This window comes from Vibrio coralliilyticus ATCC BAA-450 (assembly GCF_000176135.1).
GTDB classification, from domain to species: Bacteria; Pseudomonadota; Gammaproteobacteria; order Enterobacterales; family Vibrionaceae; genus Vibrio; species Vibrio coralliilyticus.
In genome coordinates this window covers 57,672-288,357 of record NZ_ACZN01000013.1, presented here as the reverse complement: position 1 = coordinate 288,357, position 230,686 = coordinate 57,672, and the positions used below count along the sequence as shown (strand labels likewise).

Sequence of the window (230,686 nt, the reverse complement as noted above, 5' to 3'; positions counted from 1 at the left end):
CGAATCAAAGAGAAGTTTCATCGTCCTGTGATTGCCTTCGCGGATGGTGGAGAAGGGAGCATTAAGGGCTCATGCCGTTCGATTCCAGGCCTGCATATGCGTGACACTCTCGATCGTATTGATACTCAAAATCCCGGCCTGATCCTCAAGTTTGGTGGTCACGCCATGGCTGCAGGCCTGACGATCATGGAAAAAGACTTCGAACGATTTGCTCAGTTGTTTGATGAGGCTGTGAAACAAGAGTTGGACGACGCCGCACTCAAAGGTGTGATTTTGTCTGACGGTGAATTGAAGCCAGAAGAGTTTTCAATGCACATCGCAGAGATGCTTCGTGCTGGTGGACCATGGGGGCAAGCGTTTCCAGAACCCTTGTTTGATGGTGAGTTTAAAGTACTGCATCAGAAGCTGGTGGGAGATAAACACCTTAAGCTGATGCTGGAACCTTTACATAAAGGTCACCCGACCAACATCATGATTGATGGGATTGCTTTTAATGTCGATCTGCGTCGCTGGCCAGATGCGTCAGTGAAAACCGTACGTTTGGCTTACAAGCTTGATATCAACGAGTTTCGAGGTAATCAGTCGTTACAATTGATGATTGACCATATCGAAGCGAAATAAAGGCCTGCGCAGCGCTCCGTGAATAACGGGAGCGCTTTGTTGCTGGAAGCGGGAACAGGTTCGTCTTACCGAATGGGAGTTGAGAACGAATTGCGCCCTAATGCATTCTAATTTGAAGGGAATACAGTGCTTTGTCCTTTTAGAGTAAGGTGCCGTAGGTTTATCGTAAGTGGTTGACGGCACTTTTCACTGAGGGGATAGAATAATCCCGCATCCCGCATCCCGCATCCCGCATCCCGCATCCCGCATCCCGCATCCCGCATCCCGCATCCCGCATCCCGCATCCCGCAACTTCCCATCTTTTCACGACATATTCCGTTCATATTTTTTTAAAACTGACCAATTAAAGTGTGATTGCTAGCACGATTTATTCCCATCTGTTTATATTTTGTAATTGGTCAGACCAATTTGATTGCTGTTTTAATCAGCTAATGTTATCAAAGTGTTGACGTATGGCTTGTTCTATGATGTGGGTCAATTTTTGACTGGAACTTGCGTTTTAATTATGTTAATTTCGTCGCCAACTTAAAATTGGTAATACCAATTGACTGCAAAGAGTAGAAGAACAACAACTATGGCTTATCAAAGGATTCGTCAGCCAAAACTCTCTGATGTAATTGAACAAGAGTTAGAACGGCTGATTGTGGAAGGAACATTGTCTCCGGGGCAGCAGTTGCCACCAGAGCGCGAACTGGCAAAGCAGTTTGATGTGTCTCGTCCTTCAATCCGTGAAGCAATTCAACGCCTCGAAGCTAAACGTCTTCTTACTCGTCGCCAGGGTGGTGGCACATTTGTTAGCGAGAATATCTGGACGAGTTTTTCAGATCCTCTGCTAAATTTATTGTCTAGCCATTCGGAAACACAGCTGGATTTACTGGAAACGCGCCATGCGATGGAAGGTATCTCTGCTTATTTTGCAGCAGTTCGTGGCACCGATGAGGACTTTGCCCGTATTCAGGCTTGCCTGAAAAACATCAGCGAAGAGCAAACGAAGAAAAACGTCGAAGCGGAAGCGGCTGCAGTCATGCAGTTTTTGATCGCTTTGACTGAAGCAGCGCACAACGTTGTCCTGCTTCATATCGTTCGTAGTTTGGCCCCTTTGCTGGAGCAAAACGTCCTTCAGAATCTTAAGCTCTTACATCGCCGCGATGAAGTGGTAGAAAAAGTAAGTAAACACCGAGCTAATATCGTTGATGCGATCGTTTCTGGTCAGCCAGAAAAGGCGCGTGAAATGTCGCACTCACACTTAGCTTATATTGAAGAAACATTGTTGGATTTGAGTCGTGAAGAGTCTCGCCGTGAGCGATCTTTGCGTCGAATTCAGCAGGGTAACGACTCGTAAAGAGCGTTACTTAAATAAGTAGATCCAACCAACAGAAGGATAGATCGCCATGTCTGATATGAAGCATGACGTAGACGCACTGGAAACTCAAGAATGGCTACAAGCCCTTGAGTCAGTTGTACGTGAAGAAGGTGTAGAGCGTGCTCAGTTCCTACTAGAGCAAGTTCTGGACAAAGCACGTCTAGACGGTGTTGACATGCCAACTGGAATCACAACCAACTACATCAACACGATTCCTGCAGATCAAGAACCAGCTTACCCAGGTGACACAACACTTGAGCGCCGTATTCGTTCCATCATCCGCTGGAACGCAATCATGATCGTTCTACGTGCATCTAAGAAAGACCTAGAGCTAGGCGGCCACATGGCGTCTTTCCAGTCTTCTGCTGCATTCTACGAAGTATGTTTCAACCACTTCTTCCGCGCTCCAAACGAGACGGACGGTGGCGATCTAGTGTACTACCAAGGTCATATTTCACCAGGTATCTACTCTCGTGCATTCGTTGAAGGCCGTCTAACTGAAGAGCAGCTAGATAACTTCCGTCAAGAAGTAGACGGTAAAGGTATTCCATCATACCCGCACCCTAAACTGATGCCTGAGTTCTGGCAGTTCCCAACGGTATCTATGGGTCTAGGCCCAATCTCTGCGATCTACCAAGCGCGTTTCCTCAAGTACCTTGACGGTCGTGGTCTGAAAGATACGACAGCTCAACGCGTATACGCGTTCCTAGGTGACGGTGAGATGGATGAGCCAGAATCACGTGGTTCACTGTCTTTCGCAGCGCGTGAAAAGCTAGACAACCTATGTTTCCTAGTTAACTGTAACCTACAGCGTCTAGACGGCCCTGTAATGGGTAACGGTAGCATCATCCAAGAGCTAGAAGGCCTATTCAAAGGTGCTGGCTGGAACGTTGTTAAAGTTATCTGGGGTAGCAACTGGGATGCACTACTTGCTAAAGATACGTCTGGCAAGCTTCTACAGCTAATGAACGAAACTGTAGATGGTGACTACCAAACATTTAAATCTAAAGATGGCGCATACGTACGTGAGCACTTCTTTGGTAAATACCCAGAGACAGCTGCACTAGTTGCAGACATGACAGACGACGAAATCTTCGCACTTAAGCGTGGTGGTCACGAGTCTTCTAAACTGTACGCAGCATACAAAAACGCGGCAGAGACTAAAGGTCGTCCAACAGTAATCCTAGCTAAGACTGTTAAAGGTTACGGTATGGGTGAAGCGGCTGAAGGTAAGAACATCGCGCACCAAGTTAAGAAGATGGACATGACTCACGTATTACACCTACGTGATCGTCTAGGTCTTCAAGACATCCTAACTGACGAAGCGGTTAAAGAACTTCCGTACCTGAAACTTGAAGAAGGTACTGCGGAGTATGAATACCTACACGCTCGTCGTAAAGAGCTAAAAGGTTACACGCCACAGCGTCTGCCTAACTTTACTCAAGAATTCAAAGTGCCTGAGCTAGAAGAGTTCGCGCCGCTACTAAGCGAGCAGAAGCGTGATATCTCAACAACTATGGCTTACGTTCGTACTCTTAACATCCTGCTTAAGAACAAGAACATTGGTAAGAACATCGTTCCTATCATCTGTGACGAAGCACGTACGTTCGGTATGGAAGGTCTATTTCGTCAGATCGGTATCTACAACCCGCACGGTCAGGAATACACACCAGAAGATAAAGGCATTGTTTCTTACTACAAAGAAGCAACATCTGGTCAGGTACTACAAGAAGGTATCAACGAGCTAGGCTCTATGGCATCTTGGGTTGCTGCTGCTACTTCTTACAGCACAAACGATCTGCCAATGATCCCATTCTACATCTACTACTCAATGTTTGGTTTCCAACGTGTCGGCGATATGGCATGGATGGCGGGTGACCAACAAGCTCGTGGTTTCCTACTAGGTGCTACTGCTGGTCGTACAACGCTAAACGGTGAAGGTCTACAGCACGAAGACGGTCACTCACACATCATGGCGAACACAGTTCCTAACTGTATCTCTTACGACCCAACATTCGCGTACGAAGTTGCGGTAATCATGCAAGACGGTATTCGTCGCATGTACGGTGAGAACCAAGAGAACGTGTTCTACTACCTAACGGTAATGAACGAAAACTATGCAATGCCAGCAATGCCAGAAGGCGCTGAAGAAGGCATCCGTAAGGGTATCTACAAGCTTGAGTCTTACGCAGGTGACAAGTCTAAAGTTCAGCTAATGGGCTCTGGTACTATCATGAACGAAGTACGTAAAGCAGCGACTATCCTAAGTGAAGAGTACGGCATCGCGTCTGACGTGTTCTCTGTAACGTCATTCAACGAACTGACTCGCGACGGCCAAGCGGTAGAGCGTGACAACATGCTACACCCAGAAGCTGACGCAAAAGTGCCTTACATCGCAGAAGTGATGGGCAGCGAGCCAGCAATCGCAGCGACTGACTACATGAAGAACTACGCAGAACAAGTTCGTGCGTTCATGCCTTCTGAGTCTTACAAAGTACTTGGTACTGATGGCTTTGGTCGTTCAGACAGCCGCGAGAACCTACGTCGTCACTTCGAAGTGAACGCAGGTTACGTTGTTGTAGCTGCGCTAAGTGAACTGGCTAAGCGTGGTGATGTTGAGAAGTCAGTAGTCGTTGAAGCGATTGCTAAATTCGACATCGACACTGAAAAAACTAACCCGCTATACGCTTAATTGAGAAGGTAAATAAGAAATGGCAATCGAAATTAATGTACCAGACATCGGTGCGGATGAGGTTGAAGTTACTGAAATTCTTGTAAGCGTTGGCGACAAGGTTGAAGAAGAGCAGTCTCTGATCACAGTTGAAGGCGATAAAGCTTCTATGGAAGTTCCTGCATCTCAAGCGGGTATCGTTAAAGAAATCAAAGTTGCTGAAGGCGACTCAGTTTCTACTGGTTCTCTAATCATGATTTTCGAAGCCGAGGGTGCAGCTGACGCTGCACCTGCTACGGCAGAGGCTGCACCAGCAGCGGCTCCAGCTCCAGCAGCTGCGGCCCCTTCAGTTGCAAGTGAACTGAAAGAAGTTCACGTACCAGATATCGGCGGCGATGAAGTTGAAGTCACTGAAATCATGGTTGCAGTTGGCGACAGCATCGAAGAAGAGCAATCTCTTCTAACAGTTGAAGGCGACAAAGCTTCTATGGAAGTACCTGCACCATTCGCTGGTACTCTAAAAGAGATCAAAGTCGCTGCAGGCGATAAAGTAACGACTGGCTCATTAATCATGGTATTCGAAGTAGCAGGCTCTGGTGCTCCAGCGGCCCCTGTTGCAGCAGAAACTCCAGTAGCAGCGGCTCCAGCGGCGTCTGCAGCGAAAGAAGTGAACGTTCCAGATATCGGTGGCGACGAAGTTGAAGTGACTGAAATCATGGTTGCAGTTGGCGATACAGTGGAAGAAGAGCAATCTCTAATCACTGTTGAAGGCGACAAAGCTTCAATGGAAGTACCAGCACCATTTGCGGGCACGGTTAAAGAAATCAAGATTGCAGCTGGCGACAAAGTGTCTACTGGCTCTCTAATCATGGTCTTCGAAGTGGCGGGTGCAGCCCCTGTTCCTGCAGCGGCTCCAGCTCAAGCGGCGGCACCTGCAGCAGCTCCTAAAGCAGAAGCTCCAGCGGCAGCAGCTCCAGCAACGACTGGCGATTTCCAAGAGAACAACGAGTACGCACACGCGTCTCCAGTTGTTCGCCGTCTAGCGCGTGAGTTTGGCGTTAACCTGTCTAAAGTTAAAGGTTCTGGCCGTAAGAGTCGTATCCTGAAAGAAGACGTTCAAGCCTACGTGAAAGACGCACTTAAGCGTCTTGAGTCTGGCGCAGGTGCAGCAGCATCTGGTAAAGGCGACGGCGCAGCGCTTGGTCTACTGCCTTGGCCGAAAGTTGACTTCAGCAAGTTTGGTGAAACTGAAGTTCAGAAGCTTTCTAAGATCAAGAAGATCTCAGGTGCAAACCTACACCGTAACTGGGTGATGATTCCTCACGTTACACAGTGGGACAACGCTGATATCACTGAGCTAGAAGCGTTCCGTAAAGAGCAGAACGCTATCGAAGCGAAGAAAGACACTGGAATGAAGATCACACCACTTGTGTTCATTATGAAAGCGGCTGCTAAAGCGCTTGAAGCGTTCCCAGCGTTCAACTCTTCTCTGTCTGAAGATGGCGAAAGCATCATTCTGAAGAAATACGTGAACATCGGTATCGCAGTAGATACGCCAAACGGTCTGGTTGTTCCTGTCTTTAAAGACGTCAACAAGAAAGGCATCTACGAGCTATCTGAAGAGCTAATGGCTGTTTCTAAGAAAGCACGTGCAGGTAAGCTAACTGCGGCTGACATGCAAGGTGGCTGTTTCACTATCTCAAGCCTAGGTGGCATCGGCGGTACTGCGTTCACGCCAATCGTAAACGCACCAGAAGTCGGCATCCTTGGCGTGTCTAAGTCTGAAATGAAACCTGTATGGAACGGTAAAGAGTTCGAACCTCGCCTACAGCTTCCACTATCTCTATCATACGACCACCGTGTGATCGATGGTGCTGAAGGTGCGCGCTTCATTACCTTCCTAAACGGTGCGCTATCAGACATCCGTCGTCTGGTTCTTTAATTGAATTGAGATGATTGAGAGGCGGCCTTTTTAGCCGCCTCTGTTAATAGAAACATCTGACAATTGGGTGAAGGAGAACGTTTTCCTTACTTAATTGTTGGCTAGCTCACAGGCTAAATGGAATTGCTTTTCACACCATTAACATCTCTGTAAACTGTTGGCGGTCTGAAAATAACTGTTTAAAACCAACCACTCTTAAACAAAAGAATCAATACCCACTCAGCCTGTTAGGGATAATGACTACAAGAGGTCAAAATGAGCAAAGAAATTAAAGCCCAAGTTGTTGTACTTGGTTCTGGTCCTGCTGGTTACTCCGCTGCCTTCCGTTGTGCAGACTTAGGTCTTGAAACTGTACTAATCGAGCGCTATAGCACTCTTGGCGGTGTATGTCTAAACGTGGGTTGTATCCCATCTAAAGCACTTCTTCACGTATCTAAAGTAATTGAAGAAGCAAAAGCTATGGCAGATCACGGCGTTGTGTTCGGTGAGCCGCAAACTGACATCAGCAAAATTCGTATCTGGAAAGAGAAAGTTGTTAATCAACTGACTGGCGGTCTTAGCGGTATGGCTAAGATGCGTAATGTGACGGTTGTTAACGGTTACGGCAAATTTACTGGCCCTAACTCTATCCTTGTTGAAGGCGAAGGTGAGACAACAACAGTAAACTTTGATAACGCTATTGTTGCTGCGGGTTCTCGTCCTATCAAACTGCCATTCATTCCACATGAAGACCCACGTATTTGGGACTCTACTGATGCTCTAGAGCTGAAAGAAGTTCCTGGAAAACTACTTATCATGGGCGGTGGTATCATCGGTCTAGAAATGGGTACAGTTTACCAGTCACTAGGTTCTAAAGTTGACGTTGTTGAGATGTTCGACCAGGTTATCCCTGCGGCAGATAAAGATATCGTTAAAGTTTACACTAAGCGCGTGAAGAACAAGTTCAACCTAATGCTAGAAACGAAAGTGACAGCAGTTGAAGCGAAAGAAGACGGTATCTACGTGTCAATGGAAGGCAAGAAAGCACCTGCTGAAGCAGAGCGTTATGATGCAGTTCTAGTAGCTATCGGTCGTGTACCAAATGGTAAACTTATTGATGGTGAGAAAGCAGGTCTAGAAATTGATGAGCGTGGCTTCATCAATGTAGACAAGCAGCTTCGTACAAACGTACCTCATATCTTTGCTATCGGTGATATCGTTGGTCAACCAATGCTTGCGCACAAAGGTGTGCATGAAGGTCACGTTGCCGCTGAAGTTATTGCTGGTAAGAAGCACTACTTCGATCCTAAAGTTATCCCTTCAATTGCTTACACTGAGCCAGAAGTGGCATGGGTTGGTAAGACTGAGAAAGAAGCGAAAGAAGAAGGCATCAAGTACGAAGTAGCGACTTTCCCTTGGGCAGCATCAGGCCGTGCAATCGCATCTGACTGTGCTGACGGTATGACTAAGCTGATCTTCGACAAAGAGACTCACCGTGTAATTGGTGGTGCGATCGTTGGTACGAACGGTGGCGAACTACTAGGTGAAATCGGTCTAGCTATCGAGATGGGTTGTGACGCTGAAGATATCGCGCTGACTATCCACGCTCACCCAACTCTACACGAGTCTGTTGGCCTAGCTGCTGAAGTATTCGAAGGTTCTATCACTGACCTTCCAAACAAAAAAGCAGTTAAAAAGAAAAAATAATTTCTCTGAAGACTGAATAATAAAAGCCGCTGATTACTCAGCGGCTTTTTTCATTTTAGAGTTTTTGTAGACACAAAAAAGCCGGGTGAACCCCGGCTTTACGATGACACTGGTTAATCTACTTGTAGATGCAAAGCATATCTAGGTAGCTTTGTGTCAGGCGGTTTACAGACTCATCATCTTGAGTACGGTTAGCCTGCACAAACAGTGAGTAGCAGATGCCGTGGAATAGTGTCGCTAGGTCTGCTGGGTCGTGATCATCACATACTTCACCGCGCTCGATTGCTTTGATAAACATGTTCTGAACCAGAAGCTGGTTGGTACGGTTTGTCGTAACAAACAGTGGCCATACTTCATCACGTGTCGATGCACTCCACTCGAACCAAACTTTAAGCCAGTGGCAGTCGTTGACAACAAGGTCAACCATTGCCGAAGTTAGGTTGCGTAGGTTTTCTTTTGCATGAATATCAAGATCGATATTATCTGATAGGAAGTTTGAGAACTGACGAACTACGTAGTTAAGTACATCATCAACCAAGTCTTCGCGGGTTGGGAAGTAGTTAAAAACAGTAGCAACAGAAACCTGAGCGATTTCTGCAATGTCAGCATGACCACCGCGACCAATACCACGACGAGCAAACACCTCTAATGCGATTTCCATCAGTTGTTGTTTACGTTTTTGTGGTGAAAGACGCGTACGCGGTCTCTTAGCTATAGAATCCATAGTTATATTTCCTTGCCAATTGAGTTGTATATGTGGGCTTTTGCCCTAATTAGTATTTTATTATTGCTTTCGCAGTAATGAGTGTAATGGTGCATATGAATTAGGTCAACGATTTCAGTTCATTTAATAATCATTTTTATTAATACCGTGCTAATGATCATGTAGTTGCATATGTTTATTGCAGCCTTTAATCAAGCAAACGTTTCTCCTGCTGCATAGTGGTGTTAAACTACGCGCTTAAAATCATCTGGCGGTATATAAACTAGTATTTAGTGAGTATTCGCTAATGCAGAAAATGAGATTGGTATGAAACATACAGTAGAAGTAATGATTTCTGAGCAAGAAGTTCAGGAACGCGTAAGTGAATTAGGTAAAGAGATTACCGCTCACTACCAAGGCAGCGAAGATTTGGTGCTGGTTGGCCTGCTACGTGGCTCATTTGTCTTTATGGCAGACTTGGCTCGAAAGATTGAATTGACTCACCAAGTTGATTTCATGACTGCTTCTAGTTACGGCAATACGATGGAAAGCTCGCGAGATGTGCGCATTCTGAAAGATCTGGATGATGACATCAAAGGCAAAGATGTACTGATCATTGAAGACATCATTGATACGGGCAACACGTTAAATAAAATCAAAGAGATCCTGACTCTGCGTGAACCTAAGTCAATTGCGATTTGTACTCTGCTTGATAAGCCGTCTCGTCGTGAGGTGGAAGTTCCCGTCGATTGGGTTGGCTTTGCTATCCCAGATGAGTTTGTTGTTGGTGTGGGTATTGATTACGCGCAGAAATACCGTCACCTACCTTACATTGGTAAAGTGGTTCCTCAGGAATAAATGGAAGCCATCTAATACGAATGTAAAAAGACCCGCCTTGTGCGGGTCTTTTGTTATCTAACCTAGTACAGGTGAAGATAGGATTTTATCTAAGGCTTCCTGATGACTGCTTTCTAACGTTTCTCTACTTGAGCAGCGTACACCTAAATCTTGCAGCTTGCCATTGCCGATACCGTAAACAACTCCGTGGATTTGAATCTCCTGGCCGCGTTCCCATGCTCCTTGCAAAATCGTTGAGTTGCCAAGGTTGTATACCTGTTCAGCAACGTTAATTTCGCACAGTTTGTCGCCCCACTGCTCACGTGGCAACGACTCGATTTCTGTTTTGTATTTGAGGTAGTTATCACGAATGTGCAGCAGCCAGTTATTGATCAGCCCTAACTGAGGGTTGTCGATTGCTGCGTTCACTCCTCCACAGCCATAGTGGCCGCAAATGATGATGTGTTTCACTTTCAGTACGTCTACTGCATACTGAACAACAGATAAACAGTTCAGATCCGTATGGACAACTTGGTTTGCGACATTCCGGTGAACGAAGAGCTCGCCTGAATACAGGCCGGTGAGGCGCTCAGCAGGCACTCGGCTGTCAGAGCAACCGATCCAAAGGAATCCAGGGTTCTGGCCTTCTTCAAGTTTTGCAAAGTACTCTGGTCGTTCAGCCTTAATGGATTCAGACCACTTTGAGTTGTTTTCAAAAAGCTGTTTTATTTCCGGCATCTTACAATCAATCCTTAACAATTCTTTCGCTACTATACACAATGTTACAATTTCGTTCCTGTCAAAACTGTGTAAAAAGGTACTCATCTGACGTGTTCTATCGTTAAAAACCATAAACTTAGTAGCGAACCTAACAAAGAGTTATAACGTGTGCCTGTTGGAACTAGAATGGCACTAACCTTGACCTAGGGTATTTGCTAGAATTTAATTTTCGATGGTGTTTCTCAGAAGATGGCGTCAATTTTTGCCCAAATTAACCACTTTTGGTGGGGTTATTCGGAAGGCCGTCTATTTTATGAGTAGCTCTCATTACCGAGTATCAAAGTAGCATTAATTAAGCAGTGGGGCTGAATTGTGTTTGGAAGTCGTTTTGAAGATATCAATATAAAAGGGGATGTCTTTGGTGGTGTCACCACCGCGATCATTTCTCTGCCATTGGCATTGGCGTTTGGTGTTGCCTCTGGTGCTGGCGCTGAAGCTGGCTTATGGGGCGCTATCTTGGTCGGATTGTTTGCCTCTTTATTTGGTGGTTCCAATTCGCTGATTTCCGAGCCTACAGGTCCAATGACGGTGATAATGACAGCCGTCCTTACCAGTATGATGGCCAAATATCCTGAGACAGGGATGGCGATGACGTTCACGGTTGTGATGATGGCCGGTGCGTTTCAGATATTACTTGGAACATTGAAGCTCGGAAAGTATGTTACCTTGATGCCGTATAGCGTGATTTCTGGCTTTATGTCAGGAATCGGCGTCATCCTGATTATCCTACAGCTATCGCCACTACTTGGTCATGCTGCTCCTTCAGGTGGTGTATTAGGAACCTTATCCGCTCTCCCTGACACCCTTGCCAACATGAAGTTTAGCGAGCTATTTCTTGGCCTGCTGACCTTAGGGATCTTGTTCTTCTTCCCGAAAAAATACCGTAAATACGTTCCGGCTCAGCTAGTGGCATTAATTACCGTTACTTTGCTATCCGTTATTATCTTTGATACTGAGGCTATCCGCCGCATTGGCGAGATACCTGCAGGTTTGCCGTCACTAGTGATTCCGCATATCGATGCTTCGATGTTTACCGAGATGGTTATTGATGCGCTAGTGTTGGGAACACTTGGGTGTATTGATACTCTGTTGACCGCCGTTATCGGAGATTCACTGACGCGTAAAGAGCATAACTCGGATAAAGAACTGCGTGGTCAAGGCTTGGCGAATATGATCTCTGGCCTTTTTGGTGCACTGCCGGGTGCTGGTGCAACCATGGGGACTGTAACTAACATTCAGGTCGGCGCTCGTTCCCCTCTGTCTGGTGTGATTCGTGCGCTAATGCTGGCGCTGGTGGTGTTGGTCGCTGGTGGCCTAACAGAGCCTATTCCAATGGCAGTTTTGGCTGGTATCGCCGTTTACGTTGGCTTCAACATCCTAGACTGGAGTTTCATCCAGCGCGCGCACAAAGTCAGCTTTGCCGGTATGGCTATTATGTATGGTGTGATGCTGCTGACGGTGTTTGTCGACCTGATTGTGGCGGTTGGACTTGGGGTCTTCATTTCAAACATCATTATCATTGAGCGTTTGAGCCGTGAGCAAGCGCGTCAGGTCAAAGCCATCAGTGATGCTGACGAAGATGACGTCCCTCTTACGGATAGTGAACGAGGCTTACTGGATAGAGCGAATGATAAAGTGCTGTTCTTCTATTTGTCTGGGCCGATGATTTTTAGCGTTTCAAAAGCGATCTCACGCCAGCATAGCAGTATTTCCGATTATGAAGTGATGATACTCGACCTGACGGATGTGCCTATGATTGATGTAACTGTCGGACTAGCGCTGGAAAATGCGATTAAAGATGCTCTTGAAGCGAATTGCCAAGTTTATCTTCTGTGTCCAAATGAAAGCACTCGTCAGCAATTAGAAAAATTCCATGTTATTGATTTAGTCCCTGAAGAAAACACCTACAGGTTCCGCTACGAGGCTCTCAAAGCGGCGTTGAAACACGTCGAGAGCGATGAGCATCAGTTTCAAGCTGTTTAAACTGATGAATACCTACCCACGCCGCTGACTCTCAGCGGCGTTTTTGCAACAAGGTTACAGCACTTCATATTTCCAAATAAATCGAATCGTGTAATTGTATTCATCGTTATTCAACGATAAACTGAATTACATTCGCGGCACTCTAACGGCATACGCACGTTACCCACATCCGCACAAAACCAACAATTACACTGAAAACTATGTACGCATTAGAAATTGAACAACTCCGCAAAACCTATGCGGGGGGATTTGAGGCGCTGAAGGGTATTAGCCTCAGTGTCGCCAAAGGCGACTTTTATGCCTTATTGGGGCCTAATGGTGCCGGTAAGTCGACGACCATTGGGGTGATCTCCTCTCTGGTCAACAAAACGTCTGGTAAGGTCAAAGTGTTTGGTTATGACATTGATCAGAACTTGGAGCTGGCCAAGCAGAATTTAGGTTTAGTACCTCAGGAGTTCAACTTCAATCAGTTTGAAACGGTTGAACAAATCGTGCTACAGCAGGCAGGGTACTATGGCGTATCCCGCACTTTGGCGAAACAAAGAGCCGAAAAGTATTTAACCAAGCTCGATTTATGGGAAAAGCGTAACGAACGTGCACGAAACTTATCTGGTGGAATGAAGCGTCGCCTGATGATCGCTCGTGCTTTGGTCCACGAGCCGAAGTTACTGATTCTGGATGAGCCTACTGCTGGAGTCGACATTGAACTGCGCCGTTCTATGTGGGAGTTTCTTAAGGAAATTAACCAAGAAGGCATCACGATTATTTTGACGACCCATTACCTTGAAGAAGCTGAAATGCTGTGTCGCAACATAGGTATCATCAGTAAAGGTGAGCTGATAGAAAACACCACAATGAAAGCGTTGTTGAACAAACTTCATGTGGAAACTTTCATTCTTGATTTGGAAGATGGGGTGGAAGTGCCTCTTTTGAAAGGCGTGAATAGCCAGAGTGTCGTCAACGGTTCACTAGAAATTGAAATCGAGAAGAGTGAAGGGCTCAATGCCATTTTTAGTCAATTGACAGAGCAGGGCATCAAAGTGCTGTCGATGCGTAATAAGGCCAATCGATTAGAAGAGCTGTTTGTGAATATTGTCCGCGAAGGAGGCCAGTAAAATGTACCGAATTTATTGGACTGCTTTTTGTAGCCTACTGACCAAAGAGGTTAATCGTTTTACTCGAATTTGGGTTCAGACACTAGTGCCACCGGCGATCACTATGACTCTGTACTTCATTATTTTTGGTAGCCTGATAGGTTCTCGAATTGGTGAAATGAACGGCTTTAGCTATATGGAATACATAGTGCCAGGCTTGATCATGATGTCTGTTATCACCAACTCATATTCCAATGTGGCTTCGTCCTTTTTCAGTGCTAAGTTCCAGAAAAATATCGAAGAGCTTTTGGTGGCTCCCGTCCCTAACTATGTGATCATTTGGGGCTTTGTCATGGGCGGAGTAGTACGTGGTTTACTGGTCGGTACCATTGTGACTTTTGTGTCGCTGTTCTTTGTTGATCTTCAAGTAGATCACTGGGGCATTATCATCGCAACCGTATTTATGACGTCAGTGGTGTTCTCATTGGGTGGCTTGATCAATGCGGTTTACGCGAAGACGTTCGATGATATTTCGATCATACCCACTTTTGTGCTGACTCCGCTCACTTATCTCGGTGGTGTCTTCTATTCAATTAGCCTGTTGCCTGAATTCTGGCAAGGCGTGTCGAAAATCAACCCGATTGTCTATATGGTCAATGCGTTCCGTTATGGTTTCTTGGGTGTTTCGGATGTTGGGATTGTGACCTCATTCGGTGTACTTGGTGTATTTGTCGTTGCCTTATATGCAGTAGCCCACTATTTGGTGACCAAAGGGATTGGCCTGAGAAGCTAATTGCCGCTTCGTTTATTGAGCTTAAAAGAAAAGGGTTGACGCTTTAACGTCAACCCTTTTTTGTGTTCGCTTCTCGTTATTCAGCGCTTTCTGATGAAGCTTCGGTGTTTTCTTCTTCCTTCGCCTCAACTGCCATTTCAACCACTTGATTATCGATCAAACGGGCTTGGCCTAAGAAAGCGGACATTAAGATCACCGCTTGAGTCGTTTCTGCTGTGACGGCTTGGAGAGTTCGTGCATCACGGATAAAAATCTCATCCGGCTGTAACCCAGCAGCGCGAAGCTGATCGCTGGCATCTTCAATCACAGAAGCGTAATCATCACGTCCCCCACGTATAGCGCTGCTGATCCAACGCATTGTACGTGCGAGTACCGGCGCACGTTGTCGTTCATCAATCGTCAGCAGGCCGTTGCGTGAGCTCATCGCTAGACCATCCATTTCACGTACCGTAGTGACGCCAACGATATTAATGTCCATTGCCAAATCTTCAGTCATTTTGCGAATGACAGCCAGCTGTTGGAAGTCTTTCTCACCGAAGCAAGCGGCGTCGGGTTGGACAATATTAAATAGCTTGGTTACCACTGTCGCAACACCACGGAAATGACCGGGGCGCGAGGCACCTTCAAGGATATTCGACAACCCAGTGACTTCGATTGAAGTTTGTTTGTCTAGACCCTCTGGATAAATGACTTCTGGGGTTGGTGTGAAAACAATCTCAACGCCTTCACCACTCAGTTTGCTGAGGTCATCTTCCAGGGTGCGTGGGTAGTTGTTAAGGTCATCACTGCGGTCAAACTGCATCGGGTTGACAAAAATGCTTACCACGACGACGTCAGCGTGCTCACGCGCTTTACGAACTAGAGTGAGGTGACCTTCATGCAGGTTCCCCATTGTCGGAACAAAGGCGATTTTGCGGCCGTCACGCTTATACTGTTTGATTTGCTCGCGAAGAGCGGCAATTTCAGCAAAAGTTTGCATCAGTCAAATCCTTACGCAATTGTGTGGGCTTCACCTGGGAATGCGCCACTTTCAACTTCGTCTTTGTACATAGCTACAGCTTTACGCATGTCGCCCGTTTCAGCAAGGAAGTTCTTTGAGAACTTCGGCATGTAATTGGCTGAAATTCCAAACATATCATGCATGACTAAGATCTGGCCGTCGGTGGCATTGCCAGCACCGATACCGATGACAGGTACGTCACATACTTCAGTAATGCGCGCTGCAAGATCACGTGGTACACACTCAAGCAAGATCACCTGCGCACCCGCTTCTTGAAGTGCCAATGCGTCGCGAACCATACGGTCTGCTTTGTCTTGATCACGCCCTTGAACTTTAAAACCACCAAAGATATTGACCGATTGTGGCGTCAGACCTAAGTGAGCACACACAGGTACGGCACGCTCGGTTAGCATTTTGACTGTATCGACTAGCCAATCGCCGCCTTCAATTTTGACCATGTTTGCACCAGCTCGCATGATCTGAGCGGCACTTTCGCACGCTTGCTCAGGTGTCGCGTAGCTCATGAATGGCATATCAGCCATCAGCAGGCAGTTAGGGCTGCCAGCACGCACACAGCGAGTATGGTAAGCAATCTCTTCCACTGTCACTGGGAGTGTGTCACGTGTGCCTTGCAGAACCATGCCCAGTGAATCGCCAACCAGTAGTACTGGCATTTCTTCACTTTCGAACAGTTGAGCGAAGCTCGCGTCATAAGCTGTAGAAGTAGCAAATTTACGACCTTCCTGCTTCCAGTTCATTAGGTCGTTTATGGTGATTTTTTTCATGATTTTTCCTTTTAAGGAGTTGGCTATGATTGCCAAATACGCAGACCGTTTTGCTCAACGACTTTTAATAGGTCTTCCAGTCTGGTCCCACATGGGAGGGTTAAATTTGGTGCGATTTCCGCGAGCGGGTAGAGCACGAATTCGCGCTCCTTCATTCCATAGTGAGGAACAGTCAGACGCTCGGAATCCATCACCTCATTGCCGTAAAGAACAATATCTAAGTCCAGGGTTCTTGGGCCCCATCGCTCATCTTTACGGACACGCCCTTGCTCTTGCTCGATAGCTTGAGTGCAATTGAGCAGTTCAAGTGGCGTTAATTCAGTTGTGATTTCGACCACCGCATTGATGTAATCCGGTTGGTCTTGCGGCCCCATTGGGGTACTGCTATACAAGTTTGAGCTTTGCTTAAACTGGGATTTTGGCAGTTGCTTAAGCGCTTCGATAGCATCATTCGCCTGTGTAACGGGATCAGCAAGATTACTGCCCACCGCAATAAAAACAGTGATCATGATGTTGAAGCCTTGGTTTTTTTCTTGCGAAATGGTTTACGACGACGCTTTTTGCCCTGCTCAGGAGACTCTGCGTCCAAATCTGCCACCATGGACTGACGCATGTTGCGCCCTGCGTTTTGGAAGGTTTCCCACCATTTGGCTAATTGTTCAGTTTCACCACCTTCAATTTCACCGCGCATTTCAAGAAAATCAAAGCCAGCACGGAACTTGTTAAGTTCCATTAAGCGGAAAGCGCGTTTGCCATTACGACGTGGCATACGCAGTTGCAATTGCCAGATTTCGCGAATCGTTGCGGTATGGCGGCGAGGGATTGCAATAGTACGAACCTGTTCATCAAGGATGTAATTACTGGCTTCCATTATCGCATCATAGGCAGAGAGTTTACGCTTCTCCATCAGCAGTTCGGCACGGGCTTGCAGTGGGTACCACAACATAGCCGCGAACATGAAAGCAGGATTAATTCGTTTGCCTTCTTCAATGCGTTGATCAGTAGAATCTAAAACGAGATCCAGCATCTGCTCGGTTTTTGAGGAGTATTCCTCTGTGAAGTCTTCAGAGATAACAGGGAAGAGTTGCTGGAATAGGTTGTACTCACGCATCAGGTGGTAGGTTTCTAAACCATAACCTGATTGCAGCATCTTGAGTGATTCTTCGTACAGGCGTGCCGATGGAATATCACGTAGCAGTGGTGACATTTCTTCAATAGGTGCTGCTGTATCTTCCTCGATATCGAAGTCTAGCTTTACGGCAAAGCGAATGGCACGCAGCATGCGCACTGGATCTTCGCGATAACGCGTTTCAGGATCGCCAATCAGGCGTACTAATCGGTCTTCTAAATCTTCATTACCGCCAGCATAGTCATGAATCGCATAATCACCGATGTTGTAGTACATCGCATTGATAGTGAAGTCACGGCGTTCCGCGTCTTCGTCAATGGTGCCATAGACGTTATCGCGCAACAGCATGCCTTCTTTCGATTGCTGAGAAATATTTTTGCTGGTTTCTTGATGGTGACCACGGAAAGTTGCTACTTCAATAATATCGCGCCAAACATGATATGCGCCAGACGAAAACGGCGGCCAATCAGGCGGCAATTCTTGAACAACTGGCGAATTTGCTCAGGTGTGGCATTGGTTGCGATATCGAAATCTTTTGGGTTCTGTGCAAGTAGCAGATCGCGCACGCCTCCACCGACAAGGAAGGCATCAAAGCCTGCACCATGAAGTCGGTATAGCACCTTCAATGCATTGTCGCTGATTTGCTTGCGAGAGATATTATGCTCTTGGCGAGTAATAATGTTCAGAGATAACTCTGGATAACTGTCTTTTTCGCTTGGTGTATAGTCGTTTTTAGTCATGTGCATCTGTTACTCATTAGCGAGGCATGTCTTGAAATACCTAGTGTTGAGTATGCCTGTATAGGACTTGCTGATGATTCCGTTTATGCCCTTGGGGCGATTTGCGGCTAATAATAGCTTACAGTGAGCGGTTTGAGAATCTTGCTTTGATTTCAGTCGTGTCAGGTAACTGGTTGATATGCCAGTTTTTGACTCCCCACTCTATGATATCTTCTATATCAGCCTGTTCAATTTCCCTATTAATATCAAAACCTAAGAAGCGCATGGCTTCAATCAAAGCGGGTTTTGGGTTGCCATTATCAATCGCTGGCGCATGGTTCTGCTTGGATAACTTATGACCATGTTCATCGAGTGCTAAAGGCAGGTGCAGATAACGAATGGGTGTTTTTCCCAGTATCTGATAGAGACTGAGCTGTCTCCCCGTTGGCTCGATCAAATCGGCGCCACGGACGACTTCAGTCACCCCTTGCTCAATATCATCCAATACTACTGCAAGGTTATACGCAAATAATCCGTCTCGGCGCTTTATAATAAAATCTTCATCTGCCAGTTGCGAGGGAATGTTGAGTCGGCCGTGTTTGCGATCATCAAAATGGTAGACTGGATGCGTCATCTTGAGGCGAATCGCACACTCAGAATGATTCGTCAGTGTGAGCTGACGGCAGGTTCCGTTGTAAAAGCCACCCATTGCTTTCACCTGCTTACGCGTGCATTGGCAGTAATACGCTTGCTGTGCGTCTAGCCATCGCTCTATCTGTTCTTGATACAAATCGTGTCGCTGGCTTTGATAGACCACCTCACCGTCCCAGTGAAGGTGATAGGCGTCGAGCGTGTTGAGGATTAAGTCGGAAGCTCCGGGCATTTCTCTCGGTGGATCAAGGTCTTCGATTCGAACCAACCATTGTCCTTGTTGAGATTTGGCCTGTAAGTAACTGCCTAGCGCGGCAACCAAAGAGCCGAAATGAAGCGGGCCTGAAGGTGACGGGGCAAAGCGTCCTATATAACTCATACACTTTTTGTCGCAATAAAACTAAAAAGGGAGCATACGCTCCCTTGATTCTTTGGTCAAAAGCAGTGGTTTAGCCTTGCATCTGCTTTTCTTTGATCTCGGCCAGAGTCTTACAATCAATACACAGATCTGCAGTTGGGCGAGCTTCCAGACGACGAATACCAATCTCGATACCACAAGAGTCACAGAAGCCAAACTCATCTTCTTCGATTTTGTTCAGCGTTTTCTCGATCTTCTTGATTAGGCGACGTTCGCGGTCACGGTTGCGCAGCTCTAGGCTGAATTCTTCTTCCTGAGACGCACGGTCAACTGGATCTGGGAAATTTGCCGCTTCGTCCTGCATATGGTGAACGGTGCGATCAACTTCTTCCCTGAGCTGGTTGCGCCATGCTGTCAAAATTTTCGTGAAATGAGCCAGTTGCTCTGGTGACATGTACTCTTCACCAGCTTTCTCTGTGTATGGCTCAACCCCTGCAATGGCTAGGATGCCTAGCGCTTTTTTCTTCGATTCTGGCATGCAGCATCTCCTACTAACACCTAGTCAACTGCGCTCGCAGTTAAATTTTAAGGCGGCTATCTATAGCAAAAAGAACAATTCGAGGCAAACTCTAGAGAGTAAACTTGCTGCCTATGTGAAGGCGACATCATTTTTTCTCTCAATAGGTGAAATTGATACGTTCCACCAGCTTCATCTCGGTGTTTGAAAGCTCCGCTTTGTAGCACAAAACTTCCACCCCTTGTTCCTGTGCGCTTTTCAACAATTGTGAATATTTTGCGTCTATATGGTGTGCTGGAGAGACTTTTTCAATCCCTGAATGTAAAACAGTGAACAAAAGTACTGCTCTGCTTCCATTTTGCGCCATTTCTGTGAGCTCTCTCAGGTGCTTTTGACCACGGGTGGTCACAGCATCGGGAAAGTAGCCTTGTCCTTGTTTTTCCTCATCAAGTAGCGTAACGCTTTTCACCTCTATATAGCACGTTGGTAGGTGTTGTGATTTGAGCAAGATATCAATCCGGCTATTTTCACTACCGTATTTGACCTCTGTTTTGAGCTGCTCATAACCTTGTAATTCTTCAATAACACCCGCTTCAATTGCTTCAACCGCCAATTGATTGGCACGTGCAGTGTTGATGCAAATACGATGCCCATTCGAAGTTTGTGTCAGCTCCCAACTATTGGGGTATTTGCGTTTAGGGTTATCGGATGTGGAGTACCAAACGGTGTTGCCGGCAGTCGCACAACCGGTCATTGCCCCTGTGTTGGCACAGTGAATGGTACGTTCGCTGTCATCTGGCAAGGTAATATCAGCCAGAAAGCGCTTGTAGCGCTTAATTAAGATTGCAGATTCGAGTGGGGGATCAAACTTCATTTAGAACTGGATTTATGTACAATATTCACATCATTACACCATAAGGTTTTTCCATTGTCACAGCTGCCTATCGAGAGCGTGATGCATGAGCTACTCTCAAGCGTGCGAACTCGTTCTCAAGTTATCCTCAAAGCTGCGCCCGGTGCCGGTAAATCCACCTACTTTCCTCTGCAATTGCTTCGTGAGAATGTTGTTGAAGGGAAAATCATCATGCTTGAACCCAGACGTCTTGCTGCGCGTAACATCGCTCGTTATTTGGCTCAGCAACTGGGAGAAAATATCGGTCAGCAGGTGGGTTATAGAGTGCGGGGAGAAACCAAAGTAGGCCCAGATACTAAGTTGGAGATTGTGACTGAGGGCATTATGACCCGAATGATCCAGTCAGATCCTGAACTGGATGGTATCTCACTGCTAATTTTTGATGAATTTCATGAACGTAGCATTCATGCCGATACCGCATTGGCATTCAGCCTCGAGATTCAAGAAGCATTTCGTGAGGATCTAAAGCTGGTGGTGATGTCGGCAACACTTGATCAGCGAGCGCTGAGCCAACTGATGCCGGATGCAACATATATTGAATCTCAAGGTCGCAGTTTTCCTGTTGAATATCGCTATCAACCGCTAAAACCAAATGAGCGATTGGAAGAGGTGATGGCTAAGCAAATTGCTTCGCTGCTCAGCAAAGAATCTGGCTCTGTTTTGGCTTTTTTACCTGGTGTTGCGGCAATAAAGCGTGTGGCTGAGAGAATGGGTGACCTGCCAGATAACGTCGAAGTATGCCCTTTGTACGGACAACTTAGTTTTGCTCAGCAGCAAGCGGCAATTCAGTCTGCACCTAACGGTAAACGTAAGGTGGTGCTGGCGACCAATATTGCTGAAACGTCATTAACGATCGAAGGCATTCGTTTGGTTGTGGATGCAGGGTTAGAGCGAGTGGCGAAGTTTGATTTAAAAAGCGGTGTGACAAAACTGGATCAAAGTAGAATTGCGCAATCTTCAGCCGAGCAACGTGCAGGGCGTGCCGGGCGTATTGAGCCGGGGATTTGCCTGCGTCTGTTCAGTGAAAGCCAGTTGAATCAGCAACCAGACGTGCCTCAGGCTGAAATTCTTCACTCAGATTTGGCAGCATTAACATTAGAGTTAGCGCAATGGGGTGCAGCGGATGCCACTGAGCTGAAATGGCTTGATATCCCTCCTCAGATTAGCCTGAATCAATCTCGCCGTTTACTGAACAAACTGGGGCTTTTAGATGACAAACATCAGTTAACCGAACATGGTCGGCTGGCAAGCGAGCTCGGTGTTGAGCCGCGAATCGCTGCGATGTTGATGTACTCTGAGCAACAGTGCTGGAAAAATACCGCCTCAGCGGTGGCTGCTTTAATAGAAGAGCCTGAGCGCAACGTGCTTGATTTCATGCACAGTATTGATTGCTTTAAGCGCGGCCTTCACAGCAAACAGAAAATCGTGCTGCAGCGCGGACAAGCTTTGGCGCGTAAGTTATCTGTGAACTTTTCGCTTGAAGAAGTTGATGAATCTCTAGTCGCAGTGATTTTGGCGACGGCTTTTCCGGACCGTATTGGTCAACTTAGAAAAGGACAGGCGGGTAAATTCTTATTGGCGAACGGTCATGGTGCTGAAATGGCCGATGACGAACGACTCTCGACCGCTGAGTATTTGGTGGTGGCTGATTTGATGCGCAGCCACTCTGATGCTTCTAGAGTTTTTCTCGCAGCAGAACTGGACATAACTGCAATCGAGAAATGGCTTCCTCACTTGATTGAAGAGAAAGAGAGTGTCGATTGGGATGACAACAAAGGGCGATTGATAGCAGAACATCAACGTAACCTTGGGCGATTGGTGATTGAACGTCGTCCACTCCCTGAGCCAGATAAACAAAAAATTACTCAGGCTTTACTCAACTGTGTCCGTCGAAAAGGCTTGGGCGTATTAAACTGGTCAACAAGCAGTCTAGAAACCTTAGAGCGTATTCGCTGCGCAGCTGAATGGTTACCAGAACATCAATGGCCCGGTGTTTCTGATGCAGAATTGTTGGACAATCTAGAACAATGGTTAGAGCCTTATCTAGTTGGAGTAAGTTCACTTAAAGCGCTAGCTAAAGTGGATTTGGAGCCTGCCCTAATGGCTTATATTGCTTGGCCACTCAGTCAGGAAATCGACCAATGGTTACCGACGCACTATATCGTACCTACAGGTTCGAAGAAGAAGATACGTTATCAATTCGGTCAAGAGCCAGTACTTTCGGTGCGAATGCAGGAAATGTTTGGCGAACAGAGGTCGCCTCACATTGCTGAGGGGCGTAAAACCTTAGTGGTGGAATTACTATCCCCAGCACAGCGACCGCTGCAAGTAACGCAGGATTTAGCTAGCTTTTGGGCGGGAGCATACAAAGAAGTGCAAAAAGAAATGAAAGGGCGTTATCCAAAGCACGTTTGGCCAGACGATCCGGCTAACCATATGGCAACGACCAAAACTAAGCGACAACTGAAATAATGACCAAGAAAAAAACACCTGCGAGCAGCAAAGCCAAAACAACTAAGAAGCCAGGTCGCAAAAGGGCGACAGCGAGACGCAAGCCAACAAAAAAAGGCCAACGTAGCTGGTTGAAAATTGTATGGGGAGTAACCTGGAAGCTCGGTTTAGCTGGGTTTGCCTTGCTACTGTTTGTTGGTATTTACTTAGACAGTGTGGTTAAACAACGTTTTGAAGGTCAGTTGTTTGATCTGCCGACCGTGGTTTACGCTCGCATTCTTAACCTCTCTCCGGGTGATTCGATTTCGATTCAGGAAGTTCGCAATGAACTCGATGTGCTCAACTACCGTAAAGTACGTCAGCCCCATTACCCGGGGGAGTATTCGTCGTCGTCAACCAAAATTGAACTGATTCGCCGTCCTTTTGAGTTTACTGATGGGCCTGAGCCTGATCGTCACGTGATGCTGCACTTTGACGGTTCAGGCTTACTTCGCATTCAGTCGCTCGAATCCTCCGGTGATCTTGGCTATTTGCGGATCGAGCCGAAGATGTTGGGGATGTTGGAGAAAAATCATGATGAGCAGCGTCTGTTCTTGAGGCGTGACCAGTTTCCTGAAGTCATGGTTGATGCATTACTGGCTACTGAAGACAGAGACTTTTATCAGCATGATGGAGTTTCACCGTTTGCGATTGCCCGTGCATTAGTTGCCAATGTCAAAGCGGGTCGTACGGTGCAAGGCGGGAGTACCCTGACTCAGCAGCTCGCGAAGAACATCTTTCTCTCCAGTGATCGAACGCTTTGGCGTAAGATCCGTGAAGCCTACATCGCATTGATCATTGATTATCGCTACAGCAAAGATCGTATTCTGGAAGGCTATCTTAATGAAGTGTATTTAGGACAAAGTCGCGGAGAAGCCATTCACGGTTTTGGGTTAGCTTCCCGCTTATACTTTGGGCAGCCGATTCAAGAACTGCGCATTGACCAGCTCGCATTACTGGTGGGTATGGTAAAGGGGCCATCCTACTACAACCCGGTACGCTTTCCTGAGCGAGCCAAAGAGCGTCGAGATTTAGTGCTTCGTCTGATGATGCAGCAGGGGATCTTGAGTGCTAACCAGTACGACATGGCAGCTAGTCGCCCGCTGGACATTCAGGATAACCCTCGTATTGCTAGCCGTCAGCCGGCTTACTTTCAGCAGTTGAAGATTGAGCTGAAAGAGAAAGTTGGTGATGCGTTTCAGTCGGACATTGGTCTCAGGGTGTTTACATCTCTCGATCCGGTTTCTCAACAAGAGCTGGAACAGGCCATTGCCAAGAAAATACCTCAGCTTAGCAAAGTCGCAGGCAAGTCACTCGAAGGGGCAGCGATCGCTGTTGACCGCCATACCGGTGAAATTCGCGCTATGGTCGGGGGTAAACGAACAGGGTACGACGGATTCAATCGTGCGCTTAACGCCAGTCGTCAAATTGGATCGTTAGCCAAACCAGCAGTCTATCTCACCGCTTTGGAGCAGCCTGACAAATACAATCTGGCTACGACTTTGCACGATAAACCGATCAGCCTTAAGGGTTCAAAAGGCAGTGTTTGGTCGCCGCGCAACTATGACCGTAAGTTTCGAGGGGACGTGCCTTTGTATATTGCATTGGCAAAATCTCTCAACGTACCGACAGTGCAGCTAGGTATGCAGCTCGGCATTCGAAATGTTGTCAATACTTTGGAGAAGTTGGGTGTTGACCGAAATGAAATTCGTCCTGTGCCGTCAATGTTCCTTGGTTCCTTCACATTAACGCCATTCCAGGTCGCGCAGATGTATCAGACGTTGACCAATTCGGGTAAGCGGGCGCCCTTGTCTGCGCTGCGTTCGGTGGTCGATTTAGAAGGTAATGCGCTGTATCAGTCACTGCCGCGAATGTCTCAAACTATCGACCAGCAAGCAGCTTGGCTGACGACCTACGCTATGAAACGCGGCGTCTTAGAAGGCACTGGCCGTTATCTCAACAGCCAGTTTGGCTGGGCGGCGTTAGCTGGAAAAACGGGAACCAGTAACGATACGCGTGACAGCTGGTTTGTTGGTGTCGATGGACGCGAAGTAACAACTATCTGGCTTGGTCGAGATGATAATAAGCCAACAAAACTTACGGGTTCCAGCGGTGCGTTACGAGTCTATGCAGAATATCTCAACCACCGCATACCGGAAAAACTGACGTTACCTTGGCCAACGGGAATCAGTACTCTTGGTTTTTCTCATACTGAACAAGGCAGCCTGCAACTGGACTGCGATAATCAGTTTAAGCTGCCAGTTTGGGACACAAACAATGTGCTCAAGCAGCAGTGTGACAGCAAACCCACTCAATGGATTAAGAAAATATTTAGTTGGTAAACAGTTGGTTGTGTCAATAATATAAAGCTATCGGCTTCTGTACGTTTGCGAATGAGACGGGAACTCTAGAGTGAAAAAACTAGTCTGGCTTCTATTTATATCTGCGGTTGTGTTACCACGCATGGCGTTTTCTGATACAGGAGAGCATGTTGCATCAGAACGGCCAAAAATCGCGGTGGTTCTAGCAGGTGGTGGTGCCAAGGGGGCGGCACACATCGGTGTTTTGAAAGCGCTTGAAGAGCTCAGAATTCCTGTCGACTATATAACGGGTACCAGCATGGGGGCCTATGTGGGCGGCTTGTACGCAACAGGCATGAGTGCGGATGAAATTGAAAGCCTGACTGAGACCATAGATTGGAACAGTGGCTACCGTGATCGGGTTGATCGTAGCCAACGTCGTGTACGCGACAAAGAATACGAAGACCGATTCCAGCTGACGACAGATTTAGGTCTCGGCTGGAGCGGAGTGCGTGCCGCGCGCGGTATTGTGCAAGGGCAGGGGATGCTCAGAATTCTGCGTGAGTCGTCAGGCAACCTTCCACCGTTTGAGTCTTTCGATGAACTCGCCATTCCTTATCGCTCAGTCGCAACCGACATTCTGGAGCTCAAACCTGTTGTTATAAAAAACGGCTACCTTGTTGATGCTATGATGGCCAGTATGTCGGTTCCGGGGGCGTTACCGCCTTACGAACTCAATGGTCAGCTTCTGGTGGATGGCGGTGTAACCAACAACATGCCTGTCAATGTTGCACGAGATCTAGGCGCAGATATCGTTATTGCGGTTGATATTAGTACCGATTACAAAGACGAAGAAGACTTCACAACGTTGTTCACCGTAGCGGATCAACTGTCGAATTATTTAGTGCGTAGCACGACTAATCGTCAAGCCAAAACGCTGACGGAAGACGATGTTTTCCTTAAGCCTCAAGTTGGCGATATGGAAACGACAGAGTTTGACAAGATGCCCGAAGCGTTTAAAAAGGGTTATCAAATTGCCATTCAAAACCAAGAATTACTCAAACGCTACAGCGTGTCTTCATCTGAGTATCAGGATTACGTTGATCACAAAGAGGATGTACGCAGAAAACTGAGGTATGGCGATGAAATTAAGGTCGATAAAGTCGTTATCCATAACCACACTCATTACAGTGATGATGTACTGAAAAAGCACTTGGATCTTGATTCGGGTCATCGCTATAAAACGTCCGAAGTCGAGCAGGGTGTTCAGAACCTTTATGCGCTGGATCGTTTTGAATTGATTACTTATCGCTATGACAAAATTGACGATCTAGATGCCTTGATTGTTAACGTCAAAGAAAAGTCTTGGGGGCCGAATTATGTGAACTTCCGTTTCTTCCTTGAAGATGACTTTGACACTGACAGCCAGTACGCGATAGGGATATCGACCAATTTTACTGATCTGAATGAATACGGTGCAGAGTTTACCCTCAATGTTGAAATGGGCACGGATAAACTCTTAGAAGGTGAGCTTTACAGTCCGTTATTTTCCAGTTCAGATCTCTTTACCACTTTGGGTATTACTTTTAGCAATGAGAAGGTCAATGTGCCACCAGATGGGGGCGATGTACCGTCACTAAAAGCGACTCAAGATTTTATCCCGATATCTTTCACTGAATGGGAGTCTGAGTGGGCTATTGGTTACCAAGATACCTTGTGGCGCCGATTTAAAGTCGGTGTCAGATACACTGATGGTTCTGGAGAACTCGCGTCGCTGCCATCACTAGGCGATGTTTCATTTAAGAGATTAGGCGCATTTGCCAATTATCGCATTGACACCTTAGATAACTACAGTTTGCCCAGTCGGGGTTTGTACCTGAATCTGGATTACTTAGTGTCACATGATGAAAGCGTCGGAAGTCCAGGCAGTGTCTTCGATGGTCATGACGAAGATACTGCTTATGAATATGGCGCTAAGATCATCTATGCCAATAGCTTTTCTCGCCATACTTTGGTCGCAAACCTCGACGTTGGAGTGGTAGAAAGTAAAAACTCCTCTCTTATTATCGACCCCAAAGAGCTCGGCGGCTTTCTCAATTTATCAGGTATTCCACGTAACAGCTTGATTGGTCAGAACAAAGCATTTGGTAGCTTGGTGTACCGTTATCGCTGGTTTGACAATGATTTTGGTCTGTTCTCTTCCCCGTTTTATTTGGGGGCATCGTTTGAATACGGCGGTGTGTGGTCAGATCCAAGCGTCAAGCTTGATACCGCACCACTATATGCCGCGGGCTCAGTGTTTGCGGGGGTTGACTCCCCAGTTGGGCCAGTCATGTTTGGTTATGGTCGAACAGAACAAAACTTCGATTCTATATACCTGATTATAGGGACGAGCTTTAAATAGTTATTCAATAATTGATTTCGTCAATCTCCCATTCTCAAAGCAGGGAATTGACGGAATTAAGCAAGGAAAATCATAGAACTTTAGTCTTAAGTTGCTATGTTGGTCAAAATGATGAGATTTTAATTTATCGTTAAATTTGCTATTCTACCGCCCACAGTTTGGCCTCTCTGGCACTGTTTCTCACTCAAAATGAATGAAAAATATGGCAAAAGGAGAGCCAAGTTTCCAAGGATGTTCACTTCGTTACGTTGAATAATAGTAATAATAACGGAGGAACCGCAATGAGAGGAAAAAGTCGTGCTTGAAGCCTACCGTAAACACGTCGCAGAGCGTGCTGCTGAAGGAGTTGTTCCTAAACCACTAGACGCCGAGCAAGTTGCTGGTCTTGTCGAACTTCTGAAAAATCCCCCTCAAGGTGAAGAAGCTGTAATTCTTGACCTACTAGAGAATCGTATCCCACCTGGCGTAGATGAAGCTGCATATGTCAAAGCAGGTTTTCTGACGGCTATTACCAAAGGCGAAGTGGAATCACCACTGGTAAGTCGTGAAAAAGCAGCTGAGCTGTTGGGTACGATGCAGGGCGGCTACAATATTGCTCCGCTAGTTGACCTTCTTGATGATGACGCTTTGGCATCTATTGCTGCAAAAGCACTGTCTCACACTCTACTTATGTTTGATGCTTTCTACGACGTAGAAGAGAAAGCGAAAGCAGGTAACACTTACGCACAGCAAGTACTGCAATCTTGGGCTGATGCTGAGTGGTTTACCTCTAAAGAAAAAGTAGCAGAAAAAATTACCGTTAAAGTATTCAAAGTCACTGGTGAAACTAACACTGATGACTTGTCTCCGGCGCCTGATGCATGGTCACGTCCAGATATCCCAGTGCACGCGAAAGCGATGCTTAAAATGGAGCGTGACGGTATCAACCCAGATCAACCGGGTAGCGTTGGTCCAATCAATCAAATTGAAGAGCTGCAAAAAGATGGTATTCCATTGGCTTACGTCGGTGATGTCGTGGGTACAGGTTCTTCACGTAAGTCGGCTACGAACTCTGTGCTTTGGTTCATGGGTGAAGATATCCCTTACGTTCCAAATAAGCGCACAGGCGGTATCTGTTTAGGCGGTAAGATTGCACCAATCTTCTACAACACGATGGAAGATTCTGGTGCGCTTCCAATCGAACTTAATGTGCAAGACATGAACATGGGTGATGTGATTGAAATTTACCCGTATGAAGGTGTTGTACGTAAAGATGGCGCAGAAATCTCAAACTTTGAGCTGAGCAAGGTACTTCTTGATGAAGTGCGTGCTGGTGGTCGTATCCCGCTGATCATTGGTCGTGGCCTAACAAGTCGTGCTCGTACTTCACTAGGTCTTGAAGAAACTGATCTGTTTGCTAAGCCTGTAGACCCCGTCCTCTTCTAACAAAGGTTACACACTGGCTCAGAAAGATGGTCGGTAAAGCATGTGGCGTTGAAGGTGTTCGTGCAGGTCAATACTGTGAGCCTAAGATGACCACCGTAGGTTCTCAGGATACAACAGGCCCTATGACGCGTGATGAGCTAAAAGACCTTGCGTGTCTTGGCTTCTCGGCTGATCTAGTGATGCAGTCTTTCTGTCATACTTCTGCGTATCCAAAACCAGTCGACGTAAACACGCACCATACTCTGCCTGATTTCATCATGAACCGTGGTGGTGTTTCTCTTCGTCCAGGCGATGGCGTTATCCACTCATGGCTAAACCGTATGCTTCTTCCTGATACTGTTGGTACAGGTGGTGACTCACATACTCGTTTCCCTCTAGGTATTTCATTCCCAGCTGGTTCTGGTCTAGTTGCGTTTGCTGCAGCGACAGGTGTTATGCCTCTGGATATGCCAGAATCAATCTTGGTTCGCTTTAAAGGTGAAATGCAGCCAGGTATCACACTACGTGACTTGGTTCATGCGATTCCTTACTACGCAATTCAGCAAGGTCTATTGACGGTTGAGAAAGCAGGTAAGATCAACGAATTCTCTGGCCGTGTACTTGAAATCGAAGGTGTTGAACACCTAACCGTAGAGCAGGCATTTGAGCTTTCAGATGCTTCTGCAGAGCGTTCAGCGGCAGGTTGTACAGTTAAGCTGTCTCAAGAGTCGATTGAAGAGTACCTAAGCTCGAACATCACCATGCTTAAATGGATGATTTCTGAAGGTTACGGTGACCGTCGTACTATTGAGCGTCGTATCACGGCGATGGAAGAGTGGTTGGCGAATCCTGAGTTGATGGAAGCAGACGCAGATGCGGAATACGCTCACATCATTGAAATTGACCTAGCAGAAATTGATCAGCCAATTCTATGTGCTCCAAACGATCCGGATGATGCCCGTCTACTCTCTGAAGTTCAGGGTACAAACATCGATGAAGTCTTCATCGGTTCTTGTATGACTAACATCGGTCACTTCCGTGCTGCAGGTAAGCTGCTAGAGCAATTCGGTGGTCAGTTAGATACTCGCCTCTGGGTTGCGCCACCAACGAAGATGGACCGCGATCAGCTAACTGAAGAAGGTTACTACGGTATTTACGGCCGTGCTGGCGTGCGTATTGAAACGCCAGGGTGTTCACTATGTATGGGTAACCAGGCACGTGTGGCAGATAAGGCGACAGTAATGTCGACTTCGACACGTAACTTCCCGAACCGTTTAGGTACTGGTGCTAACGTTTATCTAGCTTCTGCTGAGCTTTCGGCAGTTGGTGCGATTCTAGGTAAGATTCCAACCAAGGAAGAGTATCTAGAGTACGCTAAGCAAATCGATGCGACAGCAGCAGACACATACCGTTACTTGAACTTCCATAAGATGGATCAGTACACCAAGAAAGCGGATTCAGTGATTTTCCAAGAGCCTGCATAAGCGCTTAGAAAGGATGATGAAAGCGTCTGCCTCGGCAGGCGCTTTTTTTGTGCTTTTAGGATTGTCTCTATATACTCTGCGCTCCGTTTTCATGAGGCAGCACGATGGAATTTGAATTTATCCGCAATACATTGATGGGCGAATACTACGTTAAGTCGAGTATGGGTCATGAAATTGTTGGTCGCTGGTTGCAGGAAGAGATCGGTAAGGATTGGCAGAAGATAGAGCAGGTCGAGTCTATGCTAGTCGCTGTACACCAGTCTCCACTTCAGGAACACACTATGCTGGGTACTGAGATTTCCATCTCTATTCATGGTGATGAAGTCACCATTCAGGAGAATGTGTTGGCGCATGGAGAAGCGATGGCAGAAGACAGCGAGTTTGATTTTTATGACAGTGAGAGTACGGCCTGTTGTGGCTTAGATGACTTTGAGCTGTTAATTGATCAATGGAAAGAGTTTCTGACCACCAAATAGATCTGCACTGATATAGTGAAGAATGAAATCATTGCCTCATTATTGTGATAAAGGCGCACCATAACGGTGCGCCTTTTTGCGTTTTTGGCTCCCTGCGACTGATAAATCATTATTTATCAGTATCTTAATAAGTTGGCATGTCACTTGGATTATAAAAATAAAAAGGATGACAGCTTCAGAGAGGATGCGATGAAACTTATTAATGCGATTATCAAACCATTCAAATTAGACGATGTTCGAGAAGCACTTGCTGATGTCGGTATCGAAGGTATGACGGTATCAGAAGTGAAAGGGTTTGGGCGTCAGAAAGGCCACACCGAGCTTTATCGTGGTGCAGAGTACCAAGTGGATTTCTTACCCAAGGTAAAACTAGAAATCGCGACACAAGCTGAAAATGTAGACCGCGTGATTGAAGCTGTATCTAAAGCGGCGCACACCGGAAAAATCGGTGACGGAAAAATCTTTGTCTACGACCTGAGCCAAGCAGTACGTATTCGTACTGGCGAAATGGACGCTGAGGCACTTTAAGAATTCAAAGGACTGGAGACATTAAAATGGAATTAACAACTACAGTAACGGAATTACGTTACGCACTGGACACTTTTTTCTTCCTCATTTCAGGTGCGTTAGTAATGTGGATGGCAGCCGGTTTTGCCATGCTTGAAGCGGGCTTAGTTCGTTCAAAGAACACCACTGAGATCTTAACCAAAAACGTTTGTCTATACGCGATCGCATGTACCATGTACTTGGTGGTTGGTTACAACATCATGTATGTCGACAATGGCGAAGGCGGCTGGCTACCTTCATTTGGTGCACTGATTGGAACACAAGGGGAAGGTGCAGACCATTCATTAGAATCTGACTTCTTCTTCCAGGTGGTGTTTGTTGCAACTGCTATGTCTGTTGTGTCTGGTGCAGTCGCAGAGCGGATGAAACTGTGGTCATTCCTTATTTTCTCAATGGTACTTACGGCATTTATCTACCCAATGGAAGGTTACTGGACTTGGGGTGGAGGCTTCCTGTCAGAAGCGGGCTTCAGTGACTTTGCAGGCTCAGGCATTGTACATATGGCGGGTGCAGCCGCTGCATTAGCAGGCGTATTACTACTAGGTGCTCGTAAAGGAAAATACGGTAAAAATGGTGAGATTTACCCAATTCCGGGTTCGAACATGCCTCTTGCAACACTGGGTACCTTTATCCTTTGGTTCGGTTGGTTTGGTTTCAACGGTGGCTCTCAGTTGATGGTTTCTGACTTTGAGAATGCAACGGCAGTAGGTCAAATCTTCCTCAACACAAATGCAGCAGCAGCGGCTGGCGCAATTGCAGCACTTCTTGTGTGTAAAACTACGTGGGGTAAAGCAGACCTGACGATGATCCTCAACGGTGCACTGGCTGGTCTGGTTGCAATTACTGCGGACCCATTGTCTCCATCTCCTATCTATGCAGTAGCTATTGGTGCAGTATCAGGTGCGCTAGTTGTGTTCAGCATCATTGCTCTTGATAAGCTTAAGATTGACGATCCAGTGGGTGCGATTTCGGTACACGGTGTGTGTGGTTTCTTCGGCTTGATGGTTGTGCCACTGAGTAATGGTGATGCAACGTTTGGTGCTCAGCTATTGGGGGCGGCGGTTATATTTGCTTGGGTATTCGGTGCAAGTCTTGCTGTATGGGCTATTCTGAAAGCAACTATTGGTATCCGAGTGTCTGAAGATGAAGAATTGGAAGGCATGGACATGCACGATTGTGGTGTTGGTGCATATCCTGAATTTGTGACTGTGAAGTAAGTCAGAGCAAGACATAAACTGTTACAAATAAAATACTCAAAAACCTGCTCTACTGGGCAGGTTTTTTTGTTTTGTGTCATTGTTTTCTAAATTATCATGAATATAATAACGCAACTGATAAACGTTATCATTACGAAGTTAAAGGACTGAACCAATGAAAAAACTGCTGACTCTTTCTGCTTTAGCATGTGCAACATTAGCACCGACTGCGATGGCTGCTGAAGAAGTGAACGTCTACTCTTACCGTCAACCTTTCCTAGTTGAACCTATGTTCAACGAGTTCACTAAAGAAACAGGCATCAAAGTAAACGTTAAGTTCGCAAAGAAAGGCCTAGCAGAGAAACTAGCTCAAGAAGGTGAGTACAGCCCAGCTGACGTGATTCTTACCGTAGACATCAGCCGCTTGTCTGAGCTAACTAAGCAAGGTTTGGTTCAGTCTGTAGAAAGCGCTGTTCTTGAAGAGAACATTCCAGCTCAGTACCAAGATGCTGACAATGAGTGGTTTGCTCTAACAACTCGTACTCGTAGCGTTTACTCTTCACGTGACCGTGTTGGTAAGCTAGGTGATGATTTCACGTATGCTGATCTAGCTAAGCCTGAGTTCAAAGGCAAAATCTGTACTCGTAGTGGTAAGCACCCTTACAACGTTTCTCTAGTCTCTTCTATGATTGCTCATAAAGGTGAAGCGGAAACTAAAGAGTGGCTAGAAGGTGTTAAAGCTAACCTAGCGCGTAAACCTCAAGGTAACGACCGAGCACAGGTTAAAGCGATCAAAGAAGGTCTATGTGACGTTTCTCTGGGTAACAGCTACTACCTAGGTAAGATGGTTAACGATAAAGAGCAGAAAGCGTGGGCTGATGCTGTTTACATTAACTTCCCTAACCAGAACACAACTGGTACTCACGTAAACATCTCTGGTATGGCAATGGCTAAGTACTCTCCGAACAAAGAGAACGCACTTAAGCTGATGGAATTCCTAGCGGGTGATAAAGCTCAAAGCATGTACGCTGAAGTGAACTACGAGTACCCAGTGAAAGAAGGCGTTAAGCGTTCTGATCTAGTAGCGTCTTGGGGCGACTTCAAAGCTGATACTATTTCTCTAGATGAAATTGCTGATCACCATGCAGCAGCAATCAAGCTTCTTGATGAAGTGAAGTTCGACCTGTAATCGTTCGACGCTTTATATACACAGCCTCAAGTCGCTCTTTTACAAGGGTAACTTGAGGTTGTTTGTTTATAAGGGTATAACAGACCCTTAAGCGTGTTAAAGGTATATGAGATGTATTAGCAAGTGCATTTGATTGATGTATACCTGTGATTGTTAGGCGATGAAAGAAAATAATTATTTATGGAAAACCAGTAGTGGGACGTTAGCCCTGCTACTGGTTTTGCCGATCTTAGCGATATTCCTTACCTCTATCGGCGAGACGGATGACCTGTTCTCGCATCTGATGTCGACGGTAATGCCAACCTATACCTTTAACACGGTAGTCTTGGCCGCAGGTACAATGGCTCTGTCCCTAGTTTTTGGTATTCCTTCTGCTTGGATTATGGCCATGTGCCGGATACCCAGCGAGCGGATTTTACAATGGGCCTTAGTGTTGCCGCTGGCCATGCCGGGCTACATCGTTGGTTACATCTTTACTGATTGGCTCGACTTTGCCGGACCAGTACAAATCTTGCTGCGTGATTTAACAGGTTGGGGTCCCGGAGATTATTGGTTCCCTGATATCAGAACTTTGACTGGCGCTATCATCGTGCTGGCATTGGTGCTTTACCCTTACGTTTATCTACTGTGTCGTGCTGCATTTATGGAGCAAAATGTCTCTTTGCTGCAATCAGCGCGCTTGCTGAAATGTTCTCCTTGGGAAAGTTTCCGTCGTATCTCGCTTCCACTCGTTCGCCCTTCAATCGCCGTTGGCCTCTCGCTAGTCGCAATGGAAACCATTGGTGACTTTGGTACGGTGAGCTATTTTGCCGTCAACACGCTGACTACTGCGGTTTACGATACCTGGCTAGGTTACTCAAGCTTGACTGCGGCCGCTAAGATTTCCGCCATTATGTTGGTGTTTGTGATTCTCCTGCTTAGCGCAGAGCGTTATAGCCGCCGCAAACAAAAACTATTCCAGAATCAGTTCAGTAGCCGAGAAGATTTTCGCTACGAGTTAACTGGCTGGAAGAAGTGGCTGGCGCTGACCTGGTGCTGGGGACTGGTCGCGATTGCATTCTTGTTCCCGTTGATGCAACTGGTGATCTACGCTTATAAGTATTTTGCACAGAGCTGGACACCGGAATTCAGAGAGTATGCGCTGAATAGCCTCTACGTTTCGCTATCGGCGGCCGTCATTGGTGTGATTGTCGCGGTCATTGTGAATTTTTATAATCGCTTAGCAGCTAACCGTCAGGGGCTGGCGTTTATGCGCTTGTCTTCGATGGGGTACGCGGTACCAGGTACTGTTCTGGCGATCGGGGTAATGGTCCCTGTTTTGTTTATGGACCACTTGGTTAATGACATTGCTAAATTTATGCAATGGGGTAGGCCGGGGTTAATTTTTTCTGGCTCAATGTTTGCACTTATTTTTGCCTTGGTCGTCCGATTCTCTGCAGTCGCAATCGGCAGTATTGAAAGCAGCTTAAATAAGGTTTCGCCCTCTCTGGATATGGCTTCTCGCACTATGGGGTGCAATTCCAATCAGATGTTGTGGCGAGTACATTTCCCGCTGATTCGCCGTGGTGCCTTGATTGCCGGTTTGTTGGTTTTTATTGAATCAATGAAAGAGCTGAATGCTGCGCTGCTGCTTAGGCCGTTCAACTTTGAAACATTGGCAACCTATGTCTACAACTTTGCCTCTGACGAACAACTCGAATTGGCAGCCCTACCTGCGGTGCTGCTGGTATTAGTCGGATTGATTCCCTTAGTTATGGTTAACCGTTCACTGGAGCATACACACTGATGAGCTGTGCATTATCAATCAATAACTTAACCTGTAAGTACGACGAACAGACAACGGTGCTGGAATCTCTGTCGCTAGAGGTGGAACACGGTGAGATTGTTTGCTTACTGGGCGCGAGTGGTTGCGGGAAGACCACTTTACTTAAAGCGATTGCGGGCTTATTACCGCTCAGTTCAGGCTCAATGAGTTTGAATTGTATGACGATTGACGACGGTAAACACTGGCTGCCGCCTGAGCAGCGCAATATAGGCATGATCTTTCAGGATTACGCGCTCTTTCCACACTTAACCGTTGAGGAAAATGTGGCGTTTGGTCTCAAGACGCTGGCTAACGGTGACAGAAAAGCCAAAGTCGCGGAAATGCTTGATCTGGTTCATCTGACAGGTTTTGGAGAGCGTTATCCGCATCAGTTGTCCGGTGGGCAGCAGCAGCGTGTTGCTATTGCTCGCTCATTGGCGTACAAGCCAGACTTACTGCTGTTAGACGAACCCTTTTCTAACATTGATACTCAGGTTCGTCACGAGTTGATTGCGGAAATCCGTAAGATCTTCAAGAAGCATGGCGTCACGGCGATCTTTGTCACTCACAGTCGGGAAGAGGCGTTTGCCTTTGCTGATAAGATGGCGGTGATGAACCACGGTGTGATTGAACAATACGGTACGGCGAGTGAGCTTTACTATCAGCCTTCGAGCAAGTTTGTCGCAGATTTTTTAGGTGGTGGCAGCTACCTGATCGCGAAGCGTGTGTCTGAGTCTGAGTTTGAAACTGAGCTAGGTTTGGTTGAAGCACAAGCTCAGCAAGAAATTCAGCTACAAGCGGAATGTGAGCTGTTGCTGCGTCCACAGCATGTTCAGATCAGTGCGACTGAGGAGAGCAGTGTGACGGTCTTGGAGCAACAGTTTATGGGTGACCATTGCCGTTATGTGATTGATGCCAGTGGTAGCCGATTGTTGGCCAGCTCAGCGGAGCCACTGTCGATAGGTCAACCTGTCTCGGTCAAAGTTGAAACGCAAGGCGTATTGGCTTTTTAAATAACAAAACACCCAGCAAATCGCTGGGTGTTTTGATCTCTAGGCTAGTTACAGTTGTAAGAATGATTTGAACTGCTCAACGATGCCTTCTGCGGTCTCCTTGTCAGCCATCTCGGCAAAGATACGCAGAAGAGGCTCGGTACCAGAGAAGCGGGCAATTACCCAACCGCCATTTTTGAAATAGACTTTAGCGCCATCTTCGTAGCTCACGCGTTCAATTTCAAACTCAAACTGTGGTAGTTGCTTCTCGACATATATCTTGTGATGCAGTGCCTGCTTTTGTCCGGCTTTAAAGCTACAGTCTCCTTCAGCCGTATAGGCGTAGCCGTATTTGGTATAGATTTCATCAAGCAGCTCAGAAAGCTTTTTGCCTGTCACTGAAATCATCTCAACCAGCAGACTGGAGGCAAACACGCCATCTTTACCTTTGATATGGCCGCGAATGGTCAAACCGCCCGAGCTTTCACCACCGATCAACGAATCATCGGCTTCCATTTGCGAGCTGATGTGCTTAAAACCGACGGGTACTTCAAAGCTCTTCTCACCGTGGTCTGCTGCTATTTTGTCGAGGATATGAGTGGTCGCAATGTTACGAACTACGGAGCCAGACCAGCCTTTGTACTCAAGCAAATAGTAGTAAAGCAGGATCAGCACTTCATTAGGGTGAATAAAGTGGCCTTTTTCGTCGATGATACCGAGACGATCAGCGTCACCATCAGTACCAATACCAATATCGTAACCTTGCTCTGCAACAAGATGTTTTAGACGATATAAAGTGGCAGCGCTGGGAGACGGCATCAAGCCACCAAAGTCAGGATTTTTGCCATCGTTAATCACATCAACGTCACAGCGGCCATTGATTAATACTGTTTGCAGCGCGTTTTTAGCCACCCCAAACATAGGATCAATCAATACACGTAAATTGGCTTTTTTGATCGCTTCTATGTCGATAAAGTCGATGATCGAGTCGACGAATTCGTTCATTGGGTTAATGATCGTAATCAGTTTATCTTCAACCGCCTGATCAAACTCTACGCTTTGCACTTTATCGCCAGTTAAAGCTGCAATTTGAGCTTCGATCTTTTCAGTGATTATCTCATCCGCATCACGGCCCCCTTCAATAAAGACTTTAATGCCGTTGTAATCTGCTGGGTTGTGGGACGCAGTAATGCATGCCGAGTAGGCACAGCCCATTGCTTTGGCTTTAAACATCACAATTGGAGTCGGTACAAATTTGTCGATGAAACTGACGGGTATATTGTTAGCGGCAAGCACCTCGGCGAACCAGCGACCCGCTTTGTCGGATAAAAAACGACGGTCGTAACCAATAATGAATCCTTTGTCGGCGACTTTCTCATTGTTGATGATGTTTGCCAGCGCTTGAGCAACCAAGCGAACATTGTCTTTGGTAAACTCTTCACCGATAAATGCGCGCCAGCCGCCAGTACCAAACTTAATCATTGCTTTAATCCTTTATTCAACAAAAGAGCCTCTGTGAGAGGCTCATTGGGTAGTTAACCAAGCACAACGACGACGTCGTTTACGCTACCTTTTGGCTGTACGGGTATCGTGGCGCCAGACACTTTTTCTCCATTGACTAGGATCGATTTGACCCCTTTGCTCACTGAATCTGGATTCTCCACTTTGATGTTGTACGTCGCCTCTAGCCACTGACGGGTCACTTCGAAACCCGGCCAGTTGGTTGGGATACAAGGATCAATCGTCAGTCCGTCAAAACCTGTACGTACGCCAAGAATAAAGTTGGTTACTGCGAAGTAAGCCCAACCCGATGTGCCAGTTAGCCATGGGTGATTCGCACGCCCGTGATCTTGGTGGTCACGACCCATAATGAACTGCACGTAAGAGTAAGGTTCTGCAATCCGTTTTTCGATGATGTCGTTTTGGTTGTATGGGTTGAGTGCATCGTAGAATTTCATTGCACGGTCACCACGCCCCAATTTTGCTTCTGCAACCCAAGCCCATGGGTTTGGATGTGAGAAGATAGCGCCGTTTTCTTTCACGCCTTGATAAACTCGAGTTACGAAGCCGATGTCATCGTTAGGTGTGGCGAAAGACGGTGAGTTGAGGTGTAAGCCGTATTCAGAGAATAGGTTCTCATCTACGGCATCCATTGCTTTCTCGCCGCGTTCTTGAGATACCGCGCCAGAGAGTACGGCTAAGGTGTTTGACTCTAGGTGCACACGACCTTCGGCTTGTTGTGCTGTACCGATTTTGTCACCGCTCTTGGTGAGACCTCGGATATACCAACCGCCTTCATCATCCCAAAGGTGTGCTTCACACGCTTCGCGGACATTTGCTGCCATCTCGGAGTATTTCTCAACATCAGCGTCTTTACCTAGGTACTTGGCTAGGTCGATGAACTCTTGTAAAGCCCAGAAATGGAGGAACGACACCATTGAAGATTCGCCACCGCCTAGGTTTAAACAGTCGTTCCAGTCTGCGCGTAAGCCTTTACAGATGCCGGTTTGACCCACGTACTCAGCAGAGAAGTCTAAGGCTGCTTTCATGTGGTCATACACGCTGGCATCGCCACCATCTGCGTAAGGGATCATTTCATCAAAGAAGCTGTGTTCACCGGTTTCCATCACGTATTTACAGATGGTTGGCACTAACCATAGGTGGTCATCAGAACACGTGTCTTCAATGCCGTGGATTTTGTCTTCGTCGGAAGGGGTAGGAACAACCGTTGGTGACTTAGACGGTTTCACGTCTGCTTTCTCCGGATCGAACCAGTCTGGATCGAATAGGTGCAGACCATAACCCGCTTTCACCTGTCCGCGCAGTAGATCAACGATACGCTTGCGTGTCATTGCTGGGTTGGCATGAGGGACTGAAATCGCGTCCTGTGCGGTATCGCGGTAACCAAGGCCCGTACGCCCCCCCACTTCGATAAAGGATGCAAAACGAGACCACACGACACAGGTTTCAGCTTGGTATAGTGTCCATGCATTAATCATGGTATCCAGACCTTCATTTGGCGATTTCACTTGGAACTTGCCACAACGCTCATCCCAGTGGGCTTTGATACCAGCGAAGGCGTTATCGACTTCTGCTAGGTCTTGGTATTTAGCACGTAGGCGCTCACCATTGCCTTTGCCGATACCTAGAATGTAGGCAAAGCGAACTTCTTCACCCGGTTGGATGGAGAATTGCTTGTGCAGAGAGCCACAGTGGTTATAACAAGTCTGAGCCGTGTTGGAGCATTGGCCTTTTTCCACGGCGATTGGGTTAGCTTCGTCGCGGTAAAGACCTAGGAAGCTGTCACGCTGACCATCGTAAGAATCTGGAGAAAACGTCGAAGTAAGGTAGTAGAAACCTTCGAAGTCGTTGGTGTTGTAGTACAGGTCGTATTCAATTACGCCTTCATTGTAAGTCGTACCTGCGGAGTACAGAGACATCTGATGGTTTTGGTTATCAGATTGGATATGGCTGAATGAGAATTCAACAAAAGAGAACGCGCTGATGGTACGTGGTTTGTCAGAGGTGTTCTTGATCACCACATCCCAAATTTCTGCGTCTTCGCCTTTAGGGACGAAGAGTGTTTTCGTCGCGGTAATGCCGCTGTATTCACACTTGAACTTAGAGTATGACAAGCCATGACGGACTTCGTAGTTTGCTTCATCTAGGCTTTTGGCCACTGGTTGCCAAGAGATTGACCAGTAATCCCCTGTTTCATCATCACGCAGATAAACGTAATGTCCTGGGCGATCGAAGGTCGCATTCGGGCGGAATTTAGTAACACGGTTGTATTCTGGCGAGTTGTAGAACGAATAGCCCCCCGCATTGTGCGAGATAACCGTACAGAACTTCTCAGTGCCTAGGTAGTTTGTCCATGGCGCAGGTACGTCAGGGCGAGTGATGACGTATTCACGATTCTCGTTATCGAAATAGCCGTATTTCATGTTTTATTCCTTTTCCTACAGCCACTGAGACAGCGGCCTAATGTATTTGCTAGAGAAAACTGCTAAGGGCTATGGCCGTCAGCAAAAGTTATTTCCAAGGGTTGCGATAATTGATGCCTTGTTTATCGAGTAAAGATAAGTGGCCTTTCAGCCTTGCTTGATAGTCGTGCCAGTCGCGATGTTGTTTCATTGTCCAGCAAGCTTCTGCTATTGCTGTCAGGCGAGGGAACACCATGTAGTCCAGCCTTTGCTGGTGGGAGACAAGTTCGCACCATAGAGCGCACTGAATACCAAGAATACGTTTACGGATTGGGTCTTCTTCTGGAATATCAGCCAGAGGTTCATAGCGATACGCGCTTTCGAGAGGGATGACATTCGCCCAGTCGACGCCAGGTTCTTCCGGGGAATAATCCTGAGCCATATCCAGATAGGTGGATTGGGCCGGTTGTAGGACAACATCGAAACCTTGTTTGGCGCACTTGAGGGCTGCTTCTTCACTCAACCAAGAATAAATCACGGTATCTTTGCTGACTTTATCTCCGTGCTGAGCTTCTTCCCAGCCGACCATGCGCTTGCCCAAAGAGCGTAATTTCTGCTCGGCATATCGCAGCAGGTGCCCCTGAAGTTCTTTGGTATTCTGGTAACCTTCAGATTCCATCAATGCTTGGCAATTCGCGCTCTGAAGCCAAACGCCATCAGGCACTTCATCAGCACCGATATGCACCCAAGGGGCTGGAAATAGACTGGCGACCTCCTCAAGCACTTTATCGAGAAACTCATAAGTCCCCGGTATTGCAGGAGAGAGAACATTGTCGGTGTAATGTTGAATACTACGGTATTCCGATTTGTCGCTCGGGTCGAGAAGCAATTCAGGAAGGGCTTTAATCGCTGCTCGGCAGTGACCCGGAATATCAATTTCAGGAATCACGGTAACGCCTCGCTCTTGAGCATAAGCAATCACTTCTCTTACCTGATGCTGAGAGTAATACCCGCCATATACTGGCGAAAGATGACTAAACTGCGGCTTGAGTGCCGACTCTCTTCCCCGAAATGCCCCCACTTGTGTGAGTTGAGGAAAGGCGTTGATCTCCAGTCTCCAGCCTTCATCGTCGGTTAAATGCCAGTGAAAAGTATTGAACTTGTAGTGGGCGAGCTGGTTAATTAGCCGTTTGATATCGTCGATTGAATGGAAATGGCGAGCACAGTCGAGCATCATGCCTCGGTATTTAAAGCGAGGCTTATCCACTACTTTGACATAAGGCACTGATAATTGGTCATTATCTTGTGTTATGAGTTGCATTAACGTGGCACTGGCATGTACGAAACCTGCTGCTGATGCCGATTCAATCCTGACACCTGTAGCGGATACGATAAGCTGATACTGACTTTCATCCAGCGTTGGATTATTGCGAAACAGGATTTCGCTTTGACCAATGGCCTTGGCCTGATAGCCGAATAGATTGGTCAGCTCTTCCTCCAGCCAAGTCGCGGCTTTTTCGGCTTGCGCAGTTTGTAGAGTAATCTGGCTGGTAGTCGATAAATGAAAGGTTCCACCCTGATAACTGATCTGGTTGGGTGCTGGGATCAGTGAGTGCTCTGCAGCAGGTGTCGGGTCAAGTTGGGTGCGCTCTTGATAGGGGGAGGCGAGAGCAATAGGCGTCAACGTCACAGCTAACTCACTGGCACCATTGTCACTGACAATCAAAGCATCTTTGAGGCCGTCAGTGTAAAAGCGCAATGGCGCTGTATTGATGCTAAATTCGCAGTAATAATGCTGATTTGCGTCGAGTGTGTGGCTATCCGGAGTAACAACGCAAAAGCTGCCTGTTTGTTTGATCGAACCATGACTAAAGCTATCAGGAAGGATGTAGCGGTCAATGATGAACTGCAAATGCCAACTGTTTAGTGCTTGATCCGACAGATTGTGCAGCGTCAGACCAAATCGACAGTATTGCTTATGCTCTGACAGAACGGTGAGGTCAATACGATAACTCATGGTATCCCCTTTAATACAGGTTATGCTCTGGTTTGCCAGCAAACATTAATGCCCCTTCAATGGCATCGAATTGGGGTTCAACAATCCATTGTTGAACGGGAGGCGAAAGCCAGTCATGCATACGCTCTGCTATGCTGCCCATTAGGCAAATTCGGTTGGCGCCTTTTTTATGTAAGGCGAGAATGAACATTTCAATGTCGGCTGCAGTTTGCTGAAGCAACGAGATAGCTAATGCATCGGCTTGGGCCGCATGGCGAAAAATCATTGGCGAAAACTGGCCATAGTCACGGGGTAAGGCGTTTTTCGACCAACTAACAATTTGGTCGACATCGTTGGAGAAGTGGGTCATAACTTCTTGACATAAAGGTGTTTTTTCACCAATACCATCTTCAGCAAGGAGCACTTTTTGAATCAGTGTCAGTCCCATCACGGCGCCACCGCCTTGATCGGAAATAGGAAACTCTCGCCCTCCTACAACATGCTGCTCATTGCCGGACAAATAAATGCCACAAGATCCTGTCCCAGCAATCATGATGGCTCCACTGTCGCCATTGTGTGCGCCTAAGCAAGCCCCATAAGCATCGGTATTGAGTACAATGGAAGCGAAAGGATGAGCTTGAGCCATAAACTCCTGCCAAGCAGATTTTTGTTCTGCACCAGCCAAGGCTAATCCTAAATGCATGTGTTTTAGTTGAGATGAGTCGAGTCCGGCTTCTTGTGCAGCGATTGTGACCGCGTCAACAATCGACTGAAGTGCCACATCGACCCCTAAAAGAATATTGGCGCTGCCACTTTTACCTTCTCCAAGTCGCTTACCGTGTTGATCCCTGATGCGTGCTCGGCAAGATGTACCTCCGCCATCAATTCCGACAAAATACTGAGTCATGTTACTGCTCCTCTACGCGACTGAAATGAGCTTGCTGAGTCATGATGGCAAGCAAGTACCACGCACTATGAGGAGTCCATTGCTCGCCCCAGCGCCAGTTTTGTAGCATGTCGTCCTTTTGTCCGGCTGGGTTAAATGCAATATCCTCTGAATCCTCGAACCCTGCCGTTATGCCGTTACAAATTCCTCCTTTGGCATTAAAAAATCCAAGGTGTGGTAAATAGTCGGGGTTGTTGCGTCCGTGCCCATCTAACATGCACATGTCATACGGGTTGAGGCCGAGAATCCAATTGAGAGCATTTTGGGAAAACTTGTTGAGCTTGTGTTTTTGCTCGGCGTCGCATAGATGTGGCTGAGCGAGGTACGCCATCACGGACAATGACGCTAAACGGGCATTTTCTCCCTGCCACCAATAGCCACTCTCATTATTCTGAGCGATGAAGAAAGCGTCCTGTTTTGCTTGGTTGACGCCTTTTACATACTGCCGCGGATAGCCAAAAGGGTTGGCGACTTTAGTGGAGATAGACAGCTCAAATTGGCACGCATGTGTGATGGTGTCGACTGTTGATTGGCGTCGTTGTGGATCATCTTCAACCTCTAAATACAGGCACAGAGCAATGACAGGTAAGCCGGCTTCCGCTGCATGATAATAAGGGCGTGAGCCGTCCTTATTCGCTGACCAGAAATTCTGGATAAGTTCATCTGATTGTTGTCGCTGCGTTAAACGTGTCGCCCAGTATCGGCTTTCTTCAAGATAGAGATGATTTTGTGTCGTTTTGTACAGTTCAGCGCAGGCCATCAGTGCGCAATACTCATCAATGATGTTTTCTTCGCCATCATTGAGGTAGTGGCAATTGAGTTCTTTCAGGTGGTGGTAACCGGACTCAGCTGCATCAAGGTATTGCTGAGTGGTAAAGTCGCCATGGATATCCAAACGTGCTGCTGCCGCTAATGCTGCGATGGCTATACCACCGCCTTGACGAAAGCCAGCCTGAAAGTCGTCTGATTTGTGACCGTCTTGCGTTGCGTAAGAGCATATCTCACGCTGCTGTGGGTCTTTCGACCACTTATCAAATACTGTGGTATAGAAAAATCCCGACTCGTGCTGCATCCGGACCAGAAAGTCGGTACCGAATAAAGCTTCGTCTTTGAGACGTAACTGCGTAAATGCTGCCAGCTTTGAGCTGGTCTCACATAGCTCAAGACCTTTGAGTATATTCCACACCACCATTGGAATTTGTTGTGGGTTCAAGTAGTTGGCATAAGAGAGGTGACTTAAATATTTGCTGACATCACCCGAGGCATCGTACCATCCGCCACGGACGTCGACAGTTTGACTGCTGTTTAATAGCGGTATGTTTTGATCCTGACGATCGTAGATGCCGCTGCTGCGTTGGGATTTAAAATAGTGCAGTACGTCGGACAGTGTGGAGGTGAAGAGCAGATCTTGATCGATCAAAAAAATAGAGGACTGACAACTATTGTATTTGAGGTAGTAGCGCCCTAGTGTTTTCACGTTGGAAAAATCAATGCGAAAAAAATATCCCTGGTGCCAATTTGCGACTCGAGTGCCAGTCTCGACATCCAGTGACGCAACAGTCTGATGACTATCTGCACACACCAAAAGGGCAGTGGAAGATGGTAGGTTGGGTACATCTGCCATCAGAATAGCCTGCTTTGGTCCCAGGGATTCATAACCAATGTGGTTAGTAAGTAGCAGCATTAAAATCTCCGAGTGAATCTGATGAGCCAGCTTCTTAGGCTGGCTTCAATATGGTTTTAGCTTTGATATAGGTAACAACGCACAAAGTGGTTATCTGACAGTTGAGTGACTTCTGGCAATTGTTCACGGCATTGGTTAGTTGCATGCTGACAACGTCCAGCAAATGGGCAGCCCAAGGAATTAGGTGTCCAAAGAGGGATCTCACCTTTATTGCCTTTTAGCTGCTCATGGATCGATTTGCTTGGATCCGGTACAGCGGAAACCAGTAATTGAGTGTATGGATGTTGAGGGTTGTGAATGATCTCTTCTGTGTCTCCCCACTCAACCATATGACCGACGTACATTACGGCAAGATCTTCAGCGATGTAGCGCGCAGTTGCGATGTCATGAGTGATGTAGAGCAGTGACATCTGCTTTTCAAATTTCATCTCTTCCATCAGGTTGAGAACGCCAGCTCGAATCGAGACATCCAACATGGATGTCGGCTCATCAGCGAGCACGACCTCAGCACCCACGGCAATATTACGCGCTAGGTTAACCCTTTGGCGCTGGCCGCCGGAAAGTTGATGCGGGAATTTTTGCGCGGTTTCCTTAGGAGGAATAAGCCCCACCTGTTCCAGCAAGTCGTAGACACGCTCTTCCAATTCCTTCTTATTTCCCGGTTTGACCTTTTTATGGATCAGTAATGGGCGGGCAATATGATGGAAAATATTATGGGTTGGGTTAAGAGAGCCAAATGGGTCTTGCCAGACCATTTGCACGCCTTCGCGATAGGCCATCAGATCAGAGCGAGAGCCAATAGTCTGGATATCACGCCCTTTGTATTCAATGGTGCCGCTGGTTGGGGCATACATCTTTGCGATCATCTTGGCAGTGGTCGATTTGCCTGAGCCTGATTCACCAACCACTGACAGGCCACGGCTTTTGTACATTTTAAAAGATACGTCGTTTATCGCGCGCATCATGGGTTGCTGCAGCGCATTACTGTTAATCGGGAAGTCTTTAACTAGATTTTTCCCTTCCACCAGTAGTTCACCAAATTCTTTGCTCATCATTGTCTCCAGTAATCGTTATGTTTTTGTCTTCCAGCGCTAGAGTTTGGCTTGGGCTATTGGCTCACCATATAGGTGGCAGTTTGAGAAACGACTTGGCTCTATTTGTTTCAGTTGAGTTGGTATCTTGGTACAGGCTTCGTGGACACGATCGCATCGTGCTTGGAATCGACAACCTTGTGGAATTTCCAGCAGGTTGAGTGGGTTGCCAGGGATACCAGTCAACTTCGTTTTTGGACCAGTGAGTGGAGGGAAAGAGCTTCCCAGCCCTTTGGTGTACGGGTGGTAAGGGCTTTCTAAAATTTGCTTCGATGGCGCGACTTCGATCAGTTCACCTGAGTACATAATGCCGATGCGATCTGAGAATTCGACCATCAGTGAGAGATCGTGAGTAATGAACAAAATAGAGAAACCAAATTCTTCTTTCAGAGCGTAGATCTTCTGAAGAATCTCGCGTTGTACCACAACATCCAAAGCAGTGGTTGGCTCGTCCATAATGATCATTTTAGGGTTCAGTGCGAGGGCAATGGCGATGACCAAGCGCTGGCGCATACCACCGGAAAACTGGTGAGGGTAGTCAGTCAAACGGCTTGGATGAATGTCTACTATCTCCAGTAACCCTTCTGCGCGTTTACGTGCTTGCTCACGCGTTATGTTGGTATGACGCATAATCACGTCGCAAAATTGCTCTTCCATTGGCAACACTGGGTTCAGCGCATTCATCGCACTCTGAAACACCATTGACATCTCACTCCAGCGAAAGGCTTGCATTCTTTCATCGCTGTAATTGAGGATGTTCTCGCCATTGAAGATGACTTCTCCACCGGTAATAAATGCTGGCGGCTTGTGCAGTCGCATTAACGAGAACGCGACCGTTGATTTTCCGCAGCCAGATTCTCCCGCCAAGCCAAAGACTTCACCGGGAGCGATATCAAAGCTGACATTGTTACAGGCGCGAACGTCGCCTGCTGCTGTGATGTAATCAACACATAAGTTACGGATAGAAATGAGTGGTGCTGTCATGATTATTTATCTCCGCTCCAAAGTGCATTTTGTGGTGCCAGTTCTGGCTCACGTTCTTTTTTGTCTTGCTGGGCTAGCTTTTTCCAACGCTTCATCCCTTTGTGCGAGCGCAGCTGCGGGTTAGCAATTTCGTCTACAGCGAAGTTAAGTAATGCCAATCCAGTAACGAGTAGGATAAGGGCCGCACATGGTGCAAACAGTTCCCACCACGCGCCAATTAGCATTGAGGAGGAGGTCTGAACGTTATAGAGCATGATGCCCCAGCTGACGGTGTTAGGGTCACCTAATCCAAGGAAGGAAATCGTTGCTTCCATCATGATGGCGTACATCACTGAACCAATGAAACTTGCGCCCACAATTGGGATTAGGTTAGGTAGGATCTCGACAAAGATGATGCGCCAAGACGATTCTCCGAGTACTTCTGCGGCTTTAACGAACTCTTTCTCACGTAGAGCTAGAGTTTGTGAACGAATTACCCGAGCGCCCCAAGCCCATGCAGTCAGGCCAATGATCAGCGCGATGGTTAATGGCCCAGCTTCACCAATGAAAGCGGCTAGTACGAATAGTAAAGGGTACTGTGGGATGACCAGCATGATATTCATAGCTGCAGTTAAAAAGTCATCGACCCGACCACCGAAGTAACCTGCGGAAATGCCGATCACAGTCGCAAGGAAACACACGGTAATACCAGCACCAAAACCTACGGCAAGTGATACTCGAGCACCGTGGACAAATTGTGACCAGACATCGCGTCCCATACGGGTGGTGCCAAGTGTGTGATCGGCTTTTTTCGACATCAACAGCGTTCGGCGGTCTGTCGCTAGGTTTTCTGCCACCCAACCGTCTGGGTTGGCTTGTGCTGATTTCACGATGAACGCTGGGTACTCGTGTGGGTTACCTGTACGCTTGTCCGGTGCGTGTTTAGTGAGCAGAGGTGCTGCAAGCGCAATAAACAAGAAGATGCCGATGATGATGCTACCAATCAAAGCGATTGGGTTACCTATGATGAGTTTGATGAATCCCTTCATGATTATTTGCCTCCCTTACGTAGGCGAGGGTCAAGCACGACATAAAGCATGTCAGCCAATAAGTTAAAGAACAGCATGAACAGCGTCATGATCAGTAGCTGGCCCTGAAGAACTTGATAGTCACGAGCTTTAATTGCATTGAAAAGTACTGAGCCTAAACCTGGATAGTTGAAGATGATTTCGATGATCAACTGACCACCAATCGCCATACCTAGCGCCATGGATAAGGCGGTTACACTAGGTAGCAAGGCATTTCGTGCTGCGTAATTGAAGACCACACGGTTTTCACTCAAGCCCTTGCCCTTAGCCATTGTGATGTAGTCTTCTGCGAGTAGGTTGATCATGTTGTTACGCATGTTGACAAGGAAACCGCCGATTTGAACTACAGACGCACAGAAAAGAGGTAGGACGGCGTGATAAGCCACATCTTTAATGAATGCCCAGCTCGTCCAATCTGGAGATGTGCCTGCTGTATAAGCGTAGCCAGTCGGGAACCACTTCAAGCCAATCGCGAAAATAAACATCGCAATCATGGCAATGACGACTTGCGGCACGGCTTGGATGATGAGCATGCCCGGTGTGATGAATGCGTCGTATTTGCTACCGCGCTTCCAAGCTGCGTAGATACCCAGAATAGAGCCGATCGAGAAAGATAGGATGACCGCTGTACCCGCAAGGAACAGTGACCAACCAAAGGCACTGCCTAGCAAGTCATTAACAGCGAGTGGGTAAAACTGGATTGAGGTGCCCAGTTCCCAACTGAGTATATTCTTCATGTAGGCGATGTACTGGACAAAGAGTCCACCATCGACAAAGCCCAGTAGTTCTTTCATGGCGGCAATGCGCTCAGGCGTCACCTGGACAGATGCGTTAGCAAACATCATGGTGACCGGATCACCCGGCATTGCACGCGGAATAATAAAATTAAGTGTCGCGGCAACTAAAAGTGCGACAAAGTAAAATGACAAACGTCTTAAAAAATAACCCATAACTTACACCTTACTCACCCAGATTTTCCCTGTTTCTGGTTTCAGGTCGCTCCTAGCGAAAGTCAAAATTGAGAGCGAACAATCCCCTGACGACTGGCGCCACACTTTAATAGGTCAAAGCTTTTGGGGATAAAGCGGCGTACGGAATGTACGCCGCATAGATAGAACGCTTACTTAACTGGTTTTAGGTCCAGAACGTGAAGTAGACGCTCAGGGATACCAGCCCAAATGTTTGGACGGCCCTTCGGATTTTCTTCATTCCACCAACCAGTGAAGCGAGTTGTGTTGTATTGATACATGTAAGCACCAGACATCACAGGTACAGTCACTTGATCTGCGGCAATGATTTGCTGGATGCCGTGAGCAATTTCTAGCTGCTCGTTTTTATCAGCTGTTTTGTAGAAGCTGTTCAGTAGGCCATCTAGCTGGTCATTTTTGTAGAAGTGCATGGCAAAGCGAGGCATGCCATCACCAGATTGCAATGCTGAGTTGTAAGCACTGTTCCAGTAAGTGTATGGATCCGCGCCGTGGAAGTAGTTGGTGTACGAGACATCGTAGCTACCTTCCAGCATTGCTTGGTTATACACAGAGAAATCTGGTGTACGAGCTTTGGCTTTGATGCCGACTTCAGCGAGCTGTTCTACCGCTAGCTGAACAGTATTGTTGAAGTCTGTCCAACCGTTTGGTGATTGAATCAGAAGCTCAAATGATTTACCTGATGGCGTGTCTACAAAGCCATCTTTATTGACATCTTTGAAGCCCGCTTTGTTTAGCAGCTCTTTTGCACCTTCAACATTGTAGGTGTTGTACGCTTTGTATTTGTTGTGAACATCTTCGTCAGACCAAGCTTCAAATGCGTAGCCAAGACCTGAAGCAAAGTCGTTCACTGTACCGCCACCGTAGTAAGCAATATCAATGATGGTTTGACGATCCAGTGCCATAGAGAACGCGCGACGGAAATCAACATTGTTCAACGCTTCATGCTTAGCTGCATCTGGGTTCTTGAAGTTGATGACGAAGGCCTGAGTACCCGCTGGTGGATACCAGTATTGGTGGCTAGGACTTGAAGCTGCATACGTACGGTCGATATCTGGAATGAAAGATGACGTCCAATCCATTTCGCCGTTAACCACTTTACCTAGGAACTGATCGTTGTTCGCGATTTGAGGCACACGAAGACAATCTACTTCTAAGTTGTCTGCATCCCAGTAGTTCGGGTTACGACACTGAATGTACAGTTGCGCTGTAAAGGTATCGATTTCAGTGAACGGGCCGGAACCTACAGGGTTTTCGTTAGTGAAGGTCGCTGGGTTTTTAACATCCTTCCAAATATGCTCAGGAACAACTGGCACCTTAGCAATCTCGTAAGGAACGTTAGAGTTCGCTTCCGTTAGGCGGAATTTGACTTGGTAGTCATTTAGTTTTTCAACACCAGCCACCCAAGAGTTGATACCACTTTGGTCCAGTTCTGGCTTCTCTTTTACTAGGTTAAAAGAGTAAACAACGTCGTTTGCATCAAAGGTTTCGCCATCTGACCATTTCACGCCTTTACGAATATCGAAAGTAACGCTCATTAGGTCATCAGACATTTTGAAGCTTTCAGCCAAACGGAATACAGGAGTATTACCATGCATTTCGTTAAACACAACAAGAGGTTCGTATAAGAAGTCTGTTGTTGTGTGAAGGTTAGTGGCACCTAAATACGGGTTAAAGTTACGTACAAAAGTGGTGAATTCTTTAGGGTGTACTGTTAGTTCACTGCGTTCAGCGGCGGTAGCGACAGAAGTAAATCCTGTTGTCGCTGCAGCAATAATTGCTGTTGCTAGTGTTGTTCTTTTAATGTTGGCAAGCATAGCTGTTCCTTACTATTTGCTTTCATTTCACTTATGGAATTGAATGCCATCAACTGATGGACACTCCCTAAAACCTACCTCAAGTATTATTTCACCATGCCGGAGGAGCAGGAAAATTGAGTGGCCTGTAGGCCTTAGGCAAGTTAAGAAAACACCTTTACGTTAAATTTGGCAATTGCCTATCTCGTCAAAAACGTTAAAAAGTACCTTATTGACGTCAATAACGTTAATTAGCCCCTTTTTTAATCAACAATCGAGCTATTCCTAAATTTGAACTCACTCGCACTACCATAGCTATGACTTATTGTTTGTTAGTGTTTACTTACATTGCTGCTCAGTTATGTTAGTGGTATGTAGAAGCTTCTAGCTATATGAGATCATTATCACTAGTCTTTATCAAGGTTATTTTCTTGCGGAAAATTAATTCTGCCGTCTTGTTGTGATTGTGTTCGCAAACTGAGTTCTTTTCTTCTAGATAGCGCTAAATAGACGGTTTTTAAGTGGCTCTCCCGATGTAATTAGAGTGTCTTAGCGGAGCCTAAATCAGGTTGTTTTCTATTGTGTAAAAACTTTATAAGGCTAAAAAGTGCATCGGGCTATTGATGAGACAGAGCCATTTATAGAAAGGTAGCGAGAGACAAAATAAAACCCGCTTAAAGCGGGTTTATATGGAATATGGGGGCTACTTAGCTGGTTAGGAGGTGTTGCAGCTTATCGCGAAGGCTCTCAATATGAGTACGCTCAGGGCTCATCTCTTTACAGTGTTCAAGGATGTACTCAAGAGAACTCAGTACCGTTCGCCAGCGCGGTGTTTTTGGTAACGTTTCGACTCGCAGGTATTTGTCCAGAGTCCGAGTCTGTAAGGTGCTACGGTCGAGGTACACACGCCATAACCCGCTTTGCTCTGCGAAAGCAAACTTGCTTTGACCAGTAACGCTTTCCCAATAAGTTAGCGCACTTGTCATTGCATCAACTAAAACTTCACGCATGACTTCTTGCTTGGACTTGTTATCAGTGGTGGCTCGATCAGCTAACCGCGTAAACTCTCCACCTAACTCTTTTAACTCTTGCAGTTTGGCCTTATCCCCTTCAAACGCGTAGCTGGAAAGGGCTTCAACCGCGGTTTCTAGGTTATTGATCCGCGCGGCATTGACACTGCCCCCCACGTTAAAGATGTACATGGATTTGAGTCCAGAGCCTTCTGGAAGTTTGAGAATGTCTGCGGACAAGTGCTGGCGGACATCTTCGACATAAACATCAATGACGCCACAGTAGTGCGGTTGCTCTACGTTAAGGAATTTTGGTGCAATCAACTCATCTGCATTGGAACGGCGTAATTGTTCTGTGGTGCGTTTAAATAGGCGAGACGCAGCATCATTGGTGAAGCGGATTTTATTGTCGTCACGTACGCAGATAATCGCTTCTGGTGCGGATTCCAATTGTTCCAATAAACGCCCCTGAGTTTCCAGTAAACTAGCTTCAACCATGGCGCGCTGCTTAAGCTCAGTTTGTAGTTGCTGGTTTTCAATCCGACGCTGTTCAGCTTTGCTCGCGGTCAAATGTGCTGTAATCCGTGCGGCGAGCTCTTGTTTGTTAAAAGGTTTTGATAAGTAGTCATTGGCTCCGGCTTCGAAACCTCGAACTCTGTCATCGGGCTGATTCAATGCTGTGAGCATGATGACGGGGAGCTGAGCATGATCATAGTCTTTACGCAACACTTCACACACCTGATAGCCGCTCATTCCCGGCATCATGATATCGAGTAGCATCAGTTCTGGTTTTTCATGAACAACGGATTCAACGGCTTCTTCGCCATTTTTAGCGGTGCGTACTCGGTAGCCTTCGAGGCGAAGGAAGCTGTCTAAGACACGCAGATTGACCGGTTCATCATCGACCACTAACAGCAATGGCCCGTCAGGATTTTCCGGTAAATTTGAGCCTTCGATTATTTCTAGGTCATTGTTTTCTGGAGCAATGAAATGCGCGCCTTCGATATGGCTTGCGAGGCCTATTTGCTCGGTTGAGGCGATTGGCAAAGTGAAACTAAAGGTCGTACCAACCATAGGTTGGCTGCTTACGTAGAGCGTGCCTTGCATCAAATCAATCAACTGACGGCTGATAGATAGACCAAGGCCGGCCCCTTGGCGATAACGGCTACTATCACTGCCAGCCTGAATCAGGGGTTCAAAAATGTGCTCAAGTTGCTCAGCAGGGATCCCCTGACCAGTATCTACTACTTGAACGCGGATGTTGTCGTCGACCTGAGTGGCGGAAATGACGATTTTACCTTCACTGGTGTATTTGATGGCGTTACCAACGAGATTGTATAGAACTTGCTCTAAGCGTTGAGGGTCGGCGCATACCCATAGCGGATCGTTAGGAACCTGATTAATGATGCGAATGGGTTTGTTGCCCACTAAGTGAGTCGACAGTTCGAGCACCAAGCGCGTTGCTCCGGAGATATCCACAGCTCGGGTTTCAATATCGAGATTACCGTAACGCATTTTGTGGTAATCAAGCAGGTCATCAACCAATGTGGCCAAGCGCTGGCCGCTACTAATGATGATGTCGAGCTGGTACTTGTGATCCGCGGTAATTGGCCCATTAGCGCCGGAGATCAGCGCTTCTGCGATACCTACCATGCCATGGAGTGGAGTTCGCAATTCATGAGAGGTGGTGGCGAGGAACTCATCTTTGAGTTTGTTCGCCAATTGCAGCTCGTCATTTTGCTTTTGGATCAGCTTTAGGTTGCTCTCCAGCTCTTCATTTTGCTGTTTTATGAGCAGTATTTTGTCGCGAATGGAGCGTTGCATGCGCTCAAAGCTGATGGCCAGTCGGCCTATCTCATCTTTTCGCTCTGTATTGATGATGTCTGTATCGAGATCGCCAGCCGAGACTTTTTCTGCCGCCCACGTCAGCTTCAACAAAGGCGCGGTAATAAAATTAGACAAGTAATGGGACGCTGCAACCACCAGTACAATTGCACATAGCATGGCAAATACGAAAAGAGTTTCGAGTTGGTGGACGCGTGCAAAAGCTTCTTTTTCTGGCACTTCTACCACAATGGCCCAGTCGACACCTTTAAACGAAATCGGACTGTAAGCCGCGATGGTCGCCTCTCCTAGCGTGTTTGTGTATGTTCCAACATCGGTTTTTCCTTCCAATGCTAAATCAACAACTTCGCGGCTCTTATCGATGTCTTTTTGCTCATACGCCATGGTTCTTGATTTATGGTCAGCACCTACCAGTAAAGTTTTCATTGCTGAAGCGTTGTTGGTATCAGCTATTAGCTTAGTGATGCCATTGTTTGGTAAACGGAACATGGCGTAGCTGTGGAGATAACCTTGCTGAACGATGGGAGCGCCGAGCCACGCGACAGGTTTACCTCTGTCCATCTCAAAGTCTGAGATGATCACCGGTGTGTAATCTTCATTGGATTTACGCTTTTCAGTAACCTGAGTTTTCAGCTTGTGGAAGGTTCTGCCTAGATTGGTATCACGAAAGCGGCCAGTAAGCAGATTGGTGCCGTAGTTGTCGTGTTTAAAGATGGAGTAGGTGACGTTACCTTCTAAATCAACCAGCAAAGCGTCGTCAAAGTCTGAGCGTTTGAGCAGTTCCAGATAGGCTCTGTGATAGCGCTTATGCAGCAGTCGATAGCGCTCAGTGCCGGTATAAACATTGGACTGAGGAAGTATTGAGGTTTTGATCTGATCGCCTGAGCCAGGAATGTAACGCCGCTGAGCGTACTCGCGTGCCTGAGCCATATCCAGTCCTAAGCTGCGAAATGCATTGACCAAGCCGTAGAAACGCCCGCCACTGGCATAAGCCAGTTCAGAGCGGACAAAGCCCATGACTTCCGATTCTTTGGCATACATGTAGTCAGTGACTTGTTGCTGCTTACTGTCTCGTACGGAGATTAAGTGCGAAGTACTTTGCTCCTGCAAATCTTTGGTATGAGATTGGAGGAAAAAAATCGCGATGATCGTGAGCGGTGTAATACTCAATACAAGAAATGCCAGCATTAAAGTATGTTGCAGGCGCTTAAATCTTTGTTTTCGGTACAACTTAAACATGAGCTAACTAGACTTTCCGTAATGAAGGCAGGCAATAAAATGCCCAGTAAAAAACGTAACTATCCTAGAATGACAAAATTAACGAGTTTTTTTACTTTGACAAGTAAGTCTGAGTTAAAGCGTGGATGAATGCGCAATTTTTGCGAATGGAGAGAAGGTGAGCCCGATATAAAGCGTTATATCGGGCTAAATGTCTATTTTTTTGCGTAATAGATTGTGAACTTATTGGTCTTATTTAGCGTCTCACAATTACCAAATGCTTGCTGAATGATAGGTGGATACTTGAGAAAGCTATTGGCAACGATAAGTAGCTGACCACCCGAGCGTTGGTGTTTTGGTGCTTCGGCTAATAAAGTTTCGGTCGCACTGTAGCTGGTATCTAAACCCGCATGAAAAGGAGGGTTACTAATAATAAATTGATAGTCTTGGCTGGTATCAGAATAAATGTCTGAAGCAAATACTCGTCCTTTTAGACCGTTGGCTTCTAATGTTGCTTTGCTGGATTCGACCGCCAGTGCGCTGATGTCGCACATTTCGAGTTTAATCTCAGCATTGAGCGTCGCCATGACAGAGCCAATCACTCCGGCACCACAGCCAAAATCCAATACTTTCCCTGACAGCGCTGGCAAAGTATCTAACAGCAGTTGACTGCCGATATCGAACTGGCCGTGACTGAATACCCCAGGTAAGCTTTTGATCGTCAGTTCATGCCCTTGGTAGCTGACCCGATACTGCTTAAACCAATCATTAAGATTAAACTCAGCAGGTTGCTCAAGACATTGCCCCCAGTAAAAAGAACAACGTCTTGCGGAGTCGAACTTATTGATTGGCCCGTAGGGTTTAAACATCTTTTCAATGCTTTTTACACCTGAGCGATTTTCACCGACAACGACAACTTCAGTCTCTGGGCCTAGTTTAGCCAACAACATAGCCAGCAAAAACTCGGCTTCGGCTTTTGCTTTTGGCCAGTACAGTAGGATCATGTCGGCTTGAGTCTGGTCAGTAAACTCAGCGCCAAACACAGTTGTTACTTGGGGGGTAGACTCTAATTGACGGTAGTAACCATAGTTGGTGGTAAACACGGTGACAGATTCACAGTGTTTGCTGAGCTCTACTGGGAACAGGTCTTCTGACTCCCCAGCGACAAGAACATGTTTACCTTTAAAGTAGGCGAGTTGTCGTTGTGCAATTTGGCTCGGTGCAATATAGGCAGACATAATGGACTCTGGCTGAAAAAAGACGGGGGATTTTCGCATAATCCCCCGCATTCTTGAAGTTTTCCTGTTTCCTAGATCTTAGTTTTGATCTTGTTCATCGAGGAAATCCTGAAATTCTTCTTCATAAATATTAAACAGCACCATGGTAATGGCGAAGATCAAAGGGCCGTAGATCAATCCAATCAAGCCAAACAAGTGAAGACCGCCTAATAGAGAGAAGAAGATCATTAGAGTGTTCATTCCTGCACTGCCTTGCATTAACAATGGTCTGAGCAGGTTATCAATTGAACCAACGACAGCGACACTCCAAATAGTAAGGAAAATCGCCCACGTTGTATCTCCAGTCAAGAACAGGTAGGCCGCTGCAGGTATCCAAATCAATGCGGTGCCGACTACAGGAATAAAGGAGGCGAAGCCCATCATCGTACCCCAGAACAGCCCTGGGAAACCAGCGAGCCACATACCGATACCGCCAGCAAGACCTTGCGCGATTGCGGTTAGAAATGAGCCCATTACGGCAGATTTGGACACTTGCTCAACTTCATCCAGCAATTTGTCTTCTTGGCTGCGAGACAGTGGCAGGATATGACGAATCGCGGCAATGATTTTGTCGTGATCACGAAGTAAGAAGAACAAAACAAACAACATCAGGAAGAAGTTGAGTAGGAAGTTCGTCGCATCGCCAAGAATTTTTGCACTGATACCGACTAAGTTCGAGCCAAATGAGGTGGCGAACTGAGCCACTTTCTGACCGATTTCCTGAGGTTGAATCTCATCAAAAGGTAAGTAGGTATTAATGATAGACAAGCCTTTTACTACCCATGGATGTTCGAACAGGGCTTGGATGCCACCGTGGGTCACCCACTGGTAGACGTTTTGTGAGAATGCTGAACCTTGTTGAACAATGGCGGCGAAAACAAAAAGAAGAGGCAGCACTATGATGACGGTGAGTAAGGTACAAGACAGCAACGACGCGATGTTTCTATGATTCGGCATTCGGTTTTCGATCCACTCATGGATAGGAAACATCAGCAGAGAAATGATAAACGCCATCACAATTGAGTTTATGTAAGGCTCAACTAATAAAAAGCAGGCAAAGCCAGCAGCAAGTAGCGCAACAATCAATACCCAATGGCTGGAAGTTATTTTGAGTTTTTCTGACACGTTTGTTGTCCAATTATTCATCGTGATAGAAGTATAATGGCTGTAAATTACTGAGTCTTCAACGCAAAATCAAAATGTTATCAGCGGAGGGAAAAACTATGGGATGCTGCAATGATGATAAGTCCTGTTGTGGAAGCGCAAAACCTAAGCGGAAAATTCCTTGGTTTTCCCTGATTCTTGTTCTGCTGGTCGTTTTAGTCGTATTTAACTGGCAATAAAAAAGGCTGCATGCGCAGCCTTTTGTCATTTATTACAACGATGAATTATGCTTCTTTGGCTAGAATTGCAAAGCAGCGGTCAGCCGCTTCTAATGTTGCTTCAATTTCTTTACTGCCGTGTGCTAGCGAAGTGAAACTCGCTTCAAACGCAGAAGGTGCTAAGTACACACCATGTTCTAGCATTAGGTGGAAGAAGCGTTTAAAGCGTTCGATATCGCATTTAGTGACGTCTTCGTAACACGTGATTTCTTCTTGTTCCGTAAAAAAGAAGCCAAACATGCCACCCACTTGATTGACGACCATTGGAATACCGTGTTGCTCAGCAAGAGATTTAAAGCCATCAGCCAATTGTTTGGTTTTTGAAGCGAGGCGTTTTTCGTTACCTTCTTCTTTCAGTAGGCTTAAACAAGCGTAACCTGCAGCCATCGCTACTGGGTTGCCAGACAGCGTACCTGCCTGATAAACCGGACCTGTTGGCGCGATGTATTGCATCACGTCTTTACGACCGCCAAAGGCCCCCACTGGCATACCACCACCGATGACTTTACCTAGTGTCGTGATATCTGGCTTGATATTGTAATGACCTTGAGCACCGCCTAAAGCGACACGGAAACCTGTCATGACTTCATCAAAGATCAGCAGTGCGCCTTCTTCATCACAGATTTGACGTAGGCCTTCGTGGAAACCAGCAACTGGTGGGATACAGTTCATATTACCCGCGACGGGTTCAACGATGATACAAGCGATTTCGCCTTTATTCGCAGCAAACAGCTCGCGAACAGAATCCAAGTCATTAAACGTGGCTGTTAGCGTGTGCTTAGCAAAGTCTGCAGGAACACCTGGAGAGCTCGGCTGACCAAGCGTAAGTGCACCGGAACCTGCTTTTACCAGTAAGCTGTCTGCATGACCGTGGTAGCAGCCTTCAAACTTGATGATTTTGTCTCTGTTGGTAAAACCACGTGCGAGACGAATGGCACTCATAGTAGCTTCTGTACCTGAGCTGACCATTCTGACTTGTTCCATTGATGGCACGAGTTCAGAGACCAGCTCAGCCATTTGGATTTCCATTTCAGTTGGTGCACCAAAGCTTAGACCACGCTGCGCAGCTTCAATCACCGCTTCGCGAATGACTGCGTGGTTATGGCCAAGGATCATCGGGCCCCAAGAGCCAACATAATCAATGTAAGCTTTACCATCAGCATCGAAAATCAACGGGCCATCTGCGCGTTCTACAAAGATAGGTGCACCGCCAACGCCGTTGAAAGCACGTACTGGAGAGTTAACGCCACCAGGAATAGTCTGTTGTGCTTTTTCGTAAAGCTCTGCTGATTTGGTCATGGATATATCCTCTTTTGATTGCTCGGACCAATTTGGCTGGCATTGTACCTGTCGATTCCCGTTCAAGAAAACGCTTTGCGCCACATTATGGGCAGTTTTCCATCAAGAAAGCGGAGTTTTTATGAAAAAAATCCACGAAAGGTGGTGAATACTTGAACGGATAACTCAGGTATTAGATAATGGAGCGATTATAGAAAGATGATTTATCCAACACTGTACACAGTGATTGGATTTACATGAGTGAGAGAGGTCATCGTGAGCGAACTAAATATCCCACTAACATTTTCAGATGCAGCGGCACAACGTGTTGGCGCACTAATCGCTGAAGAAGAAAATCCAAACCTGAAGTTGCGTGTTTACATTACGGGTGGGGGCTGTAGCGGCTTTCAGTATGGCTTCACATTCGATGAGAGTGTCAATGACGGCGATACGACGATTGTAAATAGTGGCGTAACGCTTGTAGTTGACCCAATGAGCCTACAATATCTTGTTGGTGGTCAGGTGGATTACACCGAGGGTTTGGAAGGTTCACGTTTCTTCGTAAATAACCCTAATGCGACAACAACTTGTGGCTGTGGCGCTTCATTTAGTGTCTAAATTAAAAGTCTAATTTGCAGAGCCGCGCTAAGTCGCGGCTTTTTCTTTTCTGCCAAATATCTATGCAACCAGGTCAGAACTGAGACCTCGGCTAAATTACTGTCCAACTGTATTTTATTTTTTATTGGTTAATTTATATCCTGAGCTTATAAAAGTTGGTGCTTTTACTCAGCAAGGGATTGTTATGGGCAAATTTTCACTATTCCGTTTTCTCGCGGTCAGACCCTACATTGTTTCACTCGTTATTATTCTCATTTTATCGATTTGGCTCGGTCTTGGCACACTTAAAGCGGACGATGGTCAGCCTGAGCATCAACAAGAGGTTGTGCCATTGGCTAAAGTGGCCTTTCAGACCTTTACTGCTCAAAGTACCCATAAATCCATCGACTTATACGGCAGAACCGCACCAGAAAAACAGGCCAAGCTCGGCGCAGAGATCGCGGGAAAAATTGTTGAGTTAAAAGTACGTAAGGGATATAGCGTTAAGCAGGGACAAGTTATTGCTTTGATTGATAAAGGGGATTTGGAGATCCAGCTTGAGCGTGCCAAGGCCATGCTTAAAGTGCGTGAGAAAGAATACAAGGCAGCTCAGTCACTTAAAGATAAAGGATTACAAGGTGAGGTGGCTTTCAGTAATGCGCAGGCGGCCTTAGTTGAAGCCAAAGCAATGGTGAGCAATGCCAAGATTGCTCTGAGAAACACCGCGGTTACGGCACCATTTAGCGGTATTGTCGACAGTTTAGATATCGAACTCGGTGATTTTGTTGGCGTTGGTGATCCGGTCGCTAGTTTGATTGACCTCAGTCAGATAGTGATTGAAGCCGATGTGAGCGAGCGGCATATCCAAGACCTCACGCTAAACCAGCCTGCGTCAGTCAGTTTTATTGGTGGCGAAAAAGTCGAGGGTAAGGTTCGTTACATTTCTCGGATTTCTTCAGCTTCAACCAATACTTTTCCGATAGAAATTATTCTGCCTAATCCACAGCAAAAAATTCCTGCAGGGATCAGTGCCGAAGTGGAGCTCAATCTTAAGCAGCAACTGGCGGTGAAAGTGACTCCAGCAATGTTGGCCTTAGACGAATCTGGCAACTTAGGGGTTAAAACGCTTGTCGATGAACGAGTGCACTTTATTCCGATTCAGCTAGTAAAAGCAGAGCAGGACGGCGTGTGGCTGACAGGTTTGGGTGAGCAGGTCAGTATTATCACCACCGGGCAAGGTTTTGTACGAGACGGCGACCAAGTGATCGCTGTCGAGCAGCAATAGTAAGGAGTCATTATGTACGCCTTAATAGATGCGGCCTTATCCCGTACCCGTACCATGCTGGTGCTATTGGTCTTCGTCCTGATAGCTGGTGTTATGACTTATCTGACGGTACCGAAAGAATCCAGCCCGGATATTACCATTCCAATTATCTATGTATCCGTGGGGCATCAGGGGATTTCACCTGCCGATGCTGAACGCCTCTTGGTTCGCCCAATCGAGCAAGAGTTGCGCTCGATTGAAGGGGTTAAGGAAATGACCTCAACCGCTTCTGAAGGACATGCTTCTGTACAGTTGGAATTCAGTGTCGGTGTGGATCTGAATAAAGCCATGGCGGATGTGCGAGAAGCGGTTGACTTAGCGAAGCCCAAATTACCGGAAGAGAGTGATGAACCGACGGTCAATGAGGTAACGTTCGCTTCAGAAGAGCCGGCTTTGACGGTGGTTTTGTATGGTACGGTGCCCGAGCGCACCATAGTGCAAATAGCCCGTCAACTCCGAGATAAGCTGGAGAGTTTTCGTCAGATCTTAGAAGTCGATATCGCTGGAGATAGGGAAGACATTGTCGAGATCATTGTTGACCCTTTATTGATGGAAAGCTACGGATTAGACCAAGCGGATATCTATAATCTGATTGCCCTCAATAACCGAGTCGTGGCTGCAGGCTTTGTTGACACTGGTTATGGCCGCTTCTCGGTAAAAGTCCCATCGGTATTTGATTCGTTGAAAGATGTTCTTGAGTTGCCAGTTAAGGTTGACGGAAAACAAGTGATCACTTTTGGTGATGTGGCAACGGTGCGCAGGGCGTTTCGCGACCCTGAAAGCTATGCACGCCTTGATGGCAAATCTGCGATTGTTTTGGATGTGAAAAAGCGCGCGGGTGAAAACATTATTGAGACTGTCGCTTTGATCAAGCAGGTGATGGAGGAAGGTCAAAAGCGCGCCGACTGGCCGAATAATTTGCAAGTGAAATACACTTGGGATCAGTCTAAAGACGTCAAAATGATGCTCAATGATCTACAAAACAATATTCTGTCAGCGATCATTCTGGTTGTTGTGGTGATCATCGCTATCTTGGGTGTCCGAACGGCATTATTGGTGGGCATTTCCATTCCCGGATCATTCCTCACGGGACTATTGGTTCTTTCTGTGTTCGGCCTGACAGTTAATATCGTGGTGTTGTTCTCGTTGATCATGGCGGTCGGTATGCTGGTGGATGGGGCGATTGTTGTGACGGAATTTGCTGATCGCCGCATGCAAGAAGGAACACCGCGCCGAGACGCATACCGGGATGCCGCTAAACGTATGGCATGGCCGATTACCGCATCTACCGCGACAACCTTAGCGGCATTTGCTCCGTTGTTATTTTGGCCAGATATTACTGGCGAGTTTATGAAATACCTGCCTTTGACTCTGATTGCGACATTGGCAGCGTCACTGGCGATGGCATTGTTGTTTGTCCCTGTACTCGGCGGTTTGATTGGTAAGCCGCAGCATGTCACCAAACAACAACGTGAGAAAATGGTCGCTCTGCACGATGGTGACTTTTCCAAGGCCACCGGGCTGACCAAACTCTATCTTGAAACGCTTAACATCGCTTTACGCCATCCACTAAAAATTCTGTTAAGCGCGATTTTACTTGCTGTGGGAGTCGGCCTCACCTACGCCAAAGCGGGCTTAGGTGCAGAGTTTTTCCCTGAGGTAGATCCGCCATTCTTTACTGTCAAAGTACGTTCTTATGGCGATCTGTCGATAAATGAAAAAGACGTCATCATGCGTGATATCGAGTCTGTCATGCTTGGTCATGATGAGTTTGAAAGCGTTTATACCAAAACGGGTGGGGATGATGAAATCGGACAGATTCAGATCACGCCTGTGGATTGGCAGTATCGGCGTAAAGTAAAAACTATCATTGATGAACTAAAGCAGACGACCGACCAATATGCTGGAGTAGAAATCGAGTACAAGTTCCCAGATGCTGGACCGCCTGTGGAGCATGATCTGGTTATTGAAATGTCGACGCGTATTCCAGGAGAACTAGATCGCGCGGCGAAAATGGTTCGTCACTGGGCAGATGCGTACCCTGCTTTCACCAATATTAGTGATACATCAAGCAAAGAAGGCATCGACTGGCAGATAGACATTCGTCGTGATGATGCCTCACGCTTTCTTGCTGATGCGACATTGGTGGGCAATACGGTTCAATTTGTCACCAATGGCCTCAAACTTGGGGACTATTTACCAGATGATGCCACTGAAGAGGTCGATATTCTGGTGCGTTACCCAGAAGATAAGCGTGATATTGGCCGTTTTGATCAGCTTAAAGTCAAAACCGCCGCGGGTATGGTCCCTATCACCAACTTTGCCAGCATTATTCCCGATCATAAGCAGGACACGATTCGGCGTATAGACGGGCATCGAGTGATCAATATTTTTGCCGACATGAAAGAAGGCTATAACTTAGCGCTGGAGCTGCCTAACGTTGAACAAGCACTTGCCGATCTGAACTTGCCAGATGGGGTCGAGTTTAAGATCCGGGGGCAAAATGAAGAGCAGGAAAACTCCTCCGCTTTCTTACAGAAGGCATTTTTGATCGCTTTAGTGGTGATGGCGTTAATCTTGATCACTCAGTTTAATAGCTTCTATCAGGCGTTTTTGATCCTCAGTGCGGTGTTGTTCTCCACCGTGGGCGTTTTTGTCGGTTTGTTGATTTTCCAAAAGCCATTTGGCGTCATTATGTCAGGTATTGGCGTGATTGCTTTGGCGGGCATTGTGGTGAATAACAACATCGTTTTGATTGATACCTACAATCAGCTTCTCAAGCGCGGTATGGATAAGCGAGATGCGATTTTAAGGACGGGGATGCAGCGTTTACGTCCAGTTCTGTTGACTACTGTGACGACAATCCTAGGTCTGCTGCCTATGGTACTGGAAATGAACATCGACTTAATTAACCAGAAGGTTGAATTCGGCGCTCCAAGTACCCAGTGGTGGTCGCAATTGGCAACCGCTGTTGCTGGGGGGCTAGCGTTTGCAACGGTGTTAACTTTGGTGTTGACACCATGCTTGCTGATGCTGGGTCGACAGCACAAGGTTGAAGAAAACGCGAATATCATAGTAGAAGATTAAAAAAGCCCGCAGTTGCGGGCTTTTTCTTAACACAATTTAGCGAGTCGCGAGCAATTCACCGTAGCGATCGAGTTTTTCGAGCCTTAACTTGGCATTGGCGATAAAGGTAGCCTTATCTTTACCAGTTAATGACTTAGATTGCGGAAGCTTAACGGTTCTTGGGTTCTTGTGAACACCATTGACTAGAAACTCATAATGTAGGTGCGGACCAGTCACTCGTCCTGTTCCGCCCAAAGTACCAATAGTTTGGCCTTGTTTGACACGTTGACCGGTTTTTACCGTTCGCTTGGTTAAGTGCAAGTACTTGGTGATGTAAGTATTGCTGTGTTTGATGAACACGTAATTACCGTTGAACTGGTTGTAGCTGGATTTTTGCACGATACCATCACCAGCGGCCCAAATTGGTGTTCCTACTGGGGCTGCGTAATCTGTTCCTCTGTGTGCACGTACTTTTCCTGTCACTGGGTGGCGACGGCGAGGATTAAAGTTCGAAGAGACACGGCGGAAATCCAGTGGCGAACGCAAGAAGGCTTTCTTCATCGCACGACCATTTTCATCGTAGTAGTTGCCATTCTTGTCATTGATAATCGCTTTGAAGGTATCGCCTTGGTTGGTAAAAATTGCCGCGATAATCTTACCACGTCCAACCACTTCTCCCTCTACCACGCGCTCCTGATACAGGATCTCAAAATGATCGCCTTTACGGATGTCGAGCGCGAAATCTATGTCCCAACCAAAAATACCAGCCAGCTCCATAATCTGATTGGCAGTGAGACCTGCGCCAACCCCCGCGTTCCAGAAATTAGATGTGATGTCTGCTTCTGCGTAGTTGTATTGGTAATGGACTTCTTTTTTATCGAGTTGAGACGTAAAGCCAGTCTCAGAACGAGTAATTAAAAAGGTTTCGTAAGCATTGAGCTGACGTTTTATCTGAACCAGTTGATCATCGGTATCGAAACCGAACTGAAATGAGTCACCAGGGCGGACACGTGTTAGCTGTTGTTTAATTTCTTTGCTGGTCGTGGTCAGATCATAAAGTAGACGGGAGGAGAGACCTGCGCGTTGAAAAAGCAGAGCCATGCTGTCACCAGAACCTATGGTGTGTTTCTCCCAGCGCAGCGACGCCGCCGTGTTTTCTGAGTCTGAAGAGATCAACGCCTCAGCATTGATAGCAATAGGGTAATGTTCACCAACCTCATAAAGCTTCTCATCCGGTCTGAGATCTTGAGGTGATGGCAGAAACAGTGCGATGACAATCAGTGCACTAAATAAGGCGATACAGGCTCGGTGCATCCATGGAAGTCGAGCGAAAATAGACAACATTTATGTTCGTTCTAAAAAATTCAGTAAAAATAGCTAGCTGTTTAGTCTAACTGGTTTCAAAAAGCATCGCTATTCAAGTAAGATGGGAAATTACCAAATTTTTGCCAAATCTGTGGGAGTGAACAAGAATGGCGAGCATTGAAGCTGCACTGGCCGAGATTAAACGCGGCGTTGAAGAGCTAATTCCAGAAGAAGAGCTGATTGAAAAGCTGAAAGAGAATCGTCCTCTACGTATTAAGTTGGGTGCCGATCCAACCGCTCCAGACATTCACCTGGGTCACACGGTTATTTTCAATAAGCTACGCTTGTTCCAAGAGCTTGGCCATGAAGTGACGTTCCTTATCGGTGATTTCACCGCTATGGTCGGTGACCCAACGGGTAAGAACAGTACTCGTCCACCACTGAGCCGTGAAGATGTACTTCGAAATGCTGAAACTTACAAGGAACAGGTGTTTAAGATCCTTGATCCTGCGAAAACTAAGATTCAGTTCAACTCGGAATGGCTATCTGAATTAGGCGCAGAAGGTATGATCCGTCTTGCAGCGAACCAAACCGTTGCTCGCATGCTTGAACGTGATGACTTTAAAAAGCGTTACGCAGGCGGTCAGCCAATCGCTATCCATGAGTTTATGTACCCATTGCTGCAAGGTTGGGACTCTGTCGCGATGGAAACTGACGTTGAGCTAGGTGGTACCGATCAGAAGTTTAACCTACTGATGGGCCGCGAGTTGCAAAAAGCCAATGGTCAGAAGCCACAGGCGGTACTAATGATGCCACTTCTTGTTGGTCTGGACGGCGAGAAGAAAATGTCGAAGTCTGCTAACAACTACATCGGTATCAGTGAAGCGCCAAGTGAAATGTTTGGCAAGATCATGTCAATCTCAGATGATTTGATGTGGAGTTACTACGAGCTGCTGTCGTTCCGTCCTTTGGAAGAAATCGAACAGTTCAAAGCAAGTATTGCTGAAGGTAAGAACCCACGTGACATTAAAGTCTTGCTGGCAAAAGAGATCATTGCTCGCTTCCATAGCGAAGCGGATGCAGATGCTGCAGAGCAAGAGTTCGTTAATCGTTTCGCTAAGAATCAAATTCCAGATGAAATGCCAGAGTTTGAATTTGATGCAGGCCTTCCGGTTAGCAACCTTTTGAAAGAAGCAGGCCTATGTGCGTCGACCTCTGAAGCGATGCGTATGGTCAAGCAAGGTGCTGCGAAGATTGATAGTGAAAAAGTCGCCGATTCTAAGTTTGCGCCACAAGCAGGTAAGTACGTATTCCAAGTTGGTAAACGTAAATTTGCTCGTATTACGATTAAGTAAGCGTCTGCTGAACATCGATAACAAAAAGCGCCTCAATGGCGCTTTTTTAATACGAGAAATTTGGCGAATAATCAGAGATTTTTTCATTAAATTGACTGTAAAAAAGCCTGCGCTTTGTTATCATGCCCGCGCTGCCAAACTGGCAGTTCATTCGGAGATTTTTATGAACAATACCGACCATCCTCCTAGTATGAAGGGAGAAAAATAAACCGCTTCGGTATTGGCGATCTTCGTCTCTGCCTAAGTGGCAGAGTGACTCTTTTCTAAAGTAATCTCAGATTTTTCTCCTTCCTATCTAGTATTCAGTTACAGACTCATACTCAGTATGCGTTCGTTTTGTTGTGCGTGCTGTAGCTGGATGGTCGTTACCTACTGCCAATCGGGAGATTCGCCATGACGGTAATGAGCAATACATACATTGAAAACACCCTAAATTTTTCTTCGGAAGAGATTGGGGCAGCTCGCAATGCATTTCTGCAATACGAGCAACAACATCAGGTTCATCTTTTGACAGTGATGCCTATTGAAGAAGCGGTGGCTATCTTGCACCACTGTTCAGTTGGTTATGTCCAGCAGTTGATTTCTGTGCTGGAAAATGAAGGCCATGACAAACTCGCGCGCCATTACGCGCATCAGTTAGGCCTGATTCATTCAGAGGTGGAAACATCTAACAGTTATCTTAGTACATCAGTATTGGGGCATGTGAAACAGCGCATTGGCTGGATCATTGCCTTGGCGTTGCTGGGTATCGTTTCTGGGCTGATCATTGCCCAGTATGAGGACACCTTGAGTCAGCTAGTATTGTTGGCGGTTTATATGCCCGTCATTGCTGCAGCTGGTGGCAACACTGGGTCTCAAGCTGCGACTTTGGTGATACGAGCCTTAGCGACAGGGGAGCTGAAAAAACGCCAGTGGTTGGCGGTATTCTGGAAAGAAAGTCGTGTTGCACTGTGTTTGGCTTTGGCTATCGCTTTGGTCATCGTTGGCAGAGTCATGTTGTTCAGTGATGGGACATCAACGGGCGGCTTTGATCTGAGCAATATCGCACTGGCGATTGCTGTCGCACTGTTTATTCAGGTGACGATGTCGACAACCTTAGGTGGTTTGCTACCGATACTCGCTCGAGCATTCAAACTGGACCCAGCCGTATTGGTGAGCCCAGTGTTAGCTTCGATTGTCGATATATCCGGTATGTGGATTTATTTCACCGTTGTGAATTATTTCTTAGGTATCGCCTGACTGAACTTTACGATGTCCTGATAGAACAAGGTTTCAAATTGTGTGATAGGAGCGATGGTAGGTTTATCATCGCTCTTTTTCTTTGGCGGCAAATAATCCGCCACGTACTGTACGAACAAGGTGGTAGGCTTCCCTGAGCTATCGAGCCCAAATCCAGCCATATTGTAGCTGCCGTAAAGTGAGCCACTTTTAGCGATGAATGCACCTTTTATCGGTTCTTTACGCATACTTCGGCGATATTTTAGCGTGCCAGATTCACCCGACTTGGGCATCAAATCAATCATCTTCAATGTGCTGTCGTTGAGCCAGATATAGCGCAAGATTTTCGACATCGCCTGGCTGGTAAAACGGTTGTTGCGTGACAAACCGGAACCATCGGCCATTGGAGTGGCTTCTAAGTTTATCCCGGTGTTAGAAAAAATGATCTGCTTAATGGCTTCAGTACCATTGCTGAAGCTACCGGGCTGGATATAAAACTTGGCCCCCAGAGTTTTAGTTAGATTGTCGGCGATCAGGTTATCCGATTTTTTCAGCATGGTCTCAAGTAGCTCTGTGAGTGGTAAGGAGCTGTGAGTGGCTAGAAGGGCCTTGTTGGTTGAATGAGCAGGCTGTCCAATTCGTACCGTTCCTGAGAAAGGCAGATTTAATTGGTTCAACACGCTGTTTAACATTCGTTGAGTGTAAAGCTCAGGATCTTGTACCGCGAATTTGAGTGGCAGTGGTTTGCTGCGCTCGGTTAAACAACCTTGAAGCTGATAATGGTTATCTGGAGAGGAGATAAGTTCTAAATCACACTGAGTACTTTCTTGCTGGTCTTTGCTGACACTTGATGCCTGAGTGGTTACGTAGACAGGGAAGTGCTCCGGTACGTACACGCGTGTGTTGCCATCCTCTTGAGTATAAATAGAAGCTTGGACACAGTTACCATCAAGCGAAATGGCAGTTGCCGGCGCGCTATAGCAAACGCCTAGTATATCCCACGGCCAGCCGACAGCGCGGTCGTATCCAGTAAACGCACTGTTATCTAACCAGATGTCTCCATCAATTCGGCTAAGTCCATTTCTTTTGGCGACGACAAATAGTTGCTTCAAATCCTCAGTTGCCAAAGTCGGGTCGCCAGAAAAATGGATGACAACATCTTTACCGATTTGCTCAAGTTGGGTTTCAAAGCGAAAGTTATCACCGAGCTCGAGCTTTGCAGCCAAGGCAGTGACGAGTTTGAGTGTACTCGCCGGAGGAAAGTACTGATCACTATTGTGAGTATCAAGTAAGGAGTTTTGCTGGTCGAGTGATTCGACAAGTAGGGCAGCTCGACTGCCATCGGGCAGTTGACCCACGGGCGCATAGGCAAAAGCTGATAGAGAAAATAAAGAGATAAAAAACAACAGAAACAGTTTGGAAAGCTGCATAGCAAAGCGCCGTGAGATCTAAAGACAAGAAAGCAGTATAGCCAGTAAAAAAAACGCCCGCTAGAAGCGGGCGTTTAGAGTTCATGACATTAAGTCACAAATTAGAAGTCGTAACGTAGACCTAGAGCTAGCTCGTCTTCTGCATCTGCTTTAGAGATGTAAGATTTGTCGTCGTCTAGCAGGTTAAAGTTGTACGATACGTAGCCACGGAAGTTAGGCTTAAAGTAGTATGTTGCGTCGATAGCGATGTTATCTGCAGCATCTTCTTTAGTTGAACCTGTTTTGTTTTCTAGGTAGTTGTAAGACGTTGTGAATACAGTCTGGCCCATAGTGTAAGCTGCTGCTAGTTCGTAACCTGTCTTATCAGTTGTTGAGCTAGAACCTTTCACTTGGTCTTCGCCGTCAACAAATGTACCAGCGAAGTATAGGTCGTTGATTGCGTAAGAAGCTGCTAGCATGTACTGGTTGCGTTCAACAACATCTGTCGCAGTGAAGCCGTCAACACCTGTTTGGTTTCCATCAGCATAACCCGCGCCTAGCTTAACGCCAGTTTCGCCGATTGCGTAGATTGCAGATAGAGAGTAGCCATCTGCATCGTTGTCTGTGTAACCGTTGTTGCCATCAGCAGAACCATCCGCAAAGCGGTAGCTTGCTTTTACGCCAAGGTCAGCAAATTGGCCTTTGTAAGAGATCATGTTGTCTGAACGGTCAGCAATTGCGATTTTGTATGCTGCAGAGTTACCGTGATAAGCCATGATATCAGTGAAATCAGTGATAACACCTAGCGCACCGTCGTTCTTACCGTAAGTTACTTCACCGAAAGCACCGCCGATACCACCGTATAGGTAACGGTTAGTTAGATCAGATGAGCTGTTGTTGCCATCTGTAGCGCCGCCATTGTCATTAGTAGTGAACTCACCTTCGTAGAAACCCACACCGTATAGGCTGTCAGTGATCTGAGCTGTACCTAGGAAGTTTAGACGTACGCGAGAGTTGTCTTCTGCCTTGCCATCTTTAAGAGCTAGACGTGCTTCCGCGCGACCACCCATTTCGATAGTGTTACCGTCTTGGTTGTAGATTTCCGCCGCGTTTGCGCCAGTTGCCACTGCTGCTGCAGAAACTGCTAGAGCGATCAGAGTTTTGTTCATCTTATAAGTCCTAATTTACTGTCCATAAATAGTTTTTTGAGAAAACGCTCCGCCATGGCTTCGCCTTTCTCTTTCTTCCGTTCTATGGTTTCAAGTGCATAATCAATAAGAAACGTCACACACATTGAGTGTCATAGAGCATTTGGTGAGCATTGTTGTACCGCCAAAGTTCCTCGATGAGTTAGTAAAATGATATAAATTGGACTAATGAACAGTGTTTTATTTAATGTAAAAAATACTCAACTGTTTGTTTTTAAAGGGGGCGTGTTGCGTTTTTATCGTTTGTTTATGTTTCTATTATTTAGATCTTTTTATTCAATGGGTTAACTATAAAAAGACTTGAGAAGGCAATTTAGTTGATTGAACTATCATATATAAGACGCAAAAATATCGAATATTGAATTCAGATGATTTACTCGCTAACTTTGTTTACACTAAAGGAAATTGATTAGTTAACTCACTACCTAATCCACCGGATTGGGTAGTTTTGTTTTGTCCAAAGATAGCTTTGGCAATGAGGTAAACAATGGAAAAAGTCCCAATGACAGTGCGTGGCGAACAAAAGCTGCGTGAAGAATTAGACCGACTACTAAAGCTTCGCCCACAGATTTCTGAAGCTATTGCGGAAGCGCGTGAATTAGGCGATCTGAAAGAAAATGCTGAATATCATGCCGCACGTGAAGAACAGGGTATTTGCGAAGCTCAGATCCGTGATATTGAGTACAAGCTGTCTGTAGCTCAGGTTATTGACGTTACTAAGATGGATAATTCAGGCAAGGTCATCTTTGGTTCAACCGTCACTTTGATTGACTGTGATACTGAAGAAGAGAAAACCTACCAAATCGTCGGTGACGACGAAGCGGACATCAAAGCTGGTCGTATTTCTGTTAGCTCACCAATCGCTCGCGGCTTGGTTGGCAAGATGGAAGGCGATGAAGTGGTGATTTCTACACCAGGTGGCGATCGTGACTTTGAAATTGACAGTGTGGAATACGTTTAATCGTAGATTGGCTGTTTGAGAAACCAAAAAGGTCGCATAGTGCGACCTTTTTTATAGCATTGAAACCGAGGTGTATTTATTTACGTGGCAACTCGATTTTACGCTCTTCAGTCTGACGGTACATAACCAGTGTTTTACCGATCACTTGTACTTTCTCTGCGCCAGTTTCGCGTACGATAGCTTCAATGATCAGGTTTTTCGTTTCGCGATCTTCAGAGGCAACTTTCACTTTAATCAGTTCATGGTGATTAAGAGCGATTTCTATTTCCGCTAGAACAGCCTCAGTTAGTCCATTTGCGCCCATAAGCACAACAGGTTTTAGACTGTGCGCTAGGCCTTTTAGATGCTGCTTTTGTTTGGTGCTTAGGTTCATTACGCGGCCAATTTTCTTTACTATAAGGGTTGAAAAATACCATTTTAACGCCATCTACCCTTGAAGACTATAATTTATTGGGCAAGTTGGTCCCTCTATTAGTTAGGAATCGAATGAGTAAACAAAAACATTCGGCGAGCTCAGGTCGTTGGTTGAAAGAACATTTTGACGACAAGTTCGCCAATGAAGCGCGTAAAAAGGGCTATCGTTCTCGTGCTTACTTCAAGATGGAAGAGATTCAAACCAAAGACAAACTATTGAAACCTGGGATGACTGTCGTCGATTTAGGTGCGGCTCCCGGTGGTTGGTCTCAATATGCTGCTAAGATAGTAGGAGACGAAGGTAAAATCATCGCGTGTGATTTACTTCCGATGGATCCTATTGCTGGCGTGAGCTTTCTACAAGGTGACTTCCGTGAAGACGCTGTACTAGAAGCTTTGCTGGATCGAATTCAACCTTCTATGGTGAATGTGGTGATGTCTGATATGGCGCCTAATATAGCAGGCAACAATTCGGTCGATCAGCCACGTGCAATGTATTTGGTTGAATTAGCTTTAGATATGTGTCGACAAGTTCTTGCGCCCAATGGTAGTTTTGTTGTGAAAGTATTTCAGGGCGAAGGCTTCGATCAATACGTAAAAGACGTTCGTGACATGTTCAAAGTCGTGAAAATCCGTAAACCTGACTCTTCAAGGGCTCGTTCCCGAGAAGTTTTTATTGTAGCCACTGGTTACAAAGGTTAACTATTTGCTCAATCGAGCAGCAGTTAACACTGTAGCTACAGTCAAAAAACTGTAGTACCCTACCTTTAATTACAATTAGTTATCGCGAGGCTGACACCTTGAGTGACATGGCAAAAAATTTAATTCTGTGGCTTGTAATCGCTGTAGTCTTGATGTCGGTTTTCCAGAGCTTCGGCCCTGGAGAAAGTAACGGCAGAGCGGTTGATTACACCACGTTTGTACAGGAAGTTGGCCAAGGCCAGATTCAGGAAGCAACATTTAAGGGCGAGGAAATTACTTTCACTCGTCGTGGCGGTGGCTCGCGTTATGTTACTTACATGCCGGTCTATGACCAGAAATTACTGGATGACATGATCAACCAGAATGTGAAAGTGCAAGGTACTCCGCCAGAAGAGCAGAGCTTACTAGGTACTATCTTCATTTCTTGGTTCCCAATGATCTTACTGATTGGTGTATGGATTTTCTTCATGCGTCAAATGCAAGGCGGCGGCGGTAAAGGCGCTATGTCTTTCGGTAAGAGCAAAGCTCGTATGATGAGCGAAGAACAAATCAAAACCACATTCGGTGATGTTGCTGGGTGTGATGAAGCAAAAGAAGACGTAAAAGAACTGGTTGATTACCTGCGTGATCCAAGCCGCTTCCAGAAACTGGGCGGTAAAATCCCGACTGGTGTTCTGATGGTTGGTCCTCCTGGTACTGGTAAAACACTGCTTGCTAAAGCGATAGCTGGTGAAGCGAAGGTACCCTTCTTTACTATTTCAGGTTCTGACTTCGTTGAAATGTTCGTTGGTGTGGGGGCATCTCGTGTCCGTGACATGTTCGAGCAAGCAAAGAAAGCCGCACCATGTATTATCTTTATCGATGAAATTGATGCAGTAGGTCGTCAACGTGGTGCAGGTGTAGGTGGTGGTCACGATGAGCGTGAGCAAACACTGAACCAAATGCTCGTTGAGATGGATGGCTTCGAAGGTAACGAAGGCATCATCGTGATTGCGGCAACTAACCGCCCAGACGTTCTTGATCCAGCGCTACTTCGTCCTGGTCGTTTTGACCGTCAGGTTGTGGTTGGTCTACCAGACGTTCGTGGTCGTGAGCAGATTCTTAAAGTTCATATGCGTAAAGTGCCACTAGCCGGTGATGTAGAACCATCTCTAATTGCTCGTGGTACACCAGGCTTCTCTGGTGCTGACCTAGCTAACCTAGTAAACGAGGCGGCATTGTTTGCTGCACGTGGTAACAAGCGCAACGTTTCTATGGTTGAGTTTGAATTGGCCAAAGACAAGATCATGATGGGTGCAGAGCGTCGTTCTATGGTGATGTCTGAAGAGACTAAAGAGTCAACGGCTTACCATGAAGCGGGTCACGCGATTGTTGGTCGTCTGGTTCCTGAGCATGATCCGGTTTACAAAGTTTCTATCATTCCACGCGGTCGTGCGTTGGGTGTGACGATGTACTTGCCAGAGCAAGACCGTGTGAGCATGTCGCGTCAGCATCTCGAGTCTATGGTCTCGAGCCTGTACGGCGGCCGTCTTGCTGAAGAGCTTATCTACGGCGCAGACAAAGTATCAACTGGTGCATCTAACGATATTGAGCGAGCAACTGATATTGCGCGTAAGATGGTGACTCAATGGGGCTTCTCAGAGAAACTAGGGCCACTTCTTTATGCAGAAGAAGAAGGTGAAGTATTCTTGGGCCGTAGCGTAACTCAGACTAAACACATGTCTGACGATACCGCCAAGCTGATTGATGACGAAGTACGTAAGATCATTGACCGCAACTACGCGCGTGCAAAACAGATCCTTGAAGATAACATGGATATCATGCACGCAATGAAAGATGCGTTGATGAAGTATGAGACCATCGATGCAGGTCAAATTGATGACCTGATGGATCGCAAGTCGGATATTCGTGAGCCAGCGGGTTGGGGTGATAACTCCGACAGCAAGCCGGAAGCTAAGGCAGAGCAACCAGAAGCGAAAGCTGAGCCTGTGAAAGAAGAATCCGCTTCTTCTTCTGAGTCTACAGAAGAGCAGACGACAGAAAAGAAAGATTCTGAATAACGTAAACCAATAAAATAAACCCCGAGGAAACTCGGGGTTTTTGTATTTTTTATGATTATTACAGCAAATAATAAATCCCTCGACTTATCAACGCCTCAAGTTATGGGTATTCTCAACGTCACGCCTGACTCGTTCTCTGATGGTGGAAAATACAATTCACTAGAGAATGCGATGATTCAGGCAGAAAAGATGATTAACGCAGGCGTTAGTATTATCGACATCGGCGGCGAGTCGACTCGCCCTGGTGCACCTGATGTGGCTTTGGAAGAAGAACTTAGTCGGGTGATCCCGGTGATCAAAGCCATTCGTGAACGCTTTGACGTATGGATTTCAATTGATACCAGCAAAGCAGAAGTCATGCGTCAGGCTGTTAAAGCAGGGGCGGACATTATTAATGATGTTCGGGCACTGCAAGAGCCAGGTGCGCTTGAGGTTGCTGCAGAATCGGGGTTACCGGTGTGTCTGATGCACATGCAAGGACAGCCAAGAACCATGCAGGCAAATCCTCATTACGACGATTTACTTAAAGAAGTTGGTGAATTCCTGCAAGAAAGAGTACAAGCATGTGAAGCCAAAGGGATGAAAAAAAGTCAATTGATCCTTGATCCGGGTTTTGGTTTTGGAAAAACGCTTGAACACAACTATCACATGTTGGCTCACCTTGAGCAATTTCATCAATTTGGCTTACCGCTTCTGGCTGGTATGTCTCGTAAATCGATGTTGTTTAAGTTGCTGGATAAAGCGCCTGCCGAGTGTGTTGCTGCCAGTGTCAGCTGCGCGACAATTGCTGCAATGAAAGGTGCTCAGATCATCCGAGTTCATGACTTTGAACAAACGCTTGATGCTGTAAAGATTGTCTCTATGGTGCAAAGTAACCACTGAGAAATAGATTATAAAAAGGAATAATTATGTCTGATAAAAGACGTTATTTTGGTACCGACGGTGTACGAGGAAAAGTGGGTCAATACCCAATTACACCTGATTTTGTACTTAAGCTTGGTTGGGCAGCAGGACGTGTTCTGGCAAAGCAGGGCACCAAAAAAGTAATTATCGGTAAAGATACCCGTATTTCTGGCTACATGCTGGAATCTGCACTTGAGGCAGGCCTTGCTGCCGCAGGCTTGAAAGCTACCTTTACTGGTCCAATGCCAACGCCAGCAGTGGCTTATCTGACCCAAACATTCCGCGCAGAAGCTGGTATCGTAATTTCGGCGTCTCATAACCCTTACTACGACAACGGCATTAAATTCTTTTCTTCGGAAGGTACTAAACTTCCTGACGATATCGAGCTAGCGATCGAAGCGGAACTTGATAAAGACATTGAATGTGTCGAGTCTTCATTGTTGGGTAAAGCCAGTCGTCTTGATGATGCTGCTGGTCGTTACATTGAGTTTTGTAAAAGCACATACCCTTCTGAGTTGAGCCTTGCTGGAATGAAAATTGTGGTCGACTGTGCGCATGGTGCGACTTACCACATTGCTCCAGCTGTCTTTAGCGAGCTAGGCGCGGATGTCATTGCTATGGGTATTGAACCTAATGGCACGAATATTAACCATGAAGTAGGTGCAACGGACGTTAAAGTGCTACAACAACGAGTAGTGGAAGAGCAAGCTCATCTTGGTCTGGCATTCGATGGTGATGGTGACCGCATCATTATGGTTGATCACCTTGGTAATAAAGTCGATGGCGATCAGATTGCTTACATCATCGCTCGTGATGCCTTGCGTCGCGGTGAACTGAAAGGTGGTGTTGTTGGAACTCTGATGACGAACCTAGGTATGGAAAATGGCCTCAAACAATTAGGTATTCCATTTGTTCGTGCAGCGGTAGGTGATCGTTATGTGATGGAGCAGCTGCTTGAAAAAGGCTGGAAGATCGGTGCGGAAAATTCAGGCCATGTGATCTTACTTGATAAGGTGACTACCGGAGATGCCATTGTGGCAGCGCTGCAAGTACTGGCTTCAGTGGTTGGCAGTGACATGTCCCTGAATGAACTTTCTCAAGGTATGACGTTATACCCTCAAGTTCTTGAGAATGTCCGTTTTTCTGGTGATTCTAATCCACTAGAAGCTGAAGCGGTAAAAGCCTCTGTTGTTGCGGTTGAAGCTGAACTTGGTGATAAAGGTCGAGTGCTGTTACGTAAATCAGGCACTGAACCGCTTATCCGTGTCATGGTGGAAGGTGAAGACGCTGAGCTAGTAAAATCATCAGCATTAAAAATTGCAGACGCAGTGAAAGCTAGCTTCTAAGGCTTTTCATTTCGTTTAGTCATATAATAGCTGTGCCTGCTTGTGATAGCATGGCACCGTTTTTTTCTTCTAGCAATTTGCCAATTATGTCGACTCGAGAGCTTACATACTTACACGAAATGGGGATTCAAGCCTATGAGCTGACTCACCCAGAGAGATTGCAAGGCTACCGTGCTGAAGGTATTCGTTTGCCTGATGACTGCAAAATGCTCTTGGTTTCGCCTCAAAAGCCGGTAGGTGTGACTGCGACTTTGTTTGTGAACATCTTAAAAACGATCAATTTGACGTTAGATCAAACTCGCTATTTAGCCCCTGAACATCTGGTTTTACTCAGTGCTACTAAGGTTGACTGGATCTGGTTCGCAGGCAGTGAAGTACAGATGGATCTTGGTATCAAAACGCTTCAATCTCCAAGCCTAAGTGAAATTGATGGCAACCAGCAACTCAAACGAGCGCTTTGGCAGCAAATCCAAGCTTTAAAATAGTATGACATTACTTCCTCTAATAAATGCTCACCTAGATTCGGTATATTCAATAGAAACTCAGGCTCATACCCACCCCTGGTCAGAAACGATGATTCGCGACGTGACAAGCAGAGGGGCGTGTCATCATGTGTTGATGGATGGCGATAAGGTGGTTGGTTACTTTTATGCTCAGAATATAATGGGTGAGGTGACTCTTCTGAACATCGCCGTTGATCCTGCCCAGCAAGGCAAAGGATATGGCAAACAACTTATTGAGTCATTTTTGACTATATGCGAGCAAGTAAAAGCGGAAAGCGCGTGGTTAGAAGTGAGGGAAAGTAATACTCGCGCGGCTAACTTGTATGAGGCGGCAGGCTTTAATGAGGTTGATCGCCGCGTTAACTACTACCCAACGGCGACTGGAAAAGAAGATGCCATTATTATGAGCTACATATTCTTCTAGATTATTTCTGTACCGCTTTGATGGTAGGAGACCCTTCTACCGGATAGAAATTCGCTTCAAAACGTGAAATCAATTCGGAAGCAGGCAAAGGTTTGTCGAACAGATAGCCTTGGAACTGATCACAACCGAGTTGTTTGAGCGTATTCAATTCGTTGGCATCTTCCACACCCTCCGCGATTACTTCCAGATTGAGCCGTTGTGCGGTCATGATAATAGTATCGACGATCGCTTGGTCACTCTCATCCAAATGAAGTTGGGTGACAAATGAGCGGTCAATTTTAAGCACATCGACTGCCAGGTGTTTTAGATACCTAAGTGAAGAGTACCCAGTACCAAAGTCATCGATCGATATTTTGAGGTTGTGCTGCTTAAGCTCACTCATTCTCTGAATTGCACTTTCTACGTTTTCTAAAAGTAAATTCTCAGTGATCTCCAGTTCAATGTGTTCTCCATCAATGTCTGCCTGAGCGAGGACATCATGAATGTGTTCAACGAAGCTGTTCTGCGAGAATTGCAGCGGGCTGATGTTGATGGCCAAACGGCGGAAGGTATCAGGAAGCACGCCTTGTTTGCGCCAGCGTGAATATTGGTAGCAGGCCTGTTCGATGATCCAGTTACCAATTTGTAAGATCTGTCCGGTTTCTTCAGCAATTGGCATAAACACGCCGGGAGGCAAAACGCCTTTCTCTGGATGGTTCCAGCGGATCAACGCTTCAACGCCAACGATTTGTTGTGCGCCATTAACCTGAGGCTGGTAATAGAGCTCCAATTGACCTTTATTGAGTGCTTCATGTAAGCCTTTCTCTATTTCTAGGAAAGACTCAACCTGCGCCTGCATTTCAGGTTCATAAAACATGTATTTGTTTCTGCCTGCCACCTTGGCGCGATACAACGCCGTATCCGCCTGACGCAGTACATCAATGTTGGTGCTGTTCACGGATGGGAATATCGAGATACCAACACTGGTTGTGCAGTACAGTAAGTGATCATCAATGGAGTAAGGGTTAGAAATCAAAGCAAGAAGCTGCTGAGCGGTCTCATGAGCTTTATCCGCAGAGATCGAAGGCATCAAGATGGCAAACTCATCGCCGCCGATGCGAGCGGCTGTGTAGTCATCAATGAGCCACGCCTCAATGCGTTTAGAAATCGCTTTTATCAGGTGGTCGCCAATCGTGTGACCCAACGAATCGTTAATCGTTTTGAAACGGTCTAAATCGAGGTAGAAAAGCACACCAGATGTATTGGTCTTGTTGGCATTATCGATCGCTTCTTCGAGCATTTGCAGCAGTAAACTACGGTTGGCTAAGCCTGTGAGCGAATCGTAATAAGCCAATTGATTCAGTTTTGCTTCTGCCGCTTCTCTGTCTTTCCATAAATTATGGAATGTTTTCGCCAAGTGTCCGAGTTCATCATCTCGATACAGATTCGGCATTGGAACTTCGGCTTTTTTATCTTGCAGTGAACGAACCCAGTCGATCAACGTCACCAGTGGCTTCGAGAGCTTCTGGTAGAAGAACAACAATAAGATCGTCGTCAGCAAGATATTCCGGAACAGATCAAACAGCAGTATCTGACTGGTCTTGGCGATAAAGTCCTTGGCGATATTGGCGCCATTGACCGAGAAACTCAGTGTCCCGACGACAACATGCGAATTGGGTTGATGTAATTCGGTTTTATAGACAGGAGTGGTTGGAGTCAGGTAGCGCGACAGAGCCTCCGTAAACGAACTTTCAAGCGACACACCTCTCTCCCGTTCGGTTAGGGTGTCTCCAAAGTCATCAACGATCGAAACCTGATAGATAGCCCCATCCATCATCAGGCTCGATGCGACCTGCTCAGCGAGTAGCTGATTCAGGTGATAGGCTGCCTGACTGGCATTGGAATAATTTTGTAGCAACTTAAATTGGTAGTGTTCTTCAATCCGCTTTTGCTCCTGATGAAGATCCACCAAAATTTGATACAAGCTGAAAATTATTCCTAGTATCACGGATACTAAAAAAACGGTTTTCGCTTGTCGGAATGCTAATGAATTTATTTTCTTGCTCGCAGGCATAATTTTATATGGTTCCTTCTACTCCTTTAGTTATAGCCCAAATTTATTGATATTTTAATTTGTATCTTGTTTGGATGTGAATTGTTGAGGTTTTATTTGCCTTTGTTGCTCCAAAGAGCAATATAAGGGAGAATACCGCGCAAAACCGAATCAATCTGCCAGCTTATATGTCATGACCAATTTTGGCTACAATCTGGCGTTCATACCGAAGAAGATCCTTTGATGTCAAATACAGCATTTATGGGCGAAGTTTCTAAGCGCAGAACGTTCGCTATCATCTCGCACCCGGATGCGGGTAAGACCACCATTACTGAAAAAGTATTACTTTTTGGACGCGCTATTCAAACCGCAGGTACAGTAAAAGGTCGTGGCTCTGCGCAGCACGCAAAATCTGACTGGATGGAAATGGAAAAAGAGCGTGGTATCTCGGTAACGACCTCGGTGATGCAGTTTCCATACAACGAGTGCCTAGTTAACCTGTTGGATACACCAGGACACGAAGACTTCTCGGAAGATACTTATCGTACCCTAACCGCGGTTGACTCTTGCCTTATGGTCATTGATGCCGCGAAAGGTGTTGAGGATCGTACACGTAAGCTGATGGAAGTTACCCGTCTGCGTGATACGCCAATTGTCACTTTCATGAACAAACTTGACCGTGATATCCGTGATCCAATGGAGCTATTGGACGAGGTTGAAAGTGAGCTAAACATTTCGTGCGCGCCGATTACTTGGCCTATCGGTTGTGGTAAAGAGTTTAAAGGTGTGTACCACATCCATCGCGATGAAACGATTCTTTACTCGACAGGTCAAGGCCACACCATTCAGGATAAGCTGGTAGTTAAGGGGCTAGATAACCCTGAGCTTGATGAGGCTGTTGGCGCTGAGCTAGCGGAGCAGCTACGCGAAGAGTTAGAGCTTGTGATTGGTGCATGCCCTGAGTTTGATCAGGAGTTGTTCCTTGCTGGTGAACTGACGCCAGTATACTTTGGTACCGCACTGGGTAACTTTGGTGTTGACCATATGCTGGATGGTTTAACGGAATGGGCGCCTGCGCCAATGCCGCGTCAAGCGAATGAGCGTGAAGTGGAAGCGAACGAAGAGAAATTCTCTGGCTTCGTATTTAAGATTCAGGCCAACATGGATCCAAAACACCGTGACCGTATTGCTTTCATGCGTATTGTATCTGGTACCTACACACAGGGTATGAAGATGAACCACGTGCGCCTTGGTAAGCAGATCAATATCTCTGATGCGGTAACCTTTATGGCTGGTGACCGCTCTCGTGCTGAAAATGCCTACGCGGGCGATATTATTGGCTTGCACAACCACGGTACCATCCAGATTGGTGACACCTTTACTCAAGGTGAAGCGCTGAAATTCGCAGGTATTCCAAACTTTGCGCCTGAGCTATTCCGTCGTATCCGTCTCAGAGATCCATTGAAGCAAAAGCAGTTGCTTAAAGGTCTGGTGCAGCTGTCTGAGGAAGGGGCTGTACAGGTATTCCGTCCACTACAAAACAATGACCTGATTGTTGGTGCGGTCGGTGTGCTTCAGTTTGACGTCGTTGTTGCGCGTTTAAAAGCTGAGTACAACGTGGAAGCGATTTATGAGAGCGTTAACGTTGCAACCGCACGTTGGGTTGAGTGTGAAGATGGTAAGAAACTGGATGAGTTCCAGCGTAAGAACCAAACCAACCTCGCCCTAGATGGTGGTGATAACCTGACGTACATTGCGCCAACTATGGTGAACTTAAATTTGGCGAAAGAGCGTTTCCCAGATGTTGAGTTCCGAGCGACTCGCGAACACTAATTTTCGTCGTCTTGTTCTAACGCCAAAGGACTTCACAGCTCTGATTACTCAATACCGCCTTTATCTAAGGCGGTATTTTTGCTTTTAGCAATGAAGATGCTCTTTTAGCCGATTGAAACTAAAAAGGGTTGATGCTCTCACATCAACCCTTTCAAATTGCTAGCTTGTTACTACTTTTTCTTCTTCGCGACTTTCTTTTTGCCTTTAGAAGTAGTTTTTTTCTTGTCGTCTTTTTTCTTCTTCTTAAACACTGGCTTTTTGTGTTTCGGACGAAGCTCTTTAATAAAGCGCTCTTTGATCTCTTCTTTTACATAGCGAGCTACGCGATCCATCATGGTTTGGTCATGGGCTTCAACTAAAGAGATCGCATTACCTTTTTTACCTGCGCGAGCGGTACGGCCGATACGGTGGAGGTACACGTCTGCACTGCGTGGCATGTCGTAGTTAATGACATGGCTGACATCTGGCAAGTCGATACCACGGGCTGCGACGTCTGTTGCCAGAAGTACGTTTACGGTACCGTCACGAAAACGCGCAATGGCATTATTACGACGATCTTGCGGCATTTCGCCCTGAATCCAAGCACACGGAATTTGCGCTTTTTCCAGTTCAACGCGCAGCTCAGCTAATCGTTCACGAGTTTTCAGGAATACAATAGAACGTTCAGCTTGGTCGTTGATGATCGTTTTCAATAGCGCCAGCTTATGCGCCATATCATCGGCACGGTGATACCACTGGGCAATTTTCTTGCGCTCGCGGCGAGATGGCTCAGCGTCGATCTCCGCAGGTTCTTTAAGCAGATCTGCGGTAAATCCTTCCACGCCTTTGCCTTCTAGCGTTGCAGAGAAGAGCAAGGTTTGTTTACGCCAGCGGCATTCAGAAGAAAGGCGATCAACTGTCGGGCCAAAGCCCATGTCGAGCATGCGATCCGCTTCATCAAGGATCAGCCATTCAATGGCACGGCAGTCAAAACGTTCCGCTTCGATGTATTCCATCAAACGACCAGGCGTTGCAACAACGATATCTTGTGTCTTAGCGAGAATATCGGCGTGTTCTTGATACTGCACACCACCAGTGATGGTGAAGATGTTCAGATTAGTGTTTTTTGCGAGAGCACGAGCTTGATCGGCGACTTGCATTGCCAACTCGCGAGTAGGAGTCAGGATCAGTACACGAGCAGGTCCCGGCTTACGACGCGGGAAGTCCTGCAAGTATTGTAGAGCTGGCAGAACAAAAGCAGCGGTTTTGCCTGTACCAGTTGGCGCAGAAGCGAGAATGTCCCTGCCGTCCAAAGCTTGTGGAATTGCTTCGGCCTGGATCTGGGTTGGGCGGGTATAACCCATTTCTTCGATTGCAACGAGCAGGTTTTCATCTAGCTCTAGTTCAGCAAAATTTTTGATCACTCTGGTGTCTCCACAAGCTGGTAAGTGAGAACGATAAATTTAAGGGGACGTATTATAGAGGGTTCGGTGATAAGGATCACACCTTAATTTCTACATCTTTAAATAAAACGCTTTAGTTAATGCGACGAACTCATCGCTGTAGCCATTATCCTTTTGAATTATCAACTTTTCTATCTTGGTGTTTGATGCGTGTTGGCTAAGCTGAATCAGCAAGCGGCTAACGGGTTTCTTGTCTGTTGGCTGTACTTCACATAAACCAGCTAGGTGCCAACCAAGTGTTTCTGCCAAGGAAATAAACATACGCCCTTCTGCTTCAGGAAGAACAAACCAAGCTTGGCCGTCAGTGCTCAGTAACTTAAAACAGCGTTCAAGCAAAGCTTCATGGCTCAAGGTTAAGGTATGCCTTGCGGTAGCTCGTTGCTGATTTTGAGCGTGCTCCCCTGAATTGAAATAAGGTGGATTACACACAATAGCGTCATAGCTTGTTTCGAATGGAAAGCTGAGTACGTCGCCTTCCAGTAGTGACAGCCGGGAAGACCAAGGAGAAGAGGTGAAGTTTTCTTTCGAGGCCTGCAACGCGTGCTGATCAATGTCGATCGCGTCGATGACACAGTCAGGGTTTCGCTGTGCACACATTAGAGCTAACAACCCCGTGCCTGTTCCAATATCTAAAAGAGTATTCGCTTGTTTAATGTCGCACCACGCACCGAGTAAGACGCCATCGGTGCTGACAGGCATACCCGAGTAACCACCAGCAATTTTAAACTGCTTGAATGAAAAGTCTTTTGTCTTGGATTGGATGTTTTTCATTTTATTCTGTACGTGGTTATTAATTGAGTGATTAAGTCTGTTGTTTGATCTTTGTATGGTCTTTTGTTCTATTTATGTTGCATTTGTTTGATTTATTGATCCGGATATTAAACTGATTAATTCTATTGTTATAGTTGATATCACTGGTTTTTGATTGAAAATATAAATTTATATGGTGTTTTTTGCCCTAGGGTTGCGGTTGGGTGTGTGTTTCGTCATTATTCGCCTCCAAATTTATAGATTGGGTAGCCAACTCGGACTGCTCAGCATGCACAACATCAATCAAAATAATTAAAGGGTCTCTTGTGAATCAGACTTTAAAATTAACAGATATTATCGCGGTAGGCTTTATGCTTTTCGCTTTCTTCTTAGGTGCGGGTAACATTATTTTCCCACCACTAGCAGGACAGCTTGCAGGTGAGAATCTTGTACCTGCGATGACAGGTTTTCTTCTAACGGCGGTAGGCCTCCCTCTTATTACTATCGTTGCTATCGCCGTTGCCGGTGGTTCTTGGGATCATCTCACCAAAGATTTGCCTAAACGTGTGGCGATGACCATAGCGGTACTGATCTTTATCATTATCGGTCCTGCATTTGCCGCGCCGCGCACAGGTTTAGTGGCTTACGAAATGGCGGTGAAGCCGTTTTTTGTTGATGCGGCTCAATCGCACCTGACGATTTTTTCAATCTTGTTCTTTGCTGTGGCCATGTCTTTTGCTTGGTCACAAGGCAAGCTGATTGATGTGATCGGTAAAGTACTGACTCCAGTACTTTTCTTAGGCTTGATTGTGCTTGCTGTCGCTGTATTTATCGACCCTCAAGGTGAAATGATCGCAGCACAAGGTGAATACCTGACACACCCACTGCAAAAAGGTTTCCTTGAAGGTTATAACACCATGGATACCTTTGCCTCGCTGATGTTCGGTGGGCTTATCGTCGATGCACTTCGTCAAAAAGGCATTTCTGATCAAAAAGCGACCGCAAAATACCTGATCAGAGCCGCATGTGTTGCTGCTGCTGGTTTGGCTTTCGTTTACGTCTCTCTATTCTACCTAGGTGCAACTAGTGCGGCAGTGGCTGCTGGCGCAGACAATGGTGGTGTGATTCTTAGCGTGTACGTTCAATCTCTGTTCGGCCCGTATGGTCAAATTGTATTGTCAGTGATTGTGCTTCTTGCGTGTTTAACGACGGCTATCGGTATTATCTCAGCGTGTTCTGATTACTTTAGCTCACTGACTCCAGTGTCTTACAAAACTTGGGTTGTTGTTAACGGTGTGGCGTGTGCCGTGGTCGCGAATGTTGGTCTTTCTCAACTGATTGCTTTGTCTGTTCCTGTGCTATTCGCGCTATACCCAGTGGCTATCGCTTTGGTTGCACTGACATTTATTCGCAAGATGCTACCAAACCCACAAGTGGCTTACCGTGTTGTTATCCTTGTGTCACTGCTGTTTGCTCTGATTGATGCAGCAAAAGTAGCGGGTGTGGATGTGTCTGCGCTGAATATGCTACCGCTGTTCGATATTGGCATGGGTTGGTTGCTACCAACAATTGCTGCCATGATCTGCATGTTTTTCATTGGAAAATCAGCTCAATCGGAGCTAGCAGAAGAAGCGGCTTAAGCTGAAACGCTCAATAGATAAAAATCCCCTGTCATGCCTCGTGTGACAGGGGATTTTTCGTTGAATCGTCGGCAGGTTGCAGTGCAAAAAATTCCTGTATCTTCGTCACACTTTTCAGTACAATTCTTCGGTTAAATTCTACTCATAAATGTTGAGCAAACATGTTTGAAATCAATCCTATTAAAAACCGCCTTAAGGACGTGTCTGAGCGCACTAATGTCCTGAGGGGGTACCTTTGACTATGACGATAAGCAAGAGCGTCTAGAAGAAGTCAACGCAGAACTAGAACAACCGGATGTGTGGAACGAACCTGAGCGTGCGCAAGCGCTAGGCAAAGAGCGTTCTGCCCTAGAAGCGGTTGTGGAAACGATTGACCAACTTGAGCAAGGTGTGGAAGACGTTGATGGTCTTCTAGAGCTTGCGGTTGAAGAAGAAGATCAAGAAACCTTCGATGAAATTGAGCCAGAGCTTGCTGAGCTTGAAGCTAAGCTAGAAAAGCTCGAATTCCGTCGTATGTTCTCTGGCGACCATGATGCATCTGACTGCTACATTGATCTGCAGTCAGGCTCTGGTGGTACAGAAGCACAAGACTGGACATCGATGATGCTACGCATGTACTTACGTTGGGCTGAAGCAAAAGGCTTTAAGACGGAAGTGATCGAAGTCTCTGAAGGTGAAGTTGCTGGTCTTAAAGGTGCAACGGTTAAGATCTCCGGTGAGTACGCTTATGGTTGGCTACGTACGGAAACAGGTGTTCATCGCTTGGTTCGTAAATCGCCATTCGATTCAAGTGGCCGTCGTCATACATCGTTTGCTTCTGCGTTTATCTACCCAGAGATTGATGACAACATCGACATCGACATTAATCCTTCTGATCTGCGTATTGACGTATACCGTGCATCTGGTGCGGGTGGTCAGCACGTTAACACCACGGAATCGGCGGTACGTATTACGCACGTTCCAACCAACACTGTGGTTCAGTGTCAGAATGATCGTTCTCAGCATAAGAACAAAGATCAGGCGATGAAACAGCTTCGTGCGAAGCTATTTGAATTAGAGATTCAAAAGCAAAATGCAGAGAAGCAAGCCAATGAAGACGCTAAGTCGGACATCGGGTGGGGTAGCCAGATTCGTTCATATGTACTGGATGACTCACGCATCAAAGATCTGCGTACTAGCGTTGAAAACCGCAACACTCAAGCGGTTCTTGACGGCGACCTAGACAAATTTATCGAAGCTAGCCTGAAATCAGGCCTGTAAGCTTTTCACCGAAAAACTATTTTCATAAAGAAAGACAGGATACATCAAAAATGACTGATGCTGTTCAAAACGACAATGTACAAGAAGAGAATAAGCTGATTGCTGAGCGCCGCGCTAAACTGGATCATATCCGTCAGAGTTGCAAAGCAAATGGCCACCCAAATGACTTCCGTCGTGAGCACCTAGCTGGCGATCTTCAAGCGGAATTCGGTGAAAAGACGAAAGAAGAGCTAGAAGAGCTAAACCATGTTGTGGCTATCGCGGGCCGTGTTATGGCTAAGCGTGGTCCTTTCCTAGCGATTCAAGAAACCTCTGGCCGTATCCAAGCATACGCTGCAAAAGATGTTCAAAAAGAGCTGAAAGAGAAGTACCAAGGCCTAGATATCGGTGACATCATCGGTGTGAAAGGTGCGCTTCACAAGTCAGGTAAAGGCGACCTTTACGTGAATATGGAGTCTTACGAGCTGCTAACGAAAGCACTTCGTCCACTTCCAGAGAAATTCCACGGTCTAACTGACCAAGAGATGCGTTACCGTCAGCGTTACGTTGACCTGATTGTCAACCAAGACTCGCGTGAAGCGTTCATCATCCGTTCTAAGCTGGTATCGGCAATCCGTAACTTCATGAGCTCAAAAGGCTACCTAGAAGTGGAAACGCCAATGATGCACGTGATCCCAGGTGGTGCAACGGCTCGCCCATTCATCACTCACCATAACGCACTAGACATCGATATGTACCTACGTGTTGCTCCAGAGCTTTATCTGAAGCGTCTAGTAGTCGGTGGTTTTGATCGCGTATTCGAGATCAACCGTAACTTCCGTAACGAAGGTCTTTCTCCTCGTCACAACCCAGAATTCACTATGATGGAATTCTACCAAGCGTACTCTGACTACAAAGACCTAATGGATCTGACTGAAGAGATGCTAAGCACAGTTGCGATGGACGTTCTTGGTTCAACGTCTATGCCTTACGGTGACGAGACGGTTGAATTTGGTGGTAAGTACGCTCGCATGAGCATGTTTGAAGCAATCAAGCACTACAACCCAGAGCACGCTGAGATCCAAGCGCTAACAGAACAAGACCTTACTAACCGTGACAAGATGGTTGCTATCGCAAAATCGGTACACGTGGAAGTAGAAACGTTCTGGACATGCGGTCAGCTTCTAGAAGAGATCTTTGGTGAGACTGCTGAACCTCAACTAATCCAACCAACGTTCATCACTGGTTACCCAGCGGATATTTCTCCTCTTGCTCGTCGCAGCGATGACAACCCATTCTTCACAGACCGCTTCGAGTTCTTCATCGGTGGCCGTGAAGTGGCGAATGGCTTCTCAGAGCTTAACGACGCAGAAGACCAAGACGCGCGCTTTAAAGCTCAGGTTGATGCGAAAGACGCTGGTGATGACGAAGCTATGTACTACGATGCGGACTATATCACAGCACTTGAGCACGGCTTACCGCCAACGGCAGGTCAAGGTATCGGTATCGATCGTCTAGCGATGCTGTTTACTAACACGCACACAATCCGTGACGTGATTCTGTTCCCAGCGATGCGTCCACAAGCTTAATTGCTAGTGTAAAAACAGCGAAAAGGCCGATATCACTGAGGTGATATCGACCTTTTTTATGACGTAAAGATCAGAGGTTTTTTACTTCCAGCCCTGCGAGTTGATGCCAGTAACCGTTACATTGATGGCTATCAATTTTCATCGGGCTTTGCCCAGATTCGTTAGCCCGAAAATGGTTTAACTCTGAGAGGGTCTCGATGCCAAGTGGGCTGAGGCGAACGACATCGACCAGTTCTTTCATATTTGGTAAATCATTGATCAGGTTGTAGCAATATCCTGATTGAGTCTGAATGCCGTTGAGGTTAAACACTTGCTGACCTTCCTGACTGCTGACCTTTATGCCTGTTGGGTATTTGATACAGCAAGTTTCGCAATCGTCTTTAGCTCGATTTTCTGCACGTGCGGTGAAGCAGCGAGCAGAGTAGGCCAGTGGCAAATAGCCGTGACTGAATACCTCGACTTCAAATTTACCTTTAATACCAATTTCATCACATTGGTTAAGTACATTACCTAACCATTCTCTAGATAGCTCGACTGGCATACACCAACGCGTCATACCCTGTTTAAGAAATAATTTCAGCGTGTGTGCGTTGTAGGTATTCACCGCAGGGCCGACGACAAACGGAACCTTGTGTTCAGAGGCTAGCTGAATGGCAGAGACATCGTTGGCTTCGATAGCGAATTCGCCATTATCAATGTACTTCTTCATGATGTTGACTTCACTAGGCGCTTCAAGCAGCGCCATGGTAGACAGAACCACTTGCTTGCCAGATCGGTTGAGCGATCTAGCAATATCCATCCAATGTGCAGGTTTCATTTCTCGGCGTTTGGAACAAACGCTCTCGCCAAGATAAATGATGTCGGCGGAGCTGGATGCAGCCTGCAGATAAAACTCTTCAACATCTTGCTTAGGCCAGAAGTAAAGCAGGGGACCAAGGGCATATTTCATCGTGTTTTCCTTTCTATACTTTACTGCCATTTACGGTGGTAAGCACCTAGGGTTGTCTGAGTACCTTCTGAGACGTTAGCCAGCGCAGCATCCCAGGCCGCTTCAACTTGATAAGCTTCAGGATTGGCTAAATAGCGGTCGATAGCTGCACGCCAGGTACGGGTCACTTGCTCGACATAGGCGGGGCTTCGTTGACGGCCTTCGATTTTTACAGAAGCTACATTCGCAGCAAACAAGTCTGGCAACATAGAGAGTGTGTTGAGGCTGGTGGGCTCTTCCAATGCATGGTAAGCCTGAGTATGCTGGTCTAACTCTGCCGTGAATCGGCCCTTACATAAAGTGGGGTAGCCGGCGTTTTCTCCGTCACTGTAGCGATCAATCAGAATGTTATTGAGCCGAGATTCCAGCCCTTTGTCTGTCTCCTGCCAACGAACAAATTTTGCAGGCGAGCAGGCGCCAACGGTATTGGGAGACTCGCCCGTCATATATGAAGAAAGGTAACAGCGGCCCTCAGACATAATGCACAAGCTGCCGAAGGCGAACACTTCCAGGTCAACATCTTGCGGGATGTTGCGTGACAGTTGTTTGACCTGATGGATAGACAGCACACGCGGCAGCACCACACGCTTAACATTGAAATTTCGTTTATAGAAGTCGATCGCTGCGACATTGGTCGCCGATGCTTGAACCGACAAATGCAGTTCGAGCTCAGGGTATTTGTTGGCGGCGTAATCCAGTACGGCGATATCAGCGATAATTAACGCATCAATGCCACTTTGGGCGGCGCGATCGACGGCGTCAGTCCAGCGTTCAAACCCATCCGGATGAGCGAAGGTATTCAACGCGACGTGAATTTTTTTCTTATGGTCATGGACGTACTGAACCGCTTTGTCCAGTTTTTTACCAGTGAAGTTAAGACCTGCGAAATGGCGCGCATTGGTATCGTCTTTGAAGCCGATATACACAGCGTCAGCACCGCAGTCGATGGCTGTTTTGAGGGCAGGTAAGTTACCTGCAGGGCAGAGGAGTTCCATTGCGCCTTCCAATCTGTCTTTGCGAAAAATTGCTCCGCATTTTATGAAGGAATATGAACGGCAAGTTTGATGTAAGGCAGGTTTAGGTAAGTTTCTGAGTCAAATACTCATTTAGAGTGAGTTGAGATCAGTTTTTATGGCGACGATGCTGAGCGAAGAGCTCTTCGACTTCTTGCTTTGGTTGCGGACGATAGAAATGGAAACCCTGAATCGAATTACAATTGAGGTTAGAGAGCAGAGTAGCTTGTTGCTGGGTTTCGACCCCTTCTGCAACAACCGTTAGGTTAAGCGATTTCCCCAGATTAATGATGTTTTCGATTACCGTTACCTGTTTTGGTAGCGTATCGATGTCATTGATAAACGCGCGGTCAATTTTAAGCTCATCTATTGGGAAGCGGGCAAGATACGAAAGTGATGAGTAACCGGTACCAAAGTCGTCAATCGATAAAGCAAAGCCAAGCTTTTTAATGGCGTTGAGCATTTGTAAGGTGTGCTCACTGTCGCTCATCACGGCGCTTTCGGTCAGCTCAAACGTGATGCAGTTAGGATCAAGCTCTGTAGTACGCAGTAGCTTCTCCATATAATCGATCAGTTTTGGATTGCCAAATTGTTCTGGCGAAAGGTTGATCGCGACGCGTCCCGGCAGAATACCTTGAAGTTTCCAGCGTTTAACCGTGCTGAATACTTCTCGCATAACGACTCGACCCAGATGTTCAATTAAACCTGCTCGTTCGGCGACAGGGATAAAAGCGCCCGGGCTAATGTAACCTTCCACAGGGTGCTTCCAGCGGATAAGGGCTTCGGCGCCATTAATGCTGAAATCACGAGCGTTGACCTTAGGCTGGTACCAGACTTCCAAGCCATTCTGTTGTAAGGCTTTTTGCAGCTCAATTTCCAGCCATAAACGCATACGCGCTTCTTTGTTCATCTGATCATTGAACTTAATCAGGCGATTACGACCTCGGTCTTTGGCTTCGTACATCGCGGTGTCGGCATTTTGCAGCAGAATCCGTGCGTCGTTGCCATCTCCCGGATACGTCACACTGCCGATAGAGCACGCTAAGCGTTTGCTGAAATGGTGCAGATCAAATGGCTGGTTAATGAGTGAGATGATGCGCTCAGCAAGAATCTCCGCCATTCGATTGTTTTCTGGTTCCGGCAATATCAGGCCAAATTCATCGCCTCCTAAATGCCCTACTACCGCATGTTGCGGTAAAAGACGCTTAAGACGAGATGACACTTCTTTAATCACTTTATCACCAATATGGTGACCTAAAGAGTCGTTGATGTTCTTGAAATTATCGATATCGAGGTAGAGCAGTAACAGTGGTGTTTCATTGTGAATGAACTGCTCTAGACGTTTGGTAAAACCAAAACGATTGTAGAGGCCAGTTAAAGAATCAATGTGTGCATCTTCTAACGGCTTGTTACTCAAGTGTTTTGGAGTTTCATCGGCATCTTGAATCAGCACCAATTGAGTATTGCAGCCCAGTACCATCGCGTCATCAGCGTGGAGCTGAACACGGCGCTCGAAGCCACATCTTGGGCCAGTCAGACAGGTCAAAGGTGCTTTCGCCAGTGAACTGCTGAGCGATTTACTGAAAACTGTCTTGGTTTTCTCATCGACAAATAGGCGGGAAAGTTCTTCACCTAACAAATCACTGTTATCTTCAAAACCGAGCAAACGCACTGCCGCAGGGTTGGCAGATATGATGCAATCCTCTTCGACCAGTAGCAGGCCATCAGGCAACAAAGTGGTGAGTGTTGAGAACTTACCTTCTGATTCTTCTAAAGAACGAACCAGAATATGTTTTTCTGATGTGTCGACCGCATGAAAGGCAACGTATTCAATTTTTTTGTCGATTTCGATGGGGGCTAAGCTGAAATGCAGACTGGTTTCGAGGTCAATTTCGTTCAGCGTGATTTCTGCTTCGAGGGATTCTCCGTTGAAGGCACGCTCATAGTAGGGCTTGAGTTGGTTATAGAAATGCTTACCTAAGGTTTGCGTATCGCTCATACCGATCAGTTCTTGGTTGGATAGGCCTGCGATATCGCAATAGCGACCATTAACCATGGCATAGTTATGCTGGCTATCCAAAATGGCGAAAAAAAACGGGCTGTTCGCCGTTATCTTCGTGAACCAATGCTGTAGTTGTTGCGAAAGCATCAAGGGTATTACCGACTCTCCAAAGAGCAATACGAGTCACAGAGCTGTGAATAGAAGCGATACCAATAACTATAACTGTGATTGCCGCTAGATTAAAGGGCTAGCGGTATCAGACTAATTTTTTGATACACAACAGGAATCGCTCCATCATCATCCATTATGATGAGTATCCTATTTACAAAGTAACGGATAACGCTCGTGATTAACAAGATTCGCACCCAGCTAGTTGAAAATGCCGCATCAATTTTGCGATCTCCAGTCCACTTATTACCTAAAAGTGTACAAAAAAAAGTCTTATTAGAGGGGCTAAAAAGCGTTTTTAGAGAGTCTCTTGAGGATGGTGATTTTGAATTTCTAGAAGGTAAGTGGCTGAAAATTGAGATAAAAGATATGCAGCTAAGTTGGTATGTTAGTTACCAAGATAGCCAGTTGATGGTTGCGGATTCAGCCGTTAAAGAAGACGTTGCTTTTCGAGGCAATCTCAATGATCTGGTTTTGATTGCTGGGCGAAAAGAAGATCCTGATACTTTGTTCTTCCAGCGCCGCTTGTCTATAGAAGGAGATACGGAGCTGGGGTTAGAGATAAAGAACCTGATGGACAGTGTCGATTTAGAGCAGCTGCCGAAACCGTTGCAAACACTATTAAATGAACTAGCCGATTTTGTGCAGAAAGGGTTACAATCGCCACTCGCACAAAGTGAGGTTATCAATGCTTATTCGAACTGAAGCTCCGGCTGACATTCTTGCCGTCGACAGGCTACTGAAGTCTGCTTTTGAAACAGAAACTGAAGCAGATTTAGTGATGAGGCTAAGAGAGAACGGACGTAGAACCTTATCATTGGTTGCCTGTAATGATGAAGGAGAATTGGTTGGGCACGTCATGTTCAGTCCGGTTACATTAAATGGTGAAGACTTAAACTGGCAGTGCTTGGCTCCACTCGCCATAAAAGCAGACTACCGCCGACAAGGTTTGGCGGCAGAGTTAGTTAAAGAGGGGCTGGAATCGCTAAAAGAGTTTGGCTACCCAGCTTGTGTGGTACTGGGTGAACCTGAGTATTATTCTCGCTTTGGCTTTGAAGCGAGTGAAAAGTACAGCTTTTGTTGTCAGTGGGAAGCGTCTGCTGGTGCATTTCAAGTGTTAGCACTGGCAGAGAATGAGTTTACCGATCGCAGTGGCCGAATTGAATTCAGCCCTGAGTTTTCAGCGTTTTAGACAAAATGTACTGGCAAGTAAAAAGAAAAGTATGACTTTTGTCCTTTTTTTGACCGCTTAGCCATCAAGTCGTCTTTTTTTGAAAAATTCTACTTGTCAGCGTAATAACCTTTCGCTAGTATTGCTCGGCCTTCGATAAGGAGGTCGCTAGCCTTGTTCAAAAACATCAAGAATGAGTTTTCGAGCGGCGCTGGCTCAACAATTTGGAACATAGGTGGAAATCATGTTTACAGTTCTACTTGTGATTTACCTGTTGGCAGCGGTTGGTGTAATCGGCCTAGTGCTGATTCAACAAGGTAAAGGCGCAGATATGGGAGCCTCATTCGGTGCAGGCGCATCAAACACAGTGTTTGGCGCAAGCGGCTCAGGTAATTTCCTAACCCGAATGACTGCAATTTTTGCAACAGTATTTTTCATCCTTAGCTTAGTGCTAGGTAACATGTCGACTCATAAAACTGAATCTCAGTGGGTTGACCCGACTCAAGGTCAAGTTATCCAGCAAGCTGATGATGCTGCGAGTGAAGTTCCAGCCCCAACAGGCGACGAAATTCCTCAATAAGCTAAAGATTTAGCTGCCGAGATGGTGAAATTGGTAGACACGCTAGCATGAGGTGCTAGTGCCTTAGGTGTGAGGGTTCGAGTCCCTCTCTCGGCACCATTGTTTACAAACTTGTAAAACACCTTGGAGAGCGTATAATGCTCGACAAGTCGGACGCGGGGTGGAGCAGCTTGGTAGCTCGTCGGGCTCATAACCCGAAGGTCGTCGGTTCAAATCCGGCCCCCGCAACCAATCCTTTACTGGATGTGGACAAGTTTGCACAGTCGCAATAGCAACTGTGAGTTAAGCAAACTTTGATTGCTTAACACATCAGGGTCCAGCATCAAAAAACCCCGACTTTCGGGGTTTTTTGTTATCTGAATTTCTGCATTGCAGAAGTTCGGACATTGCTTGGAATTTAAATTGGGCTCTGAGCCCTTTTTTTGTTTCTGGAGTGGTTTAAATGACTGGTTTAGAAAGACAACTTACTGAAATGCTTGAAGCGCCAGTAGCAGCATCAGGTTATGAGTTAGTTGGATTAGAATTTATTCGCGCAGGCGAACATTCAACGCTACGTATCTTTATTGACCATGAAAATGGCATCTCTGTGGATGACTGTGCAGAAGTTAGCCGTCAGGTTAGTGCAGTAATGGACGTTGAAGATCCAATCACCGTGGCTTACAACCTAGAAGTGTCTTCTCCAGGTTTAGAAAGACCACTTTTCAAAGCAGCACACTATGAACAATTTATTGGTCACGAGGTAAGCATCGTTTTGAAAATGGCTGTTGGTAACCGTCGTAAGTGGAAAGGTGTTATCCACGCAATCGAAGGTGAAACAGTAACAGTTACTGTGGACGGCAACGCAGAAGAGTTTGCTCTAAGCAACATTTCAAAAGCTAACCTGATCCCTAAATTTTAATTAAGGTCTTAGAGGCTATTTAAAATGAGTAAAGAAATTTTAGCGGTAGCAGAAGCGGTATCGAACGAAAAAGGGGTACCTCGTGAGCGCATCTTTGAAGCCCTAGAGATTGCTCTAGCTACATCTACAAAGAAGAAACACGAAATCGAAATCGATGTTCGTGTTGAAATTGACCGTAAAACGGGTGAGTTCGATACTTTCCGTCGTTGGTTAGTAGTTGAAGAAGTAGAAAGCCCAACAAAAGAAATCTCTCTTGAAGCTGCACAGTTTGATGATGAGACGATTGAGATTGGTGACTACGTAGAAGATGAAATCGAATCAGTAACGTTTGACCGTATTACTACGCAAACAGCGAAGCAGGTTATCGTACAGAAAGTTCGTGAAGCTGAACGTGCACAGATCGTTGAGCAGTTCATCGACAATGAAGGTGAGCTAGTTACTGGTGTGGTTAAGAAAGTTAACCGCGAAACTATAGTACTTGATCTAGGTAACAACGCTGAAGCGGTAATCCTACGTGATGACCAGCTTCCTCGTGAAAACCACCGCCCGGGTGACCGTGTTCGTGGCCTTCTGTACCGCGTAGCACCAGAAGCGCGTGGTTTCCAACTATTCATCACACGTTCTAAGCCAGAAATGCTGGCGGAGCTATTCCGTGTTGAAGTACCGGAAATTGCAGAAGAGATCATAGAACTGAAAGGTGCGGCTCGTGATCCTGGTTCTCGTGCGAAGATTGCTGTGAAGACTAACGACAAGCGTATCGACCCAGTGGGTGCGTGTGTTGGTATGCGTGGTGCACGTGTACAGGCAGTCTCTGGCGAGCTTGGCGGTGAGCGTATTGATATCGTGCTTTGGGATGATAACCCAGCTCAGTTTGTTATCAATGCAATGGCGCCAGCAGATGTGGCTTCTATCATCGTTGATGAAGATGCTCACGCAATGGATATCGCGGTTGAAGCCGATAACCTAGCGCAAGCTATTGGCCGTAACGGTCAAAACGTACGTCTAGCTTCTCAACTAACAGGTTGGGAACTGAACGTAATGACGGTTGAAGATCTGCAGAAGAAACACGCAGAAGAGTCTCAAGCGTCAATTGAAAACTTCATGAAGTACCTAGATATCGAAGAAGATTTTGCTCAGCTGTTAGTTGAAGAAGGTTTCTCTTCTCTTGAAGAGGTAGCTTACGTACCAGTAAACGAACTGCTTGAAGTCGATGGTCTGGACGAAGATCTTGTCGAAGAACTACGTAATCGTGCAAAAGATGCCCTAACTACACTGGCTCTGGCTCAGGAAGAATCTTTTGAAGGCTTAGAGCCTGCAGAAGACCTACTTGCTCTAGAAGGCCTAGAGCGTGAAATGGCATTTAAACTGGCAGCGAAAGGTGTAGCAACACTGGAAGATTTAGCTGACCAGGGTATCGATGATCTCGAAGGTATTGAAGGTCTAACCGAAGAGTATGCGGGTGAGCTAATCATGGCAGCACGTAACATCTGTTGGTTCGGCGAAGACGCATAAATTTCAGCAAGGAGAAAGCGGCATGACAAAAATTACTGTTAAGGCACTGAGTGAAGAAATTGGTACACCAGTGGACCGCTTATTAGAGCAACTTGCTGATGCCGGTATGACGAAAGCGGGTACAGATCAGGTTTCTGAAGAAGAGAAGCAGAAGCTTCTGACTCACCTTAAGAAAGAGCACGGCGACACTTCTGGTGAAGCTGAGCCTACTCGCTTAACTCTACAGCGTAAAACTCGCAGCACACTTAGCGTAAACGCAGGTGGCGGCAAGAGTAAGGATGTTCAAGTAGAAGTTCGCAAGAAGCGAACTTATGTGAAGCGCAGCATTATCGAAGACGACGCAAACCGCGAGGCTGAGGAAGCAGCAAAGCGTGAAGCTGAAGAGCTTGCGAAGCGTGAGGCTGAAGAGCTAGCAAAACGTGAAGCTGCAGAGAAAGCACAACGCGAGGCCGAAGAAAAAGCGAAGCGAGAAGCGGACGCAAAACGTGACGCTGAAGAAAAAGCCAAACGCGTACAAGCTGATAAGGCTAAGAAAGACATGAATGCAAAAAATGCGGAAGTGAACACGCAAGCGAAAAAAGAAGCTGACGAACTTAAACGTCGTCAGGAAGAAGAAGCCCAACGTAAAGCGGAACAAGAAGCGGCTAAGCTTGTTGAAGAAGCGCGTAAACTAGCGGAAGAAAATGAAGCTCGTTGGACTGAAGCGGAACAGAAGAAGAAAGAGTTGGAAAACTCTGACTACCATGTAACGACTTCATCATACGCACGTGAAGCGGAAGACGCTGCAGACCGCAAAGAAGAAGGTGGTCGTCGTAAGAAGAAGAAGAAAACTTCTGGTAACGATGATCAAAATCGTGGCGGCCGTAACCAGCGTGGCGGTAAAGGTCGCAACAAAGGTAAACTGGCGAAACCTGCATCAATGCAACAAGGTTTCGATAAGACAGCTACCGTTGCGAAAGCTGACGTTGTTATCGGTGAAACCATCGTTGTATCAGAACTTGCTAACAAGATGTCTGTAAAAGGCACAGAAGTTATCAAAGTAATGATGAAGATGGGCGCAATGGCGACGATCAACCAGGTTATCGACCAAGAAACAGCACAACTTGTTGCTGAAGAAATGGGTCACAAGGTAATTTTGCGTAAAGAGAATGAGCTAGAAGAAGCAGTACTGTCAGATCGTGACAGCAATGCAGAAGCAGTTCCTCGTGCTCCGGTTGTTACCATCATGGGTCACGTTGACCATGGTAAGACATCGACACTTGACTACATCCGTAAAGCACACGTTGCTTCAGGTGAAGCTGGTGGTATTACACAGCACATCGGTGCATACCACGTTGAAACTGAAAACGGCATGATTACCTTCCTGGATACTCCTGGACACGCGGCGTTTACTGCAATGCGTGCTCGTGGTGCTCAGGCAACAGATATCGTTGTTCTTGTTGTAGCAGCAGACGATGGCGTAATGCCACAGACAATCGAAGCAATCCAGCACGCGAAAGCAGCGGGTGTACCTCTGATTGTTGCAGTGAACAAGATCGATAAAGAAGACGCGAACCCAGATAACGTTAAGAATGAGCTAGCTCAGTACGATGTTATTCCTGAGGAGTGGGGCGGTGAGAACATGTTCGTTCACATCTCTGCGAAACAGGGTACAAACATTGAAGGCCTGCTAGAAACTATCCTTCTACAATCTGAAGTTCTTGAGCTGACAGCGGTAGAAGAAGGCATGGCGTCTGGTGTGGTTGTTGAATCTCGCCTAGATAAAGGTCGCGGTCCTGTTGCCACTGTACTGGTTCAGTCTGGTACTCTAAACAAAGGTGATATCCTTCTTTGTGGTCAAGAGTACGGCCGTGTTCGTGCAATGCGTGACGAGAATGGTCAAGAAATTTTCACTGCGGGTCCTTCTATCCCAGTAGAAATCATCGGTCTGTCTGGTGTGCCTGCATCTGGTGACGAAGCGACTGTTGTTCGTGATGAGCGTAAAGCACGTGAAGTTGCTAACTACCGTCAAGGTAAATTCCGTGATGTTAAACTAGCACGTCAGCAAAAAGCGAAACTAGAGAACATGTTCTCTAACATGGCTGCTGGTGAAGTGGCTGAGCTTAACGTAGTACTTAAAGCAGACGTTCAAGGTTCTGTGGAAGCTATCGCAGACTCGCTACGTAAACTTTCTACTGAAGAAGTGAAAGTGAACATCGTTGGTTCTGGTGTTGGTGGTATAACGGAAACAGACGCCGTTCTAGCAGCTGCTTCTAACGCTATCATCCTAGGTTTCAACGTTCGTGCTGATGCAACAGCTCGCCGTGCAGTCGAAACAGAAAACCTAGACCTGCGCTACTACTCAATCATTTACCAATTGATTGACGAAGTGAAACAAGCAATGGGCGGTATGCTTGCTCCAGAGTTCAAGCAAGAAATCATCGGCCTTGCAGAAGTACGTGATGTATTTAAGTCACCTAAACTTGGCGCTATCGCGGGTTGTATGGTTACTGAAGGTACTATTAAGCGTAATAACCCTATTCGTGTACTACGTGAGAACGTGGTTATCTACGAAGGTGAACTAGAGTCACTACGTCGCTTTAAAGACGACGTTCAAGAAGTTAAGAACGGCTACGAATGTGGTATCGGCGTTAAGAACTACAATGATGTTCGCGTTGGTGACCAAATCGAAGTCTTCGAAGTTGTTGAAGTTAAACGTACTCTAGACTAATTGACTAACTTTACCGGCAGTGAGTGTCGGTAACAGGTTGTTGAATACGCCATGGGGGGCTGGAATTTATCCATCCCCCCATTCTTTCTAATAAGAGAAAAGATATGTCAAAAGAATTTAGCCGCACGCAGCGAGTATCGCAGCAGTTGCAAAAAGAACTGGCCATGATCCTACAACGTGAAGTTCGTGATTCACGTTTGGGTATGGTTACTATCTCAGACGTAGAAGTGTCTCGTGACCTTGCGTATGCAAAGGTGTTCGTGACCTTCTTATGTGTGGGTGAACAAACACCTGAGTCATGCTTAAAAGCACTTCGTGAACACGAAGTTCACATTCGCATGATGCTGGGTAAACGCATTCGTCTGCGTCTGACACCTGAAATTCGTTTCGAATACGACAACACTTTGGTTGAAGGCATGCGTATGTCTAACCTTGTCAGCGAAGTGGTAAGTGAAGACAAACGTAAGCAGCAAGACGCTGGCCGTGATGGCGAAAACTCGGAAGAGGACAACGCATAATGGCTCGCCGTCGTAAAGGTCGTCCAATTGATGGAGTCATCCTGTTAGATAAACCGACAGGTATTTCATCCAATGATGCGTTACAGAAAGTCAAACGCATCTATTTTGCAGAGAAAGCCGGGCATACTGGCGCTCTGGATCCGCTTGCGACTGGCATGCTGCCAATTTGTCTTGGAGAAGCCACGAAGTTTTCGCAGTTCCTCCTCGATTCAGATAAGCGTTATCGTGTTATCGCCAAGCTAGGTGAGCGCACCAATACGTCGGACTCGGACGGTGAAGTTATCGAAACTCGCCCTGTTGATGTCGATATGACGAAACTGGAAGCGTGTATCGACAAGTTCCGCGGTGAATCGGATCAGGTGCCATCGATGTTTTCCGCGCTCAAGTATCAAGGTAAGCCTTTATACGAGTACGCTCGTCAAGGTATCGAAGTCCCGCGTGAAGCTCGCAAGATCACGGTTTATGAAATCATCTTACATCGTTTTGAAGGTGACGAAATTGAGATGGAAGTGCATTGTTCAAAAGGCACTTATATCCGCACGATAGTTGATGATCTTGGTGAAATGCTTGGTTGTGGTGCACACGTGACTATGCTTCGTCGTACGGCAGTCGCTAACTATCCATACGAAAAAATGGTGACGCTTGAGCAACTTAATGAGTTGTTGGAGCAAGCACACCGTGATGAAGTGGCACCACGTGAGGTACTCGACCCATTGTTACTGCCAATGGACACTGCGGTGGAAGATTTACCGGAAGTGAACCTCAATGCGGAGCAGACTGACTTAGTTCAGCACGGACAGCCAGTGTATGTTCTTGGTGTACCAGAAGGAACGCTGCGCATGACCTCGGGTGATGAGCGTACCTTTATTGGTGTTGCGGAATTGAACGATGACGGAAAGGTCGCGCCTAAGCGTCTGGTTGTTTTTCGCGATTAAATAGCGCAGCACAGTAAAAACCGAAGCGTTCGCTTCGGTTTTTTTATATCTGGTTACTGAACCTGCTCCGCGCTACGCAATAATGCTCTCAGTTGTTCGGCGCGTTTTCGATTGACGCCGAAATCTGAGTATCCCGTGCGGGATTCAGAACGAACCAACAAGTTGTTTCCTTCTATGCGTAACTCAAGATCATCAACAAAGCGCATGATTTTTGATGTGCATTCTATCCTCAAATAGCCTTCTTCTTTTACCGCTGTTTTTGCACCGGGTAATTGAAGTGCCGCATTTTCAATTGCGTCGATACTAGCATGGCTGGTGAGAGTGAACGGGGCGAGTTGGTGTTTTTCTCTCTCGTCTTGCGTGGAAACACAGTTCGGTTTATCACCACATGGTGATGAGGTGCGATCAGTCATAGTTTGGACTCCTTGGCTGCAAGCGGATAGTAGCATCACGGAAGTGATTAAGAGCGCGGGCCTTTTCATTCACAATGTCCTTATTGTTATAAACTAAGTGTATTAGTTAAAGAACTTCTATAAAAAAGGGTTGACGCACAAACGTCAACCCAAATTTCATATCAATGATCGTTTATCAGACTTCAAGGTAATCAAGGATTCCTTCTGCAGCTTTGCGTCCTTCATCAATGGCGGTCACGACTAAGTCCGAGCCTCGCACAGCATCACCACCCGCGAAGATTTTCTCATTGCTGGTCTGATACTGAAACTCTTGTTCAGAAGGGGCTTTGATTCTTCCCCACTGATCGAGCTCCACATCATAAGGCGCTAGCCATTCCATCTTATGCGGCTGGAATCCAAACGCCATAATTACAGCGTCTGCTGGCAGAACATGTTCACTCCCTTCCACAGGTTCTGGGCGACGACGTCCGGCTTCATCGGGTTCTCCGAGGGCCGTTTTAACCACTTTCACACCCGATACTTTGCCAGAGACATCCACTTCGACACCCAAAGGTTGAAGGTTAAACTTAAAGTCGACGCCTTCTTCCTTGGCATTTTTTACTTCTCGACGAGAGCCCGGCATATTGGCTTCATCACGTCGATAGGCACAAATGACGTTAGAGGCGCCTTGTCGGATTGACGTGCGAACACAGTCCATTGCGGTATCGCCACCCCCGAGTACGACCACTTTTTTACCCGCCATATCTACGAAGGGTTGTGTGTCTTCTAAGTTCATGACTTTGTAAGTGTTGGAAATCAAAAACGGCAGTGCATCGTATACGCCCGGCGCGTCTTCGTTTTCTAATCCAGCTCGCATAGACTTGTATGTTCCGACCCCTAGAAAAACAGCATCATAATCGTCGAGCAGTTGCTGCATCGTTATATCCTGGCCGACTTCAACGTTGAGGCGAAATTCAACGCCCATATCTGTGAAGACGCGGCGACGATTTTCCATCACGCCTTTTTCCAGTTTGAACGATGGGATGCCAAAAGTGAGTAGGCCTCCGATTTCAGGGTAGCGATCAAAAACGACAGGTTTGACGCCATTGCGCACTAAAATATCTGCGGCAGCAAGTCCTGCAGGGCCTGCGCCGATAATGGCCACCTTTTTGTCTGTCCATTCGACTTGTGACATGTCGGGCTTCCAACCCATTTCAAACGCTTTGTCGGTAATGTACTTCTCTATGTTACCAATCGTGACGGCACCAAAATCGTTATTGAGGGTACAAGAACCCTCACACAATCGATCCTGTGGACAGACTCGGCCACACACTTCAGGCAGGCTGTTTGTCTGATGAGATAGCTCTACTGCTTCAAGAATACGCCCCTCATTGGCAAGTTTCAGCCACTGCGGAATGTAGTTATGAACAGGACACTTCCACTCGCAGTATGGGTTACCACAATCGAGGCAGCGATCAGCTTGGGCAGTGGCTTGCTGTTTAGTAAAGGGTTCGTAAATCTCGACGAATTCAATCTTGCGAACTTTAATCGGTTTCTTCGCAGGATCGACACGTTGTACGTCAATAAATTGGTATACGTTCTGGCTCATGATTCAAACATCCTCCATGATTACTGCGCTTGAACGCGAAGTTCTGCGGCACTACGACTTTGGTGACCAAGCAGGGTACGAAGATCCGCGGCTTTAGGTTTCACCAGATAGAACTTTGGAATCCATTCATCAAAGTTCGCCAGAATATCTTCAGCGTGAACTGAGTTTGTCTCTTCAAGATGCTCTGCAATCAGGCCACGTAAATGTTCCTGATGGATATAGAGATCAGACAGCGCCAGTGCCTCGACTGATTCATTGTTCACTCGGCCTTGGAAGTCTTCGTTCTTATCAAGAACGTAGGCAAACCCGCCTGTCATACCTGCGCCAAAATTGACTCCGGTTGCGCCAAGAATTGCCACAATTCCACCAGTCATATATTCACAAGCATTGTCGCCTGCGCCTTCAATAACCGCGATGGTTCCTGAGTTGCGTACGCCAAAGCGCTCGCCAGCCGTACCTGCTGCAAAGAGTTTGCCCCCGGTTGCACCGTACAAGCAGGTGTTACCAATGATGGTGGCTTCATTACAGCGGAATGCTGTCCCTAAGTGTGGTTTGATGACCAACTTGCCCCCAGCCATGCCTTTACCAACATAGTCATTGGCATCGCCAGTGAGATACTGTTCTACGCCACCGGCATTCCAGACACCAAATGATTGTCCAGCGGTGCCATCAAGGTGGAGCTTAATGGGTGTTGCCGCCATGCCTTGGTTTCCATAGCGCTTAGCAATTTCACCTGATAGACGTGCACCAATCGAGCGATCGGTATTGATGACGTTATAGAAGAAGCTAGCGGACTCGCGTGCCTCTACGGCTGAAAGGGCATCATCGATGATCTTCTGGTTCAACTCAGCCTTATCAAACGGTGTGTTAGGTTCTGTCCAAAATAGTGGATGACCTTCCGGTGATACAGGCGCTTCAAGAATATTGCTTAAGTCGAGCTTGGTTTGCTTGGCGGTCATGCCCTCTACTGTCTCAAGCAGTTCAGTACGACCGATGAGATCGGTGAGTTTTTCCACTTCCAGCTCTGCTAGCAAGGCGCGTACTTCATCAGCCAAACCGACAAAGTAATTCATCACTTGCTCAGGTAGACCTTTAAAGAATTCTTTGCGTAGCATTTCGTCTTGAGTGGCGACGCCAGTTGCGCAGTTATTGAGGTGACAAATACGCAGGAACTTACAGCCCATCGCTACCATAGGAGCTGTTCCAAAGCCGAAGCTTTCAGCGCCGAGTATCGCGGCTTTTACAACGTCTAAACCTGTTTTTAGACCGCCATCCACTTGAAGGCGAATCTTGTGACGAAGCCCGTTAGCCACCAGTGCTTGTTGAGTTTCGGCAAGGCCTAGCTCCCAAGGGCAACCTGCGTATTTTACCGATGTCAGTGGGCTGGCAGCTGTTCCCCCGTCATAGCCTGAGATGGTGATCAAGTCTGCATACGCTTTTGCCACACCAGTGGCAATAGTGCCAACACCAGGTTCAGAAACCAGTTTGACTGATACTAAGGCGTTTGGGTTGACCTGTTTTAGGTCGAAGATCAGCTGAGCTAAATCTTCAATCGAATAGATATCGTGGTGCGGCGGCGGAGAGATCAGCGTGACGCCTTGTACCGAATAACGTAGCTTAGCGATTTCCGCTGTAACCTTATGCCCTGGAAGCTGACCACCTTCACCCGGTTTTGCACCCTGCGCGACCTTGATTTGCAGTACGTCGGCATTGGTTAGGTAATGCGGGGTCACACCAAATCGACCTGAGGCAATCTGTTTAATACGAGAGTTACGCTCTGTACCGAAGCGACGTGGATCTTCGCCACCTTCACCTGAATTTGAATAGCCACCGAGGCGGTTCATTGCAGTTGCCAAAGCTTCATGAGCTTCTGGGCTCAGAGCGCCAATGGACATTGCGGCAGAGTCAAAGCGTTTAAACAGTTCAGTGCTTGGTTCGACCTGTTCTAGTGGTAGCGGCTTCGCAGATTTTTTCAGCGTCATCAAGTCTCGCAACATCGCAACCGGACGTTGGTTTACTTGTTTGGCAAAACTCTGATAATCACCACTCTCACCAGATTTGACGGCCTGTTGCAATGTGCCAACGACATCCGGGTTATAGGCATGATACTCGCCGCCATGGACATATTTCAGTAAACCACCATGTTCAATGGCTTTACGTTTAGCCCAGGCTTTGCGTGAAAGGTTAAACAAGTCTTGCTGGAAGTCGTCGAAGCTGGCGCCTTGTATACGAGTCGTGACCCCTCGGAAGCAAAGTTCGACGACATCTTCACTCAGACCCACCGCTTCAAACAGTTGTGAACAACGGTAAGAGGCAACAGTGGATATGCCCATTTTGGACATGATCTTGTAGAGGCCTTTGTTGATGCCATATTGATAGTTTTGCATCACATCGCGGTAGCTTTTTTCAAGCGCACCATCATCAATCAGTTTACCTAAGGCTTCATAAGCCAAATATGGGTAAACCGCTGTTGCACCAAATCCAAGTAGAACAGCAAACTGATGTGGATCGCGAGCAGTGGCTGTCTCGACAATAATGTTGGCATCACAACGAAGATTCTCTTCAATCAAACGTGTTTGCACCGCGCCTACTGCCATCGCCGCAGGAATCGGCAGCTTGCCTTTCACTAACGCGCGATCAGATAAAACCACCAATACAGTCCCTTCACGCACAACATCGACTGCTTGGTCACATAAGTCGTTGATCGCTTGTTTTAGGTCTTTTCTCTCAGGATCGTAATTGATATCTAAGATGGTGTTACGGTAGTGCGCATCAGCCAGTTCGAGCAGTTGCTGCATGTCTGAATAAAGCAGTACCGGCGAATCAAAAGTTACGCGATGAGCGTGCCCATCGGTTTCGCAGAACACGTTCATTTCTTGGCCAACACTGGTCGCCAATGACATGACGTGTTTTTCACGCAACGGGTCAATCGGCGGGTTGGTGACCTGAGCAAATTTCTGACGGAAGTAGTCGGTAACTAGGCGCTCTTTAGAAGAAAGAACGGCCATCGGGGTATCATCTCCCATAGAGCCAACGGCTTCTTGACCCATATCACCAAGCACTCTAAGGACTTGATCGACTTCTTCGTTGGTCATAGCGAATTGCTTCTGATAGGTCTTGAGCAAATCGCTGTCAAAATTGCGCTCACCTACCTGATCTTCAGGCAATTGAGCAAATGGTGTGAGCTTATGGACGTTGTTGTCCATCCACTCTTTATATGGGTGGCGACCTTTTAGATCGTTATCAATTTCACTTGATTGCCACAATTTCCCGCGGCGTGTGTCAACGACCAACAATTCGCCTGGTCCAACACGGCCTTTTTCTGCCACTTCGTCGGGGGCGTAATCCCAGATACCCACTTCTGACGCCAGCGTGATGAGTTGATCTTTGGTGATCACATAACGAGCTGGGCGCAGGCCATTACGATCTAGGTTACACGCGGCATAACGACCATCGGATAATACGATGCCAGCAGGGCCATCCCATGGCTCCATGTGTTTAGAGTTGAAGTCATAGAACGCACGCAAGTCCGGATCCATATCCGGGTGGTTCTGCCATGCAGGCGGCACCAGCATTCTCATTGCGCGGAAGACGTCCATGCCCCCCGCGAGGAAAAGGTCAAGCATGTTGTCCAGGCTGGATGAATCAGAGCCCGTTTCGTTAACAAATGGAGCTGCCGTTTGCAGATCAGGCAGTAGTGGCGAAGCGAATTTGTATGCACGAGCGCGTGCCCATTGGCGGTTGCCTTCAATGGTGTTGATTTCACCATTGTGTGCCAGGTAGCGGAACGGTTGAGCCAGCGGCCAACGTGGTTGGGTATTTGTTGAAAAACGCTGGTGGAACAAGCAAATAGCTGATTCCATGCGTAAATCTGCAAGATCCAGGTAAAAGCGTGGTAAGTCTGCTGGCATACACAGACCTTTATATACAATCACCTGTGTGGACAAGCTGCAGATATAAAAATCACTGTCTTGTGTGATTTGCTTTTCTATGCGGCGGCGTGCGATATACAAACGACGCTCAATGTCGCGCTCACGCCAGCCTGCTGGAGCTGAAATGAACACTTGTTGAATGTTAGGTAACGAATCCAGTGCGATCGGGCCTAAAACATCTGAGTTGGTAGGCACGTCACGCCAACCCGAAACGGTTAGTGTTTCCTGAGCTAACTCTTTATTGATGATGTCTTTAGCGGATTGTGCCTTGACTGGGTCTTGGCTGAAAAACATCATACCTACAGCGTATTGCTTACCGAGGTTGAAGCCGTTTTCTTCAGCGATGAGGCGTAAATATGAGTCGGGCTTTTGTAATAGAAGACCACAACCATCACCGGTTTTACCATCAGCGGCGATACCGCCTCGGTGGGTCATGCGATCCAATGCCGAAATTGCTGTACGAACCAGTTTGTGACTTGGTTGTCCTTCCATGTGGGCGATTAAACCAAATCCACAGTTGTCTTTTTCAAGACTAGGATCATATAAAGCCATTGCAATTCTCCCTTTGCTTCTCTGTCTTCCAGACAGAACTACCAACATTTAAAGGGTTGGTATTTATGACTAACTATGCTTTCAAGTTGTTAAATCTTGCATAAATATACACAAAATCTTTTGTTATTATTTTACAAAATAAGACGAAATCATTTTCATCGACTTCACAACGTATAGCTTATGATAGAAAAGGTCAAGTTTTTGGTGAAATATCACGTCAATGTTCGATTTACCAAGCAATAACCTAGAAAAGTACTTATATATCATATGTATAGATTTTTGATTGTTACATTTTTGCAACAATTGAGTTCGGTGGATATAAAAAAGACCAGCATAATGTGCTGGTCAAGTTGGGAAGTTTGGAAGGATTGATTAGTTATTCGCTTTAGACCCAGAATCATTCATTGCTACCTGATTCTGGGTTTCATCCGGTTTACGCTGATAACATCAGTGAATCGGATTTAGCTTCAAGATGAGTTCCACCCATTAGGAAATCATCGATAGCACGGGCACATTCGCGACCTTCGTTGATACAACGAACCACCAAAGATTGGCCTGTTCGCATATCACCAGCAGCAAATACACCTTCTTGGTTAGTAGCAAAACCTTGAGTTGCTACGTTACCGCGATCATCTAGTGCGATATCCAGTTGAGCAAGTACGCCTGTTGGTTCTGGGTGCAGGAACCCCATCGCTAGGAATGCCATATCGCATGGGATCACACGCTCGCTGCCTTCTACTTCTTTGAAGTTTGGACGCTCGCCTAGTTTCGCATCTTGCCATACGATGTCTGCAATACGTAGACCTGTTACCTGACCTTGGTCGTTGCCGATGAATTCTTTGGTCAAGATATTCCAATGGCGATCGACACCTTCTTCGTGTGATGTTGAGGTGCGCATAATCATTGGGTATTGTGGCCAAGGCATGTTTGCTGGGCGTTTCTCAGGTGGAATCGGCATGATTTCAACTTGAGTAATGCTCGCTGCGCCATGACGGTTAGAGGTACCCACGCAGTCAGAACCAGTATCACCACCACCAATGACGACAACGTGTTTGTCTTTCGCGTGGATCTCTTCGGTTTTAAGATCCATGTTGTTGGCGCGGCGGTTGTTTTGACCTAGGAATTCCATTGCGAAGTGAACACCATTTAGTTTACGGCCTGGAACTGGTAAATCACGTGGAACGGTTGAGCCACCAGTCAGTAGAACCACATCGAACTCTTGACGCAGCTGCTGGGCATTCACATCAACACCAACATGTTGGTTAACTTTGAATTCAATCCCCGCTTCTGCCATCAGGTTGATCTTACGATCAATCACGTCCATACCCAGTTTGAAATCTGGGATACCAAAACGCAGCAGACCCCCCACTTTCTCGTCTCGTTCGAATACCGTCACAGTATGACCAGCGCTGTTCAGCTGCTCAGCCGCCGCAAGACCAGCAGGGCCCGAACCGATGATCGCAACGGTTTTGCCTGTGCGAGAACGTGGTGTTTTTGGTTTGGCGTAGCCTTCACGATACGCCGTTTCCACGATGGTTTTCTCGATATTACAAATAGTGATTGGATCTTGGTTGATGCCAAGTACACAAGCGCTTTCACACGGAGCTGGGCAAACACGACCAGTGAACTCTGGGAAGTTATTGGTTGAGCTTAGAATGTTCCATGCTTCTTCCCAGCTATCACGATAAACTGCATCGTTAAACTCTGGGATGATGTTACCGATAGGGCAGCCGTTATGACAAAACGGCACACCACAATCCATACAACGAGAAGCTTGAGTATTGATCTTGTCACCAAACTCCTCGTTTAGAACGAACTCTTTGTTGTTCTTGATGCGCTCAGCTGGGTCGATCTTCTGTGGTAGTTCACGACCATGCTCTAAAAATCCAGTAGGCTTACCCATTATACGGCCTCCGCTTGAGTTTCGTTTCCTTGAGACTGTGCTTCAGTTTTGCGTTTTTGAAGAACCGCTTTATAGTCACGCGGCATTACCTTAACCATAGAGGCTAGGCTAGCTTCAAAGTTGTCTAGGAAAGACTGAGCGACTTCACTTCCTGTGAATTGAACATGCTTAGTTAGCATGTCGAGTAAGAGATCTCTGTCTTCTTGCTCGATTGGATCTAGGTCTACTAGCTCTGGGTTCAGCTTTGACTCAAAGTCACCTGATTTATCCCATACGTAAGCCACGCCGCCACTCATACCTGCGGCAAAGTTACGACCTGTTGAACCAAGGATAATTGCTGCACCGCCAGTCATGTATTCACAACCGTGGTCACCGACGCCTTCTACTACGACTTTCGCGCCTGAGTTACGAACACAGAAACGTTCACCAGCCATACCGCGAATGAAAGACTCACCCGAAGTTGCACCGTAGAAACACACGTTACCAACTACGATGTTGTCTTCCGCGACAATGCTCGATTTCGCGTCTGGGTAGAGCACTAAGGTACCGCCAGACAGACCTTTACCCCAGTAGTCGTTAGCATCACCTTCCACCTCGAACTTCACACCCTTAGCTAGGAATGCGCCGAATGACTGACCCGCAGAACCGTTGAACTTCACGTTCATTGGCTTAGGTAGACCAGCATCTTTGTACACTTTCGAGATTTCGTTCGACAACATGGTACCTGCAGAGCGGTCCGTGTTGACGATAGGGAATTCGGCATTTACCGCTTCGCCTTTCTCGAGAGCAGGAATCGCTGCTTGAATCAGCTTGCGGTCTAGAACTTCTTCTAGATTGTGGTTCTGCTGAGCTTGGTTGAATACGCCATCGGCTTCGCGAGCTTGCTCCACGTGCAGAACAGGAGACAGATCTAGGTTCTTGTATTTCCAGTGAGATACATCTTGGCGAATCTTCAGCTTCTGACCTTGACCGACCATCTCATCGATAGTGCGGAAGCCAAGTTCAGCCATGATTTCACGCAGACCTTGTGCCATGTATTGGAAGAAGGTTACTACGTCTTCTACGCGACCATCAAAGCGCTCACGAAGCGTCTTGTTTTGAGTCGCGATACCGACAGGACAGGTGTTCTTATGACACTTACGCATCATGATACAACCTTCAACCACCAATGCTGCGGTTGCCACGCCCCATTCTTCTGCACCAAGTAGTGTTGCCACTGCAAGGTCGCGAGGTGTCTTCATCTGACCATCCGCTTGAACCACGATACGGTTACGCAGACCGTTCTTCAGTAGCGTTTGGTGTGTTTCTGCCAAACCAAGTTCCCAAGGTAGACCTGTATGACGGATTGAAGACATTGGTGATGCACCAGTACCACCGTCGAAACCTGCGATTAGTACAACGTCCGCTTTCGCTTTCGCTACACCAGAAGCGATCGTACCTACGCCTGCTTCCGATACCAGTTTCACGTTTACGCGGCCCGCGCGGTTCGCGTTCTTCAAGTCGTAGATAAGCTGAGCCAAATCTTCGATTGAGTAGATATCGTGGTGTGGCGGTGGAGAGATAAGACCGACGCCCGGAGTTGAGTGACGCGTTGCACCGATCCAGTCGTCTACTTTATCGCCTGGTAGCTGACCACCTTCACCTGGTTTCGCACCTTGAGCCATCTTGATTTGTAGCTCATCAGCGTTGGTTAGGTAGTAAGAGGTTACGCCGAAACGACCTGAAGCCACCTGCTTGATTGCAGAGCGTTCCCAGTCGCCGTTGTCTTTGCGCTCGAAACGCATTGGGTCTTCACCACCTTCACCAGAGTTCGATTTCGCGCCAAGGCGGTTCATCGCAACAGCCAGTGTGGAGTGTGCTTCGTAAGAAATAGAACCGAATGACATTGCACCCGTCGCGAAGCGTTTCACGATGCTTTCAATTGGCTCGACTTCGTCGATAGAGATAGAACCGGCTGGGTTCTTAATGAACTCAAGTTGGCTACGAAGGGTTACCGCGTTGTCGCCTTGCTTATCTACTGCTGTCGCGTACTGTTTGAACTGATCGTAGTTCTTGTTGCGTGTAGACTCTTGCAGTAGAGAAATGGTTTCTGGGTTGAATAGGTGCTTCTCACCACGCTGTTTCCATTGGTAAACACCACCAACATCCAGCATTTGAATTGGGATTTCACGTTGTGGGTAACCGATGCGGTGACGGATCAGCACTTCTTTGGCGATATCATCAAGGGTGAGACCTTGGATACGAGAAACCGTACCTGTGAAGTATTTGTCTACAACAGACTTATGGATACCCAAGGCTTCGAAGATTTGCGCACCATGGTACGACTGTAGCGTAGAAATACCCATCTTCGAGAAGATCTTCAGAAGACCGCCATTGATCGCTTTACGGTAGTTGTTGAACAGATCGCGAGGGTTCGCTTCTGGATCCAACTTCTTCGTACGTTGAAGTTCAATGATGGTTTCAATCACTAGGTAAGGGTTAACCGCATTCGCACCGTAACCAAGTAGCGTTGCGAAGTGGTGCGTTTCACGCGCGTCACCGGTTTCAACCACGATGTCACACTTCGCACGTAGGCCTTTACGGATCAAGTGGTGGTGCACTGCACCAACTGCCAGCATTGCTGGGATCGCCGCATGGTTTGAGTTCACTGCACGGTCAGTTAGTAGGATGATTGAGTAACCATCGATAACCGCGTCTTCTGCGTATTGGCAGATACGTTTTAGCGCGCGCTCAAGCTTGCCTTGATCTTCATTGGCTTGGAACACGATATCCAGTGTCTTCGCTTGTAGGTGCTCGTTATCGATCGCACGCAATTTCTCAAGCTCAGAGTTCGCCAGAACAGGCGATTCCAATTCAACTTTCTGACAGTGAAGTGGTGTTTCAGTCAGAAGGTTTTGGTCTTTACCCAAGTAAGTGTTCAGCGACATAACCATGCGCTCACGGATCGGGTCGATCGGCGGGTTGGTTACCTGTGCGAACAGTTGCTTGAAGTAGTTTGAAAGGTGCTGAGACTGATGAGATAGAACCGCAAGAGGCCAGTCGGCACCCATTGCTGATAATGGTTCTTTCGCGTCATTCGCCATTGGAACGATGATTTCGTTCACTTCTTCATTGCTCACACCGAAAGCTTGCTGACGATGCAACAAACGCTCTGGAGAAGGTTGGCTGAACTGGTTGCTCGCATCTGGCAGCTTCTTCAAGCTCAGTAGGTTTTCTTCTACCCACTTCTCGTAAGGCTGTGCCGTTGCAATGGTGTCTTTCACTTCTTCATCAGAGATGATGCGACCTTGCTCTAGGTCTGCAACGAAGATACGACCTGGTTGTAGACGACCACGGAACTCTACGTTCTCTGGTTCAATATCTACAACACCAGATTCAGATGCCATCACTAGGAAGTTATCTTTGGTCACTGTGTAGCGAGAAGGGCGCAGACCGTTACGGTCTAGTGTCGCACCAACTTGAACACCATCAGTAAAACATACTGAAGCAGGACCATCCCATGGTTCCATGATGTTCGCGTGGTACTGATAGAACGCGCGACGTTTAGGATCCATGTTTTTGTTTTCTTGCCATGCTTCCGGGATCATCATCATCAATGCGTGTGGCAGGCTACGACCAGAAAGAACTAGGAGCTCAAGTGCCATGTCAAAGTTAGATGAATCCGAGCTGCCTTCCTGACAGATTGGAAGAAGCATGTCGATTTCAGCCTGAGTAAACAGGTCTGATTCTAAGATTGCTTCACGGGCTTTCATCCAGTTCAAGTTACCGCGAACTGTATTGATTTCACCGTTGTGGGCAATGTAACGGAAAGGCTGTGCAAGACGCCATTTCGGGAAGGTGTTGGTAGAGAAACGAGAGTGTACCAGTGCCAGTGCTGTCACCATGGTCGGGTTTTGCAGATCAAGGAAGTACTGAGGTACTTGCTCGGTCGTTAACTGACCTTTGTAGACCAATGTCTTGTAAGACATTGAGTTAATGTAGAAGTCGTCACCAATGTTCGAAACGCTTTCTAGGCAAACACGCACAGTGTAGTTACGAAGTACGTACAGTTTGCGCTCAAGCTCTTCAGGTGTGATGCCAGGACCACCAGAGATAAACACATGCTCAAACTGAGGTTCTGTGCTTAGTGGGTCTGCACCGATCATAGAGTTATCGGTTGGCAATACGCGGTAGCCGATAACTTCAAGATCTAGACGTTGTGCGTTACGTTCTAGAATGTCACGGCATTGCTCTCGTTTGTATTCGTCTTTCGGGAAAAGAACGACACCAACACCATACTTTTCAAACGAAGGCAATTTAATGCCTAACTTAACGGCTTCTTCTAATAGGAATTCATGAGGTTTTTGTAGCAAGATACCCGCACCATCACCGCTGCATGGATCACAACCTTGACCACCGCGGTGTTCCATTCGTGCCAGCATATCCAATGCCTGAGTTACTACTTCGTGCGATTTACGGTTTTTAAGGTGAGCAACAAAACCGATACCACAAGCGTCATGCTCCAGTTCAGGAGTATACAGACCCTGTGAACTTTGCTCTCTATCTACCATAGATACATCCTTCCAGTTCAGTAGACGCAAATGTACTAGCCGATACTAGTTTTGCGTCCAGTCCTTTATTTTTATGATTCGCAGCCTGCCTAGGTTGGCGACTTTGATTCCATTCCGTATCTCGCAGGAAAAATATTGCGAGAAAAACAATCCTTGGTGAAATCCATGTTTTTTGTATCACAATCTAGTGATTTATATAGGTGGGAGCTGGAAAACACCGATGTTTTAGCAACTAAATATGTAATTTATTACACAAATAAAACTAAAATCTGAAATTATCCTACAATTTTGTCAGGATGAATTGCAATCAAAATTCGAGTTAGCAGAGTACTTTTTTAGCCGTTGTTATAGGTATTATGTTTAACTTTTGCTTAACAATTGGGTTTTGTTCTCCATTTTGTGCATGTTTATTGACTTTAAATAACTTCCTTTCTGTTTTAAATCGCTAGATTTCCACCTCCAAATTTTTCATTGCTGTAATTTAATTACACTAATGGAAATGATATTCATTATTGTTTGTGTTGTGAAAAAACTATGCAGTTACATGAGCTGGTTAATACGATTGGACAAGATCTTCAGCGTCGTTATGGCGAGAGAGTCCACAAACTGACGTTACATGGTGGTTTTAGCTGCCCAAATAGAGATGGCACCATAGGTCGAGGGGGATGTACTTTCTGTAATGTTGCATCGTTTGCAGACGAAGAAACTCAGACAAAGAGTATTCTTGAACAACTTAAAGATCGTGCAGGGGAAGTACATAGGGCTAAGAAGTATTTAGCTTACTTTCAAGCATATACCAGTACGTATGCTGAAGTTCAGACTCTGAAGAGTATGTACGAGCAGGCAATAAAAGCGGCCGATATTGTGGGCCTGTGTGTTGGTACACGGCCAGATTGTGTGCCTGATGCTGTATTGGAGTTGCTGTCTGGTTATGTACGAGAAGGTTTCGAGATCTGGCTAGAGCTCGGTCTTCAGACTGCGAACAATGATACCCTGAAGCGTATAAATCGCGGCCATGATTTTAATTGTTATGCTAGCATCGCCAAACGAGCGAGAGCTTTAGGTATTAAAGTCTGTACCCACTTGATAGTTGGCCTACCGAAAGAAACTCACCAAGATAACATTGATACGATGCGTAAAGTTATTGATGTTGGAACTGATGGGATCAAACTTCACAGTTTGCACATTGTTGAAGGTAGTACCATGGCTAAAGCTTGGAAGGCAGGCAAGCTTAATGCTCCCTCTCTGCAGCAATATGTGGATACTGCTAGCGCAATGATCCGCATGACACCACCCGAGATTGTGTTTCATCGGGTTTCATCGGCAGCCCGGCGCCCAACTCTGCTTGCCCCTTTATGGTGTGAAAATCGTTGGTTAGCAATGACGAAAATTGGCGATGCGCTTAAGCATGAAGGTGCACAAGGTTCATCCATCGGTCGTCCTTTTGTGTATGTAAAACCAACAATAAATACAGAAAACTCATCAATAAGCTGATATCTTTTGTAACCTTAGTATTAGGTTAATAGATATAGAGCATTAGAATGGAGCAGGTGTTTTACTGGTTATGGGATACATCCCATGGACATGGTTTTGACCTTGTAGTCATTTTACTCTTTGTCGTGCTGTCTGCGCTTGTTTACTCACAATTGCAAAAACACATAGAGTTGTTGGTTCAAGATGCACCTACAGCTTTGATTCTGGTTGAAGCGCAGTCCGGGAAACTCCTTCTTTCTAACAAGAACGCAATGCAGTTGTTGGCTATCCGACGAGTAGGTAAGTCCTTTCTTTTGCCAGATACGGTTTCGCGAGAGTTTTTGTTGTCCACTATTAGTCAGTTTGCAGGGGAAGGCTTCAATCGTTTCCCGATAGAGTGGAGCATCTCTAAAAATACCCGAATAAAAGTGGATATTAGTGGGCGTAAAACCGTTTATCGAGGGCGCATTTCGTGGCTACTGTATGTTTCTTCTCACCAAGCATCTCACGATGAAATGGTACGTGAAATTCAATCACTTTCTGTAGTGCGCAGTGCTTTGGATAACTTAGCTGAGCTGGTTTTCATCAAAAATAATGAAGGCGAACTGATTTCGACAAACCGAGCCTTCGAACGTTTTTGGGGGGAGCGTGCGCAAGAGGGGAGTGCCGATATCAAAGGTGTTGTGAAAGGACGGGCAAACAAACGCCGTTGGACAACGGACGCCGATGGCCGTAGCTGCTTACTTGAAACCTATCAGAATATATTGATTTCCTCTACCGGGGAAACAATGGGTAGTATCGGCATCAGTCATGATGTGACGGATTGGCACAACATGCAGCAGAACTTGCGTGATGAGATGGAAAAACGTCGTGATACTGAAGTCGCTTTGGCTCAGCGTGATACTATTTTGCAGAATATCCTCGAGTCGAGCCCTGATTCTATAGGCATCTTCAATGAAAACATGGTGTATCAAGCGTGTAACCAGCCTTTTGTCCGAGCGCTCGGTATCTCCGATGTTGATGAGCTTATTGGTAAACGACTGCAAGATGTCATCCCCGATGATGTATATAGCCGTTTGTCGGAAACGGATCAAAAGGTGCTATACGAAGGAAAGTCATTGCGCTATATCGATAAAGCAATTAACAGCAATGGCGAATTTACTTGGTATGACGTTGTTAAATCTCCTTTCCGCGATCCTGCTTCAGGAACTAATGGCGTGTTAATTATGGCGAGGGATGTCTCTGAACGTTATCTTGCCGCACAAAAACTGGAAGAGGCAAACCTAGAGCTAGAGCGCCTGAGCTTTATTGACAGCTTGACACAAATTTCTAATCGGCGCCGTTTTGACGAACAACTCTCTACTCTGTGGCCTTTGCATGTCCGTGAACGTCAGCCTCTGAGTATTATGCTCTGCGATATCGATTATTTTAAAGGTTTCAATGACTTCTATGGTCATCAGGAGGGTGATGAAGCGCTGATGAAAGTCGCAGGTGTCTTTAAAGCGGTCTTATCACGCACCAGTGACTGCGTCGCTCGGTATGGCGGCGAAGAGTTTGGTTTTATTTTGCCGAACACAACGGCAGAAGGCGCACAGCAAGTGGCGGATAAGATTCATGATGAAATCGCTAGTTTGGCTCTGGAGCACAAAGCTTCTGAAGTCTCAACGGTCTTAACCGTGAGTATTGGTCTAGTGACCATGATCCCGCAGCCTTATGACAATAGTGAGAGTCTCATTGCTCTAGCCGACAGTGCGTTGTATCAAGCTAAGGCCAATGGGCGCAATCAGACTTGTGTTCATCACACATCCGAGAATTAACCCGCCAAGACTTTCGGTTCTCTTAGCCGCGCGTATCGAAAACAGGTAATATTTACCTATTCTTATCGCACGGAGCGCCTAATGAAACCTATAAAAAACCTCGCTCAGTATTATGTCGATCTTTTGGTCAAGCTTGGCATTTTGCGTTTCTCTATTCTTCTTGCTTTGGCTCTTGTCGCATTGGCCGTTGTAGTTCAGGTTGGCATTACCTTGGTGCTAAGTGGACATGTCGATGACATAGACATTGTTCGCTCAGTGTTTTTTGGTCTATTGATTACGCCATGGGCTGTGTACTTCCTTTCTGTCGTGGTTGATCAGCTTGAGGAGTCCCGTCAGCGATTATCCAAGTTAGTCTCCAAGCTCAAAGATATGCGCTCACGAGATCAGGAGCTGAACCATAAACTGCAGCAGAACATCTCAAAGCTGAACCAAGAGATTGAAGAACGGATTAAGGCAGAAGAAGCCCGTGAAGAAGCGATGAAAGATCTCGAGAATGAGGTTTATCAGCGTGAGCGAACTCAGCTAGAGTTAGCTGAGCGAACGGCTTTACTACGATCTTTCATTGATGCCTCTCCGGATCTTATCTATTACCGTAATGCAGACGGTGTTTTCTCAGGCTGTAACCGTGCAATGGAAGAATTGACCGGTAAAAAAGAGAACCAGCTTGTCGGTCTGACACCATGGGACGTTTACAGCAAAGAAGTCGCTCAACAGATTGTCGATACGGATGAAAAAGTCTTTGCCGATAATCAAGCATTAACATACGAACAGTGGCTTGAATATCCAGATGGGCACAAAAATTATTTTGAGTTACGCAAAGTGCCTTTCTATAGCAAAGATGGCCGCCACCTTGGGCTGGTTGGCTTCGGCCGCGATATCACTGAGCGCAAACGCCACGAAGAATCGTTGAAAAAAGCCAGTCGCGATAAGACCACCTTTATTTCAACCATTAGCCACGAACTGCGCACACCGCTTAATGGAATTGTCGGATTGAGCCGCATGCTGTTGGATACTCAGATGACGGATGAGCAGCGCAATCACATGCAAACTATTAATGTCAGCGCGATTACCCTAGGTAATATCTTCAACGATATTATTGATATGGATAAGTTTGATCGCCGCAAACTGGAGCTGTTCCCTTCTTCGCTGAATTTTGAAGAGTTTGTAGCGGAAATGGAAAGTATCTCTGCCTTGATGGCTTCTCAGAAGGGGCTGCGATTTGATCTGGAACGATTAAGCGATCTGCCTACTGCAATTGATGTCGATGCCACAAGGCTACGTCAGGTGCTGTGGAATCTGATCAGTAATGCGATGAAATTCACCAAAGAAGGTGGCGTCGTGATGACAGTTGAAGCTGAAGTCGATGAAGAGTATGCCAACATCACGATGGAAATCGAAGACAGTGGTATCGGGATCCCAGAAGCAGAATTGGATAAGATCTTTGCCATGTATTATCAGGTTAAGTCGGGCAAAGATAATCTACATGCCGTTGGTACAGGGATTGGTCTTGCGGTGTCCAAACAGCTGATTAAGATGATGGATGGGGATATTACGGTCAGTAGTGAAGAAGGCTTTGGCAGTACCTTTACGGTGACCATTCATGTCCCACTCTCTGTGGTCGAGGAAGAGCCTGAAGTGTCTCCGGCTGAGCGTAAGGAGCTCAATATCTTTATGGTTGAAGATATTGAGCTGAATATTACAGTCGCTCGCTCGTTACTTGAGAGTATGGGGCATGAAGTTAGCGTGGCAATGACGGGGCAAGATGCTATCGAAATGTTTGATCCAGAGATCTATGATCTGGCTTTCCTCGATATACAGCTTCCAGATATGACAGGTTTTGATGTTGCTGAATTTTATCGTAAAACTTATAAAGATTTGCCGCCTTTGGTCGCCCTTACAGCCAATGTACTGAAGAATAAAAATGAGTATCTTGAAAAAGGCATGGACGATGCGATTAGCAAACCACTATCGGTGACCGCGGTTCAGGAAGTGATTGCCAAGTTTACTTCGGATGAAGATTACCAACAGCCAGAGCCTGTCACTGTGGTGGAAAGTTCAGAAGGCAATGACTTGTTTAGTCGAGTTCTAGATCTGGATATGTTGGAGTCCTACGTAGGGATCGTCGGCTCACAGCCTGTGCTGGATAGCATTGAAATGTTTGAGAATATGATGCCTGAATACGTCGAAGTGCTGAATTCCAACATGACGGCAAAACATCAAGAAGGCATTGTTTCTGAAGCGCACAAGATTAAAGGTGCAGCGGGTTCTATTGGCCTTAAGCACATTCAGAAAGTTGCTCAGAAAGCACAGTCACCGGATTTACCCGCTTGGTGGGAAAACATCGATGACTGGGTTGAAGAAATAAAGAATGAATATCAGAATGATATTCAAACTCTGAAAGAGTGGTTGGCTCAAAGGTGATAACAATGAATAAAATAGCATTAGTAGCGCTGGGCGCAGCGCTTTTAGCAGGGTGTTCAACCGCGCCAGTCGGTTGGGAGCAAGACAACCAGACCAAGGTTGAAGACGCGACGGTTAGTTTAAAGAGTAATCTTTGGCTGAATAAAATGCCGACCTTAGGTGAAGTGCAAGATCAAACGCTCCATGGTGCCCTGTATCTGCAGTCAGACAAAGTGTTGCCAGCGACTCTGGAAGTGGAGAGCATCTCAATTAAGCAGGGAGAAGATAGCTGGATTATTGATGGTGATTTACTCGACTTACGCACTCATAATCAAAGCCATTGGGAAGTTGCCTTTGTGTGGCAATTCGCGGTGGATGCAGACAAGCCAGTCGATGTCGCATTGATGCTTAAGAACGGCGACAAAGTAGAGTGGCTAGTAGAAAAAGATGTGGTGATAGACACCGTATACTAGTTAATGAGTTAGCCAAGAATGAAAAAAGGTTGATGCGAAAGCATCAACCTTTTTACTTTTCAGTGTTAGCTGTTAGCTGTTAGCTGTTAGCTGTTAGCTGTTAGCTGTTAGCTGTTAGCTGTTAGCTGTTAGCTGGGGCTTCTTTGAGGCCTGCGTTGATATCTAGGATATCTTGCTCACTCAACGTGCCGACAGCTTGACGAAGCTGCAACACACTTAGGATGTAATCGTAACGTGCGTTAGATAGGTTCTTGTTTGCATCGTACAAGTTACGAGTTGAGTCAAGAACGTCGACGATAGTACGGGTACCTACATCAAAGCCTGCTTCTGTTGCTTCTAAAGCAGATTTAGCTGAAACCACAGTTTGTTCATAAGCGCGCAGTGCGCCAATCGAAGCACTGATGTTGTTGTTAAAGGCGCGCACGTCTTTAACGACACTACGGTAAGTAGCTTCTAAATCTTGGCTTGCAGCAACGTAATCAAATTGTGCTTGCTTAGTTAGTGAGGTAGTTGCGCCACCTGAGTAGATTGGAACTGAAAGGTTCAAACCAACGTTGAATGTATCTGTTTCTGTAGTGTTTCCAGCATCTGGAGAAGTTTCGCTCATCGTATAACCACCATCTAAAGTTAACGATGGAAGGTGGCCAGAGCTTTGCAGTGAAATTTTGTCACGTGCTATATCTTGTGCAATACGAGAAGAAAGCAAACTTAAGTTTTTCTGTTGTGCTTCTTCCACCAAAGCATCGACTGGTGCATCTGTTTTGCTTGCTGAGAAACGCGCAATATCTAATACGTTCAGATTCGTGTGCTCTAGACCAGTAATTTCACGTAAGCCTTCGTAGCTGTTGATCAAATCATTCTGTGCTAGCACTTCGTCTGCTAACACTGAGTCGTACTGTGCTTGTGCATCATGTACGTCAGTGATTGCTGACAAACCCACTTCAAAACGTTGCTTAGTTTGCTCCAATTGGCGGCCTACCGCGGCTTTTTCTGCCTGAACAAACACTAGGTTATCCTGGGCTTTTAGTACGTCAAAATAGGCTGTTGCTACTCGCAAGATAAGTGCTTGCTGCGCTGCTGCATACGTTGCATCAGCATTACGTGCAGTTTTTTCAGCAGTATCCAACGTGATCCAGCTTGAACGATTGTAAAGCTCTTGAGTGAACCCTAAATTGGCATTCCACGCATCGTTGTCCTTATTAACGTTGTCAGTTTCGGTTTGATTAATATCGTACGCTGCTGTCAGGTTAATTTGAGGTAGTAAGGTGGCACGGCTAGAGTTCACCGCTTCAAATGCAGAGTCACGAGTAGCTGCTGCGCTAAGTAATGTTGGGTCGTTTTCTTTTGCTTGGTTATAAATTTCCGTCAGTGTGTCAGCAAAAGCGTTGGTGCTTAAGCTGCCTAGTGCTGCACTGATAAATAGTGGAAGCAGTTTTTTCATAGGTCCTATTCCTGCCAAAATATGAAAAAGGTGACTCATCGAGAGTTTAACTCATACTGATGCTAATTCACGCAAAACTTTGCAAATTTTTACACTTAACTATCCACTTGTGCAATATATTTAATTCATCAATTTAACTCAGAATACAAAATTTGTATAAAAAGTTGAGCCATGTCCTTGGAAGTTAAGCTTTTGTCTGAGTAAACTATAAGATTCACTCACTGAGGTGCCAAATGCAACTATCTGACAATCAACAAAGTGAATTTACTCCACAAGATGTAGAAATTATCTCAAAAGAAACTCTATTTAAGGGCTTTTTTAGGATGATTAAGTATCGCTTCAGACATAAATTGTTCGAAGGCGGCTGGAGTGAGGTGATTGAGAGGGAGATGTTTGAACGTGGTCATGCTGCTGCGTTGTTACCGTATGATCCAGTGAGTGATCAGGTCGTTCTGATTGAGCAAATTCGTGTCGGTGCTTTGGAGCACGCTCATCCATGGCAGCTTGAAATTGTTGCAGGTATCATTGATACCGATGAATCGCCAGAGCAAGTCGTTCGCCGTGAAGCCTCTGAAGAAGCGGGGATTTCGGTTGAGGAGTTAGCTAAAGTCACATCTTATTACCCGTCCTCAGGCGGGTGTTCTGAAAAGCTGGATGTGTACGTCGGAAAAGTGGATGCTTCAACCGCTCACGGAATTCATGGTTTAGACTATGAAGGTGAGGACATTCGAGTTCATGTGGTGAGCCGTGAGACCGCTTATCAATGGATTGTTGAAGGTAAATTTGAAAATGGCGCTTCGATTATTGCACTGCAATGGTTGCAGCTAAACCACCAATCGTTAAGAGAACAATGGCACAAGTAGCAGTAAAAAAGCCGTATCACGTTGATTTGTCAGATTTGATGCGGACTTATGAAACCAATTACGCCAAGCTCAATGCTTTGCTTCCTCATCGGGCAAAGGTGGGCGATGTGCGCTGCTACCAAGCCGCCAATATGACCTATCAAATTCAAGTGGTCGAAGTCACAAAGTACACAACTTTGGTCGATATTTGTCAAAGTGATGATATCCCGGTATTTCCATTACCAAAAATGTCTGTCAGGCTCTACCACGATGCTCGTGTTGCAGAAGTGTGTGAATGTGAGCACTTAAAAAGAGTCAACGCTCGATACGAGTACCCCAACGATAAGATGGTTCAACAAGATGAAAAAGTACAACTGAACCGCTTTTTAGGGGATTGGTTATCTTTTTGTTTAAGGCATGGTATCAGCCGGACGCCGATCAATATTTAGGTTTTTAGTTTTGAAAGTAACGTCATGCTCATCCGATGGCAGCATTAGACTGCTACAGATTACAGATACGCACCTGTTTGAAGCAACAGATGGCAGCTTGTTGAGTGTAAATACTGCTGACAGCTTTAATGCGGTGGTTGACGCTATTGTCGAAGAGAGTCCCGCTTATGATGCAGTGTTGGCAACGGGGGATATCTCCCAAGATCATAGCGAAGTGTCCTACCAGCGTTTCGAGCAGGGCATCGTACCTCTTAAGAAAAAATGCTTCTGGTTACCAGGTAATCATGATTTTAAACCGAGTATGAATTCGGTGATCCCTTCTCAGCAAATTCAGCAAATTGACCATGTCTTATTGGGTGATACATGGCAAATGATCATGTTGGACTCCCAAGTTGTGGGCGTCCCACATGGCAGGTTAAGTGATAAGCAGCTGAACTTACTGGAAGAAAAATTATCGCAGTACCCTGAGCGATATACCTTGATTTTGTTGCATCACCATCCGTTGCTGGTAGGTAGTGTATGGTTGGATCAGCATACCTTGAAAGATTCAGATGATTTTTGGCAGGTGGTTGACCAGCATAATAATGTTAAAGCGGTGCTGTGTGGTCACGTGCACCAAGACATGAATGTCATGAGAAATGACGTACGTGTGATGGCGACACCTTCTACTTGCGTGCAGTTCAAACCTAACTCTGATGATTTTGCGCTAGATTATCAGTCACCAGGTTGGCGTGAGTTGCTGCTAAGAGATAACGGAGAGGTAGAGACACAGGTAAAACGCTTACCGGCTGGTTGTTTCCAACCAGACTTTAACTCTGCGGGTTATTGATTTCGAATTCACCTACATTAAGGACTGCTATGCGACCTTCTTTGCTTCTTTATATCCATGGCTTTAACAGCTCTCCCTTGTCTCACAAAGCCAATGTTATGAAAGAGTACTGCCAACAGCATAGGCCGGATATCAAAGTTGTAGTCCCACAACTTCCCTGTTTTCCACAGCAAGCCGCTGAATATTTGCTCAACATAATCGAACAACATAAAGATGACTATCAAATTGGCTTGATAGGCAGCTCTTTAGGCGGCTATTTGTCAATGTGGCTCAATAGGCAATTTGGTTTTAAAGCGGTTGTGGTCAACCCTGCAGTTAAGCCATATGAGTTGTTAGCTGATTATCTAGGTGAGCAGGAAAACCCTTATACACACCAGCGCTATGTGCTGGAAAGCGTCCATATTGATGAGCTGAAAGCGTTAGATACGCCCATCATTAAACAAGCTAAAGACTTTTGGCTGTTGCAACAAACTGAAGATGAAGTACTGGACTACCGTCAGGCGGTTGAGAAATTCTTAGGTGCTAAGCAGACTGTTGAAGAGGGAGGCGACCATAGTTTTGTTAACTTCGAACGTTACCCTCAACAAATTATCAAATTCCTTCAGCTCTAGTATTCATTGAGGGAAGAGTCATAATTTTAGCGGTTACTTAGTTATCTCGCTTGACATCATTCCTTCTCTTCCAGACTATGTTTCACCTGTACTGAGCTGGATTCAGAACGACGAGAGTTTGGTCGTTTTTGCTACTTTTTAGACTAATTAATAAAAAGAACAAAATCTTGCCGGCTCAGTAACCCATTTATTCTATATAACGATATTCCGTATTATGACTGAACAATATAATGCTGGGGCCATTGAGGTTCTTAATGGTTTGGAGCCAGTACGTCGCCGACCAGGGATGTATACGGATACAGCGCGTCCTAACCATTTGGGACAAGAAGTCATCGATAACAGTGTCGATGAAGCGCTAGCCGGACACGCTTCAAAAGTTCAAGTAATTCTGCATGCCGATCAATCTCTGGAAGTGATCGATGATGGTCGAGGTATGCCTGTTGATATTCACCCGGAAGAGAAAGTCTCCGGTGTTGAACTTATTCTTTGTAAACTCCACGCCGGTGGTAAGTTTTCCAATAAAAACTACCAATTCTCTGGTGGTCTTCACGGTGTAGGTATTTCGGTTGTCAACGCGTTATCAAAACGTGTTGAAGTAACGGTGCGTCGAGATGGTCAGGTATATGAAATTGCCTTTGAGCATGGCGACAAGGTATCTGACTTAACGGTGACGGGCACTTGTGGGCGTCGTAACAAAGGTACCAGCGTCCATTTTTGGCCTGATGCTAAGTATTTTGATTCGGCCAATTTCTCAGTAACCCGTCTGATTAACAACCTTCGTGCTAAAGCTGTACTTTGTCCGGGATTGGAAATTACCTTCTCCGATAAGGTCAATGGTAACGAGCACAAGTGGCTGTATGAAGATGGTCTTAAAGACTACCTTGCGGAAGGCGTGAAAGGCTATACCGTCTTGCCTGAAGAGCCATTTACTGGCGAGTTTTCTGCTGAAACAGAAGCGGCAAACTGGGCCGTGATTTGGCAGCCGGAAGGTGGTGAGATGATCACCGAAAGCTACGTCAACCTCATTCCTACTGCACAGGGCGGTACGCACGTGAATGGTTTGCGTCAGGGTCTGCTTGATGCAATGCGTGAGTTTTGTGAATTCCGTAACCTGCTGCCTCGTGGTGTTAAGCTGACTGGCGACGATGTTTTCGATCGTTGCTCTTACGTTTTATCAGTTAAGATGCAAGATCCTCAATTTGCCGGTCAGACTAAAGAGCGCCTTTCTTCTCGCCAAACAGCAGCGTTCGTTTCTGGTGTGGTGAAAGACGCATTCAGCCTATGGTTGAATGAGAAACCACAGCTTGCTGAGCTCCTCGCTGAAGTGTGTATTGCCAATGCTCACCGCCGCATGCGCGCGAGCAAAAAAGTGGTACGTAAGAAAGTGGCTTCAGGCCCAGCACTACCAGGTAAGCTGACGGACTGCTCGGTGCAAGATCTGAATCGTACTGAAATCTTCTTCGTCGAGGGTGACTCGGCAGGTGGCTCGGCAAAACAGGCCCGTGATCGCGAGTTTCAGGCGGTAATGCCACTGCGTGGTAAGATCCTTAACACTTGGGAAGTGTCTGCAGATCAGGTGCTTGCGTCCCAAGAAGTTCATGATATTTCCGTTGCTTTGGGTATTGACCCTGACAGCGACAATCTAGAGAGCCTACGCTACGGCAAGATCTGTATCTTAGCCGATGCGGACTCGGATGGTTTGCACATTGCGACGCTCTTGTGCGCGCTCTTTACCCGTCACTTTAAAGCGTTAGTCGAAGCAGGCCATATCTATGTGGCGATGCCGCCTCTGTATCGAATCGATTGTGGTAAAGAAGTTTTTTATGCGCTTGATGACGATGAGAAAGAGGGTGTTCTAGAGCGATTATCCAAGAAGAAAGCCAAGATCAACGTTCAGCGATTTAAAGGTCTGGGTGAAATGAACCCACTTCAACTGCGTGAAACCACGATGGATCCGAATACACGTCGACTGGTTCAGTTAACCATTGACGACTCTCAAGCGACCATGGAAATGATGGATATGCTGCTCGGTAAGAAACGCGCGGATGACCGACGCTCTTGGTTACAGAACAACGGTGATTTGGCAGAGGTTTAACGAATGTCTACGGAAATTACATACGATGGCGTTGAACAGTTGCCAATGCGCAAGTTCACTGAAGACGCTTATCTAAATTACTCAATGTACGTCATTATGGATCGCGCCTTGCCATACATTGGCGATGGCTTAAAACCGGTTCAGCGACGAATCATTTATGCGATGTCGGAGCTTGGTCTTTCGGCAGCAGCAAAGTACAAAAAATCGGCACGTACGGTTGGTGATGTGTTGGGTAAATACCACCCACATGGAGACTCGGCGTGTTACGAGGCTATGGTGTTAATGGCTCAGCCGTTCTCTTATCGTTACCCATTGGTTGACGGTCAGGGTAACTGGGGTGCGCCGGACGACCCTAAGTCTTTCGCAGCGATGCGTTATACCGAAGCGAAACTGTCCAAGTTTGCAGAAGTTCTGCTTGGTGAACTTGGTCAGGGCACGGTTGAATGGCAGCCGAACTTTGATGGCACAATGAAAGAGCCTCAAATGCTGCCTGCTCGCCTTCCTCACATTTTACTTAACGGTGTGACGGGTATTGCGGTTGGTATGGCGACTGATATTCCACCACACAATGTGCGTGAAATTGCTGATGCAACCATTCATCTGATCGACAATCCGAAGTCAGAATTAGCCGATGTGATGAACTTTGTTCAGGGGCCAGATTACCCGACAGAAGCAGAGATTATCTCGCCGAAAGCTGAGCTGGAGAAGATCTATCGCACGGGGCGTGGCAGTATTAAAATGCGCGCGGTCTGGCATAAAGAGGGCGGTGATATTGTTATCACGGCACTGCCACATCAGGTTTCAGGCGCTAAACTGCTCGAGCAGATTGCCAGCCAGATGCGAGCGAAGAAGCTACCAATGGTCGATGACCTGCGTGATGAATCGGATCATGAAAACCCGACGCGTATTGTTGTTGTTCCTCGTTCAAATCGTATCGATTGCGATCAGTTGATGAACCACCTGTTTGCTTCGACAGATCTGGAGAAAAACTTCCGCGTTAACCTCAACATGATCGGTCTCGATAACCGTCCACAGGTGAAAGGTCTGGTTCAGATCTTATCAGAGTGGATTGAGTTCCGTCGCGCAACTGTGCGCCGTCGCTTGCAGCATCGCTTGGATAAAGTCCTTGCACGTCTGCATATTCTTGAAGGTTTGTTGGTTGCTTACCTCAACTTGGATGAAGTGATTGAGATCATCCGCACTGAAGACGATCCAAAAGCCGTACTGATGGCTCGTTTCGGCATTACGGATATTCAGGCTGACGCGATTCTTGACACCAAACTTCGTCATCTTGCCAAGTTGGAAGAGATGAAAATCCGTGGTGAGCAGGAAGAGCTAGAAAAAGAGCGTGAAAAGCTTGAACAGTTACTGGGCTCTGAGCGACGTCTGAATACGCTATTGAAGAAAGAAATCAAAGCGGATGCAGAGAAATACGGTGATGATCGCCGCTCTCCTCTTGTTGAGCGTGCTGAAGCGAAAGCCTTGACTGAACGAGACCTTGTCCCGAGTGAACCAATTACCGTTGTGCTTTCAGACAAAGGCTGGATTCGTCACGCTAAAGGTCATGATGTCGACGCCGAAGGACTTAACTATAAGTCTGGTGATAAATATCTGGCCCATGCTCGTGGTAAGAGTAATCAGCAAGCAGTATTCCTCGGCAGTGATGGTCGAAGTTACTCGCTTGAGTCGCATTCTCTGCCGTCTGCGCGTAGTCAGGGGGAGCCGATCACTGGACGTCTGAACATTAATGCAGGGACTAACATTCGTCATGTGGTAATGGGCGAAGAAGATCAATTATGGCTAGTGGGTTCTGACGCGGGCTATGGTTTCGTTTGTAAAGGCAGTGATCTTTTATCGAAAAACCGCAGTGGTAAAGCATTGGTCACACTCCCACAAAATTCGGAAGTGATGACTCCTGACACCATTAGTAACCTAGATAATGATGAAATCTTAGCGATTACCAACCAAGGCCGAATGCTGCTGTTCCCGATTAAGGATCTTCCTCAATTGGGTAAAGGTAAGGGTAATAAGATTATCAATATCCCAGCAGCCAAAGCGAAAGAACGCGAAGAAATGGTATCACATCTGATGTCGTTGCCTCAGGGGGCTTCAGTAACCCTTTATGCAGGTAAGCGTAAGCTAGGTTTGAAACCGGCAGATCTGGACAATTTCCGTGGTGAGCGTGGCCGTCGAGGCAGTTTACTACCGAGAGGGTTGCAGCGAGTGACGCGTATAGAAATAGAAAGCTCTGCGACAGAGCAAGAAAGCGAATAAAACAAAAAATCCCATGCCAAAGAGCATGGGATTTTTTTATCATTCAGTGGTTAAATTTCTCGGGTATCTTCTGCGATCGTGACGCTAAGGGTTTGTTCTTTGCCCTTACGTAGGATGAGCACATCGACGGTTGTTCCCGGCCTCAATTCAGTTACAATATCCATTACACTTTGACGACCATTGATTTTTTGCCCATCAATTTTAAGAATAATATCCTGGGCCTGAAATCCTGCTTCAGCACCCGGTCCGTTAGGATCAACGCCCAGTACCACAATGCCGCCTAAATGCTCATTACCCAATAAACGAGAAGTTACCGAATTAATATCTTGGCCGTCGATACCTATATAGCCTCGGATAACACGACCGTCGGCAATGATCTTCTGCATGATTTTATTGGCGAGAGTGTAAGGGATCGCGAAAGAAATACCGTAAGTTTCAAGCTCTGTCGCTTGCTGGAAAGACGCAGTGTTGATACCAACCAGTTCACCTCGTGTATTCACCAATGCTCCGCCAGAGTTTCCTTCATTGATGGCAGCATCTGTCTGAATAAAGGCTTGTCGGCCGCCGGCACTGATTGAAGAGCGGCCTGTTGCGGACACGATACCGAAAGTGGTTGTTTGACCTAAGTTGTATGGGTTGCCGATCGCCAGTACTACATCACCGACAGTTGGTGAATAGTTCGGATTGAGTGGGATAACAGGAAGGTTGTTGCCTTCAACACGCAGAATGGCGATATCCGTACGTCTGTCTGTCCCAACTAATTGCGCTGCGGCGACGCGACCATCCTGCAGTGCGACGACAATTTGATCGGCCTGAGCGACAACGTGGTAGTTGGTAATGATATAGCCTTTATCACTGACGATGACACCTGAGCCTAATCCTTGAGTCAGTAGCTTTGAACGGTCATCTTCTTTGTACTTTCGGCTGTAAATGTTCACTACCGCAGGGGCGGCTTTACGGACGGCACTATTAAATGAGATTTCTTGTGCGGAAGTAATGTTGATTTCATCGCGGAAATTCTGAGGAAGAATAGTGGAACGCAGAGAGGGGATAGCTAATAGCAACAACGCAGCTGTCGCCAACCCTAAACCTATTGAACGCAATAAGAATTGCAGCATATCTTCCTAACCACTTCAAAATTCAGACAAGTGGCGAAAGAATAGCATTAGATGAGAAAATAACAAAAGGACGGCAGGAGATCCTACCATCCTTTGACATTGACCTCGCGTTTTTAACGCACGACTAGATAAATGGTACGTTCACCACGTTGAATATTCAGAGCCAGTACGCCAGGTTGTTTTTCTAGCACTTTTCTAAACTCTGCAAGGTTCTTGACTCGCTTGCGGTTCACACCAATGATGATATCGCCTTTCGCCAGTTGATAAGCTTCGGCTTTTGACCCTTTCTCAACGGAAGCGACTTTCACACCTTGCACGGAATCATTTGAGGTGGTATTGGTCAGCTCTGCACCCGATAGACCTTCATGCAGTTTATCTGCTGACGCTTTAACGTTTTGCTGCTCACCCAAAGTGACATCAAAGCTCTCTTTTTTACCATCACGGATAATGCCTAGTGAGACCTTCTTGCCAGCACCGAGTGTCGCAACCTTGGCACGTAGCTCACTGAACGAGTGAATATCTTTGCCGTTGACTGATACAATCACGTCACCAGCTTTAAGACCAGCTTTGTCTGCCGCACTGTCCGGAACTACTTGGCTAACAAAAGCTCCCTTGCTTGACTCATAGCCAAGCGCCTCTGCAAGCTCAGAAGTGATTTCACCGCCTTGCACACCCAGCATGCCGCGTTTAACTTCACCAAACTCTAAGATCTGTGCGGTTAGGTTAGTCATCATATTGGATGGAATCGCGAAACCGATGCCGACGTTGCCGCCATTTGGCCCTAGAATCGCAGTATTAATACCAATCAGTTCACCTTTTAGGTTAACTAAAGCACCGCCCGAGTTACCGCTGTTAATCGCAGCGTCAGTCTGGATAAAGTTCTCGAAGTTTTCGATATTCAAACCACTTCGACCTAATGCAGAGACAATACCTGAAGTGACAGTCTGGCCTAAACCGAATGGGTTACCAATCGCGACAGCAAAATCACCGACACGTAATGCATCAGAATCTGCAATCTTAATTTCCGTTAAGTTTTTGGCTTTCTCCAGCTTCAACAGAGCCACATCCGACATCTGGTCTCCGCCAACTAGCTCAGCATCATACTCTCGGCCATCATGCAGTTTCACGCGAATTTTTTCCGCGCCATTGATGACGTGATAGTTAGTGACTATATAGCCTTTATCAGCATTGACGATGACGCCAGAACCGAGGCCTCTGAATGGACGTTCTTGTAGCTGTTCGGTCGGAAATTCAGGACCGAAGAAGAAACGAAACTGCTCAGGAATACGTTGCTTTGATACCTGAGTGCCTTCTACAGAAATACTCACTACCGCAGGGGTGACTTTTTCTAGCATAGGGGCGAGGCTAGGCAACTGCTCTCCATCTACAGACAGAGGAAGGGCCGCTGTGGCTTGTATGGGGGTGATGATTGAACTTAAGCTTAAAGACAGGATGGTTAAAGCAAGCAAAGGTTTTTTCATCTGATAACTCCTAGTTAAGTTAAGGCCTGAGATTCAATATTTGTTTGAAAAATAAGAAATCAATCGACGCTTATGGGAGTTATGACTCAAAAACCTTTGCAAAGTTCACCAAGAGGTAAAATAGAGTTACGACGCTTTAGCGGTCACCGCTTGTGCTGAGTTGAGTACTTCTTTTTTTTCTTCGACTAACATGCCTGTTGCACCTGACGCGTAATCTTTAGGCGCTTCGCTTAGCACCGCTGATGGTTGTTCAGCCTCAGCAGGCTCTTCTGTTTGAGATTGCTCAGCGACTTTTTTATTGAACGGATTGTCTTGTTCAGGAATGTTTGGCAACAATTCTGCAGACGTTTTCGTCATGTGTTGGTAAAGCTTAGTGTATTCCTTACCCAGTGAATCTAACATTTCTGCTGTCTGAGCAAAATGATCAGCAAGATCTTGTTTTTGTTGCTCAAGCTCGAATTTGGCGGTTTCTAAGTCTTTCTGGATGGTCTTCTGTTTTTTGTATCCCGGAGTAGTAATGCGCGAGATGATGATTCCTAAAACAGCGCCAACAAGCAAACCTACGAGGGCATAAATCCAAGGCATATTCGCTCCTTATCATTGTTATTTAACATGTTTTTTACCGGTCGGTTACACATGCTCATCGGACATGTTACTATGAGAATTCGAGACGATAAAGAAAAATGCGTGTGCTCTGCATAGCAGTTTCAATCCTTCTATAGCACGTGAGTGAAGTGATGACACCCTTAGAGATCTATACAAAAGATGTAAAAGAACATGGCTTTCAACAAGATGAAGCGCAGCTTCAAGCGGTGGAAGCCTTGGATAATCTCTACCATGAATTTATTCAATACATAAACACCTCGGTCGAGCCTGTCACCGGATGGAAGAGTTGGTTTGGTAAAAAAGCCTCGTTGCCCGCTGCGCCCAAAGGGCTGTACTTTTGGGGCGGGGTAGGGCGTGGAAAAACGTATTTAATGGATACCTTTTTTGAAGCCTTGCCTAGCGACAAAAAGATGCGCGTACACTTCCACCGATTTATGTATCGGGTGCATGATGAATTGAATGCGCTGGGGGATGTGAATGATCCTCTCGAGTTAGTGGCGGATAAATTTAAATCGGAAGCGGAAATTATCTGCTTTGATGAGTTTTTTGTATCAGATATCACTGATGCGATGATTTTAGGCACCTTGTTCCAAGCGTTGTTCAAGCGTGGCGTGGTGTTGGTTGCGACGTCTAATATCCCACCTCAAGATCTTTACCGAAATGGTTTACAAAGAGCGCGCTTCTTGCCTGCGATTGATTTGATTAACGCTAATTGCCTGATATTGAATGTTGATAGCGGAATCGATTACCGACTCAGAACGTTGGAACAAGCAGAAATTTACCATTTCCCTCTGGATAAGCAGGCTAATACCAATTTGTGTCACTACTTCGAACAACTGGTCGGTGAAAACAAACAAGGTGAAAAAAGCATTGAAATTAATCATCGCCAGGTAGAGGTCGTCAATTCTTACGAAGGGGTATTACACGCCACCTTTGCTCAGTTATGTCAATCGGCCAGAAGTCAGAATGACTATATAGAGCTATCACGGATCTACAATACAGTGTTGCTTGCAGACGTCCAGCAAATGGGGCGGACAATCGATGATGCGGCTCGTCGTTTTATTGCGCTGGTGGATGAATTCTATGAGCGAAACGTCAAATTAATTATCTCAGCGGAAGTAGCGCTAGAAGAGTTGTACACACAAGGACAGCTTGAGTTTGAATTTAAACGTTGCCAGTCTCGATTGATAGAAATGCAAAGCCATGATTATCTGGCGAAAGAGCATTTGGCATAAGGGTTTGGGTGTTTCTATGAGGAGTGAAAAAAAATTAAACTTTTTACCCAAAAAGAGGTGATTTTTTCAACTGACTTCTCTATAATCCTGCGACCCACCGTTACTGCAGACCAAATCCATAGCGGATCTAGGGTCGAGAGTGCCAACCACTCGAAGGGGTGATGACTGGGCTCTTAGTCAGTGGGAGCAATGCTCCTGAAGTGTAAATTTAAATTAACGGGTTATTATTAGCATGAAAACTTTCGTTGCTAAACCAGAAACTGTAAAACGCGACTGGTACGTTGTAGACGCTGAAGGTAAAACTCTTGGTCGTCTAGCAAGTGAAATTGCATCTCGCCTACGTGGCAAACATAAAGCTGAGTACACTCCACACGTTGACACTGGTGATTACATCATCGTTGTAAACGCGGAGAAAGTTACTGTAACTGGTAACAAAGCTAAAGGTAAGATTTACTACCGTCACACTGAATTCCCTGGCGGCCTAAAATCAATCAGCTTCGAGAAGCTAATTGATCGTAAGCCAGAGATGGCGCTTGAGCTAGCAGTTAAAGGTATGCTACCACGTGGTCCTCTAGGCCGTGCTATGTACCGTAAGCTGAAAGTTTACGCTGGTGCTGAGCACAACCATGTTGCTCAACAACCACAAGTACTAGACATCTAATCGGGGATTTCGAAAATGGCAGAGAATCAATACTACGGCACTGGCCGTCGCAAAAGCTCAGCTGCACGTGTTTTCATCAAACCAGGCAGCGGCAACATCGTAATCAACAAGCGTAGCCTTGATGAGTACTTCGGTCGTCCAACTTCTCGCATGGTTGTTAAACAGCCTCTAGAGCTAGTTGAACTAACTGAGAAACTAGACCTATACGTTACTGTTAAAGGTGGCGGTATTTCTGGTCAAGCTGGTGCTATCCGTCACGGTATCACTCGCGCTCTAATGGAATACGATGAGTCTCTACGTCCTACTCTACGTGCAGCTGGTTACGTTACACGTGACGCTCGTTGCGTTGAACGTAAGAAAGTTGGTCTACGTAAAGCACGTCGTCGTCCACAGTTCTCTAAGCGTTAATCTTTTTTCGAAAAGATTGGCCTTCGGTGTTTTCACCGGAATGTGGTCTCAAAAGCCTGGCTTCATGCCAGGCTTTTTGTTTTTCTAAGCAAAAAAATCCCTTCTCCCAGACCAGTTTCGCGAACTTTTATATTACTTATTCCCCTTTTGTGACCTCATAGGCGATTTACTTCACGATTGTTACAAAAAGGTAGCTTTATCTTGTCAAAAAGTAGGGTTTTATTTATCATTTGCCATCAAATAAATACAACTAAATTCGTATTTTGTTAGCCATGCTCTTTAAGCGGAATAACAATAATCCAAAAGGAGCAAATGGGAGAATGTTTGGATGAGCAATGCGCCTTTAAATAACGGTCGCAGACGTTTCTTGACAGCTACAACTGCGGTTGTGGGTGGTCTCGGAGCAGCTGCTGTCGCCGTTCCTTTTATTAAATCTTGGAACCCAAGTGAGAAAGCAAAAGCTGCGGGTGCCCCTGTTGAAGTTGACATCGGTAAACTTGAAGAAGGGCAAATGGTTCGTGTTGAATGGCGTGGTAAACCTGTATGGGTTGTCCGTCGTGCACAATCGATCGTAGACGCGCTGAAAAATATCGACGGTCAGCTTCGTGACCCAGCATCAGGCGAAGAGCAGCAACCAGCATATGCTCAAAATGCCTACCGTTCCATCAAGCCTGAGTACTTTGTTGCTGTAGGTATCTGTACCCACCTTGGTTGTTCACCAACTTATTTACCAGACAGTTTTAGTGAGCAGGTTCAGGGTGTTAAATCAGGTTTCTTCTGTCCTTGTCACGGCTCTAAGTTTGATATGGCTGGTCGTGTTTTCCAAGGTGTACCTGCTCCACTAAACCTGGTTGTTCCAAAGCACATGTATCTCAGTGATACTAAGATTATCATCGGTGTTGACGAAGAAGGGGAGGCATAATGCAAGCTCTACTTGATTGGGTAGAAAAACGCATACCCGCAATGAATGCGTACAAGAAGCACCTTTCTGAATATCCGATGCCGAAGAACTTTAACTTTTGGTATCTGTTTGGCTCACTAGCAATGCTTGTGTTGGTTAACCAGATTCTGACAGGTATCTGGCTGACAATGAACTACGTCCCATCTGGCGATGGCGCGTTTGCTTCAATCGAATACATCATGCGTGACGTAGAGTACGGCTGGCTACTCCGTTATATGCACTCAACGGGCGCGTCTGCGTTCTTCGTTGTAGTTTACCTGCACATGTTCCGTGGCTTGATCTACGGCTCTTATCAGAAGCCTCGTGAGCTGCTGTGGATCTTCGGTATGCTTATCTTCCTTGTGTTGATGGCTGAAGCTTTCATGGGCTACCTACTTCCATGGGGTCAGATGTCTTACTGGGGTGCACAGGTAATCATTTCATTGTTTGGTGCAATTCCTGTTATTGGTGATGACCTAACGCTATGGATTCGTGGTGACTACGTGATCTCAGGCGCTACCCTGAACCGTTTCTTTGCACTGCACGTTATCGCACTTCCTATCGTACTTCTGCTGCTTATCGTTTTGCACGTCTTGGCACTGCATGAAGTAGGTTCTAACAACCCAGACGGTATCGAAACTAAGCTACCTAAAGGTTCGATGGGCGACGACTACAAAACTCAGTTCCCATTCCATAAGGATTACACGAAGAAATACGACATCATTGACTCTATTCCTTTCCATCCTTACGGTACGGTGAAGGATATGGTTGGTGTAGCAGGTTTCCTATTCCTGTTCTGTTACGTGTTGTTCTTTAACCCAGAAATGGGTGGATACTTCCTTGAGCCGCCTAACTTTGAAGCCGCTAACCCACTGAAAACACCAGAGCACATTGCTCCAGTATGGTACTTCACACCGTTCTACGCGATTCTACGTGCCGTTCCTGATAAGTTACTAGGTGTTATCGCGATGGGCGCGTCTATTGTCGTGTTGTTTGTTCTACCATGGCTAGACCGTTGTAAGGTTCGTTCTTACCGCTACCGCAGTAAGTTCCATTTATTCAATATCATCCAGTTTACGATCAGCTTTATTGCGCTAGGTGTTCTTGGTGCGCTACCAGCAACACCAACATATACGCTATTAGCTCAGATCTTCAGCTTAGCTTACTTCATGTTCTTCGTACTGCTGTACTTCTACAGCAAGAACGAAGCGACTAAGCCACTACCAGAAAGGGTGACATTCAAATGAAAAAATGGATTGTAATTTTGTTTGCAATGCTGCCTTCTCTGGCAATGGCAGCGGGCGCAAATGTACCGCTTGATAAAGCAAACAACGACCTAAGTGACCAAGCTTCACTGCAAAATGGTGCCAAGCTGTTCATGAACTACTGTTTCGGCTGTCACTCAGCGCAGTATCAACGTTACGAGCGTGTTGCTCGTGATATCGGTATTCCAGTTGAGTTGCTAAAAGAAAACCTGATTTTCGATCCTAATGCGAAAGTTGGTGATCTGATGGAAAATGCCATCCCGGACAAATCAGCAGCGAAATGGTTTGGTGCAACACCACCAGATCTAACACTAGTTGCCCGTGTTCGTGGTTCTGACTGGCTATACACATACTTGCGTTCTTTCTATGAGGACCCATCTCGTCCGTTTGGAGTGAACAATGTTGTTTTCCCAAGTGTTGGTATGCCGCACGTATTGGAAGAGCTTCAGGGCATTCCTAAGCCGGTTTACGAGACTCAAGTCGTAGAAGGCGAAGAGCATAAAGTTGTGGTTGGTGTTGAAAGTGATGGCACTGGTGAGTTGAACCAAGAAGAGTACGACGATGCAGTTCGTGATTTGGTGAACTTCCTAGAATACTCGGGTGACCCTGTGAAACTAGAGCGTCATGCACTAGGTTGGTGGGTAATGGCATTCCTCGTTATCTTCACTATCGTGGTTGTTCTGCTCAAGAAAGAGTATTGGCGTGATGTGCACTAATTGTGCTATCATGCTGTGCTAATTCCCAATTTTATTGTTGATAATGGAGGCTTAGCCTCCATTATTTTTTATATCTGTAAGTGTGCTGGAGGGCTCCATGGCTGTAGCTGCCAATAAACGTTCTGTGATGACTCTATTTTCAAGTGCATCTGATATGTATAGCCATCAGGTACGTATTGTTCTGGCTGAGAAAGGCGTAAGTGTTGAAGTTGAATTGGTCGACGAAGCAAATCTTCCTGCTGAACTGATTGAACTGAACCCATATAAATCAGTACCTACTTTGGTAGATCGTGAGCTTGCCCTTTACGACTCAAAAATCATCATGGAATACTTGGATGAGCGTTTCCCACATCCACCTTTGATGCCTGTATACCCAGTTGCTCGTGGTAACAGCCGTCTGATGATTTACCGTATTGAGAAAAACTGGTATTCACTGGCAGAGAAAGTTGTCAAAGGCAATGCTGAAGAAGCAGAAGCTGCACGCAACAAGTTACGCAACGACCTTCTTACTCTAGGTCCGGTTTTTGCTGAATTTGAATACTTCATGAGCGAAGAATTCAGTCTGATCGACTGTTATTTAGCTCCGCTATTGTGGCGTTTGCCTCAGCTAGGTATCGAGCTTGTCGGTCCGGGTTCTAAAGAGCTGAAGGTTTACATGAACCGCGTATTTGAGCGTGATTCTTTCCTAGCCTCTTTGACAGAAGCTGAACGTGAAATGCGTCTGAGTCGCTAATTGGAAGCGAAATGGACATAGAAAAAATGACGCCACGCCGACCATATATGCTTCGTGCATTTTATGATTGGCTGGTGGATAACGACTTGACCCCGCATTTAGTCGTGGCTGCTACTCTTCCAGGCGTTCGTGTGCCGGTTGAGTTTGTTCAGGATGGCCAGATCATTCTGAATATTGCTCCTCGAGCGGTGGGGAATTTAGAGTTGGGCAATGAAGCGATTACATTTAGTGCTCGCTTCTCAGGTCGTCCTCACTCTGTCATTGTTCCATTGTATGCCGTGCAAGCCATCTACGCCCGTGAGAACGGTGCAGGTACGATGTTTGAACCAGAAGATGCTTACATGGATGACTTCGAAGAAGAAGACATGGCGGATGTCGAAGAGTTGGTAGAAGAAGAATCAAGCCTGTCCTTAGCGACAGAGTCCGATGACGACGAACCGACTCCAGATGATGAGCCGCCAAGGCCGAAAGGTCGCCCAAGTTTGCGAGTAGTCAAATAAACAAAAAGCAGCAAATTCGCTGCTTTTTTTGTGCCTTGAGAAGTGACTAGCTTCCAGTTTGGAATGCTTTGATGACTTGTTTGACTCCGGATATGTTACGTGCAACATCCACGGCAATATCCGCTTGTTCGGGAGATACATAGCCCAGCAAGAAGACTTCTTTGTCTTCTGTAATCACTTTCACTTTAATGCCATTAAGCTCACTATTTGTCAGTAAGGCGGATTTCACTTTGGTTGTGATCCAGCTGTCATGACTGATTTGGCCAACAGAAAGTGGAGCTTTAATACGGACTTGGTTATGAATTTTCTCTACGCCTTTCAGCTCTTTGGTTTTAGCGACAAACTGGTTGAGCAGATCCTGATTACTTGCTTGGCCCATTAGTACCACTGTGCCGTCGTAGGAACTGGCGGTAATTCTGACCTCCCGCTGAAAAGGTGGCTTATTCGCTAAGCCTGCCACTTCAAACTCGATATTGTTGTCATCCCACATCTCTTGTGTTGTGCGGGTGTCGGTGACAACATTGACGGTCGTTGCTGCGCCAGCAACAAACAAACCTGCACAGCCAGTTGTGCTGAGTAGCATACAGGTTATGACAAAAGCTTTAAGGTGTTTCATAACTTACTCTTCGTGAGCTGGGAACAGTACTTGATCGATAAGATCGCATAAGCAGTGCAGTGTCACCATATGCACTTCATGAATTCTTGCCGTTCTGTGAGATGGTATCCGAATTTCCACATCGTTTTCTCCCAGTAAACCTGCCATCTCGCCGCCATCTTTACCTGTGAAGGCAATGATCGTCATATCACGCGTCACGGCTGCTTCCATGGCTTTGATGATGTTTTTACTGTTACCACTGGTCGATATAGCCAGCAAGATATCTCCTGTTTGGCCAAAAGCTCTGACCTGTTTTGAGAAGATTTCCTCATAATGGTAATCATTGGCTACCGCAGTCAGGGTGGTATTGTCGGCCGTTAACGCCATTGCAGGTAGGCTTGGACGTTCGGTTTCAAAGCGGTTGAGCAGACACGAGACAAACTGTTGTGCATTAGAGGAAGAGCCACCGTTACCGCAGCATAAGATCTTATTCCCATTGAGTAGGCTGGCGACCATGGCCTGTGCGGCGTGGGTAATCGCATCTGGCAGAGCTTCTGCGGCGGCAATTTGAATCTGAATACTTTCTGTAAAGCTGTCTTTAATGCTGTCTAGCATTGATTATCCTTGAGTTATTGCGTTTTTTATCCACTCGATTTGCTTACCTTGCTGATGCAAGGCCACCAAGTCAAATCGAAAATCGGTTGTGTGTGCGGACTTACCCTGTTTCATCAACCAGACGTTGGCTGTTTTGATGAGCTTGTGCATTTTGCTTTGGGTAACCGTTTCTGCAGCGTGGCCATAGTGTTGGTTTGAGCGGTAACGTACTTCAACAAACACTATGGTAGTGCCTTCCTGCATTATAAGATCGAGTTCACCACCTTTGGAATGGAAGTTTCGCTCAATCGATGACAGGCCTTGGCGGATGAGGTATTGCTCCGCCAAGGTTTCGTAGTGTTCACCACTTTGGCGTTTACTTAGCCACACCATGTTCAGCCCAGCTGATTTCTCGTTGTACTACGCAGTCTTCGTTGATGCTCAGTACACCGGTATTGCCCTGCAAAGTATGGCCTTGAACAACTTTCATTTGTGGCAATTGTTCCATTAGCAGGTATGCATCCATACCAAGCGCTTGAAGGCGTTTCTCTGCATTAGAATCTTTCGGCCACAATTGCTCCATTTGCGCTTCCAATGCTGCATTTGGCTGTATTAATAGCGGGATGTCACTGTACATCACGCCTGTGAGGTCTTCATATTGCTGGCGGCCACTGTTACTGCGTGAGTTTGAGAACAGTTTAGGTGGTGCGGTATCTGGGTTCACTGCTACTTCTATAAATGGCTTGATCAGTGTTAGCTCTGAACTACCTGCCACTATGTATACTGCATCAATATCGCGACGGCTGCGCGGTTGGCTTTCGAGAGGTATATCAAGTAGTGATTCCATTTGGGCGATATGCTGCTGGCTTTCTTGTAAGCCAAAGACTTTATTGATATCACGTTGAAGCTGGCGTTTGTCGCCAATAGATTCACCGCGACTTTATCTTTACTGTATTTCTTCCATTCCCCTTCGAAGGCTTCAACAACACGGGTGCCAAGCCTGCCTTGTGGAGCGAGAATTAGCGGGTAGCGATATCCTTGAGCAATAGGTGTTTTGCCGCCTGAGCAACTTCTTGCTCTGGTGAGAGTGCCAAATAGCAAGTGTTATTGCCCGCTTCTAGGTCATCTGGAATGTTTAACGCTAAGGTAGGTAGTGGGCGCGAAAAGCTGGCTTGTGCTTGCTGTAGCTTTTCAATGTTGCTTTTAATCAGTGGACCAACAACAAAGTCGATGTTTTTCTCTACTAAAGTCTGCTCTAACTGCTCTGGTGTCACAGTGTTGGTATCGATCACAGTCAGGTTGGCATTCTCATCACGCTGCGTGTCGTTCATCATTTCTAGGATGAAGCCGTCACGAATCAACTGAGCTTGTTTGGCGAACTTACCAGATAAAGGCAGGAGCAAAGCCGTACTGACGGGTTTGACAATTTCGAGGTCGAGAATATCGCTAATCGCTTGAGGAGTATAAGCCGCTGCCGGGTGATCCGGATTTTCTTCTAGCCACTTTTCTAGGGTGTTTTTAAGCTGAGGAATGTTGCTGGATAAGGTTTTAGTGTATATCGCTAGTTGCAACCAACCGTCTAGGATGGCTTCATTCGGCTCAGCTGAAAATTGGGTAATCTGGTACTGACTGTATTGATTGAGGTTGGTCCACACGCCCTGAGCGATAGCTTCTTGTTCCGCTTGGTCAACATACTCTGATGACTTAGTCAGTTCGCGAGCTGCTTCGAAATACTGGCCTTGTTGAGTCAGGAGTTTTGCTCGTGTCTGGTGGTAGGCTTTCCACTGTTCATCGGCCAAATTCCAAGATGGCTTGAAGTTAAGTTTGCTGAGCGCCTCTTCGTATTTCTCTTGCTTCATCAACACATCAGCACGCGCCAGTTGCCATTCTGCTTGCTGCAGTTGGGTTAAGTTTTGTCGGCCGAGGCGCTTTATTAACAATTCAGCCTGAGTGATATCGTTTGATTCAATGGCGGCTTTTAAAGCCATGATTAACCAATCACTCTGAATATTGCCTTCACTGCTGTCTGCACGCATTAGGTAAGTCTGCATGGACTGGTTAGGGGCAAGCGTTATATCAACATAAGTCGGTGTTGAAGGTGCAGTAGAACAGGCCGCCAGTGTGACAGCAAGGGCTACAGGAGTCAGTAAGCGTGTTACACTGAGTCGCTTTTGGTTTTTCATGGCCATGAGTTATTAACTAATTCCGTATAAAATTGTGTCTATATTAATCGTTGAAGTGATGGTAAACAAATGACAGATAACAAAACCTTACCAACTGAGGTCCCAACTCTCTATATTGTCCCAACTCCAATTGGCAATTTAGGTGATATCACTCAACGAGCGCTCGACGTTTTAACAAATGTTGATCTGATAGCTGCCGAAGATACGCGTCATACTGGCAAATTGCTGTCTCATTTTGGCATTCCGACCAAAACTTTTGCATTACATGATCATAATGAGCAGCAAAAAGCGCAAGTTTTGGTTGAGAAACTGTTAGCTGGGCACTTAATTGCCCTAGTTTCGGATGCAGGAACGCCATTAATCAGTGACCCAGGGTATCATCTGGTCACAAAATGTCGTCAGGCTGGGGTTAAAGTTGTGCCACTTCCTGGCGCGTGTGCTGTGATTACTGCGTTAAGTGCGTCTGGTTTGCCTTCTGACCGATTTAGCTTTGAAGGGTTTCTGCCAGCGAAAAGTAAGGGGCGAAAAGATAAATTTCTTGAGATTGCAAAGGCAGAACGTACTTGTATTTTTTATGAATCTCCGCATCGTATCGTCGACTCTCTCGAGGATATGCTGGATATTCTCGGCCCAGAGCGTGAGGTTGTACTCGCTCGTGAGCTGACGAAAACCTTTGAAACCATTCAGGGCTTACCGCTTGGCGAATTGATTGAGTGGGTAAAAGCAGACGAAAATCAGCAAAGAGGTGAAATGGCACTGCTGATTCATGGTTACCGCGCGGCAGCAATGGACTCTCTACCTGAAGAAGCGACTCGCACGCTGGCTATTTTGACGAAAGAGTTACCATTAAAGAAAGCCGCTGCCATGGCTGCTGAAATCTACAACCTCAAAAAAAATGCGCTGTATAAGTGGGGATTAGATAACCTCGATTAAGAAGGTGAATCTAGATGACAGAGTCGGGAGAGAGTAACCTCGACTCTGTGTTTTGTTGCTCTTCTGTGTATTTCTTCACCACTCAGTCTCTCGTTTACAGCAAATCTGTGATCTCGCTAGACACTTTGATTCAATCTCTATACAATCCGCCTCGGAGTTGACTGGGTAGTCGCTGCTTCATTGATGTCCCTTAGCCTTGTGCTGGGGAGACTGATGAAGGGGAGGAAAGTCCGGGCTCCATAGAGCAGGGTGCCAGGTAACGCCTGGGGGGCGCAAGCCTACGACAAGTGCAGCAGAGAGAAGACCGCCGATGGCTCGTAAGAGCACAGGTAAGGGTGAAAGGGTGCGGTAAGAGCGCACCGGACGACTGGCAACAGTTCGTTGCAGGGTAAACTCCACCCGGAGCAAGACCAAATAGGCTTCCACATTGCGTTGCTCGCGTAAGGAGGCGGGTAGGTTGCTCGAGCCAGTGAGCGATTGCTGGCCTAGACGAATGGCTACCACCGCGCAAGCGGAACAGAACCCGGCTTACATGTCGGCTCCACCTATTCGAGACCCATCGTAACCTCAGCGTTATGATGGGTTTTTTGCTTTTTATTGACGAAATTAATTCTGCAAGCACTAAACTTAGCGCAATATCACGTGTTCCAGTTCGCTATGGGTGGCGATCACCTTCTAAATCAGTACACTGGAGAGTTTGAGCGCGTCGGTGCGAGAGCGAGATAAAAAATCATGACCGAAGAATTTAAGCACATTTCTGTATTACTGCATGAGTCTATCGATGGCTTAGCGATTAAGCCTGATGGTACCTACATTGACGGAACCTTTGGTCGTGGTGGTCACAGTCGCCAAATTCTTTCCCAACTGGGTGAACAGGGTCGCCTTTTCAGTATTGATCGCGATCCGCAAGCTATTGCTGAAGCTCAAACGATTGATGACCCTAGATTTACCATTATTCATGGTCCTTTCTCAGGTATGGCTAAGTATGCAGAAGAGCGAGGTTTAGTCGGCCAAGTAGATGGTGTCTTGCTTGATCTTGGTGTTTCATCACCTCAGCTTGATGATGCCGAGCGTGGCTTCAGTTTTATGAAAGATGGCCCACTGGATATGCGTATGGATCCGACATCGGGTATTCCTGTCTCGCAGTGGTTGATGGAAGCCGATCTTGATGACATCACTTGGGTTATTCGTGAGTTCGGTGAAGATAAACATGCTCGTCGCATTGCTAAAGCGATTGTTGCTTACCGTGAGAATGAAGAAAACGAACCTCTGACGCGTACAGGTCAGCTTGCTAAACTTATTTCTGACGCGGCGCCAAAGAGTTTTAAAGAGAAAAAGCACCCAGCCACGCGTTCATTCCAGGCGTTCCGTATTTACATCAACAGTGAGTTGGAAGAAATTGACACCGCGTTAAAAGGCGCAGCCAGTATTTTGGCTCCGGAAGGTCGTTTGTCCGTGATCAGTTTCCACTCCCTTGAAGATCGCATGGTGAAGCGATTTATTCGCAAGGAGAGCAAAGGTCCTGAAGTGCCTCATGGTATTCCAATGACGGAAGCGCAAATTAAAGCACTGGGCAGCGCTAACTTAAAACCGATCGGTAAAGCAATTAAGCCTTCCAAGCAAGAAGTTGATATTAATACTCGCTCTCGAAGCTCTGTGCTACGTATTGCGGAAAAACTTTAATAGTAATGAGTAAACCCACTCCTAATCTCGCCAAATTGATCGCTCTCGACCTACTTACTGTGGGGCGAGTGCCTTTGCTGGTGCTGATTTTGATCTTTGCATCAGCCATGGGAGTGGTTTTCACCACACACCACACACGACAGGCCATTACCGAAAAAGATCAAGCCTTGCAGGAACGTGAACGGCTGGACAACGAGTGGCGCAACTTGTTGATTGAGGAGACGGCATTGGCTGAACACAGCCGAGTGCAAGAAATTGCCAAAGACGAACTGCAAATGAAACGCCCGGACTCAGATAAAGAAGTGGTGATTGATCTCCCATGAGTAAAAACAAAGCCTCCTCTGCGCCTAAGAAAGAAGCGGTTGTTGAGCCGCCGAGCTTGATCCGATGGCGTTTTTATCTGGTTTTATTTTTTGTCTTCAGTGCCTTCGCTGCGCTGGTCACCCGCATTGCTTACATCCAGATTGTTGAGCCCGATAATCTAATCCAGCAGGGGGATTTGCGCTCAGTTCGTGCCAAAACCATTCACTCTGCACGAGGTATTGTTTCCGATCGCAATGGTGAGCCATTGGCGGTCAGTGTACCTGTTGAAGCGGTGTGGGCAGATCCTGCGACCATCTTTAAACGCAACGGCTTTGCCAATATGGATCGCTGGTATGCGCTGGCGGATGTGCTTGGCCTCGACCGTAAAGAAATGGTCGATAAAATCCGCAGCAATAAATCCCGCCGTTTTGTCTATCTTCAGCGCCAAGTTAGCCCTGCAATGGCCAACTATATCCGTGAGCTTAAGCTCGCAGGTGTGGGGCTGAAAGCGGAATCTCGCCGCTATTATCCGACAGGTGAGGTTAGTGCTCACTTAGTCGGTGTAACAGGAATTGATGGACACGGATTAGAAGGTGTTGAGCGTAGCTATGATAAATGGCTGACAGGTGAAGCGGGTAAACGCATCATTCGTAAAGACAGATATGGCAGGGTAGTTGAAAACATTTCATTGGAAGAGCGAGAAGAAGGCAAACCACTAGAACTGACAATTGATCAGCGTATTCAGGCCATTGCCTATCGTTCTATCAAGCAAGCCGTGGCGGATTACCGAGCCACCTCGGGCACTGCTGTAATATTGGATGTAAAAACCGGCGCCGTGCTAGCTATGGTTAACGCACCGTCTTACAACCCAAATAACCGTTCTGACCTTCAATCGGCAAAAATGAGAAACCGAGCCATCACCGATGCGTTTGAACCTGGCTCAACGGTGAAACCTTTTGTTGTCTTAGCTGCACTGGATAATGGTGTCGCTGATAAAGACACCGTCATTGATACTGGCAACGGCATTATGCCAATCGGTGGTCAGAGAGTGCGTGATACATCCAAAGTAGGGAAAGCGGATCTGACTACGATTTTGAAGAAATCGAGTAACATCGGTGTCGCTAAGCTGGCGCTCGACATGCCTTTAGAAGCCCTGCTTGGTATGTATAGTTCGGTCGGGTTCGGTGAAATGTCTGGGCTTAACCTAGTGGGTGAAACCCCAGGGATATTCCCCAACCGACGTCGCTGGTCTAAGTTTGAGATTGCGACCTTAGCGTTCGGTTATGGTCTGACTATTACGCCTCTTCAACTGGCACATGCTTATGCGACGCTAGGCAACTACGGTAAATACCAACCGATTCACATTATCGAAAACAATCAGCAAGACTTGTCACGTCAGGTGATTGACGAAAATAATGCACATATGGTGCTGAACATGTTGGAAACCGTGACCCAGCCCGGAGGCACCGCGACCAAGGCCGCCGTTCCCGGTTATCGCGTGGCGGCAAAAACCGGTACATCTCGTAAAGCAATTGCGGGTGGCTATGGCGACGAATACTTCGCTTATACAGCAGGTGTTGCCCCTGTGAGTAATCCACGAGTTGCTGTAGTGGTGGTAGTCAACGAACCACAAGGGGATAACTATTACGGTGGTTCGGTTGCTGGCCCTGTGTTTTCCGAGATTTTAAAAGGCACACTACAGATATTGAATGTAGCGCCTGATGAAAACCGATTTAAAGAAGAATAAGTGAGACGTTAAATGTCCAAAGAACTCACACTGACTCATCTGCTTGCACCTTGGGTATCTCTTTCACACCAAGTTTGCAATGATGTTGCTATTCAAAGGCTAGAGCTCGATAGCCGTAAAATAAAGACGGGCTCGACGTTTGTTGCGATTAAAGGTCATACGGTAGATGGTCGACAGTTTATTCATGCAGCAATCCAGCAAGGTGCGAACGCAATTATCGCTGAAGCAGGTGAACAAAACGTGCATGGCAAAGTAGAGCAGTTAGGCAGCGTTTCTGTGGTTTATATTGCGGATTTGAGCCAGAAGCTATCTCAACTAGCGAGTCGTTTGCAACCACTCAGTTATAACCAGTTGATCGCAGTGACTGGAACCAATGGTAAAACCACCATCACACAATTGATTGCTCAGTGGCTGGAACTGTCCGGCCAGCGCGCAGCTGTATTAGGAACAACAGGCAATGGTTTTCTTGAGTCGTTGACGCCTGCATTGAACACCACAGGTAATGCGCTTGAAATTCAGCAAACCTTGTCTGAATTGGAAGACCAAGGCGCGCAATACACGGCGATGGAAATTTCTTCTCATGGCCTTGTGCAAAATAGAGTTAAGGCTCTCAGCTTTTCGGTAGGAGTGTTCTCAAACTTGAGTCGTGATCATCTTGATTATCACGGCACGATGGAAGAATACGCCCGAGCGAAACTATCACTGTTTACCGTGCATGATTGCGCTAAAGCGGTGATCAATATTGATGATACGGTCGGTGCATCGTGGGTCGAACTGCTTGATAACTGTATTCCTGTTTCTTTGTCTCCGATTCAAACGGGCAAAGGGGTCTTCGCTACACAAGTTCAATATTCTGAAGCGGGTATTACTCTGAGTTTTTCTGGTCAGTATGGTGAGGGTCGTTTTACCGTTCCTTTGATCGGAGAGTTCAACGCTAGTAATGTGATGGTGGCTTTTGCTACCTTGTTGTCACTGGGTATCGATAAGCAAATATTGGTTGAAAGTGCCAGCCAACTTAAACCAGTCTTGGGACGTATGGAGCTGTTTCATGCACAAGGCAAAGCCAAGGTCGTGGTGGATTATGCTCATACACCAGATGCATTGGAAAAAGCGCTATTAGCTCTGAAAGTGCATTGTAATGGACGACTTTGGGCCATATTTGGTTGTGGTGGGGACAGAGATACAGGTAAGCGCCCGATGATGGCTTCTATCGGCGAAAAGTTAGCTGACGTGGTGATCCTGACCGATGATAACCCTCGTAGCGAGTCGCCGTCTGCGATAGTAAAAGATATGTTGGCGGGTATGGCTTCACCTGAAAATGCCATTGTTGAACATGACCGCTATAACGCTTTGGTACATGCACTAAAGCACAGTAGTGGCGATGATATTATTTTGATCGCCGGTAAAGGCCATGAAGACTACCAAGTGCTGGCTAATGAAACGGTTCATTACTCTGATCGAGAATCAGCCCAACGACTTCTGGAGCTAACATTATGATTACTCTGATGCTGTCTCAGCTTGTTGATGTACTTGATGCCCAACTCATCGGTGATGATACCGCTATTGAATCTGTCTCAACGGATACGAGAACGATTGAGTCGGGGTCTCTGTTTGTTGCATTGGTGGGTGAGCGATTTGATGCCCATGACTTTGCAGGACAGGCTGCCTCGGCTGGAGCGAGCGCTTTGTTGGTCAGCAAAGCGGTTGACGTTCAGGTGCCTCAGCTACTGGTCGAAGATACCAAAGTCGCACTGGGTAAGTTGGGCCAGTTTGTTCATCAAGTGTGTCAAACTCCAACCGTTGCGATTACGGGGAGCTGTGGCAAAACCACAGTCAAAGAGATGGTCGCTAGTATTATGACTCAGAAAGGCCAAGTGCTGTATACCGCTGGCAACTTTAACAATGATATCGGTGTTCCACTGACTTTGTTACGTTCCCAACCGGAAGATGACTTTGCAGTCATTGAGCTCGGAGCCAACCATGTTGGAGAAATCGCTTATACGACACAACTGGTTAACCCGGATGTCGCAATGGTTAATAACGTTGCAGCAGCGCACTTGGAAGGCTTCGGCTCAATGGATGGAGTAAAACGTGCTAAAGGTGAAATTTATCAGGGGCTTAAACCTGGTTCTGTCGCGATTGTAAACCTAGATAGCAATGGTGGAGAACACTGGCGAGAAGTACTGTCTGACAAAACGGTGAAGACATTTTCACTATCTGATAACAGTGCGGAATATAAAGCGCGTAATGTAACAATGAACGTGAATGGTGAAGCTTCTTTTACCATTCAGACACCAGAGACGTCTTTCGATGTCAAACTTGGCATTATTGGTCAACATAATGTATCGAATGCATTGGCAGCGACGGCGTTGTCACTGGAATTGGGTGCAACAACAGAAATGATCGCCTCTGGCCTTGCCAACTTATCAAAAGTGAAAGGTCGAGTTGAAACTGTCGATCTAACCGATAGCATTAGACTGATTGATGACAGTTATAATGCCAGTGTCCCTGCTATGAAAGCGGCTGCAGATCTGCTGAATAGTTTTGATGGAGTGCGCTGGCTTGTTTTAGGCAATATGGCTGAGTTGGGGGAAGAAAGTCTTGCACTTCATCGCCAAGTCGGTGAACATGCTGCCCCATTTAAATTTGAACATGTGCTTACCTTTGGCGCTGATACCAAAGCGATCAGCGACGTTTGTCAGGGAATGCACTTTGATACTCATGACCATATGATTGAGTTTATTGAGCAGCAGCTCAGCCAGCAAACTGGCCCTCATACATTACTTGTAAAAGGGGCGAACAGTGCAGGAATGAGCAAGATCGCCGCTGCTTTGAAGGAGATGTATACATGATCATTTGGCTTGCAGAGCTTCTACAGCCATACTTTTCATTCTTCCGTTTGTTCGAGTACCTATCGTTTCGTGCCATCGTAAGTGTTTTGACCGCATTAGGCATATCTTTGTGGATGGGACCGCGCATGATCCGCCGTTTGCAGATGTTGCAAATTGGTCAGGTCGTACGTAACGAAGGTCCAGAGTCACACTTTAGTAAACGTGGTACCCCGACAATGGGGGGGATCATGATCCTGACTGCAATTGTGACGACCGTTTTACTTTGGACCGATCTTTCCAATCCTTACGTTTGGGCGGTGCTGGCTGTCCTGATTGGCTATGGTGCTGTGGGCTTTGTTGATGATTATCGGAAAGTCGTGCGCAAAAATACCGATGGCCTGATCGCGCGCTGGAAGTACTTCTGGCAATCGGCGATCGCTCTGGTTGTGGCTTTTGCTTTGTATGCACATGGTAAAGACACCTCGGCGACTCAACTGGTTGTGCCTTTCTTTAAAGACATCATGCCTCAGCTTGGCCTGATGTACATCGTATTGACTTACTTTGTTATTGTCGGTACCAGTAATGCGGTTAACTTGACCGATGGTCTTGATGGCTTGGCCATTATGCCAACAGTCTTGGTGGCGGCAGGCTTCGCAGCGATTGCTTGGGCAACCGGTAATGTTAACTTCGCCAACTACCTGCACATTCCTTATGTTCCTCATGCTTCCGAGCTGGTGGTCGTCTGTACGGCAATAGTCGGTGCGGGTTTAGGATTCTTATGGTTTAACACCTATCCAGCCCAAGTCTTTATGGGCGATGTTGGTTCACTTGCATTAGGCGGCGCACTGGGCACCATTGCAGTTCTTGTTCGTCAAGAGTTTGTGTTGGTGATCATGGGCGGTGTATTTGTGATGGAAACCCTGTCGGTGATTCTTCAGGTTGGTTCCTACAAGCTACGTGGTCAACGTATTTTCCGTATGGCGCCTATTCATCACCACTACGAGCTAAAAGGTTGGCCTGAGCCTCGTGTGATTGTGCGTTTTTGGATCATTTCCATTGTTCTGGTTTTAGTTGGTTTAGCAACACTGAAAGTACGTTAAGGAAAACGGAATTTGACTATGGATCGTTGGCAGAACATAGAGAGTGTTGTCGTTGTAGGGCTCGGTATTACCGGGCTCTCAGTCGTTAAATACTTAGCAAAATTGCCTTACAACCTCACCATTCGCGTCATCGATACCCGTGAAAATCCACCGGGAAGCGAAGCTCTACCTCAAAGTGTTGAGTTACATGCTGGCGGCTGGAACAGCGACTGGTTGCTAAATGCGGATTTAGTGGTGGCAAACCCAGGTATCGCGCTTGCTACTACTGAAATTCAACAGGCGCTCAACGCAGGTGTACAAGTGGTTGGAGACATCGAGCTGTTTGCTTGGCAGGTGGATAAGCCAGTTGTGGCCATTACTGGTTCGAATGGGAAAAGCACGGTTACGGACTTGACGGGTGTCGTCGCCAATGCTGCTGGCGTGAAGACAGCGATTGGCGGCAATATCGGAGTGCCTGCGCTGGAACTGTTGGATCAAGATGCTGAGTTATATGTGCTCGAACTCTCCAGCTTCCAACTAGAAACTACTTCTAGCCTTTCTCTAAAAGCCGCGGCATTCCTGAATTTATCGGAAGATCATATGGATCGTTATGACGATATGGAAGGATACCGTCAGGCAAAGCTTCGCATTTTTGAGCAAGCACAGACGTGCATTGTCAATGCAGATGATCCTGCGACCTACCCAGATAAGAAAGATGCCCCTCTAGTCGAATTTAGCCTTGAAAAAAGTTGCGAGTTCCATGTCAAAGTAGTGGAAGGAAGAGAGTATTTGTGTCACCAAGATGCAAAAATACTGGCGTCTGACGAGCTAAGCCTAGTAGGAAGACACAATGTTGCTAACGCGCTGGTCGTACTTGCCCTACTCGAACAAGCAGGTGTTGATATTTCTCTTGGAATAGATGCACTTAAGTCTTACAACGGTCTGACACATCGATGTCAGGTCGTTGCGGATAATAACGGCGTTAAATGGGTCAATGATTCGAAAGCTACCAATGTCGCGAGCACTTTAGCTGCGCTGTCAGGCTTATCACTCTCCGGTAAACTCTACTTGTTGGTTGGCGGAGATGGTAAAGGCGCTGATTTTTCAGAGTTACAGCCTGCTTTGGACCAATTGGATGTCCAGCTATGCTGCTTTGGCGCTGATGGTGACAAGTTTCTTCCTTTGCATCGCAATGCAAAACGTTTCGAGACTATGGAAGATATAGTGAAATGGGCCAGCCCAAGAGTGGAAGCCGGTGATATGATTATGTTATCTCCAGCTTGTGCCAGCTTTGACCAATTTAAGAACTTTATGGCGCGCGGCGATGCTTTCACTGCTCTAGCCAAACATTATGCGTAGATAAGCCAACGGGAATGCAGATACGACACTTGCTAGCGAATACTAAACACTGGATGACCACTTCGTCACCAGAGGCTTTATTCGACCGTCAACTGGTGTGGATCTCTTTAGGATTGATGTTGACGGGCTTAGTCATGGTGACATCCGCTTCGTTTCCAATCAGTTCGCGCTTAACTGATCAACCTTTCCACTTTATGTTCCGCCACGCGATATTTTTAGTGTTAGCGTTATCGACGGCAAGTGTGATCCTCCAGGTGCCACTGAAGAAATGGTCGCAGTACAGCACTTTATTGCTTGGGTTGTCGTTTTTCCTGCTTGTCGTGGTACTTGTTGCGGGTAAATCGGTGAACGGTGCTTCGCGCTGGATACCTCTCGGTCTGTTTAACCTTCAGCCTGCTGAAGTCGCAAAACTGTCACTATTCATTTTCATGTCGGGCTATTTAGTACGTAAGCATGAAGAAGTGCGCTCTAGCTTCTTTGGCGGTTTTATTAAACCCATTATTGTATTTGGAACCTTAGCAAGTTTGCTACTGCTTCAACCCGATCTAGGTACTGTCATCGTTATGTTGGTGACCTTGTTCGGTATGTTGTTTATTGCTGGGGCCAAGCTCACTCAATTCTTGGCATTGATGGTGGTCGGGATTGCCTCAGTTGTAGGCCTTATCTTGGTCGAACCTTACCGAATGCGCCGTGTGACGTCATTTCTTGATCCTTGGGAAGACCCGTTTGGTAGCGGCTACCAGTTGACTCAGTCACTGATGGCTTTTGGTCGCGGAGAGTGGTTTGGTCAGGGGCTAGGTAACTCTATTCAAAAATTAGAATACTTGCCGGAAGCACATACAGACTTCGTTTTTGCCGTATTAGCTGAAGAGCTTGGTTTTGTCGGCGTGGTATTGGTGTTAATACTGATATTTAGTCTGGTGGTCAAAGCGATTTTGATCGGACGAAAAGCGTTTGATCATGACTTATTGTTCGGCGGGTACCTCGCATTCGGCATTGGTATTTGGTTTGCTTTTCAGACCTTGGTCAACGTAGGCGCGGCGGCTGGTATGGTGCCGACGAAAGGCCTAACGTTACCTTTGATTAGCTACGGTGGTTCGAGTCTGATTATAATGTCGACTGCCGTTGCGATATTGCTCCGGATCGATCATGAATGTCGATTGATCGCATCGCATAGCGAGCTGCAACAGAAAGATGAAGATGAAAAAGAATAAGAGATTAATGGTGATGGCCGGAGGTACCGGTGGTCACGTATTTCCGGGTTTGGCGGTTGCCAAGAAGCTTCAGCAACAAGGATGGGAAATCCGTTGGCTAGGCACTGCTGATCGTATGGAAGCGGAACTGGTGCCTAAGCATGGTATCGAGATTGACTTTATTAAAGTCAAAGGATTACGTGGTCAAGGGCTGAGTCGCCTTATCAAAGCACCGTTTCAAATTGCGAATGCTATACTGCAAGCAAAGAAACATATGCAGCAATGGCAACCTGATGCCGTACTCGGTATGGGCGGGTACGTCAGCGGCCCTGGCGGTATCGCGGCTAAGATGCTGGGGGTTCCAGTTGTTCTGCATGAGCAAAATGCGGTGGCAGGATTAACCAACCAGTGGCTATCCCGTATCGCATCGAAGGTTTTTCAAGCGTTTCCCGGTGCTTTTCCCAACGCAGAGGTGGTCGGAAACCCTGTTCGTGAAGATGTCGTCGCTTTGCCTGAACCAGAACTAAGAATGACCGAGCGCAAAGATACAATCCGCATCCTAGTGATGGGGGGGAGTCAAGGCGCGCAAATTCTCAACCGCACTATGCCAGAAGCAATGTCGAAACTTGGTGAAGGTTATCAAGTGCGCCATCAGGCAGGCAAAAACAATCAGATTGACGTGTCAGCGGCATATCAAACGGCTGGTGTAGATAAGGCTGACACAACAGAGTTTATCGATAATGTCGCAGAGGCTTACGCTTGGGCAGATCTCATCGTTTGTCGTTCCGGTGCTTTAACCGTCTCTGAAGTGTCTGCGGCAGGTATCGGTGCGGTATTTATTCCCTTTATGCACAAAGACAGGCAGCAAGCGTTGAACGCTGATCATTTAGTGGAGTGCGGAGCAGCGAAAATGATCGAGCAGCCAGACTTGACCGTCGATAAGTTGGTGGATCAGATTCAGCAATTAGATCGAACTAAGCTGCTCGAAATGGCGAACAAAGCAAGAGCAGCAGCAAAATTAGACGCAGATACTAAAGTGGCTGATGCCATCATAGCGCTAACGAATTAACGAGATAGATTCATGACAATTCAACATACTCAAGACTTAGCGCAAATTCGCGCCATGGTGCCAGAAATGCGCCGTGTTAAATGTATCCATTTCATCGGTATCGGTGGCGCAGGAATGAGTGGGATTGCCGAGGTCCTACTTAATGAAGGTTACCAAATTACCGGTTCTGACTTAGCTGAAAACCCTGTCACAGATCGGTTAGCTAAAAAAGGCGCGACCATCTTTATTGGCCATGCCGAAAGCAATGTACATCAAGCCAGTGTTGTGGTTGTCTCGACGGCCATCAATGAAGAAAACCCTGAGATTAAAGCGGCAAGAGCGGCGCGAGTTCCTGTTGTCCGCCGAGCAGAAATGTTGGCGGAGCTGATGCGTTTCAGGCATGGGATTGCTGTAGCGGGAACACATGGCAAAACCACTACTACGGCCCTTGTGACACAGATATACTCAGAAGCGGAGCTTGACCCAACGTTTGTCAATGGTGGTCTAGTTAAAAGCGCAGGAACTAATGCTCGCTTAGGCTCTAGCCGTATTCTGATTGCTGAAGCAGATGAAAGTGATGCTTCTTTCCTTCACTTGCAGCCTATGGTCAGCATTGTGACCAACATTGAAGCGGATCATATGGATACCTATGGTGGTGACTTTGAAACGCTGAAGCAAACCTTTATCGATTTTCTGCATAACTTGCCGTTCTATGGACAGGCGATTGTGTGTATTGACGACCCGGTGGTTCGTGAGCTCATTCCTCGTATCAGCCGCCAAGTGATTACTTATGGCTTTGCTGAAGATGCTGATGTGCGAATTGAAAATTATTGCCAAGAGGGGCAGCAAGGCAAATTTACTGTGGTACGTCAGGGGCGTGCGAATCTCGATATCACCTTGAATATTCCTGGCCGACACAACGCGCTGAATGCAGCTGCAGCCATTGCGGTAGCGACAGAAGACGATATTGACGATGAGTCTATCTTACGTGCGATGGCAGGCACGCAAGGCACAGGACGTCGTTTTGAGCACCTAGGCGAGTTTGATACCGGTAATGGCAGTGCCATGTTGGTCGATGACTACGGTCATCATCCTACCGAAGTGGATGTGACCATTCATGCTGCTCGCAACGGATGGCAAGACAAACGACTCGTTATGATCTTTCAGCCACACCGCTACAGCCGAACTCGTGATTTATACGATGATTTTGCCAATGTACTAGAGCAAGTGGATGTGTTGTTAATGCTCGATGTCTACTCCGCGGGTGAAAAGCCAATAGCTGGTGCTGATGGACGGGCACTATGCCGAACCATTCGTAGTCGAGGCAAAATTGATCCTATTTTTGTTTCAGATAGCACGACCTTACCCTCTGTTTTAGCGAATGTTTTGCAAGATGGTGACTTAGTTCTAACTCAAGGTGCTGGTGATATTGGCAAAGTAGCAAAACAATTGGCGGCTTTTGAGTTAAATGTCGATAAGATGCATAAGGCGTGACTGAAAACGTGAGATTTCGATTATTTGAACGAATTAATGCAATTAAAGTGCGATTTCTCAATTTCAGTGTTTGATACTTTCAATGACGCCAGTATAATCCGAAGGTTAAAGTAATTGCTTTTGCCTTTTTTACGAAAAATGAGATAGGGATTAGAGTTGCGAGCGACTAGCAGGGACAACGGACTTGATTGAAAGCGCATTAAATGAAAGCCGTCGTTTTACTGATTCACCACTAGTTAAAAAGCATACCTTGGGTGGTGTATTTTTGCTGGTGGTTTTGCTGTTAATAGGCTCAATCCTTCACTCTACTTTGTCTTGGATGTGGGATGATCAGCGTTTACCGCTTTCTAAAATCGTCCTTGAAGGAGAGTTGAAGTACGTTTCAGCTCTGGATGTGCAACGTGCCTTTGCTACATTGCAGCATGTTGGGACCTTTATGTCTCAGGATGTAAAGGTGCTCCAAGATACAGTCGAAGCGATCCCTTGGGTTTCTCATGCTTCAATTCGCAAGCAATGGCCCGATACCGTGAAAGTATTCCTGACTGAATATAAAGCTGTTGCTATCTGGAATGGAAACGAGCTGCTTAATAGTCAGGGACAAGTGTTTAACGGTGATATTGGCAAGTTGGCAGAAGAGCGCGTAAAGCTCTATGGCCCTGCAGAAACAAGTCAGGAAGTTCTGGCGGTTTGGCGAAAAATTAGCCCGGAGTTTGCGGCGCTGAATCTGAAGATTTCCTCGCTGCTGCTGAATGATCGCCGAGCTTGGCAAATCATTCTTGATAACGGTATCCGACTTGAGCTGGGCAAAGAATCTTTAGAAGAGAGGGTGGAAAGATTCCTCTCTTTATACAAAAACTTAGGTAGTGACTCGCAAAGAGTCAGCTATATTGACCTCAGGTATGATACGGGAGCCTCAGTTGGTTGGTTCCCTGAGCAAGAGTTAGAACAAGAGAGTACAGATGACTAAGACCGCTGATGACAACATTATTGTTGGTCTTGATATAGGCACTGCAACCGTATCGGCTCTGGTTGGAGAAGTATTGCCTGATGGTCAGATAAATATTATTGGCGCTGGAAGTAGTCCTTCTCGTGGCATGGACAAAGGTGGTGTTAACGACCTTGAGTCGGTAGTGAAATCGGTCCAACGAGCCGTTGACCAAGCCGAACTGATGGCAGAGTGTCAAATCAGTAATGTATTTATTTCTATCTCTGGTAGACATATTGCTAGCCGTATAGAAAAAGGCATGGGAACTATTTCTGACGAAGAAGTTTCTCAAGAAGATATGGACCGTGCGATTCATACTGCTAAATCTATCAAAATAGGTGACGAACAGCGCATTCTGCATGTAATTCCACAAGAATTTACGATTGATTACCAAGAAGGGATTAAAAATCCGCTAGGTTTATCAGGAGTAAGAATGGAAGTTAGCGTTCACTTGATCTCTTGCCACAATGATATGGCAAGAAACATCATCAAAGCTGTTGAACGTTGCGGTTTGAAGGTTGAGCATCTGGTTTATTCTGGTTTAGCGGCGAGTAATGCTGTGATCACTGAAGATGAACGTGAACTGGGTGTTTGCGTTGTTGATATCGGTGCTGGCACTATGGATGTATCGATTTGGACTGGTGGTGCACTGAGGCATACGGAAGTCTTTTCCTATGCAGGCAATGCTGTAACAAGCGATATTGCCTTTGCTTTTGGTACGCCAGTAAGTGATGCTGAAGAAATAAAAGTTAAATATGGCTGTGCTCTCAGTGAGCTGGTCAGCAAGGATGACACGGTTAACGTTCCTAGTGTGGGAGGTCGACCATCGCGCAGTTTACAAAGACAAACTTTGTCTGAGGTGATTGAACCTCGTTATACTGAGTTGATGGGACTGGTTAACCAAACTATCGATACCGTTCAGGGAAAGTTGCGTGAAGAAGGGATTAAACATCACCTTGCAGCTGGTGTGGTACTGACTGGTGGTGCTGCACAGATTGAAGGATTGGTAGAGTGTGCGGAACGCGTATTCCGCAATCAAGTGCGAGTCGGCAAGCCTCTTGAGGTTAGTGGGCTAACAGATTATGTAAAAGAGCCGTATCACTCGACGGCGGTGGGTTTACTTCATTATGCAAGAGACAGCCAAATCAATGACGATGCAGAATACAATGAGCCGAAACGCCAATCTGTAACGACATTATTTGGACGCTTGCGTAACTGGATACAAAAAGAATTTTAACCTGAGCAGCAGGATAAACGGAGATAACACATGTTTGAACCGATGATGGAAATGTCTGACGACGCAGTAATTAAAGTCGTTGGGGTTGGTGGCGGTGGTGGTAATGCCGTTGAACACATGGTACGTGAATCCATCGAAGGCGTGGAGTTCATTAGCATCAACACTGATGCGCAAGCGCTTCGTAAAACAAGCGTTAATAGCGTAATCCAGATTGGTGGTGACATGACCAAAGGTCTGGGTGCAGGCGCTAACCCTCAGGTTGGGCGTGACGCTGCTCTCGAAGATCGAGATAGAATTAAAGAAGAGCTCGATGGTGCCGATATGGTATTTATCGCAGCTGGCATGGGTGGCGGTACAGGTACAGGAGCTGCTCCAGTTATTGCAGAAGTCGCAAAAGAGCTGGGCATTCTTACTGTCGCTGTTGTCACTAAGCCATTTAGCTTTGAAGGCAAAAAGCGTTTGGCTTTTGCTGAGCAAGGAATTGAAGAGCTGTCTAAACATGTAGACTCATTAATTACGATTCCTAACGAGAAGCTACTGAAAGTACTGGGTCGTGGTATCACTCTACTTGAAGCTTTTGCTAGCGCGAATGACGTACTTAAGAATGCAGTACAAGGTATTGCAGAGCTTATTACTCGTCCTGGCATGATTAACGTCGACTTTGCGGATGTTCGTACCGTGATGTCGGAAATGGGTCATGCAATGATGGGTAGCGGCGTTGCCAAAGGCGAAGACCGTGCTGAAGAAGCAGCTGAGATGGCTATCTCAAGCCCACTTCTAGAAGATATCGATCTCGCTGGTGCTCGTGGTGTTCTGGTTAACATTACAGCTGGTCTTGATATGCGTCTGGATGAGTTTGAAACAGTCGGCAACACAGTGAAAGCATTTGCTTCAGATAATGCTACAGTTGTTATTGGTACTTCGTTAGACCCTGATATGGCAGATGAAATTCGTGTCACTGTTGTTGCTACTGGTATTGGTACAGAGAAGAAACCTGACATCACATTGGTGGCTGGTGGAAAAACGAAAGTTGCCTCTGTTGCTCAGCCACAAACTCAGCCAGCAGCACCTACTCAGCAGCCAGCTGTCAATAAAGTGGAAGAAAAACCGGCACCAAGTTTGCAAGAGAAACCTCAGGTGACTCCTCAGCCGACAAGTTCTGCTCCTTCGAGCTCCGGTGCTGGTCAACAAAGTGCTGCACCGAAAGCTGATAAGGACACTGGGTATCTGGATATTCCAGCATTCTTACGTCGTCAGGCTGACTAAAATTAAATCATAATTTGACACTGTTCAAAATTATGGTACGATTCGCGGTCAATATTGCTTATTGACCGTGTTTTGTAGCAATTAGTACTGAGGCAAGCAGATGATCAGACAACGTACTCTGAAAGAAATGGTGAAAACAACTGGTGTGGGTCTCCACTCTGGTCGTAAAGTTACACTTACTCTTCGCCCAGCGGCTGCAAACACAGGTATTATTTACCGCCGTACGGATGTAAATCCACCTGTCGACTTTCCAGCAGATCCTGAATCCGTTCGTGACACTATGCTTTGTACCGCATTGGTTAACGACGAAGGTGTGCGTATTTCAACGGTTGAACACTTAAATGCCGCACTTGCTGGTATGGGTGTGGACAACATTATTGTTGAAGTAGACGCCCCTGAAATTCCAATCATGGATGGTAGTGCTAGCCCTTTTGTGTTCCTTCTGCAACAAGCAGGAATTGAAGAGCAAAACGCGCCGAAGCGATTTATTCGTATCAAAAAGCCTGTACGTTTTGAAGACGACGATAAGTGGGCGGAGTTTGTTCCATTCAACGGCTTCCGTATGGACTTTGAAATCGAATTCAATCACCCAGCGATTGATTCTGATGAGCAGCATTTATTGTTTGACTTCTCTTCGCAAGGCTTTGTGAAGGAAATATCCCGAGCTCGTACCTTTGGCTTTATGCGTGATATCGAATATCTACAATCGCAGAATTTGGTGTTAGGCGGTAGTTTTGATAACGCTATCGTGTTGGATGAATACCGTATTCTTAATGAAGAAGGTTTGAGATTCGAAAACGAATTTGTGACTCATAAAGTATTGGATGCTATTGGTGACCTTTACATGTGTGGGCACCCAATAATTGGTGAGTTCCGTGCGTTTAAATCTGGCCATGGTTTAAACAACCAATTGTTGCGTTCTGTTCTAGCAGATCAAGAAGCGTGGGAGTGGGTTACGTTTGAAGAAGAAGCGGTTTCACCGGTCGCTTTCGCAGAACCAAGTATGGTTGTAGCGTAAAAAGCATAAAATTTGAAAAGCCAGGCTAAAGCCTGGTTTTTTTGTTTTCGGCGTTTGCCGCGTGGCAAAGATCTGCCCAGAGCGCTTCAAAAGATCTTGCCGATCAAAGTGAGTTTTTAGGTCCAGTCGACAAATATACTCGGTTTGGCGGGTATATTTTTATTCTCAGCGGATAAACATCCATCATATAACGAACAAAAATAAAGAATGCTTCAAACAAATCACCTTGTTATTGGTCGTTAGAGGTAAAATTCCTTAAACTAACCGCCACTTAAGCCTTGAAATCTATAGTTCTCATCGCAATATCTGAGTAAAGTGATTTATCTCAGTATTCTTAGTTCAAAACTGTTAGAGACTGAAGGCATAGAATGTAGATCGGGCCCGATCTAAGTAAAGAGAGATGCATAGCAAATGATAACTAAGCTACTGACAAAGGTAATTGGCAGTCGCAACGACCGCACGTTACGTCGCCTTAGAAAAATTGTAAAAGAAATTAATAATTATGAGCCAACCTTCGAAGCGCTTTCTGATGAAGAATTGAAAGCCAAAACGGTTGAGTTCCGCCAGCGTCTTGAACAGGGTGAAACCTTAGATAAACTGTTACCAGAAGCGTTTGCGACAGTACGTGAAGCATCAAAGCGTGTTTATGGTATGCGTCACTTCGATGTCCAGCTTATTGGTGGTATGGTGCTCAACGCAGGTCAGATTGCTGAAATGCGTACTGGTGAAGGTAAGACTCTGACAGCGACGCTGCCCGCTTACCTTAATGCTCTAGCAGGAAAGGGCGTACATGTTGTTACCGTGAACGACTACCTAGCAAAGCGTGACGCTGAGACAAACCGTCCTCTTTTCGAATTTCTTGGCATGACAGTTGGCGTAAACGTGCCAAATATGCCGCCACCAGAAAAGAAACAAGCTTACCTAGCGGATATTCTATACGGAACCAACAATGAGTTTGGTTTTGATTACCTTCGCGACAACATGGCCTTCCGTGCTGAGGATCGTGTACAGCGTTCTCGCTTCTTTGCGGTAGTGGATGAAGTTGACTCGATTCTTATCGATGAAGCACGTACACCTTTGATTATCTCAGGTCCAGCAGAAGACAGTTCCGAACTATACACGCGTATCAATACCCTTATTCCACATCTTCAGAAACAAGATCAGGAAGACTCAGAAGAGTATCGTGGTGATGGTCATTACACGGTTGATGAGAAGTCGAAGCAGGTCCATCTGACAGAGACTGGTCAAGAATTTGTTGAAGAGCTGATGATCAAGAATGGTCTAATGGAAGAAGGGGATACGCTATACTCTCCGGCAAACATTAGCCTCTTACATCACGTAAATGCAGCTCTACGTGCGCATGTTCTGTTTGAAAAGAACGTTGACTATATCGTCAATGAAGATGGCGAAGTGGTGATCGTTGACGAACATACTGGGCGTACTATGCCTGGTCGTCGTTGGTCAGAAGGTCTTCACCAAGCTGTTGAAGCTAAAGAAGGCGTGAAGATTCAGAACGAAAACCAAACGCTCGCATCTATTACCTTCCAGAATTTCTTCCGTTTATACGAAAAACTATCAGGTATGACGGGTACTGCGGATACGGAAGCGTTTGAATTCCAATCTATTTATGGTCTTGAAACGGTTGTTATCCCAACCAACAAACCAATGATTCGTAACGATATGCCAGATGTGGTTTATCGTACTGAAGCAGATAAATTCAATGCGATCATTGAAGATATCAAAGAGCGTGTAGCCAGAGGTCAACCTTCTCTAGTGGGTACGGTCTCGATCGAAAAGTCTGAATTGCTATCCAACGCACTGAAAAAAGCGAAGATCAAACACAACGTCTTGAACGCGAAATTCCACGAACGTGAAGCGGAAATTGTTGCTGAAGCGGGTACACCGGGTGCGGTGACAATCGCTACGAACATGGCAGGTCGTGGTACTGATATTGTGCTAGGCGGAAGCTGGCAGGCGAAAGTGGATTCAATGCAGAATCCAACGCAAGAGCAGATCGAAGCTATTAAAGCAGATTGGAAAGAAGTACACGACAAAGTTCTTGAGGCCGGTGGTCTGCACATCATAGGTACCGAACGTCACGAATCTCGCCGTATTGATAACCAGCTACGAGGCCGTTCTGGTCGTCAGGGTGATGCAGGTTCTTCGCGTTTCTATCTATCAATGGAAGATTCACTATTGCGCATCTTTACGTCTGATCGCATGGCTAGCCTTATCCAGAGTGGTATGGAAGAAGGGGAAGCGATTGAATCTAAGATGCTATCTCGCTCCATCGAAAAAGCACAACGTAAGGTGGAAGGCCGTAACTTCGATATCCGTAAACAACTGCTTGAATACGATGATGTAGCGAACGATCAACGTAAAGTCGTGTATGAGCTTCGCGATGAGCTGATGAGTGTAGAAGATATCAGCGAAATGATTGAGCAAAACCGTGCTGATGTAATCAGCGCTGTGATTGATGAGTACATTCCGCCACAATCTCTGGAAGATATGTGGGATGTAGAAGGCCTTCAAGAGCGGCTGAAAAACGATTTTGATTTGGATGCGCCAGTTAAACAGTGGCTTGAAGAAGACGATAAGTTATACGAAGAAGCGCTGCGTGAGAAGATCCTTGATACGTCTGTTGCTGTTTACAAAGAGAAAGAAGCAGTGGTGGGTGAGCAGGTTCTGCGTAACTTTGAAAAATCCGTCATGCTACAAACGCTGGATACGCTGTGGAAAGAGCACTTGGCGGCGATGGATCATTTGCGCCAAGGCATCCACCTACGTGGCTACGCGCAGAAGAACCCGAAACAAGAGTACAAGCGCGAGTCGTTTGAGCTGTTTGAAGGTCTTCTAGATGCGCTTAAGTCAGATGTCATTACTATTCTGTCGAAAGTACGAGTTCAACAGCAAGAAGAAGTTGAACGTATGGAAGCGCAGCGCCGTGCCCAAGCGGAAGAAGCGGCTCGTCGTGCTCAAGCTCAACATGCATCAGCTGAGAATCAACTTTCTGATGAAGAGAGCAATGAAAGTGCACATCAGCCAATGGTTCGTGAAGAACGCAAAGTTGGCCGAAACGAGCCATGCCCTTGTGGTAGCGGTAAGAAATACAAACAGTGTCACGGTCAAATTAATAGCTAATTTGAAATCGTCAATGAAAAGTAAAGAGTCGCTTAGGCGGCTCTTTTTTTAAGGAAAATTACTATGAAACGTATTCATATTGTTGCCGCCATCATTTTTAATTCCGACCAATCGGAAGTGTTCATTACCAAGAGGCCAGACGACAAGCATAAAGGAGGCTTTTGGGAGTTTCCTGGTGGCAAAGTGGAGTCGGGCGAAACCATAGAGCAAGCGATTGTTCGTGAGCTGGATGAAGAAGTCGGAATTCAGGTGACAGAGCAGAGTTTGTTTGAGCACCTTGAGTATGACTACCCAGAAAAATCACTCAAGTTTGATTTCATCAGTGTGACCCGATTTGAAAACGCCCCTTATGGTAAAGAAGGGCAACAAGGGGTTTGGGTCCCAGTACCTGAGCTTGCTGACTATGCATTCCCAGAAGCTAACATGCCTATTTTACGTCGCGTGATGAACGAGTTTTCATAGAGAGAGCTGAGGGTTGATCTTTTTGAGAAAAATTTAGTCATGAAAGATCATCCGACCCTAGCCAGCAGTGCTTAATGTTGGTAGTTTTAATCCACTAAGCACAAGTAATGATAATAATGGAGAGATGCAATGGTACGTATTGCAATTGCAGGAGCTGCGGGCCGTATGGGCCGAAACTTAGTTAAAGCCACTTATTTGAACCAGCAGGCTCAGGTAGGTGCAGGCTCCGAGAGACCAGAGTCATCTTTAGTCGGTGTGGATATTGGTGAACTGTGTGGTGAAGGGAAGTTTGACATCGTACTTACTGATGATCTAGCAAAAGACATCGAGAACTTTGATGTGATCGTAGACTTTACTGCACCCTCAAGCACGCTTGCCAACCTAGAGCTCTGCAAGCAGCACGCAAAGGGCATTATTATTGGTACGACAGGCTTTACCGAGCAAGAACGTGAACAAATTGATGCGTTTGCTCAGCATGTGCCTGTGGTTATGGCCCCGAACTACTCTGTGGGTGTAAACCTAGTCTTTAAGCTTCTCGAAAAAGCTGCCAAGGTGATGGGCGATTACTGCGATATTGAAATTGTTGAAGCACACCATCGTCATAAAGTAGATGCCCCATCAGGCACTGCAATTGGTATGGGAGAAGCAATTGCCGATGCTATGGGCAATAAGCTAAGTGATGTGGCGGTCTACGCGCGTGAAGGCATCACAGGTGAGCGTACTAAAGATGAAATTGGCTTCGCGACCATCCGCGCCGGTGACATCATTGGTGAGCATACTGCAATGTTTGCTGATATTGGCGAACGTGTAGAAGTGACCCATAAAGCCACAGATCGTATGACTTTTGCTAATGGTGCAATTAAGGCAGCGGTTTGGCTTAATGAGAAGCCGGCGGGCTTTTACACTATGACAGATGTGCTGGGTCTAAACGAGCTTTAGTTTGAAGGGATTTGTCCGGCTTCTTAGTATTAAAGTGAAGCTAGAAACTAAAAATAGATAATTATGCGCTGGGCTTGCCCGGCGCTTTTTGTATCGGGCTCAAATTGGTAATCCAATAAACTAGTTGAAGTACGATATCTGCACTTGAGTTTATTGCTTATTTTGGTTGTTTCCGTGTGGATTTTTGTTTAGTTGCTTAAAAGTAGTGGCAACTGCGTGTTGTTCAACGTTTGCGCGAAAATGATAATAAAAACTGTGATCTAAGATATGTTGAAAATACCCCATTTCATAAATTGTTCACCTTATCTCCTTGTTAGTGGGACTAAACTGTATATTTTAGCCATCTAAAAACATTTTTGGTTTTAACTGCTCTAAATGTTAAATTTATTTTCGCGTCTCTGTTGACACTTCTTTATCACCTCATTAGAATACCGCCAATTTGTCTAAATAACCTGAAAGCGCTTTTTTATTGCGTGAAGGAAGGCAAGTTTGCAGTTTAATTTATTATTTTTGCATTTTTATTCTGGAGGTTGTCTTGAGTAAATCAGCACTGTTAGTCCTAGAAGATGGGACAGTGTTCCGCGGAGTTTCCATTGGAGCAGATGGGGCGTCCGTTGGTGAAGTTGTTTTTAATACCTCGATGACGGGGTACCAAGAAATCCTCACTGATCCTTCCTATTCCCAGCAAATCGTCACACTTACTTATCCTCACATAGGCAATACCGGAACCAATTCCGAAGACGAAGAATCCTCTTCCATTCATGCACAAGGCCTTGTGATTCGCGATCTCCCTCTAATCGCTTCTAACTTCCGTAACGAACAATCCCTTTCTGATTACCTCAAATCGCAAAACATCGTTGGCATCGCTGATATTGATACGCGCAAGCTAACTCGCATTCTGCGTGAAAAAGGTGCACAGAACGGTTGTATCGTTGCGGGTAACAACTTAGACGAGGCTCTAGCGCTAGCTAAAGCGAAAGAATTCCCTGGCCTAAAAGGTATGGACCTTGCGAAAGAAGTTACAACAAAAGAAGCGTATCAATGGAAACAAGGTTCGTGGACGCTCGAGGGTGGACTTCCTGAGGCGCAAGACGACAGCGAATTGCCATATCATGTTGTTGCCTATGACTTCGGTGCAAAACGAAACATTCTGCGTATGCTTGTTGACCGAGGCTGCCGCTTAACAGTAGTTCCTGCTGAAACCAGTGCAGAAGAAGTTTTGGCGCTTAACCCTGACGGCGTGTTCTTGTCAAACGGCCCTGGTGACCCTGAACCATGTACTTACGCTATCGAAGCGACCAAAGTGTTCTTGGATAAAGGTTTGCCAATCTTTGGTATCTGTTTAGGTCACCAAATCCTTGCGTTAGCGTCTGGTGCGCAAACCGTTAAGATGAAATTTGGTCACCACGGTGCTAACCACCCAGTTAAAGACCTAGATCGTAATGTTGTGATGATTACTTCTCAGAACCACGGTTTTGCTGCAGATGAAGCAACATTGCCTGAGAATCTGCGCGCAACGCACGTATCACTATTTGATGGCTCTCTACAAGGAATTCACCGTACAGACAAGCCAGCATTCAGCTTCCAAGGTCACCCTGAAGCGAGCCCTGGTCCGCACGACGCAGCGCCGCTATTTGACCACTTTATCGAACTAATCAAACAACACAGCGCTTAATTCGGAGTAGTAGAGAATGCCAAAACGTACTGATTTAAAAAGTATTCTAATTCTAGGTGCAGGCCCGATTGTTATCGGTCAGGCATGTGAGTTTGACTACTCTGGTGCTCAAGCTTGTAAAGCACTGCGTGAAGAAGGTTATCGAGTCATTCTGGTTAACTCGAACCCTGCGACGATCATGACAGACCCAGAAATGGCGGATGCCACTTACATCGAGCCAATTCAATGGGAAGTTGTGCGTAAGATCATTGAGAAAGAGCGTCCTGATGCTGTCCTGCCTACTATGGGTGGCCAGACTGCACTTAACTGTGCTTTGGATCTTGAGAAGCATGGTGTCCTCGAAGAGTTTGGCGTAGAGATGATCGGTGCAACGGCCGATGCTATCGATAAAGCCGAAGACCGTTCTCGCTTTGATAAAGCAATGAAGTCGATTGGTCTAGAGTGTCCGCGTGCGGATACGGCTAAGACGATGGAAGAAGCTTACAAAGTTCTCGATATGGTTGGCTTCCCATGTATCATTCGTCCTTCATTCACTATGGGTGGTACTGGTGGTGGCATCGCTTACAACAAAGAAGAGTTCGAAGAGATCTGTCGTCGTGGTTTGGACCTTTCTCCAACCAACGAGCTTCTAATCGATGAATCACTAATCGGTTGGAAAGAGTATGAGATGGAAGTGGTTCGTGACAAAGCGGACAACTGTATCATCGTATGTTCTATCGAAAACTTCGACCCAATGGGTATCCACACTGGTGACTCAATTACAGTGGCACCAGCCCAAACGTTGACTGACAAAGAGTACCAGTTGATGCGTAATGCATCCCTAGCAGTACTGCGCGAAATCGGTGTTGAGACAGGTGGTTCAAACGTACAGTTTGGTATTAATCCGAAAGATGGCCGCATGGTTATCATCGAGATGAACCCACGTGTATCTCGCTCTTCTGCTCTTGCTTCTAAAGCAACAGGTTTCCCAATCGCTAAGATTGCAGCGAAACTGGCTGTTGGATTCACTCTTGATGAGCTACAGAACGACATCACAGGTGGCGCGACTCCTGCGTCATTCGAACCAACAATCGATTACGTAGTAACTAAGATTCCTCGTTTTAACTTCGAGAAATTTGCAGGTGCTAACGACCGCCTGACAACTCAGATGAAGTCCGTTGGTGAGGTTATGGCTATCGGCCGTAACCAACAAGAATCTCTACAAAAAGCGCTTCGTGGCCTTGAAGTTGGTGCCAACGGTTTTGACGAAATGGTTGATCTGGATGCGCCTGACGCACTAACAACAATTCGTCATGAACTAAAAGAAGCTGGCGCAGAGCGTATCTGGTACATCGCAGATGCATTCCGTGCTGGTATGTCAGTAGATGGCGTATTCAATCTAACGGCAATTGACCGTTGGTTCCTAGTTCAGATTGAAGAACTGGTTAACCTGGAAAACCAAGTTAAGGCAGGCGGTTTTGCTGGCTTGACTGAAGATGTGCTACGTAAGATGAAGCGTAAAGGTTTCTCTGATGCTCGTCTATCTTCAATTCTTGGTGTATCTGAGAACGAAATTCGTCGCCTGCGTGACCAGTACGATATCCACCCAGTATACAAACGCGTTGATACTTGTGCGGCTGAGTTCTCTTCTGACACCGCTTACATGTACTCATCTTACGATGAAGAGTGTGAAGCGCAGCCGACAGACAAAGACAAGATCATGGTTCTTGGTGGTGGTCCAAACCGTATCGGCCAAGGTATCGAATTTGATTACTGTTGTGTACACGCTTCACTAGCTCTGCGTGAAGATGGTTATGAAACTATCATGGTTAACTGTAACCCAGAGACAGTTTCTACTGACTACGACACGTCAGACCGTCTGTACTTCGAACCAGTTACGCTTGAAGATGTGCTTTCAATCGTACGTGTTGAGAAGCCAAAAGGAGTTATCGTTCAGTACGGTGGTCAGACTCCACTTAAATTGGCTCGTGCTTTAGAAGCGGCAGGTGTGCCAATCATCGGTACTAGCCCTGATGCCATAGACCGCGCAGAAGACCGTGAACGCTTCCAGGCTGCCGTTGACCGTCTGGGTCTTCTACAGCCAGAAAACGCGACAGTAACGACAATTGAGCAAGCGGTAGAGAAATCGAAAGAAATTGGTTTCCCACTGGTTGTACGTCCTTCATACGTACTAGGTGGTCGCGCAATGGAAATCGTTTACGACGAGCAAGACTTGCGCCGCTACTTCAACGAAGCGGTGAGCGTATCGAACGAGTCACCAGTGCTTCTGGACCGTTTCCTAGACGACGCAACTGAAGTTGATATCGATGCTATCTGTGACGGTGAGCGCGTCGTTATCGGCGGTATCATGGAGCACATTGAGCAAGCGGGTGTTCACTCTGGTGACTCGGCATGTTCACTACCTGCTTACACACTAAGTCAGGAAATCCAGGATAAGATGCGTGAGCAAGTAGAGAAGCTAGCTTTCGAGCTTGGTGTACGCGGTCTGATGAACACTCAGTTTGCTGTTAAAGATAACGAAGTTTACCTAATCGAAGTAAACCCTCGTGCTGCTCGTACAGTACCATTCGTATCTAAAGCAACGGGTGCTCCACTAGCGAAAATCGCTGCACGTGTTATGGCGGGTCAATCTCTAGAGTCTCAGGGCTTTACTAAAGAAATTATCCCACCTTACTACTCAGTGAAAGAAGTGGTACTTCCGTTCAACAAGTTCCCTGGTGTTGATCCGCTGTTAGGTCCAGAGATGCGCTCTACTGGTGAGGTAATGGGTGTAGGTGCAACGTTCGCAGAAGCTTACGCGAAAGCAGAACTTGGTTGTGGCGCAGTTTACCCAGAAGGTGGTCGTGCACTGCTGTCAGTTCGTGAAGGCGATAAGCAGCGTGTGGTAGACCTGGCGTCTAAGCTAACTAAGCTTGGTTACCAACTGGATGCAACGCACGGAACAGCAGTTATCCTAGGCGAAGCAGGTATCAACCCACGTCTGGTGAACAAGGTACACGAAGGTCGTCCACATATTCTTGACCGTATCAAGAACAACGAGTACACCTACATCGTCAACACCGCGGCAGGTCGTCAAGCGATTGAGGATTCAAAAGTACTACGTCGTGGCGCATTGGCTGAGAAAGTGAACTACACAACGACACTGAATGCAGCGTTTGCAGTGTGTATGGCACATACGGCTGACGCTAAAACGTCAGTGACTTCAGTTCAAGAGCTGCACGCTAAAGTGGCACAGAACGAAGCGTAATAAAAAACAGTAGGCTCGCAACAGAGCCTATATGACAACCTCATTGCCCGCTCTTTTGAGCGGGCTTTTTTATGCGGTGTATTAGAATGATGAAAAAATGGAATAGGTCAATTTCGATGCTTTCCTTATCCGACTGGAAAGCTCAGTGTTATGGTTATGGCCATTGTTTCGCCGTTTAGACATACGTCATGGAAATCTCCCTCGAAATACTGACCATACTTTTCTTTGTTGCTACTGCTGCAGGCTTTATCGATGCCATGGCTGGTGGCGGTGGTTTATTAACGCTACCTGCGCTACTAGCGGCCGGTGTTCCCCCGACTCAAGCCTTAGCGACAAACAAGTTGCAAAGCTCATTTGGGAGTTTTTCTGCTAGCTGGTATTTCGTGCGTAACGGTATTGTTAGCATTAAAGAGATGCGCTTAGCCATCCTGTGTACTTTCATCGGCTCGGCGATTGGCGCAGAAGCAGTGCAGTATATTGACGCAAGTACCCTGACCAGTCTTATTCCCATTCTTCTTGTCGCTATCTCGCTTTACTTTTTGCTGATGCCAAAAACGAAACAACACTCGGGGCAAGCCAAGCTGTCAGAAGCGATGTTTGCTTTGTCCGTAGGCGGTGGGGTTGGGTTTTATGATGGCTTCTTCGGCCCAGGAACAGGCTCCATTTTTACTGTGTGTTTTGTTGCCATTGGGCATTTTTCGTTGGTCGATGCGACCGCTCGCACCAAGGTGTTGAACTTTACTTCTAACATCGCTGCATTACTGTTTTTTGTGCTGGCAGGATTACCGATCTGGGAATTAGGATTGGTGATGGCGGTCGGTGGGTTCTTTGGGGCTCGTATGGGAGCAAAAGTGGTCGTGAACAAAGGCCAAAAATTGATCCGTCCCCTAGTGATCGTGATGTCGATGGCGATGGCATTTAAACTGCTTTGGGAACAGCATCAACAATGGTTTCTATCAGCTTTTTAACCCGAGGCGACTGATACACACTCTGTCTGACGCAAATATGGATAGGTCGGATTAGGTGTTGTAATTGTTTGAAATGAAAACAATGTTTATCGGGAATATTGAGCGCTTTAATGATTGAGTGAGGGATCAACGCTGGCGCTGTTCCGCCTAACGCCAGCTGGGCTGCAGCGGTGTAAGCATCCATTTCCATGATTGGCTTGATACCGAGCTTTTCTAGTGTGATGAGTTGATAGCTGTTGGCGGGATTGGTCAAATCGTTGGTGATGATCTTATCGGGTAATTGCTTTAAAGGTGCATCGTTTACGACAGCGAAAGGTTCATCAAATAAGTGAAAGGTCATCAAGCCATGGTGGGCTGGTAGTAAACCCGCGCAGAGGCCCAGCGTTGCTTTACCTGATTGAACATGTTCTACAATACGAGGTGTGTGGTTGGTCGTGATAGTAATGTACTGATCGCTTTTAATGTAGTTGCCAATGGTCTTGCCTAGGTACCCTGCAATCAAAGACTTTGAGCTATCGAGTTTGATGAGGGAGGTATCTTCCAACTCTTGTTGTTCATAGATTAGACCTCGCAGCTCATTAAAAGAAGGACCTATGTTGTCAATCAGAGCCTGCCCATCGGGTGTTAGTTTGATTGAACGGCCAGAAGGTTCGATCAATTTCTTACCGAGTTTTTTTTCCAGATTGGCGATTCGTTTACTGACTGCTGATTGACTGATATACAGTAAGCTGCCAGTTCGGCTCATGGTTTTCGCTTTACTAAGAACTAATAAAGTTTCGATGCCTTCAAGTAACATAGCTACTGATGAAAACTAGGAATGGGTCAATTAATGTAACGGAAAAAAAGCTTGCTTGCACTGCTTCTTTCTAAAGTCATAAAAAACGACGCCATTAAGGCGCCGTCATCATGTTCAATGTACCACTCACTGAATTATAGAGACTCAGTAAATGTACGCGCAATTACGTCTCGTTGTTGTTCAGTCGTTAGTGAGTTGAAACGAACAGCGTAGCCAGAAACGCGGATAGTTAGCTGAGGGTATTTCTCAGGGTTTGCAACTGCATCTTCTAGAGTTTCACGCTTAAGAACGTTAACGTTCAGGTGTTGACCACCTTCGATGCGAGGTGCTTTCTCGATCGCAACTTCGCGGCTTTCGTATTCGCCAAGTTCGTTGATTGCTACAACTTGGTCAGTTTCAAAACCTGAGTTTGCAGCCACGCAGCGTGCTTCATTTTTTTCACTATCAAGTAACCAAATAGAGTTCAGTAGTGCATCGTTTGCCGCTTTAGTAATTTGAATGCCTTGAATCATCACAGTCTCCTATCCACATTAGTGGTTTTATTGGTGTTAATTTCCGAATCTCGTCGAGCTGCGTATTATATAACCCGAAATTACTTTGATGGTTTTGATTTAAGTCAAATAACTACTAATATCATTATTAAGTTAGTGGTTAATGTGTTGATTTGAATCAATAATATCATATATAGCAATGATTTGTGGTCTTGGCGATAGATTCGGATTTTTTGTTTTGTTGTAATATTACTACAAAAGAGGTGTGGTTGTTGAGGTGAGTCCAATAACTTGCTGTAATTCGTGCCATATATTGAAAGTAAAAAGTGATAAAGCAACATGTTAGAAAAGTCGTATGGTAACAAGTTTATCGGTGCTCATGTTTCCGCAGCAGGTGGTGTTGATCAGGCACCACTGAGGGCAAAAGAGATAGGAGCAAATGCGTTTGCCCTATTTACTAAAAATCAGCGCCAGTGGAGTGCCAAACCGCTTGATGAAACAACCATCGCCGCATTTAAGTCTAATTGTATAAAGCTAGGCTTCACCGCTGATAAGATACTCCCACACGATTCGTATTTGATTAATCTTGGCGCTCCAGAAGAAGAAAAGCTTGAGAAATCCCGCGCTGCATTTATAGATGAAATGCATCGTTGCCATCAACTTGGACTAACCTTGCTCAATTTTCATCCTGGGAGTCATTTAAAGAAAATTTCTGAGAAGGAGTGCTTAGCTCGAATTGCGGAATCGATCAATATTGCCCACCAAGCGGTACCAAACGTGATAGCGGTGATCGAAAATACGGCGGGTCAGGGTACCAACCTAGGTTGGCGATTTGAACATTTAGCTGAAATCATTCAACTAGTTAATGATAAATCCCGAGTTGGTGTGTGCATTGATACCTGCCATACCTTCGCAGCAGGGTATGACTTGAGCAGCTTTGATGCTTGTGAGGCTACTTTTGCTGAATTTGAGCGTGTTGTGGGTATGCCTTACTTAAGGGCAATGCACATTAATGATTCAAAGATCGCCCTAGGTGGGAAGGTCGATCGTCACCACGCATTAGGCAAAGGAGAAATTGGTTGGTCGTGTTTTGAGTATATCGCCAAAGATCCTCGATTTGACCATATCCCATTGATTCTAGAAACAATAGAACCGGAAAGTTGGCCTGACGAAATTGAGTTTATACGTCAGCATCATGTTACTCGGCTCAAGGAAATGGCCTAACTATTTAAAAGTGGCATTAATTTTTCATAGTGAGTGTAGGTACTCAGACAAATAAGGATGCCATTATGCCTTACACTTCTTTTTATACTACCGCACGTTCGACACGTCTTCCTGTTCCTAATCGCCATGTGACGGGGCAGGGGCATTATCGGATCCCACAAAAAAGCTAGTTCACTTTATCGCTTTGTTCCTTCATGACTTTTTGCGACAATTGCTTGAGCGTAAATAGCAGAAGGAACAAAACATGAACCTGTCACTGACATGGCAAGACGTCATTGGGGCTGAAAAGCAGCAGGACTATTTTCAGCAGACGTTGAATTTTGTTGAATCGGAAAGGGCATCAGGTAAAGCGATCTTTCCTCCGGCAAAAGATGTGTTTAATGCCTTTCGGGCGACTGAGTTCAATGATGTGAAAGTCGTTATTCTGGGACAGGATCCTTATCACGGCCCTCGACAGGCTCATGGTCTTTGTTTCTCTGTTTTACCAGGTATCAAGACTCCTCCCTCTTTAGTCAATATGTATAAAGAGCTAGCACAGGACATTGATGGTTTTCAGATTCCGGCGCATGGTTACCTTCAAAGCTGGGCTGAGCAAGGTGTTCTGTTACTAAACACTGTTCTTACGGTCGAACAGGGAAAAGCCCATTCGCATTCTAAAACCGGTTGGGAAACCTTTACCGACAAAGTCATTGAAGCGGTTAATCAGCATCAGTCTGGCGTGGTGTTTTTGCTTTGGGGCTCTCACGCGCAAAAAAAGGGGCGCTTCATCGATCGCAATAAGCACCATGTATTAGCTGCGCCACACCCTTCTCCGTTGTCAGCGCATCGTGGGTTTTTCGGTTGCCGACACTTTTCGCAAGCAAATCAAATTCTTAACGCCCAAGGTAAACCAACGATCGATTGGCATCTTCCAGCTCAGGTTAGTGTTTAGCTCCTGCCAAGGCTAATTGCCCAATTTTCGAGCAACATCAAGACTTGAATGGCACTTCTTTTATACACTTACTAAAAGTAGGTGTTAAGGAGAAGCGCTATGATGATTGAAAGGATAAGGCGAGAGCATGGTTACATGGTTCGTTTGCTGGCAGTATTGAGGCAAAAGATTGCCCTACTAAAGGAAGAACAGACCATCAATTACAGTTTAGTGAGAGAAATCGTGGACTATCTGGCTCACCACTCTGAGCGTGTCCATCACCCTAAAGAGGATATTCTCTACCACTATTACCTAGAGCATTATGGCCATCACACGGATATCGAGAATCTTGAACTAGAGCATGAGACATTATCACAAAGGACTCATGCTTTTCTCGATACTGTTGATATGATCCTCCAAGATGCAGTGGTTCCTCAAGACCTGTTTGTGCAGCAACTCGAAGATTTTATCCTGACGCAAAAACGCCACTTGGATCTTGAAGAGCAGTCTATATTACCTCTCATTAATAAGAGATTTACCTTGCACGATTGGCAAGCCGTCGAAAAACGTTGGAACGTCACTGAAGACGACCCTGTTTTTGGTGACACCATTGCAGAGCAGTATCAGCAATTAGCGCAACGCGTTAGGCAAGTCGATCAAGAGTGTGTCTGACACCCTAGATATCAGCAAACAAAAAGAGGCGCATAAGCGCCTCTTTTTTAATGTCAGTAATCTAGGTTGTCGATATCGTCGAATCCGATGTCCATATCTTTTAATTCGCGTTGAAGTCTCTGCCTGTCCTTTATTGCTTCGATTTCACGCCATTTACGCTTTGCAGGTTTTGAGCGTGTTGCCCGAGTTTTTGGAAAATCCATTTCCATGATTTCTTCAAAGTTTAAGCCTTCCATAAGCTACCTCTTTTAATTATTACTCTTTGAAGGGGTACTGTTTAAATACCATTCCGTTTGGAGAGTAACTTTGATTCGTTTCTCATTTGTTACGATTTAATGAAGTTTTCACGCTGTTTTAGACTTTGCTTCACAGAAAAATGGGCGTTGATTGATGTTTTTTTGTTCGAACGACTTACCGAAAACGATTAAATTCTTAAGAAATGAATGTTAACGCAGTGTGTGAAAAAACAGCGGTTCGTTTTGCTATGCAATTAGATTTATTTAGAGCAGTTGAGTAACAGATTTTGTGAATTGATTGTCTGGGCAAACTCTTCTCTCAGTCCTTGGTGATAAAGGAGTGTCAAATATTTGAGGCTATGTGATTTCATATGGAGTTGCCTGTTCTGTATTGTTGTTAAATTTTAATGTTAATGTTCTGTATTTGTGGTTTTTATGTTCTTTTTTGTGTTAACTAATGGTGATTTTATAGTGAAAAATAACAATGTTATTTGTTAGGTTGCATATTGATTTTTGATATTCTTGATTGCATTATCCGCCCGTCAAAAAATACGCTGGTACGTAAAATGGAAGCATGAGGCGCGTTTTACATATCTGAGTTGCACAATAATTACACAATAATACTGAGCAGAATTGACACTTGGTTTGCAACTGGATGGAAGGCTGGGAAGCAGAGATCAGCGAAAACTCACTACGAGGATCTTATGACAGATTTAATTAATTTGATGAATGACCTACTTTGGGGCTCTATTCTTGTTTATCTCCTAGTCGGTGTCGGTGTGTATTTCACATTCAGACTGGGCTTTATCCAGTTCCGCCATTTTGGCCACATGTTTTCGGTACTTAAGAACAGCCGTAAAGCGGATAAAGCGGGTATCTCATCATTCCAAGCTTTGTGTACTAGCCTAGCTGCCCGTGTGGGTACAGGTAACATGGCGGGTGTTGCTGTTGCTCTGACGGCTGGTGGCCCAGGTGCAATTTTCTGGATGTGGCTAATTGCCATGCTGGGTATGGCAACGTCGTTTGCCGAGAGTACATTGGCGCAGTTGTACAAAACCAAAGATGATGACGGTAACTACCGTGGTGGTCCTGCGTACTACATGGAGAAAGGTTTGGGTATGCGCTGGATGGGCGTATTGTTCTCTATCTTCCTGATCATCGCTTTTGGTTTGGTATTTAACGCGGTTCAAGCTAACTCAATTGCTGGTGCAATGAATACGGCATTTGGTTGGGATGAAACCTATGTTGGTATTGCCGTTGTTTTGTTATCTGCTGTGGTTATCTTTGGTGGTATCAAGCGTATCGCTCGCGTAGCAGAAATGATTGTTCCTGCCATGGCGCTGCTTTACCTATTATTGGCACTGTTCGTTATGTTTATGAACATCGACAAGTTGCCGGCTGTACTGAGCTTGATCTTCAAGAGTGCCTTTGGCCTACAAGAAGCAGCGGCGGGTGGTTTAGGTTACGCGATTGCACAAGCAATGATTAACGGAATCAAACGTGGTCTGTTCTCAAACGAAGCCGGTATGGGTTCTGCGCCAAACGCAGCGGCATCAGCAACACCTTATCCGCCACACCCTGCGTCTCAGGGCTATGTTCAGATGTTAGGTGTGTTTATGGATACTATCGTGATCTGTTCAGCAACGGTGGCAATTATCCTGATGTCCGGTGAGTACGTACCACATGGTGAGATCACGGGCATTGAACTGACTCAGGCAGCGTTGAGCTCTCAGGTGGGTTCGTGGGGTGGTATCTTTGTAGCCGTAGCGATTTTCTTCTTCGCCTTTACGTCTATTATTGCTAACTACTCATACGCGGAAACAAACCTTATTTTCCTTGAGCATAACCATAAAGCAGGCCTGGGCGTGTTCCGTCTGGTTGTACTGGCGATGGTGATGTTTGGTGCTGTTGCATCACTACCTATCGTTTGGGCATTAGCAGATGTTTCTATGGGTATGATGGCGATTGTCAACCTGGTGGCGATTCTGCTTCTTTCTGGCATCGTGATTAAGCTGGCGAAAGATTACAACCGTCAGTTAAAAGAAGGCAAAGTGCCAACATTTGATTCGAACGATTTTCCTGAGCTGAAATCTCAGCTTGAGGATGGTATCTGGGATCAGAGCAAAAAAGATTAATAGCCAATCTCTATTAAAACGATTCAAAAAGCCATGCAGACATTGCATGGCTTTTTTTGTAATCTATAGCCAACAAAAACAGAACGAATAGAGTAAAGCTATGCTAATCGTCGTTTCACCAGCGAAAACCTTAGATTACGAATCTCCACTGGCTACAGAGAAATTTACTCAGCCAGAACTGATCGAGTATTCAAAACAACTGATTGATGTCTGTCGTAAGCTGACGCCTGCCGATGTCGCTAGCTTGATGAAAGTCAGTGATAAGATCGCTGACCTGAACGTTGGCCGCTTTCAGGAGTGGAGTGAGACGTTTACGACGGAGAACTCACGCCAAGCGATTCTGGCTTTTAAAGGCGATGTATACACTGGCTTAGACGCCCAAAGCTTGTCAGGCGATGACTTTGATTATGCTCAACAGCACTTACGTATGTTGTCTGGTTTATATGGTTTACTTAAACCGCTTGATTTGATGCAGCCTTACCGTCTGGAAATGGGGACGAAACTTGCCAATGAAAAAGGCAGTAACCTGTATCAGTTCTGGGGTAATGTGATTACTGACAAGATTAATCAAGCCATTGCAGAACAGGGTGATAATGTTCTGATTAACCTTGCTTCAAACGAGTACTTTAAAGCTGTAAAACCAAAATCACTGGATGCTCAGGTGATTACGCCAATTTTCAAAGACTGCAAAAATGGTCAGTACAAAGTGATCAGCTTCTATGCGAAGAAAGCGCGTGGCATGATGGCACGATACATCATTGAGAATCGTATCGAGAGCGTTGCGGACCTGACTAAGTTTGATACAGCAGACTACTATTTTGTTGAGGATGAGTCTTCGCCGACCGAATTGGTTTTTAAACGCGAAGAGCAATAAAGGAATCAACAGATGCTAGCTTGGTTTAAACAGTGGATTACGCGATACGATGAGTGGTGTCAGTCGATGGGGCTGACACCGGAGAATAAACGCAGCTGTGTTCCTTATCGCACAGATCCCGTTCACCAAGCTTCTCAATCCAATAAAAAGGCGCAGCGATAATGCGCCTTTTTGATACCCACTGTCATTTCGATTTCGCCCCTTTTTCAGATGATTTCTCGGCTCAACTGCAACTGGCAATGCGAGCAGGCGTTGAGCGGTTCATGATTCCGGCAATTGGCCCCTCCAATTGGCAGCAATTAATCTCACTGTCTTCTTCATATTCATCTCTTTACATTGCGCTGGGTATGCACCCCTATTTTTTAACGAAAGATAGTCAGCAACAGTTACCTGAGTTACGCACTTTGTTTGAAACAAAGTTTGAAGGTTGTAAAGCCATTGGTGAGTGTGGCTTAGATGCGATGGTCGATGTTGACGAAGAAATACAACGACAGGTGTTCATTGCTCAGATTGAACTGGCGAAAACACTCAAGTTGCCGCTGATCCTCCACGCGAGGAAAACCCACAATTTGGTTCTTCAGTTGCTGAAGCGCCATAAATTTCCTTACGGTGGAGTTTTACACGGTTTTTCGGGTAGCTATCAGCAGGCAATGCAATTTGTCGAGTTGGGTTTTTATATTGGTATCGGTGGCGTTATCACTTATCCAAGAGCACGGAAAACGCGCCAAGCGGTGATGAACTTACCCATCGAATGTATCGTACTGGAAACGGACGCACCGGACATGCCTCTTTACGGGCACCAAGGCAAACCTAATCATCCGGAAATGTTAGCTCAAACCTTGTCCTGTCTCGCAAAGCTGAAGGATATTAATGAGCAAACGATTGCTGAAAACGTTTGGAAAAATAGCAATTCGGCGTTCGGTATTTGTGAATAGTTTCTAAAGAAAATGTTCTTTTTATGATTTACAGAATAGAGAAGGGTGATCTTCTTCACGTAAATGAGTGAACGCATGATGAATCTTATTAGAAACTGTGAAGGCAGCATTACTTTATCATTGGACGGATGAGTATAATTGCCTCCGCTTTAGAGCTCCATTTTGTAACACGCCAACAAATAACATATAAGGAAATCATAAACTATGAGCCTGTTTATGAGCCTAGTCGGTATGGCAGTATTGCTAGGAATTGCATTACTACTGTCTGATAACCGCAAAGCTATCAATCTAAGAACTGTGGGTGGCGCATTTGCTATCCAATTCATCATCGGTGGTTTCGTTCTTTACGTACCATGGGGTCGTGACCTTCTAGCTGGCTTCTCTGCTGGCGTACAGAATGTAATCGACTACGGTAAAGACGGTACTGGTTTTCTATTTGGCAGCCTAGTTAACTTCTCAGTTGACGGTATTGGCTTCATTTTCGCGTTCCAAGTACTTCCAACGCTAATCTTCTTCTCTGCACTTATCTCTGTACTTTACTACGTAGGTATTATGCAGTGGGTAATTAAGATTCTTGGTGGCGGTCTACAAAAAGCGCTTGGCACTTCACGTGCGGAATCTATGTCTGCAGCAGCGAACATTTTCGTAGGTCAAACTGAAGCACCTCTAGTGGTTCGTCCGTTTGTTCCTAAGATGACGCAATCTGAACTATTCGCTGTAATGTGTGGTGGTCTAGCTTCTGTTGCTGGTGGTGTACTAGCTGGTTACGCTTCTATGGGTGTTCCTCTAGAGTACCTAGTTGCTGCATCATTCATGGCTGCACCTGGTGGTCTACTATTCGCTAAGATCATCAAGCCAGAAACTGACGCTCCAGACGAAGAGCTAGGCGCTGACATCGACGGTGGTGACGACAAGCCTGCTAACGTTATCGACGCAGCGGCTGGTGGTGCTTCTGTAGGTCTACAGCTTGCTCTAAACGTTGGTGCAATGCTACTAGCGTTCATCGGTCTAATCGCACTTATCAACGGTATCCTAGGTGGCGTTGGCGGTTGGTTCGGTATGCCTGAGCTAACACTTGAAATTTTACTAGGTTACATCTTCTCGCCTCTAGCATTCCTAATCGGTGTGCCATGGGAAGAAGCAACGCTTGCTGGCTCGTTCATCGGTCAGAAACTGGTTGTTAACGAATTCGTAGCTTACCTAAACTTCGTACCTTACGTTGGTGACGCAGCACAAGTTGTTCCAGCAACAGGTGAAGTAATGTCTACTAAGACAGCTGCTATTATCTCGTTCGCTCTATGTGGTTTCGCAAACCTTTCTTCAATTGCGATTCTACTAGGTGGTCTAGGTGGCCTAGCACCAAACCGTCGTCACGACATCGCTCGTATGGGTGTTAAAGCGGTTTGTGCTGGTACGTTATCTAACCTAATGGCGGCGACAATCGCTGGCTTCTTCCTATCTTTCTAATTAAGTAAGCGAAAGATTATATAGACGCCGTTTTAAAAAGCCCCGTAGACACACATTGTGTGCTACGGGGCTTTTTTGTTTTTCTTTCCCTGATTATTGCTTCTTAAGTTTGTTAGTAGGGAAAGACTCGAATACAAGCTTTATTGAATATTTGGCTTGATTCGAGATGAGTCTGGAGTGGATTCAGACAACTGGATTCATAGCGTTTGTCGGTCATGAAGATTGAACAAACGTTGCACGGAATCTTTTTTGAGATACAAACCGTTTGCGCTCTATGAGCCACTACAGTTCTGCGACGAATATCTATAATGTATGTAAATATAGAGAGTAGGGTAAAACTCATGAATGAAGTTTTCCTCGCAGCCCTTGCGGGCTTTGTCGTTGGAGTCCTGTTTTCTGCCATTAAGTTGCCCATTCCTGCACCGCCTGCACTAGCTGGCGTTATGGGAATCGTTGGGGTTTATCTTGGTGGTGTGACTTATCAATGGATTATTGAAAAGTTTTTTAGCTAGCGCCCGTTAATACAAGGAGTATGATTGGTGCTAGTTGTAGCGATGTCAGAACATTGGGCAATCGGCTACAGATACCGTTAGACACCGCAATCGCAGATTGTTGTGCCATAGACCAAACTGGTACTGTGCGGTGACAAGGATAGCAATTGGGGGCAAATTCGCTGTTTGTTCCTAAGTCTTCAGGGAACCAAGTCCGTTCATTAATGACTGTACAACCTACATTGGGTTGAGCAGATAATTTTATGAATATTGATCGGAGATAGAAATGAGCGATTTAAAAGCAGCAGCACTACGTGCACTTAAACTTATGGATCTTACTACGCTAAATGATGATGACACTGATGCAAAAGTGATCTCACTATGTCATGACGCAAAATCAGCTGTCGGAAACACAGCTGCGATCTGTATTTATCCTCGCTTTATTCCTATTGCTAAGAAGACACTTCGCGAGCAAGGTACACCAGACGTTCGTATTGCGACAGTAACGAACTTCCCACACGGTAATGACGATATTGATATCGCTGTTGCTGAAACTAAAGCGGCCGTTGCTTACGGTGCGGATGAAGTGGACGTTGTATTCCCATACCGTGCTCTAATGGCAGGTAACGAGGAAGTAGGCTTCGAGCTCGTTAAGCAATGTAAAGCAGCGTGTGGTGACATTCTTCTGAAAGTTATCATCGAAACCGGTGAGCTGAAAGAAGAAGCACTAATTAAGAAAGCCTCTGAAATTTCAATCAAAGCAGGCGCTGACTTCATTAAGACTTCAACGGGTAAAGTGCCAGTCAATGCAACACCTGAATATGCACGCATGATGCTAGAAGTTATTCGTGATATGAATGTTGCAGAATCTGTTGGTTTCAAACCAGCAGGTGGTGTACGCACGGCTGAAGATGCAGCAGCGTATCTAGCAATGGCTGATGAGATTTTGGGCGACAACTGGGTTGATGCTCGTCATTACCGTTTCGGTGCGTCAAGCCTGCTAACTAACCTACTAAATACATTAGAAGTAACAGACGAAACTGCAGACCCTGCAGCGTACTAATTAAAAGTCTGAATGTGGTGAGCGAAAGCTCACCACATTACCTTTTACTCTACTAACCACCTTGTTTGTGTGGGAGGAACTAATGTATTTACCTCAAGAAATCATTCGTAAAAAACGCGACGGCGAAGTCCTGACTGCCGACGAAATCAATTTCTTTATCCAAGGTGTGGCTAAAAACACCGTTTCTGAAGGTCAAATCGCAGCCTTTGCGATGGCTATCTTTTTCAATGAAATGACAATGCCAGAGCGTATTGCGCTGACGTGTGCGATGCGTGATTCCGGTATGGTTATCGACTGGAGCCATAAAGAATTTGGCGGTCCAATTGTAGATAAGCATTCAACAGGTGGTGTTGGTGACGTGACGTCATTGATGCTTGGCCCAATGGTCGCGGCATGTGGCGGTTTTGTTCCAATGATCTCTGGCCGAGGTCTTGGCCATACTGGCGGTACGCTAGATAAATTGGAGTCGATTCCCGGCTACAACATCACGCCAACCAATGAAGTGTTCGGTGATGTCACGAAAGACGCAGGTGTTGCCATCATTGGTCAAACAGGCGACTTAGCGCCAGCCGATAAGCGTGTTTACGCAACCCGCGACATTACCGCGACGGTTGACAACATTTCACTGATCACGGCTTCAATCCTGTCTAAGAAACTCGCTGCTGGTCTTGAGTCATTGGTTATGGATGTGAAAGTGGGTTCTGGCGCATTCATGCCAACCTATGAAGCATCTGAAGAGCTCGCTAAATCTATCGTAGCAGTAGCAAACGGCGCAGGTACCAAGACAACAGCTATCCTAACTGACATGAACCAAGTTCTGGCTTCTTCCGCGGGTAACGCAGTCGAAGTACGTGAAGCAGTTCAGTTTCTGACGGGTGAATACCGCAACCCTCGTTTACTTGAAGTTACGATGGCGTCATGTGCAGAAATGTTGGTGTTGGCTAAACTGGCTGACGACACAGAAGATGCACGCGCCAAACTGATGGAAGTTTTGGATAACGGTAAAGCTGCTCAGTGCTTTGGCAAGATGGTCGCAGGCCTAGGTGGCCCGGCCGATTTTGTTGAAAACTACGAAAACTATCTGGAAAAAGCAGAAATCATTAAACCAGTCTTCGCTGATGAGGACGGTGTGGTATCGGCAATGGACACTCGTGCAATCGGTATGGCGGTTGTCTCCATGGGTGGCGGTCGCCGTGTTGCAACAGACGAAATTGACTATGCTGTGGGTTTTGACGGGTTTATCCGCCTTGGTGAAAAAGCATCGAGTGACAAACCACTGGCCGTGATTCATGCACGTAGTGAAGAGCAATGGCTTGAAGCGGCTGAAGCGCTGAAGCAGGCTATTACTATCGGCGGTGAGTATACTCCAACGCCTGAGGTTTATCGTCAGATCCGCGCAGAAGACGTTTAATCAAAAATTACACTAAGGCCCGCCATATAAAAATGATTACCGGTGGGCCTGAGGAAGAGCAATGAAAAGAGCATTTATATTAGTACTGGATTCTTTTGGAATCGGTGAGACAGCAGACGCTGAGAAATTTGGTGATGTTGGTTCAGACACTCTGGGCCATATCGCAGACCAATGTGATAAAGGTCTAGCGGACAACGCTGATCGTAAAGGGCCACTGACGTTGCCTAATCTGTCAAAGCTTGGTTTAGCAATGGCCCACAAAGAATCAACGGGTCGCTTTGCGCCAGGTTTGGATACTGAGGCGGAGATCATTGGTGCTTACGGCCATGCTGCCGAGCTATCTTCAGGTAAAGACACGCCGTCAGGCCACTGGGAAATTGCTGGTGTTCCGGTTCTGTTTGACTGGGGCTACTTCACCGATAAAGCCAACAGCTTCCCGAAAGAGCTGACAGATCGCATTCTTGAGCGTGCTGGTCTAGACGGTTTCCTTGGTAACTGCCATGCGTCGGGCACTCAGGTACTGGATGATCTTGGTGAAGAGCATATGAAGACAGGGCAACCTATCTTCTATACGTCGGCGGATTCGGTATTCCAGATCGCTTGCCATGAAGAAACCTTCGGCCTAGATCGTTTGCTTGAGCTTTGTCAGATCGCACGCGAAGAGCTTGAAGACTACAACATCGGCCGTGTTATCGCTCGCCCATTCATTGGCCCGGGTAAAGGCCAGTTTGAGCGTACAGGTAATCGCCGCGATCTGTCTGTTGAGCCACCTTCAGCGACGATTCTACAGAAGCTTGTTGAGGAGAAGGGCGGTGAAGTTCACTCGATCGGTAAGATCTCTGACATTTACGCTGGCTGTGGTATCACCAAGAAGACTAAAGCAACAGGTATTCCAGCGCTCTTTGAAGCTACAAAAGAGGCAATAAAAGAAGCGGGCGACAATACTATCGTCTTCACAAACTTTGTTGATTTTGATTCTGCCTATGGTCACCGCCGTGACGTAGCTGGCTATGCTGCTGCGCTTGAGTACTTCGATGGTCGTATCCATGAAGTGATGGAGCTGATGGAGGAGGACGATGTTCTAATCCTGACGGCCGACCACGGTTGTGACCCAACTTGGCCAGGTACTGACCACACACGTGAACACATCCCTGTGATCGTTTATGGTCAGAAAGTGCCAGCTGGTTCTCTAGGCCTGCGTGAGTCTTTTGCGGATATTGGTCAATCATTAGCGACGTACTTTGGTACTTCACCAATGGATTACGGTAAAAACTTTTTGTAATGAGAGAGTTAGAGAGGTAAACCACCTCTCTGACAACATTTAACTTAGTTAAGGAATTAACAGACATGGCAACTCCACATATTAATGCTGAAACGGGTGCATTCGCAGATGTCGTTCTTATGCCAGGTGACCCGCTACGCGCGAAGTACATTGCAGAAACCTTCCTAGAAGATGTCGTTCAGGTCTGTGATGTACGTAATATGTTCGGTTTCACAGGAACTTACAAAGGTCGTAAAGTGTCTGTGATGGGCCACGGTATGGGTATCCCATCTTGTTCAATCTATGCTACTGAGCTGATTAAAGACTACGGTGTGAAGAAAATCATCCGTGTAGGTAGCTGTGGTGCAGTTAGCGAAGACATCAAAGTACGTGATGTTGTGATTGGTATGGGCGCTTGTACTGACTCTAAAGTAAATCGCATTCGCTTTAAAGGCCATGACTTTGCTGCTATTGCTGACTACAAGATGGTTCGAGCAGCAGAAGAGGCGGCTAAAGCACGTGGTATCGAAGTGAAAGTCGGTAACCTGTTTTCCGCGGAACTGTTCTATACGCCAGATCCAGAAATGTTCGATGTAATGGACAAGTACGGTATTGTTGGTGTTGAAATGGAAGCGGCTGGTATCTACGGCGTTTGTGCTGAGTACGGTGCGAAAGCTCTGACTATCTGTACTGTATCTGATCACATCAAAACGGGCGAGCAGACTACGTCGGACGAGCGTCAGACGACTTTCAATGACATGATGATCGTTGCCCTAGACTCGGTTCTACTTGGTGATGAAGCGTAAGATGCTGTTGGCTATCTGAGCTAGTGCAACCGTACGAACAAGAAAGGGTTGACCTAATGGGTCAACCCTTTCTTTATCGCTCTACATATCTTTTAACAGCAGGTTTTCGCCTTTTTTCTTTGGCTTTCGACGAATGACGACCGCAAGCAATAAACCCGCAATAAAGCTCATCCCAACCATGGTATACATATAGCGATCACTTTTGCGGTAATAATGATCGGAGAACGCGGTTACTTTACCTGTTTCAAAAGTAATGCGTACAAAACCAAGAACAGAGTTATCGTGCATAATTGGCTCGACAAGTTGCTGTTTACCGATCCGAGCGGTTTCAAGCGGCGTATCTAAACCAAGAATTTCGCGCACACTTTTGCCTTTATCGCTGGATGCTAAACGAATACCTTCCGCATCGTAAATGGTGGCATCAAACACCAAATTATCTTGAGCTAACTGGTTCGTCAGCTTCAATAATCGCTCTTGGTCTTGATTGACGATCATATCGCCTGCAGATAATGAGGCTTGCGATACCAGAACTTTAATCAGCGTTTCCAGCTGATTTTTCTGAATCTGCTCATTACCTTTTGTAATTTTAACGCTGTTGACGCCGATAACTGCCACCATGGCAATCAGGGAAAGAATGGCGAGTGCTCTTACGGCCATACGAAATGAAAACAGAGAGGATTCCATACACACCCAAACCGAGGTTAATTTTGCTATAGAGCATATTGATACTTGCGCTGCTAAATTGCAATAGGTTAACGTGTGAGGAGATTTTTTAGGAATGATTTACATGGAAACGTTTAAGACTCTTTCTATTCAAAGGCATACATCACTTTATAACCGACTGCCAGAAACGCGCTTAGCGAACAATTTCGACAAAGCCAAAGCAAATTGGATTGTGTTTGCGAAATATTTGTCGCCAAAACTGTTTGAAGATATCGACTTTTTTACTGGCTGCTATAACGCAGTCGTTGATGTGTGGAAGGTTGGTCAATATGAAGTAGCCCTGATGCAAGGTGAGTTGACAGCGGAACACGAGAAAATCCTTCAAGGTATTGAGCTTGATTATGCGCCGCTGAACGATCTGCCAGATCTATCGAAACCTGGCTTGATTGTCATGGATATGGACTCGACCGCTATTCAGATTGAATGCATTGATGAAATCGCCAAACTGGCGGGAGTTGGTGAAGAAGTCTCCGAAGTGACCGAGCGAGCCATGCAGGGTGAGCTCGACTTTGAACAAAGCCTACGCCAGCGAGTTGCGGCGCTGACTGGAGCGGATGAAAGCATTTTATCCAGTGTCCGCAATGAACTTCCCCTGATGCCAGATTTGCCTGAGCTTGTACATACCTTGCATCAGTTTGGCTGGAAAACGGCGATTGCTTCTGGTGGATTTACTTATTTCTCCGACTACCTCAAGGAGACGTTGAAGCTCGACCATGCTCAATCCAATCAGCTGGAAATCATTGACGGTAAGCTGACTGGTAAGGTGCTGGGTGATGTGGTTTCTGCACAAACCAAAGCGGATATTCTTGAAGAACTGGCGGAGAAATATGAGATTGAACCACACAATACCATAGCAGTTGGAGATGGCGCGAACGATCTCGTTATGATGTCAGCTGCTGGTTTGGGCATTGCTTATCACGCCAAACCTAAGGTCGAGCAGCAGGCACAAACCGCGGTGCGATATTCTGGACTGGGTGGTGTCTTGTGTATCCTTTCAGCGGCATTGGTGAAACAGAAGAAGATAAGCTTCAAGCCTGCACCATAACAAACACAAAAAAAGCGAGGGTGTACCCTCGCTTTTCTATTTTGTCAGCTCAAGGCGAATCAACACTTCTTCTGTAATATCGGTAATTTCGCCGTAGCCCATTATGCCGTTGATCTCTTTTTCCAAACTTCTTGCCTGATGCATACTGATTGGTGCCAGCTCTTTAATATCTTCTTGCAGTAGGGCACTCATAGGATCAAATACTGGGGCACTGCATACCCGTAAGGCATAAAACTCACCCATAGACTGGGCATTCTTAATAAAGGCCACACGCTCTTTAAGAGAGTCAAACTCACTCACCAATTTAGACTCGTATGACTGAATCCGTGTGCCAAATTGAGAAATCGACAAATAGACTTCCTGAAATTTTGGCTGTGTACCGTCTATGCGACGCATCGGTTGTGCCAGTAAGGTATTAGTGTGACCTTTATAAATAGGTTCCAGAGAAAAATTCTCGTCCTGTCCAAGCTTTGCCAGTACGACCAAGTGTGGAGCTAGAGGGAAATTGACTCCAATAACTCGAGGCTTGAGGTTTTTTCCGCGTTTTTCGACGAAAATTGGAGAACTGACAATTTTATCCAAGAGGATGTCATGCAGCCCTTCGAGCAAAAGGTTACTTGGCAATAACTCTTTCTTGGCAATAAGCTTGTCTTGATTATGCTCGATCAGTTTGCCGAAAAAGGCGATGGTACGCATTGTGTTGCTGTCTTCTTGCATCACCAACTGAAGACGTTTTCCTCCAGGGGAAATTCTAACTACCGAGTAAGGCACACAATCGAGAGGGAGCTTTTTGTCATAAAGGCTGAGTTCTTTAAAGTTAACCGAACACATCTCCCCTGCTTTTAGTGAACTCGGAGAAGTCAGCGCAACACTAATACCACGCTTTGATATATCAAGCGTCACACCAGCATGGGCAATATTTTGATTACAAGTCATCTCTATTGGCGAACGGAATTGAAAGCGAGGTTCTTTGCGGCGAGACTTTGCATCGAAATAGAGGCAAACCGGATTGCTTTCCGGGTTACGTGCATGGCGGAAGCGATTTAACTCGCTGCTCGGTAAGCGAGGTTTTTCTGTTAACAGATAATCTTGATTGGTAGCCTCTGTTGAAAGCTCCTGCAAGATACCGCAATGAGTCAAGGTTTTGGTGTCAAAATCCAGCTCAGTGGAGTGATTGGCTAACTCGCTTCGTTCGCTGTCTGACAACTCAAAAACATGCAGGCGGAATGCGCGCCAGCTTTCTTTTTTCGCCCCAACATGCCAGAAAAGTTGGCGCACTTGGCGGGTGGCTTCTGGCATCATCATCGAGAAGAACAAGGTTTTTCCCTGATGTTCATGAGTGAATGAATAAAACACGTTGTTGCTGCCGCGCATGCCCGGCTTCGTTAGGTGCTCGATTCTTTCCTTGTTAAATAAGGTCGTCAGGGCTTGTTGATTGCGTTCATCCTGCCAGTACTGCCAGATAGGTTGGTTGTTTTCAGTCATCAACGCCAATTTGAGTTCACTGCCACTGAAGAATACAGGTAAATTGCAGGTGTGTTTCAGGAAGGTATGCTCGTATCCCCTAGAACGTGCTCGGATGACCTTGTCTTGATTGTCGTGACGGGAACGTTGGGTGTCATTTTTTAGTTGGTCTTCGATGACCTCTTCGACCACTGTTGTTTCATCTAGCTTGAGCAGACGTAGGTATTTTACTGCATCGTTTTCATAGGACTCATCGATACCGACAATTCGGTAGTTGATGGGAGTGTTCAATCCTTCTACTTCACTGTTTTTCGCGAGCTCAACAAAGCGAACAGCAATGATTTCTCCAAGTTTGTAGTTAAAGGCAGAAGGTACTTTAAATTTGGCGCCAGAGGGAGATATATCCACGGTTGTGGCGTGGACTAATTGGTCTTTATTGACCTGAAATTCAATTTGGGAGGAAAGTTTTAGACGGTTTTCACGTCGCTTAAGGTCGTAACCCAAGTTAATCGCTTCAACATCGTAGGCTGTGCTTTTTTCTGAAAACTCAATGCCTTGTGGTTTGCCACGTTTTTGCATGACGCGAAAGTTATTATGGGTGTTGCACAGTGCTTCCCAAACGCCTTCGGTATAGCCACCAAACTTACGGGTATTTTTGTGGTAAGCATTAAAAGCTACGTCGTCTAGCCAATGTTTGACACCATCGAGTTCATACTCACGGCATTCGCCCTTGACGCGTCCGCGCAGGTCAACACTTTTAGTACAGGGAGCCATCACACGGTTAAGTTCCATCTTAACCAGAATTTTGACCGATGGAGCCTCTCCTTCGGTCATTTGGGCGAGAAGGTATTCAAAATCATCGGAGTTGTAAGCAGGAATCAGTCGTTCTGCTAAAGATAAAATCTCTGGCTGCTGCATATATTTTTGTTAGCTTGTCCCTTACTCTGAATATCGGCCTTGATATAAAGATCTTTAATGATATGTTACACCGAATCAAGGTGAATAGGTGACGAATGATAACGGCATTGTCACAAATACAGGTCCGAGGTGATATGGCAAAGGCAAAAAGAGCATACGTATGTAATGACTGTGGCGCGGATTTTCCACGTTGGCAGGGACAATGTAATGCTTGTGGCGCATGGAATACGATTAGTGAGGTCAGGCTAGCTGCATCCCCTGCGGCAGCAAGAAACGAGCGACTGACTGGCTACGCAGGAAATTCAGGTGAAACTCAGGTTCAGACGTTATCTGACATCGATCTGCAGGAAGTTCCGCGCTTTACCAGTGGTTTTAAGGAGCTGGACCGAGTACTTGGTGGGGGCGTTGTTCCTGGAGCTGCGATTTTGATCGGTGGTAACCCTGGTGCAGGTAAATCAACGCTGTTGTTACAGACCATGTGCTATTTAGCATCTCAGATGCCGACTTTGTATGTCACCGGTGAAGAGTCGCTTCAGCAGGTTGCGATGAGAGCTTCCCGCCTGGGGTTGCCTAAAGACAATCTAAAAATGCTATCAGAAACCAATGTTGATCGAATTTGCCAGATTGCAGAAAAAGAACAACCAAAGATTTTAGTGATTGACTCGATTCAGGTGATGCATGTGGCGGATGTTCAATCTTCGCCGGGCAGTGTGGCGCAAGTAAGGGAGTCAGCGACCGCGTTAACCCGTTACGCTAAACAAAATAATGTCGCAGTGTTCATTGTTGGCCACGTGACTAAAGATGGCACCTTGGCTGGGCCTAAAGTGCTTGAGCACATCATCGATTGCTCTGTGCTGCTTGATGGCGGTACAGATAGTAGGTTCAGAACGCTTCGCAGTCACAAGAACCGTTTTGGTGCTGTGAATGAGTTGGGCGTGTTCGCCATGACAGGGCAGGGGTTGAAAGAAGTCAGTAACCCTTCAGCTATTTTTCTTTCTCGTGGTGAGGAAGAGACCTCAGGCAGCTCCGTTATGGTGGTATGGGAAGGCACTCGTCCACTGCTGGTGGAAATTCAGGCACTGGTGGATTACTCCCAGTTGGCCAACCCACGACGTGTTGCCGTTGGTCTTGAACAAAATAGATTGTCGCTGTTGTTGGCCGTTTTACATAAACATGGTGGTCTGCAGATGGCGGATCAGGATGTGTTTGTGAATGTGGTTGGTGGGGTTAAAGTAACGGAAACCAGTGCCGATTTGGCTTTGGTGATGGCACTTCTTTCTAGCTTCAGAGATAGAGCACTACCAAAAGATGTGGTGATTTTTGGTGAAGTGGGTCTTGCTGGAGAGATTCGTCCGGTGCCTAGCGGGCAGGAAAGGCTGAATGAAGCATTTAAACATGGCTTTAAAAAGGCCATCGTTCCGGCTGCAAATATGCCTAAAGGCGGTATTCCGGGAATGCAGATTCACGGCGTGAAGAAGTTATCAGAAGCGATCGAGGCCTTTGACGAACTTTAAGATCGAACTACTTTCTCGCTTTTAAAAAGGGTTGTCGTTTTGCGTCAACCCTTTTCTATTTCTCGCTAAAGCATATCTGCGGCTTTCTCTACAGCGGCGACCAGTTTGTCAACATCTTGCTGTGTATTGTAGATGGCAAAGGAAGCGCGCACGGTGCCTTTAACACCTAGTGCGTCCATTAGAGGGTGAGCACAGTGGTGGCCAGCACGAACGGCAACGCCTTGTTGGTCAAGTAATGTTGCGAGATCTTGGTGGTGCGCACCCTCAATGATAAACGATAGCACAGAAGCGTTGGCTTGATAGCCTAACACCCTAATGTCATCGATTTGAGATAGCCTTTGATTAGCATCCTGAACCAGGCTATGAATATGACTCTCTACATCGGTATGCTCAAAACTCTGATACCAGTTTATCGCTGTGGCTAACGCAATCGCACCTGCCACATTGGGGGTGCCTGCTTCGAATTTTCCTGGCAATTCGCTGAAAGTGGTTCCAGAAAACGACACCTTTTCGACCATTTTCCCCCCGCCGTGCCATGGAGGCATAGCATCAAGCAGCGACAATTTTCCGTATAAAACGCCAATACCCGCAGGTGCGTAGAGTTTATGCCCAGAAAAAACATAAAAGTCCGCTTCTAACGTTTTTACGTTAACAGCTTCATGAACAATACCCTGAGCACCATCGACAACCACTTTCGCTCCCACTTGATGCGCTTGAGCTATCACTGATTCAATCGGTAAACGCGTTCCCGTCACGTTGGTGATATGAGCCAGCGCCACCAGTTTGGTTTTATCGGAAAGCAAAGCTGAAAACGCCGCCATATCCCATTGGCAATCTGCGGTCATTGGCACTTTAATGACTTTTGCTCCAGTCTGCTCTGCGACAATTTGCCAAGGTACGATATTGGCATGGTGTTCCATTTCACTAACCAGAATCTCATCATCGGGCTGTAGTGTGTTACGAGCATATGTTTGTGCGATTAGGTTAAGCGCTTCTGTCGCTCCGCGTGTCCAGATGATTTCTTTGCTGCTCTCCGCACCGATGAAGGTTGCGACGGTTTGACGAGCGGTTTCAAAGTGGCTGGTTGCTTGCGCGGTCAGGCTGTGGCTACCACGGTGAACATTGGCATTTTGAGAGCGATAGTAGTCTGAAATTGCATTGATAACACAATCAGGTTTTTGTGTAGTTGCAGCACTATCGAGATACACCAGTTGTTCCCCATTAACGTTTTGAGTTAATGCAGGAAATTGTGAACGGATGGCATGAACGTCTAGCATGACTCAAGGCCACCTAGCTTGTGATATTGCAGAGTTGGAATCGTCACCATAGGTTCGGCAACCGTCCAAGCGTGTTCTTTTCCTGAAAGGTTAATGATGATTTCCATCGCAAATTCTAGTGCAGTACCGGGGCCTTGGCTGGTCAACAAGTTGTGATTAATATCGTAAGTGACGCGTTTAACTCGCCAATTTTCCTTACTGATATGAGATTCAAAACTAGGATGGCAGGTCATTAAAGCGTCAGGGTAAAGCTTATGGTGAGCCAGTACTAACGCTGGTGCGGCGCATATTGCGGCGACCAGCTTTCCTTCGTACATTTGTTGGCGAACTATCTCAACTAATACTGTACTGTCGCGAAACGTTTCTGCTCCTTCAACACCACCAGGCAAGATCACCGCATCGAATTCGTCATCGGCGATATCGACGAGTTTACAATCAGCAGTGAGCGTAACGCCTCTGGAAGCTTTCATTGTAAGCTGGCCAGCAAAATCAGCACTGGCCACAGTAACGTCGTAGCCAGCTCGTACCATCATGTCGATGATGGTGACGGCTTCCATTTCTTCTGTGCCCGGTGCAATCGGGACCAGTACTTTTTTATTCATTGTGATTTCCAGCTTTGTTCGATGTGATGGATCTGAGTGTATAGAGCTTGATTTTCAGGGACTTGAATATTATGAATTTTAGCCTGCTTCAGTAAGTAACCGGTAATAAAATCAATTTCAGATTTGCGTTGATAGTAAATATCTTGCTTCATAGAAGAGAAGTTTTCGGCAGTGGCACGGATCACTTGGTGAACCGTCGATTCCAACATAGACTTCTCGATAGGGATGGAGCAGGCGTTCATTACTTGAAAGACTTCTTCGATGACATTGGTAAGTTGGTTTTTATATTGCTCGGAAGCCAACTCACCGTTCTTAACTTGGAAAATAGCCGTTAACGGGTTGATTGCGCAGTTGACGGCCAGCTTAGACCACAAAGCATGCTCAATATTGTCACACCAAGTGACTTCTGGAAGCGCATGCTGCAAAACTGGTTGGAGAAAGTGGCATTGTTTCCCCGAACGATTGACACCACCTATTTGGGTTAAGCCTAAGCCAGTGTGCATGACTTGGTGTTTGGTGGGCTTATAGGCGCCATGAGTGGTTGTCGCAAGGAGCAAAGGGTTGCCAGGAAAAGTATCGTAAACCCAGTCTGCGGTCCCCATGCCATTGTGCATCAGAGTAATTATAGTTTCTGGAGCAATATGCGCTTTTAATGGCTCAAGTGCGCTCTTAACCTGCCACGCTTTTACTGTGACTAGTAACAAGTCAGCTTGCTTAATCGAAACGATATCTCGGTTATCAAATTGAATTGGCGGTAATTCATCAAGTTGTAGACTCATATGATGGTCTATTGAAGTAGACCACACAGCGACATTGTGCCCTGAAGTGGAGAGTTTAGTTGCCCATAGCGTACCAATAGCACCAGGGCCAAGAATTACGATATTCACACTGATTTGCCGAACAGATAATTTCCCACAAGGATAATCACCGTTTAAGCGAAAGCCAATAAAAAATGGCACCCGAAGGTACCATTTTTAAGGCAATGAAGTTCTTTTAGTGGCTTAGAACTTGTAAGTAACCGCTAGGTAGTTAGTTGCACCTGATGAACGGAAGCCCGGAGTATCTTCGATACCATAAACATCTTGGTAAAGTTTTAGGCCGTAACCAACAGCAAAGCGATCTGAGTGCCAGTAGATACCGTTAAACATTGCACCACCAGTTTTTGACGTAGAGTACTCGCTCTTCATGCCAAATTGGTAATCAATATAACCTTGGTAAGAAATGAATGAACCATTTTCAAAGAAGTAGAAAGGCTTAAACCAGTTGGTAGAAACCTGAAAACCGTTCCAGTCTTTCTTGTTCGAATCGTATGTGCTGTATAGGTTTAAGCCTACTTTACCAAACCATGGAACGTTTACGTCAGAACCAATACCTACTTTCTGAGTGTTTACACCTGAGTTACCACCCCATTCCATAAGTGTAGAAACATATAACTCTTGAACAGGACCGAAAGATAAGTCTTTACCAGTAAGTGCATCTAGAGACATACGCGGCGCAAACTTCATAAAGATCTTTTCTTTACCAGCTTTGTCGCTGCCTGGATCTGAGGTTAGGTTGAAAACATCCACGTAGCCGTATAGGTCGAATAGACCAGAGCGACCGCCAAATTCCATTTCTAGGTAATCATGCGTTGAGTTACCTGGTTTTTCGTTGAATGCACCCATTAGGTTGAACTGCATCCATTTGTAGTCATTCTTGTGGATATCGCCGTCGGAGTAATCAGCTGCCATTGCAGGTGCAGACATTGCTGCTACAACACCAAGAGCTAAAAGTGATTTGCGCATAGTGGGACTCTCTATGTTTATTCAATACCAAAGCTTATTCATATAGCCGTTGTTGCACAATCTGCGTTGTGCTTTTACTGGAGCGCATAATAACGATAAAAATCTCAATTAATAGTGATACGGAGTGTAAAAATACATAAAACTAGTGACTGAGATCTCATTAACGATCATTTTTTGGGAATGTAACGGAACTATAATTTTTTTGCACAGAAAGTGATATGGGTATCGTTTACGCAAGCGCTTGCGCTGATTTTTATGCTTGTCAAATAATCAACACGTTTAGTGATTGATCGAACTCTCACTTTTTACGTAATTAATTTTAAACTGATTAAGGGTGATTAATAGTGTCTGAGATTATGCTGTTTCCTCTAGGTTCAATTCTTCTCCCTGAAGGGAAAATGAAGCTCCGAATTTTTGAACCTAGGTACAAAAGACTAATAAAAGAAGCGAGTCAGTCCGATGGTACGTTCGGTATTTGCTTAGTTGAGCAGGATGAGTTGTCTTCCATTCCTCGACTGTCGTCGGTTGGATCTCTAGCGAAGATAGTCGACTTTGAATTGCTGGATGACGGGCTTTTAGGGGTGACAGTTGTTGGACTTAAATGCTTTGAAATAAAGAGAGTTAGAACGGAATTCGATGGGTTGAGAAAAGCGCGTGTCGAATGGCGTACAAGCTGGGAATTTTCTCAGTTGTCTGAGCAGCACAAATACTTGAGCGATCAATTGCGCACCGTGTACAAGCAGTTCCCTCAACTTGGAGAATTGTATGATCAACGATTCTTTGACGATGCAAGCTGGGTGAGCCAGCGTTGGCTTGAGCTACTTCCCGTCCCTCAGCATCAGTTTGATTTTCTCCTGAGACAAAAAGATTGCAATGAAGCAATAGAATTTCTCTCCCGATCGATTGAAAGCTAAACTTACAGAGTGATCCAATCACTTCTTTCGTACGTAAAACCCCAAAAGTGCTGACAAGGACCTGAACATGGCTTCTACGGACACGGAATCTTTTGCAAAACAAGACTGGCTCCTCTGTATGGAGAAAGTTAAAGATAAAGACAAAGCATCTTACGCGTTAGTCTTCAGGCATTTTGCACCACGTTTGAAACAGTTTACCTACAAGCACATGGGTAACGAGCAAGTGGCGTTAGAGCTAGTGCAAGAAACAATGACGACGGTATGGCAAAAAAGTCATTTGTTTGATGGGTCGAAAAGTTCGCTGTCTACTTGGATCTATACAATTGCTCGTAACCTATGTTTCGATACTCTTCGAAAGCAGCGTGGTAAAGATTTACACATCCATTCTGAAGACATATGGCCGAACGATTACTGTCCGCCAGACTTAGTTGAGCACTATGCGCCTGAACAAGAAATGCTTAAGGAGCAGGTCGTAAAATTTTTAGATGTCCTTCCTGACGCCCAGAAAAAAGTTGTTCAAGCAGTATATCTGGAGGAACTACCACATCAGCAGGTAGCTGATATGTACGATATTCCAGTCGGAACAGTGAAATCTAGGCTGAGACTTGCAGTTGAGAAGTTACGTCATTCAATAGAGGTAGAAAGATTATGAGCTATCATCCAAACCAGCATATGTTGCAGGCTTATGTTGAAGGCAGTCTGGATGCAGTCGATGGTTTTACTGTTGCCACTCATTTGGAGAGCTGCCCTACTTGTAAAAAACAGGTCCAGGAGCTGGAGAGTCGTTATGGTGAAGCGTTAATGTCGCTTGATGCTTTCGATGATAACAACTTCGACGATATGCTGAACGATATCTTGCAGACTGAACCTGCTCCAGAAAGCGCCCGACCAATCAGAAAACCAACAAGCATTGAAGTCAATGGTAAAACTTTTCAGCTGCCACTTTCTCTATCTCGATTCCGAGATAAGTTAGGAGAATGGAAAAGCTATGGTGGCAAGGTATATAGTGCACCAATCGACATTGGCGATAGCGTTAGAGTGAATCTAATGTACATTTCAGAAGATGTGAAGATACCTCAACATACGCACAAGGGAGTCGAGTCTACTTTGATACTGCATGGCGGGTTTAGTGATGAAGACGGTCATTATGAAGCAGGGGATTACCTCGTTAAAGATGCTTCAATTAAACACAGTCCTTACACGCAAAAAGGAGAGGACTGTTTGTGTCTTACCGTGTTGACGGAACCAATGATTTTCACCCAAGGGGTTGCGCGTATCTTTAACCTATTTGGTAAAGGCATGTACCCATAGAAATAACTTTAAAGTAAAAAGGCTTGGCATTTGCCAAGCCTTTCTTTTTATGAGGATGTTACTTCTTTAGCTTCTTCTTCATCTCGCTCTTTGGCTTTATTCAAAAGGTTCGTGAAGTAATGACGCAGTGAATAGAGCATAATTAAGCTCGGAATGACCATTAGTGAAGTGATGATAAAGAACAGTGACCAATCATCAAGGAAGTCAACCAACTCTCCACTGAATGAAGCTAATGTTGTTCGTCCAAAGTTCCCTAAGGAGGCCAACAACGCATATTGCGTCGCGGAGAATGCCTGGCCCGTGAGTACAGTGAGGAAAGAAACAAACGCAACGGTTGAGAATGCCGTTGTAAAGTTATCGACGATAATTGTGGCTAGGAACAAGTGCTCATTTGGTCCAACAGAGGCAATCCAAGCAAACATTAAGTTGCTGCCTGCCATGGCGATACCGCCAATCATCAAACCGCGTACGATGCCAAAACGAACGTTGAACATGCTGCCGACTAAGGTGAAGAGTATAGTTGCTCCCCAACCAATCAACTTAGAGTAATAGCCGATTTGTTCGTTGCTAAAGCCCACTTCTTTATAGAAGGCGATGGACATTCGACCCAAGAAGGCTTCGCCGATCTTAAACAGGAACACAAACAGCAATAGAGTTATTGCTACCTTGACACCATTGCGTTTAAAGAAATCGAGGAAAGGCTCAACCACAGTAACGCTTATCCAAGATGCAGTTTTAGAACCGACGATTTTGTTATGGCGAGCTTCCGCTTGTTGTTGGAGGGCTTCACGATTGGTTGTTGGTTCACCAACTAGCAGAGTAAACAGCATCAAGATGCCGACGATAGCTGCCATGCCATAGTACACACCATTCCAACCGATTGAGTCAGCATTGATGAAGGCTACGTAACCTGGTAGTGAATAGCCGGTCCACCAACCAATCACCGCCATCGCTGAGGCTTGAGGCAGCTTGGATGAATCGGATTTAGGGAAAGTATCGATACGGAATGCATCGATGGCGATATCCTGAGTTGCAGACGCAATTGCGATACCCAGCGCCAGCATAGATGTGAACATCAAGTTTTGTGAAGGGTCGACACCTGCAATAAACAAAGTGCTGACTAGCACCAATGACTGACAGAAAAAAATCCAACTACGGCGTTGGCCTAGTACTGCATGTAGAACCGGAAGCTTGACCCGATCCACGAGCGGAGCCCACAGAAAGTTAATTGCGTAAACCGCGAATACACTGCCGAAGTAGCCAATCGCTGCACGTGTTAAGCCAGCGTCTTTTAACCAACCCGACATGTTAGAGCCGATCAAAACCCATGGAAAGCCACTTGAGCAACCGAGCATAAACACCCATAGCAGGCGTTTATCATAATAACTACGAATCGTTTCTAGCCAAGACATTGAGGGAGAGTTGGCAGACATAAAGTCTTCCTTGTTCGTTTTATAGTGAGTGTTAAGTTAGGGAAAATAGGGTGAATTGAAAAGGCTCCAACTGGATAAGTAGGAGCCTTTTTAGATTATGGGAGTAAAGTCACTTTCGTTACGACAATAGGTGTTGCTGGAACATCACGGTAGCGGCCGACTGTTTTTGTGCGCTTTTTCGCCATTTGCTGTACTACGTCGAAACCCTTGGTTACTTTACCGAACACAGCGTAACCCGGTGGGCGCTGGTCGTAATCAAGAAAATTGTTATCAACATAGTTTATAAAGAATTGACGCGTTGCAGAATTAGGGTTGTTAGTCCTCGCCATAGCAACGGTGGCTGTTTCATTCTTTAGGCCATTAGACGCTTCATTTTTAATAGGCGCGTAAGTTGGTTTTTGCTTCATGTCTTGATCAAAACCACCACCTTGTGCCATAAAGCCCGGAATCACTCGGTGAAATTGGGTGCCTACATAGCTGCCGTCTTTGACATACTTAAGGAAGTTTTCCACTGTAACAGGGGCTTTTTCCTGATTGAGCTCAATCGTAAAAGCACCTAATGTGGTTTCAAATTCAACTTTAGGACCTGCAAACACCAGATTGCTGACTAACGCCAGTGAGGCAATAGCAACTTTCCACATTAGAAGCGCTCCTGCATGTAATTCTTCAACTCACGGTCGCTGGCGACTTCTTTCAGAACCAGGTTAATTACATCGTTAAGTACGATTTCGATTTCTTCGTTTGAAGCACTTAAAGCGCCTGTACGTTTAGCCGTGCCCGTGTAAGTCTTAACTAGCTTACCCTGAGGCGTCTCTGCTGTGACTTCAAGAACGACTTTTCCATCCATCTCGTTTTCCATCACTGAGTGTTTGACGGAAACCAATGCTTCTTGCACTTCAATCTTTACTGAGTTTTCACTGTTAACAGTGCTGCGGAAACCTTGAGATTGGAACTGTTCCAGTAACGCGTTTTCGATCGCGATACGCACATTTTGCTTAGAGTGAATTGGCTCAATGTTTGAGCGGCCACTATCTATTAGGGCTACATATTGAGCTGAACGTACGTCTTTACTTGTCAGAGTGAAACTTGCGTCTTTTACGATGTCGCTATTGCTCAGAACTGGCTGAGGCATAAAGTTGATCTGTTCTTGTTGCGGTGCGGCACACGCAGTAAGTAAGGCCATTGACGCGGCTAGAACCAATTTTCTCATTGTAATTTCCTTTAATCGTAACTCTATACGTATAAGAGACATGATAGTGAACTATTTAGTTGCTTGTAAAATAACAAATTTCTTATTTGAAGCGACAAGTTTTACGTTCGATTTTCCAAATAGCTTAGATAACTTCACATCGTAGCCGAGGTGACGGTTACCGATAACTAATAATTGCCCACCATTGCTGAGAACATGCTTTGCATCACAGAACATCTGCCATGCGATATGATCGGTAATGGCTTGTTGCTGATGGAAGGGGGGATTACAGACCACAACATTAGCGCTGGCGTTTTCAAATCCGTCCAAGCAGTTGTTGGGAAGGCATTCTATTTTTCTGTCTTCGCCAAGTGTGCGGGTTAAGTTTCTCTTGGCCGATTCGACGGCCATAAAACTTTCATCGACGCAAGTGAGCTGTATATTGGGGTTCAACATTCCCATCTTTACGGACAACACACCGTTGCCACATCCAAGGTCCACAACCTTTTCATCGCTGAGATTCTTAGGTAAGTGATCAAGCATAAATCGTGCACCCTGATCCAGCTTTTCGCCCGAATAGACATTAGGTAAGTTGTCGAGCGTGAAATGATGCTCGTCGATATTCCAGCGAGTTATAGGGTCTACAGAAACACTCGTCGAGATATCGGCCTGAGAGAAAACCAGACGATGCTTTTTCCATGCTAGAGATGTGGTTGTCGTACCTAGGTACTTTTCAAACAGATTTAATGTAGAAGTATGAATCTCTTTAGCTTTGTTTACCGCGATCACTGGTACCGAAGCATCGAGCCTTTGTCTTAGCTGACTCAACTGCCATATTAAGTGGCGGTTGTTTCGTGGGATTTGTATCAAAACGAAATCCACACCTTGAGGAATCTCTTCCATGGTGTGGAGCAAGGTGATATCACGGCAGTGGTTACGCTTGAGGTTGGAGAGTGTTCCTTGATGAGCAATGTAGGAATCGCTCATCATGGTGATCTGATGTTTCTCCGACAACCAACAGCTCAGCGCGCCAAAACTGTCATTCAGAATCAAAATGTGTTTGCCAGCGAGGCCAAGTTCTTCTATATGATTGATAAGGTATTCATCGCCAGCATCCCAGGCCTGAAGAGTTTCATTGTTGCGTTGAGGGAATCGATGCAAAGTTAAGGTGCGCTCATGGAGCACAAGTTCAGTTTTCATATTTGGAACGCTTGGGCAAATTCATGACGTAAATTGTCGCAGAAGGTAGGGCGTGTGAAAACTAAAACCTTTTGCTTTGCGTACAAGACGATTATTATCTGTTCTTTCATGTTGTTCATATTTAGATGGTGACACACAATGCTACAAGAAGTGATTGAAACTAAACTCCAAGAGCACTTCGAACCTGAATTTCTTAACGTGCTAAACGAAAGTTACATGCACAATGTTCCAGCAGGTTCGGAAAGTCATTTTAAAGTGGTGGTGGTCAGTGGCAAATTTGAAGGTCAACGTCTGATTGGGCGCCATCGTCAGGTTAATCACGTGCTGGCTGATGAACTCGCTAACCATATTCATGCTTTGTCGATGCACACATACACGCCATCGGAGTGGAAAGAGCAGAACGAGTTGGCTCCAGATAGCCCTATGTGTTTAGGCGGCTCTAAATAGTTGAAAGAAAAGAGGTGGCGTTTGCTGCCTTTTTTATTGGCTGTGATTTAAGTAAGCGTTAACAATGTAGAAACAAATAAACAGCTGAATTAGTTTTAACCAGAAATGTTTCACAATGTGAATAATTAAAAACAGCAAAGCCCGTGTGGTTATTGGCGATTGTGCGATGGTTCAAACTTATGACCAATACTTAGCCTTTTAAACTCAAATCCTTCGAAATATCTATCTGATTCCCTTCATTGGTCATGGCATAGACTTCTAAAAAGATGATAGACTATCGCACCTGATAAATCTCGACTAAATTTGTAGCGAGGTTTTTAATAGGATGTTGCGATTTTGGTGTTTTAAACTGCGCCAAAACCGGACACTAGTGTCGTGTCTAAAAGTTACGCAATCAAAGAATCTTTTTCCCGATAAAAGTAGTGCAAGTGCGTATGATTACAATAAAGAAGGGTCTGGACCTTCCTATCGCAGGAACTCCTACCCAGGTGATTAATGATGGTAAGACCATCAAGAAAGTCGCCTTGCTTGGCGAAGAGTACGTTGGCATGCGTCCTACTATGCATGTTCGCGTAGGCGATGAGGTAAAGAAAGCCCAAGTTCTTTTTGAAGACAAAAAGAACCCAGGTGTGAAATTTACTTCACCAGCAAGCGGTAAAGTGATCGAGGTTAACCGTGGCGCTAAACGTGTCCTTCAATCTGTAGTGATTGAAGTGGCAGGTGAAGAGCAGGTAACGTTCGATAAGTTTGAAGCCGGCCAACTAGCAGGTCTTGACCGTACCGCGGTTAAAACTCAGCTTGTTGATGCAGGTCTTTGGACAGCTTTACGTACTCGTCCGTTTAGCAAGGTTCCAGCAATTGAGTCTTCTACACAGGCTATTTTTGTAACTGCAATGGATACTAATCCGTTGGCAGCTCAGCCTGAGTTGGTCATCAATGAACAGCAAGATGCGTTCGTTGCTGGTTTGGATGTGCTTTCAACTCTGACAGACGGTAAGGTTTACGTGTGTAAATCTGGTACCAGTCTACCTCGTTCTTCTCAGTCAAATGTTGAAGAGCATGTTTTTGATGGCCCTCACCCAGCAGGTCTAGCTGGCACCCACATGCATTTCCTATACCCAGTAAATGCAAAAAACGTGGCGTGGAGCATCAACTACCAAGACGTTATTGCGTTCGGTAAGTTGTTCCTAACTGGTGAACTTTACACGGATCGTGTTGTATCTCTGGCTGGCCCAGTAGTGAACAACCCTCGTCTAGTTCGTACAACTCTAGGTGCAAACCTAGAAGATTTGACTGACAGCGAGTTAATGCCAGGTGAAGTTCGTGTGATTTCTGGTTCAGTACTGACAGGTACTCATGCAACTGGTCCTCACGCTTACCTAGGTCGTTACCACGTACAGGTTTCTGTATTACGTGAAGGTCGTGACAAAGAACTGTTTGGCTGGGCGATGCCTGGTAAGAACAAGTTCTCGGTAACCCGTGCTTTCCTTGGTCATATCTTCAAAGGTCAGTTGTTCAACATGACAACAACCACGAATGGTAGTGATCGTTCAATGGTGCCAATTGGCAACTATGAACGCGTATTGCCATTGGATATGGAACCAACTCTGCTACTTCGTGATCTATGTGCAGGCGACGTTGACAGTGCTCAAGCACTGGGTGCGCTAGAACTGGATGAAGAAGACCTAGCATTGTGTACCTTTGTATGTCCGGGCAAATACGAGTACGGTGCGTTACTTCGTGAATGCCTAGATAAGATCGAGAAGGAAGGGTAATTTTCATGGCTCTTAAAAAGTTTCTTGAAGACATCGAGCATCATTTTGAGCCTGGCGGTAAACATGAAAAATGGTTTGCCCTGTACGAAGCTGTAGCAACAGTTTTCTACACGCCAGGTCTTATCACAAAGAAAAGCTCGCACGTTCGTGATAGCGTTGACTTAAAACGTATCATGATCATGGTTTGGTTCGCCGTATTCCCAGCAATGTTCTGGGGTATGTACAACGCAGGTGGCCAAGCTATTGCAGCACTTAACCACATGTATGCTGGCGAGCAGCTAGCAGCAGTTATCGCAGGTAACTGGCATTACTGGCTAACCGAAATGCTTGGCGGCACTATTGCGGCTGATGCAGGAGTTGGCACTAAGATGCTACTGGGTGCGACCTACTTCCTACCGATTTACGCCACAGTGTTTATTGTTGGTGGTTTCTGGGAAGTGTTGTTCTGTATGGTGCGTAAGCACGAAGTTAACGAAGGCTTCTTTGTTACTTCTATCTTGTTCGCGCTAATCGTTCCGCCAACGCTGCCTCTATGGCAAGCGGCTCTAGGTATCACATTCGGTGTTGTGGTAGCGAAAGAGATCTTTGGTGGTACAGGTCGTAATTTCCTAAACCCCGCACTGGCTGGTCGTGCTTTCCTATTCTTCGCTTACCCAGCTCAAATCTCGGGTGACGTAGTCTGGACTGCTGCTGACGGTTTCTCAGGTGCTACTGCGCTTAGCCAATGGGCTCAAGGTGGTAACGGTGCTCTTGTTAACACAGTAACAGGTGCTCCTATCACTTGGATGGACGCGTTTATCGGTAACATCCCAGGTTCAATCGGTGAAGTATCGACTCTTGCCCTGATGATTGGTGCAGCGATGATCGTTTACATGCGAATCGCTTCGTGGCGAATCATTGCTGGTGTGATGATCGGTATGATTGCAACCGCAACGCTGTTCAACGTTATCGGTTCTGATACCAACCCAATGTTCAACATGCCATGGCATTGGCACCTAGTTCTAGGTGGTTTTGCATTCGGTATGTTCTTTATGGCGACAGACCCTGTATCCGCTTCATTTACCAATGGTGGTAAATGGTGGTACGGCGCGCTAATCGGCGTGATGTGTGTACTGATTCGTGTGGTTAACCCAGCTTACCCAGAGGGTATGATGCTGGCGATTCTATTCGCGAACCTGTTTGCACCTCTGTTCGACCATGTAGTTATCGAGAAGAACATCAAGCGGAGACAAGCACGCTATGGCAAGTAATAACGACAGCATTAAAAAGACGCTGGGTGTTGTTATCGGGTTGAGCCTTGTTTGTTCAATCATCGTTTCAACAGCCGCTGTTGGTCTGCGCGATCAGCAAAAAGCTAACGCTGTACTAGACAAGCAAACTAAGATTATCGAAGTTGCTGGTATTGAAACAGCGGGTAAGAAAGTACCTGAGCTATTCGCTGAGTACATTGAACCTCGTTTGGTTGACTTCAACACTGGTGACTTTGTTGAAGAAGCTGCAGATGGTTCTACAGCTGCAAACTATGATCAGCGCAAAGCAGCAAAAGACCCTTCAGAGTCAGTTAAACTAACTGGTGAAGAAGACAAGGCGAAAATCATCCGTCGTGCTAATACAGGTGTTGTATACCTAGTGAAAGACGGCAATGACGTGTCTAAAGTTATCCTGCCAGTTCATGGTAACGGTCTATGGTCTATGATGTACGCATTTGTTGCTGTTGAAACTGACGGTAACACTGTGTCTGGTATCACTTACTACGAGCAGGGTGAAACCCCTGGACTTGGTGGTGAAGTTGAGAACCCATCATGGCGTGCTCAGTGGGTCGGTAAGAAATTGTTTGACGACAACCACAAGCCAGCAATCAAGATCGTTAAAGGTGGCGCTCCAGAAGGTTCAGAGCATGGTATCGACGGCCTTTCAGGTGCAACACTAACTGGTAACGGTGTTCAAGGTACATTCGACTTCTGGTTAGGCGATATGGGCTTTGGTCCGTTCCTAGCAAAAGTTCGTGACGGAGGTCTGAACTAATGTCTAGCGCACAAAACATTAAAAAGAGCATTCTGGCGCCGGTGTTGGATAACAACCCAATCGCGCTACAGGTTCTTGGTGTATGTTCTGCTCTTGCAGTAACAACTAAACTAGAGACAGCATTTGTAATGACACTAGCGGTAACGTTTGTAACTGCGTTGTCAAACTTCTCTGTATCTCTAATCCGTAACCACATTCCTAACAGCGTTCGTATCATCGTTCAGATGGCGATCATTGCATCTTTAGTAATCGTGGTAGACCAAGTGCTAAAAGCATACCTATACGATATCTCTAAGCAGCTGTCGGTATTCGTAGGTTTGATCATTACGAACTGTATCGTAATGGGTCGTGCTGAAGCATTCGCTATGAAATCTGCACCTGTACCGTCACTTATTGATGGTATTGGTAACGGTCTTGGTTACGGCTTCGTTCTTATCACTGTAGGCTTCTTCCGTGAGTTGTTTGGCTCTGGCAAACTATTTGGTATGGAAGTTCTACCTCTAGTGAGCAATGGTGGTTGGTACCAGCCAAACGGTCTGATGCTTCTAGCACCATCTGCATTCTTCCTAATCGGCTTCCTTATCTGGGCAATCCGTATTCTGAAACCAGAACAAGTAGAAGCGAAGGAGTAAGGGCGTCATGGAACATTACATTAGTCTATTAGTTAAATCGATTTTCATCGAAAACATGGCTCTGTCTTTCTTCTTGGGTATGTGTACATTCCTTGCTGTATCTAAGAAAGTTAAGACGTCTTTCGGTCTTGGTGTTGCTGTTGTTGTGGTACTGACTATCGCAGTTCCGGTTAACAACCTAGTTTACAACCTTGTACTGAAAGAAAACGCTTTAGTGGAAGGTGTGGATCTTAGCTTCCTAAACTTCATCACCTTTATCGGTGTAATTGCTGCACTTGTACAGATTCTAGAGATGGTTCTTGACCGTTTCTTCCCACCTCTGTACAACGCGCTAGGCATCTTCCTACCGCTGATCACAGTAAACTGTGCGATCTTCGGTGGTGTATCTTTCATGGTACAACGTGACTACAACTTTGCTGAATCTGTTGTTTACGGCTTCGGTTCAGGTGTGGGTTGGATGCTAGCTATCGTTGCTCTTGCAGGTATCCGTGAGAAGATGAAGTACTCTGACGTGCCCCCTGGTCTGCGTGGTCTTGGTATCACTTTTATCAGTGTAGGTCTTATGGCGTTAGGCTTTATGTCTTTCTCTGGTGTTCAACTGTAAGTCGGGTAAACCGCAACAATTAAGGAATAGTCAATGGACATTATTCTTGGTGTAGTGATGTTTACTCTGATCGTACTTGCGCTAGTACTAGTGATTCTTTTCGCTAAGTCTAAGCTTGTACCAACAGGTGACATTACAATTTCTGTAAACGATGACCCTTCACTGGCGATCGTTACACAGCCAGGCAGTAAGCTTCTGGGTGCTCTAGCTGGTGCTGGTGTATTCGTATCTTCTGCTTGTGGTGGCGGTGGCTCATGTGGTCAGTGTCGCGTAAAAGTTAAATCAGGTGGTGGCGATATCCTACCTACCGAGCTTGACCATATTACTAAAGGTGAAGCACGAGAAGGTGAGCGTCTAGCGTGTCAGGTTGCAATGAAAACTGACATGGACATCGAACTCCCTGAAGAAATCTTCGGTGTTAAGAAGTGGGAATGTTCTGTTATCTCTAACGATAACAAAGCAACATTCATCAAAGAACTTAAGCTACAAATCCCGGATGGCGAATCAGTACCTTTCCGTGCTGGTGGTTACATCCAGATTGAAGCACCAGTTCACCACGTGAAATACGCTGACTACGATATCCCTGAGGAATACCGTGAAGACTGGGACAAGTTCAACCTGTTCCGTTACGAGTCTAAGGTAAACGAAGAGACTATCCGTGCTTATTCAATGGCGAATTATCCGGAAGAAGAAGGCATCATCATGCTGAACGTCCGTATCGCTACACCGCCGCCAAACAACCCAGACGTACCACCAGGCATTATGTCTTCGTACATCTGGTCTCTGAAAGAAGGCGATAAGTGTACGATTTCGGGTCCATTTGGTGAGTTCTTCGCGAAAGATACTGACAATGAAATGGTATTCGTTGGTGGTGGTGCAGGTATGGCGCCGATGCGTTCACATATCTTTGACCAGCTTAAGCGTCTGAAGTCTTCTCGTAAGATGTCATTCTGGTACGGTGCTCGTTCTAAGCGCGAAATGTTCTATGTAGAAGATTTCGACGGCCTGCAAGCAGAAAACGACAACTTCGTATGGCACTGTGCTCTATCCGATCCAATGCCTGAAGATAACTGGGATGGCTACACTGGCTTCATCCACAACGTACTGTACGAAAACTACCTGAAGGACCACGAAGCGCCTGAAGATTGTGAGTACTACATGTGTGGTCCACCAATGATGAACGCAGCTGTTATCGGCATGCTAAAAGATCTTGGTGTTGAGGATGAGAACATCCTACTCGATGACTTTGGTGGTTAATTTCCCTAAGTGATTGAAATATATGGCTGACTCGTAAGAGTCAGCCATTGTTTTTTCCTGCTATTCATTTTTTAAATGGCCATAGTCGATGCGCTCTTAAACAGAGTCATGTGCTATTTCCGTTTCTCTTATAAGGAGTCTAACAAGTGAAAAAGTGGCTTGTTGCATTTGCTTCTCTATTGGTTCTTGCCGGCTGTGAAAAGCCCGTAGAACAGATTCACCTAAGTGGCCCGACAATGGGTACCACTTACAATATCAAATACATAGAGTCTGAGGGTATCCCATCGCCAGAGGCCCTACAAAAAGAAGTTGACCGCTTGCTGGAAGAAGTGAATGACCAGATGTCGACTTACCGAAAAGATTCCGAATTGAGCCGCTTCAATCAAAACCAAACATCAACGCCATTCGAAGTGTCACCACAAACTGCCACCGTTGTGAAAGAAGCCATTCGTTTGAACGGTCTTACTTTAGGCGCCTTAGATGTTACTGTCGGCCCACTAGTTAATTTATGGGGCTTTGGACCTGAAGCACGTCCTGAAGTGGTGCCAACGGATGAAGAGCTGGCAGCACGTAAGGCCAATACAGGCATTCAACATTTGACGGTAGAAGGTAATCTGCTGACTAAGGACATCCCAAACCTGTATGTTGATCTTTCAACAATTGCAAAAGGCTGGGGGGTAGACGTTGTTGCGGACTATATTCAATCACAAGGCATCCAAAATTACATGGTCGAAGTCGGTGGTGAGATGCGCCTTAAAGGTGTCAATCGTGAAGGCGTTAAATGGCGTATCGCGATTGAAAAACCTTCTGCTGACGAACGTGCTGTGCAGGAGATTATCGAGCCGGGCGATATGGCAGTTGCCACTTCTGGTGATTATCGTATCTATTTTGAGCGTGATGGTGTACGTTACTCGCACATCATTAATCCTCAGACTGGGAAACCAATCCGTCATAAAGTTGTGTCTGTGACGGTACTAGACAAGTCGTCGATGACTGCTGACGGTCTAGCAACAGGGTTGATGGTGCTTGGCGAAGAGCAGGGAATGAAGATAGCCAACGAGAATAATATCCCTGTGTTTATGATCGTTAAGACCGAAGATGGATTTAAAGAAATGGCATCGGAAGCGTATAAGCCATTTATGAATAAATAATACCAAGTGAGCATGTCATTATGAGTACATTTCTGATTACTTTCGGCATTTTTATTGCCGTTATCGCAGCCATGTCTGTCGGCTACATTTTCCAGAAGAAGGTGGTGAAAGGCAGTTGTGGTGGTCTTGGTGCTGTGGGCGTTGACAAGGTGTGTAATTGCCCTGAACCGTGTGATGCTCGTAAAAAACGAGAAGCTCGCGAAGCTTTGAGAGCAGAAAAGCTTGCTGCTCGTGAAGAAAAACTGGCAGCGTGGGAAAAAGACCGTATTGCTTAATCGAACACAAAGCCCGGAGTCCAATCCGGGCTTTGTTTATTCTGTCGCGATAATTTGATTGCGGCCGTGTTCTTTGGCGGTATAAAGACAATCGTCTGCCAATTTAATTTGCTGTTCCAAAGTACCTTCTAAACTGCATACACCGATACTGATCGTTAGCGTGATGTCTTGACCATTATGTTTAATGATCGAATTCTCTATTCTCTGGCGCATTTTCTCTAGGCGAGTGATAAATTCATCCAGTGTTGAGTATGACTGCACGCAAAACTCTTCCCCTCCAAAGCGCACAACCACATCTTCCGGAAAGTAGATTTTCAATATATTGGCGATGGTTTTTAGTGCAGCGTCTCCGCCATCATGGCCGAAAGTATCATTGACGGATTTAAAGTGGTCGATATCCAGCATAGCGATGTATCTGGCACTGCCTTCGGTACAAGATTGATTGAAGAGAAAACGACGGTTCCAAAGACCAGTCAGGGTATCCTGATTAGCAAGTTTGTAGAGCTCGTCGGTAGCTTCTTTCATATCAAGGAGTTGATTGACTCGGCAAAAAAATTCTTCTTGGTTAAACGGTTTGTGTAAAAAGTCATTGGCGCCAGCTTTAAGAAACCTAGCGGTTAGCGTTCTGTCGCCACTACCCGATAGCCCTAATATAGCGAGGCTATTCTTATCGTACATTTGCCTAATCTCTCGCGTCATTACAATACCGTCTTTGCTGGGCATATCATGGTCGGTAATGATGAAGGTAATATCTGGAGTTTCCGCGAGTTTATGTAGTGCGTCCGAGCCGTTTTGCGCTTGAGTCGTTCGAATGTACTGATGTTCAAGCAATTGCGCAACATGCTTTCGAACAGTTGGAGAGTCATCAACTACCAGAGCATGATGATTAACATTGTTCATCAATCGAGTTGCCAACGGCAGTAAGTACGACACGGAAGCCATACTGTCTTTAAGTAGATAATCCATCACGCCTTTGGCAATAAAACGTTCACGAATCTGATCGCTAAAGGTCGCAGTGAGTACGATAACCTTTTGTTTATTATCTAAAACAAGATCAATGACTTCGCCATCCTGTGCGTCAGGCAAGCAGTAATCCAGCACAGCAAAATGGAAGTTGTGATGCTCATCTAGCGCTTTTTGAGTCTCTGCGTATGATTCACACCCAACGACGTCACAGCCAATAGTCGTCAACTGCTGTGTCAAATAGTTGCGATAGGCACGGCTGTCTTCGACCACCAACACTTTATGGTTCACCTGAGTCCTCCTTATCGCAACTTATAAATTAATAATAACTGCATATTTTGATACTTCTATTAGAAATGCGGAAAAAGTTTCGCTCTTCTTACGACTGTTGGCGAGTAGAGAGAGAAAAGTTATACTGTATTTATGTACAGTTTTTTATGTGTGGTTATGTCCGACGAAAAAGTAAGAAAGATCATTCATGTTGATATGGACTGCTTTTATGCTGCGGTGGAGATGCGTGATAACCCGAGCTATCGCGGAAGGCCATTAGCCGTTGGTGGGCATGAAAAACAACGTGGCGTTCTGAGTACTTGCAACTATGAAGCGAGAAAGTTTGGCATCCGAAGTGCGATGCCTACTGGGCAGGCGTTAAAATTGTGTCCTCACCTTCTGGTTGTTCCAGGGCGTATGCAAGTGTACAAACAAGCTTCTCAGCATATTCGTGAGATTTTCTCTCGCTACACGACATTGATTGAGCCTTTGTCCTTGGATGAAGCCTTTTTGGACGTGACGGATTCTGAGCAGTGTCAGGGCTCAGCAACGTTAATTGCAGAAGCAATCCGGCGAGATATTTTTAATGAACTTCAGCTAACGGCGTCGGCTGGTGTTGCTCCGGTAAAGTTTCTAGCAAAGGTCGCTTCGGATATGAATAAGCCCAATGGGCAGTACGTGATACCGCCGGAAAAAGTCCAGCAGGTTGTTGATAAACTACCACTAGAAAAAATTCCCGGTGTGGGAAAGGTGAGCTTAGAAAAATTGCATCAGGCAGGTTTTTATCTCTGTGAGGATGTAAAAAACAGTGATTACCGTGAGCTGTTATTACGCTTTGGTCGATTAGGTGCCTCTCTGTGGAAGAAGAGCCATGGTATTGACCGGCGAGAGGTAGTGGTAGAACGTGAACGAAAATCGGTCGGTGTTGAGCGCACTTTCAGCGAAAATATCAGTACTTATGACGAGTGTTGGCAGGTGATTGAACATAAGCTCTTTCCTGAGTTGGAAACACGACTGATCAAAGCCTCTCCTGAGAAAGCCATTATCAAGCAGGGTATCAAACTCAAGTTTGCGGATTTTCAGCTCACCACGATTGAACACATACACCCTGAACTTGAGCTGGATTACTTCAAAGATTTATTGCGTGATATTCTTAAACGCCAGCAAGGGCGCGAGATTCGGCTATTAGGCTTAAACGTGATGCTTAAGCCTGAAGAGCAAACCAAACAGCTGAGCTTTTTCTGACGCCAACTAAAGTGACTCAATTTCGCTCAGCACTTGCTGATATGGATGTTCACTGAGTTTGCCAAACCCAGCTAAGCTGCGCGCTTTAACTTTGGTAAACCAAGGGGTAGCTATGCCGCACAGGAACTTCGTTTTAAGATTGTTGGATAATGGCGAGGCGGATTTACCTTGAAGAGGAGCCAACCAGTCAGCAATCTGTTCGCGATCTAATTGTGGGTTTAGCGCATCTGGCCAAGCATGTTGTTCTCCACGACATACGCTACAGTGGCCACACTGCTCAGGGGCTTGGCTGTCTGAAAAGTAGTTTGCTAACGCCTTACTCAAACAGTGTTTGGATTTGAACAACGCTAACAGGTTGTGAATACGTTCCACGTCACTGCGCTCTTTGTTGTTAAACAGTTGCCAAAGCTGCTCACTGAGGTCTTCGATAGATTGTTGAGGTGGGCTGACCCGATACACTTCGGTCATTAACTTGCTTTCCAGTTCAATCCATCCGTTTTGGTGGAAATAATCTAGTGCGGCGACAGCACGCGAGCGCTCGCCTTGGTAGCTTTGCCACAGAGCGTCAAAATCAACCTGGCACCAGAGTCTGGCTTGCGGTGAACAGTGGAACAACGCTTCACTAAATTGGCGCCTCTCGCCATCGAAGTGTTCAATAATATCCTGCTTAGGCCTAATGAATTTGAAGCGATAATCGGCGAAGTAACTGTATTGGGCGGTGATGACCTTAGCCATCTCCATGTACACGAGCAATGTTTTCAGTGGCAACTGACGAATATTACTGTCAGAGGAAAGACGAGAGATCACCACTTCCCAGTTTTGCTCTGATGCAACGGCTTGCTGAATGACGTTATGGATTTCATCGTATTCAGGTGTATCGCCGTAGACAAAATTTTCCAACGTACATACACCGTCCTCATTGGCGAGCAAAATGCATTGTGAAGTTTGTCCGTCTCGACCTGCTCGGCCAATTTCTTGCGCGTAGTTTTCAATTGATTTAGGTAAATCAAAATGAATCACACGGCGGATATCCGATTTATCCACTCCCATACCAAAAGCGATGGTAGCGGCAATGCAATCTGTCTGACCAGACATAAAGTTCTGCTGAATTCGTTCTCGGGTTTCACTGTCTAGTCCCGCGTGATAAGCCGTGGCTTTAACGCCTTGTTCGGCAAGTAACTTGGCAATACGCTCGGCACTGTTCTGCTGAGTTACGTAAACAATGGTAGGTAACTTTGGATTTTGGCTGATGACCGATAACAAGGCGTCATCTTTTTCTGCTTGCGAACAGGGCATGACTGAAATGTCCAGATTAGGTCGATAAAACCCAGTGACCGTAATGTCATGCGGCGCTATGTTGAATTTCTTACTCATGTCATCCAATACTGCTTGCGTTGCCGTTGCGGTCAAAAGGAGAACTTGAGGAATCGCGAGTTCTTGTTGAAACTGAGGAAGCTTTAGGTAGTCAGGGCGAAAATTGTGCCCCCATTCTGAGATACAGTGCGCTTCATCGACAACCAATTGCGAGATACTGAGCTGAGATAAAAAGTGACGAAAACGCTCATTTTTCAGTCGTTCGACAGACACCATTAGGATCTTCACATCGCCATTACGCACTTGCGCCATGATCCGTTGGACTTCTTCCTTGCTTTGGCTGGAGTTGAGAGAGGCTGCCGCGATCCCTTTGCTGTGCAGGAATTCGAGCTGATCTTTCATCAATGCTAGTAGAGGAGAAATGACTAAGGTCAGGTGTGGTAAACATAAAGCAGATAGCTGATAACAAAGAGATTTTCCTGAACCTGTCGGGAAAATAGCCGCACAGGACTTGCCATCCAAAACCTTATCTATTACTTGATATTGCCCGTCTCTGAGTTGCTCAAAGCCGAAAGCGGTGCGTAATGTAGCGTGGATTTTATCTTGGTTGCCTGATGTTTGCATTTGCCTGTTACCAGTATGACGAGAGTGCCTGACGTAGTATTCTAGAGGGATTAGACGGGAAGGAACATGATTTTAGTATGAATAAATCGGAGTTACTGCAAACCATATTGACTGCGATGCAACACTCTCTTGAAGTGGCCAACAATGCTACTCAACGTGCGATTGAATCTGCCACTGATGAAGAAACTGTTCCAGAGCACAAATATGATACTTTGGCGCTGGAGGCATCCTACCTTGCTCATGGACAGGCCATGCGTGTACAGGAATGCGAACGAGATCTGGATGTCATGGCTCATCTTCAACTACCACAGCAATCAGAGCGAATCACTCTTGGTAGTCTGGTTTCTTTAATTGATCTTGAGGATAACCGTCGATGGTTTTTTGTTGCGCCTTGCACGGGTGGTTTGAAAGTCCAGCATCAGCAACAAGAAGTCATGTTAGTCACGTTCGATTCACCACTTGGCTTTGCTATGAAAGGTAAGTCTATGGGGGATGAAGTAGAGTATCAGGTCGCGACAACCACCTTTAGCTATGAGGTAGATACGATAATTTGACGCAAGTGCGTTGAGTTTTTGTTAGGGTAGCGAAGAGTCAATACGGTGAGATTAAAATGAAACGAGTACTAATGACCATCCCGTTGCTGATGGCGAGTCAGGTATACGCAGCTCAATGTCAGGTCGATTTGAAAAATGATATCCGCATTAATGGTGAGACGTTAGAGATCCATCAAGTCAGTGGTGACAGTGCGATTGTGAATGCTGATAACACCTTGACTATTCATGGAGAGGTCATCCCTTTAGATGCGTCACAGCAGCAAGCGATCGCTGACTATCGCAGCAATTTAAATGATTACTTGCCACGAGCAAAGCAGATTGCTCAAGATGGTCTGGCTTTGACGAACGACATTATTGATGATGTTGGCCAAAGTTTCGATGCGCCGGAAGCTTTCGACAGTGTGAAAGCCTCCATGCAGCAGTTTTACGCCGACATCGAAGCTCGTTATTACCAAAATGGCGATTTGGTTTTACCAGCGGACAGCTTTGGCTCACTGCGCGAAACGTGGGCGGAAGATTTTGAAAGCGCGAAGAAGTTGTTCAATGAAGAGTTCATCACCAGTGCATTCAATGCGATGTCGGAAAAAATGAAAGCGGAAGGTGGTCTGAATCTGACAGAGATGGCGGATACTATGAGTGAGCTGAAAGAGCGAATTGCAAAAAGACTTGAAGAACACTCCGTCGACGTGGAGAAACAGAGTCAGGAATTCTGTGACTCACTTGATAATATGGCTGAGCAAGAGCAGGAATTACATAAGAAAATTCCACAGCTAAAAGATTATCAGATTTTCACTATTTAAATCCCGGTAAGAGAAGAGCGCCAAACGGCGCTCTTCTCTTTTATTGGCTGTTATTCATCTGGGTCAGCTTGTCGCCGACAGGACCTGAGAAGATGAACCCATCGTGCTCATCCCAGTTAATCGACCAGGTCATCACACCCGCATAATTAGGATAGTTAAAGGCAGGAGCAACTGAGCCACAGCTGGTGCCTTTAGTCAGACAATCTAATGCATCAAGAATGTTTTGAGTCGGTGCTTGCCCTGAGTTCGCTGAGCTAGGACCTGATGGCAAGCCGATAGCGACTTGATCATCTCGAAGCGGCGCAAACTGAGAGCCATCTGCCAGCTTAAAGCCTTCAATCAGCATCTTAGATTGGGCAACCATCATATCGACTGAACCTTCAGCAGCACTACCTTGCGTGTAAGGGTTCGGCAGGCCACCATTGTTGTATAGCTGTACGTGGAGAAGATCTAGTGTACTGCGTGTGTCATTAATGACCGGAATGTACGCCCCCCAAATGCCACTGTAAGCCACGAATCCGCCTTGAACATAAGGGTGTTCTGGCGCCATAGTCAGGTACATATCCCCACCCATGTTTTGCTCGATTTGCAGTAGTGCTCGGCCTAAGCGTGCCTGAATTTGCGAGCCATGAACCAGATTAGATCCACTCTCTAAGTCGACATCAAGACCATCGAAACCCCATTCCTTGATGATGTCAGTCAAGCTGGAGACAAAGTTGGCTTCATCCTGATCAGTATTGAGTGTAATCGTGCCTTCTGCACCACCAAGAGAAAGGACAAACTTTTTACCTTTAGCTTGTAGCGCTGCCATGTCTTGTTTGAACTGCGTTGGGTCAAGTGCAGCACAACTGCTATGGATATCACCAGAGTAAAGGTTAAAGTGGACAGTACCATCGCTGTTGCGATCATTCTCGGCAAATGCAATGTCGATAACATCCCAAGCGTCCGACATATCCGCCAATCGCATTGGGCACCCTGCACCGTTGACGAAGTTATGCCAGTATCCGATCAACTTGTGCGTTTTTTCTGTCTGTTCAACTACAGAAATTGTCGCAGCATCGGACGTCACTTCACTGTTGGCTGAGTCTGTGGCTTTGGCCGCAACGGTATAGCTACCTACCGCACCTGCGGTCCAGTTATAGCTGTATGGTGCAGTGGTATCTGTGCCGACAATCGCTCCGTTCACTAAGAAATCGACCTGCGCCACGCTGGCAGACAGCGATGTTGCATCGGCGGCAAACTGGACCGATTTACCTAACCCGACGGTTTGGCCCGGTGCTGGCGATGTCAGTGCAACCACTAAGTCTTGGTCACTGACTGTTACCGAAACCGTCGCTTCGCCCGTGTTGTTTTCATTGTCTGTCGCGACGGCTTTGAGGCTATTTAGGCCAACCTGAGTCGCTGTCCAACTCACCGCGTAAGGTGGCTGTGTCACCACACCTAGGCTGTTACTGCCTGCGAAGAATTCGACTTGGCTTACTGTCCCATCGGAGTCAGACGCGTCAGCAGCGAAACTGACCGTACTGCCAGCAAGCAATATTTGATTGTCACTAGGGCTAGTGATGGTTACCGCCGGTGGAGCGGCACAAGCGCCTAACCCCGTCCATGCTTCATCCCAATAGTCTCCTTGTCCTGGCTCATAGGCCCAAGCTGAGGCTGAAGAACACCAACCAGCAATGTCACAACGGTATTTTTGATTGTGGTTCTGTACCAACTGACCCGCACTGTAGCTGGTACCTGCGGTATAAGTCGGTAGCCCTGCGCAGCCACCTGCTGCGTTGCTGGCGACAACCAGCGATACTTCTTGTGTTGAGGTCGTCTGGTTGTCGTTGTCTGTGGCTTTGGCCTTGAAGGTATGAGTGCCACTGACTGAGGTCCACGTGGTTTCGTAAGGTGCAGATGTATCGCTAGCAATCAATTGTCCATCGACAAAAAATTCAACTTTATCAACGCTACCATCTGTGTCGGAGGCATTTGCGCTCAATGTGAGAAGGTCGCCTTCCGTCAATTGCTCGCTGCCTGAAGGGCTGGTTAAAGTGACAGAAGGAGGAATAGGTTCGCCAGCTAAGGTGACACTGATTGCAATCTGCGTTTCTGATGTTGCGTTTTCATTGTCAGTGGCAATAACGGAAATGGTGGTCGCACCTGCGACCGCGGTCCAATCTGTTTGATAGGGCGCTTGTGTGACCGTCGCAATGTTCTGACCATCAACTTGGAAGGCCACTTGAGCGATGCTGCCATCGCTATCACTGGCGGAAGCCTGTATCGTGGTGACTGTGCCTTCAGGGATCTCGGCATTATTGACAGGAGAAGATATGGATACCTCTGGAGCTGCGTTGCCACCGCCAGTGTCACATTGCCCAAGATCTTTCCATGCTTCCCAGTCACCGGAGTTGCTGACGGGGTCATTGCCCTGTGTCCAATGACTGGCTTGATAAGCATGGTTGGATGTCTGAACTAGATCTCCGGATGTGTAGACCGCAGTGCTATCCCAAACCACCAAGCCAGCACAATCATAGGCGTGCGCTTGGTAGCTTAGCCCTAGCGCCGCGATGATGGCGCCTCTGAGCAGATTTGAACCCATTTTTCTCTCCTTAATGGATTTAGTAAACCAACTCATAACCAATAGCGAAAATGCTGAGCTTTGCTCGCTAACTTAATGATTATTTGGGTTTTATTCGTCGGATATCACGGTGAAAATTAGTTCGAATCTTTCATTACATTGGTTGTTCGGCGCACTTCACGCTTCAATTTTTGCTTACTGGTTGGTTAAAAATTCTTTGTATGAATTAATTTACAGCTTAATTTCCTATTTATTTGCCTTGTTCTGGTTACTTAATAACCTCATAGCTGGAGTGAATAAGAGCTTTGTAATATTGTACTAGTCAACTAGTTTACGGGTGCGAGTTAAGCGGTATGGCACAAGCAGACAATTTTCAAACACGTGAGCACTTTGGCTCTCGTTTAGGCTTTATTCTGGCGGCAGCTGGAGCTGCGGTTGGTTTAGGTAACATTTGGGGCTTCCCAACTCAAGCTGCCAGTAATGGTGGCGGGGCATTTTTGCTGGTTTATCTGGTGATGATTTTGGTGGTGGCGTTTCCAATGCTGGTGGTCGAAATGGCGATAGGTCGTCATGGTCAGGCTAACCCCGTGGATAGCATGCGCTCTCTCACCGCTAATCCTCTGGCGAAAAAAGTCGGTGGGCTTGTAGGATGGATAGGTTTAAGTGTGCCCAGCGCTGTGTTGGCGTTTTACAGCATTGTAGGCGGCTGGCTGATCTGCTTTTTGCTTGGTGCTGTGGCTGATGTGATAGGTATGCAAGCCGCAAGTGCCTGGTTTAAGGGGTTCAGTGTTGAGCGTAACCTGTTTGGTACTGTTGTTTTCTACGTGCTGACGATTCTCATCGTGCAGGGCGGGGTGAAACAAGGCATCGAAAAATGGTCAACGCGCCTGATGCCTGCTTTGTTCGTTCTGTTTGGTTTGTTGTTCATCTATATCATGACTCAATCCGGTGCGATGGAAGGACTTAAGCATTATCTTGTCCCTGATTTTGACAAGGTGATGGATCGCAAATTGATTCTCGCTGCTATGGGGCAGGGCTTCTTTTCTCTGACCATTGGTGGCTGTTCTATGCTGATCTACGGTTCTTACCTCAGCAAGAAAGAGAACTTACCGAAAATGGCGATGAACGTCACTTTGGTCGATACCGCGGTTGCTTTTATCGCTGGTTTGGTGGTTATGCCAGCGATGTTTGTAGCGATGCAAAAAGGTGTGCAGATCTACGCTGAGGATGGTTCTCTGCTTAGCTCAGATACTTTGGTTTTCACCGTATTGCCTTTGATGTTTGATAGCCTTGGTTTATTAGGCCAGCTGTTTGCGATTGTGTTCTTCCTACTGCTGACGATTGCGGCACTGACTTCTTCCATCTCTATGCTGGAGTGTCCGGTCGCGCTGGTGGGGGAGCGCTTTAACACTAAACGCAGTACCACAAGCTGGGTGCTTGGTGGTTTAATTGCGCTGGTGAGTATCGTGATCGTGTTTAATTTTGGTGCTTTATTTGGCTTGGTTGCAACCGTCGCAACCCAGTACCTTCAACCTGCTGCAGCGTTACTCTTCTGTTTGTTTGGTGGTTGGGTGTGGAATCGTCACTCGAAAATCAAAGAACTTGAGCATGGCTACCCAGAATTTACGCAAGGCTGGTTTGGAAAGCTCTGGCCTGCTTACGTGAAATTTGTCTGCCCTGTATTGGTTGCCACGGTTATTTGGGCGTCTTTCGGTTAAGCAACTTAACAGGCGATATTTAAAGAGAAAACCGCTTACATCATAAAAGGTGTAAGCGGTTTTCTTGCTTAGATTGAAGATTGAATTTGACCTGTTGTTAGCGGTTCCAGATCGGAGTCGATCACCTCTTCAATGAACTCTTCTACAACCTGTTCCACTTGTTGGTCATCTTCGACAAAATAGGCCAAATGAAACACGGCATCCCCTTCATTGACTAAGGGAAGAGTTTGTTGGCCAATCACAATGCCGCCTTTATGAGCTTTTAGCTCAATTTCACTGTGTCCCAGTGGGGCGCTTATGAAGGCTAATGTTTGGCCTTTCGTTACCTTTTCACCTAATGTCACTACGGTACGCAGAATCCCATCGCTTTCCGCTCGTATCCAACTGGTGGATTTGGCGATAACGGGCTCTGGAAGCTTTTTACGGCTTGGTCGTAACATGCCAATTGCTTGCATTACACGTTTCACGCCGATATAACCGGCATTGATGCAAATAGGCTCAAATCGCAGTGCTTCTCCTGCTTCGTAAGTCAGCACTGGGATCCCCAGACGCTCGGCCTCGCTGCGCAGTGAGCCATCTCTTAAAGGGGCATCCACAATGACTGGGGTGGCAAAGGCCTGTGCAATTCGCAGCGTTTCAGGATTGCTTAGGTCTGCCCGAATCTGCGGTAAGTTAGTACGATGAATCGCACCAGTATGTAAGTCGAGAATATAGTCACAACGTTTTGCCACCTGATTGAAGAAAGCGCTTGCCATGCGAGAAGCCAGCGAACCTTTCTCACTGCCGGGAAAACAGCGGTTCAGGTCACGCCTATCGGGCAAATAACGTGATTTATGAATAAAGCCAAACACGTTAACGATAGGCACTGCGATCACAGTGCCTTTTAGTTTTTGTGCATCAATGGTGTTGATTAACTGACGGACTATCTCTACGCCATTGAGTTCATCACCATGGATGGCGGCATTAACCATCAGAGTTGGCCCTGCAAATTTCCCATTGGTGACTTCGATTGGGATCGACAAAGGAGAGTGGGTATAGAGTTTTGCTGACTCTAGCTCTACCACCTTTCTTTGTCCCGGCGAGATTTGCTCGCCGAGAATGTCAAACACGCGATTGATCTTAGCCTTTGCCACGAGTTCTAGTCCTTTTGGTTGAGGCATTTTTCTCGATAAACTCGACGATCATGCCTGCAATGTCTTTGCCTGTTGCTGCTTCAATACCTTCTAAACCTGGTGAAGAGTTGACTTCCATCACCAAAGGGCCCCGTTCCGATCTTAGTAGATCCACTCCAGCAACGTTGAGCCCCATGACTTTTGCCGCAGCAATCGCAGTACGACGCTCTTCTGGGGTTATTTTGATGAGTGACGCGCTGCCACCGCGGTGCAGATTAGAACGGAACTCACCTTCTGCGCCCTGACGCTTCATTGCCGCGATCACTTTATCACCAATCACAAAGCATCGAATGTCAGCACCACCAGCTTCCTTAATGTACTCCTGAACCATGATGTTGGCTTTCAGTCCCATGAAAGCCTCGACAACACTTTCTGCTGCTTTACGTGTTTCAGCTAACACCACGCCAATGCCTTGAGTGCCTTCAAGCAATTTGATCACGACTGGAGCTCCGCCGACCATGTCTAGTAAGTCTTTGACATCATCGGGTTTGCTAGCAAATCCGGTAACCGGCATACCTATGCCTTTACGAGACAGTAACTGCATAGAACGCAGTTTGTCGCGCGAGCGCGTAATAGCCACTGACTCGTTGACTGGGTAAACCCCCATCATTTCAAATTGTCGCAGTACAGCTGTGCCGTAAAAAGTCACGGATGCACCAATACGTGGAATAATGGCATCGAACCCCGATAACTCTTCGCCTTTAAAGTGAATCTCAGGTTTATCCGAGTTAATGTTCATGTAGCAGCGTAGCGCGTCGATCACTTTTACGTCGTGGCCACGTTTCTGACACGCTTCGATCAAACGCTTGGTTGAGTACAGATTGGCGTTGCGAGACAGAATACCGATTTTCATTGTTGGTTTTCCTCGAAGGGGACTAAAAACGATTTAACAGGGTCGACAAGCATGCGATGGTGCATTGCAGTACGGCCTAACAACATGCGAAATGCCATGTTTTCACGATTGGTTAACGTCAACTCCGCTTTCCAACTTTGCTGACCGAGTCGTATTGTCGATTCAATTACATAACGTGTTTCCTCATGGCCTCCAGAATCGCGTACAACACGTTGGTCGATGACTTTGGCTTCGCACACTACCTCTTGTGAGTTATCACGCTGCAAAGGATGAATCCAGAATCTGACCCATAGCTCAGCACCCTTATGGAAACTCTCGACTTTGAATGTGTGCAGACACGAAGTTCTGGCTCCGGTATCAATTTTTGCCTTGATCTTTTCTATACCTAACTCAGGAAGGCTCAGGGTTTCTCGCCAGCCCACTAGCAGTTTTTCGTTCATTGCATTTCATTTACATTGAGAAAGTAATCAAGATGCTCTGAGAACCGAGCATCCCCCGATACAACGGATAGCGTGTATCTGTTATAGGGGTTGAAGTGGGCAAGATGGATTGCCTATGGCGCTTCAACGGCGGCGACTGTATCAGCGAGAGGTGAGGGTGACTAACGAATTAATTTCACCGTGACGACAAAAATTGATTATTAAAGTCGATAACAAAAAAGCCAGCGGTTTCCCACTGGCTTTTGACTAGTTTTTCTATAGGACGAGCGGGTTAGGCTTTCTCTGGAATCGCTTCCAATAGCGCGACCATTTGATCCCAGAATAGAGCAACCGTGTCGATTTTCACTTTCTCGTCTGGCGAGTGTGGGAATTTGATCGTTGGACCAAAAGAAACCATGTCCATGTTCGGGTACGGTTCTTTAAACAGGCCACACTCTAGACCAGCATGAATGACCATGATGTTTGGCTTATGGCCGTAAATGCCTTCGTACATATCACGGAAGATAGCCATGATTTCAGAGTCTGCATCTGGTTTCCAGCCAGGGTATGCGCCAGAGAAAACAATCTTAGCTCCTGCCAGCTCCGCTACGGATGTCAGCATGCTTTCAACTTGATGACGACCTGAGTCAATCAATGAACGAACTAGGCAAAGTACGTTGATCTTATCGCGTTCTGTGGTCACAACGCCCACGTTCAGAGATGTTTCTACAACGCCTTCGATCTCGTCACTCATGCGGATCACGCCGTTAGGACAAGCATTCAGTGCAGCGATAAAACGTTGCTGATCAGCAATCGCCAGTACTTGCTCGCTGGTTTCGATGGCTTCGTTGAATGAAACGATGTCTGTTTCTACTTTTCCTAACTCCTGCTTCAGTAAGTCAGTGTAGAAGTTGAATAGTTCAGCAAGCTTAGCTTCATTTTCAGCAGGGATAGCGACAGTCACGAACGCTTCACGCGGAATCGCATTACGCAGGCTACCGCCACGGAATTCAACCATACGTAGATCCAGCTCTTGTGCGTGACCGGCTAGGAAACGAGCGACAAGTTTGTTCGCATTACCTCGACCAGTATGGATATCACAACCAGAGTGACCGCCTTTCAGACCTTTCAATACCAACTGACGAGTTACGTAGCCCGCAGGGATCGCTTCGCGCTTGATGTCAAACGTCATTTCGCCATCAATGCCGCCTGCACAGCCCATGTAGACTTCGCCTTCTTGCTCAGAGTCGGTGTTCAGCAGAATCTCACCTTCTAACCAGCCTGCTTCCAGGCCAAAGGCACCTGTCATACCTGCTTCTTCATCAATAGTCAGAAGTACTTCAATCGGGCCGTGTTTAATATCGGTAGATGCCAGTACTGCTAGGCAAGACGCCATACCCATACCGTTGTCTGCACCTAGAGTGGTCCCTTTTGCGGTTACCCATTCACCGTCTATATAAGGTTGGATAGGATCTTTAGTGAAGTCATGATCCGTGTCTTCATTCTTTTGCGGCACCATATCGATGTGTGCTTGAAGAACTACGCCCTTCTTGTTTTCCATGCCAGGTGTTGCTGGCTTTTTAATGAAAACATTGCCCGTCGGATCGCGACGGACATCTAGGCCTTGCTCAGTCGCCCAGCCCACAATGTATTGAGCGAGCGCTTCTTCATGTTTAGAAGGGTGAGGGATAGAGCAGATCTTATCGAAAAACTGCCATAATGGTGCAGGTGATAAGTTGCTGATTTCAGAATGGAATTCAGACACGGATGACTCCTTAATCATAATAATGCCAGATCTTGTTAGGTAATTGCGTTAATTAAACGAACAAAAAACCAAATCTGACCTATTGGGTAGAGAGGCACAGAATAGCACTACCTAAGGTTAGGTAGTAGTAAAAGCAGAAACGAAATGTTTCGCTGTCATCACAGAACCTAGATTCAATGATTTTTCCATGTGAGACTGTATTCTTATTGAGTGTAATAAAAGTAATATCTAAATTAATATTTCTGTAATTTAATTACTAAAATCATTTGATCTGAGTCATTTTTTGAAATTTATGTGACTTTTGTCACTTTTGTTGTTGTAATTAATTTTCTTTGGGGTATATTAGTAACCAACTTCGAAAGCGAAGAGAAAATGCTCAAAGGATGAGTCCGATTTGTCGCCTCCAAGGAACTGAGAAATCAATATTTGTTATCTGTTTTCATTGATTTAGAAGGTGATAGTTATGAAAGGTTTACCAAGTGCAACATTCTGGATAAACAACTCTGTTTACACTGGCAATTTTGCATATCCAACGAGCTTCGGTTACTAATTCCGAGCTTGTGACTCTCGAACAAGTTTGTTCACCCCTATAATTGGAATTTTATTACAGCTCCTAATTTGCTGACATGATTCAACCGCCACTCAATTTGAGTGGCGTTTTTTTATCTGCTGAAAATGTCTGCCGCAATGGCATGATTTCTCTATTCTCATCAGCTTTGCTTCATTTTATTCGCATAAACACATATCCAATCTCGTTTCAGGGCTTTTTCTTCAATGTAAGTTTACGACATGGTTGAAAAAATCACCTTTCAAAGGCTCGTAGGTACATCACTGTTATGTATTGAACTAATAGGATTTTTTACTAATGTTCACTTAGGTGGGGCGTTTGAGAGCAAGTTTTACAGATAGAAATATTGATTAGAGTCCTAATTCTATCTGGAATTTGCCATTTGTAGACTTTATAATCCCGCCAATCGATTACGCAACCGTTTACTTTTACCCTTTGGAATTCGATTATGTTCGAAAAAATATTCAAGCTCAGTGAACACGGAACGAATGTAAAAACTGAGATCATAGCCGGTATGACAACCTTCCTTACCATGGCTTACATCATCTTTGTAAACCCGGCTATTTTAGCTGATGCCGGTATGGATCGTGGTGCTGTCTTCGTCGCGACCTGTTTAGCGGCGGCTATCGGCTGTTTCATCATGGGCTTTGTCGCTAACTACCCAATCGCCCAGGCTCCGGGAATGGGGCTGAACGCCTTTTTCACCTACGCCGTTGTTCTTGGTATGGGATATACATGGCAAGTTGCATTAGCAGCAGTATTTGTATCCGGTGTGCTATTCATTCTATTGAGTGTGTTTAAGATCCGAGAGTGGATCATAAACTCCATCCCACTTTCTTTGCGCACGGGTATTTCGGCGGGTATTGGCTTGTTCTTGGCATTTATCGCGTTAAAGAATGCAGGTATCGTGGTTGATAACCCGGCGACACTTGTTTCTCTTGGCTCGATTACTTCGTTACCTGCAGTACTAGCTTCAATTGGCTTCTTCCTGACTATTGCACTGGTTCACCGTGGCGTAAAAGGCGCGGTGATGATCGCTATTTTGGCGGTTACTGGCTTAGGTTTAGCGTTTGGTGATGTGCAATGGGGTGGCATCATGTCAACGCCACCAAGCATTGCACCGACCTTCATGCAGTTGGATTTTTCTGCAGTATTTGAGATCGGTATGATTTCAGTGGTTTTTGCTTTCCTTTTCGTCGACTTATTTGATACTGCTGGCACGCTGGTTGGTGTGTCTCAAAAAGCAGGTCTGATGGATAAAGATGGTAAAATTCCTCGTCTGAATAAAGCACTTCTTGCTGACTCAACTGCTACTTCGGTAGGTGCTCTGTTGGGCACGTCAAACACGACTTCTTACATTGAGAGTGTATCTGGTGTTGCCGCTGGTGGTCGCACAGGTCTAACCGCTGTTGTAGTTGGTATTTTGTTCCTACTTGCTCTATTCTTCTCGCCATTGGCTGGTATGATCCCTGCGTATGCGACGGCTGGTGCGCTATTTTATGTGGCGATCCTCATGCTTTCTGGTTTGGTGAGCATTGATTGGCGAGACCTGACAGAAGCGGCACCAGTTGTTGTGACGTGTTTGCTGATGCCTCTGACTTTCTCTATTGCGGAAGGTATTTCTCTTGGCTTCATCGCTTACGCGGCAATCAAATTATTCAGTGGTAAAGGTCGTGACGTTTCCCTTAGTGTGTGGGTGATGTCGGCAATCTTTATCTTCAAATACATTGTTGCTTAAAGAGCTTCATCAAGGGGCTGTGCGTTCTACGTTGAGTTGAATGGACAGGCCCTCAACTTTTTATTATTAGGTTTAGAACAATGAGTAAGAAATTCATTATTACTTGGGATCAAATGCACAGTTATTGTCGTGAGCTTGCTGAGCAACAAATGCCAGCAGAGCAGTGGAAAGGTATCTGGGCGGTAAGTCGTGGTGGTCTTGTTCCAGGTGCAATTCTGGCTCGTGAACTGGGTATTCGTTACGTTGATACCATTTGTATCTCTAGCTACGACCACGATCATCAACGTGATATGAGTGTATTGAAAGCACCAGAAGGTGACGGTGAAGGTTACCTAATCGTTGAAGATTTAGTGGACAGCGGTGATACCGCTCGTAAGCTGCGTGAGCTATACCCGAAAGCAAAACTGATTGCGGTATGTGCTAAACCATCTGGTGCAGCTCTTCTTGATGACTACGTGGTTGATATCGCGCAGGAAACTTGGATCGAGCAGCCTTGGGATATGTCGATTCAGTACGCTGAGCCGATCAATCGCAAGCAAAAATAATCCTCACCGGATTGTTCAGTAAAAGAGAAATGGCCCTTAATGGGTCATTTTTTGTTGGGTTGCCATTTGCCTCTCGTGGTTTTCCCAATGTTGCCTCTCCTTTCCTATCATAACTTTTCGTGAACTAATGCAGTGAACCTTGACTCTGGCCTGCCTTTTACATCGTGACAGGTATACAATGTAGAAAATTATTCTAACTAGGCCTCCTTATGTCTGAAGAAGTGAGCAAAAACCTCTCCGAAACCCTGTTCACCAATCATAAACAAGCCAAAGAAACCTCCGCACTGACGCAATACATGCCCAGCAGCCAATCGATGTTGGATGAAAAGCGTGAACAAGATGGCTTTAAATGGTATCGAAACCTGCGTCGAATGCAGTGGGCATGGCAAGGTTTGGATCCTATTGAAGTCGAAGCGGTATTGGCAAAGATTGCGTCCTCAAAACATTCACGTACTCACGACGAGTGGCTAGATACCGTAATGGGCTACCACAGTGGGAACTGGACTTACGAGTGGACCAAGCTGGGTATGCTGCATCACAAACGTTCTAATGAATTAAAGGGTGAAGAAGCCGCCGATGAACTGTTCAATGCTTCTTTATGTTTTAGTATTGCCGGTTACCCGCATCTTAAGAATGATAATCTGGCAACTCAGGCTCAGGTTCTTGCCAGCAATGCGTATACGGAAGCCTCCAAGAAAACAAAATATATCGTTAAGCAGATAGAAATTCCCTACCAGAATAAACGCATAATCGCCCATCTTCATTTGACCAAAACCGATAAGCCGCAACCTGTGGTGATGGTCAGTGCGGGGCTGGATAGCTTACAAACCGACATGTGGAAGTTGTTCCGTGACCATTTAGCGAAAAAAGACATCGCAATGTTGACTGTCGATATGCCTTCAGTTGGGCATAGCAGTCATTGGACGCTAACAGAAGATACCTCTTGCATCCACCAAGCGGTATTGAACGAACTGTTTAATATTCCTTGGGTTGATCATCATAGGGTAGGGTTGATTGGGTTTCGGTTTGGCGGCAATGCTCTAGTCAGACTGTCTTTTATGGAGCCAGATAAGATTAAAGCGTGTGTCAGCTTAGGAGCTCCGATTCACGATGTACTTTCTTCACCGGAAAAGTTGAAGAAAATGCCGAAAATGTACCTTGATGTTTTAGCATCGCGCTTAGGGAAGAACGCGGTAGACGTCAACAGTTTGGCGGGTCAGTTGATGGCTTGGTCGCTTAAGGTGCAGGGCATTTTATCTAACCGTAAAACTAAGGTGCCTATTCTGGCAATGAGCCTCGAAAGCGATCCGGTTTCACCCTACAGTGATAACCAGCTGGTTGCCTTGTTTAGTGATTACGGAAAAGCGAAGAAAATCAGTGCAAAAACAATTACACAAGGATATGAGCAATCCCTCGATTTGGCGATTAAGTGGTTGGAGGACGAGCTAATTAGATGACAAATCTAATAAATTAGGCAAGACTCATATAAGGGCAATACCCAAACTAAGCAGTCCTGTTTATTTGCTCGTCATAATTACAACGAATAATCATTACAGATATTGAATATGGAGATTCATTATGTCTGAACAGCCAAAAAGTCCAACTCATTACCGCTTGATGTCTACGTTAAAGGCCATTGGCCCATATCTGAGAGAGTCACAAAGTGAAGAAGGCCGTTACTTGTTTGATTGTCTTTCTGTCTGTGTGAATGACAAAAAATCGCCGGAAGAAAGAGAGTTCTGGGGATGGTGGTTAGAGCTGGAACAAGAAGGGCAGACATTCGCTGCTCGTTATAGCACTGGCCTCTATGATGTTAAAGGGGACTGGGTGGACGAGAAGTTACCAAAAAAAGCCATTGAAGAAGTTAACCGCACCCAAGAAGCTTTCCATCAAAAGCTGGTTGAAACCCTACAGACTCAATTTGATATGACGTTAGATTTACACAAAGAATCTGTTGAGTTCGTCTAAATTTATTCCTCTATCTATTTTATCTATCAAAAAGGCGCCTCACGGCGCCTTTTCTACTTGTGAATTTATGCTTTGATTGTTAAAACATCAGGTCTGATAACCATTTTGCTGATACTGCGTGTTGCTATGCAAACCAGAGCAATGGGTGACTATTTTTAATTTCATAGCAGAGAGACAATGAATCAAGAATGCGGAAACACAACACAGCGCCAAACTGTGGTTGTGAAACTGGGTACCAGTGTATTAACTGGTGGGACATTGGCGTTAGATCGCGCTCACATGGTTGAGTTGGCGCGCCAGTGTGCTGAGCTGAAGAAACTGGGCCACTCTGTGGTCATGGTATCGTCTGGCGCAATTGCGGCAGGCCGAGAGCACCTAGGTTACCCCGCACTGCCCAACTCGATGGCAAATAAGCAGTTATTGGCTGCGGTGGGGCAGAGCCAATTGATTCAAACTTGGGAAGCCTTGTTCGGCATCTACGGAATTAAAATTGGTCAGATGCTGCTGACTCGTGCAGACATGGAAGACCGAGAGCGCTTTCTTAATGCCCGCGATACCATCAATGCTTTAGTCGACAATGACATCATTCCTATCGTGAATGAAAATGACGCGGTAGCGACCAGTGAAATCAAAGTGGGTGATAACGATAACTTGTCAGCTTTAGTCGGTATTCTTTGTGGGGCAGACAAATTGCTCCTACTGACAGATCAGAAAGGGCTATTTACCGCTGATCCGCGCAAAGACCCAAATGCTGAATTGATCAAAGAAGTGAAAACCATTGATGACACTCTGCGCAAAATCGCCGGAGGCAGTGGCACAACGCTAGGTACTGGCGGGATGGCAACCAAACTTCAGGCGGCGGATATTGCTCGACGAGCTGGAATTGAAGTGATCATCGCAGCGGGTAGCGCACCTAGTGTGGTATTCGACTCATTGGGTGAAGAACCGCAAGGTACCCGCTTTCTGCCAATTGAAGAAGCGCTCGAAAGTCGCAAACGCTGGATTCTGGCTGGGCCAGCCGCGTCAGGTGATATTGTCATTGATGACGGAGCGGTGAAAGCAGTCATCGAAAAAGGCAGTAGTCTGCTGGCTAAGGGAGTGACTCACGTGAGTGGCGAATTTGCCCGCGGTGAGGTAGTGCGTGTGACTGATCAGAGCGGTGCTTTGGTTGCGCGCGGGATTTCCAGCTACTCCAGCCAAGACATGACCAAGATAATTGGCAAGCACAGTAAAGATATTTTAGGAATTTTGGGTTACGACTATGGCAGCGAAGTGCTGCACCGTGACGATATGGTCGTAATTCAGGAATAATTGAGGGAAAGATAGTGGAACTGATTTCTATGGGTCAAGCTGCCAAAGACGCAGCTTTCCAACTGGCAACAGCATCAACGGCGCAAAAAAACCAAGCACTAGCGATCATTGCAGATGAACTTGAAGCCAACGCAGACACGATTTTGGCTGCAAATGCCAAAGATATTGAACTGGGTCGAGAAGCTGGCCTGACAGACGCGTTACTTGATCGCCTGCTGCTTAACGAAGATCGTTTAGCGGGGATCGCTAATGACGTACGTAACGTGATTAGCCTTAATGATCCCGTCGGTAGCGAAATTGATAGCAAAGTCCTAGAAAACGGCATGTCTTTATCTCGCCGTCGAGTGCCATTAGGGGTTGTTGGCGTCATCTACGAAGCGCGCCCGAACGTGACTATTGATATTGCTGCCCTGTGTTTAAAAACGGGTAACGCAAGCATCCTTCGTGGTGGTAAAGAGACGTTTTTCTCCAATATGGAGCTAGTCAAGGTTATTCAGTCGGCGCTTGCTAAAGCCGAGCTGCCTGCGGCATCGGTTCAGTATATTGAGAAGCCGGATCGAGAGTTGGTTTCTCAGCTGCTTAAGCTCGATGATTACGTTGACATGATCATTCCACGTGGTGGCGCTGGTCTTCACAAAATGTGTAAAGAAAACAGCACGATCCCTGTCATTATTGGCGGCTTTGGTATCAGTCATGTATTTGTTGATGAGAGTGCTGATCTCCAGAAATCTCTAGAAGTCGTCGAGAATGCGAAAGTGCAGCGTCCTTCGGCTTGTAATGCACTGGATACTTTATTGGTTCACGAAGCTATCGCAGCCGAGTTTCTGCCAATGTTGAAAGCTCGCATGGAAGATAAAGTCACATTTGTTGCTGAGCCTCAAGCAAAGGCTTTGATGGCGACTGCTAAACAGATACGTGATAGTGGCGAAGGGGACTTTGATACGGAATGGCTCAGCTTCACTCTTGGTGTCAAAGTGATTAAGGATGTCAAACAAGCTATCGATCATATGCGAGTCCATAATGCCAGCCACTCTGATGCAATCATGACGAACAGCTTGGAAAACTCGGAGTTGTTCATCAACTCAGTGGGTTCTGCTGCTGTGTATGTTAACGCTTCTACTCGATTTACCGATGGCGCGCAGTTTGGCTTGGGGGCTGAGGTTGCGGTGTCGACACAGAAGCTGCATGCTCGTGGGCCAATGGGGTTAGAAGAGCTTACCAGCTATAAATGGGTAGGAAAGGCTAACTACCTACCGCGTAGTTAACAAAACTCAGTATTCCGATATGAAAAAGGGGCGATTTCGCCCCTTTTGCTTTTCTTCACTTTACCAAATCCGCTACACTAGCTGCGATATACTCAAGTGACTTCGTTTGCGCGTTAACAACTTATCCTAAAAGGGATTCTCGTTGATATTTGCATAGAACAAAATCTCTTTATTGGTTCTATCAATATGGCGTTAAGCGCAGAGGTTATTTGAGTATATTATGGAGGTGATATGCATTGTCCTTTTTGCTCTGAGAATGATACGAAAGTGATCGATTCTCGTCTG

General features: G+C 46.2%; 183 protein-coding genes, 2 tRNA genes, 1 other RNA gene and 3 pseudogenes (2 of these 189 only partly in view). 123 read left to right on the top strand and 66 right to left on the bottom strand.

Going from position 1 to position 230,686, the window contains the following annotated elements; genetic code table 11:
- The 5 genes from recJ to lpdA all read left to right on the top strand — a co-directional run.
- Positions 1-621 carry the final stretch of a single-stranded-DNA-specific exonuclease RecJ gene (gene recJ, locus VIC_RS04625; RefSeq protein WP_006958127.1) on the top strand. It extends 1,116 nt beyond the left edge of the window, so the window shows 621 of its 1,737 coding nt (coding positions 1,117-1,737); its start codon lies beyond the left edge, outside the window; its stop codon occupies positions 619-621.
- A gap of 574 nt (positions 622-1,195) precedes the next feature.
- Entirely contained in the window at positions 1,196-1,963 is a 768-nt protein-coding gene (gene pdhR, locus VIC_RS04620; RefSeq protein ID WP_006958126.1) for a pyruvate dehydrogenase complex transcriptional repressor PdhR, read from the top strand.
- Positions 1,964-2,012: 49 nt separating this feature from the next.
- A complete protein-coding gene (gene aceE, locus VIC_RS04615; RefSeq protein ID WP_006958125.1) occupies positions 2,013-4,676 on the top strand; it encodes a pyruvate dehydrogenase (acetyl-transferring), homodimeric type in 2,664 nt (887 codons plus the stop codon).
- A gap of 19 nt (positions 4,677-4,695) precedes the next feature.
- Positions 4,696-6,597, top strand: coding sequence for a pyruvate dehydrogenase complex dihydrolipoyllysine-residue acetyltransferase (gene aceF / locus VIC_RS04610; RefSeq protein ID WP_006958124.1), 1,902 nt, complete (start codon positions 4,696-4,698; stop codon positions 6,595-6,597).
- Between the two features lie 255 nt (positions 6,598-6,852).
- Complete coding sequence (gene lpdA / locus VIC_RS04605; protein ID WP_006958123.1) at positions 6,853-8,283, top strand: dihydrolipoyl dehydrogenase; 1,431 nt, start codon at positions 6,853-6,855, stop codon at positions 8,281-8,283.
- A gap of 118 nt (positions 8,284-8,401) precedes the next feature.
- On the opposite strand, the gene VIC_RS04600 is transcribed toward lpdA, so the two are convergent.
- The gene (locus VIC_RS04600; RefSeq protein WP_006958122.1) at positions 8,402-9,007 is read right to left on the bottom strand and encodes a LuxR/HapR/OpaR family quorum-sensing transcriptional regulator; all 606 of its coding nucleotides are present in this window, start codon (positions 9,005-9,007) and stop codon (positions 8,402-8,404) included.
- 306 nt (positions 9,008-9,313) lie between these two features.
- Here VIC_RS04600 and hpt point away from each other — a divergent pair, with 306 nt between their 5' ends.
- Positions 9,314-9,844: a hypoxanthine phosphoribosyltransferase gene (gene hpt, locus VIC_RS04595; RefSeq protein WP_006958121.1), complete on the top strand. Its 531-nt coding sequence runs from the start codon at positions 9,314-9,316 to the stop codon at positions 9,842-9,844.
- Between the two features lie 57 nt (positions 9,845-9,901).
- Here the strand turns inward: hpt and can are convergent, their stop codons facing one another.
- Complete coding sequence (can, locus tag VIC_RS04590) at positions 9,902-10,561, bottom strand: carbonate dehydratase (RefSeq protein ID WP_006958120.1); 660 nt, start codon at positions 10,559-10,561, stop codon at positions 9,902-9,904.
- A 354-nt stretch (positions 10,562-10,915) separates the two neighbouring features.
- On the opposite strand from can, the gene VIC_RS04585 reads away from it, so the two are divergent.
- The 3 genes from VIC_RS04585 to VIC_RS04575 all read left to right on the top strand — a co-directional run bounded on the left by VIC_RS04585 (position 10,916) and on the right by VIC_RS04575 (position 14,473).
- On the top strand, positions 10,916-12,586 hold the full coding sequence (locus VIC_RS04585; RefSeq protein WP_006958119.1) for a SulP family inorganic anion transporter: 1,671 nt from the start codon (positions 10,916-10,918) through the stop codon (positions 12,584-12,586).
- Between the two features lie 200 nt (positions 12,587-12,786).
- The gene (locus VIC_RS04580) at positions 12,787-13,701 is read left to right on the top strand and encodes an ABC transporter ATP-binding protein (RefSeq protein ID WP_006958118.1); all 915 of its coding nucleotides are present in this window, start codon (positions 12,787-12,789) and stop codon (positions 13,699-13,701) included.
- 1 nt (position 13,702) lies between these two features.
- Complete coding sequence (locus VIC_RS04575) at positions 13,703-14,473, top strand: ABC transporter permease (RefSeq protein WP_006958117.1); 771 nt, start codon at positions 13,703-13,705, stop codon at positions 14,471-14,473.
- 76 nt (positions 14,474-14,549) lie between these two features.
- On the opposite strand, the gene panC is transcribed toward VIC_RS04575, so the two are convergent.
- The 7 genes and pseudogenes from panC to sfsA form a co-directional block, all read right to left on the bottom strand.
- Positions 14,550-15,452, bottom strand: coding sequence for a pantoate--beta-alanine ligase (panC, locus tag VIC_RS04570; RefSeq protein WP_006958116.1), 903 nt, complete (start codon positions 15,450-15,452; stop codon positions 14,550-14,552).
- 11 nt (positions 15,453-15,463) lie between these two features.
- Positions 15,464-16,258, bottom strand: coding sequence for a 3-methyl-2-oxobutanoate hydroxymethyltransferase (panB, locus tag VIC_RS04565; protein WP_006958115.1), 795 nt, complete (start codon positions 16,256-16,258; stop codon positions 15,464-15,466).
- 23 nt (positions 16,259-16,281) lie between these two features.
- Positions 16,282-16,767, bottom strand: a complete 486-nt coding sequence (folK, locus tag VIC_RS04560; protein WP_006958114.1) for a 2-amino-4-hydroxy-6-hydroxymethyldihydropteridine diphosphokinase — start codon at positions 16,765-16,767, stop codon at positions 16,282-16,284.
- Positions 16,764-18,133 (bottom strand): annotated as a pseudogene (gene pcnB, locus VIC_RS04555) (polynucleotide adenylyltransferase PcnB). The gene folK and the pseudogene pcnB overlap by 4 nt, the downstream one beginning before the upstream one ends.
- A gap of 112 nt (positions 18,134-18,245) precedes the next feature.
- Positions 18,246-19,136, bottom strand: coding sequence for a tRNA glutamyl-Q(34) synthetase GluQRS (gene gluQRS, locus VIC_RS04550; protein WP_006958113.1), 891 nt, complete (start codon positions 19,134-19,136; stop codon positions 18,246-18,248).
- Between the two features lie 70 nt (positions 19,137-19,206).
- Positions 19,207-19,653: an RNA polymerase-binding protein DksA gene (dksA, locus tag VIC_RS04545; protein WP_006958112.1), complete on the bottom strand. Its 447-nt coding sequence runs from the start codon at positions 19,651-19,653 to the stop codon at positions 19,207-19,209.
- Between the two features lie 139 nt (positions 19,654-19,792).
- Positions 19,793-20,506 (bottom strand): DNA/RNA nuclease SfsA, encoded by a 714-nt coding sequence (sfsA, locus tag VIC_RS04540; RefSeq protein ID WP_006958111.1) that lies wholly within the window; start codon positions 20,504-20,506, stop codon positions 19,793-19,795.
- Positions 20,507-20,560: 54 nt separating this feature from the next.
- Between sfsA and hrpB the strand changes: the two genes are divergently transcribed.
- From hrpB to VIC_RS04490, 10 genes and pseudogenes are all read left to right on the top strand, one after another.
- On the top strand, positions 20,561-23,017 hold the full coding sequence (hrpB, locus tag VIC_RS04535; protein ID WP_039951274.1) for an ATP-dependent helicase HrpB: 2,457 nt from the start codon (positions 20,561-20,563) through the stop codon (positions 23,015-23,017).
- The gene (gene mrcB, locus VIC_RS04530; RefSeq protein ID WP_006958109.1) at positions 23,017-25,377 is read left to right on the top strand and encodes a penicillin-binding protein 1B; all 2,361 of its coding nucleotides are present in this window, start codon (positions 23,017-23,019) and stop codon (positions 25,375-25,377) included. Before hrpB ends, mrcB begins: the two co-directional genes overlap by 1 nt.
- A gap of 121 nt (positions 25,378-25,498) precedes the next feature.
- Positions 25,499-27,739, top strand: coding sequence for a patatin-like phospholipase family protein (locus VIC_RS04525; protein WP_006958108.1), 2,241 nt, complete (start codon positions 25,499-25,501; stop codon positions 27,737-27,739).
- A 297-nt stretch (positions 27,740-28,036) separates the two neighbouring features.
- Positions 28,037-30,627 (top strand): annotated as a pseudogene (acnB, locus tag VIC_RS04520) (bifunctional aconitate hydratase 2/2-methylisocitrate dehydratase).
- Positions 30,628-30,731: 104 nt separating this feature from the next.
- Complete coding sequence (locus VIC_RS04515; protein ID WP_006958107.1) at positions 30,732-31,103, top strand: YacL family protein; 372 nt, start codon at positions 30,732-30,734, stop codon at positions 31,101-31,103.
- A 189-nt stretch (positions 31,104-31,292) separates the two neighbouring features.
- Positions 31,293-31,631: a P-II family nitrogen regulator gene (gene glnK, locus VIC_RS04510; protein WP_004742633.1), complete on the top strand. Its 339-nt coding sequence runs from the start codon at positions 31,293-31,295 to the stop codon at positions 31,629-31,631.
- Between the two features lie 26 nt (positions 31,632-31,657).
- Positions 31,658-32,887 carry an ammonium transporter gene (locus VIC_RS04505; protein ID WP_039951271.1) on the top strand — a complete coding sequence of 410 codons (1,230 nt, stop codon included), beginning with the start codon at positions 31,658-31,660 and terminating at the stop codon, positions 32,885-32,887.
- A gap of 154 nt (positions 32,888-33,041) precedes the next feature.
- Positions 33,042-34,055 carry a Fe(3+) ABC transporter substrate-binding protein gene (locus tag VIC_RS04500; protein ID WP_006958105.1) on the top strand — a complete coding sequence of 338 codons (1,014 nt, stop codon included), beginning with the start codon at positions 33,042-33,044 and terminating at the stop codon, positions 34,053-34,055.
- A gap of 160 nt (positions 34,056-34,215) precedes the next feature.
- The gene (locus VIC_RS04495) at positions 34,216-35,841 is read left to right on the top strand and encodes an ABC transporter permease (RefSeq protein ID WP_006958104.1); all 1,626 of its coding nucleotides are present in this window, start codon (positions 34,216-34,218) and stop codon (positions 35,839-35,841) included.
- Entirely contained in the window at positions 35,841-36,872 is a 1,032-nt protein-coding gene (locus VIC_RS04490) for an ABC transporter ATP-binding protein (RefSeq protein WP_006958103.1), read from the top strand. The genes VIC_RS04495 and VIC_RS04490 overlap by 1 nt, the downstream gene beginning before the upstream one ends.
- A 48-nt stretch (positions 36,873-36,920) precedes the next feature.
- On the opposite strand, the gene VIC_RS04485 is transcribed toward VIC_RS04490, so the two are convergent.
- The 14 genes from VIC_RS04485 to hemL form a co-directional block, all read right to left on the bottom strand.
- Positions 36,921-38,333: a phosphoglucomutase/phosphomannomutase family protein gene (locus VIC_RS04485; protein ID WP_006958102.1), complete on the bottom strand. Its 1,413-nt coding sequence runs from the start codon at positions 38,331-38,333 to the stop codon at positions 36,921-36,923.
- Between the two features lie 53 nt (positions 38,334-38,386).
- On the bottom strand, positions 38,387-40,795 hold the full coding sequence (locus VIC_RS04480; protein ID WP_006958101.1) for a GH36-type glycosyl hydrolase domain-containing protein: 2,409 nt from the start codon (positions 40,793-40,795) through the stop codon (positions 38,387-38,389).
- Between the two features lie 88 nt (positions 40,796-40,883).
- Positions 40,884-42,791 (bottom strand): beta-N-acetylhexosaminidase, encoded by a 1,908-nt coding sequence (locus tag VIC_RS04475; RefSeq protein WP_006958100.1) that lies wholly within the window; start codon positions 42,789-42,791, stop codon positions 40,884-40,886.
- Positions 42,792-42,801: 10 nt separating this feature from the next.
- Complete coding sequence (locus tag VIC_RS04470) at positions 42,802-43,677, bottom strand: glucosamine kinase nucleotide-binding domain-containing protein (RefSeq protein ID WP_006958099.1); 876 nt, start codon at positions 43,675-43,677, stop codon at positions 42,802-42,804.
- Position 43,678: 1 nt separating this feature from the next.
- Positions 43,679-45,400, bottom strand: coding sequence for a glycoside hydrolase family 9 protein (locus VIC_RS04465; protein ID WP_006958098.1), 1,722 nt, complete (start codon positions 45,398-45,400; stop codon positions 43,679-43,681).
- 56 nt (positions 45,401-45,456) lie between these two features.
- Positions 45,457-46,452 carry an ABC transporter ATP-binding protein gene (locus VIC_RS04460; RefSeq protein ID WP_019276911.1) on the bottom strand — a complete coding sequence of 332 codons (996 nt, stop codon included), beginning with the start codon at positions 46,450-46,452 and terminating at the stop codon, positions 45,457-45,459.
- A gap of 39 nt (positions 46,453-46,491) precedes the next feature.
- Complete coding sequence (locus VIC_RS04455; protein ID WP_006958095.1) at positions 46,492-47,475, bottom strand: ABC transporter ATP-binding protein; 984 nt, start codon at positions 47,473-47,475, stop codon at positions 46,492-46,494.
- 2 nt (positions 47,476-47,477) lie between these two features.
- Positions 47,478-48,503 (bottom strand): ABC transporter permease, encoded by a 1,026-nt coding sequence (locus VIC_RS04450; protein ID WP_006958094.1) that lies wholly within the window; start codon positions 48,501-48,503, stop codon positions 47,478-47,480.
- 2 nt (positions 48,504-48,505) lie between these two features.
- Positions 48,506-49,492, bottom strand: a complete 987-nt coding sequence (locus VIC_RS04445) for an ABC transporter permease (RefSeq protein ID WP_006958093.1) — start codon at positions 49,490-49,492, stop codon at positions 48,506-48,508.
- A 170-nt stretch (positions 49,493-49,662) separates the two neighbouring features.
- The gene (locus VIC_RS04440; RefSeq protein ID WP_006958092.1) at positions 49,663-51,345 is read right to left on the bottom strand and encodes an ABC transporter substrate-binding protein; all 1,683 of its coding nucleotides are present in this window, start codon (positions 51,343-51,345) and stop codon (positions 49,663-49,665) included.
- A 686-nt stretch (positions 51,346-52,031) separates the two neighbouring features.
- Positions 52,032-55,418 (bottom strand): response regulator, encoded by a 3,387-nt coding sequence (locus VIC_RS04435; RefSeq protein ID WP_006958090.1) that lies wholly within the window; start codon positions 55,416-55,418, stop codon positions 52,032-52,034.
- 194 nt (positions 55,419-55,612) lie between these two features.
- Positions 55,613-56,635, bottom strand: coding sequence for a 16S rRNA (guanine(1207)-N(2))-methyltransferase RsmC (rsmC, locus tag VIC_RS04430; RefSeq protein WP_039951301.1), 1,023 nt, complete (start codon positions 56,633-56,635; stop codon positions 55,613-55,615).
- Between the two features lie 78 nt (positions 56,636-56,713).
- Positions 56,714-57,799, bottom strand: coding sequence for an AI-2E family transporter (locus VIC_RS04425; RefSeq protein WP_006958085.1), 1,086 nt, complete (start codon positions 57,797-57,799; stop codon positions 56,714-56,716).
- A gap of 263 nt (positions 57,800-58,062) precedes the next feature.
- Positions 58,063-59,355, bottom strand: coding sequence for a glutamate-1-semialdehyde 2,1-aminomutase (hemL, locus tag VIC_RS04420; protein WP_006958083.1), 1,293 nt, complete (start codon positions 59,353-59,355; stop codon positions 58,063-58,065).
- Positions 59,356-59,610: 255 nt separating this feature from the next.
- Between hemL and erpA the strand changes: the two genes are divergently transcribed.
- From erpA to VIC_RS04405, 3 genes are all read left to right on the top strand, one after another.
- Positions 59,611-59,952, top strand: a complete 342-nt coding sequence (gene erpA, locus VIC_RS04415; RefSeq protein WP_019276906.1) for an iron-sulfur cluster insertion protein ErpA — start codon at positions 59,611-59,613, stop codon at positions 59,950-59,952.
- A 184-nt stretch (positions 59,953-60,136) separates the two neighbouring features.
- Positions 60,137-61,216, top strand: coding sequence for an efflux RND transporter periplasmic adaptor subunit (locus VIC_RS04410; protein ID WP_006958080.1), 1,080 nt, complete (start codon positions 60,137-60,139; stop codon positions 61,214-61,216).
- A 12-nt stretch (positions 61,217-61,228) separates the two neighbouring features.
- Positions 61,229-64,342 (top strand): efflux RND transporter permease subunit, encoded by a 3,114-nt coding sequence (locus VIC_RS04405; protein ID WP_006958079.1) that lies wholly within the window; start codon positions 61,229-61,231, stop codon positions 64,340-64,342.
- 36 nt (positions 64,343-64,378) lie between these two features.
- On the opposite strand, the gene VIC_RS04400 is transcribed toward VIC_RS04405, so the two are convergent.
- Positions 64,379-65,665 (bottom strand): peptidoglycan DD-metalloendopeptidase family protein, encoded by a 1,287-nt coding sequence (locus VIC_RS04400; RefSeq protein ID WP_006958078.1) that lies wholly within the window; start codon positions 65,663-65,665, stop codon positions 64,379-64,381.
- Between the two features lie 128 nt (positions 65,666-65,793).
- Between VIC_RS04400 and tyrS the strand changes: the two genes are divergently transcribed.
- Positions 65,794-66,981 carry a tyrosine--tRNA ligase gene (gene tyrS / locus VIC_RS04395; RefSeq protein WP_006958077.1) on the top strand — a complete coding sequence of 396 codons (1,188 nt, stop codon included), beginning with the start codon at positions 65,794-65,796 and terminating at the stop codon, positions 66,979-66,981.
- A 393-nt stretch (positions 66,982-67,374) separates the two neighbouring features.
- A complete protein-coding gene (locus VIC_RS04390; RefSeq protein WP_006958076.1) occupies positions 67,375-68,220 on the top strand; it encodes a magnesium transporter in 846 nt (281 codons plus the stop codon).
- Here the strand turns inward: VIC_RS04390 and dacB are convergent.
- Positions 68,199-69,629 (bottom strand): serine-type D-Ala-D-Ala carboxypeptidase, encoded by a 1,431-nt coding sequence (dacB, locus tag VIC_RS04385; protein WP_006958075.1) that lies wholly within the window; start codon positions 69,627-69,629, stop codon positions 68,199-68,201. The two genes, VIC_RS04390 and dacB, sit on opposite strands and share 22 nt — an antisense overlap.
- A gap of 101 nt (positions 69,630-69,730) precedes the next feature.
- Entirely contained in the window at positions 69,731-70,777 is a 1,047-nt protein-coding gene (locus VIC_RS04380) for a porin (protein WP_006958074.1), read from the bottom strand.
- A 526-nt stretch (positions 70,778-71,303) separates the two neighbouring features.
- On the opposite strand from VIC_RS04380, the gene greA reads away from it, so the two are divergent.
- Positions 71,304-71,777, top strand: coding sequence for a transcription elongation factor GreA (gene greA, locus VIC_RS04375; protein WP_006958072.1), 474 nt, complete (start codon positions 71,304-71,306; stop codon positions 71,775-71,777).
- 76 nt (positions 71,778-71,853) lie between these two features.
- Here the strand turns inward: greA and yhbY are convergent, their stop codons facing one another.
- On the bottom strand, positions 71,854-72,150 hold the full coding sequence (gene yhbY, locus VIC_RS04370; RefSeq protein WP_006958071.1) for a ribosome assembly RNA-binding protein YhbY: 297 nt from the start codon (positions 72,148-72,150) through the stop codon (positions 71,854-71,856).
- A 113-nt stretch (positions 72,151-72,263) separates the two neighbouring features.
- Between yhbY and rlmE the strand changes: the two genes are divergently transcribed.
- The 6 genes from rlmE (at position 72,264) to rimI (ending at position 78,129) form a co-directional block, all read left to right on the top strand.
- Positions 72,264-72,893, top strand: a complete 630-nt coding sequence (gene rlmE / locus VIC_RS04365; RefSeq protein WP_006958070.1) for a 23S rRNA (uridine(2552)-2'-O)-methyltransferase RlmE — start codon at positions 72,264-72,266, stop codon at positions 72,891-72,893.
- 107 nt (positions 72,894-73,000) lie between these two features.
- On the top strand, positions 73,001-74,953 hold the full coding sequence (ftsH, locus tag VIC_RS04360) for an ATP-dependent zinc metalloprotease FtsH (RefSeq protein WP_006958069.1): 1,953 nt from the start codon (positions 73,001-73,003) through the stop codon (positions 74,951-74,953).
- 51 nt (positions 74,954-75,004) lie between these two features.
- The gene (folP, locus tag VIC_RS04355; protein WP_006958068.1) at positions 75,005-75,835 is read left to right on the top strand and encodes a dihydropteroate synthase; all 831 of its coding nucleotides are present in this window, start codon (positions 75,005-75,007) and stop codon (positions 75,833-75,835) included.
- A 26-nt stretch (positions 75,836-75,861) separates the two neighbouring features.
- Entirely contained in the window at positions 75,862-77,202 is a 1,341-nt protein-coding gene (gene glmM / locus VIC_RS04350) for a phosphoglucosamine mutase (protein WP_006958067.1), read from the top strand.
- A gap of 86 nt (positions 77,203-77,288) precedes the next feature.
- Positions 77,289-77,687 (top strand): DNA polymerase III subunit psi, encoded by a 399-nt coding sequence (locus tag VIC_RS04345; protein ID WP_006958066.1) that lies wholly within the window; start codon positions 77,289-77,291, stop codon positions 77,685-77,687.
- A gap of 1 nt (position 77,688) precedes the next feature.
- Positions 77,689-78,129 carry a ribosomal protein S18-alanine N-acetyltransferase gene (gene rimI, locus VIC_RS04340; protein WP_039951269.1) on the top strand — a complete coding sequence of 147 codons (441 nt, stop codon included), beginning with the start codon at positions 77,689-77,691 and terminating at the stop codon, positions 78,127-78,129.
- 1 nt (position 78,130) lies between these two features.
- Here rimI and VIC_RS04335 read toward each other — a convergent pair whose 3' ends face one another.
- A complete protein-coding gene (locus VIC_RS04335) occupies positions 78,131-80,182 on the bottom strand; it encodes a putative bifunctional diguanylate cyclase/phosphodiesterase (protein ID WP_038163411.1) in 2,052 nt (683 codons plus the stop codon).
- A gap of 222 nt (positions 80,183-80,404) precedes the next feature.
- Here VIC_RS04335 and prfC point away from each other — a divergent pair, with 222 nt between their 5' ends.
- Complete coding sequence (gene prfC, locus VIC_RS04330) at positions 80,405-81,994, top strand: peptide chain release factor 3 (protein ID WP_006958063.1); 1,590 nt, start codon at positions 80,405-80,407, stop codon at positions 81,992-81,994.
- Between the two features lie 170 nt (positions 81,995-82,164).
- On the opposite strand, the gene srmB is transcribed toward prfC, so the two are convergent.
- The gene (gene srmB, locus VIC_RS04325; RefSeq protein ID WP_006958062.1) at positions 82,165-83,397 is read right to left on the bottom strand and encodes an ATP-dependent RNA helicase SrmB; all 1,233 of its coding nucleotides are present in this window, start codon (positions 83,395-83,397) and stop codon (positions 82,165-82,167) included.
- A gap of 90 nt (positions 83,398-83,487) precedes the next feature.
- The gene (locus VIC_RS04320; protein ID WP_006958061.1) at positions 83,488-84,207 is read right to left on the bottom strand and encodes a tRNA1(Val) (adenine(37)-N6)-methyltransferase; all 720 of its coding nucleotides are present in this window, start codon (positions 84,205-84,207) and stop codon (positions 83,488-83,490) included.
- 305 nt (positions 84,208-84,512) lie between these two features.
- Here VIC_RS04320 and brnQ point away from each other — a divergent pair, with 305 nt between their 5' ends.
- The 3 genes from brnQ to lysS all read left to right on the top strand — a co-directional run bounded on the left by brnQ (position 84,513) and on the right by lysS (position 88,654).
- Complete coding sequence (brnQ, locus tag VIC_RS04315) at positions 84,513-85,826, top strand: branched-chain amino acid transport system II carrier protein (RefSeq protein ID WP_006958060.1); 1,314 nt, start codon at positions 84,513-84,515, stop codon at positions 85,824-85,826.
- Positions 85,827-85,987: 161 nt separating this feature from the next.
- A protein-coding gene (prfB, locus tag VIC_RS04310) for a peptide chain release factor 2 (RefSeq protein ID WP_152472314.1) occupies positions 85,988-87,086 on the top strand; the annotation gives its coding sequence in 2 pieces (ribosomal slippage) (positions 85,988-86,062 and positions 86,064-87,086; 1,098 coding nt in all).
- A gap of 50 nt (positions 87,087-87,136) precedes the next feature.
- Positions 87,137-88,654 carry a lysine--tRNA ligase gene (gene lysS / locus VIC_RS04305; protein WP_006958058.1) on the top strand — a complete coding sequence of 506 codons (1,518 nt, stop codon included), beginning with the start codon at positions 87,137-87,139 and terminating at the stop codon, positions 88,652-88,654.
- 70 nt (positions 88,655-88,724) lie between these two features.
- On the opposite strand, the gene VIC_RS04300 is transcribed toward lysS, so the two are convergent.
- From VIC_RS04300 to VIC_RS04290, 3 genes are all read right to left on the bottom strand, one after another.
- Entirely contained in the window at positions 88,725-89,603 is an 879-nt protein-coding gene (locus VIC_RS04300; RefSeq protein ID WP_006958057.1) for a U32 family peptidase, read from the bottom strand.
- Positions 89,604-89,623: 20 nt separating this feature from the next.
- Positions 89,624-90,637 (bottom strand): ubiquinone anaerobic biosynthesis protein UbiU, encoded by a 1,014-nt coding sequence (gene ubiU, locus VIC_RS04295; RefSeq protein ID WP_006958056.1) that lies wholly within the window; start codon positions 90,635-90,637, stop codon positions 89,624-89,626.
- A 127-nt stretch (positions 90,638-90,764) separates the two neighbouring features.
- Complete coding sequence (locus tag VIC_RS04290; RefSeq protein WP_039951267.1) at positions 90,765-92,804, bottom strand: sensor domain-containing protein; 2,040 nt, start codon at positions 92,802-92,804, stop codon at positions 90,765-90,767.
- Positions 92,805-93,002: 198 nt separating this feature from the next.
- Here VIC_RS04290 and ubiT point away from each other — a divergent pair, with 198 nt between their 5' ends.
- The 10 genes from ubiT to truB all read left to right on the top strand — a co-directional run bounded on the left by ubiT (position 93,003) and on the right by truB (position 101,149).
- On the top strand, positions 93,003-93,530 hold the full coding sequence (ubiT, locus tag VIC_RS04285; protein ID WP_039951266.1) for a ubiquinone anaerobic biosynthesis accessory factor UbiT: 528 nt from the start codon (positions 93,003-93,005) through the stop codon (positions 93,528-93,530).
- On the top strand, positions 93,514-94,017 hold the full coding sequence (locus tag VIC_RS04280; RefSeq protein WP_006958053.1) for a GNAT family N-acetyltransferase: 504 nt from the start codon (positions 93,514-93,516) through the stop codon (positions 94,015-94,017). The genes ubiT and VIC_RS04280 overlap by 17 nt, the downstream gene beginning before the upstream one ends.
- 223 nt (positions 94,018-94,240) lie before the next feature.
- The gene (gene secG, locus VIC_RS04275) at positions 94,241-94,576 is read left to right on the top strand and encodes a preprotein translocase subunit SecG (protein ID WP_006958051.1); all 336 of its coding nucleotides are present in this window, start codon (positions 94,241-94,243) and stop codon (positions 94,574-94,576) included.
- Between the two features lie 15 nt (positions 94,577-94,591).
- Positions 94,592-94,675: transfer RNA gene (locus VIC_RS04270), tRNA-Leu, on the top strand.
- 55 nt (positions 94,676-94,730) lie between these two features.
- A tRNA-Met gene (locus VIC_RS04265) sits at positions 94,731-94,807 on the top strand.
- 211 nt (positions 94,808-95,018) lie between these two features.
- On the top strand, positions 95,019-95,474 hold the full coding sequence (rimP, locus tag VIC_RS04260) for a ribosome maturation factor RimP (protein ID WP_006958050.1): 456 nt from the start codon (positions 95,019-95,021) through the stop codon (positions 95,472-95,474).
- 24 nt (positions 95,475-95,498) lie between these two features.
- Positions 95,499-96,986, top strand: coding sequence for a transcription termination factor NusA (gene nusA / locus VIC_RS04255; RefSeq protein ID WP_006958049.1), 1,488 nt, complete (start codon positions 95,499-95,501; stop codon positions 96,984-96,986).
- 22 nt (positions 96,987-97,008) lie between these two features.
- Positions 97,009-99,696, top strand: a complete 2,688-nt coding sequence (gene infB / locus VIC_RS04250) for a translation initiation factor IF-2 (protein WP_006958048.1) — start codon at positions 97,009-97,011, stop codon at positions 99,694-99,696.
- A 104-nt stretch (positions 99,697-99,800) separates the two neighbouring features.
- Positions 99,801-100,214, top strand: coding sequence for a 30S ribosome-binding factor RbfA (gene rbfA / locus VIC_RS04245; protein ID WP_006958047.1), 414 nt, complete (start codon positions 99,801-99,803; stop codon positions 100,212-100,214).
- Positions 100,214-101,149, top strand: coding sequence for a tRNA pseudouridine(55) synthase TruB (gene truB, locus VIC_RS04240; protein ID WP_006958046.1), 936 nt, complete (start codon positions 100,214-100,216; stop codon positions 101,147-101,149). Before rbfA ends, truB begins: the two co-directional genes overlap by 1 nt.
- Positions 101,150-101,202: 53 nt before the next feature.
- On the opposite strand, the gene VIC_RS04235 is transcribed toward truB, so the two are convergent.
- The 5 genes from VIC_RS04235 to gltB (VIC_RS04215) form a co-directional block, all read right to left on the bottom strand.
- Positions 101,203-101,631 (bottom strand): DUF1499 domain-containing protein, encoded by a 429-nt coding sequence (locus VIC_RS04235; protein WP_039951264.1) that lies wholly within the window; start codon positions 101,629-101,631, stop codon positions 101,203-101,205.
- 106 nt (positions 101,632-101,737) lie between these two features.
- Entirely contained in the window at positions 101,738-103,150 is a 1,413-nt protein-coding gene (locus tag VIC_RS04230) for an FAD-dependent oxidoreductase (protein WP_006958044.1), read from the bottom strand.
- A 20-nt stretch (positions 103,151-103,170) separates the two neighbouring features.
- Complete coding sequence (gene gltB / locus VIC_RS04225) at positions 103,171-107,634, bottom strand: glutamate synthase large subunit (protein WP_006958043.1); 4,464 nt, start codon at positions 107,632-107,634, stop codon at positions 103,171-103,173.
- A gap of 433 nt (positions 107,635-108,067) precedes the next feature.
- Entirely contained in the window at positions 108,068-109,537 is a 1,470-nt protein-coding gene (locus VIC_RS04220) for a glutamate synthase subunit beta (protein WP_006958042.1), read from the bottom strand.
- A complete protein-coding gene (gene gltB / locus VIC_RS04215; protein WP_006958041.1) occupies positions 109,537-114,087 on the bottom strand; it encodes a glutamate synthase large subunit in 4,551 nt (1,516 codons plus the stop codon). Before gltB (VIC_RS04215) ends, VIC_RS04220 begins: the two co-directional genes overlap by 1 nt.
- A gap of 534 nt (positions 114,088-114,621) precedes the next feature.
- Between gltB (VIC_RS04215) and mnmL the strand changes: the two genes are divergently transcribed.
- The 4 genes from mnmL to VIC_RS04195 all read left to right on the top strand — a co-directional run bounded on the left by mnmL (position 114,622) and on the right by VIC_RS04195 (position 120,250).
- On the top strand, positions 114,622-115,581 hold the full coding sequence (mnmL, locus tag VIC_RS04210; protein ID WP_006958040.1) for a tRNA modification radical SAM protein MnmL/YtqA: 960 nt from the start codon (positions 114,622-114,624) through the stop codon (positions 115,579-115,581).
- A gap of 47 nt (positions 115,582-115,628) precedes the next feature.
- The gene (locus VIC_RS04205; protein WP_006958039.1) at positions 115,629-117,377 is read left to right on the top strand and encodes a sensor domain-containing diguanylate cyclase; all 1,749 of its coding nucleotides are present in this window, start codon (positions 115,629-115,631) and stop codon (positions 117,375-117,377) included.
- Between the two features lie 81 nt (positions 117,378-117,458).
- Complete coding sequence (gene arcB, locus VIC_RS04200; protein WP_006958038.1) at positions 117,459-119,798, top strand: aerobic respiration two-component sensor histidine kinase ArcB; 2,340 nt, start codon at positions 117,459-117,461, stop codon at positions 119,796-119,798.
- A gap of 5 nt (positions 119,799-119,803) precedes the next feature.
- Complete coding sequence (locus VIC_RS04195) at positions 119,804-120,250, top strand: hypothetical protein (RefSeq protein ID WP_006958037.1); 447 nt, start codon at positions 119,804-119,806, stop codon at positions 120,248-120,250.
- A gap of 121 nt (positions 120,251-120,371) precedes the next feature.
- On the opposite strand, the gene tolC is transcribed toward VIC_RS04195, so the two are convergent.
- A complete protein-coding gene (gene tolC / locus VIC_RS04190; protein WP_006958036.1) occupies positions 120,372-121,691 on the bottom strand; it encodes an outer membrane channel protein TolC in 1,320 nt (439 codons plus the stop codon).
- A 233-nt stretch (positions 121,692-121,924) separates the two neighbouring features.
- On the opposite strand from tolC, the gene nudF reads away from it, so the two are divergent.
- The 6 genes from nudF to parC all read left to right on the top strand — a co-directional run bounded on the left by nudF (position 121,925) and on the right by parC (position 128,791).
- Positions 121,925-122,554 (top strand): ADP-ribose diphosphatase, encoded by a 630-nt coding sequence (nudF, locus tag VIC_RS04185; protein ID WP_006958035.1) that lies wholly within the window; start codon positions 121,925-121,927, stop codon positions 122,552-122,554.
- Complete coding sequence (locus tag VIC_RS04180; RefSeq protein ID WP_006958034.1) at positions 122,542-122,982, top strand: DUF1249 family protein; 441 nt, start codon at positions 122,542-122,544, stop codon at positions 122,980-122,982. The genes nudF and VIC_RS04180 overlap by 13 nt, the downstream gene beginning before the upstream one ends.
- A 10-nt stretch (positions 122,983-122,992) precedes the next feature.
- Entirely contained in the window at positions 122,993-123,811 is an 819-nt protein-coding gene (gene cpdA / locus VIC_RS04175) for a 3',5'-cyclic-AMP phosphodiesterase (RefSeq protein ID WP_006958033.1), read from the top strand.
- A 29-nt stretch (positions 123,812-123,840) separates the two neighbouring features.
- Positions 123,841-124,422: an esterase YqiA gene (yqiA, locus tag VIC_RS04170; RefSeq protein WP_006958032.1), complete on the top strand. Its 582-nt coding sequence runs from the start codon at positions 123,841-123,843 to the stop codon at positions 124,420-124,422.
- A 214-nt stretch (positions 124,423-124,636) separates the two neighbouring features.
- A complete protein-coding gene (gene parE, locus VIC_RS04165; RefSeq protein WP_006958031.1) occupies positions 124,637-126,517 on the top strand; it encodes a DNA topoisomerase IV subunit B in 1,881 nt (626 codons plus the stop codon).
- 3 nt (positions 126,518-126,520) lie between these two features.
- Complete coding sequence (parC, locus tag VIC_RS04160) at positions 126,521-128,791, top strand: DNA topoisomerase IV subunit A (RefSeq protein ID WP_006958030.1); 2,271 nt, start codon at positions 126,521-126,523, stop codon at positions 128,789-128,791.
- A 50-nt stretch (positions 128,792-128,841) separates the two neighbouring features.
- On the opposite strand, the gene degS is transcribed toward parC, so the two are convergent.
- The 3 genes from degS to zapG form a co-directional block, all read right to left on the bottom strand.
- Positions 128,842-129,909 (bottom strand): outer membrane-stress sensor serine endopeptidase DegS, encoded by a 1,068-nt coding sequence (gene degS, locus VIC_RS04155; protein ID WP_006958029.1) that lies wholly within the window; start codon positions 129,907-129,909, stop codon positions 128,842-128,844.
- Positions 129,910-130,022: 113 nt separating this feature from the next.
- Positions 130,023-131,390: a DegQ family serine endoprotease gene (locus VIC_RS04150; protein ID WP_006958028.1), complete on the bottom strand. Its 1,368-nt coding sequence runs from the start codon at positions 131,388-131,390 to the stop codon at positions 130,023-130,025.
- 126 nt (positions 131,391-131,516) lie between these two features.
- Positions 131,517-131,975 (bottom strand): Z-ring associated protein ZapG, encoded by a 459-nt coding sequence (zapG, locus tag VIC_RS04145; protein ID WP_006958027.1) that lies wholly within the window; start codon positions 131,973-131,975, stop codon positions 131,517-131,519.
- A 152-nt stretch (positions 131,976-132,127) separates the two neighbouring features.
- On the opposite strand from zapG, the gene zapE reads away from it, so the two are divergent.
- The 8 genes from zapE (at position 132,128) to sspB (ending at position 138,454) form a co-directional block, all read left to right on the top strand.
- Positions 132,128-133,231, top strand: a complete 1,104-nt coding sequence (zapE, locus tag VIC_RS04140; protein WP_039951263.1) for a cell division protein ZapE — start codon at positions 132,128-132,130, stop codon at positions 133,229-133,231.
- Positions 133,232-133,463: 232 nt separating this feature from the next.
- Positions 133,464-133,892, top strand: coding sequence for a 50S ribosomal protein L13 (gene rplM, locus VIC_RS04135; RefSeq protein ID WP_006877363.1), 429 nt, complete (start codon positions 133,464-133,466; stop codon positions 133,890-133,892).
- A gap of 15 nt (positions 133,893-133,907) precedes the next feature.
- The gene (gene rpsI, locus VIC_RS04130) at positions 133,908-134,300 is read left to right on the top strand and encodes a 30S ribosomal protein S9 (RefSeq protein WP_005436094.1); all 393 of its coding nucleotides are present in this window, start codon (positions 133,908-133,910) and stop codon (positions 134,298-134,300) included.
- Positions 134,301-134,628: 328 nt separating this feature from the next.
- A complete protein-coding gene (gene petA, locus VIC_RS04125; RefSeq protein ID WP_006958025.1) occupies positions 134,629-135,222 on the top strand; it encodes a ubiquinol-cytochrome c reductase iron-sulfur subunit in 594 nt (197 codons plus the stop codon).
- A complete protein-coding gene (locus tag VIC_RS04120; RefSeq protein ID WP_006958024.1) occupies positions 135,222-136,487 on the top strand; it encodes a cytochrome b in 1,266 nt (421 codons plus the stop codon). Before petA ends, VIC_RS04120 begins: the two co-directional genes overlap by 1 nt.
- Positions 136,484-137,221, top strand: a complete 738-nt coding sequence (locus tag VIC_RS04115) for a cytochrome c1 (RefSeq protein ID WP_006958023.1) — start codon at positions 136,484-136,486, stop codon at positions 137,219-137,221. Before VIC_RS04120 ends, VIC_RS04115 begins: the two co-directional genes overlap by 4 nt.
- Before the next feature lie 97 nt (positions 137,222-137,318).
- Entirely contained in the window at positions 137,319-137,954 is a 636-nt protein-coding gene (gene sspA, locus VIC_RS04110) for a stringent starvation protein SspA (protein WP_006958022.1), read from the top strand.
- An 11-nt stretch (positions 137,955-137,965) separates the two neighbouring features.
- Positions 137,966-138,454 carry a ClpXP protease specificity-enhancing factor gene (gene sspB / locus VIC_RS04105; RefSeq protein WP_006958021.1) on the top strand — a complete coding sequence of 163 codons (489 nt, stop codon included), beginning with the start codon at positions 137,966-137,968 and terminating at the stop codon, positions 138,452-138,454.
- Positions 138,455-138,500: 46 nt separating this feature from the next.
- Here the strand turns inward: sspB and VIC_RS04100 are convergent, their stop codons facing one another.
- The 4 genes and pseudogenes from VIC_RS04100 to VIC_RS04085 all read right to left on the bottom strand — a co-directional run bounded on the left by VIC_RS04100 (position 138,501) and on the right by VIC_RS04085 (position 141,826).
- Positions 138,501-139,070 (bottom strand): BON domain-containing protein, encoded by a 570-nt coding sequence (locus tag VIC_RS04100; protein WP_006958020.1) that lies wholly within the window; start codon positions 139,068-139,070, stop codon positions 138,501-138,503.
- Positions 139,071-139,073: 3 nt separating this feature from the next.
- Positions 139,074-139,664, bottom strand: a complete 591-nt coding sequence (locus tag VIC_RS04095) for a phosphoheptose isomerase (RefSeq protein WP_006958019.1) — start codon at positions 139,662-139,664, stop codon at positions 139,074-139,076.
- A 3-nt stretch (positions 139,665-139,667) separates the two neighbouring features.
- Positions 139,668-140,036, bottom strand: a complete 369-nt coding sequence (locus VIC_RS04090; protein ID WP_006958018.1) for a YraN family protein — start codon at positions 140,034-140,036, stop codon at positions 139,668-139,670.
- Positions 140,020-141,826 (bottom strand): annotated as a pseudogene (locus VIC_RS04085) (penicillin-binding protein activator). Before VIC_RS04085 ends, VIC_RS04090 begins: the two are co-directional and overlap by 17 nt.
- Positions 141,827-141,895: 69 nt before the next feature.
- Between VIC_RS04085 and rsmI the strand changes: the two are divergent.
- The 22 genes from rsmI to VIC_RS03980 all read left to right on the top strand — a co-directional run bounded on the left by rsmI (position 141,896) and on the right by VIC_RS03980 (position 170,434).
- On the top strand, positions 141,896-142,759 hold the full coding sequence (gene rsmI, locus VIC_RS04080) for a 16S rRNA (cytidine(1402)-2'-O)-methyltransferase (protein ID WP_006958017.1): 864 nt from the start codon (positions 141,896-141,898) through the stop codon (positions 142,757-142,759).
- Between the two features lie 153 nt (positions 142,760-142,912).
- Positions 142,913-143,306: RNase P RNA component class A (rnpB, locus tag VIC_RS25970), an RNA gene on the top strand.
- A 185-nt stretch (positions 143,307-143,491) separates the two neighbouring features.
- A complete protein-coding gene (rsmH, locus tag VIC_RS04075) occupies positions 143,492-144,442 on the top strand; it encodes a 16S rRNA (cytosine(1402)-N(4))-methyltransferase RsmH (RefSeq protein ID WP_006958012.1) in 951 nt (316 codons plus the stop codon).
- A 5-nt stretch (positions 144,443-144,447) separates the two neighbouring features.
- Entirely contained in the window at positions 144,448-144,765 is a 318-nt protein-coding gene (gene ftsL, locus VIC_RS04070) for a cell division protein FtsL (protein ID WP_006958010.1), read from the top strand.
- Positions 144,762-146,492, top strand: coding sequence for a peptidoglycan glycosyltransferase FtsI (locus VIC_RS04065; protein ID WP_006958008.1), 1,731 nt, complete (start codon positions 144,762-144,764; stop codon positions 146,490-146,492). Before ftsL ends, VIC_RS04065 begins: the two co-directional genes overlap by 4 nt.
- Before the next feature lie 12 nt (positions 146,493-146,504).
- The gene (gene murE / locus VIC_RS04060) at positions 146,505-147,989 is read left to right on the top strand and encodes a UDP-N-acetylmuramoyl-L-alanyl-D-glutamate--2,6-diaminopimelate ligase (protein WP_006958006.1); all 1,485 of its coding nucleotides are present in this window, start codon (positions 146,505-146,507) and stop codon (positions 147,987-147,989) included.
- Positions 147,986-149,344 carry a UDP-N-acetylmuramoyl-tripeptide--D-alanyl-D-alanine ligase gene (locus VIC_RS04055; RefSeq protein ID WP_006958002.1) on the top strand — a complete coding sequence of 453 codons (1,359 nt, stop codon included), beginning with the start codon at positions 147,986-147,988 and terminating at the stop codon, positions 149,342-149,344. The genes murE and VIC_RS04055 overlap by 4 nt, the downstream gene beginning before the upstream one ends.
- Positions 149,341-150,423: a phospho-N-acetylmuramoyl-pentapeptide-transferase gene (gene mraY, locus VIC_RS04050; protein WP_006958000.1), complete on the top strand. Its 1,083-nt coding sequence runs from the start codon at positions 149,341-149,343 to the stop codon at positions 150,421-150,423. The genes VIC_RS04055 and mraY overlap by 4 nt, the downstream gene beginning before the upstream one ends.
- Before the next feature lie 18 nt (positions 150,424-150,441).
- On the top strand, positions 150,442-151,761 hold the full coding sequence (gene murD, locus VIC_RS04045) for a UDP-N-acetylmuramoyl-L-alanine--D-glutamate ligase (protein WP_039951262.1): 1,320 nt from the start codon (positions 150,442-150,444) through the stop codon (positions 151,759-151,761).
- A 14-nt stretch (positions 151,762-151,775) separates the two neighbouring features.
- Positions 151,776-152,975, top strand: coding sequence for a cell division protein FtsW (gene ftsW / locus VIC_RS04040; RefSeq protein WP_029235986.1), 1,200 nt, complete (start codon positions 151,776-151,778; stop codon positions 152,973-152,975).
- Complete coding sequence (gene murG, locus VIC_RS04035) at positions 152,962-154,023, top strand: undecaprenyldiphospho-muramoylpentapeptide beta-N-acetylglucosaminyltransferase (protein ID WP_039951261.1); 1,062 nt, start codon at positions 152,962-152,964, stop codon at positions 154,021-154,023. Before ftsW ends, murG begins: the two co-directional genes overlap by 14 nt.
- Positions 154,024-154,035: 12 nt before the next feature.
- Positions 154,036-155,496: a UDP-N-acetylmuramate--L-alanine ligase gene (gene murC / locus VIC_RS04030; protein WP_006957995.1), complete on the top strand. Its 1,461-nt coding sequence runs from the start codon at positions 154,036-154,038 to the stop codon at positions 155,494-155,496.
- Positions 155,497-155,680: 184 nt separating this feature from the next.
- Positions 155,681-156,463, top strand: coding sequence for a cell division protein FtsQ/DivIB (locus VIC_RS04025; RefSeq protein WP_006957994.1), 783 nt, complete (start codon positions 155,681-155,683; stop codon positions 156,461-156,463).
- Positions 156,456-157,718 (top strand): cell division protein FtsA, encoded by a 1,263-nt coding sequence (gene ftsA, locus VIC_RS04020; protein ID WP_006957993.1) that lies wholly within the window; start codon positions 156,456-156,458, stop codon positions 157,716-157,718. Before VIC_RS04025 ends, ftsA begins: the two co-directional genes overlap by 8 nt.
- 30 nt (positions 157,719-157,748) lie before the next feature.
- Complete coding sequence (ftsZ, locus tag VIC_RS04015; RefSeq protein ID WP_006957992.1) at positions 157,749-158,984, top strand: cell division protein FtsZ; 1,236 nt, start codon at positions 157,749-157,751, stop codon at positions 158,982-158,984.
- Positions 158,985-159,084: 100 nt separating this feature from the next.
- On the top strand, positions 159,085-160,002 hold the full coding sequence (lpxC, locus tag VIC_RS04010; protein ID WP_006957991.1) for a UDP-3-O-acyl-N-acetylglucosamine deacetylase: 918 nt from the start codon (positions 159,085-159,087) through the stop codon (positions 160,000-160,002).
- A 411-nt stretch (positions 160,003-160,413) separates the two neighbouring features.
- A complete protein-coding gene (gene secA, locus VIC_RS04005) occupies positions 160,414-163,143 on the top strand; it encodes a preprotein translocase subunit SecA (protein WP_006957990.1) in 2,730 nt (909 codons plus the stop codon).
- A gap of 63 nt (positions 163,144-163,206) precedes the next feature.
- Complete coding sequence (gene mutT, locus VIC_RS04000) at positions 163,207-163,605, top strand: 8-oxo-dGTP diphosphatase MutT (RefSeq protein ID WP_006957989.1); 399 nt, start codon at positions 163,207-163,209, stop codon at positions 163,603-163,605.
- 129 nt (positions 163,606-163,734) lie between these two features.
- The gene (gene dapB, locus VIC_RS03995) at positions 163,735-164,544 is read left to right on the top strand and encodes a 4-hydroxy-tetrahydrodipicolinate reductase (protein ID WP_006957988.1); all 810 of its coding nucleotides are present in this window, start codon (positions 163,735-163,737) and stop codon (positions 164,542-164,544) included.
- A 535-nt stretch (positions 164,545-165,079) separates the two neighbouring features.
- A complete protein-coding gene (gene carA / locus VIC_RS03990; protein WP_006957987.1) occupies positions 165,080-166,219 on the top strand; it encodes a glutamine-hydrolyzing carbamoyl-phosphate synthase small subunit in 1,140 nt (379 codons plus the stop codon).
- 16 nt (positions 166,220-166,235) lie between these two features.
- On the top strand, positions 166,236-169,466 hold the full coding sequence (gene carB, locus VIC_RS03985) for a carbamoyl-phosphate synthase large subunit (protein WP_006957986.1): 3,231 nt from the start codon (positions 166,236-166,238) through the stop codon (positions 169,464-169,466).
- 188 nt (positions 169,467-169,654) lie between these two features.
- Entirely contained in the window at positions 169,655-170,434 is a 780-nt protein-coding gene (locus VIC_RS03980) for a TSUP family transporter (RefSeq protein WP_006957985.1), read from the top strand.
- Here VIC_RS03980 and VIC_RS03975 read toward each other — a convergent pair.
- Together VIC_RS03975 and grcA are read right to left on the bottom strand one after the other, a co-directional pair.
- Positions 170,385-171,230 (bottom strand): LysR family transcriptional regulator, encoded by an 846-nt coding sequence (locus tag VIC_RS03975; protein WP_006957984.1) that lies wholly within the window; start codon positions 171,228-171,230, stop codon positions 170,385-170,387. The genes VIC_RS03980 and VIC_RS03975 overlap by 50 nt on opposite strands.
- Positions 171,231-171,364: 134 nt before the next feature.
- Complete coding sequence (grcA, locus tag VIC_RS03970) at positions 171,365-171,742, bottom strand: autonomous glycyl radical cofactor GrcA (protein WP_006957983.1); 378 nt, start codon at positions 171,740-171,742, stop codon at positions 171,365-171,367.
- A gap of 318 nt (positions 171,743-172,060) precedes the next feature.
- Here grcA and nfo point away from each other — a divergent pair, with 318 nt between their 5' ends.
- The 3 genes from nfo (at position 172,061) to VIC_RS03955 (ending at position 174,527) form a co-directional block, all read left to right on the top strand.
- A complete protein-coding gene (gene nfo, locus VIC_RS03965) occupies positions 172,061-172,945 on the top strand; it encodes a deoxyribonuclease IV (RefSeq protein ID WP_006957982.1) in 885 nt (294 codons plus the stop codon).
- Positions 172,946-173,189: 244 nt separating this feature from the next.
- On the top strand, positions 173,190-173,876 hold the full coding sequence (gene ung, locus VIC_RS03960; RefSeq protein WP_006957981.1) for a uracil-DNA glycosylase: 687 nt from the start codon (positions 173,190-173,192) through the stop codon (positions 173,874-173,876).
- Positions 173,877-173,975: 99 nt separating this feature from the next.
- Positions 173,976-174,527, top strand: coding sequence for a hemerythrin domain-containing protein (locus VIC_RS03955; RefSeq protein WP_006957980.1), 552 nt, complete (start codon positions 173,976-173,978; stop codon positions 174,525-174,527).
- Between the two features lie 53 nt (positions 174,528-174,580).
- On the opposite strand, the gene VIC_RS03950 is transcribed toward VIC_RS03955, so the two are convergent.
- Positions 174,581-174,763, bottom strand: a complete 183-nt coding sequence (locus VIC_RS03950) for a DUF3545 family protein (RefSeq protein WP_006957979.1) — start codon at positions 174,761-174,763, stop codon at positions 174,581-174,583.
- A gap of 704 nt (positions 174,764-175,467) precedes the next feature.
- Between VIC_RS03950 and VIC_RS03945 the strand changes: the two genes are divergently transcribed.
- From VIC_RS03945 to deoD, 10 genes are all read left to right on the top strand, one after another.
- Positions 175,468-176,898 (top strand): alanine/glycine:cation symporter family protein, encoded by a 1,431-nt coding sequence (locus VIC_RS03945; protein ID WP_006957978.1) that lies wholly within the window; start codon positions 175,468-175,470, stop codon positions 176,896-176,898.
- 100 nt (positions 176,899-176,998) lie between these two features.
- Positions 176,999-177,772, top strand: coding sequence for a peroxide stress protein YaaA (gene yaaA, locus VIC_RS03940; protein ID WP_006957977.1), 774 nt, complete (start codon positions 176,999-177,001; stop codon positions 177,770-177,772).
- A gap of 12 nt (positions 177,773-177,784) precedes the next feature.
- Complete coding sequence (locus VIC_RS26790) at positions 177,785-177,934, top strand: DUF5363 family protein (protein WP_006957976.1); 150 nt, start codon at positions 177,785-177,787, stop codon at positions 177,932-177,934.
- Entirely contained in the window at positions 177,934-178,707 is a 774-nt protein-coding gene (locus VIC_RS03935; protein ID WP_006957975.1) for a TatD family hydrolase, read from the top strand. Before VIC_RS26790 ends, VIC_RS03935 begins: the two co-directional genes overlap by 1 nt.
- Positions 178,708-178,911: 204 nt before the next feature.
- Complete coding sequence (locus tag VIC_RS03930; protein WP_006957974.1) at positions 178,912-180,174, top strand: NupC/NupG family nucleoside CNT transporter; 1,263 nt, start codon at positions 178,912-178,914, stop codon at positions 180,172-180,174.
- 341 nt (positions 180,175-180,515) lie between these two features.
- Entirely contained in the window at positions 180,516-180,686 is a 171-nt protein-coding gene (locus VIC_RS03925; protein WP_006957973.1) for a XapX domain-containing protein, read from the top strand.
- A gap of 265 nt (positions 180,687-180,951) precedes the next feature.
- Positions 180,952-181,728 carry a deoxyribose-phosphate aldolase gene (gene deoC / locus VIC_RS03920; protein ID WP_006957971.1) on the top strand — a complete coding sequence of 259 codons (777 nt, stop codon included), beginning with the start codon at positions 180,952-180,954 and terminating at the stop codon, positions 181,726-181,728.
- 82 nt (positions 181,729-181,810) lie between these two features.
- Complete coding sequence (gene deoA / locus VIC_RS03915) at positions 181,811-183,139, top strand: thymidine phosphorylase (protein ID WP_006957970.1); 1,329 nt, start codon at positions 181,811-181,813, stop codon at positions 183,137-183,139.
- A gap of 61 nt (positions 183,140-183,200) precedes the next feature.
- Positions 183,201-184,421: a phosphopentomutase gene (locus VIC_RS03910; RefSeq protein WP_006957969.1), complete on the top strand. Its 1,221-nt coding sequence runs from the start codon at positions 183,201-183,203 to the stop codon at positions 184,419-184,421.
- Between the two features lie 65 nt (positions 184,422-184,486).
- Positions 184,487-185,206: a purine-nucleoside phosphorylase gene (gene deoD, locus VIC_RS03905; protein WP_006957968.1), complete on the top strand. Its 720-nt coding sequence runs from the start codon at positions 184,487-184,489 to the stop codon at positions 185,204-185,206.
- 81 nt (positions 185,207-185,287) lie between these two features.
- On the opposite strand, the gene VIC_RS03900 is transcribed toward deoD, so the two are convergent.
- On the bottom strand, positions 185,288-185,890 hold the full coding sequence (locus VIC_RS03900) for a YtjB family periplasmic protein (protein WP_006957967.1): 603 nt from the start codon (positions 185,888-185,890) through the stop codon (positions 185,288-185,290).
- Between the two features lie 103 nt (positions 185,891-185,993).
- On the opposite strand from VIC_RS03900, the gene serB reads away from it, so the two are divergent.
- The gene (gene serB, locus VIC_RS03895; protein WP_006957966.1) at positions 185,994-186,974 is read left to right on the top strand and encodes a phosphoserine phosphatase; all 981 of its coding nucleotides are present in this window, start codon (positions 185,994-185,996) and stop codon (positions 186,972-186,974) included.
- 36 nt (positions 186,975-187,010) lie between these two features.
- Here the strand turns inward: serB and VIC_RS03890 are convergent, their stop codons facing one another.
- The gene (locus tag VIC_RS03890) at positions 187,011-189,356 is read right to left on the bottom strand and encodes a PilZ domain-containing protein (RefSeq protein WP_006957965.1); all 2,346 of its coding nucleotides are present in this window, start codon (positions 189,354-189,356) and stop codon (positions 187,011-187,013) included.
- Positions 189,357-189,490: 134 nt separating this feature from the next.
- On the opposite strand from VIC_RS03890, the gene radA reads away from it, so the two are divergent.
- Entirely contained in the window at positions 189,491-190,870 is a 1,380-nt protein-coding gene (gene radA, locus VIC_RS03885) for a DNA repair protein RadA (protein ID WP_038163566.1), read from the top strand.
- Positions 190,871-190,935: 65 nt separating this feature from the next.
- Here the strand turns inward: radA and csdA are convergent, their stop codons facing one another.
- The 4 genes from csdA to VIC_RS03865 form a co-directional block, all read right to left on the bottom strand.
- Positions 190,936-192,147 (bottom strand): cysteine desulfurase CsdA, encoded by a 1,212-nt coding sequence (gene csdA, locus VIC_RS03880; protein ID WP_006957963.1) that lies wholly within the window; start codon positions 192,145-192,147, stop codon positions 190,936-190,938.
- Positions 192,141-192,749, bottom strand: coding sequence for a DJ-1 family glyoxalase III (locus VIC_RS03875; RefSeq protein WP_006957962.1), 609 nt, complete (start codon positions 192,747-192,749; stop codon positions 192,141-192,143). Before VIC_RS03875 ends, csdA begins: the two co-directional genes overlap by 7 nt.
- Positions 192,746-193,636 carry a 2-dehydropantoate 2-reductase gene (panE, locus tag VIC_RS03870; RefSeq protein ID WP_039951299.1) on the bottom strand — a complete coding sequence of 297 codons (891 nt, stop codon included), beginning with the start codon at positions 193,634-193,636 and terminating at the stop codon, positions 192,746-192,748. Before panE ends, VIC_RS03875 begins: the two co-directional genes overlap by 4 nt.
- A 114-nt stretch (positions 193,637-193,750) precedes the next feature.
- On the bottom strand, positions 193,751-194,533 hold the full coding sequence (locus VIC_RS03865) for a nucleoside-specific channel-forming Tsx family protein (protein ID WP_006957960.1): 783 nt from the start codon (positions 194,531-194,533) through the stop codon (positions 193,751-193,753).
- A gap of 344 nt (positions 194,534-194,877) precedes the next feature.
- On the opposite strand from VIC_RS03865, the gene VIC_RS03860 reads away from it, so the two are divergent.
- The 3 genes from VIC_RS03860 to VIC_RS03850 all read left to right on the top strand — a co-directional run bounded on the left by VIC_RS03860 (position 194,878) and on the right by VIC_RS03850 (position 196,758).
- Positions 194,878-195,447 carry an LON peptidase substrate-binding domain-containing protein gene (locus VIC_RS03860; RefSeq protein ID WP_039951259.1) on the top strand — a complete coding sequence of 190 codons (570 nt, stop codon included), beginning with the start codon at positions 194,878-194,880 and terminating at the stop codon, positions 195,445-195,447.
- Positions 195,448-195,514: 67 nt separating this feature from the next.
- Positions 195,515-196,099 carry an RNA polymerase sigma factor gene (locus VIC_RS03855; RefSeq protein WP_006957958.1) on the top strand — a complete coding sequence of 195 codons (585 nt, stop codon included), beginning with the start codon at positions 195,515-195,517 and terminating at the stop codon, positions 196,097-196,099.
- Complete coding sequence (locus VIC_RS03850; protein ID WP_006957957.1) at positions 196,096-196,758, top strand: ChrR family anti-sigma-E factor; 663 nt, start codon at positions 196,096-196,098, stop codon at positions 196,756-196,758. The genes VIC_RS03855 and VIC_RS03850 overlap by 4 nt, the downstream gene beginning before the upstream one ends.
- Before the next feature lie 47 nt (positions 196,759-196,805).
- Here VIC_RS03850 and VIC_RS03845 read toward each other — a convergent pair whose 3' ends face one another.
- From VIC_RS03845 to VIC_RS03830, 4 genes are all read right to left on the bottom strand, one after another.
- Positions 196,806-198,191, bottom strand: coding sequence for an AmpG family muropeptide MFS transporter (locus tag VIC_RS03845; RefSeq protein ID WP_006957956.1), 1,386 nt, complete (start codon positions 198,189-198,191; stop codon positions 196,806-196,808).
- Positions 198,192-198,286: 95 nt separating this feature from the next.
- Positions 198,287-198,832: a peptidylprolyl isomerase gene (locus VIC_RS03840; protein ID WP_006957955.1), complete on the bottom strand. Its 546-nt coding sequence runs from the start codon at positions 198,830-198,832 to the stop codon at positions 198,287-198,289.
- On the bottom strand, positions 198,832-199,401 hold the full coding sequence (locus tag VIC_RS03835) for a YajG family lipoprotein (RefSeq protein ID WP_006957954.1): 570 nt from the start codon (positions 199,399-199,401) through the stop codon (positions 198,832-198,834). Before VIC_RS03835 ends, VIC_RS03840 begins: the two co-directional genes overlap by 1 nt.
- 51 nt (positions 199,402-199,452) lie before the next feature.
- Entirely contained in the window at positions 199,453-200,580 is a 1,128-nt protein-coding gene (locus tag VIC_RS03830) for a methyltransferase (protein WP_006957953.1), read from the bottom strand.
- Positions 200,581-200,718: 138 nt separating this feature from the next.
- On the opposite strand from VIC_RS03830, the gene bolA reads away from it, so the two are divergent.
- The 9 genes from bolA to nqrM all read left to right on the top strand — a co-directional run bounded on the left by bolA (position 200,719) and on the right by nqrM (position 208,746).
- Entirely contained in the window at positions 200,719-201,027 is a 309-nt protein-coding gene (gene bolA / locus VIC_RS03825) for a transcriptional regulator BolA (protein WP_006957951.1), read from the top strand.
- A gap of 434 nt (positions 201,028-201,461) precedes the next feature.
- Positions 201,462-202,802, top strand: a complete 1,341-nt coding sequence (locus tag VIC_RS03820) for a Na(+)-translocating NADH-quinone reductase subunit A (protein WP_039951256.1) — start codon at positions 201,462-201,464, stop codon at positions 202,800-202,802.
- A 5-nt stretch (positions 202,803-202,807) separates the two neighbouring features.
- Positions 202,808-204,052 carry an NADH:ubiquinone reductase (Na(+)-transporting) subunit B gene (locus VIC_RS03815; protein WP_006957947.1) on the top strand — a complete coding sequence of 415 codons (1,245 nt, stop codon included), beginning with the start codon at positions 202,808-202,810 and terminating at the stop codon, positions 204,050-204,052.
- Positions 204,042-204,827: a Na(+)-translocating NADH-quinone reductase subunit C gene (locus VIC_RS03810; protein WP_006957946.1), complete on the top strand. Its 786-nt coding sequence runs from the start codon at positions 204,042-204,044 to the stop codon at positions 204,825-204,827. The genes VIC_RS03815 and VIC_RS03810 overlap by 11 nt, the downstream gene beginning before the upstream one ends.
- Positions 204,827-205,459 carry an NADH:ubiquinone reductase (Na(+)-transporting) subunit D gene (locus tag VIC_RS03805; RefSeq protein ID WP_006957945.1) on the top strand — a complete coding sequence of 211 codons (633 nt, stop codon included), beginning with the start codon at positions 204,827-204,829 and terminating at the stop codon, positions 205,457-205,459. Before VIC_RS03810 ends, VIC_RS03805 begins: the two co-directional genes overlap by 1 nt.
- 7 nt (positions 205,460-205,466) lie before the next feature.
- On the top strand, positions 205,467-206,063 hold the full coding sequence (gene nqrE / locus VIC_RS03800) for an NADH:ubiquinone reductase (Na(+)-transporting) subunit E (RefSeq protein WP_006957944.1): 597 nt from the start codon (positions 205,467-205,469) through the stop codon (positions 206,061-206,063).
- Between the two features lie 33 nt (positions 206,064-206,096).
- Entirely contained in the window at positions 206,097-207,320 is a 1,224-nt protein-coding gene (nqrF, locus tag VIC_RS03795; protein WP_006957943.1) for an NADH:ubiquinone reductase (Na(+)-transporting) subunit F, read from the top strand.
- 146 nt (positions 207,321-207,466) lie between these two features.
- Positions 207,467-208,471: an FAD:protein FMN transferase gene (locus VIC_RS03790; RefSeq protein WP_006957942.1), complete on the top strand. Its 1,005-nt coding sequence runs from the start codon at positions 207,467-207,469 to the stop codon at positions 208,469-208,471.
- 20 nt (positions 208,472-208,491) lie between these two features.
- On the top strand, positions 208,492-208,746 hold the full coding sequence (nqrM, locus tag VIC_RS03785) for a (Na+)-NQR maturation NqrM (protein ID WP_006957941.1): 255 nt from the start codon (positions 208,492-208,494) through the stop codon (positions 208,744-208,746).
- A gap of 36 nt (positions 208,747-208,782) precedes the next feature.
- Here nqrM and VIC_RS03780 read toward each other — a convergent pair whose 3' ends face one another.
- Positions 208,783-210,000: a GGDEF domain-containing response regulator gene (locus VIC_RS03780; RefSeq protein ID WP_006957940.1), complete on the bottom strand. Its 1,218-nt coding sequence runs from the start codon at positions 209,998-210,000 to the stop codon at positions 208,783-208,785.
- 156 nt (positions 210,001-210,156) lie between these two features.
- On the opposite strand from VIC_RS03780, the gene dinB reads away from it, so the two are divergent.
- Positions 210,157-211,224 (top strand): DNA polymerase IV, encoded by a 1,068-nt coding sequence (gene dinB / locus VIC_RS03775; protein WP_019277465.1) that lies wholly within the window; start codon positions 210,157-210,159, stop codon positions 211,222-211,224.
- Between the two features lie 6 nt (positions 211,225-211,230).
- Here the strand turns inward: dinB and VIC_RS03770 are convergent, their stop codons facing one another.
- Positions 211,231-213,162: a RecQ family ATP-dependent DNA helicase gene (locus VIC_RS03770; protein WP_006957938.1), complete on the bottom strand. Its 1,932-nt coding sequence runs from the start codon at positions 213,160-213,162 to the stop codon at positions 211,231-211,233.
- Between the two features lie 77 nt (positions 213,163-213,239).
- Here VIC_RS03770 and VIC_RS03765 point away from each other — a divergent pair, with 77 nt between their 5' ends.
- Both VIC_RS03765 and VIC_RS03760 read left to right on the top strand, forming a co-directional pair.
- Positions 213,240-213,716, top strand: a complete 477-nt coding sequence (locus VIC_RS03765; RefSeq protein ID WP_006957937.1) for a GreA/GreB family elongation factor — start codon at positions 213,240-213,242, stop codon at positions 213,714-213,716.
- Positions 213,717-213,772: 56 nt separating this feature from the next.
- A complete protein-coding gene (locus VIC_RS03760) occupies positions 213,773-214,516 on the top strand; it encodes a YggN family protein (protein WP_039951251.1) in 744 nt (247 codons plus the stop codon).
- Positions 214,517-214,556: 40 nt separating this feature from the next.
- Here the strand turns inward: VIC_RS03760 and VIC_RS03755 are convergent, their stop codons facing one another.
- Positions 214,557-217,100, bottom strand: a complete 2,544-nt coding sequence (locus VIC_RS03755) for an Ig-like domain-containing protein (protein ID WP_006957935.1) — start codon at positions 217,098-217,100, stop codon at positions 214,557-214,559.
- Positions 217,101-217,432: 332 nt separating this feature from the next.
- On the opposite strand from VIC_RS03755, the gene VIC_RS03750 reads away from it, so the two are divergent.
- Positions 217,433-218,797, top strand: coding sequence for a sodium-dependent transporter (locus VIC_RS03750; protein WP_006957934.1), 1,365 nt, complete (start codon positions 217,433-217,435; stop codon positions 218,795-218,797).
- Between the two features lie 68 nt (positions 218,798-218,865).
- Here VIC_RS03750 and VIC_RS03745 read toward each other — a convergent pair whose 3' ends face one another.
- From VIC_RS03745 to VIC_RS03730, 4 genes are all read right to left on the bottom strand, one after another.
- Positions 218,866-219,957 (bottom strand): succinylglutamate desuccinylase/aspartoacylase family protein, encoded by a 1,092-nt coding sequence (locus VIC_RS03745; RefSeq protein ID WP_006957933.1) that lies wholly within the window; start codon positions 219,955-219,957, stop codon positions 218,866-218,868.
- Complete coding sequence (rimK, locus tag VIC_RS03740) at positions 219,917-220,822, bottom strand: 30S ribosomal protein S6--L-glutamate ligase (protein WP_006957932.1); 906 nt, start codon at positions 220,820-220,822, stop codon at positions 219,917-219,919. The genes VIC_RS03745 and rimK overlap by 41 nt, the downstream gene beginning before the upstream one ends.
- Positions 220,819-221,262, bottom strand: a complete 444-nt coding sequence (locus VIC_RS03735; RefSeq protein ID WP_006957931.1) for an ATP-dependent zinc protease family protein — start codon at positions 221,260-221,262, stop codon at positions 220,819-220,821. Before VIC_RS03735 ends, rimK begins: the two co-directional genes overlap by 4 nt.
- A 271-nt stretch (positions 221,263-221,533) precedes the next feature.
- A complete protein-coding gene (locus tag VIC_RS03730) occupies positions 221,534-223,006 on the bottom strand; it encodes an aminoacyl-histidine dipeptidase (protein ID WP_006957930.1) in 1,473 nt (490 codons plus the stop codon).
- A 1,016-nt stretch (positions 223,007-224,022) separates the two neighbouring features.
- On the opposite strand from VIC_RS03730, the gene VIC_RS03725 reads away from it, so the two are divergent.
- From VIC_RS03725 to nrdR, 7 genes are all read left to right on the top strand, one after another.
- Complete coding sequence (locus tag VIC_RS03725; protein ID WP_006957929.1) at positions 224,023-225,312, top strand: NCS2 family permease; 1,290 nt, start codon at positions 224,023-224,025, stop codon at positions 225,310-225,312.
- An 80-nt stretch (positions 225,313-225,392) separates the two neighbouring features.
- A complete protein-coding gene (gpt, locus tag VIC_RS03720) occupies positions 225,393-225,857 on the top strand; it encodes a xanthine phosphoribosyltransferase (RefSeq protein ID WP_006957928.1) in 465 nt (154 codons plus the stop codon).
- Positions 225,858-226,066: 209 nt separating this feature from the next.
- Positions 226,067-227,314, top strand: coding sequence for an esterase FrsA (gene frsA / locus VIC_RS03715; protein WP_006957927.1), 1,248 nt, complete (start codon positions 226,067-226,069; stop codon positions 227,312-227,314).
- Positions 227,315-227,435: 121 nt separating this feature from the next.
- Positions 227,436-227,825 (top strand): sigma factor-binding protein Crl, encoded by a 390-nt coding sequence (gene crl / locus VIC_RS03710; RefSeq protein WP_006957926.1) that lies wholly within the window; start codon positions 227,436-227,438, stop codon positions 227,823-227,825.
- A gap of 177 nt (positions 227,826-228,002) precedes the next feature.
- A complete protein-coding gene (gene proB / locus VIC_RS03705; RefSeq protein ID WP_006957925.1) occupies positions 228,003-229,136 on the top strand; it encodes a glutamate 5-kinase in 1,134 nt (377 codons plus the stop codon).
- A 14-nt stretch (positions 229,137-229,150) separates the two neighbouring features.
- Complete coding sequence (locus VIC_RS03700; RefSeq protein WP_006957924.1) at positions 229,151-230,401, top strand: glutamate-5-semialdehyde dehydrogenase; 1,251 nt, start codon at positions 229,151-229,153, stop codon at positions 230,399-230,401.
- Positions 230,402-230,632: 231 nt separating this feature from the next.
- Positions 230,633-230,686, top strand: the start of a protein-coding gene (nrdR, locus tag VIC_RS03695; RefSeq protein ID WP_006957923.1) for a transcriptional regulator NrdR. Its footprint extends 396 nt past the window's final position; only the first 54 of its 450 coding nucleotides appear in the window; its start codon is at positions 230,633-230,635; the stop codon falls past the right edge of the window.

Coding starts and splice junctions, on each gene's coding strand:
- pdhR (WP_006958126.1), top strand. CDS start 1,196: ATGGCTTATCAAAGGATTCGTCAGCCAAAACTCTCTGATGTAATTGAA.
- aceE (WP_006958125.1), top strand. CDS start 2,013: ATGTCTGATATGAAGCATGACGTAGACGCACTGGAAACTCAAGAATGG.
- aceF (WP_006958124.1), top strand. CDS start 4,696: ATGGCAATCGAAATTAATGTACCAGACATCGGTGCGGATGAGGTTGAA.
- lpdA (WP_006958123.1), top strand. CDS start 6,853: ATGAGCAAAGAAATTAAAGCCCAAGTTGTTGTACTTGGTTCTGGTCCT.
- VIC_RS04600 (WP_006958122.1), bottom strand. CDS start 9,007: ATGGATTCTATAGCTAAGAGACCGCGTACGCGTCTTTCACCACAAAAA.
- hpt (WP_006958121.1), top strand. CDS start 9,314: ATGAAACATACAGTAGAAGTAATGATTTCTGAGCAAGAAGTTCAGGAA.
- can (WP_006958120.1), bottom strand. CDS start 10,561: ATGCCGGAAATAAAACAGCTTTTTGAAAACAACTCAAAGTGGTCTGAA.
- VIC_RS04580 (WP_006958118.1), top strand. CDS start 12,787: ATGTACGCATTAGAAATTGAACAACTCCGCAAAACCTATGCGGGGGGA.
- VIC_RS04575 (WP_006958117.1), top strand. CDS start 13,703: ATGTACCGAATTTATTGGACTGCTTTTTGTAGCCTACTGACCAAAGAG.
- panC (WP_006958116.1), bottom strand. CDS start 15,452: ATGCAAACTTTTGCTGAAATTGCCGCTCTTCGCGAGCAAATCAAACAG.
- panB (WP_006958115.1), bottom strand. CDS start 16,258: ATGAAAAAAATCACCATAAACGACCTAATGAACTGGAAGCAGGAAGGT.
- folK (WP_006958114.1), bottom strand. CDS start 16,767: ATGATCACTGTTTTTATTGCGGTGGGCAGTAATCTTGCTGATCCCGTT.
- gluQRS (WP_006958113.1), bottom strand. CDS start 19,136: ATGAGTTATATAGGACGCTTTGCCCCGTCACCTTCAGGCCCGCTTCAT.
- dksA (WP_006958112.1), bottom strand. CDS start 19,653: ATGCCAGAATCGAAGAAAAAAGCGCTAGGCATCCTAGCCATTGCAGGG.
- sfsA (WP_006958111.1), bottom strand. CDS start 20,506: ATGAAGTTTGATCCCCCACTCGAATCTGCAATCTTAATTAAGCGCTAC.
- mrcB (WP_006958109.1), top strand. CDS start 23,017: ATGACCAAGAAAAAAACACCTGCGAGCAGCAAAGCCAAAACAACTAAG.
- VIC_RS04525 (WP_006958108.1), top strand. CDS start 25,499: ATGGCGTTTTCTGATACAGGAGAGCATGTTGCATCAGAACGGCCAAAA.
- VIC_RS04515 (WP_006958107.1), top strand. CDS start 30,732: ATGGAATTTGAATTTATCCGCAATACATTGATGGGCGAATACTACGTT.
- glnK (WP_004742633.1), top strand. CDS start 31,293: ATGAAACTTATTAATGCGATTATCAAACCATTCAAATTAGACGATGTT.
- VIC_RS04505 (WP_039951271.1), top strand. CDS start 31,658: ATGGAATTAACAACTACAGTAACGGAATTACGTTACGCACTGGACACT.
- VIC_RS04500 (WP_006958105.1), top strand. CDS start 33,042: ATGAAAAAACTGCTGACTCTTTCTGCTTTAGCATGTGCAACATTAGCA.
- VIC_RS04495 (WP_006958104.1), top strand. CDS start 34,216: ATGAAAGAAAATAATTATTTATGGAAAACCAGTAGTGGGACGTTAGCC.
- VIC_RS04490 (WP_006958103.1), top strand. CDS start 35,841: ATGAGCTGTGCATTATCAATCAATAACTTAACCTGTAAGTACGACGAA.
- VIC_RS04485 (WP_006958102.1), bottom strand. CDS start 38,333: ATGATTAAGTTTGGTACTGGCGGCTGGCGCGCATTTATCGGTGAAGAG.
- VIC_RS04480 (WP_006958101.1), bottom strand. CDS start 40,795: ATGAAATACGGCTATTTCGATAACGAGAATCGTGAATACGTCATCACT.
- VIC_RS04475 (WP_006958100.1), bottom strand. CDS start 42,791: ATGAGTTATCGTATTGACCTCACCGTTCTGTCAGAGCATAAGCAATAC.
- VIC_RS04470 (WP_006958099.1), bottom strand. CDS start 43,677: ATGACTCAGTATTTTGTCGGAATTGATGGCGGAGGTACATCTTGCCGA.
- VIC_RS04465 (WP_006958098.1), bottom strand. CDS start 45,400: ATGCTGCTACTTACTAACCACATTGGTTATGAATCCCTGGGACCAAAG.
- VIC_RS04460 (WP_019276911.1), bottom strand. CDS start 46,452: ATGAGCAAAGAATTTGGTGAACTACTGGTGGAAGGGAAAAATCTAGTT.
- VIC_RS04455 (WP_006958095.1), bottom strand. CDS start 47,475: ATGACAGCACCACTCATTTCTATCCGTAACTTATGTGTTGATTACATC.
- VIC_RS04450 (WP_006958094.1), bottom strand. CDS start 48,503: ATGAAGGGATTCATCAAACTCATCATAGGTAACCCAATCGCTTTGATT.
- VIC_RS04445 (WP_006958093.1), bottom strand. CDS start 49,492: ATGGGTTATTTTTTAAGACGTTTGTCATTTTACTTTGTCGCACTTTTA.
- VIC_RS04440 (WP_006958092.1), bottom strand. CDS start 51,345: ATGCTTGCCAACATTAAAAGAACAACACTAGCAACAGCAATTATTGCT.
- VIC_RS04435 (WP_006958090.1), bottom strand. CDS start 55,418: ATGTTTAAGTTGTACCGAAAACAAAGATTTAAGCGCCTGCAACATACT.
- rsmC (WP_039951301.1), bottom strand. CDS start 56,635: ATGTCTGCCTATATTGCACCGAGCCAAATTGCACAACGACAACTCGCC.
- hemL (WP_006958083.1), bottom strand. CDS start 59,355: ATGACCAAATCAGCAGAGCTTTACGAAAAAGCACAACAGACTATTCCT.
- VIC_RS04410 (WP_006958080.1), top strand. CDS start 60,137: ATGGGCAAATTTTCACTATTCCGTTTTCTCGCGGTCAGACCCTACATT.
- VIC_RS04405 (WP_006958079.1), top strand. CDS start 61,229: ATGTACGCCTTAATAGATGCGGCCTTATCCCGTACCCGTACCATGCTG.
- VIC_RS04400 (WP_006958078.1), bottom strand. CDS start 65,665: ATGTTGTCTATTTTCGCTCGACTTCCATGGATGCACCGAGCCTGTATC.
- tyrS (WP_006958077.1), top strand. CDS start 65,794: ATGGCGAGCATTGAAGCTGCACTGGCCGAGATTAAACGCGGCGTTGAA.
- VIC_RS04390 (WP_006958076.1), top strand. CDS start 67,375: ATGACGGTAATGAGCAATACATACATTGAAAACACCCTAAATTTTTCT.
- dacB (WP_006958075.1), bottom strand. CDS start 69,629: ATGCAGCTTTCCAAACTGTTTCTGTTGTTTTTTATCTCTTTATTTTCT.
- VIC_RS04380 (WP_006958074.1), bottom strand. CDS start 70,777: ATGAACAAAACTCTGATCGCTCTAGCAGTTTCTGCAGCAGCAGTGGCA.
- greA (WP_006958072.1), top strand. CDS start 71,304: ATGGAAAAAGTCCCAATGACAGTGCGTGGCGAACAAAAGCTGCGTGAA.
- yhbY (WP_006958071.1), bottom strand. CDS start 72,150: ATGAACCTAAGCACCAAACAAAAGCAGCATCTAAAAGGCCTAGCGCAC.
- rlmE (WP_006958070.1), top strand. CDS start 72,264: ATGAGTAAACAAAAACATTCGGCGAGCTCAGGTCGTTGGTTGAAAGAA.
- ftsH (WP_006958069.1), top strand. CDS start 73,001: ATGGCAAAAAATTTAATTCTGTGGCTTGTAATCGCTGTAGTCTTGATG.
- folP (WP_006958068.1), top strand. CDS start 75,005: ATGATTATTACAGCAAATAATAAATCCCTCGACTTATCAACGCCTCAA.
- glmM (WP_006958067.1), top strand. CDS start 75,862: ATGTCTGATAAAAGACGTTATTTTGGTACCGACGGTGTACGAGGAAAA.
- VIC_RS04345 (WP_006958066.1), top strand. CDS start 77,289: ATGTCGACTCGAGAGCTTACATACTTACACGAAATGGGGATTCAAGCC.
- rimI (WP_039951269.1), top strand. CDS start 77,689: ATGACATTACTTCCTCTAATAAATGCTCACCTAGATTCGGTATATTCA.
- VIC_RS04335 (WP_038163411.1), bottom strand. CDS start 80,182: ATGCCTGCGAGCAAGAAAATAAATTCATTAGCATTCCGACAAGCGAAA.
- prfC (WP_006958063.1), top strand. CDS start 80,405: ATGTCAAATACAGCATTTATGGGCGAAGTTTCTAAGCGCAGAACGTTC.
- VIC_RS04320 (WP_006958061.1), bottom strand. CDS start 84,207: ATGAAAAACATCCAATCCAAGACAAAAGACTTTTCATTCAAGCAGTTT.
- lysS (WP_006958058.1), top strand. CDS start 87,137: ATGACTGATGCTGTTCAAAACGACAATGTACAAGAAGAGAATAAGCTG.
- VIC_RS04300 (WP_006958057.1), bottom strand. CDS start 89,603: ATGAAATATGCCCTTGGTCCCCTGCTTTACTTCTGGCCTAAGCAAGAT.
- ubiU (WP_006958056.1), bottom strand. CDS start 90,637: ATGGAACTCCTCTGCCCTGCAGGTAACTTACCTGCCCTCAAAACAGCC.
- VIC_RS04290 (WP_039951267.1), bottom strand. CDS start 92,804: ATGCTTTCGCAACAACTACAGCATTGGTTCACGAAGATAACGGCGAAC.
- VIC_RS04280 (WP_006958053.1), top strand. CDS start 93,514: ATGCTTATTCGAACTGAAGCTCCGGCTGACATTCTTGCCGTCGACAGG.
- secG (WP_006958051.1), top strand. CDS start 94,241: ATGTTTACAGTTCTACTTGTGATTTACCTGTTGGCAGCGGTTGGTGTA.
- rimP (WP_006958050.1), top strand. CDS start 95,019: ATGACTGGTTTAGAAAGACAACTTACTGAAATGCTTGAAGCGCCAGTA.
- nusA (WP_006958049.1), top strand. CDS start 95,499: ATGAGTAAAGAAATTTTAGCGGTAGCAGAAGCGGTATCGAACGAAAAA.
- infB (WP_006958048.1), top strand. CDS start 97,009: ATGACAAAAATTACTGTTAAGGCACTGAGTGAAGAAATTGGTACACCA.
- rbfA (WP_006958047.1), top strand. CDS start 99,801: ATGTCAAAAGAATTTAGCCGCACGCAGCGAGTATCGCAGCAGTTGCAA.
- truB (WP_006958046.1), top strand. CDS start 100,214: ATGGCTCGCCGTCGTAAAGGTCGTCCAATTGATGGAGTCATCCTGTTA.
- VIC_RS04235 (WP_039951264.1), bottom strand. CDS start 101,631: ATGAAAAGGCCCGCGCTCTTAATCACTTCCGTGATGCTACTATCCGCT.
- VIC_RS04230 (WP_006958044.1), bottom strand. CDS start 103,150: ATGAGCCAGAACGTATACCAATTTATTGACGTACAACGTGTCGATCCT.
- gltB (WP_006958043.1), bottom strand. CDS start 107,634: ATGGCTTTATATGATCCTAGTCTTGAAAAAGACAACTGTGGATTTGGT.
- VIC_RS04220 (WP_006958042.1), bottom strand. CDS start 109,537: ATGGGTAAGCCTACTGGATTTTTAGAGCATGGTCGTGAACTACCACAG.
- gltB (WP_006958041.1), bottom strand. CDS start 114,087: ATGGTAGATAGAGAGCAAAGTTCACAGGGTCTGTATACTCCTGAACTG.
- mnmL (WP_006958040.1), top strand. CDS start 114,622: ATGCAGTTACATGAGCTGGTTAATACGATTGGACAAGATCTTCAGCGT.
- VIC_RS04205 (WP_006958039.1), top strand. CDS start 115,629: ATGGAGCAGGTGTTTTACTGGTTATGGGATACATCCCATGGACATGGT.
- arcB (WP_006958038.1), top strand. CDS start 117,459: ATGAAACCTATAAAAAACCTCGCTCAGTATTATGTCGATCTTTTGGTC.
- VIC_RS04195 (WP_006958037.1), top strand. CDS start 119,804: ATGAATAAAATAGCATTAGTAGCGCTGGGCGCAGCGCTTTTAGCAGGG.
- tolC (WP_006958036.1), bottom strand. CDS start 121,691: ATGAAAAAACTGCTTCCACTATTTATCAGTGCAGCACTAGGCAGCTTA.
- nudF (WP_006958035.1), top strand. CDS start 121,925: ATGCAACTATCTGACAATCAACAAAGTGAATTTACTCCACAAGATGTA.
- VIC_RS04180 (WP_006958034.1), top strand. CDS start 122,542: ATGGCACAAGTAGCAGTAAAAAAGCCGTATCACGTTGATTTGTCAGAT.
- yqiA (WP_006958032.1), top strand. CDS start 123,841: ATGCGACCTTCTTTGCTTCTTTATATCCATGGCTTTAACAGCTCTCCC.
- parE (WP_006958031.1), top strand. CDS start 124,637: ATGACTGAACAATATAATGCTGGGGCCATTGAGGTTCTTAATGGTTTG.
- parC (WP_006958030.1), top strand. CDS start 126,521: ATGTCTACGGAAATTACATACGATGGCGTTGAACAGTTGCCAATGCGC.
- degS (WP_006958029.1), bottom strand. CDS start 129,909: ATGCTGCAATTCTTATTGCGTTCAATAGGTTTAGGGTTGGCGACAGCT.
- VIC_RS04150 (WP_006958028.1), bottom strand. CDS start 131,390: ATGAAAAAACCTTTGCTTGCTTTAACCATCCTGTCTTTAAGCTTAAGT.
- zapG (WP_006958027.1), bottom strand. CDS start 131,975: ATGCCTTGGATTTATGCCCTCGTAGGTTTGCTTGTTGGCGCTGTTTTA.
- zapE (WP_039951263.1), top strand. CDS start 132,128: ATGACACCCTTAGAGATCTATACAAAAGATGTAAAAGAACATGGCTTT.
- rplM (WP_006877363.1), top strand. CDS start 133,464: ATGAAAACTTTCGTTGCTAAACCAGAAACTGTAAAACGCGACTGGTAC.
- rpsI (WP_005436094.1), top strand. CDS start 133,908: ATGGCAGAGAATCAATACTACGGCACTGGCCGTCGCAAAAGCTCAGCT.
- petA (WP_006958025.1), top strand. CDS start 134,629: ATGAGCAATGCGCCTTTAAATAACGGTCGCAGACGTTTCTTGACAGCT.
- VIC_RS04120 (WP_006958024.1), top strand. CDS start 135,222: ATGCAAGCTCTACTTGATTGGGTAGAAAAACGCATACCCGCAATGAAT.
- VIC_RS04115 (WP_006958023.1), top strand. CDS start 136,484: ATGAAAAAATGGATTGTAATTTTGTTTGCAATGCTGCCTTCTCTGGCA.
- sspA (WP_006958022.1), top strand. CDS start 137,319: ATGGCTGTAGCTGCCAATAAACGTTCTGTGATGACTCTATTTTCAAGT.
- sspB (WP_006958021.1), top strand. CDS start 137,966: ATGGACATAGAAAAAATGACGCCACGCCGACCATATATGCTTCGTGCA.
- VIC_RS04100 (WP_006958020.1), bottom strand. CDS start 139,070: ATGAAACACCTTAAAGCTTTTGTCATAACCTGTATGCTACTCAGCACA.
- VIC_RS04095 (WP_006958019.1), bottom strand. CDS start 139,664: ATGCTAGACAGCATTAAAGACAGCTTTACAGAAAGTATTCAGATTCAA.
- VIC_RS04090 (WP_006958018.1), bottom strand. CDS start 140,036: ATGGTGTGGCTAAGTAAACGCCAAAGTGGTGAACACTACGAAACCTTG.
- rsmI (WP_006958017.1), top strand. CDS start 141,896: ATGACAGATAACAAAACCTTACCAACTGAGGTCCCAACTCTCTATATT.
- rsmH (WP_006958012.1), top strand. CDS start 143,492: ATGACCGAAGAATTTAAGCACATTTCTGTATTACTGCATGAGTCTATC.
- ftsL (WP_006958010.1), top strand. CDS start 144,448: ATGAGTAAACCCACTCCTAATCTCGCCAAATTGATCGCTCTCGACCTA.
- VIC_RS04065 (WP_006958008.1), top strand. CDS start 144,762: ATGAGTAAAAACAAAGCCTCCTCTGCGCCTAAGAAAGAAGCGGTTGTT.
- murE (WP_006958006.1), top strand. CDS start 146,505: ATGTCCAAAGAACTCACACTGACTCATCTGCTTGCACCTTGGGTATCT.
- VIC_RS04055 (WP_006958002.1), top strand. CDS start 147,986: ATGATTACTCTGATGCTGTCTCAGCTTGTTGATGTACTTGATGCCCAA.
- mraY (WP_006958000.1), top strand. CDS start 149,341: ATGATCATTTGGCTTGCAGAGCTTCTACAGCCATACTTTTCATTCTTC.
- murD (WP_039951262.1), top strand. CDS start 150,442: ATGGATCGTTGGCAGAACATAGAGAGTGTTGTCGTTGTAGGGCTCGGT.
- ftsW (WP_029235986.1), top strand. CDS start 151,776: ATGCAGATACGACACTTGCTAGCGAATACTAAACACTGGATGACCACT.
- murG (WP_039951261.1), top strand. CDS start 152,962: ATGAAAAAGAATAAGAGATTAATGGTGATGGCCGGAGGTACCGGTGGT.
- murC (WP_006957995.1), top strand. CDS start 154,036: ATGACAATTCAACATACTCAAGACTTAGCGCAAATTCGCGCCATGGTG.
- ftsA (WP_006957993.1), top strand. CDS start 156,456: ATGACTAAGACCGCTGATGACAACATTATTGTTGGTCTTGATATAGGC.
- ftsZ (WP_006957992.1), top strand. CDS start 157,749: ATGTTTGAACCGATGATGGAAATGTCTGACGACGCAGTAATTAAAGTC.
- lpxC (WP_006957991.1), top strand. CDS start 159,085: ATGATCAGACAACGTACTCTGAAAGAAATGGTGAAAACAACTGGTGTG.
- secA (WP_006957990.1), top strand. CDS start 160,414: ATGATAACTAAGCTACTGACAAAGGTAATTGGCAGTCGCAACGACCGC.
- mutT (WP_006957989.1), top strand. CDS start 163,207: ATGAAACGTATTCATATTGTTGCCGCCATCATTTTTAATTCCGACCAA.
- dapB (WP_006957988.1), top strand. CDS start 163,735: ATGGTACGTATTGCAATTGCAGGAGCTGCGGGCCGTATGGGCCGAAAC.
- carB (WP_006957986.1), top strand. CDS start 166,236: ATGCCAAAACGTACTGATTTAAAAAGTATTCTAATTCTAGGTGCAGGC.
- VIC_RS03980 (WP_006957985.1), top strand. CDS start 169,655: ATGGAAATCTCCCTCGAAATACTGACCATACTTTTCTTTGTTGCTACT.
- VIC_RS03975 (WP_006957984.1), bottom strand. CDS start 171,230: ATGTTACTTGAAGGCATCGAAACTTTATTAGTTCTTAGTAAAGCGAAA.
- grcA (WP_006957983.1), bottom strand. CDS start 171,742: ATGATTCAAGGCATTCAAATTACTAAAGCGGCAAACGATGCACTACTG.
- nfo (WP_006957982.1), top strand. CDS start 172,061: ATGTTAGAAAAGTCGTATGGTAACAAGTTTATCGGTGCTCATGTTTCC.
- ung (WP_006957981.1), top strand. CDS start 173,190: ATGAACCTGTCACTGACATGGCAAGACGTCATTGGGGCTGAAAAGCAG.
- VIC_RS03955 (WP_006957980.1), top strand. CDS start 173,976: ATGATGATTGAAAGGATAAGGCGAGAGCATGGTTACATGGTTCGTTTG.
- VIC_RS03950 (WP_006957979.1), bottom strand. CDS start 174,763: ATGGAAGGCTTAAACTTTGAAGAAATCATGGAAATGGATTTTCCAAAA.
- VIC_RS03945 (WP_006957978.1), top strand. CDS start 175,468: ATGACAGATTTAATTAATTTGATGAATGACCTACTTTGGGGCTCTATT.
- yaaA (WP_006957977.1), top strand. CDS start 176,999: ATGCTAATCGTCGTTTCACCAGCGAAAACCTTAGATTACGAATCTCCA.
- VIC_RS26790 (WP_006957976.1), top strand. CDS start 177,785: ATGCTAGCTTGGTTTAAACAGTGGATTACGCGATACGATGAGTGGTGT.
- VIC_RS03935 (WP_006957975.1), top strand. CDS start 177,934: ATGCGCCTTTTTGATACCCACTGTCATTTCGATTTCGCCCCTTTTTCA.
- VIC_RS03930 (WP_006957974.1), top strand. CDS start 178,912: ATGAGCCTGTTTATGAGCCTAGTCGGTATGGCAGTATTGCTAGGAATT.
- VIC_RS03925 (WP_006957973.1), top strand. CDS start 180,516: ATGAATGAAGTTTTCCTCGCAGCCCTTGCGGGCTTTGTCGTTGGAGTC.
- deoC (WP_006957971.1), top strand. CDS start 180,952: ATGAGCGATTTAAAAGCAGCAGCACTACGTGCACTTAAACTTATGGAT.
- deoA (WP_006957970.1), top strand. CDS start 181,811: ATGTATTTACCTCAAGAAATCATTCGTAAAAAACGCGACGGCGAAGTC.
- VIC_RS03910 (WP_006957969.1), top strand. CDS start 183,201: ATGAAAAGAGCATTTATATTAGTACTGGATTCTTTTGGAATCGGTGAG.
- deoD (WP_006957968.1), top strand. CDS start 184,487: ATGGCAACTCCACATATTAATGCTGAAACGGGTGCATTCGCAGATGTC.
- VIC_RS03900 (WP_006957967.1), bottom strand. CDS start 185,890: ATGGAATCCTCTCTGTTTTCATTTCGTATGGCCGTAAGAGCACTCGCC.
- serB (WP_006957966.1), top strand. CDS start 185,994: ATGGAAACGTTTAAGACTCTTTCTATTCAAAGGCATACATCACTTTAT.
- VIC_RS03890 (WP_006957965.1), bottom strand. CDS start 189,356: ATGCAGCAGCCAGAGATTTTATCTTTAGCAGAACGACTGATTCCTGCT.
- radA (WP_038163566.1), top strand. CDS start 189,491: ATGGCAAAGGCAAAAAGAGCATACGTATGTAATGACTGTGGCGCGGAT.
- csdA (WP_006957963.1), bottom strand. CDS start 192,147: ATGCTAGACGTTCATGCCATCCGTTCACAATTTCCTGCATTAACTCAA.
- VIC_RS03875 (WP_006957962.1), bottom strand. CDS start 192,749: ATGAATAAAAAAGTACTGGTCCCGATTGCACCGGGCACAGAAGAAATG.
- VIC_RS03865 (WP_006957960.1), bottom strand. CDS start 194,533: ATGCGCAAATCACTTTTAGCTCTTGGTGTTGTAGCAGCAATGTCTGCA.
- VIC_RS03855 (WP_006957958.1), top strand. CDS start 195,515: ATGGCTTCTACGGACACGGAATCTTTTGCAAAACAAGACTGGCTCCTC.
- VIC_RS03850 (WP_006957957.1), top strand. CDS start 196,096: ATGAGCTATCATCCAAACCAGCATATGTTGCAGGCTTATGTTGAAGGC.
- VIC_RS03845 (WP_006957956.1), bottom strand. CDS start 198,191: ATGTCTGCCAACTCTCCCTCAATGTCTTGGCTAGAAACGATTCGTAGT.
- VIC_RS03840 (WP_006957955.1), bottom strand. CDS start 198,832: ATGTGGAAAGTTGCTATTGCCTCACTGGCGTTAGTCAGCAATCTGGTG.
- VIC_RS03835 (WP_006957954.1), bottom strand. CDS start 199,401: ATGAGAAAATTGGTTCTAGCCGCGTCAATGGCCTTACTTACTGCGTGT.
- VIC_RS03830 (WP_006957953.1), bottom strand. CDS start 200,580: ATGAAAACTGAACTTGTGCTCCATGAGCGCACCTTAACTTTGCATCGA.
- bolA (WP_006957951.1), top strand. CDS start 200,719: ATGCTACAAGAAGTGATTGAAACTAAACTCCAAGAGCACTTCGAACCT.
- VIC_RS03820 (WP_039951256.1), top strand. CDS start 201,462: ATGATTACAATAAAGAAGGGTCTGGACCTTCCTATCGCAGGAACTCCT.
- VIC_RS03815 (WP_006957947.1), top strand. CDS start 202,808: ATGGCTCTTAAAAAGTTTCTTGAAGACATCGAGCATCATTTTGAGCCT.
- VIC_RS03810 (WP_006957946.1), top strand. CDS start 204,042: ATGGCAAGTAATAACGACAGCATTAAAAAGACGCTGGGTGTTGTTATC.
- VIC_RS03805 (WP_006957945.1), top strand. CDS start 204,827: ATGTCTAGCGCACAAAACATTAAAAAGAGCATTCTGGCGCCGGTGTTG.
- nqrE (WP_006957944.1), top strand. CDS start 205,467: ATGGAACATTACATTAGTCTATTAGTTAAATCGATTTTCATCGAAAAC.
- nqrF (WP_006957943.1), top strand. CDS start 206,097: ATGGACATTATTCTTGGTGTAGTGATGTTTACTCTGATCGTACTTGCG.
- nqrM (WP_006957941.1), top strand. CDS start 208,492: ATGAGTACATTTCTGATTACTTTCGGCATTTTTATTGCCGTTATCGCA.
- dinB (WP_019277465.1), top strand. CDS start 210,157: ATGTCCGACGAAAAAGTAAGAAAGATCATTCATGTTGATATGGACTGC.
- VIC_RS03770 (WP_006957938.1), bottom strand. CDS start 213,162: ATGCAAACATCAGGCAACCAAGATAAAATCCACGCTACATTACGCACC.
- VIC_RS03765 (WP_006957937.1), top strand. CDS start 213,240: ATGAATAAATCGGAGTTACTGCAAACCATATTGACTGCGATGCAACAC.
- VIC_RS03760 (WP_039951251.1), top strand. CDS start 213,773: ATGAAACGAGTACTAATGACCATCCCGTTGCTGATGGCGAGTCAGGTA.
- VIC_RS03755 (WP_006957935.1), bottom strand. CDS start 217,100: ATGGGTTCAAATCTGCTCAGAGGCGCCATCATCGCGGCGCTAGGGCTA.
- VIC_RS03750 (WP_006957934.1), top strand. CDS start 217,433: ATGGCACAAGCAGACAATTTTCAAACACGTGAGCACTTTGGCTCTCGT.
- VIC_RS03745 (WP_006957933.1), bottom strand. CDS start 219,957: ATGCCTCAACCAAAAGGACTAGAACTCGTGGCAAAGGCTAAGATCAAT.
- rimK (WP_006957932.1), bottom strand. CDS start 220,822: ATGAAAATCGGTATTCTGTCTCGCAACGCCAATCTGTACTCAACCAAG.
- VIC_RS03735 (WP_006957931.1), bottom strand. CDS start 221,262: ATGAACGAAAAACTGCTAGTGGGCTGGCGAGAAACCCTGAGCCTTCCT.
- VIC_RS03725 (WP_006957929.1), top strand. CDS start 224,023: ATGTTCGAAAAAATATTCAAGCTCAGTGAACACGGAACGAATGTAAAA.
- gpt (WP_006957928.1), top strand. CDS start 225,393: ATGAGTAAGAAATTCATTATTACTTGGGATCAAATGCACAGTTATTGT.
- frsA (WP_006957927.1), top strand. CDS start 226,067: ATGTCTGAAGAAGTGAGCAAAAACCTCTCCGAAACCCTGTTCACCAAT.
- crl (WP_006957926.1), top strand. CDS start 227,436: ATGTCTGAACAGCCAAAAAGTCCAACTCATTACCGCTTGATGTCTACG.
- proB (WP_006957925.1), top strand. CDS start 228,003: ATGAATCAAGAATGCGGAAACACAACACAGCGCCAAACTGTGGTTGTG.